The sequence below is a fragment of the Vibrio injensis genome, assembly GCF_001895205.1.
In the GTDB taxonomy this organism is placed as follows: domain Bacteria; phylum Pseudomonadota; class Gammaproteobacteria; order Enterobacterales; family Vibrionaceae; genus Vibrio; species Vibrio injensis.
Window position 1 is genome coordinate 1 of the sequence record NZ_BDJF01000027.1, and the last position, 230,686, is coordinate 230,686.

General features: G+C 43.2%; 200 protein-coding genes, 2 tRNA genes and 1 pseudogene (1 of these 203 cut by a window edge). 100 read left to right on the top strand and 103 right to left on the bottom strand.

The window, feature by feature from the left end:
• Positions 1-260: 260 nt before the first annotated feature.
• Entirely contained in the window at positions 261-1,223 is a 963-nt protein-coding gene (locus BSR11_RS12160; RefSeq protein WP_072670628.1) for an integron integrase, read from the top strand.
• A 49-nt stretch (positions 1,224-1,272) separates the two neighbouring features.
• Here BSR11_RS12160 and rplT read toward each other — a convergent pair whose 3' ends face one another.
• The 5 genes from rplT to BSR11_RS12185 all read right to left on the bottom strand — a co-directional run bounded on the left by rplT (position 1,273) and on the right by BSR11_RS12185 (position 6,550).
• Positions 1,273-1,626 carry a 50S ribosomal protein L20 gene (rplT, locus tag BSR11_RS12165; RefSeq protein ID WP_004397165.1) on the bottom strand — a complete coding sequence of 118 codons (354 nt, stop codon included), beginning with the start codon at positions 1,624-1,626 and terminating at the stop codon, positions 1,273-1,275.
• A 41-nt stretch (positions 1,627-1,667) separates the two neighbouring features.
• On the bottom strand, positions 1,668-1,862 hold the full coding sequence (gene rpmI, locus BSR11_RS12170) for a 50S ribosomal protein L35 (protein WP_004397162.1): 195 nt from the start codon (positions 1,860-1,862) through the stop codon (positions 1,668-1,670).
• A gap of 100 nt (positions 1,863-1,962) precedes the next feature.
• Positions 1,963-2,514: a translation initiation factor IF-3 gene (gene infC, locus BSR11_RS12175; protein ID WP_072670629.1), complete on the bottom strand. Its 552-nt coding sequence runs from the start codon at positions 2,512-2,514 to the stop codon at positions 1,963-1,965.
• 3 nt (positions 2,515-2,517) lie between these two features.
• On the bottom strand, positions 2,518-4,446 hold the full coding sequence (thrS, locus tag BSR11_RS12180) for a threonine--tRNA ligase (RefSeq protein ID WP_072670630.1): 1,929 nt from the start codon (positions 4,444-4,446) through the stop codon (positions 2,518-2,520).
• A 205-nt stretch (positions 4,447-4,651) separates the two neighbouring features.
• Entirely contained in the window at positions 4,652-6,550 is a 1,899-nt protein-coding gene (locus BSR11_RS12185; protein WP_072670631.1) for a DEAD/DEAH box helicase, read from the bottom strand.
• A gap of 589 nt (positions 6,551-7,139) precedes the next feature.
• Here BSR11_RS12185 and BSR11_RS12190 point away from each other — a divergent pair.
• Together BSR11_RS12190 and rnb are read left to right on the top strand one after the other, a co-directional pair.
• A complete protein-coding gene (locus BSR11_RS12190; RefSeq protein WP_072670632.1) occupies positions 7,140-8,102 on the top strand; it encodes an OmpA family protein in 963 nt (320 codons plus the stop codon).
• Between the two features lie 279 nt (positions 8,103-8,381).
• Positions 8,382-10,385, top strand: a complete 2,004-nt coding sequence (gene rnb / locus BSR11_RS12195) for an exoribonuclease II (protein ID WP_072670633.1) — start codon at positions 8,382-8,384, stop codon at positions 10,383-10,385.
• 70 nt (positions 10,386-10,455) lie between these two features.
• Here the strand turns inward: rnb and BSR11_RS12200 are convergent, their stop codons facing one another.
• Both BSR11_RS12200 and BSR11_RS12205 read right to left on the bottom strand, forming a co-directional pair.
• Positions 10,456-11,127 (bottom strand): MaoC family dehydratase, encoded by a 672-nt coding sequence (locus BSR11_RS12200; RefSeq protein WP_072670634.1) that lies wholly within the window; start codon positions 11,125-11,127, stop codon positions 10,456-10,458.
• A gap of 189 nt (positions 11,128-11,316) precedes the next feature.
• A complete protein-coding gene (locus tag BSR11_RS12205; RefSeq protein ID WP_072670635.1) occupies positions 11,317-12,090 on the bottom strand; it encodes a helix-turn-helix domain-containing protein in 774 nt (257 codons plus the stop codon).
• A 339-nt stretch (positions 12,091-12,429) separates the two neighbouring features.
• Between BSR11_RS12205 and BSR11_RS12210 the strand changes: the two genes are divergently transcribed.
• The 8 genes from BSR11_RS12210 (at position 12,430) to BSR11_RS12245 (ending at position 23,711) form a co-directional block, all read left to right on the top strand.
• Positions 12,430-13,284, top strand: a complete 855-nt coding sequence (locus BSR11_RS12210) for a hypothetical protein (RefSeq protein ID WP_072670636.1) — start codon at positions 12,430-12,432, stop codon at positions 13,282-13,284.
• A gap of 162 nt (positions 13,285-13,446) precedes the next feature.
• Positions 13,447-17,526, top strand: coding sequence for a zinc-dependent metalloprotease (locus BSR11_RS12215; protein WP_072670637.1), 4,080 nt, complete (start codon positions 13,447-13,449; stop codon positions 17,524-17,526).
• A gap of 199 nt (positions 17,527-17,725) precedes the next feature.
• Entirely contained in the window at positions 17,726-19,378 is a 1,653-nt protein-coding gene (locus tag BSR11_RS12220; protein ID WP_072671194.1) for a peptide ABC transporter substrate-binding protein, read from the top strand.
• Between the two features lie 4 nt (positions 19,379-19,382).
• Positions 19,383-20,348: an ABC transporter ATP-binding protein gene (locus tag BSR11_RS12225; RefSeq protein ID WP_072671193.1), complete on the top strand. Its 966-nt coding sequence runs from the start codon at positions 19,383-19,385 to the stop codon at positions 20,346-20,348.
• The gene (locus BSR11_RS12230) at positions 20,338-21,363 is read left to right on the top strand and encodes an ABC transporter ATP-binding protein (RefSeq protein ID WP_072671192.1); all 1,026 of its coding nucleotides are present in this window, start codon (positions 20,338-20,340) and stop codon (positions 21,361-21,363) included. Before BSR11_RS12225 ends, BSR11_RS12230 begins: the two co-directional genes overlap by 11 nt.
• Positions 21,360-22,328, top strand: a complete 969-nt coding sequence (locus BSR11_RS12235) for an ABC transporter permease (protein ID WP_072670638.1) — start codon at positions 21,360-21,362, stop codon at positions 22,326-22,328. Before BSR11_RS12230 ends, BSR11_RS12235 begins: the two co-directional genes overlap by 4 nt.
• A gap of 17 nt (positions 22,329-22,345) precedes the next feature.
• Positions 22,346-23,278, top strand: coding sequence for an ABC transporter permease (locus tag BSR11_RS12240; protein ID WP_050782769.1), 933 nt, complete (start codon positions 22,346-22,348; stop codon positions 23,276-23,278).
• 220 nt (positions 23,279-23,498) lie between these two features.
• Positions 23,499-23,711 carry a hypothetical protein gene (locus BSR11_RS12245; protein ID WP_072670639.1) on the top strand — a complete coding sequence of 71 codons (213 nt, stop codon included), beginning with the start codon at positions 23,499-23,501 and terminating at the stop codon, positions 23,709-23,711.
• Positions 23,712-23,901: 190 nt separating this feature from the next.
• Here BSR11_RS12245 and BSR11_RS12250 read toward each other — a convergent pair whose 3' ends face one another.
• The 6 genes from BSR11_RS12250 to phhA form a co-directional block, all read right to left on the bottom strand.
• Positions 23,902-25,332 (bottom strand): aspartate kinase, encoded by a 1,431-nt coding sequence (locus tag BSR11_RS12250; RefSeq protein WP_072670640.1) that lies wholly within the window; start codon positions 25,330-25,332, stop codon positions 23,902-23,904.
• 96 nt (positions 25,333-25,428) lie between these two features.
• Positions 25,429-25,815, bottom strand: coding sequence for an ectoine synthase (locus BSR11_RS12255; RefSeq protein WP_072670641.1), 387 nt, complete (start codon positions 25,813-25,815; stop codon positions 25,429-25,431).
• 9 nt (positions 25,816-25,824) lie between these two features.
• Entirely contained in the window at positions 25,825-27,090 is a 1,266-nt protein-coding gene (ectB, locus tag BSR11_RS12260; protein ID WP_072670642.1) for a diaminobutyrate--2-oxoglutarate transaminase, read from the bottom strand.
• 11 nt (positions 27,091-27,101) lie between these two features.
• Positions 27,102-27,656, bottom strand: a complete 555-nt coding sequence (gene ectA, locus BSR11_RS12265; RefSeq protein WP_172465337.1) for a diaminobutyrate acetyltransferase — start codon at positions 27,654-27,656, stop codon at positions 27,102-27,104.
• 286 nt (positions 27,657-27,942) lie between these two features.
• The gene (locus tag BSR11_RS12270) at positions 27,943-28,275 is read right to left on the bottom strand and encodes a 4a-hydroxytetrahydrobiopterin dehydratase (RefSeq protein ID WP_072670643.1); all 333 of its coding nucleotides are present in this window, start codon (positions 28,273-28,275) and stop codon (positions 27,943-27,945) included.
• Positions 28,265-29,059, bottom strand: coding sequence for a phenylalanine 4-monooxygenase (gene phhA, locus BSR11_RS12275; protein ID WP_072670644.1), 795 nt, complete (start codon positions 29,057-29,059; stop codon positions 28,265-28,267). The genes BSR11_RS12270 and phhA overlap by 11 nt, the downstream gene beginning before the upstream one ends.
• 242 nt (positions 29,060-29,301) lie before the next feature.
• On the opposite strand from phhA, the gene BSR11_RS12280 reads away from it, so the two are divergent.
• Positions 29,302-31,284 carry an acetoacetate--CoA ligase gene (locus tag BSR11_RS12280; RefSeq protein WP_072670645.1) on the top strand — a complete coding sequence of 661 codons (1,983 nt, stop codon included), beginning with the start codon at positions 29,302-29,304 and terminating at the stop codon, positions 31,282-31,284.
• A gap of 58 nt (positions 31,285-31,342) precedes the next feature.
• On the opposite strand, the gene BSR11_RS12285 is transcribed toward BSR11_RS12280, so the two are convergent.
• Positions 31,343-31,924, bottom strand: a complete 582-nt coding sequence (locus BSR11_RS12285) for a class I SAM-dependent DNA methyltransferase (protein WP_072670646.1) — start codon at positions 31,922-31,924, stop codon at positions 31,343-31,345.
• 193 nt (positions 31,925-32,117) lie between these two features.
• Between BSR11_RS12285 and BSR11_RS12290 the strand changes: the two genes are divergently transcribed.
• Together BSR11_RS12290 and BSR11_RS12295 are read left to right on the top strand one after the other, a co-directional pair.
• A complete protein-coding gene (locus BSR11_RS12290) occupies positions 32,118-32,996 on the top strand; it encodes a LysR family transcriptional regulator (protein ID WP_072670647.1) in 879 nt (292 codons plus the stop codon).
• A gap of 177 nt (positions 32,997-33,173) precedes the next feature.
• Entirely contained in the window at positions 33,174-34,073 is a 900-nt protein-coding gene (locus BSR11_RS12295) for a cation diffusion facilitator family transporter (RefSeq protein ID WP_072670648.1), read from the top strand.
• Between the two features lie 49 nt (positions 34,074-34,122).
• Here BSR11_RS12295 and yddG read toward each other — a convergent pair whose 3' ends face one another.
• Both yddG and BSR11_RS12305 read right to left on the bottom strand, forming a co-directional pair.
• Positions 34,123-35,028 carry an aromatic amino acid DMT transporter YddG gene (yddG, locus tag BSR11_RS12300; protein WP_072670649.1) on the bottom strand — a complete coding sequence of 302 codons (906 nt, stop codon included), beginning with the start codon at positions 35,026-35,028 and terminating at the stop codon, positions 34,123-34,125.
• Between the two features lie 25 nt (positions 35,029-35,053).
• Positions 35,054-35,458 carry an OsmC family protein gene (locus tag BSR11_RS12305; RefSeq protein ID WP_072670650.1) on the bottom strand — a complete coding sequence of 135 codons (405 nt, stop codon included), beginning with the start codon at positions 35,456-35,458 and terminating at the stop codon, positions 35,054-35,056.
• An 858-nt stretch (positions 35,459-36,316) separates the two neighbouring features.
• Between BSR11_RS12305 and BSR11_RS12310 the strand changes: the two genes are divergently transcribed.
• From BSR11_RS12310 to BSR11_RS12330, 4 genes are all read left to right on the top strand, one after another.
• Positions 36,317-36,790 carry a dCMP deaminase family protein gene (locus BSR11_RS12310; RefSeq protein ID WP_072670651.1) on the top strand — a complete coding sequence of 158 codons (474 nt, stop codon included), beginning with the start codon at positions 36,317-36,319 and terminating at the stop codon, positions 36,788-36,790.
• 547 nt (positions 36,791-37,337) lie between these two features.
• Positions 37,338-38,771: a glyceraldehyde-3-phosphate dehydrogenase gene (locus BSR11_RS12315; RefSeq protein WP_072670652.1), complete on the top strand. Its 1,434-nt coding sequence runs from the start codon at positions 37,338-37,340 to the stop codon at positions 38,769-38,771.
• A gap of 434 nt (positions 38,772-39,205) precedes the next feature.
• The gene (locus BSR11_RS12325; protein WP_240004068.1) at positions 39,206-40,183 is read left to right on the top strand and encodes a VirK/YbjX family protein; all 978 of its coding nucleotides are present in this window, start codon (positions 39,206-39,208) and stop codon (positions 40,181-40,183) included.
• A 152-nt stretch (positions 40,184-40,335) separates the two neighbouring features.
• Entirely contained in the window at positions 40,336-40,584 is a 249-nt protein-coding gene (locus BSR11_RS12330; RefSeq protein ID WP_072670654.1) for an FxsA family protein, read from the top strand.
• Positions 40,585-40,626: 42 nt separating this feature from the next.
• On the opposite strand, the gene yghU is transcribed toward BSR11_RS12330, so the two are convergent.
• Positions 40,627-41,487 carry a glutathione-dependent disulfide-bond oxidoreductase gene (gene yghU / locus BSR11_RS12335; protein WP_072670655.1) on the bottom strand — a complete coding sequence of 287 codons (861 nt, stop codon included), beginning with the start codon at positions 41,485-41,487 and terminating at the stop codon, positions 40,627-40,629.
• A gap of 449 nt (positions 41,488-41,936) precedes the next feature.
• Here yghU and cspE (BSR11_RS12340) point away from each other — a divergent pair, with 449 nt between their 5' ends.
• The 6 genes from cspE (BSR11_RS12340) (at position 41,937) to BSR11_RS12360 (ending at position 47,404) form a co-directional block, all read left to right on the top strand.
• Positions 41,937-42,149, top strand: coding sequence for a transcription antiterminator/RNA stability regulator CspE (cspE, locus tag BSR11_RS12340; RefSeq protein ID WP_004397054.1), 213 nt, complete (start codon positions 41,937-41,939; stop codon positions 42,147-42,149).
• A gap of 258 nt (positions 42,150-42,407) precedes the next feature.
• On the top strand, positions 42,408-42,551 hold the full coding sequence (locus BSR11_RS17315; RefSeq protein ID WP_167363660.1) for a hypothetical protein: 144 nt from the start codon (positions 42,408-42,410) through the stop codon (positions 42,549-42,551).
• A gap of 325 nt (positions 42,552-42,876) precedes the next feature.
• Positions 42,877-43,158, top strand: coding sequence for a YhdT family protein (locus tag BSR11_RS12345; RefSeq protein ID WP_072670656.1), 282 nt, complete (start codon positions 42,877-42,879; stop codon positions 43,156-43,158).
• The gene (gene panF, locus BSR11_RS12350; protein ID WP_072670657.1) at positions 43,151-44,617 is read left to right on the top strand and encodes a sodium/pantothenate symporter; all 1,467 of its coding nucleotides are present in this window, start codon (positions 43,151-43,153) and stop codon (positions 44,615-44,617) included. Before BSR11_RS12345 ends, panF begins: the two co-directional genes overlap by 8 nt.
• 451 nt (positions 44,618-45,068) lie before the next feature.
• Positions 45,069-45,281, top strand: coding sequence for a transcription antiterminator/RNA stability regulator CspE (gene cspE / locus BSR11_RS12355; RefSeq protein WP_072670658.1), 213 nt, complete (start codon positions 45,069-45,071; stop codon positions 45,279-45,281).
• A 383-nt stretch (positions 45,282-45,664) separates the two neighbouring features.
• Entirely contained in the window at positions 45,665-47,404 is a 1,740-nt protein-coding gene (locus BSR11_RS12360) for a formate--tetrahydrofolate ligase (RefSeq protein WP_072670659.1), read from the top strand.
• Positions 47,405-47,537: 133 nt separating this feature from the next.
• Here the strand turns inward: BSR11_RS12360 and folE are convergent, their stop codons facing one another.
• Positions 47,538-48,191: a GTP cyclohydrolase I FolE gene (gene folE, locus BSR11_RS12365; protein WP_004396634.1), complete on the bottom strand. Its 654-nt coding sequence runs from the start codon at positions 48,189-48,191 to the stop codon at positions 47,538-47,540.
• A gap of 150 nt (positions 48,192-48,341) precedes the next feature.
• Between folE and moeA the strand changes: the two genes are divergently transcribed.
• The 3 genes from moeA to BSR11_RS12380 all read left to right on the top strand — a co-directional run bounded on the left by moeA (position 48,342) and on the right by BSR11_RS12380 (position 51,248).
• Complete coding sequence (gene moeA / locus BSR11_RS12370) at positions 48,342-49,577, top strand: molybdopterin molybdotransferase MoeA (RefSeq protein WP_072670660.1); 1,236 nt, start codon at positions 48,342-48,344, stop codon at positions 49,575-49,577.
• 8 nt (positions 49,578-49,585) lie between these two features.
• Positions 49,586-50,338, top strand: a complete 753-nt coding sequence (gene moeB, locus BSR11_RS12375; protein WP_072670661.1) for a molybdopterin-synthase adenylyltransferase MoeB — start codon at positions 49,586-49,588, stop codon at positions 50,336-50,338.
• 79 nt (positions 50,339-50,417) lie between these two features.
• Entirely contained in the window at positions 50,418-51,248 is an 831-nt protein-coding gene (locus BSR11_RS12380; RefSeq protein WP_072670662.1) for a sulfurtransferase, read from the top strand.
• A gap of 40 nt (positions 51,249-51,288) precedes the next feature.
• Here the strand turns inward: BSR11_RS12380 and BSR11_RS12385 are convergent, their stop codons facing one another.
• Positions 51,289-52,278 carry a sugar-binding transcriptional regulator gene (locus BSR11_RS12385; RefSeq protein WP_072670663.1) on the bottom strand — a complete coding sequence of 330 codons (990 nt, stop codon included), beginning with the start codon at positions 52,276-52,278 and terminating at the stop codon, positions 51,289-51,291.
• A gap of 487 nt (positions 52,279-52,765) precedes the next feature.
• On the opposite strand from BSR11_RS12385, the gene tal reads away from it, so the two are divergent.
• Together tal and tkt are read left to right on the top strand one after the other, a co-directional pair.
• Positions 52,766-53,716, top strand: coding sequence for a transaldolase (tal, locus tag BSR11_RS12390; protein ID WP_072670664.1), 951 nt, complete (start codon positions 52,766-52,768; stop codon positions 53,714-53,716).
• 78 nt (positions 53,717-53,794) lie between these two features.
• Positions 53,795-55,786 carry a transketolase gene (tkt, locus tag BSR11_RS12395; RefSeq protein ID WP_072670665.1) on the top strand — a complete coding sequence of 664 codons (1,992 nt, stop codon included), beginning with the start codon at positions 53,795-53,797 and terminating at the stop codon, positions 55,784-55,786.
• Positions 55,787-55,849: 63 nt separating this feature from the next.
• Here the strand turns inward: tkt and BSR11_RS12400 are convergent, their stop codons facing one another.
• From BSR11_RS12400 to BSR11_RS12410, 3 genes are all read right to left on the bottom strand, one after another.
• On the bottom strand, positions 55,850-57,052 hold the full coding sequence (locus BSR11_RS12400) for a hypothetical protein (RefSeq protein WP_083544976.1): 1,203 nt from the start codon (positions 57,050-57,052) through the stop codon (positions 55,850-55,852).
• Between the two features lie 3 nt (positions 57,053-57,055).
• Positions 57,056-58,615 carry a methyl-accepting chemotaxis protein gene (locus BSR11_RS12405; protein WP_072670666.1) on the bottom strand — a complete coding sequence of 520 codons (1,560 nt, stop codon included), beginning with the start codon at positions 58,613-58,615 and terminating at the stop codon, positions 57,056-57,058.
• A 167-nt stretch (positions 58,616-58,782) separates the two neighbouring features.
• Positions 58,783-59,409, bottom strand: a complete 627-nt coding sequence (locus BSR11_RS12410; protein WP_004396643.1) for an OmpA family protein — start codon at positions 59,407-59,409, stop codon at positions 58,783-58,785.
• 152 nt (positions 59,410-59,561) lie between these two features.
• Here BSR11_RS12410 and BSR11_RS12415 point away from each other — a divergent pair, with 152 nt between their 5' ends.
• Both BSR11_RS12415 and bamJ read left to right on the top strand, forming a co-directional pair.
• Positions 59,562-60,188 carry a thiol:disulfide interchange protein DsbA/DsbL gene (locus BSR11_RS12415; RefSeq protein WP_072671197.1) on the top strand — a complete coding sequence of 209 codons (627 nt, stop codon included), beginning with the start codon at positions 59,562-59,564 and terminating at the stop codon, positions 60,186-60,188.
• Positions 60,189-60,203: 15 nt separating this feature from the next.
• Positions 60,204-60,674: a BamJ family beta-barrel-assembly machinery protein gene (gene bamJ / locus BSR11_RS12420; protein ID WP_072670667.1), complete on the top strand. Its 471-nt coding sequence runs from the start codon at positions 60,204-60,206 to the stop codon at positions 60,672-60,674.
• 106 nt (positions 60,675-60,780) lie between these two features.
• Here the strand turns inward: bamJ and BSR11_RS12425 are convergent, their stop codons facing one another.
• The gene (locus tag BSR11_RS12425; protein ID WP_072670668.1) at positions 60,781-61,401 is read right to left on the bottom strand and encodes a beta-phosphoglucomutase family hydrolase; all 621 of its coding nucleotides are present in this window, start codon (positions 61,399-61,401) and stop codon (positions 60,781-60,783) included.
• 186 nt (positions 61,402-61,587) lie between these two features.
• Between BSR11_RS12425 and BSR11_RS12430 the strand changes: the two genes are divergently transcribed.
• Positions 61,588-62,706 (top strand): acyl-CoA desaturase, encoded by a 1,119-nt coding sequence (locus tag BSR11_RS12430; protein WP_072670669.1) that lies wholly within the window; start codon positions 61,588-61,590, stop codon positions 62,704-62,706.
• Positions 62,707-63,045: 339 nt separating this feature from the next.
• Entirely contained in the window at positions 63,046-64,413 is a 1,368-nt protein-coding gene (gene dcuC / locus BSR11_RS12435) for an anaerobic C4-dicarboxylate transporter DcuC (protein ID WP_072670670.1), read from the top strand.
• A gap of 84 nt (positions 64,414-64,497) precedes the next feature.
• Here dcuC and BSR11_RS12440 read toward each other — a convergent pair whose 3' ends face one another.
• The 3 genes from BSR11_RS12440 to BSR11_RS12450 are packed head-to-tail and all read right to left on the bottom strand — an operon-like array spanning position 64,498 to position 67,284.
• The gene (locus tag BSR11_RS12440) at positions 64,498-65,280 is read right to left on the bottom strand and encodes an ABC transporter permease family protein (RefSeq protein ID WP_072670671.1); all 783 of its coding nucleotides are present in this window, start codon (positions 65,278-65,280) and stop codon (positions 64,498-64,500) included.
• The gene (locus BSR11_RS12445; RefSeq protein WP_072670672.1) at positions 65,280-66,179 is read right to left on the bottom strand and encodes a metal ABC transporter solute-binding protein, Zn/Mn family; all 900 of its coding nucleotides are present in this window, start codon (positions 66,177-66,179) and stop codon (positions 65,280-65,282) included. The genes BSR11_RS12440 and BSR11_RS12445 overlap by 1 nt, the downstream gene beginning before the upstream one ends.
• On the bottom strand, positions 66,163-67,284 hold the full coding sequence (locus tag BSR11_RS12450; RefSeq protein WP_072671198.1) for a TonB-dependent receptor: 1,122 nt from the start codon (positions 67,282-67,284) through the stop codon (positions 66,163-66,165). The genes BSR11_RS12445 and BSR11_RS12450 overlap by 17 nt, the downstream gene beginning before the upstream one ends.
• Positions 67,285-67,437: 153 nt before the next feature.
• Between BSR11_RS12450 and BSR11_RS12455 the strand changes: the two genes are divergently transcribed.
• Both BSR11_RS12455 and BSR11_RS12460 read left to right on the top strand, forming a co-directional pair.
• The gene (locus BSR11_RS12455) at positions 67,438-68,721 is read left to right on the top strand and encodes a hypothetical protein (protein ID WP_072670673.1); all 1,284 of its coding nucleotides are present in this window, start codon (positions 67,438-67,440) and stop codon (positions 68,719-68,721) included.
• 366 nt (positions 68,722-69,087) lie between these two features.
• Positions 69,088-70,719, top strand: a complete 1,632-nt coding sequence (locus BSR11_RS12460) for a methyl-accepting chemotaxis protein (protein WP_072670674.1) — start codon at positions 69,088-69,090, stop codon at positions 70,717-70,719.
• Positions 70,720-70,790: 71 nt separating this feature from the next.
• Here BSR11_RS12460 and BSR11_RS12465 read toward each other — a convergent pair whose 3' ends face one another.
• The 3 genes from BSR11_RS12465 to BSR11_RS12475 all read right to left on the bottom strand — a co-directional run bounded on the left by BSR11_RS12465 (position 70,791) and on the right by BSR11_RS12475 (position 74,027).
• A complete protein-coding gene (locus tag BSR11_RS12465; protein WP_072670675.1) occupies positions 70,791-71,978 on the bottom strand; it encodes a trans-sulfuration enzyme family protein in 1,188 nt (395 codons plus the stop codon).
• Positions 71,979-71,991: 13 nt separating this feature from the next.
• Positions 71,992-72,987, bottom strand: coding sequence for an isopenicillin N synthase family dioxygenase (locus tag BSR11_RS12470; protein WP_072670676.1), 996 nt, complete (start codon positions 72,985-72,987; stop codon positions 71,992-71,994).
• Between the two features lie 452 nt (positions 72,988-73,439).
• Positions 73,440-74,027 carry an RBBP9/YdeN family alpha/beta hydrolase gene (locus BSR11_RS12475; RefSeq protein WP_072670677.1) on the bottom strand — a complete coding sequence of 196 codons (588 nt, stop codon included), beginning with the start codon at positions 74,025-74,027 and terminating at the stop codon, positions 73,440-73,442.
• Positions 74,028-74,257: 230 nt separating this feature from the next.
• Here BSR11_RS12475 and BSR11_RS12480 point away from each other — a divergent pair, with 230 nt between their 5' ends.
• On the top strand, positions 74,258-75,259 hold the full coding sequence (locus BSR11_RS12480; protein ID WP_240004069.1) for a sigma-54 interaction domain-containing protein: 1,002 nt from the start codon (positions 74,258-74,260) through the stop codon (positions 75,257-75,259).
• Between the two features lie 165 nt (positions 75,260-75,424).
• Here the strand turns inward: BSR11_RS12480 and secF are convergent, their stop codons facing one another.
• From secF to BSR11_RS12500, 4 genes are all read right to left on the bottom strand, one after another.
• Complete coding sequence (gene secF / locus BSR11_RS12485) at positions 75,425-76,327, bottom strand: protein translocase subunit SecF (protein WP_072670679.1); 903 nt, start codon at positions 76,325-76,327, stop codon at positions 75,425-75,427.
• 2 nt (positions 76,328-76,329) lie between these two features.
• A complete protein-coding gene (gene secD, locus BSR11_RS12490) occupies positions 76,330-78,162 on the bottom strand; it encodes a protein translocase subunit SecD (RefSeq protein ID WP_072670680.1) in 1,833 nt (610 codons plus the stop codon).
• Between the two features lie 66 nt (positions 78,163-78,228).
• Entirely contained in the window at positions 78,229-78,705 is a 477-nt protein-coding gene (locus BSR11_RS12495; RefSeq protein ID WP_072670681.1) for a hypothetical protein, read from the bottom strand.
• Between the two features lie 126 nt (positions 78,706-78,831).
• Positions 78,832-79,500: a hypothetical protein gene (locus BSR11_RS12500; RefSeq protein WP_072670682.1), complete on the bottom strand. Its 669-nt coding sequence runs from the start codon at positions 79,498-79,500 to the stop codon at positions 78,832-78,834.
• A 197-nt stretch (positions 79,501-79,697) separates the two neighbouring features.
• Here BSR11_RS12500 and BSR11_RS12505 point away from each other — a divergent pair, with 197 nt between their 5' ends.
• Together BSR11_RS12505 and glgC are read left to right on the top strand one after the other, a co-directional pair.
• The gene (locus BSR11_RS12505; protein ID WP_072670683.1) at positions 79,698-81,095 is read left to right on the top strand and encodes a sensor domain-containing diguanylate cyclase; all 1,398 of its coding nucleotides are present in this window, start codon (positions 79,698-79,700) and stop codon (positions 81,093-81,095) included.
• 394 nt (positions 81,096-81,489) lie between these two features.
• Positions 81,490-82,704, top strand: coding sequence for a glucose-1-phosphate adenylyltransferase (gene glgC / locus BSR11_RS12510; RefSeq protein ID WP_072670684.1), 1,215 nt, complete (start codon positions 81,490-81,492; stop codon positions 82,702-82,704).
• Positions 82,705-82,800: 96 nt separating this feature from the next.
• Here glgC and BSR11_RS12515 read toward each other — a convergent pair whose 3' ends face one another.
• Together BSR11_RS12515 and BSR11_RS12520 are read right to left on the bottom strand one after the other, a co-directional pair.
• Entirely contained in the window at positions 82,801-85,683 is a 2,883-nt protein-coding gene (locus tag BSR11_RS12515; RefSeq protein ID WP_072670685.1) for a chitinase C-terminal domain-containing protein, read from the bottom strand.
• Positions 85,684-85,972: 289 nt separating this feature from the next.
• Positions 85,973-86,881 (bottom strand): AraC family transcriptional regulator, encoded by a 909-nt coding sequence (locus BSR11_RS12520; protein ID WP_072671199.1) that lies wholly within the window; start codon positions 86,879-86,881, stop codon positions 85,973-85,975.
• A 203-nt stretch (positions 86,882-87,084) separates the two neighbouring features.
• Between BSR11_RS12520 and BSR11_RS12525 the strand changes: the two genes are divergently transcribed.
• From BSR11_RS12525 to BSR11_RS12540, 4 genes are all read left to right on the top strand, one after another.
• Positions 87,085-88,233: an iron-containing alcohol dehydrogenase gene (locus tag BSR11_RS12525; RefSeq protein ID WP_072670686.1), complete on the top strand. Its 1,149-nt coding sequence runs from the start codon at positions 87,085-87,087 to the stop codon at positions 88,231-88,233.
• A gap of 158 nt (positions 88,234-88,391) precedes the next feature.
• Positions 88,392-88,841 (top strand): hypothetical protein, encoded by a 450-nt coding sequence (locus BSR11_RS12530; protein ID WP_139299837.1) that lies wholly within the window; start codon positions 88,392-88,394, stop codon positions 88,839-88,841.
• A 297-nt stretch (positions 88,842-89,138) separates the two neighbouring features.
• Positions 89,139-90,230, top strand: a complete 1,092-nt coding sequence (locus BSR11_RS12535) for a calcium:cation antiporter (RefSeq protein ID WP_167363665.1) — start codon at positions 89,139-89,141, stop codon at positions 90,228-90,230.
• A 200-nt stretch (positions 90,231-90,430) separates the two neighbouring features.
• Positions 90,431-90,886, top strand: a complete 456-nt coding sequence (locus tag BSR11_RS12540; RefSeq protein ID WP_072670689.1) for a methylglyoxal synthase — start codon at positions 90,431-90,433, stop codon at positions 90,884-90,886.
• 109 nt (positions 90,887-90,995) lie between these two features.
• Here BSR11_RS12540 and pncA read toward each other — a convergent pair whose 3' ends face one another.
• Both pncA and helD read right to left on the bottom strand, forming a co-directional pair.
• Positions 90,996-91,613 carry a bifunctional nicotinamidase/pyrazinamidase gene (gene pncA / locus BSR11_RS12545; RefSeq protein ID WP_072670690.1) on the bottom strand — a complete coding sequence of 206 codons (618 nt, stop codon included), beginning with the start codon at positions 91,611-91,613 and terminating at the stop codon, positions 90,996-90,998.
• Between the two features lie 13 nt (positions 91,614-91,626).
• The gene (gene helD, locus BSR11_RS12550; RefSeq protein ID WP_072670691.1) at positions 91,627-93,690 is read right to left on the bottom strand and encodes a DNA helicase IV; all 2,064 of its coding nucleotides are present in this window, start codon (positions 93,688-93,690) and stop codon (positions 91,627-91,629) included.
• 183 nt (positions 93,691-93,873) lie between these two features.
• Here helD and yccS point away from each other — a divergent pair, with 183 nt between their 5' ends.
• From yccS to BSR11_RS12565, 3 genes are all read left to right on the top strand, one after another.
• Positions 93,874-96,027, top strand: a complete 2,154-nt coding sequence (gene yccS / locus BSR11_RS12555) for a YccS family putative transporter (protein WP_072670692.1) — start codon at positions 93,874-93,876, stop codon at positions 96,025-96,027.
• 101 nt (positions 96,028-96,128) lie between these two features.
• Positions 96,129-96,422: a hypothetical protein gene (locus BSR11_RS12560; RefSeq protein ID WP_072670693.1), complete on the top strand. Its 294-nt coding sequence runs from the start codon at positions 96,129-96,131 to the stop codon at positions 96,420-96,422.
• A 132-nt stretch (positions 96,423-96,554) separates the two neighbouring features.
• Entirely contained in the window at positions 96,555-97,814 is a 1,260-nt protein-coding gene (locus BSR11_RS12565) for a hydroxymethylglutaryl-CoA reductase (protein ID WP_139299838.1), read from the top strand.
• Between the two features lie 67 nt (positions 97,815-97,881).
• Here BSR11_RS12565 and modC read toward each other — a convergent pair whose 3' ends face one another.
• Genes modC through modA form a run of 3 tightly spaced genes read right to left on the bottom strand, consistent with a single transcriptional unit; the run spans position 97,882 to position 100,455 of the window.
• Positions 97,882-98,994, bottom strand: coding sequence for a molybdenum ABC transporter ATP-binding protein ModC (modC, locus tag BSR11_RS12570; RefSeq protein ID WP_072670694.1), 1,113 nt, complete (start codon positions 98,992-98,994; stop codon positions 97,882-97,884).
• The gene (modB, locus tag BSR11_RS12575) at positions 98,991-99,692 is read right to left on the bottom strand and encodes a molybdate ABC transporter permease subunit (protein ID WP_139299839.1); all 702 of its coding nucleotides are present in this window, start codon (positions 99,690-99,692) and stop codon (positions 98,991-98,993) included. Before modB ends, modC begins: the two co-directional genes overlap by 4 nt.
• Positions 99,673-100,455 carry a molybdate ABC transporter substrate-binding protein gene (gene modA, locus BSR11_RS12580; protein ID WP_072670695.1) on the bottom strand — a complete coding sequence of 261 codons (783 nt, stop codon included), beginning with the start codon at positions 100,453-100,455 and terminating at the stop codon, positions 99,673-99,675. Before modA ends, modB begins: the two co-directional genes overlap by 20 nt.
• A 188-nt stretch (positions 100,456-100,643) precedes the next feature.
• On the opposite strand from modA, the gene BSR11_RS17320 reads away from it, so the two are divergent.
• Positions 100,644-101,168: a hypothetical protein gene (locus BSR11_RS17320; protein ID WP_072670696.1), complete on the top strand. Its 525-nt coding sequence runs from the start codon at positions 100,644-100,646 to the stop codon at positions 101,166-101,168.
• Positions 101,169-101,228: 60 nt separating this feature from the next.
• Here the strand turns inward: BSR11_RS17320 and BSR11_RS12590 are convergent, their stop codons facing one another.
• The 5 genes from BSR11_RS12590 to BSR11_RS12610 are packed head-to-tail and all read right to left on the bottom strand — an operon-like array spanning position 101,229 to position 106,122.
• The gene (locus BSR11_RS12590; RefSeq protein WP_072670697.1) at positions 101,229-103,781 is read right to left on the bottom strand and encodes a LuxQ periplasmic sensor domain-containing protein; all 2,553 of its coding nucleotides are present in this window, start codon (positions 103,779-103,781) and stop codon (positions 101,229-101,231) included.
• 36 nt (positions 103,782-103,817) lie between these two features.
• The gene (locus BSR11_RS12595; RefSeq protein ID WP_072670698.1) at positions 103,818-104,909 is read right to left on the bottom strand and encodes a substrate-binding domain-containing protein; all 1,092 of its coding nucleotides are present in this window, start codon (positions 104,907-104,909) and stop codon (positions 103,818-103,820) included.
• A 50-nt stretch (positions 104,910-104,959) separates the two neighbouring features.
• Positions 104,960-105,241: a GIY-YIG nuclease family protein gene (locus BSR11_RS12600; RefSeq protein ID WP_072670699.1), complete on the bottom strand. Its 282-nt coding sequence runs from the start codon at positions 105,239-105,241 to the stop codon at positions 104,960-104,962.
• A gap of 2 nt (positions 105,242-105,243) precedes the next feature.
• Complete coding sequence (locus BSR11_RS12605; protein ID WP_072670700.1) at positions 105,244-105,876, bottom strand: YceH family protein; 633 nt, start codon at positions 105,874-105,876, stop codon at positions 105,244-105,246.
• Between the two features lie 42 nt (positions 105,877-105,918).
• Positions 105,919-106,122, bottom strand: coding sequence for a hypothetical protein (locus tag BSR11_RS12610; protein WP_072670701.1), 204 nt, complete (start codon positions 106,120-106,122; stop codon positions 105,919-105,921).
• 100 nt (positions 106,123-106,222) lie between these two features.
• Between BSR11_RS12610 and BSR11_RS17195 the strand changes: the two genes are divergently transcribed.
• From BSR11_RS17195 to BSR11_RS12620, 3 genes are all read left to right on the top strand, one after another.
• Entirely contained in the window at positions 106,223-106,462 is a 240-nt protein-coding gene (locus tag BSR11_RS17195; protein ID WP_139299841.1) for a hypothetical protein, read from the top strand.
• 58 nt (positions 106,463-106,520) lie between these two features.
• The gene (locus BSR11_RS12615) at positions 106,521-106,844 is read left to right on the top strand and encodes a DUF496 family protein (protein ID WP_072670702.1); all 324 of its coding nucleotides are present in this window, start codon (positions 106,521-106,523) and stop codon (positions 106,842-106,844) included.
• A 327-nt stretch (positions 106,845-107,171) separates the two neighbouring features.
• Entirely contained in the window at positions 107,172-107,423 is a 252-nt protein-coding gene (locus tag BSR11_RS12620; RefSeq protein WP_072670703.1) for a YgjV family protein, read from the top strand.
• A 103-nt stretch (positions 107,424-107,526) separates the two neighbouring features.
• Here the strand turns inward: BSR11_RS12620 and glpK are convergent, their stop codons facing one another.
• Both glpK and BSR11_RS12630 read right to left on the bottom strand, forming a co-directional pair.
• Positions 107,527-109,047: a glycerol kinase GlpK gene (glpK, locus tag BSR11_RS12625; protein WP_072670704.1), complete on the bottom strand. Its 1,521-nt coding sequence runs from the start codon at positions 109,045-109,047 to the stop codon at positions 107,527-107,529.
• A 50-nt stretch (positions 109,048-109,097) separates the two neighbouring features.
• Positions 109,098-109,952: an MIP/aquaporin family protein gene (locus BSR11_RS12630; RefSeq protein WP_072670705.1), complete on the bottom strand. Its 855-nt coding sequence runs from the start codon at positions 109,950-109,952 to the stop codon at positions 109,098-109,100.
• 651 nt (positions 109,953-110,603) lie between these two features.
• On the opposite strand from BSR11_RS12630, the gene glpA reads away from it, so the two are divergent.
• The 3 genes from glpA to glpC are packed head-to-tail and all read left to right on the top strand — an operon-like array spanning position 110,604 to position 114,786.
• On the top strand, positions 110,604-112,256 hold the full coding sequence (gene glpA, locus BSR11_RS12635; RefSeq protein ID WP_072670706.1) for an anaerobic glycerol-3-phosphate dehydrogenase subunit A: 1,653 nt from the start codon (positions 110,604-110,606) through the stop codon (positions 112,254-112,256).
• The gene (gene glpB, locus BSR11_RS12640; protein WP_072670707.1) at positions 112,253-113,563 is read left to right on the top strand and encodes a glycerol-3-phosphate dehydrogenase subunit GlpB; all 1,311 of its coding nucleotides are present in this window, start codon (positions 112,253-112,255) and stop codon (positions 113,561-113,563) included. Before glpA ends, glpB begins: the two co-directional genes overlap by 4 nt.
• Positions 113,560-114,786, top strand: a complete 1,227-nt coding sequence (glpC, locus tag BSR11_RS12645; RefSeq protein WP_072670708.1) for an anaerobic glycerol-3-phosphate dehydrogenase subunit GlpC — start codon at positions 113,560-113,562, stop codon at positions 114,784-114,786. The genes glpB and glpC overlap by 4 nt, the downstream gene beginning before the upstream one ends.
• A gap of 107 nt (positions 114,787-114,893) precedes the next feature.
• On the opposite strand, the gene BSR11_RS12650 is transcribed toward glpC, so the two are convergent.
• Positions 114,894-115,985: a ketoacyl-ACP synthase III gene (locus tag BSR11_RS12650; RefSeq protein WP_072670709.1), complete on the bottom strand. Its 1,092-nt coding sequence runs from the start codon at positions 115,983-115,985 to the stop codon at positions 114,894-114,896.
• A 179-nt stretch (positions 115,986-116,164) separates the two neighbouring features.
• Between BSR11_RS12650 and trxC the strand changes: the two genes are divergently transcribed.
• The 3 genes from trxC (at position 116,165) to BSR11_RS12665 (ending at position 118,241) form a co-directional block, all read left to right on the top strand.
• Positions 116,165-116,599 carry a thioredoxin TrxC gene (gene trxC, locus BSR11_RS12655; RefSeq protein WP_072670710.1) on the top strand — a complete coding sequence of 145 codons (435 nt, stop codon included), beginning with the start codon at positions 116,165-116,167 and terminating at the stop codon, positions 116,597-116,599.
• A gap of 194 nt (positions 116,600-116,793) precedes the next feature.
• Positions 116,794-117,948: an MFS transporter gene (locus BSR11_RS12660; protein WP_072670711.1), complete on the top strand. Its 1,155-nt coding sequence runs from the start codon at positions 116,794-116,796 to the stop codon at positions 117,946-117,948.
• Between the two features lie 101 nt (positions 117,949-118,049).
• A complete protein-coding gene (locus BSR11_RS12665) occupies positions 118,050-118,241 on the top strand; it encodes a DUF2986 domain-containing protein (RefSeq protein ID WP_072670712.1) in 192 nt (63 codons plus the stop codon).
• Here the strand turns inward: BSR11_RS12665 and BSR11_RS12670 are convergent.
• Positions 118,230-118,703, bottom strand: a complete 474-nt coding sequence (locus BSR11_RS12670; protein ID WP_072670713.1) for a LabA-like NYN domain-containing protein — start codon at positions 118,701-118,703, stop codon at positions 118,230-118,232. The two genes, BSR11_RS12665 and BSR11_RS12670, sit on opposite strands and share 12 nt — an antisense overlap.
• 325 nt (positions 118,704-119,028) lie before the next feature.
• Between BSR11_RS12670 and BSR11_RS12675 the strand changes: the two genes are divergently transcribed.
• Positions 119,029-120,609, top strand: coding sequence for a BCCT family transporter (locus BSR11_RS12675; protein ID WP_072670714.1), 1,581 nt, complete (start codon positions 119,029-119,031; stop codon positions 120,607-120,609).
• 179 nt (positions 120,610-120,788) lie between these two features.
• Here the strand turns inward: BSR11_RS12675 and BSR11_RS12680 are convergent.
• The 7 genes from BSR11_RS12680 to BSR11_RS12710 all read right to left on the bottom strand — a co-directional run bounded on the left by BSR11_RS12680 (position 120,789) and on the right by BSR11_RS12710 (position 127,399).
• Positions 120,789-120,862: transfer RNA gene (locus BSR11_RS12680), tRNA-Cys, on the bottom strand.
• A gap of 26 nt (positions 120,863-120,888) precedes the next feature.
• Positions 120,889-120,975: transfer RNA gene (locus BSR11_RS12685), tRNA-Leu, on the bottom strand.
• Positions 120,976-121,326: 351 nt separating this feature from the next.
• The gene (locus BSR11_RS12690; RefSeq protein ID WP_072670715.1) at positions 121,327-121,671 is read right to left on the bottom strand and encodes a helix-turn-helix domain-containing protein; all 345 of its coding nucleotides are present in this window, start codon (positions 121,669-121,671) and stop codon (positions 121,327-121,329) included.
• Between the two features lie 362 nt (positions 121,672-122,033).
• A complete protein-coding gene (locus BSR11_RS12695; protein ID WP_072670716.1) occupies positions 122,034-123,200 on the bottom strand; it encodes a D-alanyl-D-alanine carboxypeptidase family protein in 1,167 nt (388 codons plus the stop codon).
• 233 nt (positions 123,201-123,433) lie between these two features.
• Positions 123,434-124,360, bottom strand: a complete 927-nt coding sequence (gene speB, locus BSR11_RS12700; protein ID WP_072670717.1) for an agmatinase — start codon at positions 124,358-124,360, stop codon at positions 123,434-123,436.
• Complete coding sequence (gene speA, locus BSR11_RS12705) at positions 124,361-126,271, bottom strand: arginine decarboxylase (protein ID WP_072670718.1); 1,911 nt, start codon at positions 126,269-126,271, stop codon at positions 124,361-124,363.
• Positions 126,272-126,574: 303 nt separating this feature from the next.
• A complete protein-coding gene (locus tag BSR11_RS12710) occupies positions 126,575-127,399 on the bottom strand; it encodes a tetratricopeptide repeat protein (protein WP_072671202.1) in 825 nt (274 codons plus the stop codon).
• A 561-nt stretch (positions 127,400-127,960) separates the two neighbouring features.
• Here BSR11_RS12710 and BSR11_RS12715 point away from each other — a divergent pair.
• Positions 127,961-128,533, top strand: a complete 573-nt coding sequence (locus tag BSR11_RS12715; protein WP_072670719.1) for a mechanosensitive ion channel domain-containing protein — start codon at positions 127,961-127,963, stop codon at positions 128,531-128,533.
• Positions 128,534-128,614: 81 nt separating this feature from the next.
• Here BSR11_RS12715 and hutZ read toward each other — a convergent pair whose 3' ends face one another.
• Complete coding sequence (gene hutZ, locus BSR11_RS12720; RefSeq protein WP_072670720.1) at positions 128,615-129,145, bottom strand: heme utilization protein HutZ; 531 nt, start codon at positions 129,143-129,145, stop codon at positions 128,615-128,617.
• A gap of 22 nt (positions 129,146-129,167) precedes the next feature.
• Complete coding sequence (gene hutX / locus BSR11_RS12725; RefSeq protein ID WP_072670721.1) at positions 129,168-129,671, bottom strand: heme utilization cystosolic carrier protein HutX; 504 nt, start codon at positions 129,669-129,671, stop codon at positions 129,168-129,170.
• Between the two features lie 280 nt (positions 129,672-129,951).
• Between hutX and BSR11_RS12730 the strand changes: the two genes are divergently transcribed.
• Genes BSR11_RS12730 through BSR11_RS12740 form a run of 3 tightly spaced genes read left to right on the top strand, consistent with a single transcriptional unit; the run spans position 129,952 to position 132,622 of the window.
• Positions 129,952-130,806 (top strand): heme/hemin ABC transporter substrate-binding protein, encoded by an 855-nt coding sequence (locus BSR11_RS12730; RefSeq protein WP_072670722.1) that lies wholly within the window; start codon positions 129,952-129,954, stop codon positions 130,804-130,806.
• Positions 130,807-130,823: 17 nt separating this feature from the next.
• Entirely contained in the window at positions 130,824-131,843 is a 1,020-nt protein-coding gene (locus tag BSR11_RS12735) for a FecCD family ABC transporter permease (RefSeq protein ID WP_422636408.1), read from the top strand.
• Positions 131,843-132,622, top strand: coding sequence for a heme ABC transporter ATP-binding protein (locus BSR11_RS12740; protein WP_072670724.1), 780 nt, complete (start codon positions 131,843-131,845; stop codon positions 132,620-132,622). The genes BSR11_RS12735 and BSR11_RS12740 overlap by 1 nt, the downstream gene beginning before the upstream one ends.
• Here the strand turns inward: BSR11_RS12740 and BSR11_RS12745 are convergent.
• Positions 132,619-133,089 (bottom strand): TetR family transcriptional regulator, encoded by a 471-nt coding sequence (locus tag BSR11_RS12745; protein ID WP_072670725.1) that lies wholly within the window; start codon positions 133,087-133,089, stop codon positions 132,619-132,621. The genes BSR11_RS12740 and BSR11_RS12745 overlap by 4 nt on opposite strands.
• Positions 133,090-133,476: 387 nt before the next feature.
• Between BSR11_RS12745 and BSR11_RS12750 the strand changes: the two genes are divergently transcribed.
• The gene (locus tag BSR11_RS12750; RefSeq protein ID WP_072670726.1) at positions 133,477-133,776 is read left to right on the top strand and encodes a DUF406 family protein; all 300 of its coding nucleotides are present in this window, start codon (positions 133,477-133,479) and stop codon (positions 133,774-133,776) included.
• 125 nt (positions 133,777-133,901) lie between these two features.
• Positions 133,902-134,501 (top strand): hypothetical protein, encoded by a 600-nt coding sequence (locus BSR11_RS12755; RefSeq protein WP_072670727.1) that lies wholly within the window; start codon positions 133,902-133,904, stop codon positions 134,499-134,501.
• A gap of 27 nt (positions 134,502-134,528) precedes the next feature.
• Here BSR11_RS12755 and BSR11_RS12760 read toward each other — a convergent pair whose 3' ends face one another.
• A complete protein-coding gene (locus BSR11_RS12760) occupies positions 134,529-135,137 on the bottom strand; it encodes an AraC family transcriptional regulator (RefSeq protein ID WP_072670728.1) in 609 nt (202 codons plus the stop codon).
• Positions 135,138-135,315: 178 nt separating this feature from the next.
• On the opposite strand from BSR11_RS12760, the gene BSR11_RS12765 reads away from it, so the two are divergent.
• The gene (locus BSR11_RS12765) at positions 135,316-136,422 is read left to right on the top strand and encodes a 1-acyl-sn-glycerol-3-phosphate acyltransferase (protein ID WP_072670729.1); all 1,107 of its coding nucleotides are present in this window, start codon (positions 135,316-135,318) and stop codon (positions 136,420-136,422) included.
• 69 nt (positions 136,423-136,491) lie between these two features.
• On the opposite strand, the gene BSR11_RS12770 is transcribed toward BSR11_RS12765, so the two are convergent.
• Positions 136,492-138,315, bottom strand: a complete 1,824-nt coding sequence (locus BSR11_RS12770; protein ID WP_072670730.1) for a hybrid-cluster NAD(P)-dependent oxidoreductase — start codon at positions 138,313-138,315, stop codon at positions 136,492-136,494.
• Positions 138,316-138,516: 201 nt separating this feature from the next.
• Here BSR11_RS12770 and pyrC point away from each other — a divergent pair, with 201 nt between their 5' ends.
• Positions 138,517-139,545, top strand: coding sequence for a dihydroorotase (gene pyrC, locus BSR11_RS12775; RefSeq protein WP_072670731.1), 1,029 nt, complete (start codon positions 138,517-138,519; stop codon positions 139,543-139,545).
• A gap of 74 nt (positions 139,546-139,619) precedes the next feature.
• On the top strand, positions 139,620-140,552 hold the full coding sequence (locus BSR11_RS12780) for a M14 family metallopeptidase (RefSeq protein WP_072670732.1): 933 nt from the start codon (positions 139,620-139,622) through the stop codon (positions 140,550-140,552).
• A 123-nt stretch (positions 140,553-140,675) separates the two neighbouring features.
• On the opposite strand, the gene BSR11_RS12785 is transcribed toward BSR11_RS12780, so the two are convergent.
• Positions 140,676-141,467, bottom strand: coding sequence for an AraC family transcriptional regulator (locus tag BSR11_RS12785; protein ID WP_072670733.1), 792 nt, complete (start codon positions 141,465-141,467; stop codon positions 140,676-140,678).
• Between the two features lie 97 nt (positions 141,468-141,564).
• Between BSR11_RS12785 and BSR11_RS12790 the strand changes: the two genes are divergently transcribed.
• The 3 genes from BSR11_RS12790 to BSR11_RS12800 all read left to right on the top strand — a co-directional run bounded on the left by BSR11_RS12790 (position 141,565) and on the right by BSR11_RS12800 (position 144,376).
• On the top strand, positions 141,565-142,467 hold the full coding sequence (locus BSR11_RS12790) for a DMT family transporter (protein WP_072670734.1): 903 nt from the start codon (positions 141,565-141,567) through the stop codon (positions 142,465-142,467).
• A 174-nt stretch (positions 142,468-142,641) separates the two neighbouring features.
• The gene (locus BSR11_RS12795; RefSeq protein WP_072670735.1) at positions 142,642-143,406 is read left to right on the top strand and encodes a DeoR/GlpR family transcriptional regulator; all 765 of its coding nucleotides are present in this window, start codon (positions 142,642-142,644) and stop codon (positions 143,404-143,406) included.
• A 247-nt stretch (positions 143,407-143,653) separates the two neighbouring features.
• Positions 143,654-144,376 carry a LuxR family transcriptional regulator gene (locus BSR11_RS12800; protein ID WP_072670736.1) on the top strand — a complete coding sequence of 241 codons (723 nt, stop codon included), beginning with the start codon at positions 143,654-143,656 and terminating at the stop codon, positions 144,374-144,376.
• 2 nt (positions 144,377-144,378) lie between these two features.
• Here BSR11_RS12800 and BSR11_RS12805 read toward each other — a convergent pair whose 3' ends face one another.
• Positions 144,379-144,960, bottom strand: coding sequence for an acyl-homoserine-lactone synthase (locus BSR11_RS12805; RefSeq protein ID WP_072670737.1), 582 nt, complete (start codon positions 144,958-144,960; stop codon positions 144,379-144,381).
• A gap of 410 nt (positions 144,961-145,370) precedes the next feature.
• Between BSR11_RS12805 and BSR11_RS12810 the strand changes: the two genes are divergently transcribed.
• From BSR11_RS12810 to BSR11_RS12825, 4 genes are all read left to right on the top strand, one after another.
• Positions 145,371-145,865, top strand: coding sequence for an acyl-CoA thioesterase (locus BSR11_RS12810; RefSeq protein WP_004396713.1), 495 nt, complete (start codon positions 145,371-145,373; stop codon positions 145,863-145,865).
• Positions 145,866-146,084: 219 nt separating this feature from the next.
• The gene (locus BSR11_RS12815) at positions 146,085-146,333 is read left to right on the top strand and encodes a DUF3297 family protein (protein WP_072670738.1); all 249 of its coding nucleotides are present in this window, start codon (positions 146,085-146,087) and stop codon (positions 146,331-146,333) included.
• A gap of 118 nt (positions 146,334-146,451) precedes the next feature.
• Positions 146,452-146,703 (top strand): DUF2999 family protein, encoded by a 252-nt coding sequence (locus BSR11_RS12820; protein ID WP_072670739.1) that lies wholly within the window; start codon positions 146,452-146,454, stop codon positions 146,701-146,703.
• A gap of 375 nt (positions 146,704-147,078) precedes the next feature.
• Entirely contained in the window at positions 147,079-147,330 is a 252-nt protein-coding gene (locus tag BSR11_RS12825) for a hypothetical protein (RefSeq protein ID WP_072670740.1), read from the top strand.
• 298 nt (positions 147,331-147,628) lie between these two features.
• Here the strand turns inward: BSR11_RS12825 and malG are convergent, their stop codons facing one another.
• From malG to malE, 3 genes are all read right to left on the bottom strand, one after another.
• Positions 147,629-148,519: a maltose ABC transporter permease MalG gene (gene malG, locus BSR11_RS12830; protein WP_004396716.1), complete on the bottom strand. Its 891-nt coding sequence runs from the start codon at positions 148,517-148,519 to the stop codon at positions 147,629-147,631.
• 11 nt (positions 148,520-148,530) lie between these two features.
• On the bottom strand, positions 148,531-150,108 hold the full coding sequence (gene malF, locus BSR11_RS12835; protein ID WP_072670741.1) for a maltose ABC transporter permease MalF: 1,578 nt from the start codon (positions 150,106-150,108) through the stop codon (positions 148,531-148,533).
• 78 nt (positions 150,109-150,186) lie between these two features.
• Positions 150,187-151,368 (bottom strand): maltose/maltodextrin ABC transporter substrate-binding protein MalE, encoded by a 1,182-nt coding sequence (malE, locus tag BSR11_RS12840; protein WP_072670742.1) that lies wholly within the window; start codon positions 151,366-151,368, stop codon positions 150,187-150,189.
• A 712-nt stretch (positions 151,369-152,080) separates the two neighbouring features.
• Here malE and malK point away from each other — a divergent pair.
• Complete coding sequence (gene malK / locus BSR11_RS12845; protein WP_072670743.1) at positions 152,081-153,202, top strand: maltose/maltodextrin ABC transporter ATP-binding protein MalK; 1,122 nt, start codon at positions 152,081-152,083, stop codon at positions 153,200-153,202.
• A 55-nt stretch (positions 153,203-153,257) separates the two neighbouring features.
• Here the strand turns inward: malK and BSR11_RS12850 are convergent, their stop codons facing one another.
• Positions 153,258-154,160 (bottom strand): DMT family transporter, encoded by a 903-nt coding sequence (locus BSR11_RS12850; protein ID WP_072670744.1) that lies wholly within the window; start codon positions 154,158-154,160, stop codon positions 153,258-153,260.
• A gap of 95 nt (positions 154,161-154,255) precedes the next feature.
• Between BSR11_RS12850 and BSR11_RS12855 the strand changes: the two genes are divergently transcribed.
• On the top strand, positions 154,256-155,674 hold the full coding sequence (locus tag BSR11_RS12855; protein ID WP_072670745.1) for an aminotransferase-like domain-containing protein: 1,419 nt from the start codon (positions 154,256-154,258) through the stop codon (positions 155,672-155,674).
• 99 nt (positions 155,675-155,773) lie between these two features.
• Positions 155,774-156,301 (top strand): spermidine N1-acetyltransferase, encoded by a 528-nt coding sequence (speG, locus tag BSR11_RS12860; protein WP_072670746.1) that lies wholly within the window; start codon positions 155,774-155,776, stop codon positions 156,299-156,301.
• 104 nt (positions 156,302-156,405) lie between these two features.
• On the opposite strand, the gene BSR11_RS12865 is transcribed toward speG, so the two are convergent.
• The 4 genes from BSR11_RS12865 to BSR11_RS12880 form a co-directional block, all read right to left on the bottom strand.
• The gene (locus BSR11_RS12865; RefSeq protein ID WP_072670747.1) at positions 156,406-157,014 is read right to left on the bottom strand and encodes a 2OG-Fe(II) oxygenase; all 609 of its coding nucleotides are present in this window, start codon (positions 157,012-157,014) and stop codon (positions 156,406-156,408) included.
• Between the two features lie 207 nt (positions 157,015-157,221).
• Positions 157,222-158,877 (bottom strand): dihydroxyacetone kinase subunit DhaK, encoded by a 1,656-nt coding sequence (locus tag BSR11_RS12870; RefSeq protein WP_072670748.1) that lies wholly within the window; start codon positions 158,875-158,877, stop codon positions 157,222-157,224.
• A 329-nt stretch (positions 158,878-159,206) separates the two neighbouring features.
• Positions 159,207-159,848: a dihydroxyacetone kinase subunit DhaL gene (gene dhaL, locus BSR11_RS12875; protein ID WP_072670749.1), complete on the bottom strand. Its 642-nt coding sequence runs from the start codon at positions 159,846-159,848 to the stop codon at positions 159,207-159,209.
• A 3-nt stretch (positions 159,849-159,851) separates the two neighbouring features.
• Positions 159,852-160,844 (bottom strand): dihydroxyacetone kinase subunit DhaK, encoded by a 993-nt coding sequence (locus BSR11_RS12880; RefSeq protein WP_072670750.1) that lies wholly within the window; start codon positions 160,842-160,844, stop codon positions 159,852-159,854.
• A 340-nt stretch (positions 160,845-161,184) separates the two neighbouring features.
• Here BSR11_RS12880 and BSR11_RS12885 point away from each other — a divergent pair, with 340 nt between their 5' ends.
• The 4 genes from BSR11_RS12885 (at position 161,185) to BSR11_RS12900 (ending at position 165,673) form a co-directional block, all read left to right on the top strand.
• A complete protein-coding gene (locus BSR11_RS12885) occupies positions 161,185-162,276 on the top strand; it encodes a glycerol dehydrogenase (protein ID WP_072670751.1) in 1,092 nt (363 codons plus the stop codon).
• A 94-nt stretch (positions 162,277-162,370) separates the two neighbouring features.
• Positions 162,371-164,260: a sigma 54-interacting transcriptional regulator gene (locus BSR11_RS12890; RefSeq protein ID WP_072670752.1), complete on the top strand. Its 1,890-nt coding sequence runs from the start codon at positions 162,371-162,373 to the stop codon at positions 164,258-164,260.
• Between the two features lie 127 nt (positions 164,261-164,387).
• Entirely contained in the window at positions 164,388-164,624 is a 237-nt protein-coding gene (locus BSR11_RS12895) for a hypothetical protein (RefSeq protein WP_072670753.1), read from the top strand.
• Between the two features lie 299 nt (positions 164,625-164,923).
• Entirely contained in the window at positions 164,924-165,673 is a 750-nt protein-coding gene (locus tag BSR11_RS12900) for a substrate-binding periplasmic protein (RefSeq protein WP_072670754.1), read from the top strand.
• An 84-nt stretch (positions 165,674-165,757) separates the two neighbouring features.
• On the opposite strand, the gene tdh is transcribed toward BSR11_RS12900, so the two are convergent.
• The 3 genes from tdh to BSR11_RS12915 form a co-directional block, all read right to left on the bottom strand.
• Positions 165,758-166,792 (bottom strand): L-threonine 3-dehydrogenase, encoded by a 1,035-nt coding sequence (tdh, locus tag BSR11_RS12905; protein ID WP_004396757.1) that lies wholly within the window; start codon positions 166,790-166,792, stop codon positions 165,758-165,760.
• Positions 166,789-167,985: a glycine C-acetyltransferase gene (locus BSR11_RS12910; protein WP_072670755.1), complete on the bottom strand. Its 1,197-nt coding sequence runs from the start codon at positions 167,983-167,985 to the stop codon at positions 166,789-166,791. The genes tdh and BSR11_RS12910 overlap by 4 nt, the downstream gene beginning before the upstream one ends.
• Before the next feature lie 375 nt (positions 167,986-168,360).
• On the bottom strand, positions 168,361-169,617 hold the full coding sequence (locus BSR11_RS12915) for an SGNH/GDSL hydrolase family protein (protein WP_072670756.1): 1,257 nt from the start codon (positions 169,615-169,617) through the stop codon (positions 168,361-168,363).
• 565 nt (positions 169,618-170,182) lie between these two features.
• Here BSR11_RS12915 and BSR11_RS12920 point away from each other — a divergent pair.
• From BSR11_RS12920 to BSR11_RS12930, 3 genes and pseudogenes are all read left to right on the top strand, one after another.
• Positions 170,183-171,850 (top strand): annotated as a pseudogene (locus tag BSR11_RS12920) (S8 family serine peptidase); the annotation flags it as partial.
• A 236-nt stretch (positions 171,851-172,086) separates the two neighbouring features.
• On the top strand, positions 172,087-172,395 hold the full coding sequence (locus BSR11_RS12925) for a hypothetical protein (protein WP_072670758.1): 309 nt from the start codon (positions 172,087-172,089) through the stop codon (positions 172,393-172,395).
• A gap of 295 nt (positions 172,396-172,690) precedes the next feature.
• On the top strand, positions 172,691-173,626 hold the full coding sequence (locus BSR11_RS12930) for a LysR family transcriptional regulator (RefSeq protein ID WP_072670759.1): 936 nt from the start codon (positions 172,691-172,693) through the stop codon (positions 173,624-173,626).
• Positions 173,627-173,676: 50 nt separating this feature from the next.
• On the opposite strand, the gene BSR11_RS12935 is transcribed toward BSR11_RS12930, so the two are convergent.
• Both BSR11_RS12935 and BSR11_RS12940 read right to left on the bottom strand, forming a co-directional pair.
• On the bottom strand, positions 173,677-174,048 hold the full coding sequence (locus BSR11_RS12935; protein ID WP_072670760.1) for a cytochrome b562: 372 nt from the start codon (positions 174,046-174,048) through the stop codon (positions 173,677-173,679).
• 119 nt (positions 174,049-174,167) lie between these two features.
• Complete coding sequence (locus BSR11_RS12940) at positions 174,168-174,917, bottom strand: phosphatase (protein WP_072670761.1); 750 nt, start codon at positions 174,915-174,917, stop codon at positions 174,168-174,170.
• A 209-nt stretch (positions 174,918-175,126) separates the two neighbouring features.
• Here BSR11_RS12940 and BSR11_RS12945 point away from each other — a divergent pair, with 209 nt between their 5' ends.
• From BSR11_RS12945 to BSR11_RS17325, 5 genes are all read left to right on the top strand, one after another.
• Complete coding sequence (locus tag BSR11_RS12945) at positions 175,127-178,006, top strand: HD domain-containing phosphohydrolase (protein WP_072670762.1); 2,880 nt, start codon at positions 175,127-175,129, stop codon at positions 178,004-178,006.
• Positions 178,007-178,240: 234 nt separating this feature from the next.
• Positions 178,241-179,743: a glucose-6-phosphate dehydrogenase gene (gene zwf, locus BSR11_RS12950; protein ID WP_072670763.1), complete on the top strand. Its 1,503-nt coding sequence runs from the start codon at positions 178,241-178,243 to the stop codon at positions 179,741-179,743.
• Positions 179,740-180,456, top strand: a complete 717-nt coding sequence (gene pgl, locus BSR11_RS12955) for a 6-phosphogluconolactonase (RefSeq protein ID WP_072670764.1) — start codon at positions 179,740-179,742, stop codon at positions 180,454-180,456. Before zwf ends, pgl begins: the two co-directional genes overlap by 4 nt.
• 14 nt (positions 180,457-180,470) lie before the next feature.
• Positions 180,471-181,919, top strand: coding sequence for a decarboxylating NADP(+)-dependent phosphogluconate dehydrogenase (gnd, locus tag BSR11_RS12960; RefSeq protein WP_072670765.1), 1,449 nt, complete (start codon positions 180,471-180,473; stop codon positions 181,917-181,919).
• 140 nt (positions 181,920-182,059) lie between these two features.
• Positions 182,060-182,200 (top strand): hypothetical protein, encoded by a 141-nt coding sequence (locus tag BSR11_RS17325; RefSeq protein ID WP_167363661.1) that lies wholly within the window; start codon positions 182,060-182,062, stop codon positions 182,198-182,200.
• A gap of 62 nt (positions 182,201-182,262) precedes the next feature.
• Here BSR11_RS17325 and BSR11_RS12965 read toward each other — a convergent pair whose 3' ends face one another.
• On the bottom strand, positions 182,263-183,165 hold the full coding sequence (locus BSR11_RS12965; protein ID WP_072670766.1) for a LysR family transcriptional regulator: 903 nt from the start codon (positions 183,163-183,165) through the stop codon (positions 182,263-182,265).
• A 125-nt stretch (positions 183,166-183,290) separates the two neighbouring features.
• Here BSR11_RS12965 and BSR11_RS12970 point away from each other — a divergent pair, with 125 nt between their 5' ends.
• Together BSR11_RS12970 and BSR11_RS12975 are read left to right on the top strand one after the other, a co-directional pair.
• Positions 183,291-184,154 carry an MBL fold metallo-hydrolase gene (locus BSR11_RS12970; protein WP_072670767.1) on the top strand — a complete coding sequence of 288 codons (864 nt, stop codon included), beginning with the start codon at positions 183,291-183,293 and terminating at the stop codon, positions 184,152-184,154.
• Entirely contained in the window at positions 184,148-184,783 is a 636-nt protein-coding gene (locus BSR11_RS12975) for a DsbA family protein (protein ID WP_072670768.1), read from the top strand. The genes BSR11_RS12970 and BSR11_RS12975 overlap by 7 nt, the downstream gene beginning before the upstream one ends.
• A 93-nt stretch (positions 184,784-184,876) precedes the next feature.
• On the opposite strand, the gene katG is transcribed toward BSR11_RS12975, so the two are convergent.
• The gene (gene katG / locus BSR11_RS12980; protein WP_072670769.1) at positions 184,877-187,051 is read right to left on the bottom strand and encodes a catalase/peroxidase HPI; all 2,175 of its coding nucleotides are present in this window, start codon (positions 187,049-187,051) and stop codon (positions 184,877-184,879) included.
• 646 nt (positions 187,052-187,697) lie between these two features.
• Here katG and BSR11_RS12985 point away from each other — a divergent pair.
• Positions 187,698-188,159 carry a Dps family protein gene (locus BSR11_RS12985; protein ID WP_072670770.1) on the top strand — a complete coding sequence of 154 codons (462 nt, stop codon included), beginning with the start codon at positions 187,698-187,700 and terminating at the stop codon, positions 188,157-188,159.
• A 297-nt stretch (positions 188,160-188,456) separates the two neighbouring features.
• Entirely contained in the window at positions 188,457-189,809 is a 1,353-nt protein-coding gene (gdhA, locus tag BSR11_RS12990; RefSeq protein ID WP_072670771.1) for an NADP-specific glutamate dehydrogenase, read from the top strand.
• 50 nt (positions 189,810-189,859) lie between these two features.
• Here gdhA and BSR11_RS12995 read toward each other — a convergent pair whose 3' ends face one another.
• The 4 genes from BSR11_RS12995 to BSR11_RS13010 all read right to left on the bottom strand — a co-directional run bounded on the left by BSR11_RS12995 (position 189,860) and on the right by BSR11_RS13010 (position 195,044).
• A complete protein-coding gene (locus BSR11_RS12995) occupies positions 189,860-190,696 on the bottom strand; it encodes an EAL domain-containing protein (protein ID WP_072670772.1) in 837 nt (278 codons plus the stop codon).
• A 155-nt stretch (positions 190,697-190,851) separates the two neighbouring features.
• Positions 190,852-191,304 (bottom strand): Hpt domain-containing protein, encoded by a 453-nt coding sequence (locus BSR11_RS13000; RefSeq protein ID WP_139299844.1) that lies wholly within the window; start codon positions 191,302-191,304, stop codon positions 190,852-190,854.
• Between the two features lie 15 nt (positions 191,305-191,319).
• Positions 191,320-194,424 (bottom strand): ATP-binding protein, encoded by a 3,105-nt coding sequence (locus BSR11_RS13005; RefSeq protein ID WP_072670774.1) that lies wholly within the window; start codon positions 194,422-194,424, stop codon positions 191,320-191,322.
• Entirely contained in the window at positions 194,421-195,044 is a 624-nt protein-coding gene (locus tag BSR11_RS13010; protein WP_072670775.1) for a response regulator transcription factor, read from the bottom strand. Before BSR11_RS13010 ends, BSR11_RS13005 begins: the two co-directional genes overlap by 4 nt.
• 350 nt (positions 195,045-195,394) lie before the next feature.
• Between BSR11_RS13010 and BSR11_RS13015 the strand changes: the two genes are divergently transcribed.
• Positions 195,395-195,967, top strand: coding sequence for a fimbrial protein (locus tag BSR11_RS13015; RefSeq protein WP_072670776.1), 573 nt, complete (start codon positions 195,395-195,397; stop codon positions 195,965-195,967).
• Positions 195,968-196,016: 49 nt separating this feature from the next.
• Here BSR11_RS13015 and BSR11_RS13020 read toward each other — a convergent pair whose 3' ends face one another.
• Genes BSR11_RS13020 through BSR11_RS13040 form a run of 5 tightly spaced genes read right to left on the bottom strand, consistent with a single transcriptional unit; the run spans position 196,017 to position 202,328 of the window.
• Positions 196,017-196,940, bottom strand: coding sequence for an OmpA family protein (locus BSR11_RS13020; protein WP_072670777.1), 924 nt, complete (start codon positions 196,938-196,940; stop codon positions 196,017-196,019).
• An 8-nt stretch (positions 196,941-196,948) separates the two neighbouring features.
• Positions 196,949-197,656 (bottom strand): fimbrial biogenesis chaperone, encoded by a 708-nt coding sequence (locus tag BSR11_RS13025; protein WP_083544986.1) that lies wholly within the window; start codon positions 197,654-197,656, stop codon positions 196,949-196,951.
• Positions 197,657-197,659: 3 nt separating this feature from the next.
• Complete coding sequence (locus BSR11_RS13030; protein WP_072670779.1) at positions 197,660-199,072, bottom strand: fimbrial protein; 1,413 nt, start codon at positions 199,070-199,072, stop codon at positions 197,660-197,662.
• Entirely contained in the window at positions 199,063-201,537 is a 2,475-nt protein-coding gene (locus BSR11_RS13035) for a fimbria/pilus outer membrane usher protein (RefSeq protein ID WP_072670780.1), read from the bottom strand. Before BSR11_RS13035 ends, BSR11_RS13030 begins: the two co-directional genes overlap by 10 nt.
• Before the next feature lie 5 nt (positions 201,538-201,542).
• Positions 201,543-202,328 carry a fimbrial biogenesis chaperone gene (locus tag BSR11_RS13040; RefSeq protein WP_083544989.1) on the bottom strand — a complete coding sequence of 262 codons (786 nt, stop codon included), beginning with the start codon at positions 202,326-202,328 and terminating at the stop codon, positions 201,543-201,545.
• Between the two features lie 153 nt (positions 202,329-202,481).
• Between BSR11_RS13040 and BSR11_RS13045 the strand changes: the two genes are divergently transcribed.
• Positions 202,482-202,784, top strand: coding sequence for a hypothetical protein (locus BSR11_RS13045; protein WP_072670781.1), 303 nt, complete (start codon positions 202,482-202,484; stop codon positions 202,782-202,784).
• 9 nt (positions 202,785-202,793) lie between these two features.
• Here the strand turns inward: BSR11_RS13045 and BSR11_RS13050 are convergent, their stop codons facing one another.
• From BSR11_RS13050 to pncB, 8 genes are all read right to left on the bottom strand, one after another.
• The gene (locus tag BSR11_RS13050; protein ID WP_072670782.1) at positions 202,794-203,261 is read right to left on the bottom strand and encodes a fimbrial protein; all 468 of its coding nucleotides are present in this window, start codon (positions 203,259-203,261) and stop codon (positions 202,794-202,796) included.
• Between the two features lie 86 nt (positions 203,262-203,347).
• Positions 203,348-203,929 (bottom strand): fimbrial protein, encoded by a 582-nt coding sequence (locus BSR11_RS13055; RefSeq protein WP_072670783.1) that lies wholly within the window; start codon positions 203,927-203,929, stop codon positions 203,348-203,350.
• A gap of 423 nt (positions 203,930-204,352) precedes the next feature.
• Complete coding sequence (locus BSR11_RS13060) at positions 204,353-204,895, bottom strand: fimbrial protein (RefSeq protein ID WP_072670784.1); 543 nt, start codon at positions 204,893-204,895, stop codon at positions 204,353-204,355.
• Positions 204,896-205,387: 492 nt separating this feature from the next.
• Positions 205,388-205,930, bottom strand: coding sequence for a fimbrial protein (locus BSR11_RS13065; RefSeq protein WP_072671204.1), 543 nt, complete (start codon positions 205,928-205,930; stop codon positions 205,388-205,390).
• A gap of 239 nt (positions 205,931-206,169) precedes the next feature.
• Complete coding sequence (locus BSR11_RS13070; RefSeq protein WP_072670785.1) at positions 206,170-207,498, bottom strand: exo-beta-N-acetylmuramidase NamZ family protein; 1,329 nt, start codon at positions 207,496-207,498, stop codon at positions 206,170-206,172.
• A 30-nt stretch (positions 207,499-207,528) separates the two neighbouring features.
• On the bottom strand, positions 207,529-209,541 hold the full coding sequence (locus BSR11_RS13075) for a glycoside hydrolase family 3 protein (RefSeq protein ID WP_240004070.1): 2,013 nt from the start codon (positions 209,539-209,541) through the stop codon (positions 207,529-207,531).
• A 533-nt stretch (positions 209,542-210,074) separates the two neighbouring features.
• Complete coding sequence (locus BSR11_RS13080) at positions 210,075-211,121, bottom strand: oxidoreductase (RefSeq protein ID WP_072670786.1); 1,047 nt, start codon at positions 211,119-211,121, stop codon at positions 210,075-210,077.
• A gap of 176 nt (positions 211,122-211,297) precedes the next feature.
• Complete coding sequence (gene pncB / locus BSR11_RS13085; RefSeq protein WP_072670787.1) at positions 211,298-212,605, bottom strand: nicotinate phosphoribosyltransferase; 1,308 nt, start codon at positions 212,603-212,605, stop codon at positions 211,298-211,300.
• A 294-nt stretch (positions 212,606-212,899) separates the two neighbouring features.
• On the opposite strand from pncB, the gene BSR11_RS13090 reads away from it, so the two are divergent.
• Both BSR11_RS13090 and BSR11_RS13095 read left to right on the top strand, forming a co-directional pair.
• Positions 212,900-213,616, top strand: coding sequence for an NUDIX domain-containing protein (locus BSR11_RS13090; RefSeq protein WP_072670788.1), 717 nt, complete (start codon positions 212,900-212,902; stop codon positions 213,614-213,616).
• 57 nt (positions 213,617-213,673) lie between these two features.
• Positions 213,674-214,288, top strand: a complete 615-nt coding sequence (locus tag BSR11_RS13095; protein ID WP_072670789.1) for a PGAP1-like alpha/beta domain-containing protein — start codon at positions 213,674-213,676, stop codon at positions 214,286-214,288.
• A gap of 69 nt (positions 214,289-214,357) precedes the next feature.
• On the opposite strand, the gene BSR11_RS13100 is transcribed toward BSR11_RS13095, so the two are convergent.
• Positions 214,358-214,645: a DUF134 domain-containing protein gene (locus BSR11_RS13100; protein WP_072670790.1), complete on the bottom strand. Its 288-nt coding sequence runs from the start codon at positions 214,643-214,645 to the stop codon at positions 214,358-214,360.
• Between the two features lie 229 nt (positions 214,646-214,874).
• On the opposite strand from BSR11_RS13100, the gene nhaD reads away from it, so the two are divergent.
• Positions 214,875-216,311: a sodium:proton antiporter NhaD gene (nhaD, locus tag BSR11_RS13105; RefSeq protein ID WP_072670791.1), complete on the top strand. Its 1,437-nt coding sequence runs from the start codon at positions 214,875-214,877 to the stop codon at positions 216,309-216,311.
• Between the two features lie 158 nt (positions 216,312-216,469).
• On the opposite strand, the gene BSR11_RS13110 is transcribed toward nhaD, so the two are convergent.
• The 7 genes from BSR11_RS13110 to BSR11_RS13140 form a co-directional block, all read right to left on the bottom strand.
• Positions 216,470-216,856, bottom strand: coding sequence for a hypothetical protein (locus BSR11_RS13110; RefSeq protein WP_072670792.1), 387 nt, complete (start codon positions 216,854-216,856; stop codon positions 216,470-216,472).
• Between the two features lie 423 nt (positions 216,857-217,279).
• On the bottom strand, positions 217,280-218,506 hold the full coding sequence (gene gltS / locus BSR11_RS13115) for a sodium/glutamate symporter (RefSeq protein WP_072670793.1): 1,227 nt from the start codon (positions 218,504-218,506) through the stop codon (positions 217,280-217,282).
• A 517-nt stretch (positions 218,507-219,023) separates the two neighbouring features.
• Positions 219,024-220,250 (bottom strand): sodium/glutamate symporter, encoded by a 1,227-nt coding sequence (gene gltS / locus BSR11_RS13120; RefSeq protein ID WP_072670794.1) that lies wholly within the window; start codon positions 220,248-220,250, stop codon positions 219,024-219,026.
• A 643-nt stretch (positions 220,251-220,893) separates the two neighbouring features.
• On the bottom strand, positions 220,894-221,814 hold the full coding sequence (locus BSR11_RS13125) for a L,D-transpeptidase family protein (RefSeq protein WP_072670795.1): 921 nt from the start codon (positions 221,812-221,814) through the stop codon (positions 220,894-220,896).
• A complete protein-coding gene (gene phrB / locus BSR11_RS13130) occupies positions 221,804-223,231 on the bottom strand; it encodes a deoxyribodipyrimidine photo-lyase (protein ID WP_072670796.1) in 1,428 nt (475 codons plus the stop codon). Before phrB ends, BSR11_RS13125 begins: the two co-directional genes overlap by 11 nt.
• A complete protein-coding gene (locus tag BSR11_RS13135; protein WP_072670797.1) occupies positions 223,228-224,040 on the bottom strand; it encodes a MerR family transcriptional regulator in 813 nt (270 codons plus the stop codon). The genes phrB and BSR11_RS13135 overlap by 4 nt, the downstream gene beginning before the upstream one ends.
• Positions 224,030-224,986: a YbgA family protein gene (locus tag BSR11_RS13140; protein ID WP_072670798.1), complete on the bottom strand. Its 957-nt coding sequence runs from the start codon at positions 224,984-224,986 to the stop codon at positions 224,030-224,032. The genes BSR11_RS13135 and BSR11_RS13140 overlap by 11 nt, the downstream gene beginning before the upstream one ends.
• 405 nt (positions 224,987-225,391) lie before the next feature.
• On the opposite strand from BSR11_RS13140, the gene deoD reads away from it, so the two are divergent.
• From deoD to BSR11_RS13160, 4 genes are all read left to right on the top strand, one after another.
• A complete protein-coding gene (gene deoD, locus BSR11_RS13145; RefSeq protein WP_072670799.1) occupies positions 225,392-226,102 on the top strand; it encodes a purine-nucleoside phosphorylase in 711 nt (236 codons plus the stop codon).
• A gap of 22 nt (positions 226,103-226,124) precedes the next feature.
• On the top strand, positions 226,125-227,594 hold the full coding sequence (locus BSR11_RS13150; protein WP_072670800.1) for a lactate dehydrogenase: 1,470 nt from the start codon (positions 226,125-226,127) through the stop codon (positions 227,592-227,594).
• Positions 227,595-227,931: 337 nt separating this feature from the next.
• Positions 227,932-229,419 (top strand): hypothetical protein, encoded by a 1,488-nt coding sequence (locus BSR11_RS13155; protein WP_072670801.1) that lies wholly within the window; start codon positions 227,932-227,934, stop codon positions 229,417-229,419.
• Positions 229,400-230,686 carry the 5' portion of a GGDEF domain-containing protein gene (locus BSR11_RS13160; RefSeq protein ID WP_072670802.1) on the top strand. 294 nt of this gene lie beyond the right edge of the window, so only the first 1,287 of its 1,581 coding nucleotides appear in the window; its start codon is at positions 229,400-229,402; its stop codon lies off the right edge, out of view. Before BSR11_RS13155 ends, BSR11_RS13160 begins: the two co-directional genes overlap by 20 nt.

A 230,686-nucleotide genomic window follows, 5' to 3' on the forward strand; every position in this document is an offset into this window, starting at 1 on the left:
GACTCTTTTCTTCCATGATTCTCTGAACCTGATTTAAAACATAACGCTTATTACATTGAAACATGTCGTGTTTTCTTCAACGCTACCGCCACCTTTTGGGTTCAAAGGTTGAACAATCGTAGCATAATAACCATCTAATTCATCATGTTATACATCATCACATTGAGAAGCAGGTCTAAATAAACAGCAAAATGCCACTTAGTTATTGACAGCCCATAAAATCAACACCACTGTATATAAAAACAGCAAAGGATTGTCTTATGAAATCTCAATTTTTACTTAGCGTAAAGGAATATATGCAAGTCAGGTATTATGCTAACAAAACTATAGAATCTTATATACATTGGATAACGCAATATGTGGTCTTTCATAATAAAACTCACCCTAATCTATTAGGCTCTCGTGATGTCGAACGGTTTTTAACCTACTTAGCTGTTGAGAAAAAAGTAGCAACCAAAACACAATCATTAGCGTTGAATGCTCTGAGTTTTTTGTATAAAGAAATAATAAAAGAGCCATTGACACTGGAAATGAAATTCCAAAAATCTCAATTGGAAAGAAAGCTACCGATAGTCATGACGCGAGAAGAAATAAAACGCTTCTTCAATCATGTTGACCCTAAGTATCAGCTTCACATCAAACTACTTTATGGTTCAGGACTAAGATTGATGGAATGCGTTCGCTTGCGTATACAAGATATCGATTTTGATTATGGGGCATTAAGAATATGGCAGGGAAAAGGAGGAAAAAATCGAACAGTGACATTAGCCAAAGAATTACACCCTTTAATCAAGGAACAAATATCACTCGCAAAACGATACTACGATAAAGATATGGAAACGAAAGGTTATGGTGGCGTATGGTTGCCTAGCGCATTAAATAGTAAATATCCAACTGCACCATTCGAATTTCATTGGCATTACTTATTTCCATCTAACGCATTATCGGTTGATAAGGAAAGCAACTTATTACGTCGGCATCATATTAATGAAACCTCATTACAACGAACCGTAAAAAGAGCAGTAAAAGAAGCTGAAATTAAAAAATCGATTTCTTGTCATACACTAAGACACTCATTTGCGACCCATCTTCTCGAATCAGGAGCTGATATTAGAACGGTACAAGAGCAGCTTGGTCATTCTGACGTCTCAACGACACAAATTTATACCCATGTATTGGATAGAGGAGCAAACGGAGTATTGAGTCCTTTATCTCGCTTATAAAAAAGGAGAGCTTACAAGCTCTCCTTTCGATTAAACAGTTAAAACTCTATTACAGGGCAGCTTTCGCTTTCTCAACAAGAACAGAAAATGCTGCTTTGTCGAACACTGCGATATCTGCAAGGATCTTACGATCGATCTCGATAGATGCTTTCTTAAGACCATTGATGAAACGGCTGTAAGATAGACCATTTTGACGAGATGCAGCGTTAATACGCGCGATCCATAGCTGACGGAACTGGCGCTTTTTAGTGCGGCGGTCACGGTAAGCGTATTGACCTGCTTTAGTAACGGCTTGGAAAGCTACGCGGTAAACACGTGAACGTGCACCATAGTAACCTTTAGCTTGTTTTAGAACTTTCTTATGACGTGCACGAGCTTGTACACCACGTTTTACGCGAGGCATTATGTCTCTCCTAAACTAAACGATAAATAAACTAAAAAGAATTAAGCGTATGGCAACATGCGCATAACACCAGCCACTTCACATTTTGGAAGGATTGAGTTAGGGCGTAGTTGACGCTTGTTCTTAGTAGTACGCTTAGTCAGGATGTGACGTTTAGTAGCGTGCTTGTACTTAATACCACCAGCTGTTTTCTTAAAACGCTTAGCAGCACCTTTGTTGGTTTTCATCTTAGGCATGATGAATAACTCCGCATTGTAGTAGTTTAATAACAATGTAATTAGGGCGAATAAAACCTAGCTTTTAAAGGCTAGATTTTATTACTTGTAATGCCGTTAATTACTTCTTTTTAGGGGCAAGCATCATGATCATCTGACGTGCTTCAATTCTGCTCGGGAAAGATTCTACTACCGCAATATCGGCGGTATCTTCTTTCAAACGATTCAAAACATCAACGCCGATTTCTTGGTGCGCCATCTCACGGCCACGAAAGCGAATAGTTACTTTCACTTTGTTGCCTTCTTCGAGGAAACCAGTCAGGTTGCGTAGTTTTACCTGATAGTCTCCAATATCAGTTCCAGGACGGAATTTAATTTCCTTAATCTGGACCTGTTTTTGCTTCTTCTTCTGCTCTTTAGCAGCTTTACTCTTTTCAAAGAGGAATTTGCCATAGTCCATCACACGACAAACTGGTGGCTCGGCGTTAGGGCTGATCTCTACAAGATCCATACCAGCTTCTACGGCCGCTTCTAGTGCTTCACTGATTGATACAACACCAACGGATTCACCATCTGCGCCAGTTAAACGAACTTCACGAACGCCACGAATTTCACCGTTTAAACGGTGCTGGTTTGGTTTGGCCGGCTGTTGGCCACGTCTTCCGCCTTTAATAGTTTATTCCTCCAGATTGAGCTGACGGCTAGAAACTTCGGCTTGGATGTGAGTGACGAAATCATCCAATTTAAATTTACCTAAGTCCTTGCCCTTTCGAGTACGTACTGCAATTTCACCGGCTTCCATTTCTTGGTCGCCACAAACGAGCATATACGGTACACGCTTTAAAGTATGTTCGCGGATTTTAAAGCCTATCTTCTCATTTCTCAAGTCCGCTTTCGCACGAATGCCACATTTTTGTAGCTTTTGTACGACTTCTTGAGCGTAATCAGCCTGTTTATCGGTGATATTGACTACCACCGCTTGTTCAGGAGCTAACCACGTTGGGAAGAAACCAGCATATTCTTCGATGAGAATACCGATAAAGCGTTCAAGAGAGCCTAAAATCGCACGATGAATCATAACCGGGACTAAGCGCTCATTACTTTCACCGACGTAAGTTGCACCTAAGCGTGATGGAAGATTGAAGTCCAATTGAACTGTGCCACATTGCCATGCTCTATCCAAGCAATCGTACAATGTGAATTCAATTTTAGGACCATAGAAAGCACCCTCACCTTCTTGAATCTCATAGGCAATGCCCATTGCTTCAAGCGAGTGTTTCAGAGCTTCTTCAGACTTATCCCAGATCTCGTCGCTGCCTACTCGTTTTTCAGGACGTGTAGATAGTTTAACCGCAATATTTTCAAAACCAAAGGTATTATACGTGTCGTACACCATTTGAATGCACGATGTTACTTCTTGCTGTATTTGATCTTCAGTACAGAAAATATGCGCATCATCTTGAGTGAATCCACGTACACGCATAATACCATGTAATGAACCTGAAGGTTCGTTACGATGACACGAACCAAATTCGGCCATGCGCAAGGGTAAATCACGATATGATTTCAAACCCTGATTAAAAATTTGTACGTGACCGGGGCAGTTCATCGGCTTAATCGCATATTCACGATTTTCTGATGATGTAGTAAACATTGCATCCGCGTATTTATCCCAGTGACCAGAACGCTCCCATAGAACGCGATCCATCATCAATGGACCTTTCACTTCTTGGTAGCCATACTCATTCAATTTATGACGAATAAATACTTCTAAATCACGGAAGATAGACCAGCCATTATGATGCCAGAAAACCATTCCCGGTGCTTCTTGCTGCATATGAAAGAGGTCAAGCTGCTTACCAATTTTACGATGATCACGCTTGGCCGCTTCTTCTAAACGAGTTAAATGTGCTTGTAGTGCTTTCTTATCATGAAAAGCCGTACCATAAACGCGTTGTAACATTTTGTTATCACTGTTACCACGCCAATACGCACCAGCAACACTGAGCAGTTTAAAATGCTGACAAAAACCCATATGAGGTACGTGTGGACCCCGACACATATCGATATATTCTTCGTGATGATAAAGACCAGGGCGATCATCACGAGCAACATTTTCGTCTAAGATTTCGATCTTATAAGGTTCACCACGAGACTCAAAAGTATCTCGTGCTTCCTGCCAACTGACTTTATGCTTAACAACCGCGTATTTGGTTTTAACCAAATCTTTCATCCGCTGTTCGATGCGTTCAAGATCTTCTTGTGAGAGTGAATGATCAAGATCGATATCGTAGTAAAAACCACTATCGATGGTTGGACCGATAGCCATTTTTGCTTGCGGATAAAGCTGCTTAAGAGCATGCCCTAATAAATGCGCGCAAGAGTGACGAACGATTTCTAATCCATCAGTCTCATCTTTAACAGTAATAATTTCAAGACTTGCATCATGTTCAATTAGATCACAAGCATCAACGCGTCGGCCATCGATACGGCCTGCGATGGTTGCTTTAGCAAGGCCAGGACCAATAGATCGAGCAACGTCCATGGTCGATACTGGATGGTCAAATTGACGCTGACTGCCGTCAGGAAGAGTAATAATAGGCATGAATAATCCTTACAGTGGTGTTGCACACCAAGCAACACGTGTTCAGTACGTTAATAGTAAACATCGATGGTCACTCGGTAACACGAATACCGGATCATCAACGCTGGGCGATTGTACCTAGGTCACATCCTTAATGTAAAGGATGAATGCGAAAGCAAATAAAGAAGCCCGTAGTATTTCACTACGGGCTTAATATCAGTAGTAATTAAGCTTCGCTAGGGCGACGGCTTGAAGTACTTGGGCGATCGCCGCGATAGCTGCTACGACCATCAGCGCCACGGTTACGGTCAAAACGGCGCTCACCTTCACGAGGAGGACGAGAATCGCTACGTGCTGGACGAGCACCATCACGAGCGCCACGATAGCCACCGCCATCACGATTACCTTCTGGACGACGACCACGTGACTCGCGGAAGTCATCAAAATCACAGACAACGGCACCCACTTCTTTCTGGCGAATGCGCAGTTTACGTAATTTACCGGTCACGTCGCTAGACATGCTTTTTGGTAACTGAACAAACGTATGGCCTTGAGCTAATTTAATCGCACCGATTGAGCCTTTGGTTAAACCAAGCTCATTAGCTAATGCGCCTACGATATCTTTAACTTGTACGCCTTGATCGCGGCCAACTTGTAATTGATAAGTATCCCAATCAACATGACGAGCGTTATCACGGCTACCAAATTCACGGCGGCCATCACGACTGTCGCTACGACCATCACCTGATTCACGACGATCACGACGACGAGATTTATCACGCTCAATCGCCGCTAGCATTGGATCTTCACCGGTATAAAACAGTGGACGTTTACCCTGCTGACGCTTAAGCAAAATTGCTGCTAGTGTCGTTGCGTCAACATCTAATGATGCTTGCAATTTCTCAACCAATTCAGCAAATTTTTCTAGTGCGGCATGATCTTTATCCGCTTCTAACTCAAGGCCTAGCTGAGCTAGACGTGATTCAGCCACTTTATCACGATGAGGTAGCTGGATCTCTTCCATAGAAGTACGTGTTACTCGTTCAATGGTACGCAGCATGCGAATTTGGTTGGTGCGAACCAACAAAATCGCTTTACCTTTACGTCCAGCACGACCAGTACGGCCAATACGGTGAATGTAAGATTCAACATCGAATGGAATATCATAGTTGAATACATGGTTGATACGCGGCACATCAAGACCACGAGCCACAACATCCGTTGCTACTAAAATATCAATCACACCTTGTTTGATATGATCAACCGTACGCTCACGCAACGATTGAGGAATATCACCGTGCAAAGCAGCGGCTTTAAAGCCACGCGCAATTAACCAATCGGCTAAACGCTCAGTATCTTGACGGGTACGAACGAACACGATAGAAGCGTCCGTTTCTTCAGTTTCAAGTAGACGAGCCATGGCTTCGTCTTTCTCTACACCTTTAACAACCCAATATTGCTGCTCAACTTTTGCCACAGTTTGGTTTGAACCCGCCACGTCAACACGTGCAGGATCACGTAAAAAGCGGTCAACAATGTCTTTAACAATCGGGGGCATCGTGGCAGAGAATAATACACGCTGAGCTGTTTCTGGCGATTGTTCCATGATCCATGTTACGTCATCAACAAAGCCCATTTTTAGCATTTCATCGGCTTCATCTAGTACGAAAGTATGGCATTCGTCTAAGTGCAGACGTTCACGTGTGATCAAGTCTTTAACACGGCCAGGGGTACCAACGATGATATGAGCGCCTGATTTTAAAGCACGCATTTGCTCAACGATAGAAGCTCCACCGTAAATCTCTAATACTTTCAAACCTTTAACATTTTTGCCAAGGGTTTTAATTTCCGCAGCAACTTGAATTGCTAGCTCACGAGTTGGCGCCATAACAATCGCTTGTGGCTTGTACTGAGCAAGATCAAGTTTATTAAGAAGCGGCAAAGAGAAGGCTGCCGTTTTACCGGTACCGGTTTGCGCTTTACCTAATGCATCACGACCTGCTAATAAAAGAGGAATGGCGGCAGCTTGAATTGGAGTTGGAGTAACAAAGCCCATTTCGTTTAGGGCAGAAAGGAGTGTGCTGTTTAGTGCTAAATCACTAAATTGAATAACGGTATCTTGCATGTGGATCCCACTAAAAGAATAAATAACTAAGGTCCCACGTGCTATACCATTTCCAACCAATCCTAAAAGAAGAGCTGATTCCGTTCAGATGCGGATGAGTCTCAAAAAGCATCAAGCCACTAGGGACATCTAAGGGAGGCGGATTATTCACTAAAAGCATAAAAAAAGCCAGAAAAAATTGAAATTCATCACATATTTTTTCCTAAAGATGACAAAAGATACAATCTGTATGAACTTAACTCACTCTTTGCAGAAACTTCATTCACATCCCCCCTGCTCCCCGTCAAAGTGACTCATCGGTGTCATCCAATCTATATGTCTAACAGTGCTAATCCGCTCGTTGATCTCACAACATGACCAACATGCTGAAACATCGAACCGAAAAACAAAGCGGATTTTTCCTACGCCTGCTGTCTCTTTCACTGATATCTAATCATGCATACTTGCCGAATAATGACTAGGACTTAGCGAAATGGTTGATCTAATTCCGCATAAAGCAGTGGCAACTCGTTATTGAACAGTGTTTTTTAACACATTTGTTAATAATTAAAGAAATAGAAGTAAGTCGTTATTATTTTAAGGATAAGTAATGAAAAAAAATCTGGTCTCTCTTTCCATCATCGCTGCATTAGCGATGACAGCCGCCAGCGTTAATGCCGAGACTCATTCTGATTCAGCGATCGATTCATCAGGCTGGTGGATTGGGGCAGCATCTGGCGTGACAACTGCAGATGGAAAATCCATCACTGGGCACAGAGATAAAGCCATCAGTCCTAAACTTGAATTAGGATACGATGTTAACCAATACTGGGGAGTTTATACTGGTTATGACTATGTGCATCGCTTAGGTGTTGATAAGCTACATATCGGATCTTTGGGATTCAAAGGTCAATATGAGTTCATGGATAACCTCTCTGTTTTTGGTAAATTAGGCGCTTCTTATATTTACTCTGATGACAACACATCCAATATAAAAACAGATACATTTACTGGTTCGGTAGGCATTGGTCTTGAGTATCAACTTACTAATGCAATTTCAACAAAAGTAGGTTACGACTACTATGACCGTGTACAAGTAAAAGAAGGCCGCAACCCGCATCTACACCAGATTTACTGGGGAATGGCGTATAAATTTGGCCAACCAGCAACACCAAGAGTGGTCACTGAGCAGGTGGAAGTGATTCAAGAGCGAGTCATTGAAGTCCCAGTTCAAGTTGAAGTTGCTAAGCCAGCTCGTACTGATTTCCTACTGCCTTTTGCTTTAGGTAAATCAACACTCGAAGATCTCTCTTACTTCTATCTTGGTGAAGTTGTTGATGTGATGCGAGCTAATCCAGCGTTGGTTGCTCATCTAATCGGCCGTACAGATAGCACTGGTTCTGATGCGATCAATAACAAGATTTCAGCGCAACGTGCTCAAGCGGTTTCTCAATATCTTCAATCTCAAGGCATTGATGCTAAGAGAATTAATGTATCATCGGTCGCAGACTCTCGTCCTTTAACTCAAGGCAGTGCTGATATCGAGCGTTCAGTACAAATCATTCTTAAATAAGAGATCCCAATACCCTCTCTTCGGAGAGGGTATTATCCGCTTTAACACCATACTGCCGCGCATCCCCAGCATTAATTCCTATCTTCTAGACGATAAGCCATCTACTGCAAACGAAAGAGTGCGCTATACTTTTAGCGTATTGCCAAGTACCATGTAGATCATGACAGATTGATCAATATCCCCCGCGAGTAAGCCACCTATTTAACATTCTCAGAATCGCTTTTAGGCAGTGACAGGGAACCCAATCGCACTTTAAGAATTAAAGGGTTACAATTAAACATGTTTCAAGACAATCCACTTCTTGCTCAACTTAAACAACAAATTCAAGAAAACTTACCCAAAAAAGAAGGCCAGATCAAATCGACCGAAAAAGGCTTTGGTTTCCTTGAAATAGATAGCAAAAACAGTGTCTTTATCCCACCACCCTATATGAAAAAATGCCTGCATGGTGATAAAGTCATAGCGATCATTCGTACCGAAAATGATCGTGAAGTCGCTGAACCACAAGAATTGTTAGAGCCATCGTTAACACGTTTTATTGGCCGTATAAAAATTCATAAAGGTAAAATAAACGTTGCCCCTGATCATCCTCAACTGAAGAAACTCCCGCTGCGAGCCAAAACCCGAAAAGGCATTAATCCACAAGATGTACAAGAAGGTGATTGGGTAGTAGCCACATTAATCGGTCACCCACTCAAAGGCGATACTGGTTTTTTAGCTGAAATCACTCAAAAAATTACCGATGCAGAAGATAAAATTGCCCCTTGGTGGGTTACCTTAGCTGAGAATGATTTACCTAATTGTGAACCTCTCGGTTTGGATGATTGGACACTGCACGATCACGCCGATTTACAGCGTATTGATTTGACCCATTTACCGTTTGTGACTATCGATGGTAAATCAACCAAAGACATGGACGATGCCTTATACGCGATTCAGCGCCAAGATGGCGGATTTGATGTCACGATAGCGATTGCCGATCCCACTGCGTATATAACCGCTAATGACAGTATGGATAACGTCGCACGCGAGCGTGGATTTACTATCTATCTTCCTGGGCGCAATATTCCTATGTTACCGCGTGAATTAGCGGATAATCTTTGCTCACTGATCGAGAATGAAACTCGTCCAGCTCTGTGCTGTACCTTAACAGTCGATAAAGATGGCGTAATTAATAGTGAGAGTATTCGTTTTTTTGCAGCTTATATCCGATCACAAGCACGTCTTATCTATGATGAGGTATCAGACTGGTTAGAAACCGGTGAATCTCAATGGCAACCAAGCTCTGAAATTGCGCAAGTGGTTCAGGATTTGTATGCCTTTTCTCAAGCTCGCGCCCAATGGCGTGAAACTCATGCCGTAGTTTTCCCAGAAAGACCAGATTATCGCTTTGAACTCAGCGAAGATAACGATGTTATCGCTATTCACGCCGATAAGCGTCGTAGCGCGAATCGCCTCGTTGAAGAAGCGATGATCACCGCCAATATTTGTGCAGGTAAAATACTGCAATCGTCTTTTTCAACTGGCGTATTTAACACTCATGCCGGGTTTAAAAACGATAAAATTACCGATGTTATTGCGCTTATTAAAGAACACGGTGCTGAGTTTGATGAAGCTTCACTAACCAGTCTAGAAGGATTTTCTGCCTTACGACGCTGGTTGGCCAGCCAACCGACTTCTTATCTGGATAATCGTCTGCGTAAATGGCAAACCTACAGCGAGATTGGCAATCAACCTTTACCTCATTTCGCAATGGGGCTGGATATCTATGCGACATGGACATCACCAATCCGTAAGTATGGTGATATGGTTAATCATCGTCTGTTAAAAGCTCATATTCTCGGTACAGATCCCGAGCAATGGCCTGATGAGCAATTGGGTGAAGAGCTAGCTATACATCGTAAACATCATAAAATAGCCGAGCGAAATGTTGCCGACTGGCTCTATACACGTACTCTTACCGAAGAGCCGAGCAAACAGACCCGCTTTACTGCTGAAATTTTTGATATTAACCGAGCGGGTATGCGAGTTCGCTTACTCGAAAATGGCGCAAGTGCTTTCATTCCGGCCACACTCATTGTCGACAATAAAGAGCGAATCGTTTGTCATAGTGAGCAAGGAGTCTTAGTGATTGATGATAAGCCAATCTATCGATTGGGTGACACATTAGAAGTCGTCTTAACCGAGGTTAATCAAGACAATCGCAGTATTGTTGCGAAACCAACCCAAACCTTTGCTGAGCTAGCAACGTTGGCCGATAATATCGACGCCGAGTCAGTCTAAAAACCAAATCGGTATAAAAACTAAGGGGAAGCATCGGCTTCCCCTTTTTATCACTGTCATATAGGTAGAATTAAAAGTGCAGTTGAATGACCGAAACCACCACGCATGCGGGGCGACGGATGCCTTCTATTTCTACTTTAATTTCACGTTCAATCTCTAAGCCTTTTTTCACTGGCGTGACTTTGAGTAACGTACTGACAGCGCGAAGACGATTCCCTGCTTTGACTGGATAAGGGAATCGTACTGAATTTAAACCAATATTAACGACCATTTTCGCCGTCGGAAAAAGCGGTTGATTGGCATCAACGCTATCGGTCAATTTTGGCAATAGGGATAAGGTTAAAAAGCCATGAGCAATCGTCGTTTTAAATGGAGACTCTACGGCAGCTCGCTCTGGATCGGTATGAATCCACTGCTGATCCTCCGTCACGTCGGCAAATTGATTAATGCGCTGCTGATCGACGGCTAACCACTGCCCAGTATGGATAACTTCACCTAACTTATCCGTCAACTCATGATAAAGCGCTTGAGCTTCTGGCTTTAAAACAATTTCAGTAGGTAACTGAGTATCTTCATTCGCCGGCTGATGAAATTCTTTCACCCACGAAAAAAGCTGACGACTGTTCGCTCTATCTAAAAAACCATCCCAGTATTCACGTACCACTGGCGACATCCATTGCTTAAATTCCGTAGTCTTGACTAAATTTTCAGCACGATGCTTTAAAAGATCGCTTACTTTCATCAGAACCTCATTCCTAACAAAGAAACACTGCTAATTTGTTAATTTTGAGACACTTCACACTAATCCGCAAACACTTTCGAGCGCACAACTGTATGCTATAGGCGATTTTTAATTAATAAACAAATGGTTACCAATAAAACATTATTTTATTAGTAACCTTAACTTAGAGTAAATACTTCATCTTCATGCCTATTTGCCAATCCGCTCAGAGAGAATTTTCAAAAAGGTTGGCTCTATCTCCTTTATCCCTTCCGATAACCAAAAACCGTTTCCTTCAGTGACCGCAAATAAAAGATTTTTCCGCAGCGCTTCACTGTTTTTCAGTTTGTTATTTTGAAAATGAAACTGTTGTATCTTCTCATACAACAGATCCGCTAACTGTTTCGTTTGCTCATTTGTTAACGTCACTCGACATAAACCAAGCTGAGGTATATGGCAGTTAGCAAAGACATCCTGCTTTAACTTGCTCGTAAACAGTTGATCAAGTTTTGAGCCCTCATGGAATGAGTAGTAAGGCGGAGTCAGATAATTGATCCCCGAGTTGTGCGGCTTAATCTCTATCAGCCCCATCACCTCTAGTGCCCGCAAATAGACATAAACACTTTGATCGGAAAGCTGGTTTTCCTGCTTCACCTGTTCAACAGGTTTGCCCTTTACTCGAATTTCGTTAAAGAAGTCATAAAGAAAAGGATATTCAAAGAAAAGCTCATCTCGCTTTTCACCACTTAAATCTAAACTATCACTATGAATTTCACCCGCCAAGCGAACCAGTTCTTCAAGGTTAGTGTCTAGGATCGATGCGTATTCAAGTAGTTTATCGAGACTGATTGATTGACTATGAAAATGGCGTTTCAGTGTTGATACCGGAACGTTAATTCTCTCCGATAACTCACTGTAAGTGACATTTTTTTCTTTTAATTTTTGGCGTAATGCTTGCAGTAATAAATTGGCACAGAAACTCATACAACATCCTTGCTTATGTGGTGCGACCTTGGCACCTACTTATTCTTATCGGCTGATCCGACCTGTCAGCAGTTGAGCACAATAGCTTATTTATATTCTGCTGTTCAATAGCTCAGTAGATGAAACTTTACGGTATCAATAAATAACACCCCACAAATCACTCCCAAAAATAGATTGCTTGAATTAAGTCAGTTGAGTTACAAGCATGTTAAACAAATATAACAGTCACATGCATCTCTATCACTAAGGAATGGTTTAGCTCACATTGATGAGTAGAAACTGGTGAAACATACATGATGAACTGCCATACAACACACATTGCAACATGGAAGTTAATACATGCAAATCTACTCTTTATCACGGATAGTGATGCTATCGTCATTGCTGATGATCAGTCATCAAGCCGTTGCCAACACTCAACCTTTTGTTTACCCACAAGAGTTAGAATCGGAATCTGAGCAAAGCGCTGATTTTGTACCCAGCTATGCAGCCAGTTTAACTTTTGGCTATGATTCAAATATTTACAACAAAAATGATTACCGTTCAGAACGTAAGCTATGGTGGAACAGTACACTCAGCCATACCTTTGCTCCTCATTATTCAATTTCGCTTTCAACTGGTGCTTATCGCCCATTACAGCAAGAGCGCGGTGATTTTTTTACCGACACGGCTATCGCTTTACACCGACAATCTCAATTTACTTTTGGCGAAACGGGACGCATTGGCTGGCAAGCTCAATTCACCCTGCCAACATCAGAGTTTTCACGCAAAGACAAACTGACGACCGCCCTAAGGTTATCAACCCCTATCCAGTGGCAAGCGGTCAATATAGATTGGCAATTGACGCCTCGCTTACGCAAAAATTTCCACCGCTATGAAACCATGGGCGAGCGTTCGCTAACCGAATGGATTTACGGTTTTCACTTTCTTGGCAGTTACCAGTGGCGCGATTTTACTTTCAGCAGTTCAGTGCTGGGAGGCAATACCATTAGCTACGCTGGTACGCGACGTAACTCATTCGATTACGCAGGTGATGTCAATCTCAGTTACCGCGTAAACCAACATGTGGCCTTTAATGTCGGAGCCTCAAACTCCGGTGTTTATTACGATGCCGCACAGGGTACCTTGGGGAACATCGATCTTTTTGATGCAGATAGAGTGATTTACTCCGCCAGTATCAGTTTGAACTATTAACAAACACCACTCGATTTATAACAAACCATCACACATTCATTGCTTTCATCGGTATCACCCATCATGGGCCATTATTATCCGTTCAATAATGACTCATTGTCTGTGCTTGATGAATCGGTGGATGTGTACGAGTAAATAAACACAACAAACATAGGTAGCAATATGATGAGAAGACTCTTGTTAGCATCGTCGATTACCGCCATTTTGGCGGGATGCGGCGCAGATAAACAATCTTATGACACGCTTCCCCGTGATATCAAAGAAATCGCGGTAAAAGATCTTAAAACAGAAGGTCGCTGGTTTTACGTTCCGACCACGGGTGCCGCTCCGCGCTTTGCGATTAATCAGTTTCCTTTTTTACAAGGCATGGGCCGCTATGCAGAAGTCTGTTTTAGTGAGCGTGGTTTAGAAGTTCGCAACTACGATAGCAACTATCCAGATGCGACTCTCCCTAAAGATGCTAATGGTTATTGTATACCACAACCAAGCAACGCCGTGGGCAGTGATAGACAAACGAATTTCTCACACATTTTAACCATACCGGGTGATTTCACCGCTTATCGTTGTCAAGAAGATCGCTATGGTGATTGTGTTAATAAAGAAGAAGCAAACAAAGACGCCAACCTCCCTTTTCGTGCTAACACACATTTTACCCCTAAGCCTGAAGATCTATTGATTGCAGAGCTGAACTGGGAAGACTTTTATGGCATTCGTGAAGGTATTTCTGAGATAGGCAAAGCAGAACTGATTTCTTGGAAGTTTGATCCTAAAGCTGGCGTACTCAATTTTGAAATTGAGCGTACATTCAAAATTGATGAAGATAAGCGTAGCTCGTACATCAAATGGGAAAACCGCGCAGGGCTGCGTGATGCCATTCAAGACGGTGCGTTTAAATCTCGTTTTCATTACTCTTTAGTTCATGAAAGCCAATTAGCTTCCACGGATTATCAGCCGATTCCCTACCCTGTAAAAGATGAAAATGACATCGGTTTTTTTACCACGTCATCGAAAGTTCTAGATCCTATTACCAACCGCTATGATAGAACGGTGACCTATCTCAATCGTTTCAATCCCAACCAACCGATTGAGTACTATTTAAGTGATAGTTTCTTTGAGCCAAAAAACAAACTGTTCTTAGACTCAACATTAGAAACCATCGATCTTATGAATCGTACCCTTAAGATCATTGAACCTGATTCAGGAAAGCCACCCATCACGATTGTCAATCGTAACCAACCAATGAATATTCATCCCGGTGATCTTCGCTACAATGTAATTAATCTTATCGATGAGCCGCTGGCCAATGGATTGCTCGGTTATGGTCCATCCGTCAGCCACCCTTTGACTGGTGAGATTTTAAAAGCTCATGTTAACCAATACTCAGGAGTTGCTCGGGCAGGAGTACCTTTCTATTGGGATAATTTAGTGCGGTTTTACAATCGTGGCCAAATTGAACGCAGCTTATCGGATAGTGAATCGATAACCACGGCTCACGCACAAAGCAGTCAAGCCCTATCTCAAGATATTGCCGCTCGCTTAGCGCAGCAGAATGTATTGCGATTAATGGAACAAGTTGAGCGCGTGGATACTACCCAGTTTCAGGTACCGTTATTAGGCGCTGATCATGCCCTAAATCAAAGACCGTCTGCGAGCCTTCCTGAATCAATCTTTCGCAAGTTTGATGATGACATGAGCCTAGAGGAGCTACTGCATGCCGAAGAACGCCGTTTAGCCACTTGGTCTGAAAACAATATTTATCCTGTCGAAGCCACTTGGGTTTCCTCAACCTCTAAAACTCTATTGGATAACTTGCCGTTAACCGATGCAGGTTTTTTTGACACCATCACTAACGCACAAGGGGAACAAGTTAAACAATTAAAACGCTGGTCTGCTCTTCCTAGCGGATTGAAACAACAAGCGGCAGATGCGATTACGGTTGCAACTTATGCCTCAACGCTGGTGCATGAGTTAGGGCATAACCTTGGCTTACGTCATAACTTTAAAGGCTCGAATGACAAGGCGAACTTCTATACTCAACAAGAAGCGAAAGCCATTGGTCTCAATAATATTCCCGCTTATAGTTCAATCATGGATTACGCACCAAGCATGCTCGATCAACTGCCGACTTGGGGTAAATATGATCTTGCCGCCCTTAAGTTTGCCTACGGCCGTAAAATTGACATCACAGCGCCAGCAAATTCAGTGCATGCTCAGTCTGATGCAGAGAATCCCTTTATTTTGAGTGCGAGAAATCCAAATAACCCCAGTTTACTCGATTGCCAACCTCGTGGTCAGCTCAACGATGGGCAAGTACGGTATAGTTGTGATTTATCGACGTTTGATGCGATTGCTTATAATGCTCATCAATCGCCTTATCGCAACGCCCTGTATGAGCAAGTGCGCTATGGCGCAATAAACTATCTCGCCCAAATTAAACAACAGCATAATTTGTCAGAGTTAGCGCAGATCAATTATCAGTTCTGTACTGATGGTAATGTCTCTCTCAATAGCGATTGTAACCGCTTTGATGAAGGAACAAATTTAACCGAAATCGTCACCTATTCATGGCAACGTCATTTAGACAGCTATGATGCTCGTAATATTGGTATTCATGGTATTTCTGGTTTATTCAATAGTGATTACCCAAGCTACGTTTTACGTCGCTTTAGAGAAATGAATGAAATTCGTGACATCTTAGAAGACCATGAGCGCATCGATTATCGTTATCGTTCACTAGGTATCGCTCCTGCTGGTGCAAAACCTGGGGATTTTCTCAGCAGCTTAACCAGTAATCCCGAGTACTGTCGTGGTCAAGACACGGATTTTTGGTTCTGCGATTTAGGTAATGCGTCAAAGCTCGCGGCACAGTTCTTTTTAGACGTCTTAGCGACTCCAGAACATCAATGTGTTTTACAAAATGGTAATCAATATCGAGTTGAATCATTAGGGCATATGCTCAGTGGCTACTCATTCAAGATACCTGCCACTTACAATATTGGTGATGCATCTTGCTTTGACTCGGTAAGCTCTGAAATCATTAACGATTTTGCTCGTGGATTTACACCCGTAGCAGAGACGGTTAATGGTCGATTCATTAACTCCGTCAAAGGCTTTGACCCCGATTTTCCATGGTCAAATGCAGTCTCAGTATTAGGGATCTGGCCTGATAAATTGCTCGCCAGTAATTTACTTGCCCGTCGCTATTCACTACGCCAAACCGATGAAGTGAGCTATGCTAACTTGCTCGATCTACCTGGTGTTAAAGCGCAATTTGATAATATTATGGCCAACCTCATCGCTAAAGAAGCGCTCAATACTCCGCTTGCTTTGCGCGATAAAGATGGCAATTCTTACGTACTTCCTATCAATAGTGGGGTCACCGTCAATCTGCATAAAACCGAATTATTGGAATCTTTACCACCATTACCTGATGGAATCATGGATGACTTCAATATTTCCAAGAATTCACGAAATAACTTAGCCAGCTTGATCTTACAACAAGCCGTTGAGCAGATGCAGTCGAATGATTTTGAAGTGCGCAGTCGTGGTATCGCCCAATACGACAGCTGGACTAAACAGCAAGATCGTTCCGGCACTATCGCTGGTGAAACCATACCGTTTGATCTCTATGGCCAACGTTATGTCGCCAGCAAAGCCAACACCATGGCTTATCAATACGCCAGTGCTCTACAGGCAAACGAGGGTTATCAGTTAACCACCAAACTACAAAACTATTCTAATGCCGAGTTACGCGCAAAAACCACGCAAATTGAAACCGCTTGGAATGGTATCTGGGAAACGATTATTCCCGCCTTTCATAGTCCGATCAAAGCACTTAACCCTGAGTTAATACAACGCTTTGTGGATCTTAAGATAGATGAAGGCGATGATGAAGTTGAAAGGTTTATTGCTTTTATCAATGCATTAGCGATGGAAGATAACACACCTCTGCTTAAGAAAGAGAATCGCTATCAAAACCGTGATAATCCGTTAACGTTTAGCCTCCCAGAGCTCTATAACATCTTCTGGCGTAGTCGTGCCCTGTTTGCATCCGATTTTCAAGAGCAGTACTTCACTGCCGTTGACAATGTCGCTCAAGGCTATGCCAATGAATCAGTGGATCAACAGTTTTTCTGGACAGCCGATCTCTCGTTAATTAACGCTTACGCCAATGGTGAATTTGAGCGAGTTGCCGGCCAGTATTATCAGATTCTTGATAGTTTACCGATTTCAAATCGCTAATAGATAACCAATGATGTCTGATGAAGAATTGTATTGATCCTCATTATCAGAAATACACTTTCCCAGCTCACTTTTTGAGCTGGGACTTATTAAATCTAGACACAGATTCAATCATTCTCTTGGCATTAGTGCCTTTTATTGAATGAAAGAAACAAATATGCAACATTACCCATTGATTATTACACATGGAGCCGTGATGATGAAAAAAACACTCTTAGCAGTCGCTTTAAGCAGCAGTTTGCTTAGTGCGACAAGCATTGCCAATGATCTTTCATTGGGCATTACTCAATTCCCAAGTAACTTACATCCTGTGATTGATTCAATGACAGCCAATTCGCTGATTATGGGGACCGCCTTTCGTGATATGGTCGCTTACAACCATGATTGGCAAAGTTTCTGTATGTTATGTACAGAAACCCCTTCTTTGGATAATGGACGTGCGCAAAAATACACCAGAGAAGATGGTACACTCGGTATTAAACTCACCGTTGAGCTCAAAGACGATTTATATTGGGGAGATGGTACCCCCATCACCACCAAAGATGTGCTCCTTTCTCATGCCGTTCTGACCGATCCTAATGTCAAAGGCATTCCCGGTTTAGAAAGCAACCGAATCATGGAGAAAGTGGTGGCTTTGGATGACAAGACCTTCGAGGTCTATCTTAATAAAGCGCACTTTAAGTACCGTGATTATGTTCCGTCTGTGCTCCCTGCGCACCTAGAAGAAGCGATCTATCGCGAAGATCCAACGACGTATGATCGCCGAACGCTGTACGTTACCCAGCCTACTCATCCTGGTTTATACAATGGTCCTTTTCGTATCACACAAATTTCACAAGGTAGCTTTATCACCTTAGAGCGTAACTCGCATTGGAAAGGTCAAGCGCCGGATTTTAATCGCCTGATCTTTAAAGTCGTCGAAAACACGGCAGCACTTGAGGCGCATTTGTTATCAGGCTCTGTCGACTACATTCCGGGTGAACTGGGCTTTTCGATTGAACAAGCCTTACAATTTGAGAAGCGTCACGCGAATCGCTTTACGGTCGAATACGCTCCAGGACTACTCTACGAACATCTTGATACTCAAATGGATAATCCGCATCTCGCCATTCGTGAAGTACGTCAGGCGCTGATGTACGGCATGAACCGAGAAGAGTTGGTCAATCGTCTATTTGAAGGACGTCAACCCGTTGCTCACAGTAACGTTCATCCACTCGATGTCACTTTCTTTGATGGGGTACATCAATACCAATACGATCCGGTCAAAGCTCGCCAATTGCTTGAAAAAGCCGGCTACACGCTGCGCAACAATGTCATGGTTGATAAAGAAGGTCGTCCACTCCAGTTAGAATTAATGACTACCGCCGGTAACCGCTCTCGTGAATTGGTTCAGCAAGTATTGCAGTCACAATGGCGACAAATTGGGGTACGCGTACAAATTAATAACCAACCCGCTCGCGTCTTCTTTGGTGAAACGCTTAATCAACGTAAACATCAAGCACTCGCAATGTTTGCTTGGGCGTCAGCACCAGAAAGCCCACCATTAACTACGCTTCATTCAGCGCAAATTCCATCAGCACAAAATAGCTGGGCTGGACAAAACTACATCGGTTATAGCAACCCTGAGATGGATGCGTTACTCGAAAAAATTGAAGTGGAGCTCGATGATGAAGCTCGCCATCAACTGTTCCACAAAATGCAGTCACTTTACGCTGAAGACTTACCGGCGTTACCTCTTTACTTCCGCTCTGATAGTTATGTGATGCCAAAGTGGCTAAAAGGCGTGCGCCCAACGGGTCATAAATACCCCTCTACCTTGTGGGTAGAAGAATGGCGTAAAGATGGGGCATAAACCAATGAGCGAAGTATTATTAGATGTAAATCAATTGCGGGTGACCTTCCATGGTCACCCGGCCGTGCATGATATTAGTTATCGTATCCATGCTGGTGAGATTGTCGGTATTGTCGGTGAGTCTGGCTGTGGCAAAAGCCTAGCGTCTTTAACCCTAATGGGGCTGCAACCATCGATTATGCAGGCCTCTGGTTCGGTCACGTTTGCCGGACAAAATATCCTGACCAATACCGCTGAGCAATGGCAAAAACTACGCGGTGAAGGCATCGCGATGATCTTTCAAGAGCCAATGACCGCCTTAAATCCGGTGGTCACGGTTGGCGATCAAATTGCAGAAATGTTTCTTCTTCATCAAGGAGACAGCAAAGCACAAGCGCGACAAAAAGCGATTGAAATGCTGGAACAAGTGCATATCCCCGATCCACTACGTCGCGCCAAAGCTTATCCACATGAGCTGTCTGGTGGCATGCGTCAGCGGGTAATGATAGCCATGGCGCTCGCCTGTCGGCCTAAACTGATCATTGCTGATGAACCAACCACCGCCCTCGATGTTACCGTACAAGCGCAGGTTTTAGACCTGCTTGAAGAGCTGCGAGAAACCACCGGCACCGCCATTCAATTTATTAGCCACAATTTAGGTGTCGTCTCACAACTTGCCGATCGCGTCGTCGTGATGTACGCCGGTCGAGTGGTAGAAGAAGGAACCTCTGATCAATTGTTTAGCGATCCACAGCATCCTTACACCCAAGGACTACTCGCTACCCTACCGAGGATTGGCCACCGTCAAGCTCGTTTACCCGCGATTGCTGGGAGTGTTCCCCCGCTTGGGCAACGCAGTCTCGGCTGTCCATTTGTCGATCGTTGTCAGCAAGCGAAACCACTCTGCCACCAGCAGATGCCGGCAACACTCTCCCTTTCAAACTCGCACAGCGTTGCGTGTCATCAAGTGGAGTTTGCCCATGCTAGTTAAACTCGATAATGTCAGCCAAGCGTATCCAATTGGCGACAGTGATTTTTTTGGACGCCATCAGCAATATCTTCAGGCGGTGGATGATATTTCACTGCAGATTAGCAAAGGCGAAACCTTAGCGATTGTCGGCGAGTCTGGCTGTGGCAAATCCACCTTAGGTCGAATGGTCTCACTGCTTGAAAAACCAAGTAGAGGCGAGGTGTACATCACTGGCCAACCGACCGCTAACTTAAGCAAAAAAGCCATGAAAGCGCTGCGTAAGCAACTTGGGCTGGTCTTTCAAGACCCTTATTCGGCGCTTAACCCTCGCATGACCATCTCACAACTGGTCTCTGAGCCATTAGAAGTCTATGGTATGGGTAATCGTGAGCAGCAACGCGCTAAAGTATTAGAGGCATTATACTCGGTTGGCTTAAGTGAAGATGCACTCAACCGTTATCCCCATGAGTTTTCGGGCGGGCAACGCCAACGGATCTGTATCGCACGCGCATTGGTATTGGATCCGGAGCTGATCATTGCTGATGAGCCATTATCCGCGCTGGATGTCTCGGTACAAAGCCAAGTGCTCAACTTATTTGTTGAGTTAAAAGAAACTCGCCAACTGTCCTTCTTTTTTATTAGTCACGATATGGCGGTCGTCGATCATCTGGCGGATACCGTTGTGGTGATGTATTTAGGGCGTATTGTCGAACAAGCGCCGCGCGAAGCTTTCTTTTCTGCTCCTGCTCATCCTTACAGCCAAGCTCTGCTTGCTGCCGTACCCGAGGTCGCTCTGGGGCGCAGACGTAAAGGCTTAGCGCTACAGGGGGATGTACCGAGTCCGATTAATCCGCCATCCGGATGCACCTTTCATCCGCGTTGTGCTTTTGCTGATGAGGTATGCCGTCAGAAGAAACCCGCGATGCAAACACTCGCGCACGCCAAACATCAAGTCGCTTGTCACTATCCGCAATTAGTGACCCGTTCTGATGCGGTAAAAAATGACGCTCATATTGCTGTTATGGAGGTTTCATGAAAACCTATTTAGCTCATCGTTTTATTCAAAGCCTATTGGTTTTGCTGTTTGTTTCCTTCGTTTCTTACAGTCTTATTGGCCTGATGCCGGGCGACCCGATTGATTTGATGTTTGAATCCGATCCGACCATGACACCTGCCGATGTGGCAAGAATGAAAGCATTATACGGATTAGATCAACCGCTCATCACTCGTTATTGGCACTGGCTAACTTCCGCTTTGCAAGGAGATTTCGGTTATTCAAGACTCTATTCGCAACCGGCGATCGATGTCTTGATCCCAGCGGTGATCAATACCTTAAAATTAGTCGGCTTCGCGACTTTCTTCTCTTTAGCGATTGCTATTCCCGTCGGTATTATTGCCGCGTTAAAACACCGTAGCTGGGCGGATTATTTAATTAGCTTTGCTGCGTTTGTCGGCTTTTCTACCCCTGCATTTTGGCTAGCCTTAATGCTTATTTTACTCTTCTCTGTCACCTTGGGCTGGTTTCCGGCTGGCGGAACGGGACAAGCTGAAGGGGGTGGGTTTTGGTTAACCGCTAAACATATGGTACTCCCGACGATCACGTTAACCGTGTTAAACGTTGCTAGCCACTCACGTTACGTACGTGGCACCATGCTGGAAGTGATGCGCCAAGATTATATTCGTACCGCTAAAGCTAAAGGGGCAGATAATAAACGGGTGGTGATTCATCATGCCCTACGTAATGCGATGATCCCACTCGTCACTATCGTTGCCCTTGATATTGGCTTTATGCTCTCTGGAGCCTTAATTACCGAAACGATTTTTGCTTGGCCGGGGATGGGAAAACTGATTTTTGATGCCATTATGGGGAATGATTACAATCTGGCGTTGCTCGGCTTAATGGTGATTACCTTTACCGCATTATTGGGTAACTTAGTGGCCGATTTACTGTACGCAAAATTGGATCCGCGTATTTCTCTAAGCCGAGGAGCGACATCATGAGTCAAGGAACAACGACGATGAGTTCGAATGTTGTGCTTCCTGAGCAGCCAAAAGCTCAGCCAAGTGTTTCACCTTGGCGTTTAGTCTGGAACCGATTTAAGCGCCATAAAGCCGGTGTGGTCAGTGCCATTTTTGTTGTGCTGCTGGTGATCCTATGTTTCTCTGCCTCTTTGATTGCGCGTTGGATGGGACATGACCCGTTTGACGTCAATTTCTTTGCTCGCTTAGAACCAGCGAGCAGTACCCATTGGTTAGGAACCGATGAGCTGGGCCGTGATGTTTTTTTACGTCTCTTATATGGTGGACAAATCTCATTAATGGTTGGCGCAGTGGCGGCATTTGCCACAGCGATTATCGGTAGCTTGATTGGTGTTTGTGCCGGATATTTTGGTGGAAAAATCGATGCTATTTTAATGCGCATTGCCGATTTCACCCTCTCACTGCCTACCTTACCATTGATGATTGTACTTGCCGCCGTGGACTTACGTAAGTTAGGTCTACCCGATGAATGGGTGCAAGGCGATACCATTAGCCTGTTACGGATCATTGTGATTGTCGCTCTCTTCGGTTGGCCGACTACTGCACGCTTGGTGCGTTCTGGCACCTTATCAGTTCGTGAACGTGAATATGTCAAAGCCGCGGTCGGTTATGGCGCTTCTTCCGCTCGCATCATCCGTAAACACGTATTGCCGAATGTGCTATCACCGGTGATCATTTCGACCACCATGGCCTTAGGTGGCGTCATCTTGCTTGAGAGTGCTTTATCTTTCCTTGGCTTAGGTATTCAGCCGCCCCTGCCTTCATGGGGTAATATGTTGCAAAATGCCCAAGAAATGATTTGGCAATCCCCAGGGCTGGCGATTTATCCTGGAGTGGCTATCTTATTCACCGTCATGGCGTTTAACTTTCTGGGCGATGCGCTACAAGATGCGTTAGATCCTAAAGCTTAAACGCTCATACTTTATTAAGGTCATTCACGCCGCCCTGTATTCGAGGGCGGCTTTTTTTTTCAGTCATGTTAATCTTAAGACGGCTTGATACAAAACCAATGATAGTGAGAAAAAACAAGCACACTATTTTTCCTTATCCCGCTTGAAGTCCGTATTTTTTGCCTTATTTATATGGGTAAGCCACCTACATTGACTGTTAAACGTATTAACGGGGGTAACGATGAATACCTTGCCCAATATCCATTTACAAATCTCGGAAACTGCTTCGGGAGCAGCAAGTCCAAATTGGCCTGCGGTGATGGCTTTTCCTCAACACAGCCAAGATACTCTTTTTTTACCGCCACCAAAACGGGTGGTTATTTTAATACCCGAACTGTGGTTATGGCTGGACGTCATGAAACTCGCCAACCTTTGGAAACCGACGATTCATTAATCGTCCAAATTGACGAACCGCTACCTCTATGTACGATTAACAATCAAGCTTGATTTGTTCAACCCAACGGTTAAGGGGCAAGAGATTGATTGAACAACACCGCAATAAAATACGAAACCGCTACAAGGTCATCAGCTCTGTAGCGGTCGAATGGTAGCAGTTGAATGGCTAAAGTTCGTGGATAAACGGCCTAAGCCGCTTTTACTTTGTCGTCCGTTTTCACACTGGTATTTTGGCTAATTAGAGCTTGGTGTAAAGCGCAAATTGCACTGTTATAATCACCATCTTCCACCACAAATTGCACATTAACATTGCGCATCGATGAGTGAGCAGCCATCGGGTTGACCCCCGCTTCCATTAAAGACTGCATGCCTTTACCGAGCGCGAGGTTAGTATTAATCGAGGCTCCAATCGCCGAGATTAACGCAACCATTTTTCCTGAAATCGACGCATTCGGATAACGCTTCTCTGCTTTATACAGGACATGATTCAAGTTATCGCTCGTGCCACTCAAGAAGTAAGTCATTGAATTTGCGTTCATTTCTTTACCAACTAAATGGACTTTCGCTTCAGCAATGATTTCCATCAGTTCATAGCTGGCATTATCAACATTACCCACCATGCTTTGATCAAACATATGTAAGGCGAACACTTTGTTGCGCCCAGCAATGATCTCGACTTTATTGGCTTCTGGTTGATGATGATTTGAAATCAGCGTACCAGGATGATCCGGTTCAAAGGTATTTTTGACTCGAAGTTCAATGCCTTTTTTACGTAATCCAGCCGCGGCGTTAGGATGAATCGCTTCCATACCCAAATTAGCCAACTGATCGGCTACATCAAAATTCGTCAGTCCCAGCGGACGAACTTTCTCCGGCCCGACGACTCTAGGGTCTGCGGAGCTAAGATGATATTCTTTATGAATGATCGCTTGAGAGGCGTCGGTTAAGACAGCTATTCGGCTAAAAGTCATTTCGCTGTAGCCGCGATCGTAACTCTTCATCAAGCCTTGGTCGCAATAAGCGTAACCGGTAACAATGGGTAACTCTCGCGTCACATCAATATCAGCAAAGGCACGTTCAATCACCTCATCCAACTGGCCACGCGTTTGTTCACTCCAACCCGATAAATCGACAAACCGAGCATTAATGCCCAACGTTTTCAATTTAAGCGTGGTGTTATAAGCACTGTGCGCTTCGCCAATAGAAGAGAGGAACTCTCTAATTTGTGGTAAATAATGACGCAGTGAAAACTGACCATATTGGCAGGTTTCTAAAATGTTGTTGACGCAATTGACCGCTTCAGAGAGACGAGAGCGAATAAACTTATCGGCGCGAATTCGACTCATGGGATCGGCAAACAGATTTTCGTTGATCATCAACATCCGTTGTTCAAGCTCGTATATCGCGTCTTGCCAGTGTTCATCACGCTTAGCAATCATTTGATAAATACCCGGTTTCCCGGTGCGTTTACACTCTAAAAGTGCATCGGTCATCCCTGAATAAGCCGATACCACAAACACTCGTCCATACGGGTTAGTCGGCTTTAAAAAAATATTGTCCAGTACAGCATCAAACGCCGACATGGAAGTACCACCGATTTTTTCTACGGTGTAAGACATAAGGTCTCCTTGTATTGAATATCGGTTAGGTGAGTAAGCAGCGTAATAGACTTTGATTCGTTCAACATCCATTTACACTGCTTATGGTCAGTGGATTCACTCAACGATGGGATAAACACCATCTTTATCATGAACTTCCGCTCCCGTTATCGGAGGATTGAATACGCATGCCATCACCATATCGGCCTCTTTATGGGCTCGTAGATAATGCTCATCATGCTTATCCAAAATATACAGAGTACCCAGTTTAATGGGATAAGTTTCACCGCCAACAACTTCTATCTCCCCTTCACCCGACATGCAATACACCGATTCCAGATGATTTTTGTAGTGTATGTGGGTCTCAGTATTTTGATAAATCGTCGTGATGTGAAACGAGAATCCCATATTATCGTCTTTGAGCAACATGCGAACACTTTCCCACGTTTCGGCGACGACGCGACGTTCACTTTGTTGGCATTCTTGTAATGTTCTAACAATCATGATCTTTCCTTAGGATGCTTTTTGAATAAACTGCGGAGCGACGTTTTCCACCGCTTGCTGGAAAATCGTTAAGCCTTGCTCCAGTTCATTTTCACTGATCGTCAAGGGGCAGAAAAACTTCACCACTTCGTCTTGTGGCCCTGCGGTTTCAATCACCATGCCTAAACGAAAACACTCACGAGCGATCGTGTTAGAAATCTCACCATCTTGACATTCAATACCTTGCATCAATCCACGCCCTTTCAAACGCGTAAATAAACTTGGAAAACGACGAATGGTCTGCTGAATCGTATGGGTGACTTGTTCAGCTCGGGCTTTAATGTGCTGTTGAAAATCATCATTAGCCCAATAGGTTTGTAATGCTTTCGCCGCCGTCACAAAGGCGTGATTATTACCACGGAAGGTACCGTTATGCTCGCCGGGCTTCCAAACATCTAACTCTGGTTTAAACAGCACAACGGCGAGCGGTAAACCATAACCACCAATCGATTTTGATAACGTCACAATATCGGGTTTGATCCCAGCTGGTTCAAAGCTAAAGAAGCTTCCCGTACGTCCACAACCCGCCTGAATGTCATCGACAATCATCAGTACACCGTGCGCTCGACAAATTTTACTCAGCTTTTGTAACCAAGGATAAGAGGCTGCGTTTAACCCCCCTTCACCTTGTACGGTTTCCAATAGCACAGCTGCGGGTTTATCCAAACCAGAAGAAGGATCGCCAAGCATAGTCTCAAACAACGCTAGGCCATCGATATCGGCATAACCGTCGTAAGGGATACGAGTCACCCCTGATAGCCCCATACCAGCACCGCCACGGTGGTGTTGATTCCCTGTGGCGGCTAAAGCGCCATAAGTACAGCCATGAAAGCCATTAGTGAAAGCCACAATATTGGTCCGGCCGGTTACTTTACGCGCCAGTTTCATCGCTGCCTCAACGGCATTCGTCCCCGTTGGTCCGGTAAACTGCACTTTGTAATCAAGCTGGCGCGGCTCAAAAATGTAAGTTTGCAGCGCATGTAAAAAATCAGCTTTCGCTTCTGAGTGCATATCCAAACCGTGGGTAATACCGTCTTTATCAATGTACTCAAGCAATGCCTGTTTAAAAATGGCGTTATTATGGCCGTAATTTAACGAGCCTGCGCCCGCTAAGAAATCTAAGTAGGCATCACCATCTTGGGTATACAACCAGCTTCCTTTTGCTGTCGAGAAAACAACAGGAAAATTATTGGCATAAGATTGAACGTTTGATTCTTTCTTTTTGAAGATATCCATAACGATGGGATTTATCCTTTTTGGTTGGTGGGAAGAGAGAGCGGGATACGGTACAAGTATTCCGTGTCATGCTCGCCATCAAAGTGGCGAGTCTCATCGAGAAAAGTAGACACTTCACCGCGTTCGCCATGTGCTCGATCCAGCTTTTTAAATAATTTCCAAGAGCCTTGATTATCACGAGTAATGGTCGTTTCTAACACTCTGATATCGCTCAATTCATCACGAGTCAGCAGCTCATTCAGCATATGGAAAGCCAGACCCATACCTCGCGCAGTGGGACTCACTGCGACTTGCCAAATGAATAACTCATTCGGCTTATCCGGCTTGCGATAGGCTGAAATAAAACCGACCAATTCCTGATCGCGCTCAGCAATCACACAAGTGTTTTGAAAGTGGGTAGATTGTAAGAAGTTACAGTAAGCAGAGTTTTCATCCAGCGGAGCACACTGTGCTATCAGATCATGAACTCGCTTACCATCCGTTCGGTGTGGGACCCGAAAAGTCCACTCATCCTGAGTGTTTTGCATAATTTCTGGGTATGCAACCCAAGGCGATGCTGTCATCATAGTTTGATACATATTATCCATTAGAACTCTAAACAAGTTTCTTTTATAAACTAACAGTCTCAGCGACTTTTTCAAGCTTAAAATTTACCAAAAAAGTACAACAACCCATTAAGACAATGATAAATATACATAAAAAATAAGAGTAAAAATAAAGCCATCACAACAAAAAGGTTAGATGTGTAACAATAATGACAGTTTTATGAAGATAGAATGAAGGGGCATATGAGGATGAAACTGGGAGAAGATCACTCAGGCGAATACTCAATATCGCCTGAGGATCATTCACTTAACGAGGCAGTTTGTCACAGCGTGCAGCACAAATAAAATCGTTATTGTGCAGTCCATGAATGGCATGGGTCCACCAAGTTAATGTCGTTTTACCCCACTCGACTGTGATTTTAGGATGATGATGCATCGCTTCAGCAAGGTTTGCTACCTGATCAGAAAACGCCCAAGCCTGCTTGAAATTTTTAAACCGATAGACTTTTTCTAACTGCGGAACACCGTCTCGATGCACCAGTGCCCATCCATCAAGTTCACTCAGTAATGTCTGCTGCTGATCTTGAGTTAAAGCAGTTGCGTTGCTATCACAGGCTTCACAACGTAATTCATCCAACATAGTTTTCTTCCTTTACAGTAAATGGCGCGGGTAGTAAGCCTAGTGCCATGGCTTGTTCAACATAATGCATTAAATCTAATTGACTGAGTGAGTAAAGCTCACCTATCTCTTCCAATACATAATAAACTGGCTGAATATGATCGATTCGATACGGGGTGCGCAGTATTTGCAACAAATCAAATCGTCGATGTTGCGAGTCTGGTTGATCTAGCGCGCAGCGTGTTTCTGCAGGAGAAGAGAGAATACCGCCGCCATAAATTTTGACGTTCCCCTGCTCTTTGACTAAGCCAAACTCAACCGTGAACCAATACAAACGAGCTAAATAAGCCCGTGCTTTAGGAGAAGCACTCTTACCTAATTGACCATATCGATGAGTAAATGCCGCAAAATCAGGGTGCGTTAACATGGCACAGTGACCATAAATTTCATGGAAAAAATCGGGCTCTTGTAAATAATCAAACTCTTGTCGAGAACGTAAAAACGTTGCCGCAGGAAATTTTTTATCGGCCAATAACGCAAAAAAATGATCAAAGCTGATTAAGGCGGGAACGGGGGCAATTTGCCAGCCGGTTTCTCGATCTAAAGTATGATTGAGATCAGATAGCCGTGGCACTCTATCCGCTGACAGTGCCAGTAAATCCAAGCCATCTAAATAGGGCTGGCAAGCGGTCTCACCGACAATCGACTGCTGACGAGCGACAAGATCGTGCCAGACACTATGCTCCTCTTCACTCCAGTCGATCTCACCGTGTTGATTGAGTGATTTAGCAACATAACAACTCATGACGGAATCTCCGTAACACTATTATTACATTTAGCGTATTCACGGTTGCTTCAATCTGCCATTCATGATCAAGGATTGCTCCCGCCCTTTGCGTAACATTTTATTTACAACCATCGCTTGTATTTAGCCTCATTAAGCATGCCTGAGTACGTAATTTTGCTTGTTTATCAATCTTCTTTTTTGACTTTACAGCAATTTATACAACACTTTGGGTATCTAATATTTGCTAACTTGAGAAAGACATGTCTCACTTTGACCCGATTTGGACGCCCAGCCAACAACGTATTCATGCTTCTGAGCTGTACCAATTCATGCAATATCTTCATCAACAAGGCTATACGATGACTCACTATGATGAGTTGCATCAATGGTCGATTGAATATCCCGAATTGTTTTGGAGTGAGGTCTGGCAATATTGTGATGTGATTGGCTTACGAGGCACGTTATTATCAACTCAAGGTGAAGCTCGTTGGCCACCATTTATGCCCAGTCGAGATACAACTTGGTTTCCACACGCTGAGCTTAATTACGCAGAAAATTTACTCGCCTATGCCTACCAACAACCGGAAAATATTGCTATTTGGTTTAGTAATGAGCGCGGCCAAAGTCGCCATTTAACGTGGCAACAGCTCTCTGATCAAGTCTGCATTATTCAGCAGTGGTTGATACAAAATGGTATCGGTCGAGGCGATGTAGTTGCAGCGTATCTACCGTATATCCCAGAAGCGATCGTGGCTATGCTCGCGACCACCAGTTTAGGGGCAATCTGGACATCAACTTCCCCAGATTTTGGGGTTAACAGCGTGGTTGAGCGTTTTGCACAAGTGGAGCCTAAAATTCTATTTTGCTGCGATGGGTATACCTTTTCAGGTAAAACGCACCAGATGCATGAACAAAACTCCCAAGTAGTGACTCGATTACCGACGCTCAATAATGTCTGCCAAATTGATTATCTGCAAAAGCGCGCCTATAACCCAAGCATCAATGAACACTTTTCCCATTGGGCATCCATTCTCGCTAGCTATACACCAAAAGGATTAACCTACCAACGCGTAGCATTTAATGACCCTTTGTTTATTCTTTACTCTTCAGGCACGACTGGACAGCCTAAGTGCATTATTCATTCTGTCGGAGGAACCCTACTGAATCATCTGAAGGAGCACCAACTGCACTGTGATATCCAAGCTAACGATCGGGTGTTTTACTACACAACCTGTGGCTGGATGATGTGGAATTGGCACGTATCAGCGCTGGCAAGTGGAGCGACTTTAATTATTTTTGATGGTAGCCCAATCTATCCAAACCCCAATGTTCTCTGGCTTTTGGCTGAGCAATCAAAAACAACGCTGTTTGGCACTTCTGCTATTTATCTAGAATCATTACAAAAATCGGGATTTTCGCCCAATCAACATCATCACCTCGCAGATCTTAAAACAATCTGCTCTACTGGCTCAGTGCTCTATCCTCATCAGTTTGATTATGTTTATCAACATATTAAGTCAGATGTACATCTCGCTTCGATTTCTGGAGGCACTGATATTTGTGGCTGTTTTGTCTTGGGTAATCCACTCTCACCCGTCTATCGGGGAGAATGCCAAGTTGCGGGGTTAGGCATGGACGTAGCGGCGTTTAACTCGCGGGGCGAAGCGGTCATGCAACAGCGCGGAGAGTTAGTCTGTCGCAACAGTTTCCCTAATCAACCGATTGGCTTTTGGAATGATAGCGGCGAGCGCTACCACAATGCTTACTGGGCGAAGTATCCGAATACTTGGCACCATGGTGACGATGTCATGCGCTCAGAACAAGGCGGATTTATCTTCTATGGCCGAAGTGATACGACACTCAATCCTGGCGGAGTACGCATAGGTACTGCAGAGATTTACCAAGCACTTAAATCGATTACCGAGATAGCGGATGCGGTCGCCGTCGGCCAAAAGCAGCAAGGCGATGAAATTATTGTTCTTTTTGTTGAGTTGTCACAAGGTGCTTCGCTCAACGATCAACTGATCGAGACCATTAAACAACAATTGCGCACCCAATGTTCACCAAGACATGTACCGAAGAAAATCTACCCGATTTCTAAAGTACCGAGAACGCGATCCGGTAAATTGGTCGAGTTAGCGGTTAAGCAAATACTTAATGGGCAAACGGTCGACAATCGTCATGCTATTGATCATCCTGAAGTGCTTGATGAGGTGGCGAGTTACGTCAACGCGACCACCTAATCAACCAACGCCGCACTCTACTCACATCGTTGGAGAGACTCAAACCAGACGTGTGCGGTTATTTACGTCCTAGTGCAAAAAAGGCGGCTTGTGGTCCATCCGGGGTATCAATAACAAACGCTTGTGCAACCTCAATAGTCGTAAAGCCGGCTTGGGTAAAAGCTTGTCTGACGTTGAGTTCATGTAGATGGTGAGCAACCAACGCATTGTCTGCTAACCAATCCCACTGAATAAACAAACCACCTTCGTCTAGTAACGAGTAAATAATATCGACCACTTGTGGAAAGTCATCAACATAAGCACACACGGAAGCGGCGACGACAAGATCAAACTGCTTTCGAAAAGCTGGATGTTGAGCCACTAAGCCGCGCGTTAAACTATCAACCACAGGCTCAACATTAGGCAGATCTTTTTTATCGAGCTCCTCAATCATCGATTCTGAGCAATCCAATGCGACGATATTTTTCGCCAGAGGAGACATCATCTGACTTAAGAAACCCGTTCCACAGCCATAATCAAGAATATGCTTGCCATCCAAGGACGTTAAGGTTTTCAGCTGCTGAAATACCTGCTGAACAAACAGCGTGTTTGTTGTATTGTTTTCCCAATCTTTCGCGAGATTATCCCAGTCGTATACCATCATGGTCTCCGTATTACGTCTTGTATTCTGGTAATATGCCAAGATTAAACCAAAATAGAGTCAACTTCATAGCGTTAGCGAACAATCTTGGTTAAGAAAATACAATATTCATCGTAATGCTGAGAAAATCGACAATGAAAGTGGAAGTGATCAGCCTTGATTAACCTCGCTCCCGTTTAATAATGGAACCCTCATGAACCTATCACAAATAGAAGCATTTTGTGCTATCGCCGATGCCGGCTCAGTTTCCGAGGCGGCTCGCCAACTGGAATGTAACCGAACCAAACTGAGTATGGCGGTAAAAGCGCTGGAAAATGAACTTAAGGTTGAGCTATTCGTTCGCAGTGGTAATCAAGTCACATTATCGGAAGCAGGCAAGGCTATCTACAAAGACTGCCAAAGCTTATTAATTACAGCGACCAGAATTAAACGCACCTGCTCACAAGTGTGTGATGAATTTGCCGCTGAAATGTGGATTGCCCGGGATGACTCTCTGCCTGATGTGTTATGGCAAGATTTGGCTCATTCGTTGAATAAATTATTTCCTAATACATCCTTTAACATCGTCTTAGCTTCGAGTGGTGATCTAGCCAGCTTAGTGGCAACCGAGCAAGTGGACTTTGCGTTTGGTGTCGATTACGAGCGATTGGATGATCCTCGTATCAGTTATCAGCCACTTGGAAAAATCCGCATGATGTCGGTCTGTAGCGTCAGTCATCCTTTAACCAAACTCAAACGAGTTTCCGATGAAGACTTACGTAAATCTATGCAAGCGGTGATGGTCTACTTAAATGATCAAGATAACTCCAATCTTGAACCCTTTTCTCGTCGTTATATTGGCTTCTCAAGTTTTGAATATATGCTGGCGACCATATTGACCGAAAGTGCTTGGGGTGTGCTACCTGAGCCATTAATTCGTCATCATCTGCGCGAACAACGTTTAACCGTTATTCGCCATACCTACGGCTTAACTCAAGAAGATTATTGCATGTATACCATCCCCGGCGGTGCTGAAAATCCAGCCATGCTTTGGCTAGCCGATAAGCTAAGTGACTACCTATTTGACTTTTAAATAACCAATGGCAGTCAGAGTCAATTTTATTGACAGCAGAAAGACACCATAACTCATTGTTTTAAAATTAGTTTTCACTTTAATCATGTTTTTTATTTAGATCTGTAAGTAAATTGCCATTGTAATGGGCCGATTTTAAGCCAAAATACGTTTAGTTTTTAAATCGGTAGATGTTTTATGTGTGCTCAAACAAGTTTAAATGAAAATCGTGTCTTAACCTTCTCCGCCCTTATCGCATCAGTATTTGCCCTTGGCGGATTAGTGGTTGGTTTACTTGTAGGGTCATTAGTTATTGTCTTTGATGGAGTCTACTCTCTCATCAGTTTACTGCTAACATTATTGTCGCTGGTCGCTTCACGTTATATACGTAAGCCGTCTGATGCGCAGTTCCCTTTTGGTCGTGCGCTATTTGAACCTGCGGTTATTGTTATCAAAGGCAGCGTGATCTTACTACTCGTCACCTACTCACTCTATTCTGCGATCGGTGCTTTAGTCACTGGCGGTAGAGAAGTCGATGCTTCGATTGCGACCCTTTTTGGTACAATCAACGTTATCGGCTGTGGCTTAGCATGGTGGTATATGGCAAAACTTAGCAAACGCCACGCTTCAGGCCTGATTGGTGCAGAGGTAAAACAATGGCAAATGGATACACTGCTCAGCCTTGCAGTAACCATCGGCTTTATTGTGGCACTGGGTGTGACTTTTACTCCCTTCGCTCACTATGCGGTCTATGCTGACCCACTGATGATGCTTGCTATGTCGTTTTATTTTTTAAAAGTACCTTTCGGGATGGTGAGAAATGCATTACGCGAAATATTCCTCATGTCACCGAGTAAAGATATTTGTAAGCGCGTTGATCAAAGTATTATCGATGCCTGTAAAGAATCAGAACAAGATATTGAATTAACCGGAGTGACCAAAGTCGGTCCAGAATTATGGGTAGATGTGGATATCTATCCTGAAGACAACAGTGATGTAATTTTAGTCGATGATATCGAACAAACCAGAAAAACTATCGCTAAGCGTTTATCTGGGTTACCTCTGAAACTACAAATTAACGTCAATATCGCTCGTTAATCACTGTTTACCCTAACCGATAAACCCGCCATTTACGGCGGGTTTATTTTTAGGTGGTAGCTTCAATCAGTTTAGGTTTATCACGCGTTAACCACCAACAAAGTAATGAACCTAACGTCACCATTGCAACCCCTTGCCAAAAGCTGGTATCGAGTATCACACCAAGAATTAACGATGAAAAAAGCGTCGATATTACAGGGGTAAAATAAGAGAGTGTGGCTAATAACAACATATTGCCACGCAAAATAGCGATATTCCATAATGCATAACCACTGCCCATCACCACACCAGTCAGTATGACATTAAAGGTGGCGATTGGGCTAAAGCTCAGTGGCCCTTCTTGGCTTAGCGCGTACTTTATCCATAGCACTATCGCTGTAGCAATAAAAAACAGAGCGATAGCATTTTGACCTTTTGCAATTAATTTCGTCACATTGCAATAGATTGCCCAAATCACCGCCCCCATAAAGGCCAACCCATAGGTCAAAGGATTACTGGAAATATTATTTACCACATGAGTGATAGAGAATCCGGTGTCTCCAGTTAAGGTCCAAACAACGCCAGTAAAGGCCAGACCAACACTCGGATAAAGCCAAACGCTGACTGTTTTTTTACTTAAGATAACCGCTAGTACTACCGTGATCGCTGGCCATAAGTAATTAATCACCGCCATCTCTAAAGCCTGATGACGGCTATTGGCCATACCTATCGCTAATGCCAAGCAGATTTCGTAGCTGACAAATAACCCTCCTCCAATCAATAGATAGCGAAGAGAAAAATGTTGCCGTTTAGGGACACCAAGCACGACGATTAAAAAGAGAGCGGCAATAGTATAGAGTAAAGCTGCACCACCAATCGGTCCGAAAGATTCAGCCACAGTGCGCATTAAACCAATCATTGCTCCCCACAATAAAATGGCAGCAATCCCACATCCTGTATATTTAAAATGGCTCATGCCTGTTCCCTTTTCTGCTCATTAGTTAAGCATTAATGACTTCCCAACTGTGGGTGAGCTCAATACTTTCACCGAGCATTAAACAAACTGAGCAGTATTTATTGAGTGAATCTGCCACCACTTGTTCAACAATTTCTGACGATACCTTATTCCCTTCAATCGTAAAATGCAGATTAATATGAGTAAAAAGACGCGGAGCCGTTTCTCGACGCTCAGTGATCAACGATACACGACATCCCGTTACCGCTTGCTGAGCTTGCTTTAAGCCATTAACCACATCCACTGAGCTACATCCCCCAGCGGCCATCAACATCATTTCCATCGGGCTGGGCGCAGAGGAGCCTGCATTACCATCCATCACGATAGAGTGTCCTGATGGTGATTGACCAATAAATCTTAATCCATCAATCCATTGTACTTCTGCTTGCATCGAATAACTCCTATCTTTAGCCTACATTGGCCTTGCAAAGTGAATATTATCTTTAAGATAAACGGGGCTTCATCGTGACGAACCGATGACCATCACAGCAATATATCTAAGCCAATAAAAAAAGCCAGTGAGTAATATAAAAGAAAACCCCACTAAGCTTACGCCTAGTGGGGTTCAGTTCTTACTCGCAGCAATCCGGCTACTAATCAAGTGCTCCCTGCATCAATTCCTTGATAGTCTGCTATATCCATTAGCACATTCCGTTTCATCGCCATCCTAGCGGTGTCCCTTGCTCTATCATCCTGATAGACGTGCCTTATTCCTTTAAGATGTCCATTAACCATCCGTGATAACCATCCTAGTTATTCGCGTCCTGCTAATGTCCTTCGCTTTCCTTGCCGATGTTTCATCCTGAATCATCGAATCTTCTTCCTGAAGATGACCTATCCTTGGGTCTTTCCTGTTCCGTGTCGGCTTCCTGCTGACAAATTCAGAATACGACAACCTGGTTTTTCAGCAAGGCCGTTGATTGACACTGCTATTAAAAATAGTAGCCTATCATATAGATAAACAAATAAAAACAATAGGTTAAGAACAAAATCACCATTTAAGCCATGATAAGAAACGCATATATCGCACATTGATTGTAAGAGATCTCTCACAAAGCCTATCGCTAAATATCCCATTCTGGTTTTGAGAAGGGTTACGCAAAGCGAGAGGTTTGTCTCACTCTAGTAACAAGGGGACTGAATCGATCAACGTTTATCTAGCGTCTAGGCAGCAAAATTTATCTAGACTAAGCTCAATAAAATCACGATCATAAGCAATAAATAACGTTACGTTAAGGAAACCAATATTATGATTTCAAAATGGGCGCAACGCTTCTATCAAATGGCCGAGCTGGTTGGCTCTTGGAGTAAAGATCCGTCTACTCAAGTTGGTGCCGTGATCACTAAACAAAATCGCATTGTCTCTGTCGGCTTTAATGGTTATCCACACGGGATCTCTGACAGTGCAAACACCGACGACCGAGATATGAAATATTTAAAAACATTGCACGCTGAAGAAAACGCCATTCTCTTCGCTAAACGTGATTTGGATGGCTGTGAAATTTATGTCACTCACTTTCCGTGCCCCAATTGCGCGGCCAAAATCATTCAAACTGGTATTTCTGCGGTGCATTGCCCTGAACAATCTGATGATTTTCTTTCCCGTTGGGGCGAAAAAATAAAGGTGAGCCAAGATATGTTTTTACAAGCAGGGGTAAAAGTGAATTGGTTACCTTTGGCTGAACTCAAACCGATCAATCAGATCCCACCAACGAATCTCTAATTAATACCACCAGTAACCACTTAAGAGTGCCTTGTCTGGTAACCACCGTTCATTCACAAACAGGTAGGTGAAAATTAACCTACCTTGTTCTTGCCAATAACCCTAATCAATTAAGAACTACTTTCAGATCGCGAACACATTCAAACCACATGGATTAAATCACGCTGATCAATACCGATTAACCTGCTGAATAAATAGGTATTTTAGATTGAAATCACAAAAATTAAGTAACTAATCTTTCTCTTTCAAACACAACTATGATTTCAATGTATATCCTCACGAAATAAGTGACATTAATTAAAATTGTCAATACCGATTTAACCCTGAAAAACCCCGTTAAAAAACCAGAAAATAGTAGAACTACAGCCTAATATATGGTCATTAATTTTACTAGCAGAATAACCGATCAAGATTTACAATCCTGACACAATCCAATAACAAGCCAGCTCAATACTAAACACAATACAAATTGTGATGGTTGAGCACGTGATGCTTATCGCTTGCGGTGACATCACATTTAACCCTACGTGAAAGGTCTTAAGTCAACATGAGCCCAGAAAAACATCGCCTCGATTGGCAAATTAGCCAAACCATCGCTGAATCTATGTCGCCTCTGATTGGCAAACTTTACCGACAAGCAGGTGTAGAAATCTTATTGTTTGGTAAAACGCTGATCAATGCGACCACGATTGACATCATCAAAGCTCATAAAATTGCGAGTCGCTATATCGGAGAATCTTTATCTCTTGAACAAACCATACCTTTGCTCACTTTACTGGCAGAGATGACCCTATCGCCTTGTAAAATCGATATTGGCCAATTAGCACATCGTTATTGGCAACATCATGATGACGCCGATGCTATGCAAGATTACTTGCATACGGCACTTGTTGAAGCGGTGAACGGCCAACCTATGAATCAACCGAAAGACGTTGTGCTTTATGGTTTTGGACGTATTGGCCGTTTATTGGCTCGTTTATTAATAGAAAAAAGTGGTCCGGGTTACCCATTACGCTTACGTGCGATTGTCGTTCGTGGCGGTAAAGACGGAGATTTAGAAAAACGCGCCAATCTATTGAGACGAGACTCCGTCCATGGCCAGTTCAACGGTAGTATTATTATCGATAGTGAACGCAAGGCTCTGATTGCCAATGGCAACTATATCCAAATGATCTATGCTGACTCACCGCAAGAGGTCGATTATAGCCACTATGGTATTCACGATGCGCTTGTCGTTGATAACACCGGTGTGTGGCGCGACAGTGAAGGGTTGAGCCGTCATTTAGCTTCTCCAGGTGCGAGTAAGGTTTTGCTCACCGCACCCGGTAAAGACGATATTAAAAATGTGGTTTTTGGGGTGAATGAATCGGTGATTACCGCTGACGATACGATTATATCGGCGGCAAGTTGTACAACGAATGCGATTACGCCAATTCTTAAAGCAATGCACGATCAATATGGTGTCCTATCTGGGCATATTGAAACCGTTCATTCTTATACCAACGATCAAAATTTGATTGATAACTTCCACAAAGGTGAACGTCGTGGCCGATCTGCGTCTCTGAATATGGTGCTGACTTCTACAGGTGCAGCAAAAGCCGTCGCCAAAGCGTTACCCGAGCTAGCAGGAAAATTAACTGGGAATTCGATTCGCGTACCGACACCCAATGTGTCCATGGTGGTTGCTAACTTAAATCTAGCCAAATCCGTCGATAAAGAGTCGTTAAACCACTATTTAAGACAAATTGCAACCCACTCCCCTCTTTCCGCGCAGGTTGACTATACCGACTCAACTGAAATCGTTTCGAGCGATTTAGTCGGTTCACGTCATGCTGGCGTCGTTGATGGTGCTGCGACTATCGCCCAAGACAATCGCTGCGTTTTATATGTCTGGTACGACAACGAATTTGGTTACAGTTGCCAAGTGATCCACTGTATGGAACAAATGATGGGAGTGCGTTACAAAACGTATCCTCAATAATCTTAACTGGCTCCACAACATAATAACAATAAACCGAATGTGCTGAGCGAAAAGCGGCGGAACGAGTTACGACGCTTTTATATTGTTGGATAGCCAATGATGCTCAGGACAGATGGATTAATCCCCCCATTGCCGCTTATCACGACCGATAGGCGGCTTTTTTATTTTGATCCACTAACGATACTCTGCTCTCGGGTTATGGCTAACTCATATAACTTACAGTTATTAATCAAGGTCAATCAATACATTGATATAACTACAATTCAGGCTTTCGTTGACAGAAAAAGGACAATAGATCAGGAATTATGATTAAGAGATAAGCAAAGCGCAGCGTTATTAATAAGTGAGCACTATACATCACCTCGATTAAGACAATCCCATACAAAAAAGTACACAAACACTGTAGCGGCCTGCTTGGCTGTAGGTAATAATACTTGCTGGATATTATCTTTATTATAGTAGTGGTAATTCGTGTGCGTTTAAAATTAGCCTCGGCAGCTCATGCCCAAAGCCAAAAGCATAAATTGAGAGATATCAGTAAGTTTATTATTAGGTCTTATCTTTATCCTCGTCATTTCCAAAAGATGGTAAATTTATTCCATCATGAGCGTCGGCAACATATTTTTATCCGTCAGCCAAATTATATTATGAAATGTATGATTCCATTTCTACATATTGGTTTAAGTAAAAGTGATGTTATACAGCTCCTCGATGACCACCATTCATGGCTAGAGGCCACGTTTTCTCGTGCCGCTATTTTAAGAATACATACAGATAAATTATATTTAGGCAACATAAATATTGACGATAAAAATTATCAGCTTACTTTAAGCTTCGATGGAAGAATACGTAAAGAAGCTGAATTAGCATTATCATTAGAAGATAGTATCGGCCATACTTATTATACTTTAGGCTTCACGATTCAGAACGATCTATTATTAATTGGTTGTATGCAAGGTACTATTAATGATAATGGTTTTAGTCGCACATTCACCAAAGCTATCTATGGTTTAAGGCCTAAATCATTTATGGTTGAAGCGGTTCAATTTATCGCTCAATATTTAGATATAAAATCGATTTATGCGGTTAAAAATTCAGCCCATATTTATAACGCAAAGCGATATGGTACAAAAAGCGATACCATCAATTTAGACTATGACCAATTATGGCAAGAACACGATGGCATAGAGCACAATCGTTGGTTTTACTCTTTACCCTTGTATGCTAAGCGTCGCACAATGGAAGAAATAAAGCGTCCGAAACGCAAAATGTACCGTGAGCGATATGCATGGTTAGACGCTTACCAGCAGCAACTCTATGCCTTGTTGCAGCCATCATTACTCTATCCTCATAATCTTAAGATGAGTATAGCTGAGCAAGTCGCTTGGCTAACCGATGACTCAACTCAATAACCCATTAGCCAGCGTCCATAATAGGGAGGGCGACACATTCTCCCTATGTGAAACTTTTCATCAACGTTAATACCATTTGAATAAGCATCGTTCATGTTTTCTTCATCACAGATGAGGTATGATAAATTGATATCGATTTAGGGAGACTGTTTATGTATCGAGTATTAGTAACCACCTTGACATTAATCTGCGGTTTTTTCGCCTTAATCTTTGGCTTACTACTCGCGATTCCACTCACCTTGATCGCCATCATCAGCGGTAAGCGGTTAGAAAGGCAGCTAAGACGCCGCCCTTTTCATCAAGCTCACAATAACGAAAGTGAACATGTTATTGAAGGTGAGTTCGAAGAAGTACCACATCGGGAACAACATTCCGAACAACGTAGCGATCACCGTCAATAACATTTAAGGTGGCGTTTTACTCGTTCACTGGACGATTTCAACTTACTTCGGTTGCAGTGCCAATATGCGATCAATATCTTGTGCGTTATGACGCTCAGCTAACTGCTCCCAAGCCTCTCCCCATGTTCGGTTGACAATTCGACCACGTTGCACTGCCGGACGTTCTGCAATGGTTTTCGCCCAACGTTGTACGTGTTGATAAGATTGCACATCCAGAAACTCAGCCGCATTGTAAGCATTGCCTAACACTAGATTGCCATACCAAGGCCAAATCGCCACATCAGCAATCGTATATTCTTCACCCGCAATATAAGTCTGTTTGGCCAGTTGTTTGTCTAACACATCCAGTTGACGTTTCGCTTCCATTGCAAATCGATTGATAGGATAAGCAAACTTTTCTGGAGCATAAGCATAAAAGTGACCAAATCCACCGCCCAAATAAGGCGCCGAACCTTGTAACCAAAACAACCAATTCATCACTTCTGTCCGTTTGGGTAAAGCTTGTGGTAAATAATGACCAAATTTTTCAGCAAGATAAAGCAAAATATTGCCCGATTCAAAAACGCGAATCGGCGATGCTAACGAACGATCCATCAATGCAGGGATTTTCGAGTTAGGATTAACCTCAACAAATCCAGATCCGAATTGCTCACCATCACCAATTTTTATCAAAAAGGCATCATACTCCGCTTGTTTAACACCTAATGCTAATAACTCTTCAAGCAAAATAGTCACTTTTTGCCCGTTAGGTGTTCCCATTGAGTACAGTTGAATCGGGTGTTGACCTATCGGTAACACCTGTTCAAAACGAGCACCAGAATCAGGTCGGTTAATACTTGCCCATTGTCCGCCATTTTCACTCTCCATGGTCCAAACCTTAGGTGGTATATATGCTTGTGTCATTACACTCTCCTTGCTTGTTATTATCTTGTCAGTAAATCTTGCCAAAACATCGTTTATACCCAAACGACTGGAAGTTGCAGGTAGACGGTAAGTGAGTGAATCCCCATGAGCATAGGCAAATGATGCGATTGGGGAGCCAACACCGCTGCTGCTTCAAGTAGGAAGAAGATACTCATTGTTAATTAACTAAGATATTGGGGCAGTTTCCAAACGTTCAAGCGATACCACGATCATCTCGGAATAAATAAGTCTCGCTATTTATTCGGCAACGTGTATAGTGAACTTGGCTCTTAAAGCAGAGTTGTTAATGTGACATAAAGTGTAAGTTTTTGATCAGAAAACCATCGATACCCTTCGTTTAGTGCCTGTACAAGTTTACCTTCATCTACCATTCAATTGCTTATCTATCAGCCAACATTAATTTAGTATCATAAAATATAGAGGTAATTATGTCAGGTAAAGTGACAGGTTCAGTAAAATGGTTCAACGAAACTAAAGGTTTCGGTTTTCTTACTCCAGATAACGGCGGAAGTGATGTTTTTGTTCACTTCAACTCAATCGCTTCTGAAGGATTCAAAACTCTCGCTGAAGGCCAAAAAGTAAGCTTCAACGTTGAGCAGGGCAAAAAAGGCCCTCAAGCAGAACAAGTAACCGTTCTGTAATAGAATGTTGATGGCGTGATACTTTATCACGCCATTGTTTTATCCATCACTTCCTTCTCCGCTTTGAGAAAAGCTTGCCACTCACGATACCGCACGACCAATATTTCTCGTTGAAATAACACTGAAATAGAGGTGTTAACGATGATGCACGGATTACATTCACTTTTGTGCAACAAATCTAATAACTCGGTTCTTAAGCTGGCCTTTAATCCTCATTAGTGTACTAATAGGAATCATTTTTTAATGGATGATACCAACATGGCAAAAGCCCCAAAAAAAACCAAAACAACCGCTCCTCAAGCAGATAGCAATGAGAAAACTCCGTTAACTCAACACCAAACGCGTAAAAAAATTGAAGATATTCTTGAGCAAAGAGCCTTTGAAAAACAGTATGGTGAGTAAATTACCTCAGGCCGATTGCCTTTTAGCAGCCGTCATTCGCTAAAAGGCCAACGCCTCACCCTCTCTCCCCATTTTCTTAGTTAAGTTAACCATGTTGAATTAATTAATACGTATCCGCACCAAACCACTCTGTCAACTTCATGCAATATTTTTTGTTTCTAACGATAGATTTGTAATACCATACCCCCCCTTAGAAACCAGCACCTCCCAAACTGTTCGCTCTTGCCATCATCGGCTTTGTTCAACATTAGGATTAAGCACACAGATAGCGATAATCCGATGTTGGCTCCAAGTTGCTAGGGATGCCTAATCACTGAGGATACGGATGAACAACCAACAACGTATTATTCAACAAACTCACCGCGAAGCATTAGCTGCCCTACTTCTCGCTTTGAGTTACTTTATCTGGTGGTATATCACGGCTTACGGCTTCTCTGCACCTTTTGATGATCTTGAATTGCCACCGCTCTACTTCGGAATGCCACTGTGGTTTTTACTCTCTTGTCTTGTAGGCCCGCTGATATTTACTCTGCTCTGTGCCTTAATGGTCAAATTCATTTATCGCGATATTAGTCTTGAACCAGATGTGAAAACCTACGATGAATAACCAACTTCTCTTACCTCTTATTATTTACTTAATAGGCGTATTTGCGATCGCTTTTTTTAGCCGACGTAGAACAACAGATGGCGGCTTTCTTAATGAATACTTTCTTGGTGGGCGCAGTATGGGAGGCTTTGTACTTGCGATGACGCTCGCGGCGACTTATGCCAGTGCTAGCAGCTTTATTGGTGGGCCGGGGGCCGCTTACAAGCTTGGTTTAGGTTGGGTCTTGTTAGCGATGATCCAGTTACCAGCAACTTGGTTAACGCTCGGTGTATTAGGCAAAAAGTTTGCAATTGAAGCTCGTCGTCATAATGCTTTGACTCTCAATGATATGTTATACGCTCGCTTCAAAAGTCGCAGTGTGGTCATATTGGCATCGACGTCTTTATTACTGGCATTTTTTGGTACGATGGTCGTACAATTTGTCGGTGGAGCACGCCTATTACAAACGGTTACTGGGCTCTCTTATCAACATGGTTTAATGCTGTTTGCTTTTACTGTTGGTCTTTATACAACAATCGGCGGGTTTCGTGCGGTAGTAATGACCGATACCGTGCAAGGGATCATGATGTTAATCGGAACTTTTGTGTTGTTAGCAGGGGTTATCCACGCTGGCGGTAGCCTTGGTACACTAGTCACGGAACTGCATCGTATTGATCCTGCGTTAATTACCCCCTACGGCCCCGATCAATTCCTCAGTCAGCCATTTATGTTGAGCTTTTGGATACTGGTTTGCTTTGGTGTGATTGGGTTACCCCATGCCGCCGTTCGTTGTATGTCTTATAAAGACAGTCAATCGTTACACAAAGGTATAATCTTAAGCACCATCATGATGGCTTTGTTGATGTTTGGCACCCATTTATCGGGAGCATTAGGGCGCGCTATCGTGCCGGATCTTACTAGCCCAGATCAAATCATGCCGACCTTAATGATCACCGTTCTTCCGCCTTTATTGGCAGGAATTTTCCTCGCCGGCCCCATGGCCGCGATTATGTCGAGTATTGATTCACAGCTAATCCAAGCCTCGGCGACATTATTAAAAGATCTCTATCTTAACTATATTAATCCCAGACTTATCGATGAGCCGCAGGCAGAAAGTAAGCTGACTCGTTTATCTTTATGGGTGACGATGATTTTTGCCTTATTGGTGTTTTTTGCAGCCACCAATCCACCGGAGATGATTGTTTGGCTTAACTTAATGGCACTCGGAGGTTTACAAGCGGTATTTCTCTGGCCTTTGGTACTCGGTTTATATTGGAAAAAGTCTTCATCAACAGGCGCATTGAGTTCAATGATAGTAGGGCTCACCACCTACACGAGTTTAATGTGGTTAAAACCTGATTTGGCCGGAATCCATCCCATCGTCCCTACTCTACTGTGTGGATTGCTCAGTTTTATTATGATGAGTTATCTAAAACCGGATACAGGGCAACCGCTTGCAGAAAAAATGGCTGAACGTTAAGTAAACCAAGTAAAATGCATTTCGATCTTTATTATTCTTTAGATGACCACAAGGTTAATAGAGACAAAAAAGTGCCTATAAGCTCGAAGGAGAACATCACTAAGTATGTGGGTATGGAATATGAGTGAAATTCTTTAAATTCAATACATAAGAATTATCCCATAAGATATCAGGCGTTAAACATAAACTATAACTCTTTGTTATCTATACACAAGCTCTGTAATAACGAGCCAATATTAAAAATAATTCTCGCTATTTAGGATTCTGTGTGTATAGTTAGAGTTGGCTCTTACAGAAGAGTTGTTAATGTAAATTCAGTGTAAGTTTTGTTTTATACAAGTCGCGAAACCTTTCGTTAAACCTGTGTCAACTACACCTAGATAGACCATTCAATAGCTTGCGTTATCAGCCAAAATTCATTCTATTAAATTTAAGATATTTAGAGGTAACTATGTCTGGTAAAATGACAGGTACAGTAAAATGGTTCAACGAAACTAAAGGTTTCGGTTTCATTTCTCAAGACAACGGCGGTAAAGATGTGTTTGTTCACTTCAACTCAATTGTCTCTGAGGGCTTCAAAACATTAGCTGAAGGTCAAAAAGTAAGCTTTAATGTTGAAGAAGGCAAAAAAGGCCCACAAGCGACTGAAGTCACGCCTTTATAAGCCAAATTTCAAAACGCAGTGCTTAGCACTGCGTTTTACTTCACTCCCCTGCACTCTCGTTTATTCTTCGCTTATTGCAGTCACACTTTATTCGGAAATCTATGTCTAGAAGATCGACCAGACAACGTCAATGGTACAAACTATCTTGCAAGAAAGATGCTTTTCGTACCAATAAATAACTCTTCTCACCGTATCTATAATCTATCACTCTACTGAGCCATAATACTTCCAATTTGTCTGCTGAGATCATTAATCCGTCAGCATGTAACGGAAGGCTGAGATGTCTCTTTTTACTATCAATCTCCTTTACAAGCATTTTTTACACGTTACTATCGCAGCAAAATGGTGTTCTTCACCCTATTTAGCCTTACTACGAGGGTTTTATGCTGTCAGATAGTGAGATTTGCCGTACAACTCCCCTACAACATATTGAGCGCATCGCTAAAAAAGCGGGCTTATTGGCTGATGAATTTCACGGCCAAGGCACTTATAAAGCCAAAGTTTCCTTACACTGCTTACAACGCCTTAAAAATGTTTCTTCAGGGAAATTGATCTTAGTTACGGCCATTACTCCTACGCCACTTGGCGAAGGTAAAACGGTGAGCACGATAGGCTTAGCGCAAGGCCTTGCGCACTTAAACCAATCCGTTATCGCTTGTATCCGTCAACCCTCCATGGGACCAGTTTTTGGTGTCAAAGGCGGAGCAGCAGGTGGTGGCTATTCACAAGTTGCACCGATGGAAGAGCTCAACTTACATCTTACCGGTGATATTCATGCCGTCACTTCGGCGCATAACTTAGCCGCAGCAGCGATTGATGCCCGCCTATACCACGAAACTCGTCTCGGTTACCAAAATTTCTCCATACAGACAGGGTTACCTGCACTGCGAATCGATCCTCAACGTATTGTTTGGAAACGAGTGGTCGATCATAACGATCGCGCTCTGCGTTACATCACTGTCGGCCGTAATCCTGAAGGCCAAACAGCGAACGGCATTGAACGAGAAGACGGTTTTGATATTTCCGCCGCTTCTGAATTGATGGCAATTTTAGCTTTGGCAAAAAACTTAGCCGATTTACGTCGCCGACTTGGTCTGATTATTCTCGCTTATGACCTCGATGGACAAGCGATCACCACCGAAGATCTCAAGGTCGCAGGGGCCATGGCGGTTTGTATGAAAGACGCGATAATGCCAACGTTAATGCAAACCTTGGAGGGCGTTCCAACCCTCATTCACGCGGGTCCTTTTGCCAACATTGCCCATGGTAACTCATCGATTATTGCTGATGAGATTGCCAGTAAACTAGCGGATTACACCGTGACAGAGGCTGGTTTTGGCTCTGATATGGGCTTTGAAAAAGCGTGTAATATTAAAGCCAATGTAGCTAATAGAGCCCCAGATTGTGCCGTTATCGTCGCAACTTTACGTGGAATTAAAGCCAATTCAGGGCTATTTGATCTGAAACAAATAGACAGTCAGTTACTTTTTCAGCCCGACGACGCGGCACTGACCGCCGGCTTCACCAACTTACAATGGCATATTGATAATGTGAATCGCTATGGTATTCCAGCCGTGGTGGCCATCAATCGTTTTCCACAAGATAGCGAAGAAGAGCTTCAGCAACTACTTAGTTTGATTAAACGTCTACCTAATGATGTCAAAGTCGCCGTTTCAGATGCCTTTTCTCAAGGAGGGTATGGCGCACTAGACCTTGCCCAGCAAGTCATCGCTCAATGCCAAAAAGCCACACATTTTAAACCTCTTTATCAAGCGCAAGATTCACTGCTCAATAAGCTCACTGCGGTTGCGAAAAGTTATGGCGCAACGACCATCGAGCTCAGTGCACTGGCTAAGCAACAACTGGCCGAATTAGAAACACTACCTTATCAGCATTTCTCCGTTTGTTTGGCTAAAAACCCGATGTCTCTCACCGGAGATCCCGCTATTAAGGGTGTACCTAAAGCCTTTACTCTCACCATTAGAGAGTTAAAACCATGTGCTGGTGCAGAATTCATTTATGCCCTATGTGACAACGTGCTTACCATGCCCGGACTTCCAGCAAAACCCAGTTTTATGGCGATTGATCTCGATGATGATGGCAACATCACTGGTTTGAGTTAACCGCTCTAAATTAACCCATTCTAAGTTAACCATGGTGGTGACTTATTGAACAAAAAAGCCCTAACGGATTTAATGCTAGGGCTTTTTTCTTCATTACTTTTTCTTCATTAATAAAGCAAACAAATATTTAGTCTTAACGTAATCCGTGCAAAAACTCGGCGCGGGTGGCTGGGTTAGATTTAAAAATCCCCCCTAAAGCCGTCGTGGTGGTTACGCTTGTCGCATCCATAACACCTCGAGACTTTACACAATAGTGAGTAGCGTCAATCGTTACCGCGACATCGTCCGACTCAAGTAAGGTCTGCAACGCAACTAGAATCTGTTGCGTTAAACGCTCTTGCACCTGAGGGCGCTGAGCAAAAAAACGTACAATGCGATTAATTTTTGATAAGCCGATGATTTTACCACGTGGAATATAAGCCACCGCAGCTTTACCATCGATGGTCACTAAATGATGCTCACAGGTACTGGTCACGGTAATATCTTTAACGCGTACCATTTCACTGACTTTCATTTTATTTTCAATGACGGTGATTTTTGGGAAGTTTTTATAATCAAGCCCAGAGAAAATCTCATCAACATACATTTTGGCAATGCGATGTGGTGTCTCTTGTAGACTGTCATCTGCTAAATCTAAACCCAGAAGAGTTAAGACTTCACGCATATGAAATTCAATTTGCGCTTTTTTCTCTTCACGGCTAATTGCATTGGGTTGCATTGGCGTTTCCTGACCGCGGCTCTCTAACGCTGCCTTCACTAACTGGGCGGATTCGCTCAAAATTGACATTTCCCCTACCTCTTCATTACCCCTCTCGAATGGCAGACAAGAATACTCGGATTTTTGAATAATTACATCCCTATTTTATGGACGGACATTATTGTCACGCCCTTTCTGTGTTAAAGTACCAACAAAAATAACCACCATAGGATCACCAATATGGGCTGTTGTGATGCGCCGGGCTTAATGCCGATTGAAGATGCGCTGCATTCCATGCTTTCTCGTATTATCCCAGTGAATCAAACACAGCAACTACCGCTTGCTGAAGCTCTGGGATTTGTCTTAGCCGAAGATATTCTCTCTCCGATCCCTGTACCTCCTTTTGATAACTCAGCGATGGATGGCTATGCCGTCAGACGCGCTGATATCGTCCATAATCAGCCCTTGCCGGTCGTAGGAAAGTCGTTTGCTGGTCAGCCATATGCTGGGGAGTGGCCACCGATGACCTGCATTAGAATTATGACTGGCGCACAAATTCCAATCGGTTGCGATGCGGTGATCATGCAAGAGCAAGCGCAAGTCACTGAGCAAGGTATTCGATTTGCTGTGACCCATGTTCAACCAAATACCAACATTCGTCCGATGGGCGATGATATCGGACACAATGATCTGGTCTTGCGCAAAGGTGCACGTTTAACCGTTCGTGATATCCCAATGATCGCGACTTTAGGTATTGGTCATGTGAGCGTATTACGTAAACCTAAAGTCGCCTTTTTCTCTACCGGAGATGAACTAAAACCACTCGGTGAGGCGCTCTCTGAAGGGCAGATTTACGATAGCAATCGCTATGGTATCAAACCGTTGCTTGAAAATTTTGGCTGTGAGGCTATCGATCTGGGGATCATCCCTGATTGCCCAGAGACATTAAAAGCGACTTTTCATCAAGCGCAACAGCTTGCTGATGTCGTCGTCACATCTGGTGGCGTCAGTGTCGGCGAAGCTGATTACACCAAAGATATTCTTGCCGAACTTGGCGAAATTGGTTTTTGGAAGCTCGCGATAAAACTAGGTAAACCTTTTGCTTTTGGTCGATTGGAAAACGCTTGGTTTTGTGGTTTACCGGGAAACCCTGTATCGGCGATGCTGACCTTGTATGTTCTGGTGCAGCCTATGCTGGCCAAACTGGCAGGACACAGCGAATGGCAAGCGCCTCAGTCTATTCCTGCTCGAACTAAAAGTCCCTTCAAAAAATCGCCAGGTCGCACCGATTATCAGCGTGGTATTTATCACCTTGAAAATGGGCAGTTTGTCGTAGAGAGCACTGGTAATCAGAGTTCTGGCGCTTTTCGTTCAATGAGCCTTGCCAATTGTTTTGTGGTATTAGAGCAGGATCGCGGGCGAGTAGAAGCTGGTGAAATCGTGAATATTCAGTTGTTTAATGCCTGTTTATCTTAAGGAACACCATGGATATTTTATCTGACCAAGAGATGCTGCGTTATAATCGGCAAATCATCCTTAACCAGTTTGATTTTGAAGGACAAGAGGCGCTTAAACAAAGCTCTGTATTAATTTTAGGTGCTGGTGGTTTAGGATGCGCGTCCAGTCAATATCTTGCAACAGCAGGTGTCGGTACAATAACCTTAATTGATGATGACTGCGTTGAACTATCGAATTTACAGCGCCAAGTGTTACATAGTGATACCGATGTCGGGCGTAAAAAAGTCGATTCGGCTGCAGAATCATTGCGCCAACTCAATCCTTATCTAACCGTCAATACGGTGGATCAACGTTTGACTGACGCGCCGTTAAAACGCTTAATCGAACAACATACTGTAGTGGTCGATGCTTCGGATAATGTCGAGGCGCGTAATCAATTGAATCGACTCTGCTTTGCAACGAAAACGCCGTTAATATCTGGCGCGGCGATTCGTATGGAAGGCCAAGTCTGTGTATTTCGATATCAGCATCCTGATGAACCTTGCTACCAATGCTTGAGCGCTCTTTTTGGCCACCACGTACTCACTTGCGTTGAAGCGGGAGTAATGGCACCTGTCGTCGGTATTATTGGCGCGGTCCAAGCCATGGAAACAATCAAAATCATCGCCGATTATGGACACACCAAACTGGGTAAGCTTTTAATCTTGGATGCCTTATCAATGACCTGGCGTGAGATGACTTTACCTAAACAGGCCAGTTGCCCAATTTGCCACACCTGAAGGATAACGACGTGAAAAACGCGGTATTTTTATTGCGCCGCATGATCACTACTCCCTCTTATTATAAGGAATAAGCCGCATGTCCCCACTGATTACTCCAACTTGGCTCTATGAACATTTAAGCTTACCTCAGTTAGTCATTTTGGATTGCAGCATTGAATTTCAGATTCCGAGCGAAGGTGAAAAAGATTGGCAAAACAAAATCCCCGGCTCACGTCGATTTGATTACGACCATGAGTTTTGTGACATTGATAGTGCGTTGCCACACATGATGCCTGCCCAAGCGCGTTTTAACCATCTCGCACAACAATTGGGCATCAACCAAGATTCAGTGATTGTCGTCTACGACAACAGTGGGACGTTTGCTTCTCCTCGCGCCTGGTGGATGTTCCGTGCTTTCGATCATCAGCAAGTCTATGTTCTCAATGGTGGATTACCAGCATGGAAAAAGGCAGGCTATCCTTTGACTCAAGCGTACTTAACGACCGTACAGAATGGTGATTTTACTGGTGAGCTTGATCCACGTTACTTTGTTGATGCTAACTACGTATTGAGCAAACTCAACGATCCGGCCAGCCTTACCATCGATGCACGCTCAGCAGAACGTTTTCTGGCTCAGATTCCTGAACCTCGCCCAGGCATACGAAGTGGTCATATCCCGCGTTCATGCAATCTGCCCTTTACTCACTTGGTGAATGGTGGCGAGCTAAAACCAATCGACGAATTAAGTTCTATTCTCGCCGATAACCTCTCGGCTGCTGATGAGCATCTGTTTAGCTGCGGATCAGGCGTGACGGCGTGTATTGTTCTTCTCGCCGCTTATCTTTGTGGTTATCAAAACCTCGCCATTTACGACGGTTCATGGACAGAGTGGGGACAACGCGATGAGCTACCTATCGAGCCATCCTGATCGCGTCATAGCCATTGACGGATGGCACTGCGTTAATCATCTACTGTACGTTGCGCATCTGTTCATCGAGGTTTAATACCGTCAGAGCATTACTGACGCTAGTGGCAATAACATCTATCGCTCCGGTGCGTAATGCTCCCAGCAGCGCCAGCGGCTTACTGTTTTCGGCCGCAATGGCAATCACTTCAGATATGGGCCGAAACTCGTCAATCCCCAATCCAATTACCCGATCACTCATCACGGTATTGGCGATTTGCCCATAGATATTAAAGAAATCGTAACCAGCAAAATCACCAACAACACCTTGCTGTAAGCGAGACTGAACGACTTCGTCAGGTGTAAACCAACCGAGGTCAACCATATAACTGTTTTCACTCATATCGCCAATCCCGACTAAGGCAATATCGGCTTTACGAGCTAAATCTAAGGTTTGCTTAACCGTTGCATTTTGCATAAAAGCCAATTTTTGCGCGCGATTTTCCGCATAAGCCGGAGCGTATAGCGTTTCCGATGTGCCGCCGTATTTTTTCGCCATTTGGCGACAAATATGATCGGCATTAAACATCCCCCCACGAGGATGAATACCACCAATACTGCATACAAACTTACAATCTCGTGGCGTAATGACGCCGATATGATGGGCAACTGCCGAGACATTTCGACCTTGTCCAATAGTCACAACCATGCCATTTTTTAACGTGCCGGATAGATAATTTGAAACTAAGCCCGCAACTTGTTGCCTTTGTTGCTCTTCATTCGGTTGATCCAAGGCTACTAGAGCACGTTTTATACCAAAACGTTCAATCAATCGCTGCTCAATTTTCGCACTAAAAACAGGGTGGTATTTAACGGTGATTTCGACAATACCTTCATCACGCGCCTGCTTGAGCATACGTCCAACTTTCGCTCGTGAGATAGCAAATTTTTTAGATATCTCTTCTTGGGTCGCTCCATCTTGATAATAAGCGACAGAAACTTCCGTGAGTAAGTCGGTACTTTCGACAGATATATCTTGATGCAAAGTCGTCATGATGATCTCTTTATTCTGCAAACCCATTGAAATTGAGAGCCGCAGCGAATAGGTGGATAACAAAAAACATGAGCACGCTGACAATTAACGCTTCAAACAGTAAGGAGCAGGCGCGCAAAAAAACGAACATTGAGCATATGCTCATCGTGCTAGGATAAGTGAAGTCCGCCTTCATTTGCAACATTTGTTCATGACAATGACATTTTCTCAGCATAACAAGTTTCTCTCAATCAACCCTTGTCGTGACTAGCTTAGATTAGGCAAACGTTTCTTTTTCTACCTGCGAAATAAATAACATAAAATTGTTGATTCACATCACCATAAGCCACTAACTATGATTGACTTTCTAACTGGATAAGATAAAGATGGTCACATCATTTACTCAACGAACGAGCAAATGTTCAAAGCATAAGTTCGGTCGCTGATCATAATTGCGTTAGCTTTTCTGCCATACATTGGCTTGGCCAAAAGAAATAGGATGAACGATATGAGCAACAAATTAGAGCAACTTCGTAAACTGACTACTGTGGTTGCGGATACTGGTGAAATCGATGCCATTAAAAAATACCAACCTGAAGACGCTACCACCAACCCTTCGCTGATCCTAAAAGCTGCCCAAATCGCAGAATACGCGCCGCTGATTGATGCTGCTATCGAATACGCAAAATCACAAAGTTCAGATAAAGCACAACAAATCCAAGATACCTGCGATATGTTAGCCGTGAATATTGGTAAAGAGATCCTAAAAACGATTCCTGGACGTATCTCAACTGAAGTCGATGCTCGCCTCTCTTACGACACCGAAGGCAGTGTCGCCAAAGCACGTCAACTGATCAAAATGTATAACGATGCTGGGATCAGTAACGATCGCATCCTGATCAAACTCGCTTCTACATGGGAAGGTATCCGCGCAGCGGAAATTCTTGAGAAAGAAGGCATCAACTGTAACCTCACGCTGTTGTTCTCTTTCGCGCAAGCTCGTGCATGTGCTGAAGCTGGTGTCTTCCTCATCTCACCATTTGTTGGTCGAATCATGGACTGGTATAAGGCAAAAGAAGGTCGTGATTTTGCACCGCAAGAAGATCCAGGCGTCGTATCAGTAACAACCATCTACAACTATTACAAAGAGCACGGCTACAACACCGTCGTGATGGGTGCAAGCTTCCGTAATATTGGTGAAATTTTAGAGCTTGCTGGTTGCGACCGTTTAACCATTGCACCGTCACTACTGGCTGAGCTTGAAGCAGCAGAAGGCGAAGTCGTTGAAAAATTAGTCGATTCAAAAGGCACCAAAGCTCGCCCTGCACCAATGACTCACGCAGAATTCCTCTGGGAACATAACCAAGACCCAATGGCAGTTGAAAAACTGGCTGAAGGTATCCGTAACTTCGCCGTTGACCAAGGTAAACTGGAAGTCATGATTGCAGCGAAACTGTAATTCGCTCAGGAATTAAAATTTGGGGAACGATTGACGTTCCCCTTTCATTTCTAAATCTACTATTTGTCGGTAATTATTATGGAACGTAAACAACTCGCTAACGCAATTCGTGCATTAAGCATGGATGGAGTTCAACAAGCAAATTCTGGTCACCCGGGTGCACCAATGGGTATGGCGGATATCGCTGAAGTACTTTGGCGCTCACACCTAAATCACAACCCACAAAATCCACAATGGGCTGACCGCGACCGCTTCGTGCTGTCTAACGGCCATGGCTCAATGCTGATTTACTCACTGTTGCATCTAACTGGTTATGAATTGTCGATTGACGACTTGAAAAATTTCCGTCAACTGCATTCCAAAACTCCAGGCCATCCAGAATACGGCTATGCACCCGGTATTGAGACCACTACCGGTCCACTAGGCCAAGGTATCACCAATGCGGTAGGCATGGCGATGGCAGAAAAAGCACTGGCGGCTCAATTTAACAAGCCAGGACATGACATCGTTGACCACTTTACTTATGTGTTTATGGGCGACGGCTGTTTGATGGAAGGTATCTCCCATGAAGCGTGTTCGCTGGCGGGCACTCTAGGCCTTGGTAAACTGATTGCCTTTTGGGATGACAACGGTATTTCGATTGACGGCCATGTTGAAGGCTGGTTCTCAGACGATACACCAAAACGCTTTGAAGCGTACGGCTGGCATGTGATCCCAGCGGTTGACGGCCACGATGCAGACGCGATTAACGCGGCGATTGAAGCGGCCAAAGCTGACCCACGTCCAACACTCATCTGTACTAAAACCATCATTGGTTTTGGTTCACCAAACAAATCTGGCTCTCATGATTGCCACGGCGCACCACTAGGCCACGATGAAATCAAAGCGGCGCGTGAATTCTTGGGTTGGCAATATGGCCCATTTGAAATCCCAGCTGATATTTACGCTCAGTGGGATGCAAAAGAAGCGGGCCAAGCTAAAGAAGCGGCTTGGGATGAGAAATTTGCGGCTTATGCTGCCCAGTACCCAGCAGAAGCAGCTGAGTTCAAACGCCGCGTTAATGGCGATCTTCCTCGCGAGTGGGAAGAGAAAGCCAATGCGATCATTGCTGAGTTACAAGCGAACCCGGCCAACATTGCGTCACGTAAAGCGTCGCAAAATGCCCTTGAAGCGTTCGGTAAATTATTACCAGAATTTATGGGCGGCTCTGCAGACCTAGCGCCGTCAAACCTGACTATGTGGTCTGGCTCAAAATCACTCACCGCTGAAGATTTCTCTGGTAACTACATTCATTACGGTGTGCGTGAATTTGGTATGACCGCCATTATGAACGGTATCGCATTGCACGGTGGCTTTGTCCCTTACGGCGCGACCTTCTTAATGTTTATGGAATACGCGCGTAACGCCCTGCGTATGGCGGCGCTGATGAAAGTACAAAACATTCAGGTTTACACTCATGACTCGATTGGTTTGGGTGAAGATGGTCCGACTCACCAACCGGTTGAGCAAATCGCTTCACTGCGTTTAACTCCGAATATGAGCACATGGCGTCCCTGTGACCAAGTGGAATCTGCAGTAGCCTGGAAACTGGCGATTGAACGTAAAGATGCACCATCGGCACTGATCTTCTCACGTCAAAACCTCGCTCAGCAGCCTCGCACCGCAGCGCAAGTGGCTGATATTGCTAAAGGTGGTTATATCCTTAAAGATTGCACTGGTAAACCTGAGCTCATCTTGATTGCAACGGGTTCTGAAGTGGAGCTAGCGGTGAATGCGGCGGCTGAACTGGAAGCACAAGGTAAGCAAGTCCGCGTGGTTTCAATGCCATCAACCGATACCTTTGATAAGCAAGATGCGGCTTACCGTGAAGCGGTATTACCTGCCGACGTCACTAAGCGTATTGCCATTGAAGCTGGTATTGCGGATTTCTGGTACAAGTACGTTGGTTTTGGCGGCAAGATCATCGGTATGACGACCTTTGGTGAATCGGCACCAGCGGATCAGTTGTTCAAGATGTTTGGTTTTACGACTGAAAATGTGGTGAAAACGGCTAAAGAACTATTGGCTTAATCGTTAACCGAAAGCTGATAAACAAAATCCCGCCCTGGCGGGATTTTGTTATTTAAAGATGAATTATAAACAGCCCGTTTTATTCCATCGACATACTGGAGGCTCAGCATTGGCTAAACAATCATTACTGCGACAGATCGCCGCTCCGAGTGGCCAATCAGCGTCTTTCTTTACTGGTGCATCATTGGGTACGCCTAATGCTTGCAGGTATTTGGGTAGATAAGCGACACGAAAACACGACGTTTCTGCTTTATGGCAAGCACCGTTATTGATACAACACTGCTGCTCATCATTCGTTTGACGATGCTTAAACGCGCCCGTTAAATACCATTCGGTTTGCCCACCTTGTTCGGTTGGGATTTTTCGATATTGCGCTTGTTGCTGATACTGATAGTTATAAGGATCTAAAATACCACCTGACTGGGTCAATTTCAGCGTCTCTTGACACGCTGATAACTGCCAGTTTTTTTGACGACTGCCTATACCATGTTGGCAACTTTCAGCAACCCCCAGTACTTTCGCCGCCTCATCTTGCCCCAAGCCTAAAAATGAGTAGCTGTATATGGGTAACTCTTGATTTCCAACGTTGACACGACGTAATGCATCATTAGGTTCGCAATCGGGGCATGGGAAAGTAATCTGGCTGGAAGCTCCGCCCATTTCTACAATACCAAATTGCGTATTTTGCACTTCATCATGTACCGCTAACCAAGCGTATAATCCCTCTTCATAGCCAGAAAGAGTTTTTGTTACCACTTCAACCGAATCTGGTAATTGCTGGCGTAACGCTTGATTCAACGTTTGCCACATTTGTTGACTTTGTTGTGGATTATTTTGCTCAGCAATACGCATACCTGCCGTGGCATACACCATCACCGACTGCAGTTCACAGGCTGTTTGCCAGTTAAAGGCTTGCCATGCTGGTTTACCCTTCTTATTGCGCGGTCCTTCTGTCTTTATCTGTTGTAATGTATCAGCCAACTGAGTGACCACTAATGGAATATCCTGCGCTGTTTTCCCTCTATTCTGGCGAATAGGATCAGCTAAAGCTTCCATCTTAGGACCTTGATGAACCTTCCATTGGTCTGAACGCTGTTCATAGACATACATTCGCGTACCGCTACTGCCCGCATCATAAATAATATGACATGGGTTCTTTTCATGCGCGAAGACGCTCGTTGCTGACAACAACGAAATAAGTAAACTGCTGCCGACTATCATGCGCTTAGACAGTAACGTCATACTTGGTTTTCTACTTTGATACATGGTTTATTTCTCTTCAAACCGTTTCGCAAGTTGATGAAAGTCATCCACTTTGTGGTTCATTTCAATGCTATATTCTTCAACTTTATGGGTTGCAGCAAGGTTTTGAGTGGCGGCAGAGGCAATCGAGTGAATATGTTGATTAACCTGATGAGTGATATCACGTTGTGATTGTGCTGCTTTCGCCATGTCAGCTACCGTATCGTGCATTTCTAGTAATAAGCTTTCAACTTGTTGTAAACGAGAAGCACTTTGCTCAGCCACCTCACCACAAGCCTGAGTTTGCTGCTGACTTTGATGAATTTCTTTTTGCCATCCATCAATCGCTTGCAACATCGCATTAATACTCGATTGGATCTGCTCGGTGGCTTTTTGCGTTCGTCCCGATAATGCACGGACTTCATCAGCAACGACCGCAAATCCACGTCCTTGCTCACCCGCTCGCGCTGCTTCAATCGCCGCATTCAACGCTAACAGATTGGTTTGATCAGCAATTCCGCCGATTTCTCCCATCAATTGACTCACTCGCTGAGCTTGATCGCTCAAAGCATAAGTGGTTTGAGTCGCTCTTTCTGCTTGCTCGTTGAGTTGCAATAAATTTTTCTGGGTCAGATCAATGCTCTGTTTGCTCTGAGTGCACTCTACGCGAGCTTGATCAATCAATGCATAGGAAACTTGAGTATTGTCAGAAACGGCATTCGCAGCCGCTTCAACCTCATCGGTAGCCTGCATTACTCGACGAATGTCTTTTTCCTGCTGAGTTAATGCTTGTGCTACTTCGGTACTGGTTTTATGTAAGGTATTGGCCATAACTTGTAGTGGTTTCGCCGAATCCATCATCCGACCTAATACCGTTCGAATCCGAGCCGATGCCATTTTTAAATGATAATCAGCAATAGAAAACTGATGATTACCTGAATAAATCAATCGACTAATGCTGTCGTATTGTTGGCGCAGCTGAGCGAGCTGACGCGGTGTATCAATCAGCTCTTGGCGGAAAAATAATCCTAGAGAGATAACTGGGAGCACACTTGCCAAAAGCTGACTGCTCTGATCTCCCCACAAAGAGGCGGCAATCGGTGCACTCAATGAACCAAGTAATATCGCATAACGAACGGAATCCGCTATTGTCAGTGAAAATTTCCGGCCAGAGCGTTCAGCTCGACGCAGCCCTTGATAGGCTTTGTTGGCAATATCAACCCAACGGCGTTCAGGCTTGACTCGCACTGATTGATAGCCGGATATTTTTCCGTTTTCATAAATAGGCGTTACATACGCATCCACCCAGTAGTAGCCATTATCTTTGGTTTTATTTTTGACTATTCCACGCCAAGCATGGCCCTGTTTGAGACGCTTCCACATATCAGCAAATGCGGCTTTAGGCATATCATCATGGCGTACAATATTGTGATTTTGCCCTAATAACTCTTGTTCGGTAAATCCGGCAATGCGACAAAAGGTTTCATTACAATAGGTGATCACACCTTTTAAATCGGTGGTTGAAACCAGTTGATCGTGTTGGCTAACGGGAACTTCTTTTGTTGAGGAAAACTGACGGCCTGACATAATTTCGTAACCTATGATTGGTTTTGTGGCGACTGTATACACAAAATAGAGAAATGTTTCAAAGTATTGTCTCATTTTAGTTGCATAAGCGTGAAAACTATCAATCTACGCTTAAATGAGCCGTAAAAACTATTCAGTCAGTCACATTTAACCACATCGCTCATTACTTACTGACTATCCATAATCATCAACAATTCAACACGACGATTACAAGCGCGGCCTTGAGACGTTTGATTGGTGCAAGCAGGTGTATGCTCACCATAACCACGGGTATAAATTGCGGCTAGTGATACTTGTTGTTCTAACAAAATATTCTTCACTGTGTCAGCTCGACGCATCGACAAGCCATCGTTAAATCGCTCGGTACCGGTATTATCGGTATGCCCTTCAATGACAATGTCAATCTGTGGTGTATTAGCCAAATAGCGTCCCAGTTGGGCGAGCCATTGTACTGATGCACTTGGCACCACCGCCGATCCGGTTTGAAACTGCACTGCACGTTTGAGTTTGACCATCGTATGATCGCCAGGGATAAGTTCATAATCTAAGCCATTGGCGGATAAGAAACTTTCTAAACTACTATCGGAGAGGGTTTTCATCGGTTGATGCGTAGCAGGCATAGACTCGGTTTTTGCGGCCATAAGTGAAGCAGGAGCCAAACGCCAATCGGGATAACGGACCTCAGCATCATTTTTCGGTGCTGTGTCTAATAAATTGCTTTTGAACATTTTATCGGTGGCCAGAGATCCACACCCCGATAAAAACAGTAGCAGCGATAATATGAAGACTTTCATCCGTTAGGTTCCCATTTTTTAGTATCACCTTGGTTATCGGCCGCCAGCGCAAAACTTTATGATGTATTGCTAACAATTTGCTCTTCTGCTGTTTGCCTCACAAACAGAACTGGTTAGACTGAACCCTCTTTATGATTTTAATTTGGTTGATTATGAAAAAAAATCTTATTCGCTTTTGTGGACTGATCATTAGCGTAGTGTTAATTCTTGGTTGTAGCGAGTCAACAGGCCCGAAACAAGGTGTTCATTACCAGAAATTATCTAAACCACTGAGCTCCCCTTCTCTTGCGCCGATCACAGAAGTGTTTGCACTCACTTGTACTCACTGCCGAACCATGGAAACCTTTATACCTGAGCTTGAGCAACTCACTGGACAACGTTTCGGCAAACTGCATGTTACTTTTAATCAAGGTGCTCAATTAGGTGCGATGATTTATTACAGTGCAGTGATGCAGTTGGATGGCATCCCTGATCACGATATGATGGATGAGCTATTTGCTACCGTACAAATGTCTGAAGGCACTACTCCAGCAGAGCGTAAGGCCGCCATTGATCATGCCTTTCATAGCCGACATATCATTAGCCCTTATGATTTTAATGAAATGCAGCAACAACAGCTAATGACAATGCTCGCTGATGTCGAACAGATGTCAGCACAGGCGCAAATCAATGCGGTCCCAACTTTCATCGTCAACGGTAAATACCTGCTACTGACTAGTGGTCATAGTGACCTAGCCAATATGGCAGAAACGCTGACTTATCTACTTAAACAACCGTAATAAAGTATCTGTATCATGAATAAAATATTGATTGTTCTCGTTATATTATTAGCCGTGTTTTTTATCTATCGAAGCTGGAATAACAGTAAGATAGCGGAACAAAATCATGCGGTAGGAGAACGCTTTTTACAAGAAAACCGCCAACAACATGACGTCATTGAAACTGAAAGTGGCCTACAGTACCAACTCTTAAATGCGGGTACTGGCGAAACTCATCCTAGCCCAACCAGCCGAGTAAAAGTGCATTATGAAGGCCGTTTTCTTGATGGCAGCGTCTTTGATAGCTCCATGCAACGCAATGAGCCAATTGTGTTTGGCTTAAATCAAGTCATCAAAGGCTGGCAAGAAGGTGTACAGTTAATGGTGGAAGGACAAAAAATGCGCTTTTTTATTCCTAGTCATTTGGCTTACGGCAAAAATGGGGCGGGTCCCATTCCTCCTGCAGCAACGTTGATTTTTGATATTGAACTGATTGAAATCCAATAATACGGCTTAGTCAGGCATCACCGATAACAAGAGTCATTATGAATAAAACTCATCATAATGACTCTCATCTAGCTGTATCTAACAGACTGATTACCCCTTTCCCATCTTAAGCGGTTACCGTTAATACTCGATTAACTGGATGGAAAACTAATCCCGCAGCGGTCACTAATACACAATCCATCCCGCCGGCATGCGCCGCTTGCATACCAAGTTCAGTATCTTCAAATACCACGCACTGTTTAGGTGTTAACTCAAGCAGCTGGCAAGCACGTAAAAATGTTTCAGGATGAGGTTTATGATGTTCCACATCCGTTGCCGTGACTAAAGCATCAAGTTTATCGAGCACCTTAACCTGAGCTAATAAGTTTTCCGCTGATCCTCTCTGACTGCCTGTGCCTATCGCGATTTTCTTTTTACCTAGCTGAGCACAAAAAATGTCATAGGTCGCAGCAATTAAACCTCCCTTATCGGCCAATTGTGCAAAGGTATGCATTTTATGGTCAGCGACCTGCTGAGCATCCAGATCTAAGTCGAACCGTCGATTGATCTCACTGACAATCTTAAAACTCGGCATTCCTCCCATACTGTGAAGCCACTGACCATCAAACGGAAAATTAAAGTGGTCCGCAGTTGCTTGCCAAGCTTGAAGATGCGCTGGCATCGTATCGATCAAAGTACCATCCATATCAAAAATCAGCCCATCATATTGGCTTAAGTTGAGTGTCATTTATCCCTCCAAGAGATCAGCAATGGTCATTTACGCTACTTGAAATACGGTAAGACAGCAAGTGAATGGTTAATCAGCGATTGAGTCCGTCGGTGTTGTTCGGATCACACTTTGTAGCAAAACCCTTTTGACTTACAAGTGTACGCTGATATTCTGGTGCACAGTTGTACGCTAAAAGGCATTGTTATGGATACTAAACCACCATTGATCTGGCTTAATGTCATGATTTTTTCACTCAGCTTCGCACTCGCTGCTCTCGTAGCTCCTTGGTATGGCTGGCAATTTGGTTATGGCTGGGAACATCTTTTCTGGTTACTCGCTTGCTTTTCATTTTGTAACCTATCCATTACCGTCGGCTACCATCGTCTGTGGTCACATAAAGCTTTCGAAGCTCATTGGTTAGTGCGCTTACTGTGTGCGTTAGGCGGTGCATTTGCCTTACAAAATAGCGCTCTACACTGGTCATCGGATCATCGAGTTCACCACAAGTTTGTCGATCAAAACGATAAAGACCCCTATTCCGCCAAACGGGGCTTTTGGTATTCGCACATCGGCTGGATGCTGCGCCACTATAATCAGGCTACGTACGCTGACTACACCAATTGTCGCGATCTCCAGAAAGATAAAATTGTTATGTGGCAACACAAATACTATCTACCACTGGCAGTCACGATGAATATAGGTGTACCGTTACTGCTCGGTTGGTGGTATCAAGATATCATCGGTATGGTACTGGTTATCGGCGCGGTCAGATTAGTGCTCAATCATCACACCACTTTTTTTATCAATTCACTGGCCCATATTTGGGGCAAACAGCCCTATACCGATAAAAATACCGCACGTGATAACGGAATTTTGGCTTTCTTTACCTTTGGTGAGGGCTACCATAATTATCACCATATTTTTGAAAATGATTATCGAAATGGTATTCAATGGTGGCACTATGATCCGACCAAATGGTTAATTAAAGCCTGCTCATGGTTAGGTTTAGCGAAAAAATTACGTGTTGCACCAGCAATAAAAATAGAAAAAGCACGAGCTGAAATGCGCTTGAAATACGCTCAAGCAAAGCTTTGTCACCAGCATCAACGAATTTTTATCCACCTCCAACAAGAGTTTGATAGCTTTGTTGAAGTTCTTCACGATTATTACGATCTGAAAAAACAGCTTTTAGAAAGTAAAGCTAATTCAGCGATTCAAAATTACGAGCGGTCACTACTTAAAACTCGCTATCAACAAGTGAAAATTCGCTTACAAGAGCAAAAGCAGCGTTGGTATCAGTTAACGAAGCAGTATGCTTATTAAGTGATTCGTTATCCCCTTTGACTGATGCTATTAGTAGCCGCATGAAGATAATGATTGCATCTTCATGCGGTGAAGATCTTTCTTATTGTTATATAGATTACAACGAGAAATATATGTCAGATCCATCACCAACAACTATCAATTTAACACCCAAACAACCAATAAAAATCAATGTAATAAAATAGTTAGACACTTTTTATCCTATTAATATTTTCATTTGTTTTAGATCATACTAGTAGCAAGTTAAGCTCGTGCTATTGCCAAGTTTTCAGTAAATTCTCCAGTTACAAAAAGCCATAATTTGTTACATGGGTGAAGCCCATTTTACTGGAGAAGACTATGCTTGAGCTGCTGATTGGCGCAATCGTCACCATTGCGGTTGGTTATTTTATTGTTAAGGGTTATAAACCTGCTGGGGTACTACTGACCGCCGGAATAGCCTTATTATTAATGACTGGGATATTAGGCTACGCTGTTTTACCCACATCAATCACACCAACCGGTAACTTGATTACCGATTCAATGGAATATGTGAAGTTCACCCTGCAAAATCGCGGTGGCGGTTTAGGTATGCAAATCATGTTATTGTGCGGTTTTGCCGCTTATATGACCCATATCGGGGCAAATAACGTGGTGGTTAAACAGTTTTCTAAGCCACTTTCGATTATCCGCTCACCTTATGTCTTACTGGTTGCGGCTTACATTGTCGCTTGCTTAATGTCCCTTGCGGTAAGCTCTGCAACAGGGCTGGGTGTGCTACTGATGGCAACCCTCTTCCCCATGATGACGGCGATGGGTATTTCTCGCCCTGCTGCAGTGGCGGTGTGCGCTTCTCCAGCCGCCATTATTTTATCGCCGACTTCTGGTGATGTGGTGATCGCGGCGGAAAAATCTGGGTTGGCTTTGCATGTCTTTGCCGTGGAAACCGTTCTTCCTGTTTCTATCAGCGCGATCATCGTGATGGCAATCGCTACCTTCTTCTGGAATAAATACCTTGATAAGCGAGACAATACTCCAATGGAGCGCGTAGACGTTTCTGCCATTGAAGTGAAAGCGCCAGCCTATTACGCGATTTTGCCATTCTTACCGATTATTGGTGTTTTCCTATTTAATGGTGAAACTATCCCCGGCTTATCCTTGGACATTTACACTATTGTTGTCGTATCGATTTTTGCTGGTGCGGTGATTGATTTCATCACCAAACGCTTTGATGGTAAGAAAACCCTCGAAGATCTGGAATCTTGCTATGAAGGTATGGCAGAAGCATTTAAAGGCGTGGTCATGCTATTGGTTGCAGCAGGGGTTTTTGCTCAAGGACTGATGTCGATTGGTGCGATTGACAACCTACTTGGATTAGCCGAAACCGCTGGCGCTGGTGGTTTAGCACTGATGCTAATTTTAACCATTTTAACCATGGCTGCAGCTATCGCCACAGGCTCGGGTAACGCTCCGTTTTATGCGTTTGTGGAACTTGCCCCAGCGTTAGCCGCGAAAATGGGCGTTAACCCAGCGTTTTTAATTATTCCGATGTTACAAGCTTCAAATTTAGGCCGAACCGTTTCTCCAGTATCAGGGGTCGTAGTTGCCACCGCGGGTATGGCGCATATCAGTCCCTTTGAGGTGGTTAAACGTACTTCTGTTCCGGTGTTGGCAGGTCTTATTACTGTTATTATCGGCACTATGGTATTGGTACCAATGATGGCTTAGGGGCAGGGTCACTGCTGCATTTCATTAACAGATTTAAAAATAAGGCGCATTACTGCGCCTTATTTTTAAATTATCGTTTTTGAGTTATGGGTTAAAAGCTGAATCTTGTTGACACAAGGCTCTTGCTTGAGCACCAAATACCATCACTACCGCGCACCACATCATCGCAAATACCACCGCAGGACCAATCGGCCAATCCCAATAAAGAGAAGCCGCAAAGCCAGCTATCATCGCTATATAGCCTATCGCTAAACCGACAGCGGTTTTACGTTGCCAAGGTACATAGCATACCGCTAAAGCCGGTATGATAAGTGACGCAAACTCTAGATATACGCCTAAGTTAATCACGAGCGGCGGGATGGCAAAAGCGAATAGAAAATAAAACGCTTTACCTTGTAGCCAAGCGAAGCGATAACGCACAACGATTAACATCGCGAGAGCAATAACCAATACGGGAATAACGTCTTGCCATTGAGCCCACAATAAGCGACCGTTTAATAAACTCTCTATACTTTCTTTACCATGCGGCTGCTGAGCAACCAATAACATTGCTGCACAAGCGGCTAACACATAAAACAGGCCAATGAAGGCTTCCAAGTGAGTTTTGATTCGCCCCTCAAAAAAGCACAATAACCCTGCCATATTGAAAGTAACAACACTAGCCGCTAGCATTTTCCACCATAAGGAGCTGCTGTACTGCGGCCACCATAACTCCATCGCTAACATACCGACCGCCGCCATTTGCGCCATCGCTAGGTCAATAAATATCACCCCTCGCTCTAGCACCTGCCTACCTAGAATCCAGTTGATCCATAAAGAGATAAAGCCAATTAACAATGGGGCTAACATCCATCCGTAAGCACTCATTATTGCTCCTTAACTAGGCTCAATAAGCGCTCAATAGAATCATCAACTAGCGCGATCAATGAGGCCGTATTCGGCTGTCCTCCAACACTTTGCGCTAATTCCACTACCGGCACATTAGTACGCGATGCTAACCAGTAAGCCGCGTCTTTAGGCTGGTGAGAAGCATAGACAATACCAGATAAACTCGACCAATCTTGCTGTGCCAAGCGATTTAAATGACCCGCCGTTGGTGGGATACCGGGTTTAGGCTCTAAATCCGCAACTTGCTCCATGCCTAACCAATCAAATAAGTAGGCAAAGGTAGTATGATAACCTGCTACTTCTCGCCCATTGAGTGGAGCGGCTCGCTCTTGCCACTCTTGCATTTTTTTATGCCATTGCCAGCGAAAACGTGCGCCATTGGCTTTAAACTTCGGAGCATCATCGGGGGCTAGCAATGCCAGACGATCACTCAATGCTCGTGACACAGCAATCATATCACCAATCGCAAACTGAACGTGGGGATTACCATGCGCATGAACATCGCCCATGGAGCGATCAACATGATCATGCTCATCCAGTAAACGCACATAATCACTGACCCAAAACAAACCAGGCTGACCATGTTGTACTTGACGATTACGGCTCTGCCTCTGCAGCTCAGGCAGCCAACCAATTTCCAGCTCAGCTCCAGAGCAAACCACCAAATCGGCATTGCGCATACGCGCAATGAGCGAAGGGCGAGCTTGTACATAATGAGGATCTTGCAATGCCGTAGTGGCTGAAAAAACTTGTGCCTGCGGCGCATGGGCATGGACTAAGTCAGCCCAATCGGGCTGACAAACAAACACATTTAAGCTGGCCATCGCTGGCATACTGACACAAGCGACTAGACTCAATAATTTAAAACGCATGAGCATGGTGCGCTCCAAAAGACATGACATACTGTAAGCTAAAGAGGGTTTGATCGCCCTGAGTGTGATTTTCACGGGTAATTTGTCCACGTACCCGACCAAAATGAGAAGCATGCCAATCTAATGCGAGATCCCACTCTTTCAAATCATCACGACTGAATTCACCATGGAAATGATCATCATGAGCATGGACATCTCCACTCACGGTGCGCATTTCTCCATAACGGGTACTGACTGTCCAAGTCGGATTAAATTGATAAGCCACTTCTGCGTACCAACCATTAGCACTTTGTTTTGCGCCCGGAGCTGTCGCCATTTGTGTATCAAAGCGATTGTCCAAATACCAAAACTCGGTTGTCGCTCTCACATTACGTTGACGATAATTGCCTTCCGGTGCCCATTTCCACGTGAAATCCGTACCGTACAAATTACGACCCGTTAATGAGGGCCCATGCGAATGACCGGCATGATCGTGATCATGGTCATGATCGTGGCTGTGATCGTGTGCACCTGAAAACTGACGACCATTACCGTTATACAGTGAACTGATTCCCAAACGCCAACTGTGTTCAAGCCCAATATCGGCCCCCACTTGGAGATTAGCCGTGTACACACCCACCGTCGCGGGCTTATCATAACCAGCATCTAATGGCTTACCACCTAACGCTTCGACGCTGGCTTGCAGATAAAAATCGGTTGGTAATAACCAAGTCATTTGCACACCATCATCAAAATAATGGCCGCCAAGTAAGGCGCGATACACTGCCGGACGCTCAACAAAGGCGTCTTCATGCATGTGCTTACTGTTTAAGTAGCCGACATTGGATAACAGACGTCCTGCTTTAAGCTTTAAGCCAAACGGTAAACTCATGGTTTCTATCCAGGCCTCTTCCAGCTCTAACTCGGTTTTAGAACCATGGCTATCTAATACCGCCACCAATTGACCTTTAAAGTTATGATCGATGTTACTGCTTAACATCAGCTCAGAATGACCAAGGCCAAATCCCTTGTCACGACTTCCCCAATGGCGATTGTCGCTCTGATAAGCACCATCTAAAACAACACCAATATCGACTTGTGGTGATGCTAAGCTTTGTCCAATAAAACCCATTACACCAAACCCAATCACCGCTACGACTGATTTATTCACCAAGTTTCTCCTATAAATGTACACAATGATTATTGATTACCTATTGATGGCAATGAATGTTATGTTATAACATATCAACAATCAACTACTACTATGGTACTTAAGGAAAAATCCATGTTGTCTCTATCTCATCGTCAAGCCCCTCGGCTGGCTGCACTGTCACTCAGCGTATTATTGCTATTAGGTTGTCAAGAAGGTGAAAATAACGCCACCAGTAACGAAGACTCCGATCATCATCACTCGATTATTACTTCTCGGCTGCTGATTTCAGAACACAATAGCCAAACACTACACCTGTTTGATAGCCAAGCTTGGCGTCAGCGCACCCAATTTACTTTGCAACAAACACCCTCAGGGCTGAAAACCAGTCCGAAGGGACGATACGCTCTAGCTCTGCAACGAAATTTTGATCAAGTCGAAGTGATTGATAGTGGTATTGTCGCCGAACAACATGGCGATCATTATCATTTGCACAATCATAGTCCGAGATTATTGTCTGATCGCTATCAGGGAGTAAAGCCAACTCACTATGACGCCACACAAGATCAAGTCGCACTGTTTTTTGATGGGGATAGCACAAGTAGTGCCAACGCGCAATTTCGCGTGTTAGATGAGCAATCGATAGGTCAAGTCTCTACTGTCGCCTCTCACTCCTTTGATCATGCTCAACATGGCACTGCTCAATTGCTGGGTGATTTCGCTTTTACTGGGATTAAAGATCAAAGCACCACTAGCTTGCCGGATAAGGTGATTGCTTTGCAAAGGCATAATGATCATTTTCATCAACTTCATAGCTTCCCCGCTCAAAACTGCCCCGCTTTACATGGCAGCGCGCAAACGACAAATTCCGTAGCGTTTGCGTGTTTAGAGCACGTTCTGATCATCAATGTACAGGGGGAAACGATAACTTCACAAACCATCAACAACCCAACATTTGACAACGGCACTCGCTTTGGTACGTTATTCGGCTATCCAGCCAGTAATGCGCTGCTTGCGGTGGCGAATAACCAGCAATTCTTTACTTTGAAAAATGGTCATTTTCAGGAAATCAACTGGAAAACTGAGCAAACACAACGCACCCTCGCCTATTTAACCACTGAGGATCACTTATTCATTATCACCCCACAAGGAAAACTGATTGCGTACCGAGCGGCGGATGATTTCGCTCAACAATTCAGCTTATCGCTCTGGGACAATGTACCAACATTAGCTGAAGGTCAACGGATCCAAATGGCTTTTGATCCGAGAAATCAACAGTTATTCATCACCAATCCGGCAGATCAAACGGTGCTGCAACTCAGCGTGACTGAGCCACGGATTGTACAGCGTCATCAATTAGGCTTTATCCCTCAGTTTATTACTTGGTTAGGCACCACTGAGCACGAGCATCATCACTAAACCTGCCTTTGCAGCCCATCGTTTCGCTGGGCTGCAATAAAGCCATTCACTCCATCAATCGTTCAACATTTGACCTCGATAGACATTTAAATGTGATTGGTATCATATTTTTTTGGCTTAATCGTCCACTTGATGCTAGAATCCGCGCCAATTAGGTAGTCAGATAATTCTTACACACTGACTATTGCTAGGGATAACTTACCCACAGTACTTGAAGTGGCTCGCTATATAGCAAGTAAATGTATGCTTGATACACAAAGAGAAGCTTTGTGGTGAAAAGAATGCAATACCGCTATCTTCCAGCAGCAGGGTATATCATCATACGGATGTGACCGATTAGTTTTTACCGCGAGGTCACCCACTACCATGTCGTTTTTAAAAAATTTAGCCATTCGTAAAAAAATTGCGCTAGCGTTTAGTATTATTGCTGCCGTCAATATTGTTTTTGGTGCTTATCTTTACCGCTCTCTCAATACGATTCAGCACGATGTACTTAACCTAACCGACGATACCTTACCATCAATGATGATGGTCAATACCATTAAGTACAATATGTCATCGGTACGTCGAGCACAAATTGGTCTACTTTCCTCTGATGACAGCCATGAAATCGCCGAAGATATCCGCTGGATGGATGATCACTATCGTGCTATTGATGCCGATTTAGCTCGTTATGAAAGCAGCATTTGGACCGATTATGAGCGCTCGATTTTTATGCCTGTCAAAAACTTATGGCAAGAGTACTTGCGTGCTTTAAGTTCTTTTAATAACGATATTTTGAGTAATAACATTACTGAAGCTCAGCGTGATTTACAAAATGCCTATCCAACTTTTGAGCGTCTAGAACTGGCGGTGGATGAGTTACTAAAACTTAATCTTTCCTATGTCGATAATAACCGCACTGAATTAACAGATTTAATTGATACTATTAGTCAATTCTCTATTTCCAGTATTGTTGCCCTACTTGGCTTTATGGTCTTTATGACTTGGTTACTGGCGAATTTAATCTGTCGTCCTTTACAACAAGTGGTTACTCAAGCCAACGCGATTGCTGATGGTAACTTAGGCCATCAAATGGATCGCCAACAAATTGGTCAAGATGAGCTTGGTGAACTGGCTGACGCTTGCACCACCATGCAAAATAATTTACGTGTGATGGTCGAAGAAATCGTTGCCGGCGCAACACAATTAACTCAAGCGGTTGATGAAGTCAGCGCGGTATCGGAGCAAACTTCGCAAGGTATGCGAGAGCAGCAAGAAGAAGTGATGCAAATTGCGACCGCAATGACAGAAATGAAATCCACCGTGGCAGAAGTGGCACGCAGTACCGAAGTGGCTTCAGATTCTGCCCGTAATAGTAACCAACAAGCCATCACTGGCGCACAGCAAATGAATGTGGTGGCCAACTCGATTATTCAGGTAACACAAGAGATCTCGCAAGCCGAGCAACGCGTGCTGGAGCTCGAAGATCAAGCGCAACAAATTAATATGGTCGTCGATGTGATCAGCAATATTGCTGACCAAACCAATTTGCTTGCTCTCAATGCCGCAATTGAAGCCGCGCGAGCTGGTGAACAAGGTCGTGGCTTTGCCGTGGTTGCCGATGAAGTGCGAGCCCTTGCAGGCAAAACGCAGCAATCAACGGGTGATATTGTGGCTATTATCCAGAACTTACAAAGTTGCGCAGCAAAAGCACGCCAAGCAACAGCACAAAGTAGCGAGTTAATGGGCCAATGTGTCAATCAAAGTCATCAGACTCAAGAAGCGATTGAACAAATCAGCACCCAAAGTGCGCAAATTGCCGATATGACGATTCAAATTGCGAGCGCTTGTGGTGAGCAAGATTCCGTCAGTGAAGAACTAAGCCGCAACATTGAACGGATTAATGAGTCAGCGAAACAAGTCGCGCAAGGTTCATCAAGTGCAGCTCAAGCCTGCGTTGAACTTAGTCAACTCGCCGCTCAATTACAAAGCACGGTCAATCGCTTTCGCGTATAAAGCGATGGTTTGATAACCTGTACTTAATATTGAATACAGAAAATGGCGAGCTGTTATGCTCGCCATTTTTATTATAAAACAGACACAAATGCCCCCTTAACTTTATCATGAGCCAACGCTATCGCTTGGCTTAGATCAGCAATGAGATCATCAGGATGCTCAACACCGATACTTAAACGGATCAGTTTATCGGTTATCCCATATTTCTCCCTCTGCTCTTTATCTAAGCCAGCATGAGTTGTCGTCGCAGGATGACAAGCTAAACTTTCCAAATCACCCAAACTTACCGATTGCTTGAATAGCACCAGACTATCTAGGCATTTTCTTACCGCATTAAGATCGGATTTTAATTCAAAACTGACCATCGCTCCCCATGCTGGCGGATTTTTATCATCACGACTTTCGGTTTCTAATCCAGGGAAATAGACTCTTGCTATCAGAGGATGCTTTGCTAAAAACTCCGCGACTTTAAATGCTCCATTTTGGTGCAGTTCCATTCTCAAAGATAAAGTCCTTAAACCTCGATGTAATAAGTAGGCTTCTTGAGGACCAAGGCATGATCCAAGTTGCTTATTGGATATTCCACGGATGAGATTTAAATAATGGTCGCTCCCTGAAATCACGCCAGCAATAATATCTCCATGACCACTTAAATACTTGGTGGCACTGTGTATAACAATATCAATACCCAATTCTATCGGCTTGAGTACAGCAGGAGATAAAAAAGTATTATCACAGACTGTAATCGCACCTATATTTCTAGCTGTACTAACAACTGAATGAATATCATTAACTCTGACGGTTGGGTTAGAGATAGATTCAAAAAATATGACTCGAGTATTGGGATTTGCTCGCAGAGTTAAATCCGATACATCAGCGTAATGAACAACTTTTATGCCCATTCGAACCAGTAAGTTATCACATAAACTTTGTGTTCCTCCATAAATAGGATCGACAATCGCTAATTCATCGCCGGTATCTAATAAAGAGAGTAATACACTACTGATTGCTGACATACCACTCGAAACGGCTAAAGATTGTTCAGCCCCCTCCATATTCGCTAATTGAGTTTCTAACATACTAATGGTTGGATTACGCATTCGACTATAAACATAACCATTTTCTTCGCCTGAAAAAATCTTTTTACCATTTTCAAAATTATGGTATTCAAATGCACTACTTTGATAAATGGGTATAGTTAATGAGCCAAATTGATCTTCTATTACACCACTGTGTAGTAATTGTGTTTTATTATTCATATTTATCTACTTTTTAGTTTTTAACGATAGTTTTATAATATTTATTAGCCACTTCAGGATGAGATCTTAAACGTCCTTTTAATACATTATCTCCCACTTGATAGAATAGTGGATTATTGGGGTCTGAAGTTGGGCCCAAAGCTTGATTTTTTAACTTTTCTGGTAGTAATAATTTAGGAACCCGACTCTCTAATCTAGGGCCCATAAAATAAGCAATAGAGAACCGCTCCTGTCCATGATTAGGGCTTACTACACGATGTTCAGTTGCCTTTAAATAGCCATCTGAAGCAAGCTCGAGTAATTCACCAATATTCACAATTAAGGTGTCTTTTTTCGGTGGAACCGCGAGCCATTTATCATTAATTAATACTTCGAGACCACTAACCTTATCTTGGAGAAGTAACGTTAAATAACCTGGGTCTTTGTGTGCTCCTACGCCTTGACGTGAAGAGCTCTGTGCCGAATCAACATAAGGATAGCGGATCAACTTTAGATGTTGATATGGATTACCCATTATCGAGTGATTAAATACATCAGGATCTTGTTCTAACGCCAAAGCAAAGGCTGATAACAACTCTTGAGCAATAAAAGACAGATCATTCATAAAGTCTAAAATAAGCTCACGCATATGAGGAATACTTGCTGGCCATTGATTAGGACCATAAATATTCATCCATAGCGGTGAGTCTTCTAATTGCCTTGCTGGTTCTTCATTCATGACATCAAACTGTTCACGTATATCTATGCTCCCTTTAGTTTTTTCCTCTCCAATACCAGAAAAACCTCTGAAATGTGGGGAGTTAATCATGGAAACTTTATTTTTCTCTTCTGAAGATAAAGTGAAAAAATCAGTGGCTATATGATGAATATGATTGATTTTTTCATTATTAATACCAAAATCTGATAGATAAAAAAAACCAACCTCTCTTGCAACTCGGCTAAGTGAATAAATAAATTGGTCTCTATTGGAGTAAAGTTCAGCTAAAGATAGCGTTGGTAATTCATGCATTGTTATTTTCTCCGTAGTTTATATTCTATTTTAATAAAACCATTATCACGAAACGTTATCACTAGTGAGTAAAAACGTAGGTGTTTAATAAATCACAAAATTAAGATTTAATAGGCCCTTACCATAAAAAGTGATATACCCAAACAACTTGGAGTTGCAGGTAGACGGCAAGTGAGTGACAAATTTGTCTGGAACAAATTTGAACAGCCGTAGGCTGGCCTTTGGTGAGAGCCACGGATGGCTCTCATAATCCCCATGAGCATAGATAGACTATGTGATTGGGGCGAACGAACGTAGCCAACACCCCTGCAGCTTCAAGTAGGAAGGGTATATTTAAATTTAGGCCAAGTTAAATGTTCTATTAATAGCTAATCTAGTCGTTTTTAAGCATGGATATTGATATCTATTATTTCTCCATAAAATTAAATCTAATTGCTAATTTTAAATAAATATTATTTAAATGAATTAACATTTCGTTGGACTTGTAATTGAATATCATCAATAAGTGCTTTTACTTCCGGCCATGGTCCATGTCCTGACTCAATATTAATATGACCAACATAACCCGCATCGTAAGTCAGTAAGCCCAAATCAGAAGCTAAACAGCAAGCATGGTCATAGTTCATCCAAGGATCATTTCTACTTACTACCATGGTCCCCAAAACACCAAGGGCGCGAATTGTTAACGTTTCAACAATCGAACGTTCGTTCGGAAAATCAGCCCTATGACCATAAGAAGTGAATCGATACGGCGAAGCCGGTGCAACAAATAAGACACCACTCACTTTTGATTGTAACTGTTTTCGAACGATAGCATCTAAAGCGGCTAAGCAACCGAAGCTATGAGCAATGATGATAATGGGTAGCGTTTGCTGCTCTAGATACTGTTGGATCTGTGCTGACCATTGACTAAGAATCGGTTTATGGTGATCAATCTCCTTTATCCTCTCCGTGTTAGGGTATTGAGTCTGAAGCCATGTTTGCCAATGCCCATTAGGGCTGCCTTTATAACCTGGAATCACCAAAATTTTATCTATCATACTCAATCCCTAATCAATATAGATGAATGTAACCTATTGATTGCACAAGTCATGCCAAATCAGCGAATTTTATAAATTAGTTAAATATCAATGTAATCAACTGAAAATTAATGGTTTTCACATCTCTATTTCACTAAAAAATTCCATATAACTTTTTATTACTATATGGAATAAAAACTCATTTCTAAATAACAATAAACCCTTTAAATTTAACAGGTATTCCTCGAAAAATGAGTATGAAAAAAATGGTTATTGGCGAAAATCACGGTCTAAAACAAACAATGCAGCAAGTACAATTGGTTTCATTGACTGATTCTACAGCTCTTATCCTTGGGGAGACCGGATCTGGAAAAGAAGTGATTGCCCGTTATATCCATAATCACTCACAGCGATTTCAAAACGACTTTATCCGAGTAAACTGTGGTGCTATCCCTTCGGAACTGATTGATTCAGAATTATTTGGGCATGAAAAAGGCAGCTTTACTGGTGCAATCTCTCAAAAAAAAGGATGGTTTGAACGCGCCGATGGCGGTACGTTATTTTTAGATGAAATAGGTGAATTAAGTTTAGCGGCTCAAGTGCGCTTATTACGAGTATTACAAGAAGGCTCATTTACTCGGGTTGGAGGGGAAAGAGAAATCAGCGTTAACGTTCGTATTATTGCTGCTACACATCGAAATTTAGAACTCTCTGTCCAGCAAGGATTATTTAGAGAGGACTTATGGTTTCGTATTAATATTTTTCCAATTCATCTACCAGCATTGCGCCAACGCTTTGGTGACATGCAACAACTCACCGAGCATTTTGCTCACAAAGCGTCCAATCGTCTAGGTTTACCCCTTTGTTTACCAAGTGATGAACAGATAGATTACTTAAAACGCTACCATTGGCCAGGTAATGTCAGGGAATTACAAGCCATTATCGAAAGAGCGGCGATTTTAGGACAGGGAAAATATCTTGCCATTGAGCAATCGTTAATCTTACAACCTGACTCTTTGCAAGAGCCCACCACATCTCCACTAAACAGTGAAAGTCATGCAGAAGTCTCATCATTCCTTAGTTTAGAGAAGGTGATATATGACCATATTTGCAATGCGTTACGTCATTGCCACGGAAGAATAGAAGGTCCTTTTGGAGCCGCTAAACTACTCGCTATTAATCCAAATACTCTACGTTCAAAAATGCGTAAATTAAATATATCTCGTCATGCTTGCCATCATTACCGTTCCTAAAATCTATACCCAAACCATTTGGAGTTGTAATGAGTGAGCGCCAATGAACATAGCGTGTCTATGTTCATTGTAGGATCGAACGTAGCCAACACCTTTTCAGCTTCACGTAGGAAGGGGATAAACCGTATAAAAAACCCCTTGAGGTTATCAAGGGGGTTCCGATATTTAAGGCGCCATATCAACTTCAACCGGCAGATAATGCTTGGACTCTAAATGTAACCATTCAGGGAGTACGGTACCGATGGAAATGGATGACCACGTGCCAGAAATAATCCCGATAAACATGGCAATAGCAAAGCCTTGTAATGGTTCGCCACCCATTAACCAAAGAGCAGACACTGTCATTAATGAGGTACCTGAAGTCACCATCGTGCGAGAAAAAGTTGCAATCACCGCTTGATCATTGATCTCTGCCAGCGGTGCTTTGGGTTTAGCAACCAGCAGTTCACGAATCCGATCGGAAATAATGATCGAGTCATTCAGTGAGTATCCTAAGATTGCTAAAGTGGCGGCAAAAACGGTTAAGTTGAACTCCATTTGCGTCACCGCAAAAAAACCGAGTACTAAGATCACATCATGCAATAGCGCTAATAAAGCACCACTCGCCAACCGCCATTCAAAACGAAACGAAAGGTAGCCCAATATACATAAGATACAAATCAATAATGCTAAGCCACCTTGATCGATCAATTCCTCACCAACTTGTGAGCCGACCATGCTATTACTCACCACTTCAATCTGAGATGAAATAGTACTCAGTAACGTCTCTATTTCTGGAGCACTTTGTTGCTCTTCTACTAACGGGTAGCGAATGACCCAACGCCCTTCCTCACCAGACTGAATCACACTGGTAGAATCCCCCAGCTCCGGCTTGAGAGTATTTAAGACTTGATCATGGGTTAATGATTTATCCACTCTGACTTCGGTTACCATACCGCCAGTGAAATCTAGCCCCATATTAAGACCACGAATCGCAAAAGCCGCTAATGCTAACAGGGTTAAAGCAATCGAAACGATATTGGTAATGTGACGAATACGTCGAATATGTTGTTTTAGATAAGTCACCATCGTTATATCCTCACATCTCGGCGACTATCACGTCCCCAAATCAAATTAATTAATGCCCGTGATGCAAATACACCGGTAAACATACTGGTGATCAACCCTAATCCCAGCGTTAATGCAAAACCTTGAATCGGTCCATTACCAATCGAATACAAAACAATCGCAGTAATCATCGTAGTCACGTTGGCATCCAAAATGGTGCTAAACGCACTGCTAAAACCTTTATCAATCGCTTGAGCAAAACTACGCCCTTCATTTAACTTATCGCGAATTCGCTCAAAGATAAGTACATTGGTATCCACCGCCATACCGACCGTCAACACTAAACCAGCAATCCCCGGTAAGGTTAATACCGCTCCCGGCAATAACGCAATTAAACCAAATAAACACACCATGTTGATCAACAAAGCAGCGTTCGCTACCCAACCTAAACGGCGATACCATAACGCCATAAAGGTTAACGTTAATGCCATCCCTAGCGCCAAGGCTGCAAAACCATTTTCAATATTTTCAGCACCGAGCGATGCACCGATGGTTCTTTCTTCGACGATTGTCACTGGAGCAGTGAGTGATCCGGCTCTTAACAACAATGCCAGTTGTTGAGCATCTTGATTCGAACCTGCGCCGGTAATTCTAAACTGGCTCCCCAATTGCGATTGAATCGTCGCCACACTGATCACGCGTTCGCTGCGTTCCGTCTCTCCATTAGCATTGGTTTTGTACTCTCGATACACGGTCGCCATGGGTTTGCCAATATGCTTGGCCGAGAAGTCACTCATTAGCTTACCACCCGCATGGTCAAGCGAAATATTGACTTCAGAAAGACCCATTTTATCCATACCCGCGCGAGCATTAACGATATGATCCCCTGTGAGTACTGGACGTTTATGCAAAATGACTAACTGACCATTATTGTCTTTCAGTTGTAAATCATCACGGCCAGCTATACCGCTGGTATTAACTTCATAAAACGCCAAGCTTGCTGTCGCACCAATGACGTTTTTCGCTTGCGCAGGGTCTTGTACCCCAGGTAGCTCAATACGAATACTATGCTCACCCTGACGCTGAACTAAAGCTTCGGTAATGCCAAGTTCCTCAATACGATCACGCATGATTTTCAAGTTTTGCTGGATGGTCGCTGATTGAAAATCCAACTTGTTTTGTTTACTCGGTTGTACAGTCAGCTGATCGGAAGATTGCTTGACCTCCCATCCTTGATAATTTTCTTTGACAAACTGACTGATTTTATTGAGTGGGGCTCGTGAGTTGACGGTGACTAAAAAGCCATCATTACCTTCATGCTCAATTCTCACACCGCGAATGTGTTGATTCACGAGCATGTCTTTTATTTCATCAGTAATGCCATCTCGTTGCTCTTGAAACGCCTTATCCACGTCAACATTTAATAGAAATTGCACCCCACCCCGTAAATCTAGGCCAAACTTGATCGGAGTAAATCCCATCTGCGTGAACCAAGAGGGTGCGACCGAAACATAAGAGAAAGTTAAACTTTCTCCTTCTTGCACGAAATTATCTAATAACTTGCGTGCTTGGCTTTGCTCGGTTTCAGTTTTAAAAACCAGCGTCGTGTGGTTATTTTCTTGACGGATTTCTTGGGCAGCAATTCCTTGCTTTTGCAATAATTGATTAACCGTTACCACATTATTTAAAGGGCTGTCTTTTTGATTAGACTCAATTTGAATTGATGGTTGTTCACCATACCAAGTAGGAATGGCACTTAAACCGAGTAAGATAACGGTTATAACCAATACCACGTATTTCCATGTCGCATAGCGATTCATAATACGCGCTGGCGTTTTAGCGGTTTTTCTCTGCATAACTCTCTCCTCGGGCATAGCCGAGTTAAAAAACTAAAATTGTGACATTGTCACGTAAAAGTGAGATTAAGCAGAAAGGAAATGGCTATTTAGTGCCACGTACATGGCGTTGGTCTCTTTCCAACCGGAAAGACGATGTGAGGCATGAAAATGCTGATAAGGAATGGACGTCCAAGTTTGAGCGGCATAGCGATCCGCATCGATAGAACGAGGCAGAGCGTCATTTCCTTCAAGATGAGGAAAATCAAAGCCATTATCGAGAGGTAAGTTAATCTCGGTGAGCTGCAAGCGAGGCGGATTAAGAATCGCTTGAACTATACTTTTCGCCAACGTGTCGCTGGTTGGCACCGAGTCAACATCGATCGGACTCTCTTGAGAATCAAACTCAAATGGATTTTGTACGCCATGTGAAGCCGCATTCCAAACAGAATGGTTGAGAGTAATGCTTGAATTAGCGTAATTTTCCGAGCACGCCAACGCTTGCGAAGGTAATAACAACGCAAGAAAAGCTAACCAGAAAAAATACGTTATACGTTCGAGCATGATCAATTCATTCTTAATAGGACAGCTCAGTGTAGAACTGAGTAGAGTGTGACTCAAGTAAAATTTTCGTCAAATATAACTAATGCGTTTATCGCTAATCGTAAGCTATGGCTAATATCTTAATCATTATTGATAAAAAATGGCCCCAGTTTGTGCATTAAGATAAATTTTATTTGCTTGGTTTAAACCACCACAATAGACAAAATAAACGTCCTCAGACTGATAACGAACGGAGCGAACCCAACCTCCTAACTCTTTAAAATCACCCGGAACACAAGTTTTATCACTCAGTAGCTGATCCGTGGTTTGAATAAACATGGTTTTAAACACCTCTAAATCATCTGAATTCATAATATAGCTCAGTACGGTTTCACGCCGTTCCTCTGGGGTGATCACAGGCGGATCAACCACCAGCCCATCCAATGGGATCCACTCCGCCACTTCAGGTCCCCCTTCTTCATAGACGTAAAAAGGCGTTAGTCTTCCCCACCCCTCTTGTTTTTCATACAAAAATACCGGCTCACCACGATAAAGTAACCGATGAACAAACCCATCTTTATCCGGCTTCTCGCGCACACCAAGGGTGGGCTCATTGACGTAGTAGTCCATGATATCTGGCATGACAAAAGCAGGAGCACTTGGTTCGTATTCTTGAGACATCGGTGCCTCAGGCGTCAAACGTTGATTTAGAGCCTCTAGCCGTTCTTGTTCTGGCTTGTAATAAAATAGGTAATAGCCAGCGCCCGCACACGCTAAACCAAAAATGAGAAGCAGCAGCATGAGTACTTTCTTCATAATCGTTAACTCCTCATTCTCTCTTTTACTGGAAGGTTTTCTTGTTGGCCAATACTCAGTTTACATTGTAAATTTTCATTTTTCCTGATTACCGTATATGCACCAATGTTGAGCGAGCGCACGAACTGAACATATTGGAAGTAATCTCTCGCTTTAAAGGTCTATAATCACCGCTTAATAATCATTATAAGTTAATCATGTCATCGTCACAGGCTAAAAATCTCGCTCAGTTTTTTATGGTATGGTGCATTCTCGGATGTGTGCCTTTTCTCTATTTCGCGCACGAGCTTGCAAAACTCGAACGTCACTCTGTACCGACTAACACAGAATCAACCATCGCCGTCGATACCTCACAATTTACGGCTTTAAATCACAATGGAGAAACGGTTCTTCATTTGTCGTCCTCCTCAGACGATGACGCTAATGATCCCATTGCCCATTTATCGCAGCAATCACCGGAACTCTGGCGATCGATTCAACAACAAGATCAAGGCTTGTTTATTTATCAAGGCCGTCAATATCATTTTATGCAACTCTCGCTACCCAAGACTGAGCGAGAAGGGGCAAGCTTAATAATTTTCAACAGTCATGACCCACAGACCCTAGAGCAACAACGCACCGCGAAACGTCACGATCTACTCGTGCAAGCTACCAGTATTTTTCTACTGCTGGGTATCGTGGCTGGAAGCGGCGTGGTTTGGAATATCACTCACCAAAAAAATAGCCTTGAGAGCCAATTAGCCTTGGCTGCGATGAATGGAATGTCTGCCATTGTGATTACTGATAAGCAAAACCGGATCATTAAGGTTAATCACGAATTTACCCGTTTAAGCGGCTACCAGTTAGAAGAAGTTCAAGGTAAACAACCCTCTATATTTGCCTCCGGTAAACACAATCAGCAATTTTATGTCGATATGTGGAGATCGTTACAAAAAGAAGGCATTTGGGAAGGTGAAGTCATCAATAAGCGTAAAGATGGCTCACAACTAACAGAAATTCTCCGAATTCAAACCATTTTGGATGATCGAGGCATTATTCAATATTATGTCGCTTCATTTGTCGATATTACTCAATATAAATCGCTGGAAAATAAGCTGCGTGAACAAAGTGAGAAAGATGCCTTAACGGGGATCTGGAATCGACGTAAATTTGACCAACAAATTCACCTCGAATGCCATCGAGTTAAACGTTACCCAGAATATGAACACTCTTGTCTCGCCATTTTAGACATTGATCACTTTAAACGAATTAATGATCAATTTGGCCATAGTCATGGCGATTATATTATTCAGTCCGTCGCTGAAACGCTGCGTGATGGTCTACGCGAATCAGATTTTTTAGCGAGAATTGGTGGCGAAGAATTTGCGATAATTTTACCCCATACCCCCATCGAGGAAGCGCAAGCGGTTATTGAGCGATTACGCATCAAAGTTTATCAACTTCATGCTAAGCGTGTTTCGATTAGCGCAGGACTCACTGACATTATCGGTTCGGAACAAGAAGCTTACCAGCGAGCAGATAAAGCGTTGTATGAATCAAAAGCCACGGGCCGCAATCAGGTTTCCGTATTACTGAGTCGTGAAATGGCAAGATAAGTGATGAAATTCAATCGACCATTCACCTCACCAGCAATGTGCACTTGCACAAATCTGGTGCAAAAGATAAGCATCACTCATCGTGTCTCTCTATTGTTCTAAAATAATAACGATGCTTTTTCTTACTCTTTCAGTCGATATTTCAACTCTATAATGCAGTAGAAACACCGTAAGTATGTCATGAGGTTTTCTCTGCCATAGCGTTGCACCATCGTAGACTAACCTTGAATAAGCGCCAACGATGGCTAATCATTCATGGCGCATTTCAAAATATCAGCACCAGTACAGCCATATTAAGGGCGAGGATAATATGATAAGCGCTTCACCATTTTGGCCCAATATTTGTACTATTCTGTATAAAATTATCCATTGCACAATAATAGGGAGATAAAAGATGCAAGATACCTTAACCGTCGTTTTAGCTGGAGGAATGGGTTCACGCTTATCTCCCCTAACCGATGATAGAGCAAAACCCGCCGTTCCGTTTGGCGGTAAATATCGTATTATCGATTTTACCCTCACTAATTGCTTACATTCAGGTCTACGGCGTATTCTGGTACTCACACAATATAAATCACACTCCTTACAAAAGCATTTGCGCGATGGTTGGTCAATTTTCAATCCAGAACTGGGAGAGTTTATTACGGTCGTCCCACCTCAAATGCGCAAAGGAGGTAAATGGTACGAAGGCACTGCTGATGCGCTGTTTCATAATATGTGGCTGCTATCGCGCAGCGATGCAAAGTATGTTGTCGTGCTTTCCGGCGATCATATTTATCGCATGGATTATGCGGCAATGCTGGAAGAACATATTGAAAATAAAGCAGAACTGACCATTGCCTGTATGGAAGTGGCTCGCAAAGATGCCTCAGCATTTGGTGTTATGGCGATTGATGAAGCGCAACGAATTTGCTCTTTTGTTGAAAAACCAAACGACCCACCTGCTCTGCCGAATAATCCTGATCGCAGCTTGGCGTCGATGGGCATCTATATTTTTACCATGGACACACTAAGGCAAGCATTATTCGAGGACGCGGAGCTTGAGCATTCAAGCCACGACTTTGGTAAAGATATTATCCCCAAACTTATCCCATCGGGCCGAGTATTTGCTTATCAATTTGCTAATGAAAAAGGACGTGTCGCTAAAGATTCTTACTGGCGAGATGTTGGCACACTTGACTCGTTTTATGAAGCCAATATGGATTTGCTAGAACCCGTCCCGCCGATGAATCTTTATCAAAAAAATTGGGCGATTCGCACCTATGAACCGCAACTACCACCAGCACGCACCGTCTCGTCAGCCACCGGAAACGAAGGCATTTTTATTAACTCGATCATTGCCAATGGTGTGATTAATTCCGGAGGCTCAGTACAACACTCCATCGTCTCATCCAGCGTTAGGATCAATGATGGAGCAACGATAGTCGACAGTATTTTATTTGATGATGTCGAAGTCGGCGAAGGCTGCCAGTTAGTCGGATGCATTATCGATAAACACGTCAAGATTCCACCTTATACCAAAATTGGTGTCGATCGCGCTGCTGATTTACAACGCTTTACGTTATCGGAAAAAGGCATTGTTGTCGTGCCGGAAAGTTACCAGTTTTAAACAACCTCGGCTTGAATCGTTAAGTAATAGCATAGAAAAGACCGCCATGTATCGGCGGTCTTGTTACCTGTTACCGTTAACCAGTCACACTAATAACTATGGGCAAGCCACTTCATCCCAAAACCAATTGGTTTGCATCGGTGATTCCCAAGGTCCTGGGTTATTTTTGGCAATAAAACACTTTCCGTTATACGTCACTGTCGTGCCATTAGCGACTTGGCTAACACCGGGTTGCCATTGCACAACGTCTCCAGGTGTGCTACCTCCATTGCCCGGGTCTTCACCATTACCACCGCCATTGCCATTGTCATCAGAAAGGTCGGCCAACGGTAAGTCTGGCTGCTCAGACTTAAAAGCGTACTCTCTGCCATTAATATTAACGCTGTAGTTCGCTGGCCCAGAAATCGGCAAGTAATACACCATATCCAGTTCATAACTCTCTCCCGCTGGTAATGCTTTCCATGCGGGCAATGAGAAGGCAACACGATGCATCGTACCATCTAAGCCGCCAATATTATTGCCTCGCGTATGGCCGGAAGAAATAACCGCTAACCCTGCACCAGATTGATCCTTCGCGTTATCCGGTGTGGAAACGGGGATATCAAACTGGAACTGCGTGCCACCAGGAAGATCAACCCCAGTATGGTTAGTAAAGGTCAAGCGAGGGTTAATGGGATAGTTTTGATCGCCAACTTTAAAGCCATCAATAGTCACGCGAATATCCACCACTTGATCAGGGATGGCTCCCGTCGCTACTCGATTGCCGTAAGGGGCAGCAGATTTAAATTTTTCATACATGGCTTTGGTCATGGTATTACCCATGTGATACTCACCATTACCGCTCGCACAAGCTTGCTCTGTCCAATCGATTTGTCCACGCTGACCATTGGCATCAAGCACATAGCAGTTATAGTCTCCGGCTAATTCCCAGAACATAATACCGCCGATCTCTTTATCAATAACGTAGTCCGCTTTAATAGTGATCGATTGTTTATCTTCGGTAGAAAGGAAGACTCGTTTTTCCGCGTTCCATAACCAAGGAGCGATCGCAACACTGTCAAAGTGACGCTGGTATTGGCCTACCCATGGCGTACTCTCAGGATGCAATCCGTAAGCGGCTAAATAAGAGCCCCAAATACCTTGTTCAAGGTTTTTGGCATGCCACATTGGGTTAGAACCTGCGCCCATTTCATTCCCATTGGCATCCAAATCATGCCACATGTTATCTAATCCTAACGCCCCGTAACCGCAATTATTCTTTTCTCCTTCCCCAGTACCCGCAGGACACTCATTTTGATTCGGTAACGGTGCTCGTCCCCAAAGGCCATTTTCACCTCCCGTCACCCCTTGCCAACCTCGCGTATAGTAAGGCACACCAATATTAATCCGTCCCGCTGGCATTGAGCCACGGAAATAATGGAAAGCCCAATCGGTGTTCAGATAGCCGATGCCACCATATTGTGCTGTCGTATAAACACCCCATTGAGCAAGTTCAGAGTCTTTACCGGTATCGTAAAGAGCGGCATTATGTCCAACATGATCATTCCACGCACCATGTAAGTCATAAGTCATGATGTTGACATAATCGAGGTACTTAGCCACTTCCATGGTTTCCATACCACGTAGTAAGTAAGCAGATGAAGGGGCGGCAATCGTCAGCATATAATGAATACCATCTTGCTCACTGGCGATATCTAATCGCTCACGTAGTACCCGCATTAACTCATGGTAAGAACGCATCAGATAAGGACGACGTGATTCTGCGGAGGCTTTATCATCGGGATTACCGGCACCAGACATCGAGGTTGGATATTCATAATCGATGTCTAAGCCATCAAAACGGTATTGACGCATCATCTCTATTGCTGAATCAACAAAAGTAGAAATCGCCTGATGATTAATAGAACCATCAGCATTGGTCGTCATTGTATAGAAACCACCATCGGCGATTCGTTCACCATTATCGGCAAAATGACCACCCGTTTCCGCCCATCCACCAATCGAGATCAAGGTTTTGACATCATAACGTTCTTTATAGGTTGCTAACGCGCCAAAGTGACCTTTGAAACCGAGTGTCGGATCAATATCAACTCCCTCCCATTCTTTTCCGACTGCGGGGTTGTTGGGATCATCAACATTACCGATGTTGACCTTGCCATCAGAGCCAATACTGACAAACGCGTAATTAATGTGGGTCAAGTTTTGCCAAGGAATATCTTTCACTAAATAGGAGGTTTGAGGATCATCTCCCGCTCGCCAACTGGTGAAATAACCAATCACACGCCTTGGTTGGCCACCCGCCATGATTTCACGTCCTTGCTCGTCGTAGACAGTACAATAAGGAACATTAACGCCTTCAGTTTGATACAAACCATCCGGACGACACGTATTGGCAATAAGCGCATGGGCGACGGTTAATGTTAATATCGAAGAGCTGGATAGTGCACCTTTATCATCCGTTACTTTAGCTTGGATAGCTAAATTTCCAGAACGGGTGACTTCGTAATCAAAAATATATGGCGCTTGTGATACCGTTGCCACGCGTTGGCCGGAGATAAAAAATTCCACCTTAGCCACTTGACCATCGCTATCGTCGGCGTCCGCAGAAACTCTTACTGTATCACCCAACTCAGCGGTGTTAGTTGACAGAGTTATTTCAATCGTTGGCGGCTGATTATCATCCCCCTCCGTATCACCATCTTCACCACCGTTGCCAGTATCACAGCTACCAAGTAATTGCCACGGTGCATAATCACCAGAGAACTGGGCTGGATTATTATTTTGTGTCCAATACTTCGCTTGATAGGCCACATGATTATGCTGAACCTGAGCACCGCCAGTGTATACCGCACTAGATTGCCAATCATCCAAACCATCGCAGTTTACGGCGGCATAGCTGTTCAACGCCAGTAAACAGGAGACGGAAAGTGTACTGAGTGTAAATACCGCTTTGGGTACATTTACTTGCTTTAAGCGCATCTCATTTTCCTTAAGTTATTGTTTCCACGTATTAAAGCGTACAGTCCTTACTCTGCATGCTTTAAATCTTTCGTGAAATAACTGTAGAACAGTCCACTTATTTAGCACCTAATAAAGTGTCAAACTTAAGAATCACTCGCAAAGGAGTGCTTAAAACGTACAAGGTTTACATACTTATTTTGCATCAAGAGCCAACTTATTAAACAAAGGCTAGCTTTCAAAGTTGGAGCATGATACGCAAGGACAACGGATCAATAGTGCACCACAAATAGGCTCAAGATGGTGATGATTAAACTTTCAATAAAGCACCACGTGGAGTGTGATTAAAATGGCGTTTATACTCTCGGCTAAATTGTGAAGGACTGGTATAACCGACCAGCCGCGCAGCATCATTGACTCGCTTACCCTCGATTTGAATTAACTCTTTGGCTTTATTTAAACGGACTTTTTTAAGGTACTGCAAGGGCGATTCCATGGTAACACCACGAAAAGCTTGATGAAAAGCGGAAATACTCATGTTCGCTTCTTCTGCTAACGCATTAACCGTTAAAGATGTGGCGTAATCACGATGTACTTTACTCAGCGCTTTCGCTATTCGAGCATAATGTCCCTCGTGATGAGCCAATTCAAACAACACATACCCCTCTGCGCTGGTTAACGCTCGAAAAGCCATCTCTTCAAGTAAAGATTGCCCTAATAGCTCAGCCTCCAGTCCATCAATCAAAGCATTCATCAGCCGTTTACAACTGTTAAGCATGGGCGGATTCATTTGTACCGATTTCAGGCCACAAGGATTATTAGCATCCACTGACGGTTGAAAACCGTTTTCCTCTAAAGCGGCGACCTGTTTGAGCAATAGTGAATGCTCAATATCAATCGTTAACCCCAATAATGGTTGATTCTGTTTCGCTACCGCTTCACATTCCAGTGGCATCGGCACCCCCACCACCAGATAGTCGTTCGGCCCATAATCGACGGCAATTTCCCCTAAATGGATGCGTTTCTGACCTTGACCTAAAATCACGATCCCAGACTGATAGATAAACGGCTGACGCGGGTTACCTTGACTACTGCGATAAAACCCTACCCCAGAGATCGCAGTGTCCACACAACCTTCGAGTTGATGCAACGCATATTTATCGACATAGTTTTGCATCAATTGCGCCAGATCGGCATTTTTCTCAGTTTGACTCACCATTCTGTCCATATCATCAACCATTGTAGAAATAGGCAATAAATTTACAGGAATGGCTCTATTATCACCACAACCATTCTACTATTATGCATCTTGCAATGTATCAACCCTATACTTGACTCCCCTAAAAACGATAGCCAGATCAGCCATGCTGCATCTTTAAAGAGGCTAAACGGTCGTCATTTCAACAATAAGAGGTACGAGTAATGCAATTTACCTATGTCAATCCGACTCAGATTTATTTCGGTCAGCAGCAAATCGCAGCGATCAGCCAAGCGATCCCACGTCAGCATAAGGTTCTGGTCATCTACGGTGGTGGATCAATTAAACACAATGGCGTTTATCAGCAAGTGGTCGATGCCCTGCAAGAACATACTTGGCTGGAATTTTCCGGCGTCGAGCCAAACCCAACCAAAGAAACTCTTGATAAAGCCGTTGCTATCGTTAAGCAGCAAGAGATTGATTTTATTCTTGCTGTTGGTGGGGGATCAGTGATTGACGGTTCAAAATACGTCGCCGCCGCCGCTAAATACTCAGGGGATGGCTGGGATATCATGTTAGGTAAGCACCGTGTCACCGATGCCACACCGATTGGCGCGATTCTCACTTTGCCCGCTACTGGCTCTGAATCAAACTCTGGAGCAGTAATCACTAAAGCAGAGACTCAGGATAAACTTTCCTTCTTATCGCCACACGTACAACCTAAATTTGCCGTGATGGATCCCGATGTAATGAAGACGCTACCAGAGCGTCAGCTTGTTAATGGTTTGGTGGATGCATGGGTGCATATTTGTGAACAGTATCTCACCTATCCAACCCAAGCGATGGTCCAAGATGGCTACGCTGAAGCACTACTGAAAAATCTATTGGTGTTGGGCGAAGGTTTTGCACAAAGAGATAACGACGCTTGGCGTGCTAATTTGATGTGGACGGCTAATCAAGCACTGAATGGATTAATCGGCAGTGGCGTTCCCCAAGATTGGGCGACACACATGATTGGCCATGAACTGACCGCGTTATGGCAAGTGGATCATGCTCGCTCATTAGCCATTGTCCAACCCGCTCTACTGCGTAACCAATTAGCCGCTAAGAAAGCAAAGTTGGAACAAATGGGGCAACGGGTATTTAACTTAGCACCGAGTGAAGATTTAGCATTATGTACTATTGATGCGATTGAAGCGTTTTATCATCAGTTGAATGTCGATACTCAGTTTTCTGCGCCCAATATGACCACTAAGCAAGCTGTCGATAAGGTAATTGAACAGTTGGAAGCGCATGGAATGATTGCTTTGGGTGAACATCAAGCGATCACCCTTGAACAATCACGCAATATTCTTACACAAGCTTTTATTTAATCGATCAGAGCAGTACTGCGGTGCTGCTCTTTCCTGCCGTATTTTTAATCCCCCAATAATAAGATTTTTAAATTTGTGACCGCTATCATTTTTTATTGACGGTAAATTGAATCTCTTCTACTATTTGCGCAACTTTTCATCTGAATAGTGTGACCATTGTGACCATTCATCGCCTTAACATACTGATGTTTGTATTGTTAATGAGCTTGTTTTTTGCTCAGGCGGGCGTGTATTCACAAAATCATCCGACATTTTCATTGAGTGATTCTCATCTTACTGTTGTTCAAGATGATGCAAGAGTTTTAGCTCCGACATCCAGTGACGTCAATTATAGTAAAGAAGCCTTACACCCTCATCATGCTATCCATCATTTAAACCATTACCGATTAAATAGCGAAGATGAATACGCTTCATTGGGGCTGAGTCCTAACTACTACTTACTCGCTGAAATTGTCTTATTGCCTATTGCTATTCTATCGATTGGCTATCGCCCATTGTTCAACCCCAATATTCATTGGTCTTATTATACACATCGTTCATCAACCTGTATTTATGGCTGTAACAATAACAACCTACAATACAAGTTTACCCATTCTCGTCATTACTAATTTAAGACTGGTTTAGTCTTTCATAAATACCATATTGCTAAAAACTGATCTTCTTTGATAGACGGTATGTATTTCTATACCTAATCAACTAACCATCAGTAAGATAATGGTTTATCTTTCTAACCACTTAAATATTTTTAACTAATAACGAGTTATATACGATGAAACTTAAACATAAACTTATTCTTTCTTTATTAATACTCATTTTCATCATGAGTAGTTTTACTGCTTGGTCTGCATCTCATCATCCTGTTATCGACAGTATTGTATCCACTTATAACCCTACATGAGGTGCACATAATGAAATTCATCCGTAATGAATGGGTATTATTTATAGGATTATTAACTGTCCTATTTTTCAAAACAATCGGTAATGATCTTTTACTAGGCTCTAGCAGTAGTTTTTTGTATTGGTCATCCGCTGGTTTTCTATTTATTATTGTTATGTTGTCTATCTTTGGTGTTGTAAAACACTCTGATGCATTAGCAATTAATCTTGGCGATCCGTTAGGGACTTTGATATTAACGCTATCGGTGATTTCCTTAGAAGTAATCATGATTTCATCAGTGATGTTGACGGGAGACTCGAACCCAGTATTAGCCAGAGATACTATGTTTGCTGTCATCATGTCGATACTCAACGGCTTAGTCGGTGTAGCATTACTCATTGGAGGTCATAAATATCATATACAGAAATATAATATTCAAGGTATAAATTCTTATTTAGTCGCAATTGTGCCCTTAACTATTTTATGTTTAATACTACCCAATTTTACCAGTAAGAATGAGTTTGGTGAAATGTCCTTCATCCTTGCTTCGGCTTTGGTGGTTATCTCTATTATTCTTTATGGTATCTTTTTATATGTACAAACAAAAAGCCATAGTTACTTTTTTATCGATGAAGATAACGATCATACCGATGAACACCATAGTATTCTAGGTAGTAATACTTATCACTTTTTATTATTATTTGGCTATTTGATTGTGGTTATCTTTCTTGCCAAGAGTATTGCCATACCTATTGATGCAAGCATTGGACACTTAGGTGCTCCCGCAGCATTAGGTGGACTAGTCGTTGCATTGTTAGTACTCGCTCCTGAAGGTGTGGGAGCAATCAAAGCATCTTTAAATAATCAGTTACAAAGGGCTATGAATTTATTCTTTGGTTCAATATTGGCAACGATATCACTGACAGTACCTGCCGTCATTATTATTTCTAATATCATTGGAGAACCCATTATATTAGGTTTAGAACCCGCACAAATGATTCTTTTGATCGCAAGTTTAATGGTCGCAAGTATTAGTTTTAGACATGGTAAAACAAATATTCTTAATGGAGTCACTCACTTATTTTTGTTCTTTATCTATCTTGTGCTGATTTTCGACTAATCACTCCCCCCCATCATTGGTTTGTCGCTATCTTGATGGGGGAATGGCGTTTACAAGATTCAACGCCATCGTCAACCAGATAAAATAGCTTAAATCGTACCATAGCAAGCGCCAGTTCGAGTTTTTGTCGTAAAGTCATTGAATAAGCGTATAGTTTTAGTTATTTAACTCTGACTCTCTACCGATTAGGAAAGATGGCAATGAAAAAAACAACACGCATTATGGCTGCGAAAAAGCACGTCGCTTTAGTTGCTCATGATAACTATAAAGGCGAATTGCTACGTTGGGTGGTTGAAAACCAATCTAAGCTTGAAAAACATGAACTGTACGCAACGGGCACAACTGGTCATATGCTCAATAAAGAAACCGGATTAGCGATTACCAGCATGATCAGTGGTCCAATGGGTGGCGATCAACAACTAGGCGCTAAAATTGCCGAGGGGAAAATAGATGTCTTGATTTTCTTTTGGGATCCGCTCAATTCTGTACCACATGATCCAGACGTTAAAGCTTTATTGCGGATTGCGAGTGTGTGGAATATTCCTGTCGCCACTAACCGCGCTACGGCAAAATTTTTATTTAATTCAATACTCATGGAGCAAGAAGTCGAGATCGAAATCCCTGATTATCATGCCTATCTTGCTGACAGAACGTAATGACTTCATACCATATCGATAAGCGGCGATTGGATCCTTAAATACTTTCGCGTTGTCGATGAATGATAGCAGTAAGAGAAGAGGCGTGTTATCACGCCTCTTTACCGACTCAGGCCATCGCCTGTTGCGATAAAATCACTCTGCAACCCGCCTCTTCCATCGTTTGCCAAGCCTTATCAATATCACCTTGTGCCAAATCAACCCCGCGACAAGCATCTTTAATGACCCAAGTTTTAAATCCTAATGACACAGCATCCAAAGCGGTAAATTTTACGCAGTAATCTGTAGCCAGTCCGGCAATATAGACATCACTGATCGCGTGTTGCTGTAAGTACTCGGCTAATCCTGTTGCATGGCGACGTTGGTTATCAAAAAAACCACTATAGCTATCGATATCAAGATGAGTCCCTTTGTAGATAATATGTTCGATAGCATCGAGATTAAGGCCTGCGATAAACTCCGCACCGACGGTATCTTGCACACAATGATCCGGCCATAATATCTGTTCAATGCCAGAGAGCGAGATGACTTCCCCAGGCGTTTTACCTTGAGTAGAAGCAAAGCTCGCATGCCCTGCAGGATGCCAATCTTTGGTGGCAATAACATGGTCAAAATGGGGCATTAATAAATTAATCACTGGGACGACACTCTGTCCTTCAGGAACTGGCAAAGCGCCATCGGATGCAAAATCATTTTGCACATCTACTAAAATCAAAGCCTTATACATACTATTCCTTTATTTATATCGATTTACTGACTGGATACCCCTCGGTGAGTAACTCTTGAATAAAGCAAGAGCCATTTCCGCTATAAGTTATCCAGACTTTCTCTTTGGCTCGGGTCATGGCGACATAAAATAGACGGCGTTCTTCTGCAAACGGAAAATCCACTTTAGATTGAGTTAAAGCACTATCTAAGTGACAAGTTTTCACTCGTGCAGGAAACTGCCCTTCATTGACCGCTAAGATAATAACAAAATCCGCCTCTTTGCCTTTGCTTGCATGACAGGTCATAAAGTTGATCTGCAGCGAGGCATAACGCCGTTGCCATTCTGCCAGATGCTCTGGCTGATGATAATGGTTACGACCTAATAACAACACTTGTTTCGGCACTTTAGCCTGACGATTAAGTTTATCGAGTATTTTTTCAATTTGATTACTGGCGCAAAGGACCACCGCTTTCTGCTTCTGCGATTTAAAACTATTCAGCGTCTTGGGTAACTGATGAGGATTTTTCTGCACAAACTGATTGGCCACCAAACCAATTTGATCGTTAAAACGATAAGTCGTATCAAGATGATGAATGGTCGACTGCGGAAAGCGCGCTGCAAATTCCGTGGTTAAATTGACATCCGACCCAGCAAATTGATAAATCGACTGCCAATCATCGCCTACCGCAAATAAATTGGGGCGATGCGGAGCCTGTTCACACAACGCTTGTATCAACGCCAAACGAGGGGGAGAAATATCTTGATACTCATCGATCATGATGAATTTCCAAGGCACAGAAAACTTCCCTTTGCGTACATAATCCGTCGCTTGGCTGATCATGATATTAAAATCGATCTGCTGCTCATCTTTCAACATTTGCTGCCATGCTTGGTAGCAAGGCCAACACAAAGCAAGTTCACTATTCAAACGAGGATAATCAATATGATCAATAAGTTGCTGCTGAATCGCTTTTTTCGTCGTTCCCAGTTGAGCGAGTTGATCGAGCTGCTTTTCCAACCATGCGATCAGTTTAGGGTTTTCAACGTGACTCCCTAGCTCATCATCACCGACTAAATAAGCAATCGGCCACTGTGCTAGATGTTTCTGCCAACGCTTAAAATTGGTTGGTGTCATCCAGTGCCGCTTCAACCAGTCCGTACACCAAGCTTTTTTCAGCTTATCATCCAATGCCAACGGAGAGATCACAGCGGGTTGATCTTCCACTTGATTAATTATTGATAATCCCAGTTGATGAAAGGTGTTAATACGAATGTTATCGGCGGCAAGACCAATCTTATTTTTTAGACGTTGTTCCATCTCATTAGCAGCGTCTTTACCAAAAGCCACCAACAATAATTGCTCCGCTTGCGCCAAATGGCTCTGTAATAAATAAGCCACTCTTGCGGTTAATACACTGGTTTTCCCTGAACCTGCACCAGCAAGCACTAAGTTATGATCATCATTGAGCAACACGGCTTGCTGCTGAGATACATTAAGCGGTGAAGATTCAAGCTGTGAAAAAAGAATCGTCCAATTTTGACGCTCAATATCTAACCAAGTTTGATTACGTCCTTGTAAGGCTTGATCAGGAGTTAACAACCAAGGCACTAATGATTCCATCGCATGAGGCAAATGCTTGATGGCCTCTTCTAAGCTCATATTCATGGCTGCCAGATCGGTAAAGACTTGATTGATCCACTGCTCTAATGGGGAATGCGGTAAAAAAGCTGGCAAATGTTGTAAATGGTGCAGTTCTTGCTGCCATTGAGGTAAATGTAATCTCAATTGCTGACATTGCTGATGAAACCATTGTTGATAAACACTGACGATATGATGTGCAAATTGTCGAGCTTGTGGCCAAGGTAAACCTTGTACGACCCAAACGCGTTGTGTGTCTTGTTCCGGATGAGCAAAAAACTGTAACTCAGCCCACAAAATGCCCCGTCGAATTTTGACCTGTCCATTCCAGATGGTAAAAGGGATCCGTTCTTCACTGTGCAACGAAGAAAGCACCAAACGCTGATTTTCTAAGCCAACATGGTGATATTCATTAGCAATAAAAAATTGTGCAGTTTGGGTTGCACTTAGCTGCATTTTCGGCGATTCCTATCGATTTTATCAACCTACATCATAACTCAATCATCAATAGCAATGAAAAATTAATGTCAATAATGAACAACTCACTAAGACAGAATGACAGTTTTATTATTCTTGATCAGAATGTTAGCGTAAAGTTCTGCTAAACTGAGTGTTTTAGGCTTGGCATCGATTCTCACTGTGCAGCGACTTCATTTACTTCGCCTTTATTGGGCAAACAAAACCATTAATTACTGCCTACTGATCCTGATCACGCTCTTAGGTGTTGTCATTCCCGCTTGGCACTACCAAGTCAACACTTGGATAACGCCCCTGATCCTGGGAGTCATTGCCGCCGCCTTAGCAGAGCAAGATGATAAATTTACTGGTCGCTTAAAATCGATCATCCTAACCTTTATTTGTTTTGCGATAGCGGCCTTTTCTATCGAACTCTTATTTGATATGCCATGGCTATTTACCATTGGTTTATTTATCTCAACCTTCACTTTTATCATGCTGGGGGCTATCGGTACTCGTTATGCCAGCATTGCCTTTGGCTCTTTATTGATCGCCATTTACGCCATGCTGGGGGCAGACAAAAGTACTAACCTTTGGTTCCAGCCGTTATTATTACTGACCGGCAGCGCGTGGTATTACCTTCTGTCAATGCTGTGGCATGCATTTTGGCCAATGCAACCCGTCCAACAAAGTTTGGCTAACGTATTTGTTCAACTTGGTCACTATTTTGAGGCTAAGGCCGAATTATTTTATCCTGTCTCCAATTTAACACCTCAACCCCATCGAATTAATGAAGCCAATTTAAATGGCGCAACAGTGAATGCGTTGAATCAATGTAAAGCAACCTTGCTTGCCCGCTCAAAACGAGGGCATGTTGATGGCGCCAGTGACCGTTTCCTTAGTCTGTACTTCGTGGCGCAAGATATCCACGAGAGGGCCAGTTCAACGCATTATCGCTATCAAGAACTCGCGGAATCTTTTGCACGTAGTGATGTTCTGTTTCGCTTTAAACATCTGTTACAAGCACAAGCCCAAGCCTGCCACGATATTGCGCTTTCCATTCAGCTCGGACAACGATATCAGCACCGCAGTGATTCGATCATCGCTTTAGATGAATTACAGCTCTCTTTGGCGTATCTACAAGAGCAACAACAGCGAGAGTGGAAGCAATTTCTAGCTCAGCTCAGCTATCTATTTAACAATCTCGCGACGGTTGAAAAACAGCTCAGCAACGTCAGTAATCCTGATGTGCAAAAGACCGAGGATGATGTCTTACATGACACAGAAGCGCACTCGGTCAAAGCCATGTGGCAACGAATTCAAGCCAACTTCCATCGTGACTCATTACTGTTTCGTCATGCCATTCGTATGTCTATTGCTCTCACCGCAGGCTACGGGATTTTACAAGGATTGGATTTAGACCGCGGATACTGGATACTGTTAACCACCCTGTTTGTTTGCCAGCCTAACTACGCGGCAACACGGCAAAAGCTGGTTTCACGTATTATTGGTACTCTCGCTGGGTTATTAATTGGCGTTCCGCTTCTAACCCTGTTCCCCTCACAAGAGAGCCAGTTAGCTTTTATTGTAATTTCCGGTGTGATGTTTTTCGCATTTCGTCTCAATAACTACGGTTATGCGACCGGATTTATTACCTTGTTAGTGCTGTTTTGTTTCAACCAACTCGGTGCGGGTTACGCGGTAGTACTGCCACGTTTAGCAGATACCCTGATTGGCTGTGCTCTTGCTGTTGCCGCGGTGGTGTTTATTTTTCCAGATTGGCAATCAAAACGGCTTCATAAAGTCATGGCCGAAGCGATACAAGCCAATAAACAATATTTAGCACAAATTATTGGTCAATATCGTATCGGTAAAAAAGACAGTCTAAGTTATCGCATTGCGCGACGTGATGCTCATAATCAGGATGCTGCTCTTGCTGCAGCGGTCAGTAATATGCTCGCAGAACCGGGAAAATATCGCTCCGCGACCGATGAAAGCTTTCGTTTTTTAACCCTCAATCATGCACTACTGAGTTATATATCAGCGCTCGGTGCACACCGTACTCGAATCGATGATGAAAGTATCCACCAGTTAGTGCTCGATGCCCATCGAGTTATTCATCAACATCTTGAGGTATTGTATCAGCAATTATTCACCCATTGTGAACAGTGTGATACCAGCGATATCGACAATATTGGCTTGGAGAAGCGACTTTCTGAATGGCGAGAAGAGGATGATAGCTCTGCACGTATGGTGCTCCAGCAGTTGTATCTTATTTATCGGATGTTTCCAGAACTGCACTCCCTCGCCAGTAAATTTGCCGTCCGAGTGCAGTAATTGTGCATAGTCAAATCAACCACTCTCGACGGCCTATTATGGGATAAAGTTGCACTCAACCGCAGACAGGCGTATGCTTAAAAAAACAGCGAGGAAGTATTATGTCTGTCTCTGCCGTCTCTTCTGGTTATCCTATCATTCAACAGTCATCGAAAATGGCGGGTGAAGCGGCGCATGAAATTCAACAGGCTCAAATCCACTCTTCTCGTGTGCAGCAAGACCCCGCTTTGCAACTCAATGCTCTTGATAATAAGCCAACTCCCCCAAGCAAAAAACCCGACTCCGTTAATGCATTAATCAATCTCAATCAAGCTCAACAATACAATCGTGTAGGAGCAAGCGTCATTCAACGTGAACAAGAGATGATCGGCAGCCTACTGGATGTTCGTGTATAATCCCTCGTTCAGCGATAAGTAGTCACAGCCATTGACATTATTAACAACCATAAATTGTCAGCACCGATGACTAGTTATTGAGTTTGCTGACTCGCTCAGTACAATGCTCGAAAAATTTTAATTGTGATCTCTATGTCTAAATTTACTCTGCCATCGTGCGGAGAAAGTCGTGCTTTCTCCGCTCTTTCATCTGCTGATTCATTACAAGATGCCTTAGCACCACATTTTGAGCCAGCAAGCAAAACGCTGATCGCAAGCTCAAAAATGACGCCACACCATGTAGAAAAACGTTGGCAAGCCCTTAACCAACCTGAAGCGCAGGCACAATTATGGGATAACCAGACTCAACAAGATCTCGCTCATTACAGTAAAAATATTGAATATTTTATCGGTACCGTGAAAGTTCCTGTGGGCATTGCTGGTCCGCTGCGAGTCAATGGCCTGCATGCTAATGACGACTTTTTGATCCCTTTAGCGACCACTGAAGCGGCCTTAGTGGCCTCTTATCATCGGGGATGTAAATTGATCACTGCCGCTGGCGGAACCAGTGTGATGCTTCTCAATGAAGGCGTCACTCGTACTCCAGTCTTTGCTTTTGATGACCTAGCGCAAGCTGGGCAATTTATCGCTTGGGTAACCACACAATACGAGCAGTTTAAACAGCTAGCTCAAGCGACTACCGCCCACGGTCAACTGCATGATATAAACGTGACGATGGAAGGTAACCATGTTTATTTGGTGTTTGATTATCTAACCGGCGATGCCTGTGGGCAAAATATGGTGACCATTGCCACTAATGCTGTCTTTGAGTTTATCGTTCGTCACTCTCCTATTGAGCCGCGGCATGCTTTTTTAGATGGCAATTTATCGGGTGATAAAAAAGCCAATAGCCATGTTTTACGTCATGTACGCGGTAAAAAAGTCACCGCTGAAGTGCATATCTCCGCAGAACTGATCAAAAAATATCTGCATACGACTCCCGAAAGCATGGTGAAATTTGCAGAAATGACCACAATTGGTGGCGTAATCAGTGGTAGCGTCGGAATTAACGCACATTATGCCAATGCTCTCACCGCTTTCTCTATTGCTTGTGGTCAAGACCCCGCTTGTGTGGCGGAATCTGCCGTGGGAATCACGCGGATGGAACTCAACTCACAAGGCGGATTGTACACTTGCGTTACCTTACCGAACTTGATGGTCGGCACCGTCGGTGGAGGCACGTCATTGCCCAGTCAAAAAGCATGCTTAGCACTACTTGGACTGACGGGAAGCGGTAAAGCTCGAGCCTTAGCCGAAGTCGTCGCTGGTTTATGTTTAGCGGGAGAGTTATCAATCGCAGGGGCTTTCAGTGCTGGACATTTTTCAAGGGCGCACCGCAAACTTGCGCGCTAATCCATTCATAAAGGGAAGGTTCACCTTCCCTCTCAGCGGGGTGGACTTAATCATTATTCAATCAGCGTTAAGAGTGAGTCACCACAATGTCTCGCTGAGTGACACTTACCCCTTTAATCTGAGCATAGACCTGCATACCAACGTGTAAACCTAGCTCTTGTAGCGCCCATTCAGTAATCGTTGACCATAACCAACAGCCGTCGGCTAAAGTTAATTGTAGCGCGACACTTTTACGGATTTCTCCTTGCTGAAGATGCTCGATACGGGTGATTTTTACCGGCAAGATATTGCGAATTGATGTCGCTTGAGGAAACTGCCGTGCCACTGACACATCGGTAGCGCGGATTTGTAAACGCACTCTCTGCCCCTCTACAGCATCTTCAATTTGCTGTACCCATAAACCGACCTGCTCACTCAAAGCAACATAACTCAGACCATAATCTAGACGGTGATGAGTAAGATTGCCTACTAGCAAAGTACTTTGTTCGCTGAACGACTGCCATGGACGCATCAACGAGGAGGACCATACCTGCTCAATCGGCCCAGATAACCGCTCTCGTCCTTGATCTAATAGCACCAAATGATCCGCTAAGCGTAAAATCTCACTCATGCTATGCGTCACATACAAAATAGGAATGTTGATCTGCTGACCAAGGCGCTCTAAAAAAGGCATGACTTCTCTCTTACGAGGTAAATCTAACGAAGCCAGTGGCTCATCCATCAATAATAAGTCAGGTTTGGATAATAAAGCCCGACCAATCGCGACCCGCTGTTTTTCGCCTCCCGATAAATCATGTGGATAACGTTCAAGTAACGCATTTAGACCTAACAGACTCACTATCGACGTAAAATAGCCATCGTCGGCAACCGATACACCATAAGTCAGGTTACCACGCACTCGATAGTGGGGAAAAAGTCTTGCTTCTTGGAAGACATACCCTATTCGACGCCGCTCAACAGGAATATTAATCCCCTGCTCAGAATCAAATAACACTCGATTCGCTGTTTTTATATAACCGGAATCTGGTTGTTCTAAGCCACTGAATAAGTTAATTAATGTCGTTTTTCCTGCACCTGAACGGCCAAAGATGGCACTGACACCACGGCTGGGCAAGCGCAAATCAACATCAACCTGCATACAACCAAGCTGCTTTTTCACTTTTAGATGGAGGTCGGTCATTGATTCATCCCTAAGCGACGGCGTGTACGCCGATTCAACCATTCAGAAAAAAACAGCGACAATAAGGCAATCACAATCGAAATAAGACACAAACGGGCGGCTTCCATTTCTGAACCGGGAGTCTCGAGAAAATTGAACATCGCTAACGGTAGGGTTTGTGTCTCTCCTGGAATATTGGAGACAAAACTGATCGTCGCACCAAACTCACCTAAACTGCGTGCAAAAGAGAGCATCGTGCCGGTAATAATCCCAGGTAAAGTCAACGGTAAGGTGATGGTAAAAAAAACTTTCAGCGGCGACGCTCCTAATGTGCGCGCAGCTTGCTCAAGCCGAGGATCAACCATTTCAATACTCAAACGAATCGCTCTGACCATCAAAGGCAAAGAAATCACAAAACAAGCGAGTACGGCTCCACGCCAGCTAAAACTAAAAGACACGCCAAGCCATGTCTCTAACCAGCGACCAATAACGCCTTGTTTGCCCATAGTAATTAACAATAGATAACCGACGACAATTGGTGGCAATACCAAAGGGAGATGAATAAGACTATCGAGAATGCCTTTACCGATGAATGTTTTTCTCGCCAATACCCAAGCAAGGATAATACCAATCGGCAGCAACCAAATAATGGTATAAGTGGCGACTTTCAGACTGAGTTGCAAAGCAAGCCATTCATAATCACTGAGCAAACGGTTCATGCGCCATCTCTGTGGTAAATCCATAGCGAGCCAATATCGACTTTCCCGTTGGTGACGTGGCATAATCAATAAAAGTTTGGTTGCTTGGCTTATCCGTCAACCTCAATAGAGGATAATGAATGGTATTGTGTAAACTGACATCAAATACGGTCAAGGTCGTCACTTTATCACTCGATTGAGCATCAGTTTGGTAAACCATTCCCAAAGATGCCTCGCCTCGCTCGACCAAAGCCAGAGCTGAACGAGCATTATTAGTCGGAGCCAAATAAGATCGCACCTCATCCCAAACCCCAAGCGAACTCAGCACTTGCTGAGCATAAATACCAATAGGTACGGCCTCCGTATTACCAACCGCTAAACGGCTTTTGGCTAATCGCTGTAGCCATTGCTGCGAGTCAGCGGCATCAAATGGTGCAGAGGAAGCCGTAGCCGGCTGGATCAACACCACACGGTTACCAGCAATTAAAGTTACATTTTCACGGCCAATATGTAGCTTCTCGATCAGATACAGTGCCCAGTCATCATTGGCGGCTAAAAATAGATCCGCTGGCGCACCACGCTCAATTTGTCGGGCTAAAGCGGAAGACCCACCAAAAACAGGCACGACTTTTGTAGGATGGCTCGCCTGATAGTGCTTAATCAATTCGTTGACGGCGTTGGTCATCGACGAAGCGGCATATAAGTGGAGCGTCTGTTGTGCCAACAACGAGGGACTGAACACCAGCAGCAATAATGAAAATGCACCTTTTAACCCTTTCAACATAGTGATATTGCTTCCCTAAATGGCAACCCAAACGGATTAACTAAAGTTCGAACTTTGGTTAACCGCTCATTTTGCGCCTATTTTACCAGCAAAGTATGAATAGAAGATTGATTAATTTACTGAAATGGCCTGTAATTCGCATACGATTATTGTATCTTTACGCTTTCTTCTTCTAGGATGAACATTTCATGCTCCCAAGACTCTCTAGCAGCATTCTTTTATTGTTAGTAACGCTAACCTCACATGCCGCTTTCGCCAATAATTTTAATTACAACTTTTTTGAGATCAGAACGGCACTAAATCCTGAATCGTTCGGTGGAGAGTTTAATACTTATTTTACCGAAAATTCGCACATCATTGGCCGAGTCGATTCCCGTTTTGAAGGGGATTGGGATGCCGCCGTTGGTATGGGCTTCAATGGTCCAATCAACCCTTTTGCCGATATCTATGGCCAAATGCTCGTTCATAGCACACGAGGCAGTCGTGAGGAAGGCAGTAAAAATGACATGATGATCGAACTAAACGTCGGTACTCGAGTATGGCTGACCGAAACTTTAGAGGGGCATATGCGCATTGGCCGTAATGAGGATAACTCGATATTTATCGCGGGCATCCGCTTTCACTCAACCCAACAAATGGCACTAACCGCTGAAGTCCGTAATGCTGGTATTTGGGGACCACAAATTGGTATGGGAGTTCGCTTCCATTTTTAATCGATTAGTAGCATCCTCTCTGTTGTGATATCGACTTGAGCGCTGATACTTCAACAATCATCAGCGCTCTGAGTTAGCGCGTTCTTGTTTAAAAAAGCACAGAGCTTGATAAAACATCTCTTCCTTGAGCGGCTTCACTAACACGTATTCCGCTCCCGCCTCAATGAAGGCTTGTTGTGTCTCTAGCAAACCATCGGCAGTGCAGGCATAGATCGGTAACGAGCGTTTCATCTCATGCCGAATAATCCGCGTGGTATCAATCCCCCCCAAATAGGGCAATTGATTATCCATAAAAATCAGATCGTAATCTTGTTCCTTTACCCGCTCGATAGCTTGTAAACCATCACTGACCCAATCAACCTGTATTGAATATTTCTTACAAAACGCTTGTAAAATAAAGGCATTCGTACGGTTATCCTCTACCAATAATGCACGTACAGGCTGAGTAAATAATTGATAGCGATCCGTATTAGCCTGTTGGGCTTCCCTCAAGTCCTCATTAACAACAATACGAATAGGAAACTGCAAATCAAAACGCGTACCATAACCAATCGCTGATTTTACCGCGATTTCACCATGCAATAATTCAACCAAACTACTGACTATCGATAAACCTAAACCACTGCCGCCGTATTCGCGAGTCGTGGTCGATTCCGCCTGTACAAACGGCTCAAAAATGCGCTGTAAATCCGTTGCCGCGATCCCGATACCCGTGTCTTCTATGCAAATCATTAACCTATCGATGTCGCCTTGTTGAATAAGCCCTAATTTAATGCTAATCGACCCCTGATGGGTGAATTTAACCGCATTACTGAGCAAGTTGAACAAGATTTGATTTAGGCGTATTTGATCACTATACAAGCGAATTTCAGGTTCAATAGCACATTCAATCATTAGCTCAAGTCCCTTTTCTTTACATAGAGGGCCATAGATACGCTGAATCGCCGAAATCACATCCAGGATCGGAAAGTCACTATTTTGGATGAGAAATTTTCCCTGCTCAATTTTTGAAAAATCGAGAATATCATTCAACACAGCGAGTAAATGCTCACCGCTGCTGCACAATACATTCACTAACTCTTGTTGCTCTTGAGTAAGCGCGTTTTGTTTTAATAATTGAGAAGCACCTAAAATACCGTTTAATGGCGTCCGTAATTCATGACTCATTTTGGCGAGAAAATCAGCCCGCAACCGAGCAGATTCTTCAGCTTGTTCACGAGCGAGGCGGCTTTGCTGCTCTGCTTCCACCATCGACGTGATATCTTGTCCTTGAGTCATGATCGAAACAATCCGCTCATCTAATATGATCGGTGACAAATTCCATAAAATGGTTTTACCATCAAGCTCTGTTTTGAGCGCTTTGATAATGTTACCTTGTGCCGCTTGCTGTACCGCGACAATCAACTGAGGTTTTACCCGAGCAAAAAGAGAATGCTGTTGAGAATAATGACTGAGGAAATAAGCCTCAGCCGACGGATTCATGCGAATCAATCCCCCCTGAGCCGTCCATAGCAGAGTCGGCAATAACGAAAAATTAAAGAGATCCTCAAACTGTTTTTCTTGCTCGGCCAGTTGATGAAAGGTGCTTTCTAACGTACGTCCAAAGTGATCAAACTCAACAATTTGAGACCCCGGGAAATAGGCACCTTCACGTAGCTCAACCACTTGATGGGTATAGGTCATCAAACGTGCCATTTCGTTTTCAATTTTACGTTGTAACCACCAACGAACAATAATGAAAACGAAAGCGATCGCCGCAACGACAGCAAACATCCAAAATAAGTAATTATTACGCAGAGAAAGCGCATTTTGGTTACTCTGCACAGCGTATACCGTGAGAACGGTTGGCGCTCCGGCTAAAGTTAATGGTGTGCGACTCACTACATACTTACCATGAACGTCGTAACCTTCTTCGCCTTCTTTAACTACCTCATCCGCTTGATAAGCTTCTACCCCTGTGAGGGTAGAGGCTAACACGTGCTCTCCCGCAGCAAGTACCAGCTGTTGTGAGTCACTGCGCTCACGTAAGTTTTCGACTAAAGCAACATTATTATTCAGCACCAGACTAATGTATAAAAAACCTAAAGACTCACCGCTTACGGTATCAACAATCGGCGCGCGGCGAACCAAAAGGTAAACATCACCCATTACCGATGGCGTAGTGATTAAATGCCAATCATGACTAAAAGCCACTTGTTCAATAATATGAGTAAACGTGCTGTCCGCTAAACCATAAAACTGGGCATTGCCATCATCCCAAATCGGCTGACTGACATTAGCGACAAATCGAAAATCCGCCATATGGCTGATATCCGTTTGATCAATACTCAGAAAATACTGTTCCAGCTCATTGGTTAACCGACCGTGCAACGCATGAATTAAGGTGGCATTTTTCGCGCTGCTGTCTTGGTGGACTTTTAAGATAGTCAGACGAGAATTAAAGATATTCTGAATCAGATTAGCCGTTTGATTAGTGGTCCGTATCACTTCTTGAGAAATTAATCGGCTACTAACTTGATAAGTATGAAGTAAAAGACCAAGCGTTAATAAACTCAACGTCATCACTATCGCTCGACTGATCAGGGTCGCTATATTGTTTTTTTTATCAGCCATGATGAACCTCGGCACTGCAATTACCTTCAATCATGATTAGCGATCAGAATATCGGAACGCACGTTGTTTAAATCGCTCAACTTGTTCAGCGGTGGTCTCTTGGGTCACTAATTCAAATTCACCCGAGTAAACCAGTGGCACTGGCAAACCTGCCAGATCTCGTTTAATCGCTTCTGCCATCGCAATACCCGTATCGTCATTCATACGCATGACCGTGACTGCCAATCGGCCTTCTTGCAATGCCTCAAGTTCAGCCGAGCCTCCACCCCAACCATTAAGATAGATATCTTCACGTTCAAGCTCTTGCAGGGCTTTCGCTGCACCGAGCGCAATATCCGTCGAGCAAGCATAGAGAAAAGCGATTTTAGGGTTATTGTTAACGATATCGAGCGTCGCCTGATAGCCGCTTTCCACCGTGGCTGTGGTGTAATAAGACGAGGCTAAATGAAAATGGGCTTTAACATGATGGATAAAACTGTCTCCACGCGCTTCGCTAATATACCCTTCTGAAAAATACAGCACCGCATAATCTGCACCTTGTGGTCGCTTACGCTGGTAGAATTCGGCTAACTGCTGAGCACCAATTTCATGATCAAACCCCACATACAACAAAGGCTGACGCCCTTGCCAATGGCGGATGGGAGTAGTGATATTTTGTAAAATAACTTTCGTCTCTGAGTTATGCAGCACATGATCAATAAATTTTCGATGGCGCATGGTATCTAAGGTAAAAATCAGATAATCGGTTTTATTCTGCACCGCTTCCATTAAAGAAATGCTTTGCTGTCGGGTATCTAAACTTGGCCGAGTAAAAACTTGGTGTAATTGATATTTAATACCGAGTTCATGCATACGAGCTTCAAACGCTTTGATGTTACGTATCCAGTAGTCTGACACTTGCTGACCCGGATAGATGACTGAAATCGTGACGGGGCGCGTTTGCTCAAGTGGTAATGGCTCGGCTCTATTCTGGACACTTTCTGCCAATAAGTCAGTTAATACCTGTTGTTCGGGATGCGCATCCAAAAAGGCTTGATAATGCCAATAGTCACTCAGGATTTGCGAGGGATAGGCAAAGGCCGTGATGGGTAACCAGCTCAATAACAAAATCAGCAGTCTTTTCTTCATCCCACTTGTTATTCCTTATGGCTCGGTTTCGGTTATCTGCAACTCAGTGATCAGGGGAGATCAAATCCCCCCATAACTAAACGCTCTTTTTGCGCTTTGGTCAGGCTTTTGATCCGATGTTCTAATTGCAAAGCTTGGCTTTTACTCGGTCCAACATGGTGCTGCCACACTAAGCTAAGCGGGCCTTTACCACGCAAAGCTTTAGCGCCACGTCCTTGTTGATGTTGAATAAAACGCCGATCGATATCGGTTGTTATTCCACAATATAGTGCATTTCTAGACGTTCGGATCAAATAGACCCACCAATCTGAGTATTGAATGGGATCAGACATACTTAGTGATTGGTGATCAACGCACGTAATTCAGCCACTTCATGACGTAACATCGCCACTTGTTGCTCCAGTTCATCAATACGTGATGATGGTAACTCCATCTCTGTGCTTGCAGCGACACTGTGCATATCGACTTCACCGCAAAATAAATGCTGATAACGCGATTCTCGTTTCCCTGGTTCGCGAGCTAACTTAACCACCAAACCGCGCTCTAATAACTGCTCTAAAATACTTTCGGTTTCTTTCACATCACTAAAATGGCACAAACGGTTAGTACGAGTGCGCAATTCCCCCGGTGTTTGCGGGCCACGCAACAGCAAACAACAAATAACCGCTAATTCTTGGTTATTGAGCTTTAGATCACCAAACTCTGTGTTACAAAAACGATGCTGATACTTAGGCGTGCGACTATTAAAACTACTTTCATCACTGACTAGGCGACGGGCAATCAGCGCTTCAACCGTATCTTGTACCTGCGCCTCTGATAAATTGACTACCGGATCGCGATTACTTTTTTGATTACAAGCAGTCATCAAACTGTTCAGAGTTAATGGATAATATTCTGGCGTCGTGATCTCTTTTTCTATCAAACAACCGATAACCCGTGCTTCTAAAGCGGATAGTTCACTATGCATGTTGATTTCCTTCTAGTTAGCATCTGCACCTTGTACAGTAAATTAATGTTCAAGCATCAAACTCAAGCGGATGATTCTTCCTTGCTCATCAATGACAATCACTTTCGAACGGTTGAGCTCAATCTCACAAGCTAATAATTGCTCTCTTTCATGAAGATAAGCTTGGCGAAGCTGTTGATGGGCTTTGCTTTCATGGTGGGACGCAGATTGTTTAGGAATGACAATGTCTGAAAAACTAAGTAGCAAAGTATTGTCCTGTTATACGTTAAGGCAAAGAGAGATGACCGAATGGCTGAGACCAGTCCGAGCAATAGGCATACTTTATCTCCATACGCTGAGATAATCCATGCATCCGCAGAAATACGTATTGCAAAGCTGGTCAACGCAGCAAGTGGAAGGGTATAGCGTATTTCAAGTCCACAATACAAGCCCCGATAAAATAAAATCGATTTACTCGCTATTTATTGGTGATTTCTTGGTCAATACGGAAATAGGTTTGATCTTAGGTCTGTTATGCGCCTTTGCAATGTGTTTTAATTTCTCTGCCCAAGTTACCTCAAGAGGCAATGCATTCGTACCACGCTGAATTTGGCGTCTTGATATCGCCTGGGTAGATAGTGGCACTCATTATAGGAAAGGGATCTATGAACAGCGTATTTGAAATTGTGAGCTTGGCTCGTCGTAAGAACAAACTGAAGCGTGAACTGCTCGATAACGAGAAAAAAGTTCGCGATAACCGTAAACGTGTAGATTTACTGGAAAACTTAGTCGATTACATCAAGCCAGATATGACTCAAGAAGAGATCATTGAGATTGTGAAAAACATGAAGTCTGACTACGAAGATCGCGTCGATGATCATATCATCAAAAGTGCTGAAATTTCTAAAGAGCGTCGTGATATTAGCCGCCGGATCCGTGAGTTAACTGAGCAAGATAAACTCATGACCCAAGGTGGCGCTAAAAAATAATTGATTTCATATCAGTAAGCCGAATAAACATGAGATTTATTCGCTGCGATGCAAGTCCGCTATCAAGCGGACTTTCTTTTGTCATTTATTCAATAATCAACAAAATATGTAATAACAAAACTATTATTAGCATTAATCGTTTGCGTAATCGCTAACCCTCTCCGAAGCTATTTTTGAGGGTTTTATCACACATTCACCGTTGCTATAGTTTTAGTTAGTTAAATTAATCCAGCCATTATCGGTAAAGCGTTGTTCATTTTTCATCGTGAAAAGCAGCGTAGCGCGACTGACCCGGCTTGGGCCAACGGCAAGAGGAACACACAAATAATGGATATGAATATGGTTGATATCATGGGCTATGCGGCCTCTATCATGGTTGCAATTTCCCTAACGATGAAAGACATCGTAAAACTTCGCGTACTTAACTTTATTGGTTGTAGCTTATTTGTCGGCTATGGACTGATGATCGATGCTTGGCCAGTGGTCGCAACCAACGCCTTTATCGCTTGTGTTAATGTCTATTTTTTAGCTCGGATGCAACAAGCAAAAAAGAGTGAAGGCGTACAGAACGCCGCTTAAACTCTGTAACCAATTAAAAACCACGCGCCGAACAGTAAGAGACTCCGAGCGCGTGGTTTATCTTCACTAGTTTTAGGCTAGTTTATCCATCAGCGATATCGATTTAGTCCTCTTCGTGATGCTCAGCCGCCCATGATTGAGCGCACTTCACCGCACGTTTCCAACCTTTATAACGACGTTGACGTTTTTCTTCATCGTGGTGTGGCATAAAGGAGCGATCAATTTCTGCTTTATTTTTCAGCTCATCCAAACTATCCCAGAAACCAACCGCGATACCCGCTAAGTAGGCGGCACCTAACGCAGTCACCTCGGTCACTTTGGGGCGATGCACTTCAGTATCCAACACATCGGATTGGAACTGCATTAAGAAGTTATTGGCGACAGCTCCGCCATCAACTCGTAAAGCAGCCAATTTAATGCCTGAGTCCGCTTGCATGGCATCCAAAACATCTCGAGTCTGATACGCAATACTTTCTAATGTCGCCCGAATGATATGGTTCGAATTCACACCACGCGTTAAACCGACAATAGTACCGCGAGCATAAGCATCCCAGTATGGCGCACCTAAACCTGTAAAGGCAGGCACCACATAAACGCCATTGGCAGTATCGACCTTAGTAGCAAAATATTCTGAATCGTGAGCATCGGAAATTAATTTCAACTCATCACGTAGCCACTGAATGGATGCCCCACCCATAAACACCGCGCCTTCAAGAGCATAACTTGGCTCACCTTTAGGGCCACAAGCCAACGTCGTCAATAGACCATTTTTTGAAGTCACTTTCTCTTTGCCCGTGTTCATCAACAAAAAGCAGCCCGTACCATAGGTGTTTTTTGCTTGTCCTGCTTCAACGCACATTTGACCGTAAAGTGCCGCCTGTTGATCGCCAGCAATCCCAGCAATTGGGATACGAGTTCCGCCTTTACCACCAATGTTGGTTTGGCCATACACTTCTGAAGAAGACTTCACTTCAGGCATCATGCTTAATGGAATATCAAACTCTTTGAGGATTTTCTCATCCCAGTGTAAGTTATTGATATTAAATAGCATCGTCCGAGAAGCGTTGGTGTAATCCGTAACATGAACACGACCTTGAGTCATCTTCCAGACCAACCACGTATCTACCGTACCAAACAGCAGTTTACCCGCCTGCGCATCTTCACGGGCTCCGGGGACGTTATCTAAAATCCATTTGACCTTAGTGCCTGAAAAATAAGGGTCAAGCAGTAAGCCAGTATTCTCACGCACATACGCTTCTAACCCATCACGCTGTTTTAGTTGCTCACAAATTTCAGCGGTACGGCGACATTGCCAAACAATCGCATTATAAACGGGTTTCCCCGTCTCTTTGTTCCAAACAATGGTGGTTTCACGCTGGTTGGTAATACCAATCGCGGCAATTTCATCACTACGGATGCCCGATTTGCCCAGCACCTCAATCAATGTTGAACTTTGTGTAGCATAAATTTCCATTGGATCATGTTCGACCCAACCAGCTTGTGGATAAATCTGAGTAAATTCACGCTGAGAAACACTGACGATATTGGCATCATGGTCAAGCACGACCGCCCTTGAGCTGGTTGTACCTTGATCCAATGCAACCACATATTTTTGCTCAGTCATGGTCTATTCCTTATTCACGTTCTAATAAATGGGTTAATAAATTATGCACGTTAAACATGTGCTTGTTCGTTATCTTCTACCACATCGCATTGATTAGGTATGGTACAGCCCGTGCCTTCTGTTGGCAGGTAAGCAGCGATAAATTTAGGGTAAGCCCATGCACCAAAACAAGCTCCAGCAATCGGCGCAATGATCGGCACAATAAAGTATGGGATCTCTTTCGCTCCGGTTAGGGCATAATCCCAACCAGCAAAATAAGCAAATAATTTAGGTCCAAAATCACGAGCTGGGTTCATTGCAAAGCCAGTTAGTGGGCCAAGAGAGCCACCAATGACAGCAATCAAAATACCAATCAATAGTGGGTTCATCGCGTTACGATGCGCACCATTATTCTCATCACCGAGAGCGAGAATGACAAACATCAGTACTGCGGTGATCACAAACTCTACGGATATTGCCCCAAAGAAAGAGAGAGAAGGATGAGAATAGGTCGAGAAAATCCCTGCGGTCGCTAAACCAGCTTCACTGCTACGGACAAAATTGTGGGCGATTTCATAATCGACAAAAAGGTTGCTGTATAAACCGTAAACCAGCGCAGCAGAACAGAATGCCCCAAGCAATTGCGCGATAATGTAGGGCAGTACTTTCGCTTTATCAAAACCATGAAATGCAGCTAAAGCGATGGTCACCGCTGGGTTAATGTGTGCACCGGAAACACCTGCGGTACAATAAATAGCAATGGCGACCCCAAGTCCCCAGATAATACTAATTTCCCACTGACCAAATTGCGCTCCAGTCAGTACTAGCGCAGCGACACAGCCTACGCCAAAAAATATCAGCAATCCTGTGCCGATAAACTCTGCGATACACTCTCCTAAAAGAGTCTGTTGTTTTGTTCGAGCCATAAGTAAGTGTCCTTTTCCGTTTACACCGTTATTGCACACCGCCACAGGGTGATACGGGGCAAAATCTCGCATAAAAAGATCACTTCGAAAATGAAAAAACCTCACAAATGAGCGTTCGAACACAATTTTGTAATCAATAAGAGTAGTTTTTGTTAATTAGAGCCGTATTTTGATCTCAAAAAATATCGCCATCACGGTGAAAAATCACCGCTATTAACGCAGACGAATTACGTGATGTGAAGAATGCTTTGATGGTAATGAAAGGCGTACTTATAACTAAATATTAGCAAAAATTGATATAAACATCGAAGATATGTCAAATCGGAAGGCAGAAACCATTAAAGCAGTGATCAAGTAACAAAGTTTAAATCAAAGACCAAGATACTTTTTATTCACTCATTTAAAAAATTTGCGTTTACGTTCGTGACTCTACGCTTTATCACTCACCAGTCCATCATGTGAACAATAAGTAAATAAACGTCGTCAAACATTGCTCATTTTGTTTATTTATTCTCTATCAATAAGCAACTTGATGACAAAAACCTACTATTAAATTTTCGTTCGAGCTTTTGTGAGCAACCTATCGAACATTTTAAGCTTAAAATGACACACTAATGGTAAGTTTATTGTAAATAGATTGAGGCAGAGGTCATGACGACGAAGCAAACCATAGAAACCGATGTGGTGATCATCGGCGGCGGCGCGACAGGAACTGGAATTATGCGTGATTGTGCCTTGCGAGACATTCGCTGCATTTTGGTTGAAAAAGACGATATCGCCTCTGGTACAACCGGAAGAAACCATGGTCTACTCCATTCCGGCGCTCGTTACGCCGTCACTGACCATGAATCCGCCAAAGAATGTATTCAGGAAAACCTGATTTTAAAACACATTGCTAAACATTGTGTGGAAGCAACGGAAGGCCTATTCATCACACTGCCCGAAGATGATATCGCGTTTCAAGATACCTTTATCACCGCTTGCCAATCAGCAGGCATTGCCACCAAACGACTCACTGCAAAAGAAGCGCTGCGCCTTGAACCGAATGTCAACCCAGCTTTAATTGGCGCAGTGCAAGTTCCTGATGGCACTTTAGACCCCTTTCGGTTATGTGCGGCTAATGTGCTTGATGCCAAAGAGCATGGCGCGCAAATCCTTAACCGCACTGTCGTTACCGGCCTTATTCGTCAAGGTGATACTGTGCTCGGTGTCCACTGCCAGCAACTTGGTACTCAGCTTCAATTTGATATTTTTGCTAAACAAGTGATCAATGCCGCTGGGATCTGGGGACAAAATATCTGTGAGTATGCTGATCTCAATATCAAAATGTTCCCAGCCAAAGGCTCACTGCTCATCCTCGATTATCGCATCAATAACCTAGTGATCAATCGCTGCCGAAAACCCTCCGATGCCGATATTTTAGTGCCCGGAGATACCATTTCTTTGATTGGTACCACTTCAGAGCACATCGACTACGACCAGATTGACAACTTACACGTCAGCGAGCAAGAGGTGGATATTTTGCTTTCTGAAGGGGCAAAATTAGCTCCCATCATGGCCAATACCCGAGTATTACGTGCTTACGCAGGAGTAAGACCGTTAGTGGCGGTGGATGATGATGGCAGTGGCCGCAATATCAGCCGCGGGATTGTGTTATTAGATCACCAAGAGCGCGATGGCCTGAAAGGGCTAACCACCATTACTGGCGGTAAATTAATGACTTATCGCTTAATGGCTGAATGGGCGACCGATATGGTTGCCAAAAAATTAGGCAATACGGTTGCCTGCACCACTCATACTCGCCCTCTTCCCGGCTCCAACCAAGCAGAAAAACCCATCAAAAAAACTGCTAGCCTAGCTAAGCCTGTTTATGCATCGGCGCTTTATCGTCACGGTGAGCGAGCTGAACAGTTTTTGTCGGCGGATAGCAAAAGCCAAGCCATCATTTGTGAATGTGAAATGGTCACCGCGGGTGAGATTGAGTACGCCATTAAACAGTTAGATGTTAATAATCTCGTTGATCTGCGTCGCCGTACACGCCTGGGTATGGGGCCATGCCAAGGGGAATTATGCAGTTACCGAGCTGCCAGTTTATTTCAAGACTATGCAGGCATCTCCGGCCAACAATCAAGCCAACTGTTGGTCGAGTTTTTAGAAGAACGCTGGAAAGGTATTAAACCCATTTTCTGGGGAGACGCACTGCGCGAAGCAGAATTCAGTTATTGGATTTATGAAGGACTATTGGGTGCGAGCGATCTCCCTCCCTCTGCAACGCAACCTAATCAAGAGGAGACGCTAGGATGAAATATGATGTGATCATTATTGGGGCTGGCATTGCAGGTTATAGTGCTGGGATCCGCTGCTTGCAAGCGGGGTTAAAGACCGCCTTGATCAGCCAAGGACAAAGTGCGCTGCACTTTTCATCCGGTTCCATTGATGTCCTGGCTAAGTTACCTAGCGGACAACTGGTTGATTATCCTTTTCAAGGGATTACCCAACTGAGCGAACAAGAACCGAATCATCCTTATAGTAAAGTCGGCGCCTCAACGTGCCGCCAAGCCCTGTCTTGGTTTCAAGCTACGCTTCAACAACATGGTCTGCCATTAAAGCAGCAAAGGGATGACAGTAATCATTGGCGCATTACTCCTCTAGGAACCTTGAAAGCGACTTGGCTATCACAACCTTATGTCTATCAACATAAAAAGTCGTGCGATTTTAAACGGCTTGTGTTGGTGTCCATCGAAGGTTACCGAGACTTTCAGCCACCGATGCTACAAGATAACTTACGTTATTTACCGGAGTTCTCAACCATCCCCAGCACGATTGTCTCAATCTCGATTCCTGGTTTTACTGAGCTACGGCATAATCCCCATGAGCTACGCTCGATTGATATTGCAAGGCTACTTAAAACGCCCACGGCATGGCAGGCATTTTGTGATCAATTAACGCAAGCAGCTAGCGGTGATGATTTAGTCATTCTACCCGCGATTATGGGCAACGGTGATGGACTACAGCTACTCAACAAATTGCATTCCACGACGGGTTTAACCTTGCACGAAGTGCCGACCATGCCGCCGTCATTGATGGGAATAAGAATCGAAGAGTCGCTGAACCGAACCTTCTTATCCCTTGGTGGTGTTCATTTAAAAGGCGATAAAGTCTGCAAAGGCGAGTTTAGCCATCAGCGCTTGAACGCGATATACACTAAAAACCTAACGGATATGCCGCTTTACGCTGATCATTTTGTCATGGCGACAGGCAGTTATTTCAGTCAAGGCTTAGCCGCTAACCATCAGGGGATCAATGAGCCTGTCTTTGAGCTGGATATGAGCTGTATTCAGGATCGGAAACGATGGCGTAACCACGATTTTTTTGCTCAGCATCCTCATCCTTTTATGGGCTTTGGCGTCACCACTACCGCTTCCTTGCATCCGAGTCGTCAAGCTGAAGTGATTAATAATCTCTATTGCTGTGGCTCGATGCTTGCGGGCTATGATCCCGTCTTCGAAGGCTGTGGCGGCGGTGTTGCCATTGCGACCGCTTACCATGCGACATCGCAAATCATCACTCAATATCAGGCGCAAGCATCGACTCAGGAGGCTCTGGTATGAACCATTCTTTTGTTGCCAATGCACCGAAAAACACCTCATTTGATCAGTGCATCAAATGTACCGTGTGTACTGTGTACTGCCCCGTTGCCAAAGCGAATCCACTGTATCCTGGACCCAAACAGTGCGGCCCAGATGGCGAGCGCTTGCGGATCAAAAGCGCGGAATACTACGATGATTTACTAAAATTGTGCACCAATTGTAAACGCTGTGAAACCGCGTGCCCTTCTGGTGTGCGCATTGGTGATTTGATTGCCGTTGCACGAGGTAAATACGCGAAGAAACCTTTAAATCCTAAATTAATGCGTGATTATGTACTCAGCCATACCGACTTGTTTGGCTCTCTCGCGACACCTTTTGCTCCCGTCGTCAATTTTGCCACCTCACTGCCGCTGGTGAAAAAAATCATGCACAAAACCATCGGTGTGCATGATCACAAAGCTCTACCGAAATATTCTCATGGCACCTTTCGTCGTTGGTTCAAACAACAAAAACAGCAACAAGCCAGCTATCGCCGCCAAGTCAGTTACTTTCATGGTTGCTATGTCAATTACAATCATCCCCAATTAGGGAAAGATTTTGTGAGAGTGATGAACGCGATGAATATTGGCGTCAGCTTGTTAGATAAAGAAAAATGCTGCGGCGTACCTTTGATTGCCAATGGCTTTCACGATAAAGCGCGCAGTAATGCTCTACTTAATGTCAAAAGCTTAGAAACCGCAGTGTTGGAAAGACAGACCAAGGTGCTCTCAACCTCATCGACCTGCTCTTTTACTCTGCAACAAGAGTATCCGCATGTGCTAGGCGTTGATAATAGCCAAGTGGTGGCAAGCATTGAGTATGTCACGCGTTTTTTACTCAAAGAGTTTATGAGTGGCAATGCGCCGAAGATGAAGCCGGTTAATCTTAAAGTGGTTTATCACACTCCTTGCCATTTAGAACGCAGTGGTAATGTTATCTTTACGATTGAACTTCTGAAAATGATCCCAGGTTTAGAGTTGGTGGTTTTAGATAGTGAGTGTTGTGGTTTAGCCGGTACTTATGGCTTTAAAGCGGAAAACTACGATGTGTCAATGAAGATCGGCTCACACCTGTTTGATTCCATCAACACGGCCAAGGCAGATTTCGCGGTCACCGACTGTGAAACCTGTAAATGGCAGATAGAAGAAAACACCACCGCCGAAAGCATTCACCCGATCACACTGCTGGCAATGGCGTTAGCCTAAAACAGGATAGCCAGCGTATTCATGTACGCTGGCTATCAACAGTGGCGCTCATTCACTGAACCCCAAAAGGGTTACCGTTGCCACTAAACTGCTATTGAGCTATTGAGCTATTGAGATAATGGGCGCTGCTGACAATGCTCAATCGCTTTTTCTAGCAATTGCAATGCGCTTTGCTCACAGGCCGGTAAGTGGGCATCACTACGGCCTAAAGGCGTTACCCGTGAACCCCACTTAATATGGCCAGCGCCCCAGGTTAAGCCTGCACCGAACGCGGCAAGTAACACATTATTATTCGGTTGAATCTTACCTTGTTCCAATGCTTCACACAGGGCAATCGGCACGGTTGCGGCTGATGTATTGCCGTATTTTTGAATATTGATAAACGCTTTATCTTGGCTGATCCCCGACAAATCACACAGGGTTTGGATAATGCGAATATTCGCTTGGTGTGGGATAACCACATCCACGTTCTGCTGCGCTAAACCACTGGTGGTTAATACTTGCGCCGCCGCCGCTCCCATCCCTTTAACGGCTCTTTTAAAGATCTCTTTGCCAACGAAATCAAACGCCCAATAACCATTATCTGCGGCAAAACGATCCATTGAGCTACCAAATTTCGGTACCGCTAAAATGTCACGTCCTTGGGCGTCACAGCCAATTTTGGCTTCTTGTAGACCGACTGCTTGCTCTGTCCGGCTTAACACCACGGCACCAGCACCATCACCAAATAAAACAGCGGTGTCACGCTTAGTCCAATCGATATAAAAAGACAGTCTTTCTGCACCAATCACTAAAGCATGTTGGTAGCGCCCCGCTTGCATCAAGCGAGTCGCTGTTTCTAAACTGTAGATAAAACCAGTACAAGCAGCATTAAGATCAAAAGCGGCTGCACTGTCTATGGCTAAGTTCTGCTGGATTTTTGAAGCAATATTAGGGATGAGTGAATCGGGTGAACAACTGGCGACAATAATTAAATCGATATCTTGCGCATCAATCCCGGCACAAGCCATCGCGTGTTGAGCTGCCACGGTAGCCAAATCAGAGGTGTTCACGTGGCTAATACGACGAGATTCAATCCCAGTACGAGTACGGATCCACTCGTCATTGGTCTCTAAAAAGGTGCTTAAATCATCATTTGAGAGCGTGGCAGGTGGCAAACATTTACCCCAACCGGTAATTTCAGCATAATATTGAGTCATTATAATCCTGCTTTTCGTTGTTATGCTCTTGCTACTGGTGAGATCAAATAGCAAAGAAATAGGCATTTATTGTTTGGAATGTTCAGCACATTCACTTAACCAAACGGCTAGTATACGCTGATTTGCCTCATCGCGCTAAGCGCGGATTGGCAAAGCAACACCATTATAAAGAGGAAACCATGTCAACGTTCACCACTCGCTGCCCAGCTTGCCATGGGCTTAATCGTATCCCAACAATCCGTGTGTCTGAAAGCCCACGCTGTGGAAAATGCCAAGCCGCTCTGCTTGATGGCGCACCGATTGAAGGAACAATCGATAACCTAGAAGCACTGTTAGCCAGTGAACAGCCGATCGTCATCGACTTTTGGGCACCTTGGTGTAATCCCTGCGTCGGTTTTGCCCCCATTTTTCATGACGTAGCCGTCGAACGTCAAGGGCAAGTGAGATTTATCAAAATCGATACTGAAGCTCAGCAGGCGCTGGCAGGAAAATATCAGATTCGTAGCATTCCCACCCTAATGGTATTTAAACAAGGCAAAAGAGTCGATGTTCTCAATGGCGCTTTACCAAAAAGTCAATTCGAACAATGGTTAAACCAAGCATTAACCAAATAAATTTCATCGAAAAATAAAATGAAAAGTTGGCATTTTTCTGCCGATTATGTCAACTTTACTACACTTAATCATGGCTTATGAATTGATAAATTTATTTTATCGTCATGAGCATTATTTTTCGTTTTACCTTTCTATTTTTAAGTCCCATATTCGCCGCGAAACCCCAGTCCAATTCTTCATTCGAGGCGATAACTATGGACATGATTACTTCTCCCGTTCATCGTATTTCAGTACCTGTTATTGCACTCACTTTGTATGCTATCGCTTCAGGATATCTGATGAGTGTTATCCCACTCATGCTGCCACATTATGGGTTAGAGCTTTCTTTAGCCAGTTGGCTAGCCAGTGTTTTTTACGCTGGCTTGTTACTGGGAGCGCTGTTTATGGAGCAGTTAGTCAATCGCTTTGGGCACCGTAATACCTTTATTGGCTGTCTATTAGTGCTATTAGCTTCTATCGTGATTTTGCCCGTTTTTGCCAATAGTCTAACTTGGCTTAGTGCACGTTTTATCGCGGGCATTGCGGTGGCGGGTGTCTTCGTTGTGGTTGAGTCGTGGTTACTGCATGGTAATGAAAGTGGCCGCGCAAAACGGTTAGGTATTTATATGGTATCGCTCTATGGCGGTACTGCGATGGGACAACTGGGAATTGGTTACTTAGGCGTAAATGGCTTGATTCCATTTATTGCAATTGGCTCCTTATTGTGCTTCGCAACGGTGATTTTAATCTTTGGTCAATCTGATCAACCGTCTACCGAAGCAGGACAAAGTCTGTCTTGGAAACAAGTGACCAAATTAAGCCATGCTGCCATCATTGGTTGTTTAGTTTCAGGACTGATATTGGGCGCTATTTATGGCCTCATGCCAGTAGAGTTAACACAACGAGGCATTAGTCACTCAGAAATCGGCAGCTTAATGGCACTGATTATCCTTGGCGCAATGGTCGTTCAACCGATTGTTCCTTGGCTATCCAAACATCTGGGTAGAACCTTATTAATGGCTTTCTTTTGTTTATTAGGGGCTTCTGCGGCGGTATTACCACTATTAGACAGTAGTGTGACAACGCTCGCGATCAGTTTATTTGTACTGGGGATGGCCACCTTTGCTCTCTATCCAATCGCAATTAATCTAGGTTGCGACAAATTAGATGCCCATTATATTGTCTCTGCCACTCAGGTTATGTTGTTTAGTTATAGTATCGGTTCTGTTTTAGGACCCGTTATCGCTGATTGGTTCATTTACACCAATCAAAGCTTACTCGGTTACCTTTTTGTGACGTTATTGATCACTTGTTTGTATATGTTGATGGCAAGTATGAAAACCAAGCGTCAATGGGTGGCCGGAGAATAACAACACGCAATAAACTTGATTGAGTTCGCCCTTAAAAACCAGTATGCTGCGCGGCTTTAGGGCCACTTGGCCCTAAATTGATTGTCATCGAGCAGATAAATATGAACCGTAAAAAGAAAATCAATCAAACACTACAAAAGCATCTTAAAAAGAAAAATGCCAAGCTACATGGTACCAATAAACCTCGTTATATTTCTAAAGCGGAACGTGCCAAATTAGAAGCCGAACAAACCGTTTTAGAAACCACAATAACCGATGCTGAACCGCAGGCCGATAACGGGTTACAACAATAAGTCTTGCTCTATTGGCACAAATTGACTGGCGACATCAATTAAGCTTTGTGCCGTCAGTCTTGGCACACCATACACCTCAACCTTAACCTGAAAACGCTGCTGAATGCGTTCTACTAAAGGTTCAAAATCGCCATCACCGGACACTAAAACGATCGTATCCACTTGTTGAGCTAGCTCATAGGCATCAAGCGCAATTCCCACATCCCAATCTCCTTTCGCGCTGCCATCACTCCGTTGGATAAAAGGTTTCAACATCACCTCAAAACCCACGCCACGTAAAATATGATGAAATTGCCGCTGTTGAGGTTCTTTACTAGCAATTGCATAAGCGTTCGCTTTGAATACATGACGGCCTTGCGTTACTTGTCGCCAGAACTGATTATAATCAAAATGACGCCCGTATCGCTCTCGACAAGTGTAATAAACGTTTTGTACATCAACTAAAATGGCAATTTTTTCCATCTCATCCTGCTTATTGTATTAAATTCAACTTAACTCCAATCACTTGGAGTTGCAAAAAAGATGAGAGCAAATTATCGCACTCACCCTTCTACGAATGATGCAAACTTTACCACAGCAAACGAAGTTTACTGACATAAAATAAGCAACTATTTTAGTATTTTAAACAGCATAAAAATTTATAAATTTGACTTTAAAACAAAATTGTCGCTATTATCTGCATCGAAAAATGATTTGTACTCTAATCATTTATTTACCTTTTGACGTATTCATCACTGGTCTACACGTAGACGAGTGACGAATGCGAAGAACATGTTTGAGTCATCGTATGCAAAACACATTAAAAAAATACAGTATTGAAACAACCGATTATCATGTCGGTAGGGATAATGTACAAAAATGGGGATTTGATGTTCATAATCCCGTCTTCGGTATCAGTGCCGGATTCATTCTACTATTCCTTCTCTCCATTATCTGGGTCGGCCCTGAGATTGCTAAATCCGCACTCGACACACTTAAAAATGGCATTATTGAACAATTTGATGCCTATTTCATGTGGATAACCAATTTCTTCCTTCTCTTTGCTATGGGATTAATGATCTCTCCTTTAGGTAAAATTCGCCTTGGTGGACGAGACGCAACCCCTGATCATTCTAGAATATCTTGGCTATCGATGCTTTTTGCCGCAGGTATGGGCATTGGTTTATTATTTTGGAGTGTCGCCGAGCCAACCGCTTACTATACCAATTGGTGGGGAACGCCCTTTAATGTCGAGGCTTATACGCCAGAAGCAAAATCTCTTGCTATGGGCGCGACCCTATTTCATTGGGGAATACATGGTTGGGCGATTTATGCGATTGTCGCCTTAGCATTAGGCTTTTTCTCTTTTAATAAAGGTTTACCACTTTCCATTCGCTCGGTCTTTTACCCTATTTTTGGTGACCGCGCATGGGGCTGGCTTGGTCATGTTATTGATATTATGGCCGTATTAGCCACTTTATTTGGTTTAGCGACCTCGCTGGGTTTAGGGGCTCAGCAAGCCACTAGCGGTATTAATTACGTTTTTGGCACCCAAGGTGGGATCGGGATGCAATTTGCCGTGATTATCTTTGTGACCTTGATTGCGATCATTTCTGTCGTGCGTGGCATCAATGGTGGTGTCAAGGTATTGAGTAATATCAACATGGCTTTTGCTCTTGCTTTATTGATTTTTATTATCAGTGTCAGCTTTCATACCGCATTACAATCGATCCCTGCGACCTTCATGGCTTATATCGAAAACATTCTTCCCCTAAGTAATCCTCACGGTCGTGATGATGAAATCTGGATGCATGGCTGGACAGTCTTCTACTGGGCTTGGTGGATCTCATGGTCACCATTTGTCGGTATGTTTATTGCGCGAGTATCAAGAGGCAGAACGGTCCGTGAATTTATTCTTGCGGTGATATTTATTCCAACCTTACTGATCATCGTTTGGATGTCCGTGTTCGGCGGTATTGCTTTAGATCAGGTTTCTAATAACATTGGTGCGCTGGGAGCACATGGGTTGACGGACATTTCGTTAACATTATTTCATGTCTACGAGCAGATACCATTGGGTAGCGCACTGTCGCTAATCTCGATTGTGCTGATCCTAATATTTTTCATTACTTCAGCCGATTCAGGCTCTCTGGTCATCGATAGTATTACCGCCGGAGGAAAAGTCGATGCTCCAGTATTACAACGTATCTTCTGGGCAACGGTAGGCGGTTCCATTGCTGCCGTACTACTCTGGGTTGGCGGCTCAGAAGCGCTACAAGCACTGCAATCCGGCGTTGTCGCTACAGCCCTACCTTTTAGTTTTGTCTTGTTACTGATGTGCGTAAGCTTAATCCAAGGCTTAAGAACCGAGCAAGGGCTTTACTCTTAATCCATCTGATCAAAATAAAAAAAGCCAGCCACGATTAATGGGCTGGCTTTTTTCTAATTGGAATACCCGCCCTCAATATCATTAAGTTAAATAGAGAGATTAATATTGCGGCGATATAAATGAAAAATTAGAAACAACAGAGACAAAAAAACCAGCATCTAGGCTGGTTACTTAAAAAATGGAGGCGCGTCCCGGAGTCGAACCGAGGTTCACGGATTTGCAATCCGCTGCATGGCCACTCTGCCAACGCGCCTTTGTATCAGTATGTATCTTGGCTGATGGTGCCCCGGGCCGGACTTGAACCGGCACGACTCGAAAGTCGAGGGATTTTAAATCCCTTGTGTCTACCAATTTCACCACCAGGGCAACGCAAATTGCGGTATGGCAACACCATCTGCTCTTTTGGGCTTTGCCCTGAGAACGAGGCGTACTTTACCGCATTCCTCAGCAAGGTCAATAAAAAAATGTGATTTATCAATCAAGTGATCAATAAATGAACCACGCCGTATAATAGACAACCGAACCGAACAAAGTTCAAACACCGAGTAGGCTTTATTCTCTAGATTGAGATTTTCAAATAACAGTAGGATTTCTGGATTACTTGATCAAGATGGGGCCAGCCGCATCATCGAAGCCTCTCAGCGTTTCTGACCTCGAGGTATTAGCCCATCAAATTGTTTTCATTTTTAGACTGCCGAACTTTATTCTTTACCGCCATTAAGCATAATGAACATATTCGATAATGACTTGATTACCTTCTATCGACACATTCTGAATATCACCATCAATGATCACTCGACTTTTGAGACTGATCACCTGCTTATCATAAGCAGATGCCGTTTTTAAGCTCGGTATCACCCTATGAGGCTCAAGGTGCAAATGCCGACAAAATTGGCTAATGAAGCTCATCGATAGCGGTCTATCGCCCCGCAGCAATTGAGAAAACTCTATCTGAGTTAAGTTGAGTTGTTTCGCCATCTGCATCTGAGTTAAATGCATTTTCGCTTTTTGTGACATCCATACATTATACAAGGCTTGGCGATCTTCGGCGCTAAACTCCATTTTTCATCCTTTAATGAGTGCAATAGATAATACTTTACACAGGGTGACAAAAAGGACTCGTGATAATGTCAGTGGCAAGTTAAGGTCTGTTTAAATTTCGCTTGCTTAATATTGAATATTATTCAGCCGCCAGCATTTACTGAGCGCTGGCTAATCAAAAATGAGTAAGATATATAATCAATATTCCCTTTCTACTTGACGCTGCAACGGTGTTGGCTAGGTCCGTTATCCCAATCACATAGTCTGCCTATGCTCATAGGGCTGCATTCACTTACCGCCTACCTGCAACTTCAAATAATTTGGGTATCGAGTGTAACAGCAGAGAAAATGTCTCTCTGCTGTTACATGATGAGAGAGGGGGCTTAGAACCAGCTAGCGAATAAACGCTTGATTCTATCGACTGTTCGCTTAAACCAACTGCCTTGCTCAACGCTTTCTAAAGCAACCAAGGAAACCTCACCGACCTTGCGATCATCGACTTGGTATATCACTTTACCAACGATATCACCTTTTTGGATCGGAGCTTGTAAATCCTTATTCATCTCGATCAAGCCACTGAGTTTAGGTAACTCACCTTTAACGACGGTTAAATAAGTTGTCTCGGCAACCCCAACAGGCAACTGATCTTTTTTGCCCATCCACACCCTCGCCTGCTCAATCGGCTCTCCTGCTTGATGAGGCGCTATGGTTTCAAAGAAACGGAAGCCATAGCTTAGCAACTGCTTACTGTCGGCTTCTCGGCCTTTAGCGCTATTGGAACCCATAACGACAGAGATCAAACGCATGTTACCATTGGTCGCCGAGGTGGTTAGACTAAAACCAGCCCCGCTAGTGAACCCAGTCTTCATACCGTCAACATTCATGCTCCGATCACGCAATAAACCATTACGGTTATATTGAGTGATGCCATTATAAGTAAACGATGTTTCACTGTAGAGCGGGTAAATTTCCGGTAGATCACGAATAATCGCTTGCGCCAGCTTAGCAATATCATAAGGCGTACTGTATAGACCTGAGCTGTCTAAGCCATGAGGATTAGTAAACGCCGTATTGGTTAGTCCAAGTGTGGCTGCCCAAGAATTCATTAAATCAACAAACGCGTTTTCAGAGCCAGCGACGTGTTCTGCGATAGCCACACTCGCATCATTACCAGATTGAACAATCAAGCCGCGATACAAATCCATCATATTGACTTTGGTACCGACCTCAATAAACATTTTTGAGGAATCGGGAAAGTTTCTTGCCCATGCTCTTTGGCTAATCACCACTTGATCATCAGGGCTAATGTTACCCCGCTTCATTTCTTGTCCGGCAACGTATGACGTCATCAGTTTCGTTAAACTCGCTGGATTCAATTTATTATGAGCATTATGTTCAACTAAAACCGTACCCGTATGGTAATCCATCAAGACATAACCTTTCGCAGAAAGCTGCGGAGGATTGGGTACCACAATCGGTGTTGCATTACTTACCAGGGGAATAAAAGACAAGCACGTCGCAGAAACGACAATAGACTTGATATTTTTCATAACTCGCATCCCAAAATCAAAGAGAAAAATAGTATAACTAACTGACTAGATTACCCTGTTTTTCTTTACTCACTCTTACAGTAGTGTAAATGAACGTAACAAGCCTTCCCATACTTAACCACTGGAAAAGCGAAAAGTGCCAATAATTCGTCTTTATCACTGAGAATGTGTGCGTTAGTTAACAAAAAACCGAGCCTGATGACTCGGTTTTAAAGTGGATACAGCCAAAAAATTTAGGCTTTATTTTGATTGGCAGACCAAACGTACAGCAATTCTAGTGCGATGGTAGCGCCCGCTAACGCGGTCATTTCACTTTGATCGTAGGCCGGAGCGACTTCAACCACATCCATCCCGACTAAGTTGATGCCTTTCAATGCGCGAATGATCTTCAAAATTTTATCGGTGTTCAGTCCGCCACACACGGGTGTACCAGTACCTGGAGCAAACGCAGGATCGAGGCAATCGATATCAAAGGTTAAATATACCGGTTTGTCTGCAATGATAGTGCGAATTTGTTGCACAATCTCTTCCACCGACATATCGTTGGCTTGCATCGCATTGATAACATTAAAACCATGCCCTTCTTGCTTATACTCAGTGCGAATACCGATTTGCACTGAATGTTTAGGGGAAATCAACCCCTCTTTCGGCGCATGATAAAACATCGTACCGTGATCGTAAGCACTACCATTGGCATAAGTATCGGTGTGTGCATCAAAATGAATCAGCGCCATTTCACCAAACTGTTTAGCATGAGCACGTAAAATCGGTAGCGTCACAAAGTGATCGCCGCCGAGTGCCAGTAAGGTTTTACCACTTTTGATAATTTCGCCCGCCGCCGCTTCAAGACGATAAGTAAAATCTTCCGCATCGCCGCAATCGAACACCAGATCACCAGCATCAATCACTTTTGTCTGAGCAAATAAGTTGAAATCCCATGGGAATTTCTTTCCTTCCCAAGCAAGATTCACCGAAGCGCGACGAATAGCATCTGGCCCCATACGAGCGCCAGAACGACCTGAAGTGGCCATATCTAAAGGCACACCCAGTACGACGACATCCGCATCGCTATCGATCGGGTTTCTCATATATGGACGACGGACAAAGGTCATCGCATTGGAGTAGAGTGAATAATCAGTTTTCGTAAACAAATCATTCATTTAAAAGTCCTCTAAATAAGTATAACCACTCAAGCCCTGCTCTAGCTCTGCTAAAACAATCGCTTGTTCTTCGGTCGCCACACGTTGGCTAACCAATTGACGATAATTGGCACGAATCGCATCAACATCGATATGCACATAACGCATCATATCTTCTACGGTATCCCCTTCATTGATCGAGGTAATTTCCGCGTCTCCGTTATCAGTAATATTGACCACGACACTGTGGGTATCACCAAACAAATTGTGCATATCACCCAAAATTTCCTGATAAGCACCCACTAAGAAAAAGCCCATCAAATAAGGCTTATCTTTTGACCAAGCTGGTACTGGAAGGGTGGTTTCAATCCCTTGCCCCTCGACATACTGTTCAATCGCACCATCTGAATCACAGGTGATGTCTAGCATGACAGCACGACGATCTTCAACATTATGTAAGTCTGATAAAGGAAGTACGGGGAACACTTGATCGATACCCCAGGCATCCGGTAATGATTGAAATAAAGAGAAGTTGACAAAGAATTTGTCGGCTAATCTTTCTTGCAACTCATCAAGTATTGGGCGATGGAAACGATTCTTAGTGCTCATTTTCAAGCGTAATTCATAGTAAATACGCAGTGAAAGCTGCTCAATCCATGCACGATGTTGTAAGTTGATCACACCTGAAGCAAACAGAGTATGCGCTTCTGATAAATCACTTTGCGTATCATTATAAATTTCAATTAATGCACGCGCATCAGTACCTTCACGTAAGGTTTCCCAGCTACGCCACATATTTTGCATCAAAATTGGATCATCGGTTTCTGGTTCGCTGATCTGCTCAGGCATATACGCTTCAGTACCAATAACATTGGTAATCAATACCGCATGGTGAGCAGTGATTGAGCGACCAGATTCAGAAATGATGATCGGTTTCGGTTGCTCATACAGATTACACATATCGGCAACAACATTGACAATATTGCGAGCGTATTCTTGTAGACCATAGTTCATCGAGTTCGATGATTGGCTCCGTGTACCGTCATAATCTATCGCTAAACCGCCACCGACATCAAAGTAATCAATCTTGGCACCAAGTTCTCTGAGTTCACAATAAAAACGAGCGGCTTCATTGACGCCATTACGTACGTCACGAATATTGGCCATTTGCGATCCCAAATGGAAATGCACTAACTGCAGAGCTTCAAGTTGGTCTTCAGCTCGTAGACGCTCAACCACCGTTAATACTTGTGAAGCTGCTAAACCGAACTTAGATTTTTCACCACCACTGGATTGCCATTTACCAGCGCCCTGCGACGCTAAACGAATGCGTAAGCCTAAGCGAGGTTTTACGCCAAGGCTTTTGGCTTCTTTTAGGATCAGATCGAGCTCGGAAAGCTTCTCCAAGACGATGAAGACTTTATGACCTAATTTCTCACCGATCAACGCAAGACGAATGTATTCGCGATCTTTATAACCATTACAAACAATGACTGAACTGGCCTGTTGCGCCATCGCGAGTACGGCAAGAAGTTCTGGTTTACTGCCCGCTTCCAGACCAAGTTGCTTAGTTTCAAGTTCAGCTTGACTGGCGAGTATCTCATCCACCACTTCTTTTTGTTGGTTAACTTTAATCGGGTAAACCAACAAATATTTATTAGGGTAATCACACTCTTCAATCGCTTGATTAAAAGCGTCACAAATATTGTGCACACGTTGGTGCAGAATCTGTGGGAAACGAACCAATACCGGAAGATTAAGATTACGAGCTTCAAGTTGTTTGACTATCGAACTCAATGCGGTTGGATGAGCATTATCTTTTCTTGGTGAAACGATCACTTCACCATGGTCATCAATGCCATAAAAACCTTGGCTCCAATAATGAACATTATAATCCGCACGAACACGATCTAATTTGGATGATTTTTCCACTTGATATCTCACAAAAACAGAGAGAATGTAGTGATAGCCACATTATGCCATCACACCTGACACCCTAAATGTCACGCGCTTTATCGGCGAAAAGAGAGGGTGTGTCTAATGATAATAATTTGTCGTAAAGACAAGCTTTAGTTATGGCTACCACTGATTAATTAAAGTCATCAAAACCTCCGTATCCTATCGCTCCATAGAGAGTTAACCAACTCATCGACATCGATAGACGAACCCAAGCCATTCGGTATGCCGATCGTCTAGGTGATTCACACGACGTCACGTGAACGACCCAGCTCAAGCTTAACCGTGGTTAATCAGCGCATTAAAGTTTTTGTTACCGTACAGCGATTCAAAATCAGGCTCTTCAAGAATTAAATCGCGCATTGATGGGCTTATCTCTATTGCTCGTTGAATATCTTCCAATGCTTGATCTTCTGCTCCTAAACGAGCATAAGCACACGCACGCTGATACAACGCTGGTCCATTATCGTTATCCAGCTCTAACACTCGATTACAGAGACTCATCGCCCAGTGATACTCTTGCATTTCCATTACCGCATCAGCTTTATAAGTCAATGCTTCAAGATCGCCGGGGCGAATTTTGAGTATTTCGTCATAGACATCGATGCGCTGCTCTGCCGTCTGTACACTTTGCGATCTCAGCCATAAATTATGGATCTCATTAATCACTTCAATTTCACGGTTATTTTCAGTAATGATGCGGCTTTTACGCTTTAAATCTTGCTCTAAGGCGACAAACTTTCGTTCATATTCTTGAGCGATTTTATTAATGCTTTTATCGGCCATTTCCCGGGTATTGTGTTTAACTTCCCGTAACGATTGCCAACCAATCAAAGCAACTAAAGAAGCCACACCAGCGATAACATAGAAAAAATAAGTCACGGTAACATTGGAATAACTGAGCGACCGATCGGCGACGGATAATTCACGGTCAGTGATTTGAATGGTTAAGCGGCGCTCTAAATCTTGCTGATCCTGACGTAACGCTCTTAATTCATCGAGGATATAACGTTCAACTAATGGTCTATCCAAAATCGGCGATTCTGAATACGGAGGCTCACGCTCTTCCTGTGCCCAAGCCACTGAACCGATCAGTATCATCATGGCAAAAATTACTCGGCAAATGTGTCGCACGTGCAAGGCTCCTTAATAGCTTTACTGCCACGTAGCGTTTCATGGTTGGTCTAGCTTGAAGCGATGACGATAGATATGGACCATCTGGTTTTGTCTGATTGCAGACATTCTTCACTAACCAGTCAGCCGATGTTACGTGAAGATATCGATCACCAAAAAACATTTCAATTCAAAGCATCAACAACCAAAAACTGGGCATATTTTTTATAATTAAGCGGTAACATTAACAAACTTAAGTCAAAAAATCATCAAACTGCTTAACAAGCAGCACAAAAAAGTGTTTCGAACTCTATCAATACTTCATCTACCTTGTCTCAACGAAAAGAATTCGATTGAAATTACGCACAGTTCAGTTATTTTCACCCCCATTTAATGGGTTAAACCCAAGCCACTTGTCATTATGAGTAAGTGGTGGATAAGCGTCCACTATGGCACTCCTGAGCGTTATTAATATAGATAAACAGTAGGGTTGGAGATAAACGAACGTCGTCAGTACCGCTGCGTTTCAAGTAGAAAGGGGATAAATGTATTATGAAATTGCTTTCTTTATTACAAGAGAATTACCAATGGGCACTTTCTGTGCTCATATTACTGCTCTACCCTAAACTGGTTTTTTTAAGTTTGCGGATATTAGATAAAACGGTTGGACAAAGAGAAGACAGTGATCGATTACAGCGAGTCAAATGGCTACTCAAAACCTCACTTTTTATGATAATTCTTTTAGGGATCATGATGATTTGGGGGATCGAACTACGCGGGCTGTTGGTGATTGGTTCTTCATTGTTTGCTTTGATCGGGGTGGCGTTATTCGCAAGCTGGTCTTTACTCAGTAATATCACCTCCTTCTTAGTGCTGTTTATCCAAAATCACTTTCGAATCGGATCTTGGGTAAAAGTCATCGATGGGAGCAATTTTATCGAAGGACGCTTAGTGGATATGACACTATTTAATGTGGTACTCGAGACTCTAGATGGAAATCGAGTCCTCTACCCGAATAATTTATTCATTGTTCGGCCGGTCGTCGTGTTGGCTAAAGCTCCCGAAAAAAATGCTAAAAAAACAGTGAAAAAACAACTACCAAAGCTCACGACACCCAATCTTTAACTAATTCATAGCACCTCTCTCATGACATCATCAAAGGCCAATCTTAGCCTTTGATGATAACAGCGTAGCCAAGTTTCAGCTTTATGCGTTGGCGATTTGTCTATGCCCTTCTTCAAGATGAACAAAATCAACCAAATCATCTCCTGAAACTTGGTAGGCTTGGCCAAAACCTTTTACGAACAACCCATGCTCTGGCTTTAAGCAAAACAACGAGAAATCTTCTAGCTGGCTTAAATTAGTGATGATCTCGCCAAACCGCTGTTGCATTTGTTCAATCACCTGTTGCCATAGCGGCGAGTGACGTTCAATCATGCTCGCTTGAGCATCAAACGTTAATCGCTTGCGAGCAAAAAGCTGCTTCGCACTTGATTCATCTTCAATCATCATGATCGATACTTGAGAATTCACCGCTAAATTACGCGCATGACGCGCAATATGGGAAATCAGAATAAAGTAACCCTCTTGGTTTTGTACAAAGGGAGCATAGCTGACATTCGGTTTACCTTGCGCATCGACGGTTGCTAACTGTAATGTCGTACGTTGTTGACGAAATTCTTTAATTTCTGGCTCTAAACGGCCTTGTAGTCTTTCTTGTTTAACTTGCTGTTCCATTGACGTGCTCCTTACAAGGCGGTTATTTAAATTGTTGTTGCATGGTTTGAAAACGATCGACCTGCTGAGCGATAAGCTCACGCTTATCGTCACGGCCTAAATAAATCTTAAAAATAGAATCTCCCTGCTGAGTGAAAAAACCAAAGTAATGACTTTCTCGTCCCATAAATGGCTTACTCACTAAAGCAATATGATGAATTAAATCTATTTTTAAGTGACCATGGAGTTGACCTGGCTGCCCAAATAAATTGTAGTAACCACGTGCCTCTTTACCCTTAGGTAGCGGAGCCTTAATTTCAAAAATAGAGCCAAATGACTGTACGATGGTAGTGACATTGGTCTCCCAGTCTGCAATCTCCGTTAATACCATCTGCGCGTGATCACCCGAGAGCAGGGTAACCATTTCGCTAGGAAAAGCAGACACAACAGCAAACTCACTCACCGCTAAACGTTCAGCAATTTGTGCTGGAAGTAATGTGGGCTCATCATTCAATAGCTGCGCCACTTGGTGTGATAATTGTTCCATTTTGTTATCCAATACGATTACGTGGGTATCTCAACGTCATTAAGAATAATTAGAGACAAATGATAATGCAATTGATAATTGATATTGTTTGTATTGTGGGTAATAATTTGCGCTCTTGAAACTAGAAACTGCCAAATACCTCATACGCCGTCAGTACTCAGTAAGTCAGTGAATCCCAAGCGCATAGATAACGCAGTCATTAGGGAATCCGAACCTCGCTAACCTAACTGCAGATTGAAGTAATATGAGGATCATTGTGGCGATTGAGTGAATGAGCATCATGAAATTTTCTGCACCTTTTCGTCGGCTACTTGCCAGTATTTTATTCCTCTTGTGCGCTAATAATCTTTGGGCAGCTGAACGTGTGATCAGTGCGGGCAGCAGCGTCACAGAACTTATCTTTGCATTAGGTGGACAAGAGCAATTAATTGCGGTGGATGTCACCAGCAATGAACCTCGCACTCGTGAATTACCTCAAGTGGGCTATCACCGACAGCTCTCGGCAGAAGGCTTACTGGCTTTAAATCCAACCCAATTAATTGGTTCAGATGAAATGGGACCAGAAAGTACCTTACGCCAACTGCGCTCCGCTGGCGTCAAAGTCAGCGTCATCAATAGTGATCCTGATGCGCAAGGATTGCTTGAACGTATCGACCAAATTGCTCAATTAATGAATCGCCAAACAGCGGCAAAGTCATTAAAACGTCAAGTTAATGATTCTTTACAACAACTTAAAGATGGGCAACCAGAGCAATCACCACTCAAGGTGTTATTTTTACTGCTTCATGAAGGACGAGCAGCCAACGTCGCTGGCTTAAATACTATTCCTGATACGCTGATCACTTTAGCTGGCGCTCGTAACCCTGCTGCAGAAATGATTTCCGCCTATAAACCCTTATCGATGGAAGCGCTGATCACCATGCAACCAGACGTTATTTTGGTCAGTGGCCGTAGTTATGATCAACTCGGTGGAGCAGAGGCTATCTTAGAAGCGCTACCAATGTTAAAAGCTACCCCGGCGGGAATTCATCAACGTATCGTTACCATTGATGGTCATGCGCTCGTTGGTGGCGTAGGACTAAAAACGATTCAAGAAGCTTTGCGTTTGCAAGCGTTACTCTATCCAAAAGGATAACCGCAGTGTTGCGTCATGTGCCTATTCATTTATTACTTATTATCCTCGCCCTCAGCTTAGGGATATTAAGTTTAGCGTCAATTACCGTTGGCCCTATGTCGATCAGTTTTCGAGATAGCTTGCATAGTTTAGTGTTTCACTCTGATGATATCGCGGCTCATATCAATCTGGTTATTCATCAAATCCGCCTCCCTCGCACTCTTCTATGCTTATTAGTGGGCGCAATATTAGCGCTCTGTGGCGTGGTAATGCAGGGCTTATTTCGTAATCCTCTCGCTGAACCGGGGATCATTGGGGTATCTGCAGGTGCGTCATTAGGCGCAGCACTTGCGATTGTAGTACTCGCCTCTTTTGAGTTCGATGCCACTTGGATGAGTGTATTCACACTTCCTTTTTGTGCTTTTATCGGCGGAGTATTAACAACGTTACTGGTTTATCGACTAGGCACCAGTCAATTGGGAACTTCAGTGACTATCATGCTATTGGCTGGCGTGGCGATCAGTGCGCTTTCCGGAGCGGGTATTGGCTATTTAAATTTTCTGGCTGACGATCAAATGCTGCGAGATCTGACCTTATGGTCAATGGGCTCTTTTGCTGGCGCTAATTGGCCACAAATCTATTTGTGCCTGATCACCCTTGGATTATTGGGATATTGCTTTCACCGCCGAGCAATGGCACTCAATGCGCTTTTGCTGGGTGAATCTGAAGCTCGCTATCTAGGTATTGGAACACAACAACTTAAACGAGCGCTGATCGTACTCTGCGCCGCAGGGGTGGGAATCACCGTCAGCGTGGCTGGGATGATAGGCTTTGTCGGCTTAGTTGTTCTTCATTTGGGACGCATACTGGTTGGCCCTGATCATCGATATTTATTGCCCGTTTCCGCTCTTATCGGTGCACTACTGCTGACTTGCGCCGATATGTTTGCCCGCGTTGCGGTGGCACCGAGTGAATTGCCGATCGGCATTGTCACTGCGCTCGTCGGTGCTCCCTTTTTCCTCTACCTATTGTTTAAACAAAAAGGGAAACTGTTTTAATGCCCACTCCAGCTATTCAGGCTCATCACTTAACGGTCTGTTTTCATTCAAAATCAATATTAAAAGATATCAATATTGAACTTCATCACGGCGAGGTTACAGCTTTACTTGGTCCCAATGGGGCGGGTAAAAGTACCCTACTAAAAGCGTTAAGTGGTGAAATTGACACTCACGCTAAAATTCGCTTTTTTGGTCAAACTCGTGCCAACTGGTCAGCTAAGCGCTTAGCAAAACATGTCGGTGTTTTACCACAAAGTAGCTCATTAAACTTTCCATTTACCGCTCAAGAAGTGGTCGAGCTTGGAGCGATTCCACTGGACATTAGCCACCAACAAACTCGACAATTGGCACAATATTATATGCAAAAAACCGATGTTTTACCGTTAGCCAATCGGCTTTATCCTGAACTCTCAGGCGGAGAAAAACAGCGCTTACACCTAGCAAGAGTGCTCACCCAACTGCATCAATCCGGCGCACAAAAAGTCTTAATGCTTGATGAACCGACTTCTGCATTGGACTTAGCTCACCAACACAAAACCTTGCTTATCGCTCGTCAATTAGCTCGAGAGGAGCAGTGTGCCGTCGTGATTGTATTGCATGATTTGAACTTAGCGGCGCAATACGCCGATCGGATGGTCATACTCCATCAAGGACACATTGTGTGTGATGCTGCACCTTGGCAAGCTCTGAGCCCTGAGATGATCAAGCAAGTCTATGGTCATGATTCGATGATCGCACCACACCCAACGTTAGGTTTTCCTATGATCTACCCAGTTTAATCACGCTCACTCATCGCGATGATCGATTTACCAATTAACCACTCCAACTGTTGGCGACTTTGTGGTCCCCATTTATCCTCAACCAGTCTATAAAGCCGAGTCACCATTTGCGCTGCAAAAAACTCGGCGCGCTCCGCCATGACCAAATGTTGAAATAATAAACGCAACGTTGCCATAAAAGCTGGAGCAGTACGTAGCGCCTTCAACCAGCTCTCAGAGAACTCATTCAGCCCTTGCTCTAACTCTAAATACTCGGTGAATTGATTAAAAATTTTGCTTTCTAATGCCAATGCAAAATCAGTTTTTTTAGGGAAATGGTGGCTAATACCCGTTCGAGAAACCCCAGTCTGCTGACTTAATGTGGTGTAAGACATTTTGTCGTATCCTAAACTGAGCAACTGATCGATAACGGCATCCATAATTCTTTGAATCGTAATTTCGGTATCTTCTTTACTACGTTTTGGCATGGCTCATGCTCTTCATCAAAGGGTGATTATTCGGCTAGATAGTTCAAAGACTGTTGATCTGGCAAGGTTAAATAGTCAGCAAACCGTCGAGATCATCTTACAAAGTCTTAGTTAAGGCAATGAAACCGATAGCATTATGACAAAAAACTGTCACTCATTCGCACAAACTCTTGACGAACATCACAAGATATTGCCACGTACTCGTCGTTCATCTACGCTGCACTGACTACTCAATCATAGTATGAATCATTGATTGATCGAGATTATGCCCAGATAACCACTTCAACTGATATCAACATTAACCAATCCGATCGGCAGCAGATATTGAGTGGTAACCCGCAACATAGCAGGCTAAAATAGCCTTAGTTTTTATAAGAGGATAACAAGATGACCAATCAATGCTACGTAGAAGATGAAGTATGTGAAGCATGTGGTGTCGCGGGAGAAATGGGATTTATCATTAAAGAAGGTGACGAAGTTGCCGAAGTCACCATTTTTGCGACCGAACAAGATTTACTTCAACAAGAGTTTGATAAATATCTGCAACTCGCTCAACAAGTGTGCGCCAACGTTGAATATCAAATTCTTCCCTCTCAAGAAGCCAATAAACTGCAAGCTCAATTCAAATTTGAAGTCAGCGCAGAAAAATTGATTTTTGAACTCAAGTCTCGTTCATTATTCCGCTAAAATGAACAAGGTGAGCGATAACTCGCTCACCTGATATCTGTGATAGTAAAATACAATCACCCGTTGAAAATCCACACCATTAGACCGATACTCTTAGCACGATCACCAATACAAGGATGTCAGCCATGCGGCGCTGGTTACTGGGTTTTTTGAGCGTACTATGCGCTTTGCCATTGCTCGCCATCCCTCTTGATTACTATAAGATACTCAATCATTTAGATAATTATGGCAATCTCAATTTACGCAATAAACCTTACACTGAGCTACCGAATGGCCTTACTGTCAAAGGCAACCTGAATATTGCGCAAACCTCAATAAAAAGTCTGCCCCCGCAACTTCGCGTTGAAGGCAGTTTGGAAGCGAGTAATAGCCAGCTACAGCGTATCCCTCGTGGCACCTTCATTCGTGGTTATGCCAATCTACTCGGTTCACAAATCACCCGCTGGCCTGCTGGGGTTAATGTTGGAGGGTACATCAATTTAACTGATACGCCACTTGAACAGTTGCCGCCAAGGTTAGTCGTTAAAGGGGATTTAAGCGTGGTTAGAACCCCGCTAACCGAACTGCCGGAGAGGTTGGTAGTACAAGGGGATCTGTATATTGGCGGTTCGCAAATTACCCGCTTCCCAGAGACGATGACCGTCAATGGTAATATCTTTTTAGGTGGGAATCAGATTCAACAATGGCCAACGAACCTTACCTTAGGCGGAGCCGTAGCCCGATAAGGATCGGATGGGCTTGGCTGAAATGAGTTAAGGTTGCTCACCTAAAATCAACTGACACAGTTGCTGATACTGTTCAACTTGACCAGCAAATAATGCCTCGACGATTTGTGCCTCTTTTACACCTGACAAACGACGCTTGCGCGCTTCACGCACTAATAAAGCCACATGACACTCTTTACTGATCCGAGGATGGCTGTCTGGTGTCCATTGACTCAACACCTGGCTTAAACCGGTGAGTTTGAGTTTAGGTTCAAAGTTTTGTACTTCATACTTAAGCACTTGTAGCAAATGAGGATACACTGGGCTATCAGAGACAGGCTCTTGCAGACGTTGTAAAATACTGCGACTGACATCGCTGAGTTTAACCACTCCAGCCTGCTGAGGAAAAGGAACACGCAAACGCACCGAAAAATCAACCCGTGTAATTTGAGTATTCGGAAAGAACGTTAATGCACACAAGCAATCGATGGGAATCCATAGTGCTTGCTGGGCTTCTATGGCGTATTCATGTTTACCAAGTCGAAATAAGACTAAACCATGATTCACTTGGATTAAGCTATGCTTACTCGTTCGTTTTCGCGCCGTCGCTTGCAAATAAGGAAAAGTACAAGTTTCAGATTGAATCGCGTAGTTCATGGTTGGCCTCATGGATTTTAAGGGCGCTAAGAGTAACGCTTCTTGATAAAAAAGCCAACTGAACTGAACCTTATCAGACTGATTCTGGTCTGACCTTGTAAATTATGTGCTTATGATAGCTGCGAGTCACTCAGAGTATGCGTAGAATAGGCGAGCTTTTTATTTGATGTACAATACTATGACCTCAACCAACGATCCTTATCAAGATATACGTCCTTATAACGACGACGAAATTCCTGCGGCGCTTGACCGCTTAATCAATGATGAAGAATTTATCTCAGCGATTTTGCAGCACCGCTTTGCGCATCAACCTACTTGGCTCAGACCACTATTGAGTCCAATCGTAAAAATTTATTTGAAATTTAAATGGGCCAAACTGACTTCCGTTGAAGCCATTCAGTTAGAAGTAAAAAAATACCTTGAGCAAACGCTAGAACACACTACCAGTGGTGTGACTTACACAGGGCTTGAGCAATTAGATAAAAACCGCTCTTATCTTTTTATTTCCAATCATCGCGATATCGCCATGGATCCTGCGCTGGTTAATTATGGTTTGCATAAAAGCGGCCATCGAACGGTACGCATTGCCATTGGCGATAACTTATTGAAAAAACCTTGTGCTACCGAGTTAATGCGTCTTAATAAAAGCTTTATCGTACAACGTTCTGCCAAAGGGCCACGTGAAATGATGAAGATGCTCGGCACACTATCAGGCTACATTAAACACTCGCTGGATACGGGCAACTCAATCTGGATCGCCCAGAAAGAAGGACGAGCCAAAGATGGTAACGATTTTACTGATGCGGCAATTTTAAAGATGTTCCATGTCGAAGGACGTAAACAAAAAGTTGATTTTGCTGAGTACATGCAATCACTTAATATCGTACCGGTGTCGATTGCTTACGAAAATGACCCTTGCGATGTCGCCAAAGCACGCGAACTGTATGAAAAAGCGACTCACGGTCAATACCAAAAAGCCGAATTTGAAGATATTGAAAGCATTATTCAAGGGATTGTTGGCGAAAAAGGACGAATCCATGTTGCCTTTGGTGACGTGATCAGTGAACCTTTTGCCACTCCAGAAGCCTTAGCCGATGAAATTGATCGCCAAATTCATGCTAATTATCGTCTCTATCCAATCAATTACTTGGCGGCGAATGTCGACCACGAGGAGATACAGGATGAGCATAAAGTGCAACTGGAAGCGAAGTTAGCTCAACTCCCTGTTGATGCCCATCGTTATTTACTCGATAGTTACGCAAACCCTGTGCGTAATAAAGCTTAATTGTTGACCGCTTAATTGAGCCACCCCTGACCTTTCAGGAGTGGCTTTTTCTTTTTACCTGCCACCGATTTATGAGCTTACGACTTCAATATCGGTTTCAGGAATACTGCAACACGCCAATACTTTACCAAGATGACGTTCATGATCGGGTAACGCTAATGTCTCCGGCTGTTCAACTCGCCCCGACTGCACCGTCACTTTACAAGCACCACAAAAACCTGCGCGACAGCTATTAGCCACTTTTAAACCCGCACGTTCAATCTGCTCAAGTAACGTGGTCTGATTATCGCCTTGAAACGCCTTTCCATCGAGTGTGATGGTGAGGGGCTGATACGCCCGATTAACCGATGGGGTCACCGTAAATACCTCCTGATGATAAGCCGTTTCTGGAACACCCAGTTTTAGCAACAGGTTTTTTGCTTTTTGCATAAAGCCATCCGGCCCACAGACAAAAACCTGCCTCTGTGTCACATTTTCTATTTTTTTCAGATGAGATAAGGATAGTCGCCCTTTTAAAGCAAACCAATCTATCGAAGGCTGAGTCAAACTGAGCATCAAGGTCAATCCAGGATGATCCCTATGCAGAGCTTCTAGCTCATCACGTGCGGGAATATCAGCTTCACTGCGACATTGATGATAAAATACAACATCTCGTATGCTCTGGTGGTCCGCTAAATAACGCAGCATCGATAACATCGGCGTAATCCCGCTTCCCGCAGATAACAGTAATAACGGCTGATCTAAATGCGCATCATGTAGATGAAAATGCCCCTCCGCAGATTGAGCGACTAAACTCTCCCCCACCTGAAGGTGTTCCAGTAACCAGTGAGAAACACTTCCACCGTCAATAGCTTTAACGGAAATCGCTAAACGTTCTGGCCGAGAAGGGCTTGAAGAAAGCGTATAGCGACGATGATGCACTTTACCGTCAATAATCACTTCAATCGGTAAATGTTGGCCGGGGAAATACTCGGAGAAATCACTGCGTTGTGGCTCTAACCAAAAAGTCACAAAATTATTGGCGATGGTCTCGCGCTCAACACAGCGCATTTGATAATGGCGCTGTCCTTGATCAAGGTAATGCTCTTTTTCTTTGTATTCCAAGACTTCTATCGGATCATTAACCGAGATCATCCCCTCATTTTTTGCAATCAAGTTTTGACCGAAAAACACACCGCCGCGTTGATTTGCGCGAAATTGCGCTAAGGTTCTTAACGGCTCCGTACTGGGGCGAAACTGTCCCGTACTCATATCAACCGTGGTCAAAACACAGCGTTCACAGGGTTTGACCAGTTCAAATTCAACCTGACCAATTTTGATCCGCTTCCAGCTATCTTCGATAAAGGGTTCCCCGCCAGAAACAACCAAATTGGTTCGAAATTGCGCCATACTATGTTGCTCAGGACTACGGCGGTTCAACTCATCTAATGAAGCTTGGCTAATTAATAACAAAGGATAACCATCAGCAAAGCTGACGTTGCTACCCACTTTCTCGCGGACTCGATTCGACTGCTCCCCCGTAAACAACAATTCAACCCGTTGCCCCAGCACAGCACTGAACCAATCATCCGCTTCGTCGGTGGTGGTATAAGCGGTAAAATTATCATCCCAGACTTGAGCCTGCGCCACTTGACGCTTAAACGTACTATAACGCAGCGTTAAGGGCTCACGACCTGGCGCGGTAAAAATCAAACCATCCGCCGTTAATGCAGAGCGAATCGCGACCATCGATGGGTATTTTCGCGCGGTCACCATACTGCCATCCGCCAAAGCGACCATGAAACGGCGATCAAACATCAATCCTTGTTTTTCAACCCAAGCGGTAGATAGCGATAACCCTGCCGTCGATTTAACCGGATAAATACTAATTTGTGAAAGCTGCACAGCCGACATGGTGATTCCTTATTGGTATTTTTATTGACGCTAAGCCTAACGGAAAAACGAGGGAAATAAAAAGCCGAAAACAAAGAAAAAGATGATATTAAGCCACTTTTCCTCTATCATCCTGTCGCCTAAACGGAAGCGTTTGCGTCATAAGTACGTGAACATGGTTTAGGCTCCAATCATTCAACTTTTCCATGGTGGGAGCAATTCATGACAACCTTTACCCTGACTCGTCCCGACGACTGGCATGTTCATCTACGCGATGGTGATGTTTTACAAGATACCGTTCGAGACATTAGCCGCTATAACGGACGTGCCCTGATCATGCCCAACACCGTCCCACCCGTCACCACGACTGAGATGGCTCTTGCTTATCGTGAACGCATCTTAGCCGCCCAACCTCACGCGCACTTTCAACCCTTAATGACTCTGTATCTCACCGACAATACTTCGCCTGATGAAATCCGTAAAGCCAAAGCATCCGGTGCGGTTGTAGCGGCGAAACTTTACCCAGCTGGTGCGACCACCAACTCAGATTCTGGTGTCACTGACCCGAAAAAAATCTACCCAGTTCTACAAGCGATGCAGCAAGAGGGATTACTGTTATTGGTGCATGGCGAAGTAACGACACAGGATATCGATATCTTTGATCGAGAAAAGACCTTTTTAGAGACCGTATTAGCGCCTATTGTCAACGACTTCCCAAACTTAAAAATCGTCTTAGAACATATCACGACCGCAGAAGCCGTCGCCTTTGTCAAACAAGCTGGGGAGAATGTCGCCGCGACGATCACTGCACATCATTTACTGTTTAATCGTAACCATATGCTGGTCGGCGGAATACGCCCCCATTTCTACTGTTTACCGATCCTAAAACGAGCAACCCACCAAGACGCCCTAGTTGCCGCGGCAACCTCTGGTAATAAAAAATTCTTTTTAGGCACGGATTCCGCGCCCCATGCACAAGGCCAAAAAGAATCCGCGTGTGGCTGCGCAGGATCGTACACCGCGCACGCCGCCCTTGAGCTGTATGCAGAAGTATTTGAGAAACAAGGTAAGCTTGAAAACCTTGCCGCATTTGCCAGTTATAATGGGCCTGATTTTTATGGCTTACCACGGAATACGGATACTGTGACGTTAACTAAGCAAGCTTGGTCCGTACCTAATACGATGCCGTTTGGTAACAATATGGTCGTTCCAATACGAGCGGGTGAATCGATTCATTGGACGGTGAAATAAACCGAGACACCAATTGCAGTCGCAGCTCATAACACTTAAGCTCATGACTTTTCTTACTCTCACTAGGGAAAGTCATGACTACTTTTAATCGTTACCCGATTGGCACACTCGGTCAACCATGGACTGAACAAGAACGTCAGGCTTGGCGTGCACAAACTAAAATTCAGCGCCCTTATCAAACGGTGGTGGAGGCGATTAAGGCTTTATCGGATCAATTTTGCGTTGAACAATACGGCGCGCTGTCTTACGACCCTGAGCGATATCCACTGCTGTGTGTCAAAACTCAGCCTTGGCAAACGGATAAACCGACCCTTTTAGTCACTGGCGGAGTACATGGTTATGAAACCAGTGGTGTTTTCGGTGCTCTGCAATTTTTAACCGAACAGGCTCACCGTTACGCAGAACAGATGAATATTGTCGTGGTGCCTTGCGTCAGCCCTTGGGGGTACGAAACAATTCAACGCTGGAACCCGAATGCGTTAGATCCTAATCGTTGTTTTTATCCAAACAGTCCAGCAGAAGAGTCGGCGGCCCTGATGGCGCTGGTCAAAACACTACCGACGATACTTGCTCATCTTGACCTGCACGAAACCACCGACAGTGATGAAAACGAATTTCGCCCCGCATTGGCGGCGCGTGATGGTATCGATTATCAACCGGGACATATCCCCGACGGCTTTTATACCGTAGGAGACAGCGAGAATCCGCAATTGGATTTTCAAGCCGCAATTATTGAATCGGTACGTCAAGTCACTCACATCGCGCCCGCCGATCAACAAGGTCAAATTATTGGCTCACCGGTTATCCAAGAAGGAGTGATTGTTTACCCAGTAAAAGAACTCGGTTTATGCGCTTCTGTCACAAATAGCCAGTACTGCTCAACCACTGAAGTGTACCCAGATAGCCCACGGGTCAATAGTGACGACTGTAATGCGGCTCAAGTGGCAGCCATTGTGGGCGCTTTAAACTATTTATACCCAAAAACTACTTATACCCAAACGACTTGAGTTGCAGGTAGGCGGCAAGTGAGTGAATCCCCATGAGCATAGGTAAACGATGTGATTAGGCTGAACGAACGTAGCCAACACTGCTGCCACTTCAAGTAGGAAGAGGATACTGGCTTGATAAGCTTAAGACAGTAACCGGTTCTTATACTGCTCCGGCGTTTGTCCGGAGTATTTTTTAAACATACTAATAAACGGGCTGGCCTGATTGTAGCCTAAGGTTAATGCCACTTCTTTGACCGATTGCCCATGACGCAATAACTCCATCGAATGCAAATAACGCACTCGCAATCGCCATTCAGTAAAACTCATGCCTAATTCTGCCTGACAATAACGGGCTAACGTACGCTCGGTAGTATGGATACGCTGTGCCCATTGAGCAAGCGTTGTTTCATCGGTTGGATTTTCTTCAATCGCTTTCAGTATCGGCGACAAATATTTGTGATGACTAGACGGCAGGAAATGGTGCTGAGTCTCCTGCGTGGCTAATTGGTCGAGTAATACCTGTACTAAACGCTGGTCTTCACGACTGGTTGCGACACTCACTGAACGCTGACGAAAGTCATCAATGATCGCAGAAACAATCGGGGTGACTTTAATTAGGCTGGTTTTTTGCGGGAAACCTTCGGTCATTTCAGTCGCAATATTTAACGAACAGTACTCGATAGGTCGCCGATTATAACTTTTATGGCGGATCCCCGCAGGAACCCAAATAGCCAGATGTGGTGGAGCCAAAAAGCGCATCGCTTCTGCTTCCATCTCAAGAATACCTCCGGAAATTAACTGCACTTGCCCCCAAGCATGGCTATGCGCTCGAGTCTCCGTATTGGAAAGAAAAGCTTCAAAATTCATAAATACTGCCGACGGAGCCTGCTCAATCGAGAGGGAGGGATGAAGGTTTCTGCTGCGTTGATTCAAACTTGTCTTCCTATCGCTCAAAGTGTCTTTTTAAAGATATATATAATCATAGAGACCTGTCAAACTATCACTAATAATCTCCGACTCTGAGGCAGCAATGATTTATTTTCTCCCTTTATTCACCGTGCTGATTTGGGGTGGCAACACCATTATTAATAAGATGGCCGCCAGTACTATAGAGCCGAGCGCAATGAGCTTTTATCGCTGGTTGCTCGCAATGCTGATCTTAAGCCCTTTTTGCTTACCAACCGTCATTCGGCAGCGTCACATTATTCAACCTTATTTGCCAAAACTCGCTTGCTTAGCGTTACTGGGCATGGTGTTGAATCAATCTTTAGGCTATTACGCAGGCTTAACCACCAGCGCTTCAAATATGTCACTCATCACCTCATTAGTCCCCCTATTGAGTGTGTTTATTAGTGTTCCTTTGCTCAATAAGCGCATTTCTAGCTTGAGTATTACTGGTGGCCTACTGTCATTGTTCGGTCTTGCATTAATGCTCGGTCAGGGCGATGTGTTATTTTTCCTTCATCAATCCATCACTCCTGGGGATGGTTTGATGGTCTTAGCCGCACTGGTTTATGCCTTATATTGCGTACTGCTCAAACGCTGGAAGATGCCCTTAAGTAGCTGGTCAATTATCTACTTACAAGGCGTATTAGCCGTATTCATGCTGATTCCATTATGGTTAACCAGCGAACAGCTTCTGCCTACCGAAGGGTCATTGCCACTCATCGCTTACGCTGGTATTGCCGCCTCACTGCTTGCGCCATGGATGTGGGTAAAATCCATCGACGCTATCGGAGCAGATTCATCAGCGATGTTTATGAACTTATTACCGGTTGTCGCGGTAACATTGGCTGCCACATTGTTAGGTGAGCATATTCATCAATACCACTTTATTGGCGGACTCATGGTGATTAGCGGGGTCATTTTATCCCAAGTGCGCATTCGACGTCGTTCGACTTTAGAACCGATAGAAAAAGCCTCAACACCTTAAACCAAGACTAAGGGTTCGCTCAAAGATGGCTTGTCGATAGAACAGATAATCATGTTCGTTTTGTGTGAAACGAAGCTTAAAACGAACTAAAAACTGGAATAATTTGTTCTCGTTGATTGAATTTAGTCCATTAAACCGTACACTTAGCGCACTTCAACGTATAAGGATAGGCCTGTGAAAGCGGTTAAACGTCATCAAGAAATCATTGAACTGGTGCAAACCCAAGGGTTTGTGAGCACTGAAGAACTGGTCGAACGATTTAATGTGAGCCCGCAAACCATTCGTCGAGATCTTAATGAGTTAGCCGATGCTAACCAACTGCGTCGAAATCATGGTGGAGCCACCATCGCCACCAGTTCGGAAAACTCCTCCTACCATACTCGTCAAGTCACATCACAAGCGGAAAAAGAAACCATCGCCGCCGCTTTAGTCAAGCATATCCCTGATGGCGCAACACTGTTTATTGATATTGGCACCACGCCAGAAGCGATAGCTCGCGCATTAATGGTTGAACACCATCACTTACGCGTTGTCACCAATAACATTAATGTGGCAACCATTTTAATGAGTAAACCTGATTTCAATATTATTCTGGCAGGCGGTGAAGTGCGCAATAAAGATGGTGGTGTGACCGGAGAAGCCACTCTCGATTTCATCTCTCAATTTCGGCTCGATTTCGGTATTCTGGGGATCAGTGGTATCGACTACGATGGATCGCTGCTCGACTTCGATTATCATGAAGTACGGGTCAAACGCGCGATCATCGAAAACAGTCGTTGCGTCTATTTAGGCGTTGATCACAGTAAGTTTGGACGTAACGCCATGGTCAAATTAGGCACACTCGCCGATATTGATCTGATCATCACCGATCAAGCTCCGCCAAAAGAAATCGAACATTTTGCGAAAGAACATGACGTCACTATCCAAGTCACGCTCTAAGGGTTTAGCGCTGGATACTTTGCATAAGCAATAAACGACAGATAATCTCGATTGGCAGCGCCGAGTGAGAGTCAAGATAGGCTCTCACCGTTGCGATAAACACAAATAAACGATGTCACTGGGATAATCGAATATTACCTCTACAGCAGTAAGAAAAAGGGATAACACCATAAGGATAATTGCGGACATCACCTCTATTTAAGTATATTATCAGTTCAGTTAGCGCCTTTGTTGTCAATGGTCATTTATGCAAAAAATTCTGCGCCTGATCCAAGAAAATCCTTTTATTGATAGTTTTCAAGCTCTGCAATCTACGTTGGCTAAGATGAATCATCTTATTGAGCATGAATACTTTTTATTTGGCCTTTCTTTACAGACGACATTAACCAACAACGACACCCTCATCGCCGATAATTACCCTCTCGCTTGGCGTCAACAGTACGACGAATCCCAATTTATGTTGATTGACCCGATTGTTCGCTACAGCATGAGCAACTTTTTACCGATCCGCTGGTCGGAGATTCGTGCACATCATCAAGATAGCCAGATCATTTTTGAAGAAGCTCGCCTTAATGGCTTAAAAGAAGGATTCTCAATTCCAGTGCACGGATTAAGAGGCGAATTCGGGATGCTCAGTTTCGCGACCTCAGACACACGTCATTACGACCTTAATCTTCCGGCTATTCAGACCTCGCAATTGCTTGTTCCCTTATTGGCACAAAACATAGACAATATTGTGCGCTGCCACCGTAATGCAAAGCCAAGAGCAGAGTTAACCTGTCGTGAAGGACAATGTTTAAGTTGGGCGGCCGAAGGAAAAAGCGCTTGGGAAATCGCGCAAATTATTAATACTTCTGAACGAACGGTAAAATTTCATCTCTCTAACGCTTGCAAAAAGCTTGGTGCGACGAATCGCTACCAAGCCATTACCAAAGCAATTTTAGGCGGTTATATTAACCCTTATTTATAATATTAAGCGCCGACACTCTCACGATACCGCTCATTCATTGGGATAGATAAAGCGACAGAGCGCGTTGAACCGAGTACATGTACTTGTTGATTGCCTAACCTTTCACAAGGAATACCCAAGCGTTGAATGAGTTTTTCGACACCAACCGACGTTACGGTTACATAACGAGTAATATGGCGTTGCTGCGCATGGTGGTACAGCGATTGAAACATCTTCATCGTCACGTTACTCACCCCGCCAGCCAGTGCTGAGAACTCCTTATCTACCGCAAAACGGCTCAATTCATACACCTGCGAATCTCGCGGTGCAGTCATCGCCCCAAGTAACTCTGGGAAGGTATTTTTTAACATATAATCCGAGGTGGTCGGTAAAATTCGCCAACAGCCGACAACCTGTCCTTGTTCTCCCTTCGCATATAAGTAATGCGCTTGGGGTATATCATACTCATCGCTTTCTAAACCACCTGCGGTTTTTAACTGCCAATTAAGACGCTGATAAAAAACCTTATAGCGTAAGCTTAATAATGCAGCATAGTCTTGCTCAGGCAATGTCGTAAATGAATGGCTGTAAATAGAAATGGTCATAGGACTTCTCCTTTGGTTAATGGAGAAATCACGCTATACAAACTTAACACTCAAGAAACCTGTTCGATCGAACAGTTACATCATGTATCTTGATCCTCTATGATCAGCTCAGCTGAATTACTAGCAATCAGTTGGCAAATTGATTAGGTACATACTTCAAAAAATTCAATTCGTACCGTGTAAAAACCCCCTCTTTAGAGGGGGTTTTTATTGCGCCCAAGATATCCATCCCGTTGATACTCCACTGGATAGTAGAGCCGCCAAATGCGTATCACAACGCTCAGAGCATTAGCTATTTTACCTTATCGGTATCGCGACCACTTCACAAAGCCAAATGACGCTAAGATACGCTTCGTATGATCTATAGTAATCTTATCAAGATAGCGATAGTCACATTAAGGAATGTATACATGAGTTTTGGCAAACGAGAGATAACCCTACGCTTTTTAGCGGAACCTGGCGATGTTAACTTTGGCGGTAAAGTTCATGGCGGCGCGGTCATGAAATGGATTGACCTTGCCGCTTATGCGTGCGCTGCTGGCTGGAGTGGTAAATATTGTATTACCGCTTATGCCGGTGGCATTCGATTTGTGGCCCCAATCCATGTGGGTAACTTGGTTGAAGTCAACGCCAAAGTCATCTACACAGGTAAAACCTCTATGCATGTCGCGATCGATGTGCAAGCCAGCGAGCCGACCGCACTAAACAATCGCCTCACAACACACTGTATCGTGATTATGGTTGCCGTCGACGAACAAGGTAAACCCACCCCAGTGCCAGAATGGCAACCCACCTCAGCTGAAGACATCGCTTTACGTGAGTCAGCAATACGTTTAATGAATATGCGCACCGAAATTGGCGAAGAGATGGAAGCTCACGTCAAATACCTAAAACCCAAAACCTAAGCCTCACTCTAATGGCAAAGAAATAGCCAATCCCTTATCGGTTGTCGTGTACCTAAACACCTTAGCGTTGTCGGTAGAGGGTTGGGACGAAGAAATACAGCGAGTGGTCGATGGCTACACACTGCAGCAGCTGCAAATAAGCGGAGATAAACGTGGCTTGAACACTCCGCTCGCACTGTCTACAATAGCGCACTTTTTCGTAACTTCAGGTCACATATGATGAATGACATAACCGCAAAACCAGCCTTACCCGATCGTCTAGCCAGTAATTCTCGTAGCCCTTTCTTTGTCGCAGAATGCTTTGATCATGCGATTGGCATTCGCTTTAACGGCAAAGAACGCGGTGATGTAGAAGAATACTGCATTAGTGAAGGCTGGATTAAAATTCCTTCCCCTAAAGCGAAAGATCGTTACGGTAATCCGATGCTGATTCAACTCAAAGGTACGGTAGAAGCGTATTACGTATAATACTCTCGCTATTTATGCGTTAAGAAAGGCAACATTCATCCCGATGAATTCGAATCGGGATGAATGGGCCTGACATGCATGGATAAGCCAGAGAAGAGAAGAAAATAAAGGAGATCTCATGAATCCAATTATAGCCCTCTTAAAAGAGCACGCGATCAGCGACCAACAAATCAATGACGTATTTCAAGCGCTGACCCAAAATCCGCTCGCGGCAATGGCCACCATCAGCCAACTGGGTTTACCTCAAGATAAATTACAACTTTTGCTCGCTCAAGTGATGCAAAATCCAGCGTTAATTAAACAAGCCGTCGAAGAGCTTGGCTTAGATTTTTCAAAAGTCGAAGAAGCACAAACCAAACTTCGTAGCTAAGCGTTTCATCGCCTTTTTCTCGTTCCACCTCAAAGCAACATTCAAAGACCTATCCATACCCAGACGACTTGGAGTTGCAGGAAGGCGGCAAGTGAGTCAATCCCCATGAGCATAGACAAACGATGTGATTGGGGTGAACGAACGCAGCCAACACCGCTGCAACTTCAAGTACGAAGAGTATTAAGACATCCACTGTCATTGAAACGTCATATCGCTTTGCTTTAATTGGTCTGTAGCACCGATAATACCCGCACAACTGACGCCAATATCAGGTCATGATAAAGCGGCTAAACTGGGCTGAGTCCGTGTTCTATCCCGAGGAATGAACGTACTCTTATCCCCGATAGAGGTTAAATAATAACAACGAGAAAGACCATGTCCTTAACACTCGATAAAATTACGCTCAGTGAGTCAACCCTAATCGATGCAAAAGCAGTTGAATATCAATGGGTTCGTTCGTTGTATGTCGAAGGCTACTCTGCCCACGAGATTAATCATTATATAAAAACCTGTTTTGGCGGCGATGACACCTTTGCCGATCTGTTTCGAAAGGTGGCTCTAAAACAAGAAAGTTTATATGTCCTTTTGCAATACATGAGCTGCGCTCCCTCGACTCGAGAGCTGTAACCCGCGATACAAAATCTTCGAACTACCTCGCATCCAAATGGCATTCTGCTGTTCGTTCTCTGCTTATTGTTTATCATCTTCATCCGTAGCGAACTTGGCAAACGTCAGGCATAAAAAAACCTGAGTTAAACTCAGGTTTCGGTTACAAAAACTGTTAGTCATGAAGCTAGTAAGGAATAGAGCTAACAGCCAGCTATGCGTAACGCCAGAACTCGTATCCAACTCAACTGATCGGCGGCCAAACCAAAAGTGTTGAGTCGATACAAAATGGGCGACCTGATGGTCGCCCTTATTATTGTTATCCTTTCACACCGCCAGCGGTTAGGCCTCCAACGAGCCAGCGCTGTGCAATTAAAAAGACCGCAGTAATAGGTAATGCTGACAATACCGCCGCCGCAGCGAAATTACCCCACAAATAGTTTTGCGGATAAAGGTATTGTTGCATTCCAACAGCCAACGTATAAGAGTTTACATCAGATAGTAATAAAGATGCTATCGGAACTTCACCAACGACCATGATGAAAGATAAAATAAACACTACGGCTAAAATTGGCACCGATAATGGCAGCAAGACCAATCTAAACGCTTGCCAAGGTGTCGCACCATCCAACGCCGCCGCTTCTTCTAACGAACTATCGATACTTTCAAAATACCCTTTAATCGTCCAGACATGTAACGCGATACCACCAAGATAAGCAAAGATCAAACCGCCATGGGTATTTAAACCTAAAAACGGGATGTATTGACCTAATTTATCAAACAACGCATAAATGGCGACCAAAGCCAATACCGCAGGAAACATTTGAAAAATCATCATCGCTTTTAAGATGGTTTCTTTGCCCTTAAAACGCATCCGTGCAAACGCATAAGCCGATGTCGTCGACAGCGCCACTATAAATACCGAGCTTATTACCCCAACTTTAACCGAGTTCCACAACCAAGTCAGGACTGGGAAAGGAGGCGGAATCACCGTACCGTCGGCGTGCGTCACGGTCATACCTAATGCTAATTTCCAGTGCTCAAGTGACGGCCGATCGGGGATCAGGCTGCCCGTCGCAAAGTTACCCTCTCGAAATGAGATAGCAATAACCATTAACAATGGAAAAATAATCAGTGACAAAAATGCCCATAACGCGATGTGTGAGGCCCACACTCGATATTTGAGCGACTTTCCTTGAACCATAGCCATATTCTTCGCTCCTATTTGGTTTCTGATACTTTGGCAAAACGTAAATTAATGAGTGCTAAGGCGCCGACCAACAAGAAGATGAGAGTCGCAATCGCACTAGCCAGACCAAAGTCTTGACCGCCCGCGCCTTCAAACGCGATACGATAGGTATAGCTCACCAATAAGTCGGTATAACCAGCAGGCTCTGATGTACCAATCATATTAGGGCCACCCTGAGTTAATAACTGAATCATCACAAAGTTATTAAAGTTAAAAGCAAAGCTGGCTATCAGCAGTGGGGTTAATGGCTTAATCATCAAAGGCAAAGTGATACGAGTAAAATTGTGTACAAAGTTCGCACCATCAATTGCCGAAGCTTCATAGAGATCATCAGGAATCGCTTTCAGTAATCCCATACATAAAATCATCATGTAAGGGAAACCAAGCCAAGTGTTAACGATCAACACCATGGTCTTCGCCAAGAAAGGATCCGAGAACCAAGCCGGGCTTATGCCAAAAATGGCTTGCAGCAGCATGTTTATTTCACCAAAACTTTGGTTAAATAATCCTTTAAAGATCAGGATAGAAATAAACGCAGGGACAGCGTAAGGCAAAATTAACAGCACTCGATATACCGCACGACCTTTTAACGACTCCCACTGCACCAAGCTCGCCAATACCAAACCAATCACCAAGGTAAAAGCGACGGATAACACCGAGAAAACGATAGTCCAGATAAAGATGCTGATGAAGGGTTCTTTAATACCATCATCTTTCCATACTCGCTCAAAGTTATGCGTGCCGATTGACACGATAAATCCGGGAGACACTGTCGGACCGACAAACTCACCTTGTTCGTCAATCACCTGATAAAAACCGATCTCCATGTTCGGACGTAACCATTCACCGGTTCGATTATTGAACAGTGTTTCGCCATCTTCTTGCACCGTGTACAGGGGCACCACACCAGCAAATTGGCGTAAGCCACTCATCCGAATATCAATGCCTGATGGGAAATGCAAATCAATCCCCGATAAGGTACTGCGATAACCAACAATGGTGCGTACCGGCTCAGGCTCACCGAGTGGGCTCTCAAGCGGAGCAAGATACAAATCAGTAGGGACAGAGCCTGTTAGAGGAAAGCTTTCGGTGATATACCACTTATCACCATCTTGCACAGCGATGCGATAACCATCATCCAGCTTATGCAACGTAAAAGGATAGCTATCACCACTTTGATAAGTACGATTTAGTAACACCGTCTGCGCCCGTTCAAAGGAGAGCTGATTTTTAGCGCTGTAGTTGGTAAATGCTAAATTGACGGTATAAGCAAGAGGAAAGAGGATAAATAGAATCATCCCTGCGACACCGGGATAAATATAACGATGAGCATAGGTCTTCTTACTGCCGAAAATATACAAGGCTAAAACAGTAAGAACCAGAGTAAGCATAGCGAATGCGAGCTCACCGCGAGAATACATTAAAATCGTTGTATAGCCATTTACGATACCTACTGCACTTAAAACGGCCCATTTAAGGATCGAGCCTTTGCTGATTGATCGTATTTTGGCTGAAACTGATATCGCCTCTGTACCTTGAATTGACTGCATATAACAACCTGCTAGCGAAATGAAAACTGAGAAAATAAGGAGAGGTTACCCTCTCCTCAAAAGTATTACTGAATGAAATTATCGCGTCATTTGTCTTTCTGCATCCGCCAATGCGGCATCAACGGTTTGACGTCCATCAACGATATTGATGATAGCGCTCTTCGCCGCTCCCCAGAAAGCATTCATCTGTGGGATGTTTGGCATCACTTCACCATTTAACGCGTTATCCATGGTTGCGGCGATACGAGCATCAGAATCTAGCTCACGTTGGAAAGAGTTCAGTGCAACAGCACCCAATGGTTTATCGTTATCCACCATACGTAAACCTTCGTTGGTCAGCAGGTAGTTTTCCAAAAACTCCACCGCAAGGTCACGGTTAGGTGAAGCGGTGCTGATCCCAGCGGTTAATACGCCAACAAACGGTTTTGAAGCTTGACCATTAAATCTTGGCAGCGTAGTCACACCATAATTGATGCCTGAACGTTCAATGTTGTTCCAAGACCAAGGACCGTTAATGGTCATCGCAGTATTACCTTGGTTAAAGGCAGCTTCAGAAACTGAATAGTCCATATCGGCAGAGATGATGCGTTTATCGACTAACCCTTTTACAAAGTTCATCGCATCTTTAACACCTTGTTTAGCAATACCAGCGTCTTTAACATCGTAACCACCGCCAGTGTACTTAAAGGCATAGCCACCATCAGCAGCCATCAGTGGCCAAGTGAAGTAAGGTTCTTTTAAGTTCCACATAATCGCAGATTTGCCTTGCTTCTTCAGTTTTGCGTCAAGCTCAGCCACTTCTTCCCAGTTCTTTGGCGGATTAGGAACCAAATCTTTGTTATAAATCAGCGAGAGAGATTCAACGGCGATTGGGTAACCAATCAGTTTGCCATCATAACGAACGGCATCCCATGCAAAATCAACAATACCGTCTTTAATGCGTTGTGAAGGTTTAATTTCAGCAAGTAAACCCGCTTCGGCATAGCCACCAAATCGGTCATGCGCCCAAAACACAATATCAGGACCATCACCCGTTGCCGCCGTTTGTGGGAAACGGTCTTGCAAACCATCAGGGTGAGCAACGGTAACTTTAATCCCCGTGTCGGCTTCAAATTTCTTACCAACTTCAGCTAGGCCGTTATAACCTTTATCACCGTTGATCCAGATTGTGAGTTGTCCTTCTTGAATAGCAGCATTTGCACCAAATGAGCCAAGCGCAACCAAAGTGCTTAGCGCGACAGTGCTTAGGGCATTTTTCATCTTCATATCCTTGTTATTTGTGTTGTAGGGCGAACACCGATTGAGGTTTTGCCGTATTTCGCCATCTATCATCAGCAAAAAACGGGGCTTGCTCATCCTCCTACTCCCTACGCCCTAGCCATTATGGCCTAGTTTCGTGATCTACATCGTCACTGGTTAGCGATCATAATCACAAAAAAAGCATTGACTGTGATGAAGTTCAACTTCATGACAATCAATAATTTGAACTGGATCTATATGATGGTTTTATCCCCTCCTCCGCCTCATCCTTCACTACTCCCCCCATAAAAAAGAGTGACGGGAGGATGTAAGCAAGCACATCATCAAGGAAACTAAGCACATCCAAGAGTGGATGGTAAGAACCCTTTCCAGTATCTATTGCAGTGCTGGCTTGCATTGCCGAATGGGTTTGCTGTCATAACTTGAGCGTTCGTGGTAATTATTGTACGGGGGAGACGTTCAAGCATGGCGGGGGAAGCAAACTGATTCTTGGCTTTGATGGGTGATGCTCTCTACAAATGATGTATTTGTAGGCATCACCCTTTCTTTTCTTACTGATGAAATGAGAGGTAATGCAGCATCGCTGCTGAATCATCGGCATTCACCATGAAAAATGATTCACCTTAACGTATTCCTACTGTTATTGCCTGCAAGATAATTCATATAATGATAGGCAGTAATCATTAAAAAATCTTGACCGAGGACGAGCGACATGGCGAGTGTCACGTTAAAAAATGTATGTAAAGCTTATGGCGATGTATTGATTTCTAAAAATGTTGATTTAGAAATCCCAGAAGGCGAATTTGTCGTTTTCGTAGGTCCATCAGGTTGTGGCAAATCCACCTTATTACGCTGTATTGCCGGCCTTGAGGAGATCACGTCGGGCGATCTTTACATTGGCGATCAACGCATGAACGATGTTGAACCATCAAAACGCGGCGTCGGCATGGTATTTCAATCGTATGCCCTTTATCCGCATCTTAATTTATACGACAACATGTCGTTCGGGCTAAAACTAGCCAAAGCCAGTAAAGCGGATATTAGTCAACGAGTGGAAAAAGTGGCGGATATTCTGCAACTGAGCCACCTATTGGATCGTCAACCCAAAGCGCTCTCTGGTGGCCAACGCCAACGGGTCGCGATTGGTCGAACGCTCGTCTCTCAACCAAACGTTTTCTTACTCGATGAACCACTGTCTAACTTAGACGCTGCGTTACGTGTGCAAATGCGTTCTGAAATCACCAAACTACAACGTAAACTCGGTTGCACGATGATCTACGTCACCCATGATCAGGTTGAAGCGATGACCATGGCCGATAAAATCGTTGTTTTAGACGCAGGATACGTCTCTCAAGTCGGTAAACCTTTAGAGCTCTACCACTACCCAAAAAACCGTTTTGTAGCAGGATTCATTGGCTCTCCGAAAATGAACTTTATGAGTGTCACCATTGAAGAAGCGGAAAAAGATCAGGTCAAAGTAAAGCTGTCCAATGGCGTTACTTTCTGGATCCCCGTTGATGGCACGACGGTTACCGCAGGTGCTCGTATGTCACTTGGTGTACGTCCTGAGCATTTGTTAGAGCCAAAAGAGGGTGATGCTCAAATCGATGGCAAAGTGATGATTGTTGAAAAACTTGGTAACGAAACCCAAGTGTATATGAACGTTAAAGGCTCAGACTCTGACATCATCTACCGCCAACCAGACACGCTCGATATCGAAGTCGGTGATACGCTGACGATTGGTCTGCCCGCTCATCGCTGCCATTTATTCCACAGTGATGGCCGTGCATGTCAACGCTTACACCAAGAAAAAGGCGTCGTGATTGAGCGTTAAATCTCGTCCTTGCAGACAACGGTCTGAAACCGTTGTCTGCCACATGCAAAATAACTTAATTTTCCAATATTAAGCCTCGCTTTCGTCCCCATAGCTTCGGCTTTTTGACGACAAAGTACACCGCTAACGCGGTTAATATAAAACCTAATATCCCCAATCCATCCAATGATTCATCAAACGCAAACCATGCCTGAATCGCCGTCGTCGGCGGAACCAAATAAAAAATAGAGGCCACATTGGATGAAGCACCATGCTCGACCATGTACAGCAAAAGTAAAACGGCAACACATGATAAAACAACGACTAACCAAACCATGGTCAACACAAACGTCGTCGTCCATTGAATACTCATACTTTCAACCTTAATCGCAAGAGGAATAAATAGTATGGAAGCCGCCATGTATTGCACCAAGGTTCCCCCCAATAGATCAATCTGTTGACAAAATCTTTTCTGGTACAAAGTGCCAACAGTGATACCAAACAAAGAGAGAAGACACATTCCTATCGCGGCCCATTGCTTCTCTTCTGATTGCCACTCAAGGTTACCGAGCAAGACCAAGCTGATGCCGACAAATCCTATCCCCAGCCCAATCCATTGACTAACAGTAAAACGTTGTGGCGTCATGATAACCAACAGCAAAACGGTCATCACAGGTTGAGTACCGACTAACAATGAGGTTAACCCTGCCGGCATGCCCCAATAAATCGCCTGATAAGTTCCGCCCAAATACAATCCATGAATCAGTAAACCAGCAACACTTGCGTGCCATAGTGCTTTCCCTTTTGGGATAGATTGCCGTTTAAAAAGAGCCAGCAAACCACCGAATAAAAGTACCGTTAACAGCATACGTAAGCTGAGCAATGTCATAGGTTCAGCATAAGTCAGCCCATAACGAGCCCCCACGAAGCCTGAAGACCATAATATGACAAACAGAAAAGGGATCATTTTAATGAACATAGAAAATCTCTCGCCATGAGGATAACAATTACGCTACTTTAATTGGGTACAGAAAAACAAAAAGGCACAGTTTCCATTATTTCAACGGGTACAGAATGGTCAAAATTTGCAAATATAGACAAGTGGAAGCGTATTTACGCCACGCCATTGAGCAACGTTTGTTTAATCCACACGAAAAACTGCCATCCATTCGTGAATTAGTCCTTGCCCTATCGGTGAGCAAAAATACCGTCATTCGAGCCTATCAGGTGTTGGAAGCTCAAGGATGGGTATACGCTCAGCCACGAAGTGGTTACTGTGTTTCGCCACCACCATCATCGTTAGAAATCAGTAGCCAAACACCTCGCCAAGTCGATTTGTTGTCAATGTCGAAAGACATTCTGGCCAATCCAATCAAGCAATATGAAATGCCAGCAGGTTCCGCACACCCGAATATCGACTCTAGTGCCATTCGTAGTTTGTATGCACATATCGGACGTCACAGCCGTAAACAAACGCATATTCCCAGTCACTATCAACTGCCACCGGGGAATAACCAACTCGTAAAACAGCTAGCAAAACTTTCACAAGAGAGCGGTATTTTTGCCCAGAGTCGAGACATTGCCATTACTCATGGAGCGCAACAAGCCATCAGCTTAGCTTTTCGAGCGATCACTCAAGTGGGAGACATCGTGGCCGTCGAGTCGCCTTGTTATTTTGGTACCTTATTGTTAATCGAGTCTTTAGGGTTAAGAGTGGTGGAAATACCCAGTCACACAATAACTGGAATTAATCTGGATGCACTGGTTGATGCTTTAGAGCGCTGGCCAATCAAAGCACTATTGCTTACGCCCAATTTTACTAATCCAACTGGGGCATTGATGCCACTGTTACACCGTAAAATGCTGCTAGAAAAAACACCCTCGCTGCCAATCATTGAAGATGATGTCTTTGGTTATTTAGGTTTTAACGCTCCAATCCCCAGCTTAAAAAGCTTGGATAACCACGATAGAGTTATTTATATTAATTCGCTTTCTAAAACGTTAGATTCTCGACTTCGAATTGGCTGGATAATTGCTGGACAATACATGGAAAAAATAGACAAGATTTTACTCAGTGAGAACATGGGCAGCCTAAATTTAATACAATCAGCAGTGGCTGAGTTTCTCTCTTCCGGTCAGTACAAAACTCATCTTGCTAAAATGCGCCGCCTATATCAATATCGCCAGCAAAAGTTTACCACCATGTTGAACCAAGCATTCAATGGCCAACAAGCATTACAGGGACAATACCACCTCTGTCATCCAGAAGGTTCCTTTTTAAACTGGCTAACACTACCGTCTCATATCGATACTTACGAGCTCTACCAACAATGTCTACCCAAAAAAATCAGCTTCTTGCCAGGGCATCTATTTGCGACCCAACATCAATTCACTCATTGTATTCGCTTTAGCGTGGCAAATTTGAATGATGAAAAAAAATGGCAACTTAGCTTAAATCTTCTGGCACAGATGATCACGGCTCAACTAAAATAAAGATAAACCGAAGTAAATCATCTTAGTTCGCAGAGATCTGCCCCCATTAACCACTATGATGTACAGTGAAATACAATAAAAGAATAATAAGGATTATCCATGAAACACCAGCTATCTCTTAGAGCTTTAGAGCGCGGCGACTTGCGCTTTATTCATAATTTGAATAACAACCGCAACATTATGTCTTACTGGTTTGAAGAGCCGTATGAATCGTTTGATGAACTGGAAGAGTTGTACAACAAACACATTCATGACAATGCAGAACGGCGTTTCGTGGTTGAGAATCAGCAAAAAGATCTGATTGGCTTAGTCGAGCTCATCGAGATTAACTACATCCACCGCAGTGCTGAATTTCAAATCATTATCACTCCTGAACACCAAGGTAAAGGTTACGCACAAACCTTAATTCATCGTGCGCTGGATTACTCTTTCACCATTCTTAATTTGCACAAAATTTATCTGCATGTTTCGATTGAAAACGATAAAGCGATTCATCTATATGAAAAATGCGGGTTTATTGAAGAAGGGCATTTAGTACAAGAGTTTTTCATTAATGGTCGTTACCGAGACGTCAAACGGATGTACATTCTGCAAAGCGATTATTTAAAAAAAACCTATCCAGAATAAACGTCCAACCTGTACTTACCTTGCAGCACAGCGTGACTCTTTATGAGCGTAGATAGACTTAGGTAATCATTGCACGAAGCGCATCCGTCGCTTCGTGCTTATTGCTAACGAGCAATATCCAAGCGGTTTTCGGTTACCCCGTTAGTTCGAAACCAGCCCGCGATACTGATCCGCTCCGCTTGAGTCGGCAACACTTCATGAGGAAATTTCTCCGATAAAAACACCACTAAACGACCTGAAATAGGCGCAATCGTCTCAATCAGCTGATCGTTCAAATCATAAAGTTTTAATTCTCCACCATCGGCGGCGCACCAATTAGGATTCATGTAAAACACTGTCGTTAGCTTACGATTTTCATTACCGCGAAACGCATCGAGATGTTTTTTATAAAAATCACCGGCTTCGTATTTCGCAAAATGCGCTTCGTATTCAAATAATCCTAAAAAGAAGTCTTGATTCACTTGCTGGCGAATCTGCTCCATCCGCTCCAAATAATCTTGTATTGGCTGCCCCATCGATTCTCTCAGCCATTGAATCTTATCACTGCGGATCTGGCTAATTCGCTGGGCTTCATCTTGCCGGCCGATACGTGCTTGCTGCCAACTTTCAGGAGCGCAAGATCGTAAACGGCTGACTTGATCGGGCGTTAAAAAATCATCCCACACATACCAACCTTGCTCCGCTATCGCGTCCAGCAACTTCTCTAATCCCATGATGTTCACTACTTAGTTAATGAACCATGGGTTATAACCAGACTCGGTTAGCCGCACAAATCACGATGTTAATCCATAAGGATAATAATCGTTATCGTTGTCAATAATAGGCGTAACACAAGGATGCGAGGAATATTGAGTTGCTTCGATAATAAAAAACCACCGGAAAACCGGTGGCTAAGATAAAAAATCGCTAATCGCTAAAGCTTAACGATTCAGCTTGGTCAGCGCTGCAAAGACGCTTTCGACCGCTACCGCACCGGGGTCTTTAACACCACTTAAACTGTCACTGGCTAAATAAGACGAGCGACCAGCATTAGCTTTGTTCATTAATGCGGTGGAAGCACTGCCTTGCTCAGCAGCGCTTGCCGCTTCGGTTAGGCTTTGCCCAGCGACTAACGCTTCCAGTGCTGGCTGCAGCGCATCAATCATGGTTCTATCACCCAACTCAGCGCCGCCGTACTGTTTCATTTTATTTAATCCCGCCACTAATGCCCTCGCCAGTGGTTGCCCTTCACTCATCTGCTGACCCGCAGCGGTAAAGAAAATCGATAGTAACACGCCACTTGAGCCGCCCATCACGGTGGCAAGGCGCTCGCCCACCACACCTAATAACTTATCGACTTGCGCGAATGGCAATTGATTCGCTTGACTCTCACGATAGACTTGTCGTGCACCAGCAGCAAAGGTTGAGCCGGTATCGCCATCGCCAACTAAACTATCGAGACGATTAAGCTCACTTTCATTAGCGATCAAGGTCTGGCAAATACAGTTGACTATCATTTGATGCTCAGCATGCTCGGAGGCTTGATAGTGCAGTTGATCGGCTTGCTTTTCGACTGCGCGACGCGCCACATCATTGACCGCTAAAGGCGTTGGCCAACTGCTGACCTCGGTTGGAGCCAATAATGCCGCTTCCAGCTGCGCATCTAAATGCAGTAATGAGATAGAGAAGCCTTTCATGTCCAACGCCGTCATCAAGGGCGCTGGACCCACTAAATATTGGATTGATGGCGCAAGAGAAGAATGACACAGATCGCGCGTTAACAAACTCATTTCAAGATTGGATACGCCACCCAAGTTATTGAGTAGCACCGCGACTTTATCATCACTGGTTAACGGATAAGCGCTCAGCAGCTTTTCAATCATCATCGCCAGAATATCGCGGCTATTTTGCGTTGCTAACACCGAAACGCCAGGCTCACCGTGAATGCCTAAGCCTAGCTCAGCATGACCCGCTTTGACTCGCTCACTGTGCGTTTCACCCGGTAAATGGCAACTGGAGAGTGCCACGCCAATACTGGCGGTGCGTTGAATCGCCACTTGCGCAGCTTCAGCGACTGCAGACAGTGATTGACCTTGCTCCGCCGCATAGCCGGCCACTTTATGCACAAATAAGGTACCAGCCACACCACGAGGCTGCTTATTATCGGGCAAGGCAATGTCATCACTGACCATCACCATTTCAACTTGATAACCGAGACGCTTAGCTTTTTCTGCCGCTAAACCAAAATTTAATCGATCGCCGGTGTAGTTTTTGACAATCAACAAACAGCCCGCTTCACCGGTCACTTGAACAATGGCATTAAACACCGCATCAACACTGGGCGAGGCAAACACATCACCGCACACCGCGGCGGTCAGCATATTCTTACCCACAAAGCCAACGTGAGCCGGTTCATGGCCCGAGCCACCGCCAGAAATAATCGCTACTTTGCTTTTATCCCAATCACGGCGAACCACGATGCGAATGTGTGGATCGATATCCAGTTGCTCTAGGTTTTGCCAAGGGCTGGTTAATACCGCCCCTTCAATCGCTTCATTTACCAATTGCTCTTTATTATTAATAAAAAATTGAGTCATCACGTTATTCCTTGGATTGAAAGTAAATCAACAGCTTCGATTGTGCGGATGACAGCTAGGATCAACAAAAAAATTTTCACGTTGCAAAATGAAACAGGATTAATTTCGCGATTGATTCATAATGAAACACCATTGACGCTCGCTTTTCTTAGAGTGTGAGCTTAGGCGAGATGACGTGAAAGCCATTTGCTCCCTAGCCTCAAAAGTTGATGCCGCGCCAAAACGACTCAGCATAACAGATAGAGAGCAGCAGAAACGACCAAGCAGCCGATACGAGCGCTGCTTGATTTAGATAAGAAATGGAATAAACGGACTTAAGAGAGAAGATTCTAAGAAGCGCAGAGATGCTCAAACGCTTGCTGTAAACTGGCGATCATCACTCGGCTTGACTCAATACCAGGGTCCAAATAACCGCAGCTTTGCTCGCCTAAGTAGGCCGCTCTACCGCGCTTAGCGGGCAGAGCAATCGAATCACGAGCCGCTTGCTGACAGGCCTCATTCAATACCGTGAGGCTTTGCGCCATAGTGTATTGACTAGCCACGCAGCGCTGTAACGTTTCTGTCGCCACATACCAAATGTCGTATAAGGTTTTATCTTGGTACTGCACATAGCCGCGCGTTTTCACTCCCTGCTGGCCATTCAATAACGCTCGATAAAGATCATCGACACTGAGCGCGGTTTTACCTTCCACGCTGTGCGCCGCTCGCTGAAATAAGGTGTAGTACAAAGGCCCGCTGGCCCCGCCAACGCCGGAAAGAAACACAAAGCCCAAATTTTGCAATAAATTGGCAATACTCATGTCGGCTAAACTCGGCAATTTGCTGACCAATAACGTACAGCCACGCTGAATATTCACGCCGTGATCGGCATCGCCAATTTCGGCATCCAGCTGATTAAGATATTCACTGTGTTGGAGTAAATTTTGACTGAGTAACTGTAACCAGTGATAGACCATCGCTTGGCTGAGCATGGTTTATTTCCCCCATTGCCAATAGGCGGTGTCTACCGGAGCTTGCCAACAAGATAAAGCCCGATCATCAAGGGTGAATAGGCTCACAGAGAAAGCATTCGGATGCGCCCCACGACAGACCGCTTGCGCAATGGTCTCGACAATGGTCATCTGGCTCTGGGTTAATTGTTGAGTGACCCATTGACAGAGATGGTCTAACTGCTGCTGATTTTGCCCACTTAAGCCATTGAGTAATAATAAATACTGCGGTTCTGCCACTGCAGCCGTAGTGATAAACTGCTGCTGCCAATCATGGGTTGCACTCGACCACTGGATTTGCAATCGAGCGCGCTGTGACGCGTTCGCTAGCTGCTGTTGCAGATGTTGCAACACTTCGGCAAACGTCCCCGAGGTTAACTGCATTATTCCTTGCTCATTGTGCAACCCCACCCCGACTTTGATCTGCTCAAGTATTTGATCTGGCTCGGGAGCTTGAGCCCCGACAAACCCCACGCTAATAGTATGGCATTGTGCTGTCCATTGCCGCGCTTGCTCAGTCAACACGCTCAGTTGCTGTTGACTAGACAATCCCGAATCAGCCAATTGCAAACTGTAAGCACCTAACAGTTTTTGTAATATGACAATTCCCGCTAACCCTTTGCCACCCATCATGCAGTGCGCGGGTAAAGGAGCACAATCATCATCGACCAGACAAAAATCCACCTGATAGCCTTGCTCGCTTAGCCACTCGGTGGCGAGTTGAAAATTCAGCACGTCACCTGTGTGATTTTTTACTAAAAACAAGATAGGAGTCGAGGATAGAAAATGCTCTTTAACGTGCTCCGTAATTTGCAGCGCTGATGGCGCGGTGAAATGCTCACCGATACACGCAGCGGCCAACATACCTCGGCCAACAAATTCACTGTGCAAAGGTTCGTGGCCCTGCCCACCGCCGCTAATGACCGCGACTGGGGAAGGAGTATCATTCAAAAAGCGGGGATCAAACACATTATACACAGACAGCACTCCAAAGCATTTTTAGTCAAAAACTCTACCATTAGCGCTAAATTAAGCAATTTATCAATCAAAAGTTTCATTATGAAACCACCAAAGCCCTTAAAGTGTTTCATAGTGAACCAGTTGAGTTAAATTTGTGAACTGTGTCTTTTCTTGTTTAACGAGAGGCAGCGAAAAGCAATGAAATGTGAAACAGGGATTTGATTGGCGATCCGATTGGCAAAACTGATTGCCAAGCCAAGCCTAACCACTTACTACTAGAGCCAACCGAGCTTGGCATCTCTTCTCACCGTCAGGCTCACTATAAAAATGATTCATACATAGAATAAGGATCAATAACGTGGAAAAAATCTTAATCTCGCCCAGTAAATACATTCAAGGTAAAGGCGCTATCCATCAAGTGGCTCGCCATGTCACGGGCTTTGGTCAACGGGCTTTCGCCATCACTGACCCTATGGTACTCCCGCTGGTTGAAGACAGCCTAGCCACTCAGTTTGCTGGCCTCGACATGCATCTCACCTTATCGCCTTTTCACGGTCAATGTAGCCGTAATGAAATTGAGCGCTTAGTTCAGGTCGCCAAAGAGGATCAAGCGCAAGCGCAAGTGATTATGGGCATCGGTGGCGGCAAGGCGCTTGATACCGCGAAAAGTGTCGCTTACTACTTGGGTTTGCCTGTGGTGATCATTCCTACCATCGCCTCAACTGATGCGCCAACCAGCTCACTGGCGGTGATCTACACCGAACAAGGTGAGTTCAGCGAATATCTATTCTTCCCTGCCAATCCGAATATGGTGTTGGTCGATAGCGAAATCGTTGCCAAAGCTCCGGTACGTTTATTGGTGGCAGGAATGGGTGATGCACTCGCCACTTACTTTGAAGCGCGGGCAACCATTGCCTCTGGTAAGGCGACCATGGCAGGAGGCCTCGCCACCAAAGCCGCTTTTGCGATTGCTCAAACCTGTTATCAAACGCTATTAGAAGATGGCTACAGCGCGATGATGGCTGGTAAACAAGGTCTGGTGACTCAAGCGATGGAAAACATTATCGAAGCTAATACGTATTTAAGCGGAATCGGCTTTGAAAGCTGCGGACTGGCGGCAGCCCATGCGATTCATAACGGTTTAACGGTATTAGAAGAGTGTCACCACCTTTATCATGGTGAAAAAGTCGCGTTCAGTACCCTAGTACAACTGGTATTAGAGAATGCCCCTAAAGAAGAGTTCGCCCAAGTGTTGGCTTTCTGCCGTCAAGTAGGCTTACCGACTAATTTACACGAAATGGGCGTCACCACTATCGATTTGCCACAAATCATGGCGGTGTCAGAAATGGCCTGCGCCGAAGGCGAGACCATTCATAACATGCCATTTCCCGTGAGTGCCGACCAAGTGTATGCCGCGATCCTTACCACCCATGCCTTAACCACCGCCTAACGGTACTATTTATCCCCCATCTTGCTTGGGGGATTCGTTTTTTGACGAGCTTCTTGTTACCATATCCTCAGCCTCCCTAGCCGCAGATGTATTTATGGTTGCCGATACCTATAAACAATGGAAAATTTTTGTCGATACTGGCTGGTTACCGGTTAAAGGCCAGCATGCTGAGCTCTATCAACAGTGGCAGCAAGCAAGCCAATGTTGCCAAGCTAAATCTTGGCAACCGCCAAGAACGCTACGAGGCTCAACGCTTAACGAGACTTTGCAATCACAGCAAAATTTACTCTGTTTTACCCAAAGAGTCTTAGATGCCATCACCGAAAAACTTCGCGACCCCAATTGGTTATTTTGCATAACCAATGCACAAGGGATTACCTTACACCTACAAGGGGCGGCAAGGCTTAGCCAAGCGCTGTCAAATCTCGGCTTAAGCGTCGGATCCGATTGGACAGATAAACGGATCGGCAATCATGCTATCGAGCGCTGTTTAATCACGCATCAAGCGCAACTGTCAAACGGAGCCGAACATCTCAGTAAAGCGCTGCATCCTTGGTTTTTCTCGGCAGTACCCATTTTTGATCCCATGGGCGAGTTGCTAGCCAGCTTGACTCTGATCAGCGAAACCCAACAACATAGTATGATGATTGATGCATTAATCGAGAGTGCCGCCCGGGAGATTGAAACCCTACTCAGTTCAGAGCTGCGCCTGACCCAAGCCAATACCTTATTAACCCAGCGTGATGTACTATTGGAAGGAATAGAGCAAGGCGTGGTCACTTGGCAAGCGTCTGGCTATGTGCAGTACATTAATCACTGTGCTCGGCAATGGCTAGGTTTAGATGAAAGTCATATTGGCCTCCATATTGAGGCGTTATTTCATTTTCCGCCCGTGGTAGAGCAAGCGTTAGCCGACAGAACTAAACTAGAAAAAGTCGAAGTCATGGTGGATTGTCAGCAACAATTGCTGAAAGTGATCCTCTCACTTAAGCCACTCAGCAGTGGTGAAGTGATGGCGCTGTTTCATCCCAGTGAACCACTCCCTCAACAGCATGAACGTCATCTTATTGGCGGCGACTATTGGCAGCCGAGCGAAAACTTGTGGTTATTGGAAGGCCACCCATGTCAGCAACGCATTGAAAAAGCGGCCAAAGTCTCAGTGCCGGTACTACTGCAAGGTGAAGATGGCGTCGGTAAACTCTCGCTCGCGTTGGCTATTCATCATAAAAGCCAGCAGCGCCTCGCACCACTGATGATTATTGATTGTGCAGCTTTACAAGCGGAACAATTAGCACAAGCACTACTCGGGGATGACCAGCAAAGCCAACCATCGAAATTTGAACTGGCTTACAATGGCACGCTGATTTTAGAACACATCGAATACCTGCCACCTCATTTACAAGCTAGCTTGTTGGCGATTTTAAAAACCGGATTTCTCACTCGCTTACACAGCCAGCAGGTGATTCCGGTTAATGTGCGGGTGATTAGCACCAGTAGTGCTGATTTAGATAAGTTAGTCGAATCAGGGGTATTTAGCCGTCAATTGTATTACGCGATGCAGGGCATTGAGATATGTATTCCACCGCAGCGCGAAGCTATTGATTATACCCGCACCTTAATTGCACATATTGTTCAGCGAGCGAATTGCACGCTTACCGCAGAGGCTTTGCAAACACTACTGGATTATAGCTGGCCCGGCAATCGCAGTGAATTACTGAGTGTGATGGATAAAGTGCTACTGAGCTCGACGCATCGTATTATCCGCCTTGGCGATCTGCCCGATAGAATACGCCGACGCACGGACCAAGCGCAGCCCATTCAACGCCTTGAGTTAATAGAAAAAAACGCCATTATTCATGCGTTAAAACATCATCAAGGTCACTTACAACAAACCGCCAAAGCTCTGGGGGTTGGCCGCACTACCTTGTGGCGTAAGATCCGCAAATACGAGATTGATGAAACCGCGATTGTTGAATCTTCTTAGCTAACGATCAGATAGGTCTGATATCAATCGTCTTCAATCGATATAAACTGGCACCAAATATGCTTAATAAAAATAATTCAGCGCTCACTCGTCATCATGCTGAATACTACCTTTAGAGGAAAGCATTATGGGCCATATCTATAAAATTGAATCTTACAGCGAAGAAGCGGTGCGAACACTGGCTCAATTCATTCAAGCCAAGGGCGGTAAATGCTGCATTGCTGGATTTGCTGTGATCACTAATCACCCTTTCAAAGAAAGAGACGCCGGACGTTTACTGCCATTGATTGGCAAAGTCACCGATAATCTCACTGAATGGGATAAAACTCAGTTTGAAGTGCTGGATAATCAGATCGCTTGCTAACGGATTCATTGCCACCGAAAGCTACCGTATCGAGCCGATGTGCTTTAACCAAACCGGAGTGGTTAACGCACATTAGTTATATAACTTAACGCAAGCCACGACTTCTTAATCAACCAGGCGATATGCAACAGTTTCATCTTGCAACGCAGATTGCACTATCACCTCTCAAACCTACCTCTCGCACCTATGACTTCACTGTTTCATTTTTCATCTGAGCGATGGTTTGGATAACCTATAACGCACTATGCGTTGTTCAGAATTCACTATAATAACAAGACTATTATTAATGAGCATGGATTATGTCGAATAGAATATGGGTTCTACTGGTTTTATCCTTAACAAGCGCATCCACGTTTGCCAAACCCTCGATGACGATTGTTTATTATGACTCTTTTCCGCCTTACTCTTTTCGAGATGAAAACGGTAACATGGCGGGGATTTTTATCGATATTGCCGATCAGGTTTTACAAGATAAAATGGGTATTTCCGTACTTCACAGAGGCTATCCATGGGCCAGAGCGCAGAAAATGGTCCAAATGGGAGAAGCTGACGCTTTTATCACCGTCGCCACACAAGCGCGGCAGGAATACACTAATGTATCGAGTACACCTGTTATTGTTGGCCCCATGAACTTGTTTGTTAACCCAACTAACCGCAATCTTGATCAGATTGAGCATATCCAAACAACGGAAGATCTAAGCCCTTTTTTAATTCTGGATTATCAAGGTAATAATTGGGGTAATCAGCATTTTCCTGAAGATAAATTTCGCCGGTTATTAACCTCAAACTTATCCAATACCTTAACCATGTTGGCTCATGGTAGAGGAGATGTTATCGCCACGGACAAAATCGTAGCGGACTATTTAATGGCTCAGTTAAATCTGCAAGGATTGATTATCGAGCTGCCAATCATACTGACTGAAGTAGAATTTTCCTTATGTATTGGCAAGAGTTCACCTTTTAACAGCCTACTCCCTGAATTTAACCAGCAAATGGCACAATTCCGAGAGCAGGGTCATGTCGACACTGTACTTGCTAACTACAGGTAGAAGAATATATTTCAATCAACGCATTAAAAAAGGAGCTCCATCAGCTCCTTTTTAGTTAATACGGACAACGTTAGGCAAGAAAATTTACGCTTGCCAATCAAGGATGACTTTGCCAGAAGCCCCGCTACGCATGGCATCGAAACCCTGTTGGAAATCATCGACCTTGAAGTGGTGGGTGATAATTGGCGTTAAATCTAAGCCAGATTGAATCAGGCTCGCCATCTTGTACCACGTTTCGAACATTTCGCGACCGTAAATGCCTTTGATGACTAAGCCTTTAAAAATCACTTGATTCCAATCAATCGCCATCGATGAAGGTGGAATGCCTAGCAGAGCGACGCGTCCGCCATGATTCATGGTTTGCAGCATCGAACTAAACGCACTTGGCACTCCAGACATTTCAAGGCCGACATCAAAGCCTTCTGTCATGCCGAGTTCATTCATCACATCTTCAAGCTTTTGCTCCGCCACATTAACCGCTCGCGTTACGCCCATTTTGCGCGCTAAATCTAGGCGGTATTCATTCACATCAGTGATTACCACGTGGCGCGCGCCAACATGTTTCGCCACCGCCGCCGCCATAATACCGATTGGACCTGCTCCAGTTATCAGCACATCTTCGCCCACTAAATCAAACGATAAAGCCGTGTGCACCGCATTACCAAACGGGTCAAAGATAGACGCAAGATCATCAGAAATACCATCGGGGATCTTAAACGCGTTAAACGCTGGGATCACTAAATACTCTGAGAATGAACCGGTGCGGTTCACCCCTACGCCAATGGTATTGCGGCAAAGGTGAGTACGACCGCCGCGGCAATTACGGCAGTGACCACAAGTAATATGCCCTTCACCTGAAACGCGATCCCCTATCTCAAAACCGCGAACTTCTTGACCAATACCAACCACTTCACCAACGTATTCATGGCCCACCACCATCGGCACAGGGATGGTTTTTTGTGACCATTCATCCCAGTTGTAAATATGCACATCGGTACCACAAATGGCGGTCTTTTTGATTTTAATCAGTAAGTCATTATGACCCAGCTCTGGCATATCGACTTCGGTCATCCAGATGCCTTGCTCTGGTTTTAACTTGGCTAATGCTTTGATTTTCATTTGATAAGCCCCATCTCATGGCCGACTTGAATAAAGACATCAATCGCTCTATCGAGCTGCTCACGACTGTGAGCCGCTGACATTTGCGTGCGGATACGCGCCTGACCTTTTGGCACCACCGGGAAAGAAAAACCAATCACGTAAATGCCTTTGACTAATGCACGCTCAGCAAACTCAGCAGCCACTTTCGCATCACCAAGCATAATCGGGATGATCGCATGATCAGCGCCGCCCATGGTAAACCCCGCCGCTTCCATACGAGAGCGGAAATACGCCGCGTTACTCCACAGTTTATCGCGTAATTCACCACTTTCAGCTAACAGATCCAAGACACGCAGAGAAGCGGCGACAATCGCTGGTGCCACGGAGTTTGAGAAGAGATAAGGACGTGAACGCTGACGTAACCAATCAATCACTTCTTTCTTACCGGAAGTATAACCACCAGAAGCGCCGCCCATGGCTTTGCCTAGCGTTCCGGTAATAATATCAATTCTGTCGATAACGTTATGATATTCATGCGTACCACGGCCATTTGCGCCCATAAAGCCCACCGCATGGGAATCATCCACCATCACCAAAGCATGGTATTTATCCGCTAAATCACAAATCGCTGGCAAGTTCGCCACTACGCCGTCCATAGAGAAAACACCATCGGTGACAATCAGCTTATGCCGTGCGCCCGCTTGGTCAGCAGCAATCAGCTGCTGCTCCAACTCTTGCATGTTGTTATTGCTATAACGAAAACGCATCGCTTTACATAAACGAACGCCATCAATGATCGAAGCGTGATTAAGCGCATCAGAGATGATGGCATCTTCTTTATCAAGTAGCGTTTCAAATAGCCCGGTATTCGCATCAAAGCACGAGGTATAAAGAATGGTGTCTTCTTTGCCAAGGAAAGCAGACAGCTTCTCTTCAAGCTGCTTATGGATATCTTGCGTACCACAGATAAAACGTACTGAAGCCATCCCGAAACCATGCGTCGCCATACCTTGTTGACCCGCTTCAATCAAAGCCGGATGGTTCGCCAAACCAAGATAATTATTGGCACAAAAGTTAAGTACTTCTTGACTGGTTGAGATAGAAACCGCCGCTTGTTGCTGTGAGGTGATCACGCGTTCAGATTTATAGAGGCCTTCCGTTTTAACATCATCCAGCTGTTGGCGTATTTGTTGATAAAAATCACAAGACATTGCATTTTCCTTATTGGTTGCCGTTATCTCCAGCAGATTAGATAGTTAGTGTAATAGAAGCCTATGGATGGGATTATCTCGCTTTGCGGAAAACCATTCATGAACTCAATTCACAAATAAGCATTATTAACTAATGAAGACAGTTAAAAGTAGTCAACCACAACATATACCCAAACAACTTGGAGTTGCAGGTAGGCGGCAAGTGAGTGAGTCCCCATGAGCATAGATAGACTATGTGATTGGGGCGAACGAACGTAGCCAACACCCCTGCAGCTTCAAGTCGGAAGGGTATAAGCGATCCAATAAAAAAGCCTGAAGATACAAACGATCTTCAGGCTACATCGAGCTTAGCGATAATGATAGATACTGAGAATATTAAAAATTAAAATATTGTAATCCATTACCCGGCGCTAACAGCGTTTGCGAAATATAGCGATGAGTCGCTGTGGTTGGATGGGTGACATCCCAAAATACAAATTTGTCTGCACCATCACGAGCACAGGTATTGGTGATCGGATGACGATATAAATAATCCGCCGCAGAAGAACGGGTGAGATTCAAGCAAGGTTCACTGGCATTGGTAAAGCCATGCTTTTCCGGTTCAGCGACCATTGAATCAAATAGTGCGTGAGTATCAAACAGATGAATAGCGTAACCTTGTAAAATATATTGTGCTGCTAACTGTTTTAACTTGGTGTTCAGCGCATTGATTTTACCTTGAATCAAATCGATTTCAGCTGGTGTCGAATATCTAAACTGCGGAGCTTTAGTTACATCCGGTAACGTCATCATTAAGATATTTTGCGCGCCAGATTGCGTTAAACGTTGTAATGCTTTCGTAAAATCAGCCGCAACCTCCGCAACGTCTCGGTTATAATTCATAAAATCATTGAGACCGAAGACCAACGTATATAAGGTATTTTCCGGACGGTAATTTTGTGCTTTACCCATGTACTGTAAATAAGAATCTACTTGTCCAGTCACTCCAGTTAAAGCCACATATTGATTCGCTCCGGCAGCACCACCAACCGCCCAGTTATAGACTGGCATATTTTTAGACTGAGCAAGGTATTCTGTCCAAACCAACCCATTAGAAAAATGTCCTAAAAACCAGCTATTTGGATTCGGGAAACGCCACTGCGCGGCATTAAAAATATTGCCCGTATCCGATAAACTATCACCGAAGGCGACGATCTTGTTTATTTGATTAGCCTGCATGACAGGATCATTCGACCAAATCGTATGGTTTAATGAGAAACGATTATCCGCCGCATAAAAAGTAATATCCGCATTATCATGATTAATGCTTAAAGTGTGTTCGCAGCGCTGACGAATGGTATTTTGTGAGGTCTGAGTATAAAACATATTTTTTAACCCAACCGAGCTCCACCAGTATCCTGGCAAGGTAAAATAACTGCCATCATTATTTGTCGCCCATTGCCAATCCGTTGCCGGATCGTCAGTACTATGGCTAGTACGATACCAGCAACGCACATAGGTATAAGTTTGTCTACCTGTAGGAGCCACTGAGTAGTTTGCCTGCACAGTTTCAGGAATAGCAAAAGTGGGAGTAGGAGTAACCGATGTACCAATAGGTAAAGTTACACTTAAAAGAAACGTTAATATATTCATATTTATACCCCATGTGTATACGGTAGATAATTAGTACATCATTATCTGATTAGTGAATTAAAACATATTAACCTGAGTTATATGACAATAAGTAGTGACTGATAAAAATTGTGGCACTAAGGTCAAATTCACGATTCTCCTATCGTCATTTATTTTCATACCGATACCATTCTGACAAAAAACCAAATAACCACATAAATATCAGTGGGTTAATAAGATTCCATTAACTTATTTCGTTTATTTTGTGATCTTATTTCAATAAAAATGCTAATTATAATTATTTTCTTTTCTGTTTAATTATTTTGCGCTATACGTGATCAAGTCATTAGTCTTGATTATGAAATCTCGCGCAGTGACACGATTGAAATATGAAATGTTAGCGGTTGATTATACGATCTGGCCAACCGACTTGACGTTGCTGACAACTGGCAAATCCATGATTCTCCATGAGTATCAGTAACAACACGATTGGAGTGAGCGAACCAAATAGTGTAGTAGCTGCAAGTCAACTGGGTAATATAGGATGATCAACCTGCAAAAATATCGCTCAAAAAGGACAGGGCAAATGATAAAAAAAAACCAATTAAAACGTTACGTTAAACTAGGTACAATAGCGATTGTCGCCGGTAGTGCGACTTCCGCGATGGCTCACCCAACGTTGGCATTTGATGAAGCGAGTATTCCTACTCGTTATATTGTCAAATTTAAACAAGATGAACAGCCATTCTCGATGGCTAATAACCCATTCTGGGGCCCACGAATTGGTCAGCAAGCTCTATTATCACAGATACAAGCCAGTGATATTGAACCTATTGGTCATGATGCTTTATACAGCGCGAAACTTGCAGAAGAGCGCGTTGAAGCCCTCCGTTCACGTCCCGATATCGAGTATGTAGAAATCGACCCACCGCGCTTTTTAATGAGTGAAACCACACCTTGGGGTTACTTTGCCGTGAAAGCCGATCAATTAGAAGATAGCCAAGCTGGCAATCAAACCATTTGTATTATTGATTCTGGTTACGACCTCGCCCATAACGATTTGAGCGGTAACCGAGTCACTGGAACGAACGATCGAGGAACAGGACAATGGTACATTCCAGGTAGCAACAATGCCCATGGTACCCATGTCGCAGGCACGATTGCCGCCATCGCCAACAACGAAGGTGTAAAAGGCTTACTACCAAATCAAAATGTTAACCTACATATTGTCAAAGTATTCAATGAGTCAGGTTGGGGATATTCATCGACGCTAGTGCGAGCGATTCAAACTTGTGCGGATAATGGGGCAAATATTGTCAATATGAGCTTAGGGGGCAGTCAATCAAGCCGCACCGAACAAAATGCGATGGACGCATTGTATGAGCGAGGAGTATTAATGATTGCTGCTGCGGGTAACTCCGGTAATACCGCGCACAGTTATCCTGCCTCTTATGATTCAGTGATGTCTGTCGCTGCCGTTGACAGCAATTACGATCATGCTTCGTTCTCTCAAGCGACTAACCAAGTAGAAATCGCGGCGCCAGGAGTTGCCGTCCTCTCAACAGTCAGCGTAGGTGAAGGCGTTTTATCGACAATAATCACTGAAGATCGTGATTATTTTCGCCGTGGTGTCGTGCCACATAATCGCTTAAATAATAATGGCTTTGGTTTTGAATCGGCACCGATTGCGGGACAATATACCGCACCTTTAGCGCTGTGTGATACGAGTTCTGGTCGCTATCAATGTGGCGATATGCGTGGCAAAATTTGTCTCACTGAACGAATCGCTAATGAAACGCCATCCGTTAGTCCGGAAATTAATGCCGTTGCAGCCTGTAACAATGCTGGCGCTTTAGCGGCGATTGTTTACAGTAATCAGCAACGTCCAGGCCTCCAAAATCCCTTTGTTCTCGATCAATTTAACACTTACCCACTATTGTCTGTCAGTGTCAATCGTAACGTAGGGCAAGAATTGGCGGCTTTAGTCGGTCAAGACATTACCGTATCGACTCGTACCGGTGAAGATTATCAGTACTATAATGGGACTTCGATGGCAACACCGCATGTGTCAGGCGTTGCAGGCTTAGTGTGGAGTTATCATCCACAGTGCTCGGCAAAACAAATCCGCCAAGCATTAACCCAAACGGCGCTGGATTTGGATGTCCCTGGCCGAGATAATCGTACTGGTTATGGGTTAGTGAATGCTCTGGCCGCAAAAAATTATTTAGATGCAGGGTGTAATGGCCCACGAGGTTAACGTCTTTAACCAGACCTAAAACGTCAGGTCAATAGAATGGCACGATCCCCTAGATTTGCTATCAACGTTTTCTTGGGGATCGTTATTTTCACAGCGTGTAAGCAATGCTGAAGCAGCGCCAGAACCAGACCACTACAAACGATAGGCTGGCGAATTGGGACGAAAAAATGATAAGCCAAAACCCCTGCTGCTTTGAATCGGCAGAAGATACCAATTAAGGAAGAGAGGTCATTATGCTAACATCCTTACTACTGATGATAACCAGTTTATCTTCACTGCCTACTGCTACTGATCCCTCTTATATTGCTGAGGATAAGACCATCGAACAAAACCAGTCAACGGCACGTTTTTATGTCAAATACCATGCTGACAAAAAAATCGTGGTGCTCGAACTACTGAAAAGCTTGGAACTCACCTTAATTGATAGCTTCGATGACCAACAGGTACTCGTCGTCGAAGGGGAATCATCGATTGTTGAGTTACTCAACGATAGTCCATCGATTGAATACACGGAGCCAGTTCCTATCCGCTCTCTTTTCTAAGCATTAAGAGTCGATTGACTAAGAACCACTACATCGCCTTTTATATAAATAATGACCATTCAATCAATGAGCATTATCTGAAACTGCATTTCCTCCACAAAATCTCTGGCACAAATCACAAAAGTAGATATTAATAATGATACATAGAGACGATTTGGTCATTAATCTGCCAAAATGATGCGCTTTTTCAAAATAACCGCACAGCTCCCTGTAAAGTAAGCTAAACCAATCTTCCTGATCCGACGGGGAGTTGGGGTTAATATTATTAACACTTAATTAGATAAGCACAGGCATCATGCTTAACACCAAACTTATCAGTCTACTTCCTGATCTTGCGACGTTTATACTTGTCGTCAATGAAGGCAGTTTTACTGCCGCCGCCCATAAGCTTGGGGTAACTCCGTCAGCGCTCAGTAAACTGATCACTCGCTTAGAGCTGGCTCTCAATGTCAAACTGTTTGAACGTACCACGAGAAAGTTAGTGATCACTCAAGCAGGACAACGGGTTTACGACCAATGCTTGGTGATGATCAACGCTGCACAACAAGCGGTTGACTTATCTGACGCCGATCACAGTGAGCCATCTGGTTCACTGACGGTTGCCGCCCCTGAAGCTTTTTTGCATTCGGTGCTACAGCCTTTTGTACTGCCTTTTCTTAAGCAATATCCTTATATCCAATTAAAATTACGCGCTGCAGACGGGGAAATTGACTTATTTCGTCATAATATTGATGTCGCGTTTAAGCTGACCGATAAGCCCGATGAAAATTTAGTGATGCGTGAACTGTGCAAAACAAATTTGGTGTTATGCGCTAGCCCAGATTATTTACAGCAGCGCGGAGTACCAACTCATCCTACTGAACTCATCGAGCACGACTGTCTCTATTTAGCCGAAACCGAACGCGATCATATTTGGGACTTTCTTAAAGAGGATGAGTTTCATACCGTTGCCGTCACTGGTCGCTACGCGGTGAATCAATCCCAGATCCGCTTAAATGCGGTAAAAAGTGGTTTGGGTATAGGTATCTTCCACGATTTTGTGGTTCAAGATGCCATCGCTGAGGGAAAGGTTATCCAACTGCTGAAAAACTGGACAATAAAAAGTAACTACCACGGGGCGATTGCCATGCAATATGCTCAAACCAAATACATGCCTGCACGATTAAGAGTCTTCATCGATTTTGTCTTAACCCATTTAAAACCCAAATTAACCCCGCCGACGCTCGAATAAATTAAGCCCAAGCAACAAGCTTGGGCTTAATGATAACAAAAGGTAAATGGTTAGCGTCTTCGATGGTATTCCATACGCAGTTGATCAACCTCTCTCAAGGTGAGCTTAGCCTGCTCTAATTGACCACTATCAAGCTCATCACTCAACTGATCCAAAACCGTTAGTAGCTTAGCAAAGCCCTCTTGATAAACATCATGCCGACGAGGAGGATATTGACCTTGCTGAGCTTTACTCACTAACTCAGTTAACTTAGTCACTGGTACTTGCATCTCTTGTACCGTTTGCGCGCTCGCCGCCTGAGAAAATTCAGCTCTCATTTGACGCATCACCTGTCGTAAATCAACATCGGTAGCCCATACTGAGCTACTCAACAGTAATCCTACGATTAACAACACATGAGATTTGATGATACTTTTTTTCATTGACTTGCTTCCTTGTTATTGTCGTATTTATTATTGGCTATCCAATACTTTGACTAACCTGTTATCGTTAATGAATAAAAAGTAAGGGGTACAGCATCACTCACTGATATTTAAAACCATTAACAATAATAATCCTGATACTCACCAATTCTGTTACGCCCTCTTAATGCTAAAAAATCCAAAAATTGCACTGGTGTGTGAGTAATCACTTTAGCGCTATCTATAGCTAAACTGTCTAGTAACTCACTGGCTAACGCTAGATTACCGACATCATGGCAAAAATGGGCGTCACTGCCTGTGGTCAACCAAGCGCCGTGTTTTTTGGCTTGTTCAGCGATTTGATAACAACGTTCCACACTGCCCACTCGACTGTGACCTTTTAGGGTACTGTTATTGATCTCTATCGCCACATGATACTCAGCAGCACAAGCCGCCACCTCAGCGAAATCAAAATCAAAATTTGGATTACCCAAATGCCCCAAGGCATCGACGCGCCGACTTTTTATGGTATTGATTAACGTTTTAGTATGGGTTGCCTTATCACTAGGTCTAAATACGGGCTCATGAAAGCTGGCGATCACCCAATCGAGATGTTGATCGACGGAAGGATGCAGATCAACCTCTCCTTGAAGATTAAGAATATTGGCTTCAACACCACGCAATATCGCCACATCATGTAAAAAACGCGGCAAAATACGTTGGTTAGCAAAAAACCAGTAGTGAGGAGCACCCGGCATTGACTGAGCATGATCTGTGGTACAGAACATCTGTAGTCCCTTTTCCTGCGCCGCTTGAGCATTTTCAATCAAAGTACTATAAGCATGACCACTGGCGTAGGTATGTGTATGAGTATCAACCGCAAGTTTCATAACCGACTCCCTTTATTTAGCGAGCTTACAGTTTACCAGTCCTCCCCTCGGCTTACCAATCACGCGCTCTACAAGTTCGCTACGAATCTATTGATCTATCCAATTCCTATTCAATAAAGTCAGGTTAGACTCACACAATCGATTTACTACCTTGGCAACTTAATAGACGTGGACAATACTTAATCCATTGCATAACTTAGGATACCGTCATGGTGAAGCGCTACTTCTCTCTTCGAATACAAATCAGTACACTGTTTATGGTGTTGGTTAGTCTGATTGGTATCACTTTGATTTCTATAAGTTATTATCATTCACGTCAACTCATGGATACGATCTCAGATAATCTCATCCATGAAAATAGTCAAAAAGTTGAAGTCGCCTTTCAGCAAAGTGTGACGCCGATTTTAACCACTCTGGACTTTATGGCATTAAGTCATTTTATTGAAATGGATCAGCCACCAACAGACAGCTCTCACTTTTTAGCTTCGCTACGTTTAGTCTTTGAGCGCAATGAAAACCTCGTTGCGCTCTATTTTGGTAATCACAAAGGCGACTTCACTATGATTCGCCCACTCTTCAACTCACAAGCTCGATTACGTTTCCAAGCACCTGATCAGGCTACGCTATTCGTAAACCATACAAAAACGGATGGTCGAGATATTGTTATTTTCTTCGATGAGAATTTTCTCACCGTTGGTCGTCAAGAACATGATAACAATACCTTTGACCCTCGTGAGCGCCCTTGGTATCAAAATGCTCGCGAAGATGGGCAAATTCGTTTAACTGAACCGTATTTTTTCCACTTTCTACAAACTTTTGGGGTAACACTTTCGCGTCGCTCAATGGATAACAATAGCGTGGTCGGCGCAGACTTCACCCTAGATACCTTATCCCAACAATTAGCAACCATTGCTTACTCGGCTAACACTCAATTAGCCCTATTCGACCAACAGTTTCGTCTTCTAGCCGAACATAATAGTCCGCTATCATTAACTGATGATGCGTCAGTCACTCATCAAAAGTTATCAACCAGTGTCTTTGCTAGTGTGGCGCAGCGTGGTGCGCAACAAACAATATTTAATGACGTTGCTTTTCATCGACAAACCTGGTCAGTGACCTTAACTCCTATTGCTTTAAGTCCACACGTCCAATTATTATTGGCCCAAGCAACCCCACAAGAGGAACTACTGGCAGCGTTACTAAACATGCGCAATAAACAAATCTGGGCTGCTTTTATGATGCTCGGGGTAGGTTTTATTATCGTCTGGTTTGTTGCCCAGCGTCTTGCCCATCCCCTCAGCAACCTAGTTGTTCAAACCGATAATATCTCTCGCTTTGATTTCCAAAAAACTCGCTATCCAAAAAGCATCATTAAAGAAGTGGCGGATTTGACCAAATCTATCCAATTAATGGAGCACACGTTACACGATTTACTGCGCCTACTGCGAGATACCGCCTCTAATCAAGACTTTGAGGTATTTGCCAAAACCATTACTCATCAAAGCTATTTGATCACCAAAGCTGAAACGATTTTGCTCTATACCTACAGTCACGAGGAGCAACATTTCACCACAGCGGCCAACCATGCGATCATTCCGTTTAAAATTGATATTAATTCACTGGTGCAAAATACACCTTGGTTATTGGCTGAACTTCGCCAAGGACAAACAGTGCATTTGAATCGTAACGACAATGTGTTGTTCCCACTCAGAGAACAGCTCTATAACAGCGACATTTATCTCTTCCCGCTGCTCAATAAATCACGCCAATTGATTGGTGTGTTGAATTTAGGTTACGAACGCGCCATCACTAAGGCTCAAGCGGATAAACATGCGTTCCTGCGTGAAGTGCTTAGTTTTGCTGAAATTGCCAAAGATAATATTGATAAAATGCAGCAACAAAAACAGATGCTGAATGCCTTTATTACCTTGATCGCCTCAGCCATTGATACTAAATCTCCCTATACAGGTGGCCATTGTCAACGAGTGCCTGAATTAACCAAAATGCTGGCTAAAGCTGCCACTAAAGATAAACGCTATTTCCCTGATTTCACCTTATCAGCTGAGCAGTGGGAAGAATTAATGCTCGCCGCTTGGATGCACGATTGCGGTAAAGTCACCACTCCCGAATTCGTGGTAGACAAAGCCACCAAACTTGAGACCATTTATGATCGGATTCATGAAGTACGCATGCGCTTTGAACTATTGAAAACGCAAGCTGAAGCTGACTATTGGCAAGGGATCGCCACCGGAGGCAACCCTGATTTACTTCAAAAAACGCTCTCTGAACAACAGCAAGCCCTTGATGATGATTTTGCCTTTGTCGCGCAATGTAATATCGGCAGTGAATCAATGACGGATCAAGATATCGCCCGCCTTGAACAGATAGCTCAACGGCAATGGAAGCGCACTTTAGATGATCAAATCGGCATCTCTTGGTTAGAAGCACAACGCCACACCAACAAGCCCGATTTACCCGTGATGGAAAACGTTCTCGCCGATAAAGTGGTTCATCAAATAAAGTGGGATGGCGATCCGCTAGCCACAATAGAACAAGAAGGCTTTGTGCTTAAGCCCAAACCGCTGCGCTATAACCGAGGTGAGCTGTATAACCTCAGTGTGCGCCGTGGCACCTTAACCGAGGAAGAGCGCTTTATGATTAACGATCACATTGTACAGACCATTGTGATGTTAAAAAGTCTGCCTTACCCAGAACACCTCAAGCAAGTGCCTGACATTGCAGGTGGTCACCATGAACGTATGGACGGTAAAGGCTACCCACGAGGATTAAACGAACAGCAACTGTCGATTCCTGCGCGGATCATGGCGATTGCTGATGTGTTTGAAGCGCTGACCTCTAGTGATCGCCCTTATAAAAAAGGCAAAAGTTTGGAAGAAGCCATGCAAATCATGACAACCATGGCCACCAGTGGGCATATTGATCCGAAACTTTATCTACTCTTTTTAGAACAACACGTGTATCTCGATTATGCACGACAGTTTCTAACCAACATAGAATTAGCTAGCTTTGACCCCTCATCCTACATCACGACCGTAAAAACCTATTTACGTGATAGCGTTAATATTTAATCGATTGCGCTATCAATAGTTGATGTGTGTCAAATTGTCGTAGACAATACCCTCCTTGCTTAATCACGCTAACCAGTGTGATTAAGCCATACCAGGCAACTTGGACGTATCGCCTCAAGTGGTTAGGTATATCGGTTTTGACGATATCAACAATAGTCAAAACCTACTTTTTATTTTGGTATTGCGCTGCTAGGGTTGGCGCATGCTAAGTACCTCGTTTTTAAGGGAAAGATGATGGTAATACCTGAAAACAGTTGCATCGTAATTTTTGGTGCATCGGGCGACCTAACCTATCGAAAGTTAGTGCCTGCTCTGTATCATTTATATGCAAGTAAGCAACTACCTGAATCCTTTACTATTTTAGGTGTCAGTCGCACAGAGTACAGTGACGATTCTTATCGTGAAAAATTAAAACGCTCACTGCGTGAATTAGAGCAAACCGAGCCAGCTATTCTTGATGCCTTTTGTGAACATCTTCACTATCAAGCACTTGATACGTCCGACGTGGATGATTATGCCAAACTATCGACTCGTTTGACTCAGCTCGCCGAGCAGTATCAACAAGATCAACGTAATACCTTATTCTATCTCGCCACTCCACCGAGTTTATATGGCGTCATTCCTGCCTGTCTCGCGGCTCATGGCTTAAATGACGAACAAGACGGCTGGAAGCGCTTGATCATCGAAAAACCCTTTGGTTACGATTTACAATCAGCCCAAGCGCTCGATATTGAAATTCATCGTCACTTTGCCGAACACCAGATTTATCGTATTGATCATTATTTGGGTAAAGAGACCGTACAAAACCTCCTAGTATTCCGTTTTGCCAATGGCATGTTTGAACCCTTGTGGAACCGTAATTTTATTGATTATGTCGAAATCACTGGCGCGGAATTTTTAGGGGTTGAAGAGCGTGGCGGCTATTATGATGGCTCTGGCGCTGTGCGGGATATGTTCCAAAACCACTTACTGCAAGTGTTGGCGATGGTCAGTATGGAACCACCAGCGGAAATCAATGCCAACTCTATCCGTAATGAAGTGAACAAGGTTTTACAAAGCTTACAACCTCTTTCAGAGGCTGATTTACGTAATAACCTCGTGCTGGGTCAATATACAGAATCAGAGATTCGTGGACAATTCTTACCGAGTTACCGAGATGAGCCGGGCGTGGCCGATGATTCGCGCACCGAAACTTATGTCGCGCTGAAAATGTTCATCAATAACTGGCGTTGGAATGGGGTTCCGTTTTATGTACGCTCTGGTAAACGCCTGCCAACCCGCGTCACCGAAGTGGTTATTCACTTTAAACGCACGCCCCACCCAGTGTTTGGCCAAAATGCCCCTGATAATAAGCTGATCATCCGCATTCAACCGGACGAAGGCATTCAAATGAGCTTCGGTTTAAAAGAACCGGGCGCTGGTTTTAAAGCCAAAGAAGTGTCGATGAACTTTCATTACACCTCACTAGCTGAGACCAAAATGCTCAGTGCTTATGAACGCCTTTTACTGGATGCGCTCAATGGTGATGCCACCTTATTTGCTCGCACCGATGCAGTGGAAGCGTGCTGGAAGTTTGTGCAACCAATCCTCGATTTCAAACAAGATCCACAAGCATTGTTTGGTTATGCCTGCGGCACATGGGGGCCGATAGAAGCCGATCAACTACTGGAGCGCGATGGTCGCGCATGGCGTTTCCCTTGTAAGAATCTCACTGACACGGATTACTGCGAACTATGATCAATCATAAAATTTTTCAAACACCACAACAGGTGGTAGATACGCTAGCGGATGAAATGCTGCGCTATAGCCAGCAAAACCAACCGATACATATCTCCCTTTCTGGCGGTAGCACGCCAAAAATGCTCTTTCAGCGACTCGCAAGTGCGCCCTACGCGGATGCGATTGTTTGGCAAAACCTGCATTTTTGGTGGGGTGACGAGCGCTGCGTTGCGGCAGATGACCCAGAAAGCAACTACGGCGAAGCCAATGCACTACTCTTTAGCCAAGTGGCGATCCCTGCACAAAATATTCATCGTATCCGTGGTGAAGCGGATCCACACACCGAAGCTGAGCGCTTTGCCGCTGAAATGCTGCAATACATGACTGCCGAGAACGGTACTCCCGTCTTCGATTGGATATTACTTGGCGTCGGTGCAGACGGCCATACGGCGTCACTGTTCCCTGATGTAACCGATTATCATGATCCACATTTATCCGTGGTGGCAACTCATCCTCAATCAGGTCAGTTGCGAGTATCAAAAACCGCCAAAGTTTTACAAGCGGCGAAACGGATCAGCTATCTTGTGCTTGGCGCAGGCAAAGCAGACATCGTCCATGAAATTCACACCACTCCTGCCGAGGATTTACCCTATCCAGCAGCAAAAATTCAGTCGACAACGGGTGAAACCGAGTGGTTTTTAGATTTAGACGCAGCGAAAAAGATTGCGTAAAAGGAGAGAAATAAATGAAAGGTGATATTGGTGTAATCGGCCTAGCAGTGATGGGCCAAAACCTCATTCTTAATATGAACGATCACGGCTTTAACGTGGTGGCTTATAACCGTACTACCGCGAAAGTGGATGAATTCTTACAAGGCCCAGCCAAAGGCACCAAGATTGTCGGTGCTTACTCACTACAAGACTTGGTCGATAAACTCGCCACACCGCGCAAAGTCATGCTGATGGTCCGCGCCGGAGAGGTGGTGGATGCCTTTATTGATCAATTAGTGCCTTTACTTGATAAAGGTGACATCATTATCGATGGTGGTAATACCAACTTCCCAGACACCAACCGCCGTGTGGCCGCGCTACGGGAAAAAGGCATTCACTTCATTGGTACTGGCGTATCAGGTGGTGAAGAAGGCGCGCGCTTTGGTCCATCCATTATGCCCGGTGGCGCACCAGAAGCTTGGGAAGCGGTGAAACCTATTTTCCAAGGTATTTCAGCCAAAACCGAAGCTGGTGAACCTTGTTGTGATTGGGTAGGTAACGATGGTGCTGGCCACTTTGTGAAAATGGTTCATAACGGTATCGAATACGGTGATATGCAGCTCATCACCGAAGCTTATCAGTTTATGAAAGATGGCTTGGGAATGAACCACGACGAGATGCAACAGGTCTTCGCCGAGTGGAACAAAACTGAACTTGATAGCTACTTGGTGGAAATTACCGCCGATATCCTTGGCTACAAAGATCAAGATGGTCAACCATTAGTAGAAAAAATCCTTGATACTGCGGGTCAAAAAGGCACGGGTAAATGGACAGGGATTAATGCCTTAGACATGGGGATTCCACTCACGCTCATCACTGAGTCCGTATTCTCTCGCTGCTTATCCGCACTTAAAGATCAACGTGTCGCAGCGGAACAACTGTTTGCAAAAACCATCACTCCAGTGGAAGGTGATAAGCAAGAATGGGTTAATGCACTTCGTCAAGCCTTGTTGGCATCGAAGATCATCTCTTATGCACAAGGCTTTATGTTGATGCGTGAAGCTTCTAACGAAAATGGATGGGATCTTAACTACGGCAACGTCGCGTTAATGTGGCGCGGTGGCTGTATTATTCGTTCGGCTTTCCTAGGTAATATTCGTGATGCGTTTGAAGCTAACCCAGACATTGCTTTCTTAGGCTCTGATGCTTACTTCAAAGGTATTTTGGATAACTGCCTGGGCGCATGGCGTAAAGTCGCGGCGAAATCAATGGAAGTAGGCATCCCGATGCCGTGCATGACCTCAGCACTCACTTTCCTCGATGGCTACACGACCGCTCGTTTACCGGCGAACTTGCTGCAAGCCCAGCGTGATTACTTTGGCGCACATACCTATGAGCGTATCGATCGCCCGCGTGGTGAGTTTTTCCACACTAACTGGACTGGGACTGGTGGTGACACCGCTTCTACGACTTACGATGTCTAAATCATAGGATAGAGAAAAGGTTGACTATTGATATATTCATCCTTAGTATCTACGCCTAAAAAATAAGCATCAAGGAGGATGTTAACTCAGTTAACGTCCTCTATTTTTTTAGACTCCAACACCAACATTGAGATCCAAAAATGACCATTAACAAGTTCTATGTATTTGTCCCACAGGCAGTAGAAGAAGACACATATACGGAAAGTGAAGTGCAATCAGCAATGGAAGCTCAACGTCAAGCATTGGTACAACAAGCGCAACAACAAGGCGCACTGGCTTAATTAATAAGCAGAGCTGGCTCATTGCTCGCTCTGCTTACCTCTTTTCCTACTCTACTCTTCAGTTATAAAACAATATCCTGCCAGTCATGGCTAGCGAAGTAATCCGCTAAATGATCAATCAACGCCCTGACCGCCGGTGATAAATGTCGCCTTGACGGATACAAAGCATAAATCGACATGCTTTTTGGCTGCCAGTCGGCTAAAACCGATACCACCTCACCTTTTGCTAACGCACCACTGGTTAAATACGTTGGCTGCAACGCGATACCCATGCCATGTACTGCAGCATGAAGCAAAGTGGTCGCCTCATTAGCGGTCAAACGGCAGCTCACTTCCACCGATTGCAATGTCTCACCTTGTGTGAGATGCCAAATATGTCGCTCGAAATTTTTATATCCTAAACAAGCGTGTTGAGCGAGATCGCTCGGCTGGCTGATCGCCGGATGCGCAGCTAAATAACTGGGCGCAGCCACTAATATCGACTCACATTTTGCTATCGGGCGACCAATTAGCGAGGGATCCGGATCGGCGGCAATCCGAATTGCCAAGTCAATCCGCTCAGCAATCAGATCCGCCGTCTTATCTTGCACATCAATATCGATTTCAACTTGTGGATACTTGGCGAGAAACGGCTTTACCGCTGGGATAAGCTGGGCAAAACCAAACGACATGCTGGTCGCAATACGAATTTTTCCCGCTAACGACTGGCTATCCATCAATTGATGTTCTAACTGCTGAGCTTGCTCAACCCAGAGTTTAATCGCCTCTAAACACTGCTCTCCAGCAGTGGTTAACGACACCTTACGTGTGGTTCGATTCAGTAATCGCGTTTGTAACCAGCTTTCCATGGTTTCAATATGCCGTGTCACCATCGGGCGCGAAATATCCAGTCGATCGGCTGTGGCCGTGAAGCTTTGTGTAATCGCAACGTCGAGAAATACCTGAGCAGCGGTCAGTTTATCCATCGTATTAGTTCGAATTAAGAAATAATGATGTCAATTATTAGCTATATATCCGAACAAGTCTAATTCGTATGATAGCTCCCGAACCGATAACCGACTTTCGATACTCTATTTTAGGATAAATCATCATGAAAAAACTGACTCTACTGACCGCAACCACACTGATCACCAGCACTGCATTTGCGGCGCAGCAACCTTTAACACTGGACGTATACAACGCCGATGGCAATAGCTTTCATGTAAACTCAACCTTAGTTTACGGCGCAACAGAAGCCATGGTGATTGATACTGGCTTTACCAAAGCCGATGCCTTACGCATTGCCGCTAAAGTCATCGATTCAGGTAAAAACCTAACCACGATTTTTATTAGCCAAGCAGATCCTGATTACTATTTTGGCGCGGAAGTATTGCATGAGCTATTCCCTGATGCGAAAGTCCTCACCACTCCGGGAGTTCGCGCGACGATTGAAGAGAAGCTCGATGGCAAATTAGCGTTCTGGGCTCCGAAAATGGGGACTAACGCGCCAGTGAAACCAGTATTGCCGACCGCTTATCATGGTAAAACACTGACCATTGATGGACAAACGATTGAGATCCACGATGCTGAAGGTGAGCTAGCCCATCGCCCTTACTTATGGATCCCAGCCAACAAAGCCATTTTGGGCAATGTGGCGGTCTACGGTAACGTTCACCTATGGATGGCCGATGCGCAAAGCGATGCGAGCCGTCAAGCGTGGGCACAGCAGCTTGAGCGCATGCAAGCCTTAAAACCAGAAGTGGTGATCCCTGGTCACATGATTGCCGGTACTCAATTAGATGCCTCAGCGATTAGCTTTGCTCAGCGCTATTTAGCGGATTTTGCCCAAGCAAAACAAACCAGTAAAGATAGTCAACAATTAATCAAACGTATGCTTAAGCTTTACCCTGAAGCCGGTTTACCAATGGCATTAGAGATTGGCGCAAAAGTACATATGGGTAAAATGCAATGGTAAAGGTACACTACTTTTTTGACCCAATGTGTGGCTGGTGTTTCGGTGCTAGCCCACTACTAGACACACTGGCTGAAATGCCGACTATCACACTCAAGTTACATCCGGGTGGGATGCTGCCACGCTCCGAATTGGCCGCCGAGTTTCGAGCCCATATATTAGAGGCAGACCAACAGATTAGCCTAGTGACTGGACAAGTTTTTGGTGAAGCGTACCGCTCACGAATTGCCAGTCAACAACCGCTCATCGTTGACTCTTACCTTACCGCTCAGGCCATCATTGCCGCAGAGGCATTACAAGGCCTAGGATTTGCGATGTTGAAAAAAATTCAGCAAGCCCATTATCAGCTAGGATTAACCGTTGCCGAGCCAGAAGTATTGACTCAGTTAGCAAGCCAATTAGGTATTGAGCACGATAAATGGCACAACGCTATGCAACAAGCCAAATCTGATTTACCGGCCACGATTGCCAATAGCAAACAACTGATGGCTCAGTATCAATTACGGGGATTCCCATCGATGATGATTGAATTGGCAAATGGACAGTGGCGCTCCGTACAGCCGAGTGCCTACTATGGTAAACCTGAAGCGTGGCAAGCTTTTTGGCAGTCAATGGTAGCCGCCTCATCCTAGCCAGATTCTCTTAACATCTAGCCATAGTGCTACTAAAAAAATAGCCCCCAGATTTGGGGGCTATTGACGTTTACAGATTAAATCAATTAATGATCATAACAGGTCAAAACGATCGGCATTCATTACTTTGCTCCAGGCAGCAACGAAGTCATGCACAAATTTTTGCTGGTTATCTTGTTGCGCATAAATCTCAGCGTAAGCACGTAAAATCGAGTTTGAACCGAAGACTAAATCGACTCGTGTTGCCGTCCATTTCGCCTGACCCGTTTTGCGGTCACAAATCTCATACGAGTTACGCCCCGTCGGTTTCCATGTATAACGCATGTCGGTTAAATTAACGAAAAAGTCGTTACTTAATACGCCCACGTTATCGGTCAATACACCATGCTTTGTGTCGCCATAGTTAGTCCCCAGTACACGCATACCGCCGATCAGTACCGTCATTTCTGGAGCGGTTAAACGCATCAACTGTGCGCGATCCAATAACATCTCTTCAGGCTTGACCACATAATCTTTTTTCAACCAGTTGCGGAAACCATCAGCAAGCGGCTCAAGGACATCAAACGAAGCAACGTCCGTTTGCTCAAGCGTCGCATCACCACGACCAGGAGCAAACGGTACGGTGATAGCCACGCCGGCCGCTTTAGCCGCCATTTCTACCCCAAGGTTACCAGCCAACACTATGGTATCAGCGACACTGATCCCTGCTTCAGCAGCAATCTTTTCTAATACCGCTAACACTTTCGCCAAACGCTGTGGTTCGTTCCCTTGCCAATCTTTCTGTGGCGCGAGACGGATCCGCGCACCATTCGCACCACCCCGCTTATCGGATCCGCGGAAAGTACGAGCACTGTCCCAAGCGGTGGAGACCATTTCACTAATACTTAAGCCGCTGGCGGCAATTTTCGCTTTCACCGCATCAACGTCATAATCGCTACGTCCCGCTGGGATTGGATCTTGCCAAATCAACTCTTCTTTAGGGACATCAGGACCAATATAGCGAGCTTTAGGTCCCATATCACGGTGCGTCAGTTTGAACCAAGCGCGAGCAAATACCTCAGAAAAATAAGCCGGGTCTTGATAAAAACGCTCAGAAATCTTGCGATAAGCAGGGTCCATCTTCAGCGCCATATCGGCGTCAGTCATGATTGGGTTATAGCGAATACTTGGATCTTCAACATCAACTGGCTTATCTTCTTCTTTGATATTAATGGGTTCCCATTGCCAAGCGCCAGCTGGGCTCTTTTTCAATTCCCAATCATAAGTAAACAGCAAATAGAAATAGCCGTTATCCCATTGAGTTGGATGGGTTGTCCAAGCCCCTTCAATACCACTGGTCACCGTATTACGACCGATGCCACGCTTAGTATGATTCATCCAGCCTAAGCCTTGCTCATCCAGTTCAGCGCCTTCAGGCGCTGGGCCTAAATTCGCCGCATCGCCATTACCATGACATTTACCAACAGTATGACCACCAGCGGTTAACGCAACCGTCTCTTCATCATTCATTGCCATGCGTTCAAAAGTAACGCGCATATCATGAGCAGTTTTCAGTGGGTCAGGATTACCATCAACCCCTTCTGGGTTGACATAAATCAGCCCCATCATCACTGCCGCTAGTGGGTTTTCCAGATCACGCTCTCCCGAATAACGGCTGTTTTTAGCGCCACTCGGAGCTAACCACTCTTTTTCTGAACCCCAATAAATGTCTTTTTCTGGATGCCAAATATCTTCACGCCCAAAAGCAAAACCAAAGGTCTTAAGACCCATCGATTCATAGGCCATGTTACCGGCAAGGATCATCAAGTCAGCCCAGCTGATTTTATTGCCGTATTTTTGCTTGATTGGCCACAGTAAACGGCGAGCTTTATCCAAGTTGGCGTTATCTGGCCAAGAGTTGAGAGGAGCGAAACGCTGGTTACCCGTACCCGCACCGCCGCGGCCATCGGCAATACGATAAGTTCCGGCCGAGTGCCACGCCATGCGGATCATTAAACCGCCATAATGCCCCCAGTCAGCTGGCCACCAATCTTGGCTATTGGTCATTAACGCTTTCAGATCGTTTTTTAAGGCATTAACGTCGAGTTTTTTTAATTCTTCACGGTAATTAAAATCAGCCCCCATTGGGTTTGTTTTCGCATCGTGTTGATGCAAAATGTCAAGATTGAGCGCTTTAGGCCACCAATCCATATTGGTCATGTCATTGGACGTCACGCCACCATGCATAACTGGACATTTGCCACCTGACGAGGTGTTATTGTTTTCCATTATCTTCTCCTTGCGACACATTGCTTCGATGAATCATCATCTTCACGGGTAGATTTCTATCAAAAAATCTTATGCTTTCATTACGTTACTTTTTGCTCTAGTACACTTTAGAACAAACTGAATCTTCTGCCATCAATAAACTTGCGTACCTTCACGAGTTAGAGAAAATCTTCTCAACGTTCAGTGCGTTATGCATAGAATAGACAATATCGCTTATGGCGGCTAATCGCCTCGAACGATTAATCTGATAGGTAACTGTCCAAATAACTTGAAGATTCAGTAAGGTAGGTAGATAGTAGTTGGATGGCATTCGATAACATTAACCATAATCAAACTGTATTGCATCTATCACGAGTTCTCTCTCATTATGTGAAGTATGCATCAATGCTTACACCTAAACCCGTTGACGTCGCAGGCAGTGGTAAGAGCGTTTACTCCATGAACATCGATAACTATGGACATGAAATAAGCGAAGTAAACCAACGCTGCGGCCTCAACTAAGAAAGCTATATACCTAAACAACTTGGCGTTACGGGTCAATGGTAACGAATTCCCCATATTAATAGACAACAATATGGGGCGAGCTAACCTAGCTACCAGCACGTAAGTTCAAGTTGCAAAGGTATAGTCAATAAAGGAGATAAAGATGAATATTGGTATCAATGAATCTGATCGCATTAACATTGCCCAAGGACTAAAACGGTTACTCGCCGATTCGTACACCCTGTACCTACAAACCCATAATTTCCATTGGAACATTACTGGGCCACAGTTCCGTGAACTGCATTTAATGTTTGAAGAGCACTACACAGAGCTTGCGGTGGCAGTGGATGATATCGCCGAGCGTATTCGCTCTCTAGACGTGGCTGCGCCAGGAACCTATAAAGAATTTGCCGAGCTTAGCTCAATTAAAGAAGTGGTAGGATTAACTGATGGCGTAGAGATGGTTAATATCCTCACTGAGTCTCATGAGCAAGTGATCCGTACCTGCCGTGACGTACTAAAACTCGCTCAAGCGGCAGACGATGAATCTACCGCTTCACTGGTCTCTGACCGAATGCGTGTCCATGAAAAAACCGCGTGGATGTTGCGCGCTACTTACCGATAAGCCGCCGTATCGCATCAACCGTTTAATTGGTTATCCATACTAGACGGGCTAATATCAACAAAGGGATGCGACGGTTCATCCCTTTTTATTTTCCTCCTCGCAAAAAATTCCTCTTCCCTTTGTTTTTCCATAGATTTTTAACCACTTTCCGTGCATTATTTCTCATCATTGACAGTTATAAAAATAACCAAAGCTCAGCCTGTTACTGTCAATAACGAGGAGGCGGTATCGCTATCATCATTTGATGACCAACGAATACCGTCCAGTATCCAGGGATAACATCACAAGGACCACATCGTGACTTATATTCATAACACCATTGTCAAATTACAAAAAACAAGTCCTGCACAAGCTGAATTTTATCAGGCTGTAGAAGAGATCTTAGATTCTTTACAGCCCATTCTAGAAACCAACGATAAATACAAACAGCATGCGATTATTGAACGAATTGTTGAGCCTGAACGCCAAATCATGTTTCGAGTGCCTTGGGTGGACGATCAAGGGCAGGTTCAAGTCAATAAAGGCTATCGTATTGAGTTTAACTCTGCTTTAGGCCCATACAAAGGAGGGCTACGGTTCCATCCTAGCGTCAATGCCAGCATCATTAAATTCTTAGGCTTTGAGCAAATTTTTAAAAATGCATTAACGGGCTTACCGATTGGCGGTGGTAAAGGTGGAGCCAATTTCGATCCTAAAGGCAAATCCGACGGCGAAATCATGCGCTTTTGCCAATCGTTTATTAATGAGTTGTATCGTCATATCGGACCGACATGCGATGTCCCAGCTGGCGATATTGGTGTTGGCGCCCGTGAAATTGGTTATATGTTTGGTCAATACAAACGGTTAACTGGCCGTTATGATGGGGTCTTTACTGGTAAGAGCTTACTGTGGGGCGGCTCTTTGGTACGTAAGGAAGCCACCGGTTATGGCTGCGTTTATTTCGCACAAAATATGTTGGAAGATAACGGCCTCTCGCTAAGCGGGAAAACTTGCTTAGTTTCCGGCGCTGGCAACGTCGCGATTTACACCATAGAAAAACTCTACGAACTGGGCGCAAAACCGATTACCTGCTCAGACTCTAACGGGACGATTTATCATGAAACCGGGATTAATTTAGCCACGTTAAAAACATTAAAAGAAGTACGTAAAGTGCGCTTAGAAGAGTATCTCACTGAGCATCCTGACGCTTGCTATATCCCAGCCAGTGATTATCCACAAGATGGACACGCCGTCTGGCGCTTTCCAGCTCAGTTAGCCTTCCCATGCGCGACACAAAATGAACTGACGGAACAAGATGCACAGGCTCTTATCGCCAATGGTATTATCGGTGTCTCTGAAGGGGCCAACATGCCATCCACTCAAGACGCTGTAGAAGTCTTTCTTGCCGCTAAAATTTATTACGGTCCGGGGAAAGCCGCAAACGCTGGCGGCGTAGCCACCAGTCAATTAGAGATGGCGCAAAACGCGAGCATGCAAACGTGGAGTTTTTATGAAGTCGATGAAAAACTCAAAGTCATCATGAAAAACATTTACCGCAACGCTCGTGATACGGCAGCAGAATTTGGTGAACCACATAACTTAGTGCTAGGCGCTAATATCGCGGGGTTTCGTAAAGTTGCCGATGCAATGATAGAGCAAGGCGTGGTTTAAAACGTGATTTAAAATAATGCCCTTAATGCTGGGGCTCTGGCATTAAGGGATCAACCAATAAGCTCGGAACACTGACGATTTAAACCAGAAATCGCTAACTGCAGTGCTTCTTTAGGCTTTACCGGCATACTATACAAGAAACCTTGCACGAAAGTGACACCCAACTTTTTTAAAATAGTTGCCTGATATGGCGTCTCTACTCCCTCGACAACAAGATCTATATCCAAACTGTTAGTAAAACGGACCATAAACTCAATAAACATTTGGTTCTTATCATCATCTAAATTGATAAGAAATTGACGATCAAGCTTAATCTCACTGAAAGCATGAGAAATTAGTTTATCAAAATTGGATTCTTGGCTACCGAAGTCATCCATACTAACACCAAATCCATTAACTCTAAGCAATTGTAAATTATTTTTCAAAAAGTCTGGAGAATAGTCGCTACAAGGCTCTTCTGTTAGCTCAATAACTAAATAATTAGATGGTAAATTAGCATGTGAAAAAGTGTTAATTAGAAGATCAATAACCTCGGGATCGGCTAAAAGAAACTTGGAAGCATTGATAGATACTGGTTTTATTTTTTCAACTAAGTATGACTGCCTGACCAAAAAATCTATTGCATTTGATAATACAAAATTAAAAAAATCTTTTTCTAAATCATTCTTTTTTATGAATAATAGGACTTCATCAAGTGATAGTTCTAGAGATAAAGGCGAAACAACTCTTGTTAAAGCTTCAAACCCAACGATTTTATTTGTTAAAATATCTACTTTAGGTTGAAAATATGTCTCAATAATATTAGAAAAGATGACCAGTTTATCATCATAATTAAAAAACTGATTAATAATATTTTCTTTTTTAAATTTTACTTGTATAACAGGCATGAAAATTAAACTTATTATCATATAACATTAATGATATTTTACTTACTTAAAAATTTAAATGAATAAGAAAAAACCACAAACATCGTAGGAAATGACAACCAGAAACAAGGGGAATTCTTACAAAACTTAGCTTAATATTAGAAAGAGGAAGACCATTAATAAGTTTGCATTTCATTTTTTATTTGACCATTAATTATTGATGTTAGTGATATTAAATCTTTTACATGAGACTCAGCCTTTTCTAAAGATAATGAATCTTCAATATTGCTGCATTTCTCTAAAATTTGTTTACAGCCGATTATATTTGCACCGCTTTTCATCTTGTGTGCAATCGATTTGCATCTAATAAAGTTTTGTTCATTAAATGCACTTTCTAAATCTTTAATATCTTCTATATTGACAATTAAAATTTGCTCTAATATTTTTTTATTAAGCTCTAGGTTACCTGATGTTAATGCATTAACCATATCTATATCAAAAAATCTTTCTTCATTTTTTTTAAGATCATATTCAACTATTTCTTTATTAGTAAGAGCTTCATGGATAGCATTATTTAAATCATCAATCGTAATCGGCTTAAATAAACAACCATTCATACCAGCCGCCAAACAATCATCAATAATTTATCTTTGAGCATTCGCGGTATAACCTATAATATATATTGATTCGATATCATGTTCCTTTTCATAACATCTAATTTTCCTTGCTAATTCATAACCATCCATTTCAGGCATATTACAGTCTGTAATAACAAGGTCAAACTTATCTAGCATATAAATATCTAAAGCTTCTTTCCCATTAATTGACTGTACTACACTATGGTTTAAATACTTTAACTGTTCTGATATCAACAACCTATTAGGTGCATAATCATCAACTATTAAAATTTTATATCTCTTATTTTCAACTTCAATACTATTTTTTTCTAAACTAACAGCATTATCTTGCTTATAGATATTAAAATTTAATACAATACTTATTTTTGTTCCTATATTCTCTCTACTTTCAATATCAAAACTAGCAGACATCAAATCACATATAGCTTTAGATATCATAAGACCAAGACCAGTTCCTCCTTTTCCATCATGATTATTCGCTTGATTAAATGCTTGAAAAATACCAGCCATATCATGATCAGGTATACCTATACCCTGATCTGTAAGCATGATTTTTATCTTGTAAGTATCATTACTCTTTTCTATTAAATATACACTTAAATTAACACTTCCTTTTTCAGTAAACTTTATAGCATTAGCTACAATATTTACTAATACCTGCTTCATTCTTGCATCATCATATATTAAATCCTCTCTTATATTTTCGTCAAAATCGAGGTTAAACTTTATACCTTTCTGAATCGCCAGATAGGAGTATATTTTATAAACAGAGTATATTGTATTTTTAAAATTGTTTTTTTCAGGCATTAATGTTAATTTTCCTGATTCTATCTTTGATATATCAAGAATATCACCAATCAAATCTAATAAATCATTTGCTGCCTGATAAGCTATATCTATTGATTGAATATCAAACTCATTTGTTTTATATTTTTTAATTACCAACTCTAATAGTCCAAGAATAGCATTTATTGGTGTTCGAATTTCATGGCTCATTGTCGCAATAAATCTACTTTTAGCAACATTTGCTGAATCGGCTTGTTCTTTAGCGCAGGATAATTGTTCAAGAAGACTAATACGTTCACTTACATCAATCCATCCACAAATAATACCACTTACGGAATTATCATCTTTTAAACTAAAAGGCTGAATCCAATGATATACATGATATTTTTTGCCATACTTAATAATCTCTCTATCTTTAAATATAGTAATGTTATCATTTAAAGCTTTCTGATGATCTAAATGAATTTCTTGACGGAAACTATCAGAAACAAAGCTATTAGATGTATATTTCCCTAATAGAGATTTGTTACTACCATTAATAAAATCTAAATAACTTTTATTATGTAAAATATAATCTAAATCTTTATTTCTAGCATAAATAGGATGTGGGATACTATCAATAACTATTTGAATAAAATTAAGTTGCTCGATTAACTTCTGTTTAACAGATAATCTTTTCCTATAATTAGAAATGATAATAAGACTACTAAGAGCTATAACTATAATTATAATTATAGCTGAGAAAAATAGAGTATACACTGTATATTGATAATCTTTCCAATTTTGCTTAGCCGGTAATGCATTTTTTTGCCACCGATTGGCAATAATTTTAACATCATTAGCTGGTATATAGTCTATAAACTCTGAAAAAAGATTTATCATTTCATAATTATTATTAAGCATTGCAATACTTAAAGTCGCAGCAGGTATATCAGTAATTATTCTTTGTATATATAAACTATCCTGGAAAAAATGATTTATATAATAATTTGCTAACATTAATGGGGCAACTGTCACGGCATCACCATCTGAATTAACAACATCATTCAAAGCATCTATATAAGATTTTGCTGGTACCACATTTACATGATGATTAATTAACTTTATTTCATCTGTAAGTAAGTGTCCTCTTGGCATATAAACTGTAGATACATAATTTGATTTAGTATTTGACTTTGCAACAATCACATATGACGAACTTAAAAAACTTTTTGTAAAATAAAAATCTCTCGCTTCAGATGGTGTTAAAGCACTAATATCAGCCTCACCACTTTTTAATGCACGAATTTGTTCTTCAATCGAATCCTTGAAAATATATCTAAAATTAACGCCAGTATATATTTTCATGAGTTCTAATAATTCAATTAAAATTCCTTGTGGTTGGCCATTGTTTCCGATATAACTAACAGGCGCTGAATACTTAGAAAGTGCAACTTTAATTTCTTGATTATCATCAACATATTTACTGGCCATATATCGAGCATCTTCTAAAATCGCCTTGCTCGGAACAGAAACCCCACCGCCATTCCAATTCATCTTTAATAAGGTTTTTAAATTGGTATCAGTAGAAAGTAAAATTCTATTTAATATATCTAATAGAATTTTATTATTTTCATTCAGTGCAAATGCAAATCCTTTAGAATCAAATCCAAGAAGATCTTTAAATGATATATTATCGATAAACTCACTATTTATTTGATAATTGACAGAAAACAAATCAATAACCATTGCATCAATATAACCATCGATTAATGATGAAACGAGTTTTTGAGGAGTTCGATAATGTATTAGCTGCACTCCAGGATAACGATTAAATATAACTTCATCCGGTAAATACTCATAAAATATACCTATTTTATTTATTTTACTTCCTCTATCATTTGTGTTTATAAAAATAGAAGGTATATCACTCTGATATGGCACTGTTAATACTAAACCTAAAAGACTATCATAGTCATTAGATGATGTTAATAAATCAATTTCCTCATTTTTAATTGCCTCTATTGCATCTTTTCTAGAATTAAATCCAATAAGTTGTGTTTTAATACCTAGTAATAGTTCAACTAATTTTAAATAATCAGCAGTTATCCCTTCATAGTAAAAAGATGTTCCATCATTGGAAATATCATATGGTGGAAAATCTTTTTTTACAAAGCCAACTCTAACGACTCGCCCCCTTAACCAAATACTTTCTTCCTCAGAAAGGTAAATTTTAGGTAAGTTATAGTTATTATATTGCAATGTACTATACAGTTGTACACCGTAAGTTCTAGAAAATATTTGGCTTGAAATGAAAATCAAAAAAAATAGAATAATCTTATTCATAAAACACCATTTTTCCTAGCGACATCGATTAATTCTACAATATTGCTTATGTTAAGTTTTTCAAATATCCTAGTTTTATAAGTGCTAATGGTTTTGCTACTCAGTAACATTTGCTCTGCTATTTCTTTATTAGTTAATCCCGATGCTAAAAATTTAAACACCATCATTTCTCTTGCCGAGAGAATAGATAAAGAATGAGATCTTTCTTCTTTTCTTTCATAACTATTATATGAAAATGAAGTGTCTGGAAAGAACTTATAACCCGATTGAATAGATCTAATCGCAGTTAATACTTCTTCGATCCCTTCCGTCTTTGATAAATAACCAGATGCACCAACTTGCATACAAAGATGGATAAAATGTTCAGATGACTGCGAAGTTAATACCAAAAATCGTGTTTTTAAATTTAAAGCCTTACAGCGTTCGATTACTTCCATACCATCTAAAGAGGGAATATTTAAATCAATTACAACAATATCAGGAGTAAGTTTTTTGATTAACTGTAATGCATCTATACCATTTGTAGCCTCTCCAACAACCTTAAATTGATGTTGTTCTAACAAAATTTTTGTTGCTAAAAGCACAACAGGATGATCATCAACTAATAAAATATTGCTCATAAAATGTTACTCTAATGTTTAATTTATAATTGGTTAATCAAATAATCTTATAAAATATATATTAATTTGATTAAATATTTTCAAAGCCGCTAATCATAAAACAAATTAACCTATATGTCTTAGTATATACCTAGATCACACTCTTTGCAGAAAAAACCTACAACAAAGAAAGAAACCAGAAGACCAAATGAAGAGCATTCTTATTCTAAATAAAAACAATAACAATATTCATTTACAAAAGTAGGATTAAGATAGAATTTACGTAGGACTTATCTTGCTTTAAAACCTTGTCGGATATTTATTATACAATACGATATTATTACCTACTTATCGTGTATGGAGCTATTTATATGAGAAATTTATCATCTAAAAAACTGGCTATTTATTTACTAATAGGGAGTATTAATGCTCATGCTAATATATTAGAAATTAGTGGTAAGATTAAACATCCAACTTGTCAAGTAAAAGTCAATAATATTAACCAGTCTCCTATTATAACATTACCAACGATTAATATAGGTCAGTTGAAAAATGAGGGGGATTCTGCCGGTGAAACTACATTTGAGATCACTCTGTATGATTGCCTAAGAAGTATGACCTTAGAACAACATTGGGATGTTAGATTTTCTCCATGGGGAATTGATAAAAATAGGGATTTACTGATTCCTGGCTTCATTCCTACAATGTCAGGTACAGTAGAAGGTATCGGACTGCAAATTTTAGACTCACCTTCAGGGTCCCCCCTTGATAATGAATTTATTGGTGGCATGTTAATTGGTTACCAAGCAAAAAATGCAATAAAAATTCCACCGGGAGAATCTGAAGGTTCACACAACTTTGTTGTACGTTACTTGTCAATTAGTAATAATCCTTTACCAGGAAAACTGACTAGCTACTTACAATATGCGGTAACGTATTTTTAAAAAAAATCCCACGTCATAAATGACGTGGGATTTTTATAGCTATGATGAGTTATTTTTGAATAGATAACGTAACTCGTCTATTTATCGCCCGCCCCTCAGGAGTCGAGTTATCTCCTTTCGGGAATTCTACACCATAAGCGAAAATTGACAAATACTCATCCTCAATAGAATAATCCATTTTCAGCTTATTCATTATAAATTCTGCTCTACGTTTAGATAAATTCTTATTATAATTTTCATTACCTATATTATCGGTATATCCTGAAATTATAATATATTTATTATTATCACTAGCGTATTCTAAGAAATTTTTCAGTTTATTATAATCAACTAAAATAGGCTTAGACGAGTCAAATGGGAAATAAAATGAAACTGATGAAACTTTTATTGCCTTTTCTTCTTCTGGTTCATTTTTTGTTAAAATTTCAATATCTGGAGTAGTACCATGGGTAACAGTTTCACTATCAATTCTATTAATAATAGCATTTCTTGTTTTAAATCTATAACCTAATGTCAATAAACTCATCGCATCTTGATTGTATGAATTTTCAGAAAAAACCTTTCTCATTTCTGCGGTCAAGTAAATATTGCTATTTATAACATAATTAATACCTATGCCAAAATGAATTTGATTTTCTTTATCCTCAGGATAATTAACTCTAGCTATATCACCAGATAGAAATAACGAAGTCCCCGCATTACCATTAAAATAATATCGGCCACCCAACAAATAACTCTTATAGTCCAAGTCAGAAACTGCCTTAGTGTTTAGATAATTAAATTGAGTACTCCATTTTTCTGTTATGAAGTACTCACCACCAATACCAAGAAATTTCTCATCTTCTATTCCTCTATTATCATCATTCCATAATTCACCAAAAGATGTATGGAGTTTATAGTTTGTCAAATTTTTTGCATGTGTAGCGAAAGAAAAAACTATACAAGAAAAAATTATAATCATTAAATTTTTCATATCATATCTTATAAAGTTAAATTTTTAGAAACATTAAAAATAAATCCAGAATCATCAATGATATTCATATTTATTTCATTTTTTTTAGGTCTATTTAATAAATCCACTGTATAAATACTATTTGGTCTTACAATACTTGGAAAATTATCTAAAACCTGTTCGTCGATAACAGCACTAGCAAAGTTAATATGAATGGGTGTTTTGTTTTCTATTTTAAGTAAATGCTTGATTTCACCAGCGTTATCTTCTGATATGAGAGTGAAATAAATTGATCTTATCATCTCTGAATTTGATTTACTAATTAATGGTGCTCGATAAAATAATTTATACTGTTTTTGCATAGTTAATATTATTTTATCATTCGATGCTGTATCGATTGGGGGTATTTCATATAAGTTTAGCCAGTATAATTTTTCCTCTTCATATTCAACCTGAGATACATTAATCAATTGTATTATCTGAGAAGCACCTGGTTTTAAATTAAAAAGAGCCGGCTTTGTAATAACTGGAGCTACAGCACTATCCGGTTTATTATTTAAGTTACCATCATCAACCCAAGACTGAACGATCACATCGTAGTCATTTGTGTTCATCACTATCACTGATTGTGACAACTTAGAAGAATCAAAAATAACTCTTGTTCCCTCCATTGTTACTCCTGATAAAACTGGGTTTACAAAGAGTAAACTTATAAAACAAAGAATAGTGCTACGCATAAATTAATTAACCCTCATTACTACACGCGCAGTAGCGTGGTATTTACCAGGTGTTACGTTTACATTACCTTTAGGTATTTTCCCCAGCTTAGCCTCAAAAGTCATAGAATAGGTATTATTACCAACAGGTGAGCCTATAGGCGTTATTCTACCTGGATTATGTACAACCGAGAAATAGTTATCGGGATTTGAAAAGCTTAGCTGTCTTCCTGATTGATCATAAAAGGTAACAGCAACACCTTTCGCAGTGTTTTCAGATTCATAGTTTTCACTTAATAAATATGGTGTTGATATGCTATTATAAGTTAATGATAGCTCTTCTGATTTTTTAAAGTTAGCAGCCGTAGGTAAAAAGAACATACTAACTTGATCTTGACCTGATCCTAAAACAGATCCTGCTTGACAGTTATAAGACACAGAAAAACTAGCATTACTATAAGACCCTATATTTAGCTCCGCAACACTGATTCTTGGAAATGTTACGGTTGGTGTAACAAAGTTTACTCTACATGTTGGTAGTCTACGTGTAGTAAAACTTTTGTATAATCCAATAGTCGCAGGCCAATATTGATACCAACCTGGATAGTGATTTTTATGATTCAATCCCGGCGTTGGACCATCTAAATTATTAAAGTTTGTCGATAAAGGCAGTCGAACCGCAAAGTAACCAAGTGGTTGAGTGTCATCAAATTGTTTTGATACATCATATCCGCTCCAAGTAACACTGCTATTACCATTAGGATGAATGTCTGGTATTCTTATGAGCTCAACTTTAATATTACTAAAATTCTTTGCCTTTACTAAAATATTACCGTATTGATCTCTATCCAATCCAGTCAATGGTCTAGACTTCCAATTATGAGAGAAATACTCGCCCGTAGAAAGATTCGTAATACGAAACCCTAATCCTTTCACTCTTGTAGAGTAAACTCCTGGCATACCGAAATATTGTCCAACTTCCATATCATCATAACCACCAAAACGGTAATCACCATTTGTCGAATACATTTCAGAGATGACATTTTCTGCACCTGCCGGACATTTGTAAAGCACTTGTTCTGGTGAATATTTTCCAGATTCAGCAAACTCCAAAAAACTTTTAATAGAAGAACTTAGCACTGTTCCTACTGGCTGAAAGCTAGTATCAGTGATATTAGGATCAGCCATTGTCATATTAGTATAGTTAGTATCTGTTGCTCCCGTCCACACTCCTGTCGTACCATATTCAGCCTGTACACCCCATAAATTACCAGAGTTAGGCTTATTCGCCGCATGACCAGGAGCATGACTAACTCTCACACACTTTGGAATGGGGCCATAAAAAGTAGCTTGTGCACTATTTATAATAAAATAGCTCATCAATCCTAACAGCCATTTTATAGAACCATGTTTATTAAATAAATACATTATTTGCATGTAGTAGATAACCTCAATAGATCTATATCACTATTTATTTTATCAGAAATATCGTAATCAAATGTGCATTTCTGATCTTCTGACTCTCCCCAACGAATATATAGCGAGCCAGTAGGTTTAGAAACTCGAATAAAAGCAAGTCCACTTTGTGAAACCATACCGATATTAATGTTGTCATCATCCTTAATTTCAGAACCTAGTGGTGGCAATGTTGCTCCAGATATCTGGATTAGCAAGGCTTTACCTAAACGGGTACTAACATCATAGCTTAAAATTGCTCCCGCTGTTGGAATTAATCTAAACTGTGTTTCTGAAAGCTCAACATCTTTATTATTAATTGTTGAAGGATCCAGAGATATTTGGTTGATACTGTAAGGTGATAAATTACTAATAATACCATAACCGTTACCTGAAATTGCTGCACCTCGTGTGTTACGAATCGCGACACCTTTAGCATCTTTCGCCTTTACTATTGCAAATGAATCTCCCAAACTTTGGCTTAAGTTAACACCTCCAGAATGTATAACCGCTCCACCACGAATATTTGCTCCCCACTGTTTATAATTTTCACTTTGGCTATAGGTAGCTCCAAAAGAAGCTTTTTCTGCCAACTGATTTAGGCTTACTGAATAAGTAGAATTATCATCATCTAAAGAGTAATTCAATCCATACGTTGTATTTTCTAAATCGCCAAGTTGACCAGATAAACCAGCCTGATAACTTGTCATATTGTCATTGCGTGTTACACCTAATGACATTAATGCTGGATAATTACTTTCTCCTAAAGGAATTGAAATTCCAAGACTTACAACATCATCAGAACCAGATCTATCCTGTTGATAAATCTTAGAGTAATTAAGATTCAGTGTCGCTTTCCCTATACGAGATGAGTACCCTAATTGAGCTTGAGTAACTGCATCTTTTTCACCACGATAACTAGTGTGAGAGCCAGAAAAATAAAGTTGTCCCATATTTGCTAAAGACTGGTTGACATTTAAACTCAGTAGAGATCGTTCTGACTGACTAAAAACGATTGATGTATTAGTATCATTCTGTGAATTTGCAGCCACTACATCACTTAATGTTCGATAACCTGATGTAGAATATCGGTATCCAGCTAAAGTTAAGGTCGTACCTGTGTCAAAACCGATAGAATAGTCAGCTCCTGCGCGCCAACCTCTATAGGTATTTCCATATATATCAGCATGGGAGTATATTGAGCGCAAACCTAATGCACCAATTGAGGTACCTAAAACAGCTCCTAATGCAGATGAAAAATAATTTTCTGATACTCGCATCCCTAAATTTGTAGTTAAACTATTGCTAATACCTCTCTCATAGACACCTTGTATAAAGTAGGGCTCATCTGATATTTCTGTCAAACGTAGCTGGCCGGCTGAAATACTATAGTTAAACTGTCCGGGGCGGATAGATCCAGATACTGCGTTAAAAGGAACAGTAAAATTCGCGACTCTACCACTGGCTTCTTCTATAGAAACATCTAAATCGCCTTGGTAATAAGTGGAATAAAGGTCTCGAATCTCAAATGGCCCCGGTGATACCGTGGTCTGGTATATTTGTCTTCCTTGCTGAGATACTGTGACTGTTGCCACAGAGTTCGCGACACCAGTGATCACTGGTGCAAAACCTCGTTGAGAAAGAGGCCTCATTCTAATATCTGATTTTAATTCAGCACCAGTAAAACCTACGCTATCAAAAACAGTATCTGAAGTAAAAGTTTGCCCTAAAGTGAGTTCACTTTTCCATGAAGGTAATGCTGTTTGTGCATAACTACGTATATGATTAAAGTCACTTTGTGTTCTTAATCCTGAGTCTGTGTGGCTGTAGCTCAGTTGACTGCGAAAGCGCCAATTACCAACGTTTCCACCAATCCGCATACCAGTAAACAAACTACTATTCTCGCTATTACTTAAACCAGACGTTTGTTTGGAATGGAAATAGTTTCCATCATAGTTGATAAATAATGCAGATTTTCCAAAGTCCCATTGCTCAGGGTTAATATAGCCTCGAGGTAAAGAGACCATATAAGCCTGCGGAACAAACAAAGAAAGTCTTAAATTTGAACGATTGAGATCAAAAGTTAAATCCTGAACAGTTGCACAATCTTCATCATCTATTGTTAATATGTATGCATCGTTTACACCTAACCCTTTCCAGTAACTAGCTGAAAAGCAAGGGATAACCTCATTCATTTTATTGACCATGCTGACCAATTCACGTCGATGAAATTGATTATTTATATAAACATCTACACTATACTGTCCTTCTTGTGCTAATGATTCATTTAATAAATTATCAATGATATTGCTTAGATTATTATCATCATTAGAACCTAACAATAATGAGCTATCAAATGAAAAACTTCTCTCTGTAGCATAAACTTCCATAGAGAAAAACACAAAAAACAAAAGTGTTAATTTAATTTTATTTATATCAGGAAACATCGGTACTAATTCCCAGTCAAAATATTTATTTTCGCCGTAGTTGGAACATGTGCTCCATAGTCATTAACATATGCAAAATTTAATATTGCGTCATCTTCTTTAGGTGACTCTTTTTTTGCGATAGTTTCTTTACGTAAAATATTATCTAATGTTAAATCACTATATGGATCAATCATTGTTGGTCCAAAATTATATCTAAAAGAACCTTTATCAATATTTAAGTTTGATAGGTTAATGTAATAACCAGAGTCATTTTTTAGTATTAATTTACTTGGTTCACCATATTTATTATAAGCTAAACTTGCTGACATTTTTGCAATGGATTGCCCTGAAGAACCTTGAATTGAAGATGGTCGGTAAAATATCTTTACACGATTACGCAATACAATCAGTAATTGATTTTGATCCTGTGTTTCTTCCATTTTTGGAGGAATGACTAGAAAATTCAAATAAAAAACACTTTCTCTATCCTGAGGCAAGCTCTCACCGGTATAAATCATTCTGACAGACTGCCCACTATCTGGATTCACCTTAAAAATCGGTGGCAACAGAACAAATGGACCATCAGCAGACTCGGGCGTCGATTGAGCATCGCCTGTATCTGTCCATAGCTGAACAATGTTCGGAAAAGTATCCGTATTCATGAACTGTATCGTATGCTCTGTACTGCTCGCCGGATAGATAACACGTGTATTGGTTAGTACTACAGAAGCTAGAGAAGATGACATAAACAAAAAATAACCAATTGATACTAATAGAGTATTTCGAACATTAAATATTAAAAATCTCATTTTTCTTCCTCTATCTACTGCAAATCTGTGATTAACATCTAAAAATAGATAATGATCTGTACTATTGTTTTTTTGATCTATAATAAGTATAGGAAAACATAGTTACGACATAATAATTCTAGTTTTAAACTTGAAACTTGCATGGTGAATCGTATGAATAAATTTAAAAAATTGTCTTTATTGATAATATCAATAGGTTGTATCACCACTACAAACGTCTATTCTTCTGTTCCAGTTGGTAGTGGATCGATAACTTTCGTTGGTAGCATCGTTGAAAGTACCTGCAAGAGCAGTGCTAGCGGTTTGATCTGTGGTAAAGAGAAGGCATTAACCTATACAGACTTAACCGCTAATAGCCATATAAATAACCTTGGACAGACACATACAAAAATACAACTTATTGATAAAAAAAGAGTAAATAAGAATACCTTACTTGCTACTATTCAGTATCATTAATGCTTTTTTCTAATTATAAGTAACTAAATACTGTAGATTAGATATGACACTTCCAGCGGTTGCGTTACCTTCTTCCGAAAGATAACGCACCCCAAGTCTTAACTTACCCTTATCAGCACCAGCCGGCATATCTATTTCTAAAACAGCTGGCTGATGAAGTTCAATTGGCTCTTTATTGCTGTTTAATAATTGTAAGGCAACATTTTCAGCATCACCGGCAGCATTAATTAAGTTCCCTTCTGATGTAGCATTTCCAACTAATTTAGTTAGATAAACATCATCAGCCTGCAATGGGATACAATCTCTTAATGATAACTCAAACCACTTCTCACCCGCATAAGATGCAGGTAAAACCAAGTCATTTACGGTAACCGTTTCTAATAAAACTACTGGATTACTATTCGAACCATTAACCTCAATTACGCAGGTTTGATTACTTGTTGCTCCAAGAAATTGTATTGTATTTGGCTTAGCCATAGAGTTACACGATAATAGACTAATAAAAATAAATAATATTCTTTTCAATTTAAAACCTTATATAAAAATATTTTCTATTAAAATTACTATTGATACTGAAGAGAATATTGAACGGCTCCAATAACTGTCCCTGGTGTTGCACCACCTTGGTGAGAAACATACTCTACGCTATAGTTAGTTTTTCCAGCGGTTTCTCCTGGTCTAACAAAGATGACACCAGCATTCGCTGATAGATTTGGACCATCATAATAAATAGGTCTTCCAAAATCTGGGTGTAAAATATGCAAATCGACATTTTTAGCTGAGCCAACATTTCCTATCGTAGACTGATATCCTAAATCATTCTTAGGACCAGTTAGATGATAAGGTTGAAGGTTAACTATAAACCCCATAGCATCATCAGAAGGAATACAGCCACTAACGCTAAGAGTGAATTCCGTTCTACCTGCAGTTGAACCTGCATCTTTTAAGTTAGATGCATGAACAGGCTCTAAATTAACAATCGGGTTGCCATTAGCACTACCATCAACCGAAAGAATGCAAGTTTGGTTAGTTAACTCTCCTGAAATATAGATCTTATTGTCAGCATAAACAGGTGCCACAACAAACATCAACGCTGAAGATAAACTAAAAAGAGAGGTAGCACGAACTACCATTAAATTTTTCATAATAAAACCTATTAAGTAAACTATAATTTAATTAAACCGTGCACAACTAATGCACATACCGCTTATTATCTAGTCTTTACTACTCAAGCAACATAGCTCAACACCCACAAGGGTGTAGGAAATTTCCCTTATGAACCTTTTTATATGTCAGATGATTATGGTGGTTTAAACCATGGAGCTAATCGAAAAATTTTACATTTACTAACAATACGAACTGCTATTACTGATAGTCATTATCAAAACATGATTTATTACATATATTCCAATTTAATGTAAATTAATCATCAAAAATGCAAACGGCGCTACCGAAAAGGCATCGCCGCTGGGTATCGTGTAAAAACCTTAACACCACTATCAACTCATAGCCAAGTGGAGTGATGTTAAGATGAAATATTACAACGATCTTAAAGATTGAAACTATAATTAGTTATAAACTACGGCGTATTGTAACGCACCAGTTACTGAACCAGGTGTCGCACCACCATTTTCAGAAATGTAAGCCACACCGAACTCTGTTGAGGCAGAAGTTGAACCCGCTTCTAACACCAACCCAGACAGTTCTGCTGGAGAGCTTAAGTTCACTGCTTTGCCTTCTGTATCCATGATTTGTAGGGCTACGTTTTTAGCATCACCTGTATTGAGTAGGTTACCTTTATCAGTCACACCGTTAGCAACAAATACGGTTGTTACATCAACTTTAGCTTGAGGTGCAGTACAGCCAGTAATACCGACGCTAAAAGTCTTAGCACCTGCTGTTGAACCAGCTTCTTTTAGTAGCGCTGCAGAGACTGTTTCAAGCAGTACTACTGGGTTTGATGCGTTACCGTTAACAGTAACAGAACAAGTTTGGTCTGTTACTTCACCGTTGAAAGTGATTGTGTTGTTTGCGAATGCAGAAGCAGAAGCAAGCAGAACAGCAGATGACAGACCTAAAGAAGTAGCTACAGAAATCATTGATTTTTTCATTATTAAACCTTTTTTATTTCCAAACAAAGACAGACACCTGCCTCAACTCGGAATCATTATCGCCGCTCCCCGACAGAACAAACATAGGAGGAAGCCCTGAACTGTGTAGGAAAAACCTTATGCTCTAAGTGTACCTATAACCGAATAAAACTCGTTTTTGTTCTGAACAATAGATAAGCTTTATTTTCTAGAAATAGCCTTATTTAAAATCATCTAATAGTCTTTCTATAGAAATAGGAAAAAGTGGAAGAATTTAGCAACTTACGCTGATAAATCATTCCACTTTAAATTCTAATTAGTACGCATATTTAAAAAACAACTTGGATCACTTCGATACAGTTATTTCTATTTGTCATTCTATGTTTAGCAGAAAATTTACTTACTTGAATAAGATAATAGCACTTCAAAAAGCAATATCACCTAAACGAAAACCACCATGACATAAAAATGCCTGTTTAAATTTAAACAGGCGGATTTCCAAGCAATAACTAATTAGTTATAAACCACTGCGTATTGTAGCGCACCAGTTACTGAACCAGGTGTCGCACCACCATTTTCAGAAATGTAAGCCACACCGAACTCTGTTGAGGCAGAAGTTGAACCCGCTTCTAACACCAACCCAGACAGTTCTGCTGGAGAGCTTAAGTTCACTGCTTTGCCTTCTGTATCCATGATTTGTAGGGCTACGTTCTTAGCATCACCTGTATTGAGTAGGTTACCTTTATCAGTCACACCGTTAGCAACAAACACGGTTGTTACATCAACTTTAGCTTGAGGTGCAGTACAGCCAGTAATACCGACGCTAAAAGTCTTAGCACCTGCTGTTGAACCTGCTTCTTTTAGTAGCGCTGCAGAGACTGTTTCAAGCAGTACTACTGGGTTTGATGCGTTACCGTTAACAGTAACAGAACAAGTTTGGTCTGTTACTTCACCGTTGAAAGTGATTGTGTTGTTTGCGACTGCAGAAGCAGAAGCAAGCAGAACAGCAGATGACAGACCTAGAGAAGTAGCGACAGAAATCATTGATTTTTTCATTTTAAACATGCCCATTAAGATTAAGAGTTTAACTTGCAAGAACCATCTTGCCCGAATTCATAATCATTATGCGACAATCATAAACACTCAAATATAGGACTCAGCCTTAAGGGCTGTAGTCCATTTCCTATCACCTTTTCTTTTTTGTGTATCGAATAGACTGATAAAAATAGCGAATGAAAGCATTACTCAGGGTTCACTCATCACACAACACATTAATATATAAAATTTTCTATAAGCTAGAGATAAATCTTATATTTATTATAAAGATATCGATAATCGTCTAAATCTTTTTGCCAACGTAATTCTAGCTTTTTAACCAGTGATTCAAGTTCAGTGACTTCTTTAGAATAAGATTGAAGATCAGCGAGAAAGCTTTTCGTACCAATCAATTTAGCGAGCCATGCGGGTCGAATAACGAAATGAGATTCTTGATAATCAAGATAATTCGTTTCTTGATCGTATGCTATAGCTAAACTTTTAGCGTTATGTTGAAACGCAAGCCACCAGCGAACAAACTCTTTAATACTGGCACGATAATGCTGCGGGTTAGCATAATTAAAACGCTCACCATAAACGGTTTTCCCTCCTTGAGGCCAGCCATAAGCGGTAATAGATGGGTCAATGTGATATTGAGTATTAATATAAAAACTAGGATCCGGAAAACCTAATTGTTCATGAGGGAAAGATGAACCTCTCCCCATATTCACACTGGTTGCTTCGAACAGTCCCAATGCTGGGTATAGACGTATTGCTAAGTCCGTTGCTAAGTTAGGTGATGGATTAATTGGCAAAGAATACGGCTGCTGGTGGGTGTAATTTTTCATGGTTATAACATGGAGCTTTTCAATGGGTAAGCGGTATTGCTCCGCCCCAAACAAACTCCATCGATATTCATCAACCCCAGTCAACCACCCCTGGCCAACAATCATCGTCGCGAGCTCACCAGAAGTCAGCCCATGTACCATAGGAATGGGATGAATACCGATACCAGATACGTTCTCCTCCTCTAGCAGTGGGCCATAAACATAATCACCATTAGGATTTGGACGATCAAAGACCATGAACGCTTTGCCATACGCTTGAATGCTCTCCATCATTCGATGCATTGAGATTGTGTAAGTAAAAAAACGTACGCCAACATCTTGCAAGTCGTATATAACAATATCGACATTAGAGAGTTGATCTTCTGTTGGTCGAGCTCTCGGTCTACCATTATCGCTCCCATATAAACTGATTATAGGTAAGCCAGTTTTATCATCAATATGGTCGTTATCGCCCTCACCTGCCTCTTTATCACCTCGAATGCCATGCTCAACCGCAAAGAGGGTGGTTACTTTAAAATTGTATTTGCTCTCTAAAGCAACTAATTTATCTATGGTGTGCGTACCTTTAGAATCTAAAGAACTTTGATTAACCATTAATCCAACATTTTTGCCCGCTAATAGTGGACCATAAATGTCTTGTCTATCAACACCAAGTTGCAACTGATTACTTCCATCAGAATTACATGCAAACAACCCAATTGACATAATAAATGTCAAAATAGTTTTAAACCATATTTTCATTATTTTCCCTTACTCTATTAATGGTGAATTTTATTTATGGTACGTTAATCCATGGCCAATCTTATATCTTAAGTCGCCTAAAGAACCATCTTCATTCTGATGATAAATATTAACTGGAAGTTTTCCTTTAGGCTCTAGATGACCTGAAATGATTTTTGCTACTGCATTCATTACATTTGAACCAAGATCTTTTCCATTATTATCTTGACCATAATAGTTATAGGTAGCGATAGCACTGTGTGACACTTTTTCAAAGTTAACAATGTCATAGGGAGCCCGAAGAGTAACATGAATAACATTTTTACCACGTTTAAATGCATACTCCATTAATTCATAAGCGAATTTATATTCATCTAAAACTATATTATCATTAAAATTATTATCATTAAAAACCAAACTACGTTGTAGATTATAATGATCGAACCTGACATCACCATTATTTTCTACTGGTGAGGGTTTTGTTGATGCCGTTCCTATAATGATAATATCTGACTCATCAATAATTTGTTGTTCATCCTCTTTGGTTGTCTGTGACATTAAACTGGCTGAAACATATTCAAACCCATGTTCGACCAACTCATTTTTTAGTGTCTTTGCTTTATCTCCCTCGCCATAATTTGGCATAATCACATGAACCTTACTGGTCATATCTTCTGCAATAGGCAGTGACTTTGAGCTACCAAACTCCGTATTTCGAATCAGTGTTATCGCCTGCTCTGTGATGTTCTTCTGGATAATCTTATGTTCTGATTTTCCAATCGTATGATGAGCTTGTTGTTTTATCTTCTCAATCGAAGGTGGATTATCTTGTTTAATTAATCCATATTTCAATTTCGTTTTTACGATTCTTTCAACTGAACGAGTGATCTCTTGTTCTGACAAATCGCCATACTGAACCGCTTGTAAAATCTGATCAATTAACTCACTTAATTGATGGCTTTCTTGATCAGTGTGAATTAACACAGGCATTAACGCGATATCTACCCCAGCTTGAAAGGTTTTGATTACTGCTTCAGCTGGCCAAAAATGATCGGCAATACCTTTCATGTCCAGTGCATCAGTAATGGTTACTCCCTGATACTGAAGTTCTTTACGTAACAGCTGGGTTTGAATTTCTCTAGAAAGTGTTGCAGGAAGAATCATCTCTTCCCCAGTCACATTACTGACAACCGTCGTACTGTCTAAAGCGGGATATTGAATATGCGCAGTCATAATCATGTCCGGTGCAAGGCCATTTTGGATAGCAAATCGATAGGGATATAAGTCCGTTGCATCCGCTTCTTCCCTTGATTTATTGACTATTGGCAAGCTGTAATGTGAGTCAGATTGAGTATCACCATGCCCAGGAAAATGCTTAAAAACAGGTACTACATTATTTTTAGCAAAGCTTTTTGCCGTTTCGCCTGCCATTAATCCAATTAACTTAGGATCTTCACCATAAGCTCTAACATTGATTACTGGGTTGAGAGGGTTTGACTGAACATCAACGACCGGGGCAAAGTTAACATTAAAACCAACTGCACCAACTTCTGCCGCTAAAATATGTCCTGCATCATAAGCCAATGAAAGATCACCACTGCTTAAGTAAGCAGAACCTAATGCCATATTACCCGGCAAGTTAGTGGCTTTTGTCCTTGGTAAACGAACAACATTTCCCCCTTCTTGATCGATAGCGACAAAGAGGGACAGTGGGTACTGCTCATGAGTTGAATTTTGTAAATCCCAGATTAACTGAGCGGTTTGGTCAATATCCGTCAAATTAGCACTAAATAAAATGATACCGCCAATATGATTATCCGATATGAGTTGGCTAACAGTGTCGTTGATTTCTATAAATCCATCTCTACATTGCGCATCTTGATCATCACACCAATAACGAAAAGACATCATAAGTTTTTCACCAATCTTTTCTCTTAACGTCATTTTTTGAGTTATTTGCTGTGCTTTTTCTTGTAGAGTATCTTGTTTATCACGATCAAAACATCCGGTTAGCGTGATCATGATTCCAATTATAAGCCAATAGCTCTTTATTTTTGTTTTCATCGTATCTCCATGAACCCTAGTTATTAATATTTTTATTCTTAAATTAATTACCGCTATATCGTATGTATTTTTATTGATAGTTCTACGACATAAATCACATCTAACTCTATTCAGGATAACCATTAAAAATAGAATACTCTTTAACTAAAATAAACGATAAAAATTAATTTACAATAAAAACAAACAGTTACAAAAAATTTATACTTTAAAAGTTATTCCACTAAAGAATAATTTATTTTTATACAAATAAATTATGGAAATTGATATTAAATAAATAACCAAAACTAAAAGTAGGAATAAGCCCACTAAAGAAAGGATAAAACTCACTTTCAATTTAATTTCAGATCATGTAAGGGAAACTATTGGGACCAGAAAATGAGAAAATCTCAATCAATGTGGATAAAAATACAGTTGGAGAGTCATTGTTTAAATAGGAGAGATATAAGAATTATAAAGTTGACCTAAACCAGATCAACTTTATATATATTACTGATATAACTCACTGACCTTACCAATATCAGCCAACGCTAAATTTATTGGTACGGTTCAATGCGCACCGTTTCCCCTGTCTCGCTACTTTGCAGCGCCATCTCTATCAACTGGATATTTTGCAGCGCTTGTTCAGCGGGAACTGGATTATCGGTGCCAAGTCGAATCGCATCGGCCACGGCTTTAAAGTAGTGTTGATAACCACCGACTTCTGTCTCGATTAATTCTGAGCCTTGCTCGCTGTATAGTTGCCCATAGAGATATAAGTCTTCTTTTGCCCATTCAGGGCTGTCAGGTAATCGACCTTGCTTTAAATACTCTTCTTGTGGGTCAAGCCCCTGCTTAACAAACTTGGCCTTCGTGCCCAACACATTAAAGCGTAAATTGGGCTCTGGGCTGTAGAGGTTAGCGTGCAGATGCACTAGGTGAGCGGGATAGTGTAAGATGAGGTTGAAGTAATCAATGGTTTGCGCGCCGGGGCGCATTATACGGCATTGGGCATTAATCGCTTGTGGTAAACCAAACAGCACCAGCGCTTGATCGAGTAGGTGAGGAGCAAGATCAAACAAGATTCCGCCACCTTGTTGTGACTGCTCGCGCCAGCGTTGACGCACTTGTGGACGATAGCGATCAAAATGTGACTCGAACAGGCGTACTTCGCCCAATCGTCCCTCTTTCATTAGTTTTTGCACGGTGAGAAAATCTCCATCCCAACGTCGATTATGAAAGACACTCAGTAACAGACCTTGCTGATGCGCAAGATCGATCAAGGCCCGTCCCTCTTCGACACTGGTGACAAAGGGTTTTTCGACGATCACATGCTTACCGTTTTCTAACGCTCGCTTTGCTAGAGGAAAATGGACATCATTGGGCGCGGTGATGATCACTAGCTCAGCATCGCTGTTATCTAACAAACTCTCTGCGTCCTGATACCACTGAGCTTGTGGCCAATCGGCTTCGACAGCGGCTTGCTGACTGGAACTGATCGCGCACAGTGTCAGTTCAGGTAAACTTTGAATAAAAGGTAAATGGAAGGTTTTTGCCGAGTAGCCATAGCCAATGACAGCGGTTTTTATTGGGTGATAGGTCATGATTGAATCTTCTCTTTTGGTATGTCGAGACTATCTTCATCATGCCCAATGCTACTCTTGGGGTAAAGGGTTGTTTATTATCGAGGGATCATCTATCTGCATCAACAGCATGGTCAGAAACCAATAAGTATAAAAAACCACCATCAAAAAGAAGGTGGTTAATAAAGATGACTAAATTAAGCGGCAGCGATGTAATGTCGTTTGGTATGCTTTTTTTGTTGCAGCTCGGCTATCAAAGCATCAATATCGACCTCGATATTGAAACGTTGCTTGAGATTGGCGAGGAAGATAGGATCTTCACACATCGCTTTTTGTGGCTCATCGCTGATCTTGGCAACGGGTCGACCGCAGCATTCCGTTAACTTAATCACGATAGACAGTGGCTTATAGACTTTGCCTTGCGCATTTTTCCAATCCGCCAGATCGTTAGTCAAGAAAGTACCAATCCCGAATGAAACGCGCACTCTGCCAGCGAAGTATTCACACAAATCGAGTGCTCGTGCAAAATTGAGTCCATCAGAGAAAATAAATAGCTTGTTACAAGGATCAATACCAAGCTTCTCATAATGAGCAATCATCTTATCACCCCAAGTAAATGGGCAACCTGAGTCATGCCGAACGCCATCATACGCCTTCGCCAAATGAACGTTAAAATCGTTGAGAAAAGCATCAATATTTAAGGTATCGGTTGGCGCAATCGACAGTTGTCCATCAAAAGCGCGTAACCATTGTTCAAGAGCGACACGCTGTGAATCACCAACATTGACCAACGCTTGATGGCCCATAAACCATTCATGAGCAATTGTACCTATCGGCTTAAGATTAAATTCACGAGCAAAATGATAATTACTGGTACCTAATAACAGCTCAGGGATCTCTTGTTGTAAATGAGCAATTACGTCTCGTTGAACCTGACTAGAAAAACGTCGCCGCGTACCCATTTCAGTTAATGAAAAATTGCTGATCCCGCGCTGAATGATTTCTGCTTTTAAGGCGTTTAATTTATCCGCTAATACTTGCATCGGTAACTCGGCGGGCACTTGTGCCCAGTGGCGGCGGCTACGTACTTCCGAGATCAAAGCCATCACTAATGTTTCATACAAAATGGTGTCTCGCCACGTACCTTGAATGGCGATACGCAGCTGGCGCTTGCCCTCTTGCTTGAGGATCCCGATTTCAATTTGCCGATCGGGTTGAAAATGGAAATAGCGTAATGACTGTAAAAAAGCACGATTCAAATGAGGTGCATGCTGCTCTAGATAAACAATGTCGGCATCCGAAAAGCGTAATGAAGCCAACTGATTGATTTCTTGGCGTACTTCCTCTAATAAATCGCTAATGTCTTCATCACTGCGCACAATCAATTCATAGCGCACCTCAACATCCGGATACAACGAATGAACGGCCTGCATCATATTGATTTTATAGGCATCAAGATCCAATAAACTGCGGATAAAAAGAGGAGAAAATAGGCGAGCGCTCATGATGATGCCATCCTTTCGTTCGGTTTCATTCAGTCATTACGTTAGTAACAACGTGTTGCTAACTTTGGGCGAACAATAAAGTACCCTTGTAAGTTTGTCAACTTTTGTGACAAACCTAGTCAGTCGTTATTTAGCCTTATTATAATTATGGATATTGAGGGGTAAGGACGTAGCCATAACAACAATTACAGTACGCTTGTTATCTGAGTTATGTTTGTCACAAAGTGTTATTTACATTTGACCATCACCATGCACTTACCTAAAATAAGCCCGTTGTTTATTAGGGAAGCCATTATGATTGTCACTATCGATATGATTTGTCTGCGTCTTGCGCCGAAATCTATCCAGGTTTTACTGGTGAAACGCTCTAATCCAAATCGGCCGGATTGTGGTAAATGGGCATTGCCTGGCGGGATAGTGTATGACGAAGATATGACCGCTCATGGTGGAGAACCTGTCGATGAGGATTTTGATGCGGCGAGACGACGTATTTGTCGGCAAAAAGTCCATACTTATCCCAATTTTATCAGCGATCCGCTGGTTGATGGCAACCCCAAACGCGATCCGAATGGTTGGAGTGTCAGTATTTCCCATTACGCTTTATTAAACCCGTCCAATGTCAAACAAATAGAAGATTTTGGTATCGACCCCGAGCGCGCTAATTGGTTTGATCTTCATACTTTACTCAAAGAAGAAATGCCGCTGGCTTTTGATCATGTCGCGCAAATTCAGCATGCGTGGCAAAAATTACGCGCTGCGGTTGAATACACATCCGTGGTACTATTTTCATTAGAAAAAGAGTTTTTAGTGGCGGATATTATTGATGCCTACGCCAAATTTGGCGTCGAAGTTAATCGCATGACCATTAAACGCCGCTTGATCAATACCGGGGTGATCGTCAGTACCAATAAAATGGCCGCATCTTGTAAAGGCAAAGGAGGCAAACCAGCCACCGTTTATCGTCTTGCCAGTCATGAAGTCACCTATTTTCAAACCTGTTTACGAGGTTAACTGTTCGAAAATCGTGTACAGTAGGTGATGATGTCAATTGATGATAGGTAGGAAGCAATGCAGATTATTCTTGTTCATGGACTCTATATGCATGGCTTGGTAATGCATCCGCTTAGTCATCGTCTGCATAAATTGGGTTATCGTACTCAAACCATTAGCTACAACTCACTCGCTATCGATGATGAGGCCATTTTTCGCCGCCTTGACCGAGCGATCGCTCATGCCTCGCCTAATGCTTTAGTCGGACACAGTTTGGGCGGATTGGTGATCAAACGTTATCTAGAATCGCGCGCACCGTCCTGTGAAACCCTCTCCCATGTCGTCGCCATCGGCTCACCTTTGCAAGGAGCTTCCATTGTCAATAAAATTGAGCAATTAGGTTTAGGGGTGGCATTAGGTAATTCAGCAGAATTTGGGTTAAAAGAACACGACGACGAATGGCGCTATCCGCAAAAACTAGGCAGTATTGCTGGCACGATACCTTTAGGGCTGCGCAGCCTTTTACTGCGCGATCAACTGGACTCCGATGGTACCGTCACAGTAGAAGAAACCAAAATAGCTGGCATGACAGATCATATCGCGATATCCACCACTCATACGAGCATGCTGTTTAATCATTCCGTTGCCGAGCAAATCGACCACTTTCTTCGTTATGACCGCTTCCGACACTAAAGCCGTTTAAACTTCAGGTGATAGTGTACTTCGTATCAAACCGATGGTGATTGAAAACATACCCACCATTCATTCAGAAAAAGATGTTGCCATCATCAGAGCTTTACCATGCAATAAACAATCCGCGACTTTACGTCTGGCCGCTTTGACTAAATTGGCGAGTGTCTGCCGCGATACGCCCATGATTACCGCCGCCTCTTGCTGTTGTAAACCTTGATAGTCAACTAATCGGATTGCTTCAAACTCATCGGCTGCCAATGTGACGCGTTCTAATTGCGCCATCGGAATACCATTTGGTTTGAAACATGTTTGCGCAGGGGCACCACAAATGTGTCTGGGAATCTTAGGACGAGCCATCACTGTTGTTCTCTTTTCTGGGCTTTCATAGCGCTGTTAATTAATATTGTGCCATTTTAACAAAAAAGGCAACGTAACGCTTTAGAATCAAGTTGATGCTACTACTGAGTGATAAATTTAACAAAGTGATACAAAAGCAAAACAAATTAAACATTTACAACCTATCTCACATTCAACCTCGTTAATAATCAGTACACTCTGCCGGTTTTTGACTATTGGAGTACCTATAATGAATCGACTGTGGATGGGTTTTGGCTTGTTATTGATCCCGCAACTCGCGTCTGCAAGTAATGTCCCCCATGACACGCCACTTGTACTTACTCATTCGACGATTGGCTATGCCTCTTTAATTTTATTTTGCTTTGCCTATGCGCTGGTGATGCTAGAAGAGTATTTGCAACTGCGTAAATCGAAACCGGTTTTGCTTGCAGCCGGACTGATCTGGGCGATGATTGGTTATGTGTATCAGCAGCATGGTAATGTTGATATTGCACGAGCAGCACTCGAACATAACTTGCTGGAATACGCAGAGTTATTGCTGTTTTTGCTGGTTGCCATGACATACATTAGCGCGATGGAAGAGAGGCGCTTATTTGACGCTCTGCAAGCTTGGATGGTCGGTAAAGGCTTTAATTTTAAAACCTTATTCTGGCTAACCGGTATTTTGGCTTTCTTCATCTCCCCGATTGCCGATAACTTAACCACCGCATTATTGATGTGCGCGGTGGTGATGAAAGTCGGAGGCAGCAACACTAAGTTTGTCAATCTGGCGTGTATCAATATCGTTTTAGCATCTAACGCAGGGGGGGCATTCAGTCCATTTGGGGATATTACCACCCTTATGGTATGGCAAGCCGGTCATGTTACGTTTATGCAATTTATGGATCTGTTTGTACCTTCGGTGGTCAATTATCTGATCCCAGCTTTCATCATGTCGTGGTTTTTGCCCAAAGAGCAGCCAGATGCGGTTTATGAACAGGTAGAAATGAAACGCGGCGCACGACGAATTGTCGCACTGTTTATTTTTACCGTCGCGACAGCCGTCTCTTTTCATGCCCTGTTCCATTTCCCACCCGTGATTGGCATGATGATGGGGCTTGGGTACTTACAATTCTTTGGTTATTTCCTCAGAAAGACATTAGCCAGCTCATTAGCTAAAAAAGCCGCAATGGCGATGGCGAAAAATGATGAAGCCGCATTAAAACGTCTGGGTTCTGTGGTTCCTTTCGATGTTTTTCGACGTATTTCTCATGCTGAATGGGACACGCTACTGTTTTTCTACGGCGTGGTGATGTGTGTCGGTGGACTAAGTTTGCTCGGTTATTTAGGTCTGATGTCGGAGCTGATGTATACCCAGTGGGACCCAGTATGGGCAAATATTGCGCTGGGTATCTTGTCGGCGATTGTCGATAACATTCCTGTTATGTTTGCCGTATTGAGCATGGAACCGGAGATGTCGCTCGGTAACTGGTTATTAATTACCTTGTCTGCGGGCGTTGGTGGTAGCTTACTTTCTATTGGTTCAGCGGCTGGGGTGGCTTTAATGGGGGCTGCTCACGGTAAATATACCTTTGTCGGCCACTTAAAATGGGCTCCGGTGATCATGCTGGGTTACGCCGCGAGTATTGCGGTGCACTTACTGCTCAACCAAGGACTATTTAGCTAATTTTGTCTCAACGTTGTTATGCATCGATACCGCTAGGATACTGCTAGCAACGTTCAATAAACGAAGGCAGAGGAATGCTCATCACCGCATCCTCTGCCTTCATTTTTACTGATCAGCGACCAGCATTTACGGTCGTACCGCTAAACCATACACTACCGTTAGTTGTTTTGTGGTTCAGCATCTAAACGTACCCAGACATGACTCATCTGATACAACGCACACGCACTGCAGGTTAAGACTTCTCCGCCACCGTGAATACGCATCACTAAATCATCCCGCTTCTCTTTCGAACTTTGCCGAAACTGTATCGCTAGCTCGCTATCTTTAACGATAAAACTGCGTTGCCACAAACGAGTACCGTTCGACTCAAACGCCACTTCACCGTCTTTGAAGAGCAACATATCTTGATTGTGTTGATTATCGTACTTACCTTCAAAAGAGAACGTCGGTCTATCGGCCAACCGCTCTAATTCTTCTTGACTACAAGCAACGAGTAGAGCAGGTAGCAGCAGGATAATCGCTGTTTTAAACCACTGACGATGCATGATTCACTCCTCCTGCTGTGTGCTTGCTGCAATTCTATGAATGACGACGCTGTTGAGCCAAGCATCACAATATCTAGCGATCAATTGAATACACATGTTTCATGTAATGAACAATATGCATAAGTATAGAACAAGATTCGATTGGCTGACTTAACCTTGGCGTAATCGTCGATTAATTAACCAATCCATCGTGTAATCAACCAAACTCATTTGCGGATACCCACCTTTCGCCAGCACTAACGGTGACAGTATCAAATGCTATCTGGCTATCGTACCTAGAGATACACAAAATGAATAGTCAGTAAAATCTGATTTATCATCCTATAAAAGCATTAATCATTATCGAGAGGAATCATCACGGAATCTATCTAGCTCCTGGCTACTTCACTCTACCGTTTCCAATTGATAGGAGGATAACCAATCTTAACGCAGCAAAGTGATATACCCTTGCAAAACGATCAGGTTAACAATATCAATGAAAAAGGCACCGACAATGGGCACCACCATAAAGGCTTGTGGTGAAGGGCCATAACGATTAACGATCGAGCCCATATTCATCACTGCCGTTGGCGTCGCCCCTAGACCGAAACCACAATGACCACTCGCCATCACTGCGGCATCATAAGTTTTGCCCATTATTCGAAAAGTCACCGTATACGCGAACAGCGCTAATATCATCGATTGAACACTAAGAATAATTAAAAAGGGCAGCGCAAGATCAAACACGTTCCATAACTTAAGGCTCATCAGCGCCATTGCGAGAAACAATGACAGCGATACAGTGCCTAGAATATCGACCGTTTCGGTATCGATCTTACCCATTTTGCTCACCTCCAACAGATTGGTGATGGCAACACCAATAAAGAGCGCATAAACAAAATCCGGAACCATTAACCAAGCGATCTGAAAATGTGCTACCCATTGGCTAACATAATGTGCCCCTGTGACACACAGTAAAATGGTGGCTAAGCTTTCAACTACTTTTTTGGCGGTAACGCGATCTTCTTCATGTTCGTTATACGTGACAAGCTCAGGAAAACGCTGATGAGTTTGATTGCCAATGCCGTAGTCAGATTGCAGATGATGTTTATCAATCAATTTTTTCGCCATTGGGCTGCCAATGATCCCACCAATGATCAAACCAAACGTCGCAGAAGCCATGGCTATTTCGAGTACATTATCTAAACCGTAGACGTTTTGAAAAGTCTGTGCCCAAGCCGCTCCCGTCCCATGACCACCTGACAGGGTAATCGACCCCGCAATCAGTCCCATCAAGGGATCTAACCCAAGCAAGGTCGCTAACGAGATACCTATGGCGTTTTGGACAACGATAAAAAGAGAAGCGACAGCCAAAAATAGAAAGACTTTAAGGCCGCCTTTAATCAATTGAGTGTAATTCGCGGCAAGGCCAACAGTAGCAAAAAACATCAACATAAAGGTGTTTTGTAACGGCAAATCAAAACGTATATCCACGGCATTAAAATGTAAAATGGTCAATACGCTGGCGACCACCAAGCCACCAACAATCGGCTCTGGTATGGTAAATTTCTTCAATATTGGGATTTTAAAATTAATATAGCGTCCTAAAAACAACACACTGATTGCCACAAGAAAAGACTCTAGTGGTCCAATAGTAATAACCTGATTCATGTTACCTCTCAACTGCATGTATGATTTCGATGATTCCCTAATTGAAATGGGTACTTTGGCAGGGTGCCTAGCAATAGCCTGCATTTCTAGAACCAATTGCCGTTTAATTCCCAAAAAATAAGAATAAAAAGCAAATTAATCGCTATTAATTCTCGTAATTTGAGAAAAATGTGAACATAAGCCCTCACACGAGTCACGATTAAAAAAGGTTGCTTATAGCCAAACAACTTAGAGTTGCAGATAGGCGGTAAGTGAGTGACAAATTTGAACAGCCGTAGGCTGGCCTTTGGTAAGAGCCACGGATGGATCTCATCATCCCCATGAGCATGGATAGGCTATGTGATTGGGTGAGCGAACATAGCCAACACCCCTACAGCTGCCAGTAGGAAGGGTATATGAACAATCTCAGAAAAAGAGAAAGGAAAAAAGCAAGCCCAAGCGGCGTTTAGCAACTTGGGCTTGCTTTCTATTAGCGGTAATTTAAACGCTAACCTCAGTCATCGTCTCAATACAATCGTTAACCAAAAAAGCTGATATAGCCCTGCAAGACGATCAGGTTAACAATATCAATGAAAAAAGCACCGACAATCGGCACGACCATAAAGGCTTGTGGTGAAGGACCATAACGATTGACAATCGAACCCATGTTCATCACTGCCGTTGGTGTCGCTCCTAAACCAAAACCACAATGTCCACCAGCAATGACTGCTGCATCATAATTGCTACCCATGAATTTAAAAGTCACGTAGTAGGTAAAGAAAGCGAGGACGATGGATTGAACGGTGAGGATAATTAAGAATGGAATGGCTAAATCAAGTACATTCCACAGTTTTAAACTCATTAACGCCATCGCCAAAAATAAGGACAGCGAGACGGTTCCCAGCATGTCGATGGTTTCAGTATCAAGTTTACGAACTTTCGTCACTTCGAGTACGTTAGTGATGATCACGCCGATAAATAAGGCATAAACGAAATCAGGGATCATCAGCCATTGGATTTCTAAAGTACTTGCCCATTGTGACACGTATCGCGCTCCAACCACGCAAACAATCAAAAAGAACAGTTGTTCAACTACTTTCTTTCCGGTGACTTTATCTTCTTCATTTTCGTTATAAGTGATAATTTCAGGATGCCGTTCATGAGTTTTAGAGCTTCGACCATACTCGGATTCCATATTATGTTTGTTCACCAAACGTTGGGCTACTGGGCTACCAATTAAGCCGCCAATGATCAAACCGAAGGTGGCCGATGCCATGGCTATCTCAAGCACATTATCAAGGCCATACATCTCTTGGAAAGTTTGCGACCAAGCGGCACCAGTACCGTGTCCGCCAGAAAGCGTAATTGACCCTGCCACTAAGCCCATTAAAGGATCTAAACCCAACGCGGTCGCCATCGAGACACCGATGCCATTTTGAATAATGATATAAAACGACGCGATGGCCAAAAACAGAAACACCTTGGCCCCGCCTTTGATAAGTTGCGTGTAGTTCGCCGCCAAGCCAACAGTGGCAAAGAACATCAGCATAAAGGTATTTTGCAGCGGTAAATCAAACTCTAAATCCATACCATAAAAATGCAGCATGCTGATCAGGCATGAAACGATTAAGCCTCCGACAATCGGCTCTGGTATATTGAATTTATTTAAAATCGGTAGCCTAGCATTAACAAAGTGGCCTAAAAACAGCACGCTGATCGCCACTAAAAAGGACTCCAGTGCCCCAACTGAAATTAAATGATTCATACAACCTCATCATAATATGCTCTTCATCCTCCATGATGATTGAGGGTTAATGGGATAGTCTATTCGATAGCTCACGTTCACAAAGATACGTATCTCAACCGTTGTTGTGCGCCTTAGGCTGATTTAATGGGTGGAATAAGCGATGGTTAACTCACGCTGTTTACCCTTTAAAAGGTAAAAAGGAGCACACCACAAGTCGGTGGCGGCGCTCCTTTTTGCTGTTGAGCGTGCGCGAAAGCGGGTCTTTCTGGACTAATAGGTTCCTTTAGAGCAACAGAAATGACCGATGCTATCGGATAGCGTTGTGGCTATAACCTCTATCGCCAAATCATTTGGGATAGAACAAGAGAAGATGTCCCTAGAGCGCATTCACCTTTAGCTATGCGTTTTCAGCTAAAAATCAACACGCCCTAGCCTGCAATTTACTTGTTCCTATCGTAGTGGAATACTCTGACTCATGGATAGGTTGTGAGTCGAAACCAAGGAAAAACTCAAGTTCGCAACAGGCTGCATGGCTATAACCGGGCCGGACTATAGCACAGGAATCACGATTTTAGGTAATCCTATCCCGTTGGCGGAAGGCACATTATTACAAATATGTGACAAAAATATGAATTAGGATAATCACAAAGGTAAATGATTCTCACCAATCGTCATTGAACGATGGCGCCACCACCTGTATTGGGAAGCCATTTTGCGCAGCAATCGCCGCTCGAGCTCGCGAATCCGAATGATTGGATGCGCTCAACCACCAGGTTAATTCAATGGGTAAATCAAGAGATTTTTTACTCCCATCACTGCGAGTTAAAGGCTCATGAACTTCAAGGTATACACTGCGATCTGGCTCTAAGGTGACTTTTATCGGCTCATCAATGATCCGCACTTTGACTCCGCGATCCACTTGATGAAAGAGCCACTCAATGTCTTTCGGATCCATACGAATACAGCCAGCACTCACACGCATACCAATCCCAAAATCTTTATTGGTGCCATGAATAAGATACTCTCCTGAGCCATAAGCTAAGCGCATCGCATAGTTACCCATCGGATTATCTGGACCAGCGGGAACTACCGCGGGTAACTCTATGCCACGCTGCAAATACTCATTACGTACTGACTGAGGCGGTGTCCAAGTTGGATTACGGCGCATTTGGCTGATTTGTGTGGTCATTTCTGGCGTATCACGACCAATTCGACCAATTCCAACTGGGAAAATATGCACCTGCTGAGTATTCGGCGGAAAATAGTACAAGCGCAGCTCAGCAAGATTGACCACAATGCCTTGATACTCAACCTCAGGTAAAATGACTTGTGAAGGAATCGTCAACACTAAACCCGCTTGCGGTAGAAACGGATCAACGCCTTTATTGGCTGCCATTAAAGCCAGAAAACCGACATCATATTGACCTGCTATCTGCGCTAACGTTTGTCCCTCTTGCACCTCATGATAGTGCATGCGGCCGACTAAGCGGCTGCCTTCTTTAGGCAAGTCATACACTGCCGCCTGCAAAGAGGCGAGCCCACTTAACCAGAGTAAGCCAATAAGAAACCCGTTACGCCACATCAATATGATTATCCTTTGCTTCTTTATAGAGACGTAAGGTTACTTCTCTTTCTACTTTATGATCAACCATCGGTGAAGGATATAACAGAGACTTAACACCCGGCCATTTCCAAGGCGTATGAATATAGGCAGCAGGCACACAGGCCAGTTCAGGCACCCATTGACGAATAAATTGTCCACTGGGGTCAAACCGCTCACCTTGCGTGATCGGGTTAAAGATTCGAAAATAGGGCTGACCATCGCACCCCGTTGAAGCGCACCATTGCCAACCACCATTATTCGCAGCGTAATCACCATCGATTAATTGCTGCATAAAGTAGCGCTCTCCCCAATGCCAATCGATATGCAGATCTTTGGTCAAAAAACTCGCCACGATCATTCTTAATCGGTTATGCATCCAACCGGTTTGATTTAATTGCCGCATCGCCGCATCAACAATCGGATAGCCAGTGTTACCTTCACACCAACGAGCAAAAGCTTGCTTATTATCCGACCATTGCAGTCGGTCACCCCATGAATGAAAAGCTTTGCCTTTCGATAATTTACTTTCAAACACCAATAGATGCTGATAAAACTCGCGCCAAATCAACTCGCTCAACCATGTTTCTGCACCAGACGATAATAAGGCAGATTGTGCTTGCGCATACATTCGCGCCATACATTGCCGAACCGAGAGCATGCCAATCGCTAAATAAGGAGAAAGCCGACTCGTACCTTCCTGCGCCGGAAAATCACGTTGCTGATGATAATCATCGATCGATTGCTGGCAAAACTGACGTAATTGACGGCGTACAGTTTCAAAATCTACAGGCCATTGATCACTTGATACTCGTGGATAAGCAAAGTCTTGCCTCTCATTCCACAACGCGTTGTGTTCAGAACCTAACAACGGATTGACTGCGGCAGCTGAAGTTGAAGCGATGACTGGCGGTGTAAACCGACTCAACCATGCCCGTTTGAAAGGAGTAAAGACTTTAAAATACTCCCCTTGTTTATTTAATACCTGCCCAGGCGTAAGCAGGCACTTATCATCAAACGCTAACCAATCAATCCCGAGCGTACTTAGTGCCTGTTCAGTTTGGCTATCCCGCTGCTGTTCATTCCATTCATAGTCGCGATTGACCAACACTTGATTGACCGACAAGCTTTGGGCAAACTCACTGACCACTTGGCTTGCTTGCTGATAATCATCAACCTGTTTGTAAAATAAAGGAATATTTAACGCTGCTAATTCTTGCTGCAAAGTAAACAAACGACGATAAATAAAATCGGCTTGGATCGGAGCCAAGTCATGACGTTGCCACTGATGAGGGGTAGCAACGAAAAGTGCCGAGACCGATTCACCACTAGCAATCGCCTGCTGTAGTGCCGTGTTATCCACCGAGCGTAAATCTCGGCGTAACCAGACCAGTTTCATGACTCATTCTCCTGATGAGTTAAAATGTCCAGTACACTGGATAAAACTAAGTGATCCTGCAATTGAACTTTTAGCTGAGCCAACGCAGAGCGCTGCGTTTCAGCCAAACTTCGATGTGAAAACACACTCACCCGTTGCCAGTCGTGCAAACTCTCGTGCTGGAGTAAGCCACTGATATCATCAACGCCTTCAATAAAGGTGACTTGATAGCCTTTTTCGGCCCATGTCACCGCCCAAAGCCAAGCGAGAATGCTGCCATGTCCATCAAAACTAATACACAGACAAGGGCCACGATGCGCCGCTTTATTTTCCGATTCAAGAATACTCGATAATTTACTGAGCATCAGGCTAGTAAATAGCCCTTTTTGCAACGAGCGCAACGGACCTTTGACCTTTTCCAGAGCTTCAATCACCGGCAACACAAACTGCGCCTCAACAATATCTAAAGGGTATTCTTTCATTACTGTCGCAATCACATTCGCAGCTTTGGCTCGTTTCAGTTTAGCCAAGGCGTCCAGTAACGCCGAACACGCTTCTAACTCTCCCTCTGCTTCAAGTAGCTCACTTTCCGGTAGCTGATTACTGTGTAATAACTGACTGACTTTGCCAATCGAGACCCCTTTTAGTAACCAGCTCTGAATGGTTTGGATAGTTTGAATATCCTGTTCGGTATACAGCCGGTGCCCTTTCTCTGTGCGTAAAGGTTGCAACAAGCTATAGCGTCGCTGCCAAGCGCGTAACGTCACTGGCTTTACGCCAGTTAACTCGGCGACTTCTCGAATCGCATAATGTTTCTCTTTATAGTCCATAGCGTAATCTCAATGCTTGTGGGTGTGGGTCTAAATAACGCTGCTGGCTAAGGTATTCATCCGGATACATGGAGAGATAGTGCTTAATTAATGTTAAAGGGGCGAGTAGAGGCAATAGCCCTTGACGATATTCGTCAATCACTCGCGCTAACTCGGCTTTCTGCTGCGCAGTCAAGGATCGTTTAAAATACCCTTGGATGTGCATCAGCACATTAGTATTATTTTTGCGGCTAATACGGTGAGTAAGCGCTTGCATTAAGCCTAAACGATATTGCTCAATAAAAGTTTCGGTCGGATATTTGGTTACTTCCGCAACTAATCGTCCTAAGGCTTTATAAGACATCGGATGATGAGCCATCAAGGCAAGTTTGTAGCGAGAATGAAACTCTACCACTTTACCGGCCGTTGGCTGCGAGCCAAGCGATTGGTAGAAATCATTTAAGCAAAAAACGCGGGTGATAAAGTTTTCTCGCAGCACAGGATCATTTAATCGACCATCCTCCTCTACGGGTAACCAAGGCATACGTTGCATTAATTGTTGTGTGTACAATCCGACGCCATTTTTTTCTGCGCCACCTCGCTCACTGTAGACTTTGACTCTTTCCATGCCACAAGTCGGCGATTTAGCACACACGATATAACCGGATAAATGCTCAGATTGCAGCTGCTCTATTTTCTGCTCAGAATAATTGAGTAAGGCCGCCGTATGATCACGGCTGGCATCTTTTGTCTCAACCAAAGCGATACGTTCATTATTCGACATTAAACGTATGGTTGGCCGTGGCACTGGTAGCCCCATACCCACTTCGGGACAAACGGAAACAAATTCGAAGAAGTTGGCTAACTCCTTGGTGACAAAATTGCTTACCTTATGGCCTGAGTCAAAGCGAACCGGCTCACCAAGAACACAAGCACTAATGCCAACGCGAACAGGGATCGATTCCATCTTCTTTTCTCCTAATGACGATAATGTTGGGTAACATCACTCATGGTTGTACAATTATTTTATTTGTATAAGGTATAGCACAGCTCCGCAAAGTTATACAAATTATTTTTTTGTACATGAAAACGGGGCGTCGTCAGTTTCCCTATTCGATCAAGCCGCTAAAAACCTAAAATGACAGCGAGGAAACGAGTGTTTTGTGATTCAAACGATTAACAAATCGATTGCGCCATCACATTAAACATATTTAGTTATCAATAAGGCAATAAAATGGTTATCTACGTATTTTTGTGACTTAGTTCTCATGGAGTACTGGTAGGACAAGATAGTATTGCTGCAACTGAACATTCATCAGTCAACAATAATCGTAATTAACTATTGTGACTGATTAACTCTTGGAGAAAAATGATGGCGACCCCACATATCAACGCACAAGCAGGCGCATTTGCAGAAACGATTTTGATGCCTGGCGATCCCCTTCGCGCAAAATTCATCGCCGAAACCTATTTAGATGATGTGACCCAAGTTTGTGATGTCCGTAACATGTTCGGTTACACTGGTTTTTACAAAGGTACCAAATTGTCGGTCATGGGCCACGGTATGGGTATTCCATCTGCGAGCATTTATGTGCACGAACTGCTGGCCGAATATGGCGTAAAAAATATCATTCGTATCGGTAGCTGTGGTGCTGTTCGTGATGATGTTAACTTAATGGATGTGGTGATCGCGATGGGCGCATCAACCGATTCAAAAGTAAACCGCATCCGTTTTGGCGGACACGATTTTGCTGCTGTGGCCGATTATGAATTACTAGAAACCGCGGTTAACCAAGCGCGCGCTCATCAAATTCCAGTTAAAGTCGGTAATATTTTCTCTGCCGATCTCTTCTATACTCCAGAGCCAGAAATTTTTGAAAAGATGAAAAAACTAGGCATCTTAGGTGTCGATATGGAAGTCGCTGGTATTTATGGTGTTGCGGCTGAGCATGGCGCTCGCGCACTCGCTATTCTCACCGTCTCTGATCATATTTTACGTGGTGAAAAACTCAGCTCTGAAGAACGTCAAAAATCGTTCCATGAGATGATGACCATTGCACTCGATACCGCAATCAACCTTTAAATTTTACCCCGAGGGGGAGATCGTGTCTAACGACCAATTACCGGCGGCCGCTGAAGGTTTGCAACTCAACTTTTGTAAAACATTGGCGTGTGATAACTTTGGCTTGAGCGACGCAAAACATTATGTTTTGCAACATGCAAATCCAAAGCGACCAACGATGGTTTGTCGTGAGTGTGGAGCTTTCCCCCCCTTACTTAACAATCGCGATGTGCTCAATGAGCTGCATCGTTTGCGGCAACAGCACAGTGACGGTTTACCAGCATGCCGACGGGATAGTTGCCAAAACTTTGGCTTATCGGTGCATACCCATAAGCACCTTTATCACGCTTTTGGTTACAGTGGTGACAGACAGCGTTACCGCTGTAAACAGTGTCACTCGACTTTTGTCGACAAATGGTCAGGATCTAATAATAAGCTTTCATTACAAGAGAGCTTACTCGGCTTACTGTTCACCGGATATTCTGTACGCGATATTTGCCGCAAGTTACACATCAATCCTAAAACCTTTTATGATCACGTCGAACACATTGCCAGCCGATGTCGACGTAAATTAGCCATGATTGACGCTCGATGGGTCAATCACGCCAAGACGTATCAGTTAGCCTCTTATTATTTGCCGCTACAACCTCGCAGCAATAATGGCGCGCTGTGGATGGCAACGGGTGATGCCAAAACCGGTTATATTTTGTGTCAGCATGTCAACTATTCAATCCATGAACAGGCGCAAGGAACGAACGATCACGATCCTTATCATCTACCTGCCCGTTTTGTCAGTAAAGATTACTCTTCAGAATCAAACCTGCCACTGTCAGTTTCTTCATCTATTTTACGGGAACGGATTGATCAAAAATATCAAACGATTTTAGCGCGAGGCAATGTTGAAGACCCAATGGGGAATTTAACGCGTTTTGATTATCCATCAAAAGGAGCATTGATTCGCCCGCCCTATACCGCGTATGCTCATTATCTGCATGTGCTCGATCTGTGCCACAGTGATAAACCTGTGACAATTTTTATGCCCCAAGATCCTTTACTACGCTCTGCCTCAATGAGTGTCTGCTTACCTCGCATTCAAAATAACACGGTACATCTGATGTACGTTGAAGAAGATGAAAATTGGTCAAATCATCATCCATTCAACAAAATTGATATCGTCCTTATGGGCTGGTGGCGAGATCGATGGGCGATTATTCATCACCAGAATAGCGCGAAAGGGATCTGTTATTTAGCGGGTAATCAGCCCGATCCCGAGCATTGGCTATCGATCGCTTCCACCCGTCAAATAGCTTTCTACCAACAGCGTTTCCAATTACTGTTTGAATCGCTAATTAATGAGCCGCGTCGTAAATTACGTCCCGGTGGCATCTTGCCGTTATTGGATATTTTCCGAGCTTGGCATAACCTCTGTTATCAAGATAAATATGGCTTTACCGCCGCACAAAACTTAGGTGTAACTCAGCATCCTTTAACATTGAAAGAGCTCTTATCGTAACGCTGCCTTGCGCGACATTTAAATGTTGTCCTCGTTTTCACCATTTGGGACAAGGTTCAGCACAACATTACGTTTATCGAACTCAATCATCACGGTTCGATTCAGCGAGCATTCGTATTAAACGAAGAAGAGAGAGCGTCTTACTGATCCTGAGAGTGAATCAAGAAATGTGAACTGAGATCAATAAATACGGTGCCATCAAGTAATTCACAGTACATTACGTGTCGATAAAGATAAGCTTAAGCCTAAAGATCATACATAAAGAGGCTCAACCCTCCTTGGTTAGGGAAAATGGCCTAAGGTTAATAATAAGTATGGTACTGATAAGGACGATCATTTGGATAAGCATCAGCGCCTCCTCGAGCAGGAAATTAAGCCGTTAAAATCGCGCATTGATTCTGAGCCACATCAGGTCTTCGCTATTGCTCAGCAATGTTTATCTCGAGCCGAGCAGTTGGATTATTCTCAAGGTATCTTACAATTACAGATCATTCTCTCACGTTGCGCTTGGGTCAATGGCGATTATCGCCTCGGTTTGAAAACCATTAAGCAAGCTTATCTCCACCAACACAGCCAAGATAATGATGATTATCTCGCCGAAATTTTTCATGTTCATGCTCTGCACTTCTGGGGACAAGCAAAATATTACACCGCACAACAATATTGGATTAACGCGCTGGAACAAGCTTCCCTTGTCGATGATACCGAAATCCTAATCGAAAGCCTTATCGGACTGGGTAATATTTGGCGCATGACTCATGATTATCAACTGGCTTGCTCCACCCATGAATTAGCCGTTAAAGTCGCCAACAATTGTCGAATCGCTTGGCTAGAAGGCAAAGCTCGAATTTTATGGGCTTGGGACCTTTATCTACTGAATCACTATTTAGATATGCTTTCCGTACTCGATGGAGCAGAAGAAGCCTTACAAACTCATGCTGATCAAACTTGGCAAGCAGAAATATGGGATTTTCGTAGCCTCGCATTATTAGGGCTAGAACGCTTAAAGGATGCCGAACAAGCCACACAACGCGCGCATGATTTAGCTGAGCGACATAACCTGCCCTGGATGAAAGCTCACGCTTATATTAGCCGCGCACGATTAGAATTATTGCGTAAAGACATCGATAAAGCCGGTCAGTTACTCGCTTTGGCCGAACAATCTGCAGAGAAATTCGATGATCGAGAGCTGCTTTCGCAAATTTGCTATCAACAATCGTTAGTCGCGGAAGAGTGTGGTAATTACCCGCAAGCCTTGGCCGCTTTTCAAAAATATCGACAGCTTTCTCTTACCATGCAACGTGAACACACCGCGCACCTAGTGTTAGATAAGGCGCGTCTCTCAAAACGGCAATTGGAGCAGCGGGCGAGAAAACTCACTCACCGTATCCGCTCCCAGTATGAATATGACCCACAGAAACATTTATCTAATGTGGTGTCCGAAAACTACTGGTGGGAGCAACTGATGCTTTACAAAGCGGAATTAAAGCAAAGTAAACATTGCGTGTTGATCATTCGTCATGACGATCCCTCCTATTTAGATACCTGCACGGAAATCATCCATACCTTATGTGTCGCGCCGGATATATTATCCCGTTTAAGCCCAACACGATTAGCGTTATTGTTGGCAGAAACCGGTCCTCAAGCCCAGCAGTTTTATCATACGCTAGAGCAAATATTGGATGTCTATCCATGGCAACGTAAAGGATTAAACGGGCCAAAACCGCGCTTAACTTGGCATGATATTTTGAGTTTTCCGTTTACTTTGGAACAATTAGAACAACTTCAAGCACAGGAAGAGACCAATGGAAACACTGCTCAATAAAATTCAGGATGCAGGGTTAGATGTCACCGCCGTGAATGGAGAAGAAGCAATCATCTTTTGGCGTCATGTTTATCAACATCTCGCCAATTCCCCTGAAGAAAAAGCCTTGTGTCTTACATTAAGTGCCGAGTATCGTGCAGAGCTTCACCAATTAGCAGCCAGCTCAGAGGAATTAAACGCAGCGCTGGATCTACTTAGCGCAAGCAAAAACATCGAGCTCATTTTGAATATTAAACAGAGTCTCAGCGAGCGCTTAATCGAACTTAGCCACTATCATGCGGCACTCAACGAATACGTGACGATCTCGCACCTTGCCGTTACTCATGGCTATATTGATGATTTTGCACAATCTGTACTGGGGATGGGGAGCTTATGTGAAGCCTATGGCGACCATAACCGTGCACTGCGTTACTACCAAAAAATTGATGCACTGGACCACGCTCTCAGCAGCCGATCATTACGCTTACGCTATAAATTACATATGCTGTCTTGCTATTTGCACCTGCAACGCTTTTCTGCTGCCCATGATCTGCTCAAAGAGTGTGAAGAGCTTAGTATCTTAGTCAGTGATAAAACCTTGATGGGGCAAATCGCGCTGTATCAAGCGAAGTTATATCGCCAACATGGTCAACTGGAAAAAGCAGTCACTCGACTATCCCATGTCCAATACGTGAGTGGTAACGTCCATTCGATGTGGCTATCTAACATGATACGCATTGAACAGGCCTATTGTTTGTTAGAATTAGATAAAGCCCACATGGCCGCACTGCTATTAACGACGACGGAAAAACGTCTTAAGAAACTTAACGTACCGATTTTAGAACAGAGCCTCTATGCGGCATTCAGTGAAGTATGTGAACGGCAAGGCGACTATCAACGCGCTTTATATTATGAGAAAAAAGGCTTTCGTTTAGAATCTGATTTAGTAAAACGTATTCCGATTGGCGAGCTAGGAGCAGCTCAATTGCGCCGCTTGGCTCGCTTCGAACCACAGTTAAAACTGATTCTCTCTGAACAAGAAAACCGCGAACTAAAAGAGACGACTGAGCACCAAAAAAACACCGTCGCCCAATTACAGCAAGATGTCTTCACCGATCCATTAACCCAATTACATAATCGCCGTTGGTTAGAAATAAAACTGAAAGATTTACTGCTCCACGAGACGTCTTTTGCTTTTTTAGTGGTAGATATTGATCACTTTAAATCGATTAATGATGAATTAAGCCATTTAGTCGGCGATAAAGCGATCACTCATGTCTCTGAAACG

Coding starts and splice junctions, on each gene's coding strand:
- BSR11_RS12160 (WP_072670628.1), top strand. CDS start 261: ATGAAATCTCAATTTTTACTTAGCGTAAAGGAATATATGCAAGTCAGG.
- rplT (WP_004397165.1), bottom strand. CDS start 1,626: ATGCCTCGCGTAAAACGTGGTGTACAAGCTCGTGCACGTCATAAGAAA.
- rpmI (WP_004397162.1), bottom strand. CDS start 1,862: ATGCCTAAGATGAAAACCAACAAAGGTGCTGCTAAGCGTTTTAAGAAA.
- thrS (WP_072670630.1), bottom strand. CDS start 4,446: ATGCCTATTATTACTCTTCCTGACGGCAGTCAGCGTCAATTTGACCAT.
- BSR11_RS12185 (WP_072670631.1), bottom strand. CDS start 6,550: ATGCAAGATACCGTTATTCAATTTAGTGATTTAGCACTAAACAGCACA.
- BSR11_RS12190 (WP_072670632.1), top strand. CDS start 7,140: ATGAAAAAAAATCTGGTCTCTCTTTCCATCATCGCTGCATTAGCGATG.
- rnb (WP_072670633.1), top strand. CDS start 8,382: ATGTTTCAAGACAATCCACTTCTTGCTCAACTTAAACAACAAATTCAA.
- BSR11_RS12200 (WP_072670634.1), bottom strand. CDS start 11,127: ATGAAAGTAAGCGATCTTTTAAAGCATCGTGCTGAAAATTTAGTCAAG.
- BSR11_RS12205 (WP_072670635.1), bottom strand. CDS start 12,090: ATGAGTTTCTGTGCCAATTTATTACTGCAAGCATTACGCCAAAAATTA.
- BSR11_RS12210 (WP_072670636.1), top strand. CDS start 12,430: ATGCAAATCTACTCTTTATCACGGATAGTGATGCTATCGTCATTGCTG.
- BSR11_RS12215 (WP_072670637.1), top strand. CDS start 13,447: ATGATGAGAAGACTCTTGTTAGCATCGTCGATTACCGCCATTTTGGCG.
- BSR11_RS12220 (WP_072671194.1), top strand. CDS start 17,726: ATGAAAAAAACACTCTTAGCAGTCGCTTTAAGCAGCAGTTTGCTTAGT.
- BSR11_RS12225 (WP_072671193.1), top strand. CDS start 19,383: ATGAGCGAAGTATTATTAGATGTAAATCAATTGCGGGTGACCTTCCAT.
- BSR11_RS12230 (WP_072671192.1), top strand. CDS start 20,338: ATGCTAGTTAAACTCGATAATGTCAGCCAAGCGTATCCAATTGGCGAC.
- BSR11_RS12235 (WP_072670638.1), top strand. CDS start 21,360: ATGAAAACCTATTTAGCTCATCGTTTTATTCAAAGCCTATTGGTTTTG.
- BSR11_RS12240 (WP_050782769.1), top strand. CDS start 22,346: ATGAGTTCGAATGTTGTGCTTCCTGAGCAGCCAAAAGCTCAGCCAAGT.
- BSR11_RS12245 (WP_072670639.1), top strand. CDS start 23,499: ATGAATACCTTGCCCAATATCCATTTACAAATCTCGGAAACTGCTTCG.
- BSR11_RS12250 (WP_072670640.1), bottom strand. CDS start 25,332: ATGTCTTACACCGTAGAAAAAATCGGTGGTACTTCCATGTCGGCGTTT.
- BSR11_RS12255 (WP_072670641.1), bottom strand. CDS start 25,815: ATGATTGTTAGAACATTACAAGAATGCCAACAAAGTGAACGTCGCGTC.
- ectB (WP_072670642.1), bottom strand. CDS start 27,090: ATGGATATCTTCAAAAAGAAAGAATCAAACGTTCAATCTTATGCCAAT.
- ectA (WP_172465337.1), bottom strand. CDS start 27,656: ATGATGACAGCATCGCCTTGGGTTGCATACCCAGAAATTATGCAAAAC.
- BSR11_RS12270 (WP_072670643.1), bottom strand. CDS start 28,275: ATGTTGGATGAATTACGTTGTGAAGCCTGTGATAGCAACGCAACTGCT.
- phhA (WP_072670644.1), bottom strand. CDS start 29,059: ATGAGTTGTTATGTTGCTAAATCACTCAATCAACACGGTGAGATCGAC.
- BSR11_RS12280 (WP_072670645.1), top strand. CDS start 29,302: ATGTCTCACTTTGACCCGATTTGGACGCCCAGCCAACAACGTATTCAT.
- BSR11_RS12285 (WP_072670646.1), bottom strand. CDS start 31,924: ATGGTATACGACTGGGATAATCTCGCGAAAGATTGGGAAAACAATACA.
- BSR11_RS12290 (WP_072670647.1), top strand. CDS start 32,118: ATGAACCTATCACAAATAGAAGCATTTTGTGCTATCGCCGATGCCGGC.
- BSR11_RS12295 (WP_072670648.1), top strand. CDS start 33,174: ATGTGTGCTCAAACAAGTTTAAATGAAAATCGTGTCTTAACCTTCTCC.
- yddG (WP_072670649.1), bottom strand. CDS start 35,028: ATGAGCCATTTTAAATATACAGGATGTGGGATTGCTGCCATTTTATTG.
- BSR11_RS12305 (WP_072670650.1), bottom strand. CDS start 35,458: ATGCAAGCAGAAGTACAATGGATTGATGGATTAAGATTTATTGGTCAA.
- BSR11_RS12310 (WP_072670651.1), top strand. CDS start 36,317: ATGATTTCAAAATGGGCGCAACGCTTCTATCAAATGGCCGAGCTGGTT.
- BSR11_RS12315 (WP_072670652.1), top strand. CDS start 37,338: ATGAGCCCAGAAAAACATCGCCTCGATTGGCAAATTAGCCAAACCATC.
- BSR11_RS12330 (WP_072670654.1), top strand. CDS start 40,336: ATGTATCGAGTATTAGTAACCACCTTGACATTAATCTGCGGTTTTTTC.
- yghU (WP_072670655.1), bottom strand. CDS start 41,487: ATGACACAAGCATATATACCACCTAAGGTTTGGACCATGGAGAGTGAA.
- cspE (WP_004397054.1), top strand. CDS start 41,937: ATGTCAGGTAAAGTGACAGGTTCAGTAAAATGGTTCAACGAAACTAAA.
- BSR11_RS17315 (WP_167363660.1), top strand. CDS start 42,408: ATGGCAAAAGCCCCAAAAAAAACCAAAACAACCGCTCCTCAAGCAGAT.
- BSR11_RS12345 (WP_072670656.1), top strand. CDS start 42,877: ATGAACAACCAACAACGTATTATTCAACAAACTCACCGCGAAGCATTA.
- panF (WP_072670657.1), top strand. CDS start 43,151: ATGAATAACCAACTTCTCTTACCTCTTATTATTTACTTAATAGGCGTA.
- cspE (WP_072670658.1), top strand. CDS start 45,069: ATGTCTGGTAAAATGACAGGTACAGTAAAATGGTTCAACGAAACTAAA.
- BSR11_RS12360 (WP_072670659.1), top strand. CDS start 45,665: ATGCTGTCAGATAGTGAGATTTGCCGTACAACTCCCCTACAACATATT.
- folE (WP_004396634.1), bottom strand. CDS start 48,191: ATGTCAATTTTGAGCGAATCCGCCCAGTTAGTGAAGGCAGCGTTAGAG.
- moeA (WP_072670660.1), top strand. CDS start 48,342: ATGGGCTGTTGTGATGCGCCGGGCTTAATGCCGATTGAAGATGCGCTG.
- moeB (WP_072670661.1), top strand. CDS start 49,586: ATGGATATTTTATCTGACCAAGAGATGCTGCGTTATAATCGGCAAATC.
- BSR11_RS12380 (WP_072670662.1), top strand. CDS start 50,418: ATGTCCCCACTGATTACTCCAACTTGGCTCTATGAACATTTAAGCTTA.
- BSR11_RS12385 (WP_072670663.1), bottom strand. CDS start 52,278: ATGACGACTTTGCATCAAGATATATCTGTCGAAAGTACCGACTTACTC.
- tal (WP_072670664.1), top strand. CDS start 52,766: ATGAGCAACAAATTAGAGCAACTTCGTAAACTGACTACTGTGGTTGCG.
- tkt (WP_072670665.1), top strand. CDS start 53,795: ATGGAACGTAAACAACTCGCTAACGCAATTCGTGCATTAAGCATGGAT.
- BSR11_RS12400 (WP_083544976.1), bottom strand. CDS start 57,052: ATGTATCAAAGTAGAAAACCAAGTATGACGTTACTGTCTAAGCGCATG.
- BSR11_RS12405 (WP_072670666.1), bottom strand. CDS start 58,615: ATGTCAGGCCGTCAGTTTTCCTCAACAAAAGAAGTTCCCGTTAGCCAA.
- BSR11_RS12410 (WP_004396643.1), bottom strand. CDS start 59,409: ATGAAAGTCTTCATATTATCGCTGCTACTGTTTTTATCGGGGTGTGGA.
- BSR11_RS12415 (WP_072671197.1), top strand. CDS start 59,562: ATGAAAAAAAATCTTATTCGCTTTTGTGGACTGATCATTAGCGTAGTG.
- bamJ (WP_072670667.1), top strand. CDS start 60,204: ATGAATAAAATATTGATTGTTCTCGTTATATTATTAGCCGTGTTTTTT.
- BSR11_RS12425 (WP_072670668.1), bottom strand. CDS start 61,401: ATGACACTCAACTTAAGCCAATATGATGGGCTGATTTTTGATATGGAT.
- BSR11_RS12430 (WP_072670669.1), top strand. CDS start 61,588: ATGGATACTAAACCACCATTGATCTGGCTTAATGTCATGATTTTTTCA.
- dcuC (WP_072670670.1), top strand. CDS start 63,046: ATGCTTGAGCTGCTGATTGGCGCAATCGTCACCATTGCGGTTGGTTAT.
- BSR11_RS12440 (WP_072670671.1), bottom strand. CDS start 65,280: ATGAGTGCTTACGGATGGATGTTAGCCCCATTGTTAATTGGCTTTATC.
- BSR11_RS12445 (WP_072670672.1), bottom strand. CDS start 66,179: ATGCTCATGCGTTTTAAATTATTGAGTCTAGTCGCTTGTGTCAGTATG.
- BSR11_RS12450 (WP_072671198.1), bottom strand. CDS start 67,284: ATGGGTTTTATTGGACAAAGCTTAGCATCACCACAAGTCGATATTGGT.
- BSR11_RS12455 (WP_072670673.1), top strand. CDS start 67,438: ATGTTGTCTCTATCTCATCGTCAAGCCCCTCGGCTGGCTGCACTGTCA.
- BSR11_RS12460 (WP_072670674.1), top strand. CDS start 69,088: ATGTCGTTTTTAAAAAATTTAGCCATTCGTAAAAAAATTGCGCTAGCG.
- BSR11_RS12465 (WP_072670675.1), bottom strand. CDS start 71,978: ATGAATAATAAAACACAATTACTACACAGTGGTGTAATAGAAGATCAA.
- BSR11_RS12470 (WP_072670676.1), bottom strand. CDS start 72,987: ATGCATGAATTACCAACGCTATCTTTAGCTGAACTTTACTCCAATAGA.
- BSR11_RS12475 (WP_072670677.1), bottom strand. CDS start 74,027: ATGATAGATAAAATTTTGGTGATTCCAGGTTATAAAGGCAGCCCTAAT.
- BSR11_RS12480 (WP_240004069.1), top strand. CDS start 74,258: ATGAGTATGAAAAAAATGGTTATTGGCGAAAATCACGGTCTAAAACAA.
- secF (WP_072670679.1), bottom strand. CDS start 76,327: ATGGTGACTTATCTAAAACAACATATTCGACGTATTCGTCACATTACC.
- secD (WP_072670680.1), bottom strand. CDS start 78,162: ATGCAGAGAAAAACCGCTAAAACGCCAGCGCGTATTATGAATCGCTAT.
- BSR11_RS12495 (WP_072670681.1), bottom strand. CDS start 78,705: ATGCTCGAACGTATAACGTATTTTTTCTGGTTAGCTTTTCTTGCGTTG.
- BSR11_RS12500 (WP_072670682.1), bottom strand. CDS start 79,500: ATGAAGAAAGTACTCATGCTGCTGCTTCTCATTTTTGGTTTAGCGTGT.
- BSR11_RS12505 (WP_072670683.1), top strand. CDS start 79,698: ATGTCATCGTCACAGGCTAAAAATCTCGCTCAGTTTTTTATGGTATGG.
- glgC (WP_072670684.1), top strand. CDS start 81,490: ATGCAAGATACCTTAACCGTCGTTTTAGCTGGAGGAATGGGTTCACGC.
- BSR11_RS12515 (WP_072670685.1), bottom strand. CDS start 85,683: ATGCGCTTAAAGCAAGTAAATGTACCCAAAGCGGTATTTACACTCAGT.
- BSR11_RS12520 (WP_072671199.1), bottom strand. CDS start 86,881: ATGGTGAGTCAAACTGAGAAAAATGCCGATCTGGCGCAATTGATGCAA.
- BSR11_RS12525 (WP_072670686.1), top strand. CDS start 87,085: ATGCAATTTACCTATGTCAATCCGACTCAGATTTATTTCGGTCAGCAG.
- BSR11_RS12540 (WP_072670689.1), top strand. CDS start 90,431: ATGAAAAAAACAACACGCATTATGGCTGCGAAAAAGCACGTCGCTTTA.
- pncA (WP_072670690.1), bottom strand. CDS start 91,613: ATGTATAAGGCTTTGATTTTAGTAGATGTGCAAAATGATTTTGCATCC.
- helD (WP_072670691.1), bottom strand. CDS start 93,690: ATGCAGCTAAGTGCAACCCAAACTGCACAATTTTTTATTGCTAATGAA.
- BSR11_RS12560 (WP_072670693.1), top strand. CDS start 96,129: ATGTCTGTCTCTGCCGTCTCTTCTGGTTATCCTATCATTCAACAGTCA.
- BSR11_RS12565 (WP_139299838.1), top strand. CDS start 96,555: ATGTCTAAATTTACTCTGCCATCGTGCGGAGAAAGTCGTGCTTTCTCC.
- modC (WP_072670694.1), bottom strand. CDS start 98,994: ATGACCGACCTCCATCTAAAAGTGAAAAAGCAGCTTGGTTGTATGCAG.
- modB (WP_139299839.1), bottom strand. CDS start 99,692: ATGAACCGTTTGCTCAGTGATTATGAATGGCTTGCTTTGCAACTCAGT.
- modA (WP_072670695.1), bottom strand. CDS start 100,455: ATGTTGAAAGGGTTAAAAGGTGCATTTTCATTATTGCTGCTGGTGTTC.
- BSR11_RS17320 (WP_072670696.1), top strand. CDS start 100,644: ATGCTCCCAAGACTCTCTAGCAGCATTCTTTTATTGTTAGTAACGCTA.
- BSR11_RS12590 (WP_072670697.1), bottom strand. CDS start 103,781: ATGGCTGATAAAAAAAACAATATAGCGACCCTGATCAGTCGAGCGATA.
- BSR11_RS12595 (WP_072670698.1), bottom strand. CDS start 104,909: ATGAAGAAAAGACTGCTGATTTTGTTATTGAGCTGGTTACCCATCACG.
- BSR11_RS12600 (WP_072670699.1), bottom strand. CDS start 105,241: ATGTCTGATCCCATTCAATACTCAGATTGGTGGGTCTATTTGATCCGA.
- BSR11_RS12605 (WP_072670700.1), bottom strand. CDS start 105,876: ATGCATAGTGAACTATCCGCTTTAGAAGCACGGGTTATCGGTTGTTTG.
- BSR11_RS17195 (WP_139299841.1), top strand. CDS start 106,223: ATGCATCCGCAGAAATACGTATTGCAAAGCTGGTCAACGCAGCAAGTG.
- BSR11_RS12615 (WP_072670702.1), top strand. CDS start 106,521: ATGAACAGCGTATTTGAAATTGTGAGCTTGGCTCGTCGTAAGAACAAA.
- BSR11_RS12620 (WP_072670703.1), top strand. CDS start 107,172: ATGGATATGAATATGGTTGATATCATGGGCTATGCGGCCTCTATCATG.
- glpK (WP_072670704.1), bottom strand. CDS start 109,047: ATGACTGAGCAAAAATATGTGGTTGCATTGGATCAAGGTACAACCAGC.
- BSR11_RS12630 (WP_072670705.1), bottom strand. CDS start 109,952: ATGGCTCGAACAAAACAACAGACTCTTTTAGGAGAGTGTATCGCAGAG.
- glpA (WP_072670706.1), top strand. CDS start 110,604: ATGACGACGAAGCAAACCATAGAAACCGATGTGGTGATCATCGGCGGC.
- glpB (WP_072670707.1), top strand. CDS start 112,253: ATGAAATATGATGTGATCATTATTGGGGCTGGCATTGCAGGTTATAGT.
- glpC (WP_072670708.1), top strand. CDS start 113,560: ATGAACCATTCTTTTGTTGCCAATGCACCGAAAAACACCTCATTTGAT.
- BSR11_RS12650 (WP_072670709.1), bottom strand. CDS start 115,985: ATGACTCAATATTATGCTGAAATTACCGGTTGGGGTAAATGTTTGCCA.
- trxC (WP_072670710.1), top strand. CDS start 116,165: ATGTCAACGTTCACCACTCGCTGCCCAGCTTGCCATGGGCTTAATCGT.
- BSR11_RS12660 (WP_072670711.1), top strand. CDS start 116,794: ATGGACATGATTACTTCTCCCGTTCATCGTATTTCAGTACCTGTTATT.
- BSR11_RS12665 (WP_072670712.1), top strand. CDS start 118,050: ATGAACCGTAAAAAGAAAATCAATCAAACACTACAAAAGCATCTTAAA.
- BSR11_RS12670 (WP_072670713.1), bottom strand. CDS start 118,703: ATGGAAAAAATTGCCATTTTAGTTGATGTACAAAACGTTTATTACACT.
- BSR11_RS12675 (WP_072670714.1), top strand. CDS start 119,029: ATGCAAAACACATTAAAAAAATACAGTATTGAAACAACCGATTATCAT.
- BSR11_RS12690 (WP_072670715.1), bottom strand. CDS start 121,671: ATGGAGTTTAGCGCCGAAGATCGCCAAGCCTTGTATAATGTATGGATG.
- BSR11_RS12695 (WP_072670716.1), bottom strand. CDS start 123,200: ATGAAAAATATCAAGTCTATTGTCGTTTCTGCGACGTGCTTGTCTTTT.
- speB (WP_072670717.1), bottom strand. CDS start 124,360: ATGAATGATTTGTTTACGAAAACTGATTATTCACTCTACTCCAATGCG.
- BSR11_RS12710 (WP_072671202.1), bottom strand. CDS start 127,399: ATGATGATACTGATCGGTTCAGTGGCTTGGGCACAGGAAGAGCGTGAG.
- BSR11_RS12715 (WP_072670719.1), top strand. CDS start 127,961: ATGAAATTGCTTTCTTTATTACAAGAGAATTACCAATGGGCACTTTCT.
- hutZ (WP_072670720.1), bottom strand. CDS start 129,145: ATGGAACAGCAAGTTAAACAAGAAAGACTACAAGGCCGTTTAGAGCCA.
- hutX (WP_072670721.1), bottom strand. CDS start 129,671: ATGGAACAATTATCACACCAAGTGGCGCAGCTATTGAATGATGAGCCC.
- BSR11_RS12730 (WP_072670722.1), top strand. CDS start 129,952: ATGAAATTTTCTGCACCTTTTCGTCGGCTACTTGCCAGTATTTTATTC.
- BSR11_RS12740 (WP_072670724.1), top strand. CDS start 131,843: ATGCCCACTCCAGCTATTCAGGCTCATCACTTAACGGTCTGTTTTCAT.
- BSR11_RS12745 (WP_072670725.1), bottom strand. CDS start 133,089: ATGCCAAAACGTAGTAAAGAAGATACCGAAATTACGATTCAAAGAATT.
- BSR11_RS12750 (WP_072670726.1), top strand. CDS start 133,477: ATGACCAATCAATGCTACGTAGAAGATGAAGTATGTGAAGCATGTGGT.
- BSR11_RS12755 (WP_072670727.1), top strand. CDS start 133,902: ATGCGGCGCTGGTTACTGGGTTTTTTGAGCGTACTATGCGCTTTGCCA.
- BSR11_RS12760 (WP_072670728.1), bottom strand. CDS start 135,137: ATGAACTACGCGATTCAATCTGAAACTTGTACTTTTCCTTATTTGCAA.
- BSR11_RS12765 (WP_072670729.1), top strand. CDS start 135,316: ATGACCTCAACCAACGATCCTTATCAAGATATACGTCCTTATAACGAC.
- BSR11_RS12770 (WP_072670730.1), bottom strand. CDS start 138,315: ATGTCGGCTGTGCAGCTTTCACAAATTAGTATTTATCCGGTTAAATCG.
- pyrC (WP_072670731.1), top strand. CDS start 138,517: ATGACAACCTTTACCCTGACTCGTCCCGACGACTGGCATGTTCATCTA.
- BSR11_RS12780 (WP_072670732.1), top strand. CDS start 139,620: ATGACTACTTTTAATCGTTACCCGATTGGCACACTCGGTCAACCATGG.
- BSR11_RS12790 (WP_072670734.1), top strand. CDS start 141,565: ATGATTTATTTTCTCCCTTTATTCACCGTGCTGATTTGGGGTGGCAAC.
- BSR11_RS12800 (WP_072670736.1), top strand. CDS start 143,654: ATGCAAAAAATTCTGCGCCTGATCCAAGAAAATCCTTTTATTGATAGT.
- BSR11_RS12805 (WP_072670737.1), bottom strand. CDS start 144,960: ATGACCATTTCTATTTACAGCCATTCATTTACGACATTGCCTGAGCAA.
- BSR11_RS12810 (WP_004396713.1), top strand. CDS start 145,371: ATGAGTTTTGGCAAACGAGAGATAACCCTACGCTTTTTAGCGGAACCT.
- BSR11_RS12815 (WP_072670738.1), top strand. CDS start 146,085: ATGAATGACATAACCGCAAAACCAGCCTTACCCGATCGTCTAGCCAGT.
- BSR11_RS12820 (WP_072670739.1), top strand. CDS start 146,452: ATGAATCCAATTATAGCCCTCTTAAAAGAGCACGCGATCAGCGACCAA.
- BSR11_RS12825 (WP_072670740.1), top strand. CDS start 147,079: ATGTCCTTAACACTCGATAAAATTACGCTCAGTGAGTCAACCCTAATC.
- malG (WP_004396716.1), bottom strand. CDS start 148,519: ATGGCTATGGTTCAAGGAAAGTCGCTCAAATATCGAGTGTGGGCCTCA.
- malF (WP_072670741.1), bottom strand. CDS start 150,108: ATGCAGTCAATTCAAGGTACAGAGGCGATATCAGTTTCAGCCAAAATA.
- malE (WP_072670742.1), bottom strand. CDS start 151,368: ATGAAAAATGCCCTAAGCACTGTCGCGCTAAGCACTTTGGTTGCGCTT.
- malK (WP_072670743.1), top strand. CDS start 152,081: ATGGCGAGTGTCACGTTAAAAAATGTATGTAAAGCTTATGGCGATGTA.
- BSR11_RS12850 (WP_072670744.1), bottom strand. CDS start 154,160: ATGTTCATTAAAATGATCCCTTTTCTGTTTGTCATATTATGGTCTTCA.
- BSR11_RS12855 (WP_072670745.1), top strand. CDS start 154,256: ATGGTCAAAATTTGCAAATATAGACAAGTGGAAGCGTATTTACGCCAC.
- speG (WP_072670746.1), top strand. CDS start 155,774: ATGAAACACCAGCTATCTCTTAGAGCTTTAGAGCGCGGCGACTTGCGC.
- BSR11_RS12865 (WP_072670747.1), bottom strand. CDS start 157,014: ATGGGATTAGAGAAGTTGCTGGACGCGATAGCGGAGCAAGGTTGGTAT.
- BSR11_RS12870 (WP_072670748.1), bottom strand. CDS start 158,877: ATGACTCAATTTTTTATTAATAATAAAGAGCAATTGGTAAATGAAGCG.
- dhaL (WP_072670749.1), bottom strand. CDS start 159,848: ATGCTCAGCCAAGCGATGGTCTATCACTGGTTACAGTTACTCAGTCAA.
- BSR11_RS12890 (WP_072670752.1), top strand. CDS start 162,371: ATGGTTGCCGATACCTATAAACAATGGAAAATTTTTGTCGATACTGGC.
- BSR11_RS12895 (WP_072670753.1), top strand. CDS start 164,388: ATGGGCCATATCTATAAAATTGAATCTTACAGCGAAGAAGCGGTGCGA.
- BSR11_RS12900 (WP_072670754.1), top strand. CDS start 164,924: ATGTCGAATAGAATATGGGTTCTACTGGTTTTATCCTTAACAAGCGCA.
- tdh (WP_004396757.1), bottom strand. CDS start 166,792: ATGAAAATCAAAGCATTAGCCAAGTTAAAACCAGAGCAAGGCATCTGG.
- BSR11_RS12910 (WP_072670755.1), bottom strand. CDS start 167,985: ATGTCTTGTGATTTTTATCAACAAATACGCCAACAGCTGGATGATGTT.
- BSR11_RS12915 (WP_072670756.1), bottom strand. CDS start 169,617: ATGAATATATTAACGTTTCTTTTAAGTGTAACTTTACCTATTGGTACA.
- BSR11_RS12925 (WP_072670758.1), top strand. CDS start 172,087: ATGCTAACATCCTTACTACTGATGATAACCAGTTTATCTTCACTGCCT.
- BSR11_RS12930 (WP_072670759.1), top strand. CDS start 172,691: ATGCTTAACACCAAACTTATCAGTCTACTTCCTGATCTTGCGACGTTT.
- BSR11_RS12935 (WP_072670760.1), bottom strand. CDS start 174,048: ATGAAAAAAAGTATCATCAAATCTCATGTGTTGTTAATCGTAGGATTA.
- BSR11_RS12940 (WP_072670761.1), bottom strand. CDS start 174,917: ATGAAACTTGCGGTTGATACTCATACACATACCTACGCCAGTGGTCAT.
- BSR11_RS12945 (WP_072670762.1), top strand. CDS start 175,127: ATGGTGAAGCGCTACTTCTCTCTTCGAATACAAATCAGTACACTGTTT.
- zwf (WP_072670763.1), top strand. CDS start 178,241: ATGGTAATACCTGAAAACAGTTGCATCGTAATTTTTGGTGCATCGGGC.
- pgl (WP_072670764.1), top strand. CDS start 179,740: ATGATCAATCATAAAATTTTTCAAACACCACAACAGGTGGTAGATACG.
- gnd (WP_072670765.1), top strand. CDS start 180,471: ATGAAAGGTGATATTGGTGTAATCGGCCTAGCAGTGATGGGCCAAAAC.
- BSR11_RS17325 (WP_167363661.1), top strand. CDS start 182,060: ATGACCATTAACAAGTTCTATGTATTTGTCCCACAGGCAGTAGAAGAA.
- BSR11_RS12965 (WP_072670766.1), bottom strand. CDS start 183,165: ATGGATAAACTGACCGCTGCTCAGGTATTTCTCGACGTTGCGATTACA.
- BSR11_RS12970 (WP_072670767.1), top strand. CDS start 183,291: ATGAAAAAACTGACTCTACTGACCGCAACCACACTGATCACCAGCACT.
- BSR11_RS12975 (WP_072670768.1), top strand. CDS start 184,148: ATGGTAAAGGTACACTACTTTTTTGACCCAATGTGTGGCTGGTGTTTC.
- katG (WP_072670769.1), bottom strand. CDS start 187,051: ATGGAAAACAATAACACCTCGTCAGGTGGCAAATGTCCAGTTATGCAT.
- BSR11_RS12985 (WP_072670770.1), top strand. CDS start 187,698: ATGAATATTGGTATCAATGAATCTGATCGCATTAACATTGCCCAAGGA.
- BSR11_RS12995 (WP_072670772.1), bottom strand. CDS start 190,696: ATGCCTGTTATACAAGTAAAATTTAAAAAAGAAAATATTATTAATCAG.
- BSR11_RS13005 (WP_072670774.1), bottom strand. CDS start 194,424: ATGAATAAGATTATTCTATTTTTTTTGATTTTCATTTCAAGCCAAATA.
- BSR11_RS13010 (WP_072670775.1), bottom strand. CDS start 195,044: ATGAGCAATATTTTATTAGTTGATGATCATCCTGTTGTGCTTTTAGCA.
- BSR11_RS13015 (WP_072670776.1), top strand. CDS start 195,395: ATGAGAAATTTATCATCTAAAAAACTGGCTATTTATTTACTAATAGGG.
- BSR11_RS13020 (WP_072670777.1), bottom strand. CDS start 196,940: ATGAAAAATTTAATGATTATAATTTTTTCTTGTATAGTTTTTTCTTTC.
- BSR11_RS13025 (WP_083544986.1), bottom strand. CDS start 197,656: ATGCGTAGCACTATTCTTTGTTTTATAAGTTTACTCTTTGTAAACCCA.
- BSR11_RS13030 (WP_072670779.1), bottom strand. CDS start 199,072: ATGCAAATAATGTATTTATTTAATAAACATGGTTCTATAAAATGGCTG.
- BSR11_RS13035 (WP_072670780.1), bottom strand. CDS start 201,537: ATGTTTCCTGATATAAATAAAATTAAATTAACACTTTTGTTTTTTGTG.
- BSR11_RS13040 (WP_083544989.1), bottom strand. CDS start 202,328: ATGAGATTTTTAATATTTAATGTTCGAAATACTCTATTAGTATCAATT.
- BSR11_RS13045 (WP_072670781.1), top strand. CDS start 202,482: ATGAATAAATTTAAAAAATTGTCTTTATTGATAATATCAATAGGTTGT.
- BSR11_RS13050 (WP_072670782.1), bottom strand. CDS start 203,261: ATGGCTAAGCCAAATACAATACAATTTCTTGGAGCAACAAGTAATCAA.
- BSR11_RS13055 (WP_072670783.1), bottom strand. CDS start 203,929: ATGAAAAATTTAATGGTAGTTCGTGCTACCTCTCTTTTTAGTTTATCT.
- BSR11_RS13060 (WP_072670784.1), bottom strand. CDS start 204,895: ATGAAAAAATCAATGATTTCTGTAGCTACTTCTTTAGGTCTGTCATCT.
- BSR11_RS13065 (WP_072671204.1), bottom strand. CDS start 205,930: ATGAAAAAATCAATGATTTCTGTCGCTACTTCTCTAGGTCTGTCATCT.
- BSR11_RS13070 (WP_072670785.1), bottom strand. CDS start 207,498: ATGAAAATATGGTTTAAAACTATTTTGACATTTATTATGTCAATTGGG.
- BSR11_RS13075 (WP_240004070.1), bottom strand. CDS start 209,541: ATGAAAACAAAAATAAAGAGCTATTGGCTTATAATTGGAATCATGATC.
- BSR11_RS13080 (WP_072670786.1), bottom strand. CDS start 211,121: ATGACCTATCACCCAATAAAAACCGCTGTCATTGGCTATGGCTACTCG.
- pncB (WP_072670787.1), bottom strand. CDS start 212,605: ATGAGCGCTCGCCTATTTTCTCCTCTTTTTATCCGCAGTTTATTGGAT.
- BSR11_RS13090 (WP_072670788.1), top strand. CDS start 212,900: ATGATTGTCACTATCGATATGATTTGTCTGCGTCTTGCGCCGAAATCT.
- BSR11_RS13095 (WP_072670789.1), top strand. CDS start 213,674: ATGCAGATTATTCTTGTTCATGGACTCTATATGCATGGCTTGGTAATG.
- BSR11_RS13100 (WP_072670790.1), bottom strand. CDS start 214,645: ATGGCTCGTCCTAAGATTCCCAGACACATTTGTGGTGCCCCTGCGCAA.
- nhaD (WP_072670791.1), top strand. CDS start 214,875: ATGAATCGACTGTGGATGGGTTTTGGCTTGTTATTGATCCCGCAACTC.
- BSR11_RS13110 (WP_072670792.1), bottom strand. CDS start 216,856: ATGCATCGTCAGTGGTTTAAAACAGCGATTATCCTGCTGCTACCTGCT.
- gltS (WP_072670793.1), bottom strand. CDS start 218,506: ATGAATCAGGTTATTACTATTGGACCACTAGAGTCTTTTCTTGTGGCA.
- gltS (WP_072670794.1), bottom strand. CDS start 220,250: ATGAATCATTTAATTTCAGTTGGGGCACTGGAGTCCTTTTTAGTGGCG.
- BSR11_RS13125 (WP_072670795.1), bottom strand. CDS start 221,814: ATGTGGCGTAACGGGTTTCTTATTGGCTTACTCTGGTTAAGTGGGCTC.
- phrB (WP_072670796.1), bottom strand. CDS start 223,231: ATGAAACTGGTCTGGTTACGCCGAGATTTACGCTCGGTGGATAACACG.
- BSR11_RS13135 (WP_072670797.1), bottom strand. CDS start 224,040: ATGGACTATAAAGAGAAACATTATGCGATTCGAGAAGTCGCCGAGTTA.
- BSR11_RS13140 (WP_072670798.1), bottom strand. CDS start 224,986: ATGGAATCGATCCCTGTTCGCGTTGGCATTAGTGCTTGTGTTCTTGGT.
- deoD (WP_072670799.1), top strand. CDS start 225,392: ATGGCGACCCCACATATCAACGCACAAGCAGGCGCATTTGCAGAAACG.